The following is a 228247-nucleotide window of genomic DNA, read 5'->3' on the forward strand; positions in this document are numbered from 1 at the left end:
CGAAGGGCCGTCTGGACTTCGACGCCGTCGTCGCCACCCCGGACCTCATGGGCAAGGTCGGCCGCCTCGGCCGTGTCCTCGGCCCGCGTGGTCTGATGCCGAACCCGAAGACCGGCACCGTCACCCCTGACGTGGCCAAGGCCGTCACCGACATCAAGGGCGGCAAGATCGAGTTCCGCGTCGACAAGCACTCGAACCTGCACTTCATCATCGGCAAGGCGTCCTTCGACGACGACAAGCTGGTGGAGAACTACGGCGCCGCGCTGGAGGAGATCCTCCGTCTGAAGCCGTCCGCCGCCAAGGGTCGCTACATCAAGAAGGCCGCCATCACCACCACGATGGGCCCCGGCATTCCGGTCGACCCGAACCGCACCCGCAACCTCCTCGTCGAGGAGGACCCGGCCGCCGTCTGAGCCCCGGCTCAGCGCGGTAGCCGCGTCAGGGACGCGTAAACAAAAAGGGCGGGCCCTGGAACCTCTCCGGTTCCGGGCCCGTCCTTTCTGTGTACGTCCTTTCGAACGAGTGTCAGTGGCCTGGGCTACGGTGCAGGCACAGGACACTCAACAGGGGTGGGAGCAGATGAAGAGCACGACCGTGCGCCGGGCGACCCTTTCCATCGCGGTGGTGGCCGCGCTGACCGGAGTGGCCGCCTGCGGCTCCTCCGACTCGGACAAGGGCGGTGACAAGGGCGGTGACAAGGCGGCCGGCAAGGGCGCGATACACCTCAGCCCGATCGCCGCGCTGCGGTCCGTGGAGAAGTCCACCGACCAGGCCGACTCGGCGAAGGTGCGCTCCACGACGTCCCTCGGCGACCTCATGTCGATGACCGCGAACGGCGCCCTCACCTGGAACGACGGTCTCAAGGGCAACCTGACCATCACCTACACCGGCGGCAAGATGGCCGAGCTGATGAAGAAGGCCGGCACCCAGTCGATGGAGGCCCGGTATCTGCCGGACGCCTACTACGCGCACATGAGCGAGACGTACGCCCAGCAGGCGGGCGGCGGCAAGCACTGGATCAAGTACTCCTACGACGACCTCGCCAAGCTCGGCGGCGCGTCCGGGTCGTACATGAAGGACCAGCTGCAGAACGCCACGCCGAACCAGTCCGTGAAGATGCTGCTGGCCTCCGGTGACGTGAAGAAGGTCGGCGAGGAGAAGGTCTCCGGCGTCCAGACCACGCACTACTCCGGCAAGGTCGACGTCGCCACCCTCGCCGACAAGACCAGCAACCTCGGCGCCGACCAGATGGCGGCCCTGAAGAAGCAGCTCAGCCAGGCCGGCATCACCACCGAGACCATCGACATCTGGGTCAACGACCAGGACCTCCTGATCAAGAAGACCGAGAAGGCCGACACCGCCAACGGCACCCTGAACAACACGACGTTCTACTCGGACTACGGCGTGAAGGTCACCGCCGAGGCCCCGCCGGCCGGCGACACCAAGGACTTCGCGGAGATGATGAAGTCCGGCGGCATGGCCACGGGCGGCACGGGCACGGGCACCGCCTCCTGACCCAACCGACGCCGCCGGCCCCCTGAGCCTGCTCCCGGTCGCACAGCGCCCCGCGCACGCCCCCGACCCCGCCGGCAGGCCCCGGGGTCCGGCCGGCCTGCGGGTGGCTCTTGCGGGTCGGGGCGCGGGCCCGGGCCTGTAGCCGGCCCCGGCCGGGCGTCGGGTACGCCCCACGGCCCCGCCTTGGAGCGCCAGGGGAGCCCCCGGCCCGTCACGGGTCCTCAGGGCTGATTCCCCGCTCGTGTGGCGTGTCCGCCGTACCGTGAAGGTACCTGTGCGGACCCGCCCGCCGTACCGCTGGCCCTGGCCCCGCCGGCGCCTCGGCCGTGCGTCGGTTCGCCGCAGCACCGGCCGCCTCCCGGGCACGGCTCGCCGTAGTACCGCGGCCACGTCCCCGGGCCCGCCGGTTCCCTCTTGCGCCGCGTGCGGACCCGCCGCCGTACCGCCGGAAGCGGCCCGGCCGGCGTCCCTGTCCGGGCCTCCGAGCATGCCCCGGATCACCGCGGTACGGGCCGCCCCCCCGGCCCGGGCCCTCCGCCGTATCCCCGCCCCCGCCTGGGCCCCGGTCCGGCTCCGGTCCCCGCTCGCGTCGTGGCTCCGGCGTGCCGTCGGTCCGTCGCCCTATCCCCACCGCATCCCCGCCGTAAACGGTCCGATTTGCTCTGTGGGGAGACGGTCCCGTACTCTCTGGGAGAAGCCAAAGACCGCTGGTCGTTGCCGTGCGCTCTCATGAGGGTGCGGTGGCCGAAGGATCCGCTGAAAAGTGGGCGACCCGCGCAGGTGACTGTGGAAGTACTCCCGGAGTGCACGCGCCGAGCGTGTGCAAGGCCGGTCGAGTCCGCCCCGTGCGCCTGCGCCGGGGCGTTTCTTTTTCCCAGTCCTCCTTCGGGTCCGCGCGGTCCGAATCACCCGGAAGGAGGCCGAGGCTCTATGGCGAGGCCCGACAAGGCTGCCGCGGTTGCGGAGCTGACGGACAAGTTCCGCAGCTCCAACGCCGCCGTGCTGACCGAGTACCGCGGTCTCACCGTGGCGCAGCTCAAGACGCTGCGCCGGTCGCTCGGTGAGAACGCCCAGTACGCCGTGGTGAAGAACACGCTGACCAAGATTGCGGCCAAGGAGGCCGGGATCACGCTGGAGGACCAGCTCTTCGCTGGCCCGACGGCCGTCGCCTTCGTCACCGGTGACCCGGTGGAGTCGGCGAAGGGTCTGCGTGACTTCGCCAAGGAGAACCCGAATCTCGTCATCAAGGGCGGTGTCCTTGACGGCAAGGCGCTGTCCGCCGACGAGATCAAGAAGCTTGCGGACCTCGAGTCCCGCGAGGTTCTGCTCAGCAAGCTGGCCGGTGCCTTCAAGGCGAAGCAGTCCCAGGCTGCCTCCGTCTTCCAGGCGCTGCCGTCGAAGCTCGTCCGCACCGTGGACGCGCTGCGCGCCAAGCAGGCCGAGCAGGGCGGTGCCGAGTAATTCGGCTCGCATCATGACCGCAGCCGTCAGGCAGCGGTCGTAGCGGGCCGAACGTACGCCCGCCATTCATGTACATCCGGCACCAGCCGATTTAGTGGAAGGAAAGCCATCATGGCTCTCACCCAGGACGAACTGCTCGCCGAGTTCGAGGGCATGACCCTGATCCAGCTCTCCGAGTTCGTGAAGGCGTTCGAGGAGAAGTTCGACGTCACCGCTGCCGCTGCCGCCCCGGTCGTCGTGGCCGGCGGTGCCGCCGGTGGTGCCGCCGCCGAGGCCGAGGAGGAGAAGGACGAGTTCGACGTCATCCTCACCGGCGCCGGCGACAAGAAGATCCAGGTCATCAAGGTCGTGCGTGAGCTGACCTCCCTGGGTCTGAAGGAGGCCAAGGACCTCGTCGACGGCACCCCGAAGCCGGTCCTCGAGAAGGTCAACAAGGAGGCCGCTGACAAGGCCGCCGAGGCCCTCAAGGGCGCCGGTGCCTCCGTCGAGGTCAAGTAAGACCTTCGCGACCGCCACAGCGGCCCGCTAGGGCTGTAACGCGAACGCACCGAAGGGCGATCATCCATCTGGGTGGTCGCCCTTCGGCGTTCCCCGGAGCCTGGCGAGGGCTGCCTTGCACCTGTGTTCGTGCGGGGTAAGGTGATCTTCGTCGTGTCTCCGGACGCCCCGGTTCCGGCAAGGAACCCTTGACGAACCGCACGCAGCGCGCAATTCTCAGGACGCGTCGTCACAAGGATCCGAATCCGAGGCATGGATCGACGACGAAGAGGGCAGTATCAACGTGCGTTGAGGGCAGGATGCCGAGGGCGTTGAGAGAGGCGTTGAGCACAACGAGGGTCTTCGAAAACCCGCGCTGGACATCAGTGTGCCAAGTGGCTACACTGACCCTTTGCGCTGCCTGTTAGCTGTCCCCTGCCCGTCACCAGGGGTCTGCCCTCACTTGAGCACAGTCGACCGATGCCCCCCGACCTGGGGTTTCCGTCCCTGTGTACAGGAGAGGGACCGGTACGCGCGTAGTGAGTCCGAGCCCTCGGAAGGACCCCCTCTTGGCCGCCTCGCGCACTGCCTCGACCGCGAATACGAACAACGGCGCCAGCACCGCCCCGCTGCGCATCTCCTTTGCAAAGATCAAGGAGCCCCTCGAGGTTCCGAACCTGCTCGCGCTGCAGACCGAGAGCTTTGACTGGCTGCTCGGCAACACCGCCTGGCAGACTCGGGTCGAGGAGGCTCTGGAGAACGGTCAGGACGTCCCCACCAAGTCCGGTCTGGAGGAGATCTTCGAGGAGATCTCCCCGATCGAGGACTTCTCCGGGTCGATGTCGCTGACGTTCCGGGACCACCGCTTCGAGCCGCCGAAGAACTCCATCGACGAGTGCAAGGAGCGCGACTTCACGTACGCCGCCCCGCTCTTCGTCACCGCCGAGTTCACCAACAACGAGACCGGTGAGATCAAGTCCCAGACGGTCTTCATGGGCGACTTCCCGCTCATGACGAACAAGGGCACTTTCGTCATCAACGGCACCGAGCGTGTCGTGGTGTCGCAGCTGGTCCGTTCCCCCGGTGTCTACTTCGACTCCAGCATCGACAAGACGTCCGACAAGGACATCTTCTCCGCCAAGATCATCCCGTCCCGGGGTGCCTGGCTGGAGATGGAGATCGACAAGCGCGACATGGTCGGTGTCCGCATCGACCGCAAGCGCAAGCAGTCGGTCACCGTACTGCTGAAGGCGCTCGGCTGGACCACCGAGCAGATCCTTGAGGAGTTCGGCGACTACGAGTCGATGCGCGCCACCCTGGAGAAGGACCACACCCAGGGCCAGGACGACGCGCTGCTCGACATCTACCGCAAGCTGCGCCCGGGCGAGCCCCCCACGCGCGAGGCCGCGCAGACGCTGCTGGAGAACCTCTACTTCAACCCCAAGCGCTACGACCTCGCCAAGGTCGGCCGCTACAAGGTCAACAAGAAGCTGGGTACGGACACCCCGCTGGACGCGGGCATCCTGACCGTCGAGGACATCATCGCGACGATCAAGTACCTGGTGAAGCTGCACGCCGGCGAGACCGAGACCACCGGTGACAACGGCGAGACGGTCGTCGTCGAGACCGACGACATCGACCACTTCGGCAACCGCCGCCTGCGCAGCGTCGGCGAGCTGATCCAGAACCAGGTCCGTACGGGTCTGGCCCGTATGGAGCGCGTCGTGCGCGAGCGCATGACGACCCAGGACGTCGAGGCGATCACGCCGCAGACCCTGATCAACATCCGGCCGGTCGTCGCCTCCATCAAGGAGTTCTTCGGCACCAGCCAGCTGTCGCAGTTCATGGACCAGAACAACCCGCTGTCTGGTCTGACGCACAAGCGCCGTCTGTCGGCGCTCGGCCCCGGTGGTCTGTCCCGTGAGCGGGCCGGCTTCGAGGTCCGTGACGTGCACCCCTCGCACTACGGCCGCATGTGCCCGATCGAGACGCCCGAAGGCCCGAACATCGGTCTGATCGGCTCGCTCGCCTCCTACGGCCGGGTCAACGCGTTCGGTTTCGTCGAGACCCCGTACCGCAAGGTCATCGACGGCCAGGTCACCGACGAGGTCGACTACCTGACCGCCGACGAGGAGGACCGCTTCGTCATCGCGCAGGCCAACGCGCCGCTGACCAGCGACCTCCGCTTCGAGGAGAGCCGCGTCCTGGTCCGCCGCCGTGGCGGCGAGGTCGACTACGTCGGCCCCGAGGACGTGGACTACATGGACGTCTCGCCGCGCCAGATGGTGTCGGTCGCGACCGCCATGATCCCGTTCCTCGAGCACGACGACGCCAACCGTGCCCTCATGGGCGCGAACATGATGCGCCAGGCCGTTCCGCTGATTAAGTCGGAGGCCCCGCTCGTCGGTACCGGCATGGAGTACCGCTCCGCCGTCGACGCCGGCGACGTCGTCAAGGCCGAGAAGGCCGGTGTGGTCCAGGAGGTCTCCGCGGACTACATCACCACCGCCAACGACGACGGCACGTACATCACGTACCGCCTGGCCAAGTTCGCCCGCTCCAACCAGGGCACCTCGGTCAACCAGAAGGTCATCGTCAACGAGGGCGACCGCGTCATCGAGGGCCAGGTCCTCGCCGACGGTCCGGCCACCCAGAACGGCGAGATGGCCCTCGGCAAGAACCTGCTCGTGGCGTTCATGCCGTGGGAGGGTCACAACTACGAGGACGCGATCATCCTGTCGCAGCGCCTCGTGCAGGACGACGTCCTCTCCTCGATCCACATCGAGGAGCACGAGGTCGACGCCCGTGACACCAAGCTGGGCCCCGAGGAGATCACCCGGGACATCCCGAACGTCTCCGAGGAGGTCCTCGCCGACCTCGACGAGCGCGGCATCATCCGCATCGGTGCCGAGGTCATCGCCGGTGACATCCTCGTCGGCAAGGTCACCCCGAAGGGTGAGACCGAGCTGACCCCCGAGGAGCGCCTGCTGCGCGCGATCTTCGGTGAGAAGGCCCGTGAGGTCCGTGACACCTCGCTGAAGGTGCCGCACGGTGAGACCGGCAAGGTCATCGGCGTGCGCGTCTTCGACCGCGAGGAGGGCGACGAGCTGCCGCCGGGCGTGAACCAGCTGGTCCGCGTCTACGTCGCGCAGAAGCGCAAGATCACCGACGGTGACAAGCTCGCCGGCCGTCACGGCAACAAGGGTGTCATTTCCAAGATCCTGCCGATCGAGGACATGCCGTTCCTGGAGGACGGCACCCCGGTCGACATCATCCTCAACCCGCTGGGTGTGCCGTCCCGAATGAACCCGGGACAGGTCCTGGAGATCCACCTCGGCTGGCTCGCCAGCCGCGGCTGGGACGTCTCCGGCCTCGCGGACGAGTGGGCGCAGCGTCTGCAGGCCATCGGTGCCGACAAGGTCGCCCCGCGCACCAACGTCGCCACCCCGGTCTTCGACGGTGCCCGCGAGGACGAGCTGGCGGGTCTGCTGCAGCACACCATCCCGAACCGCGACGGCGAGCGCATGGTGCTCCCGTCCGGCAAGGCGCGGCTGTTCGACGGCCGTAGCGGTGAGCCGTTCCCGGACCCGATCTCGGTCGGCTACATGTACATCCTGAAGCTGCACCACCTGGTCGACGACAAGCTGCACGCCCGTTCGACCGGCCCGTACTCGATGATCACCCAGCAGCCGCTGGGTGGTAAGGCCCAGTTCGGTGGCCAGCGGTTCGGTGAGATGGAGGTGTGGGCACTCGAGGCCTACGGCGCCGCTTACGCGCTGCAGGAGCTGCTGACCATCAAGTCCGACGACGTCACCGGCCGCGTGAAGGTCTACGAGGCCATCGTCAAGGGCGAGAACATCCCCGAGCCCGGCATCCCCGAGTCCTTCAAGGTGCTCATCAAGGAGATGCAGTCGCTCTGCCTGAACGTGGAGGTGCTGTCCAGCGACGGTATGTCCATCGAGATGCGCGACACCGACGAGGACGTCTTCCGCGCTGCGGAGGAGCTCGGTATCGACCTGTCCCGGCGCGAGCCGAGCAGCGTCGAAGAGGTCTGACGGGAGCCGGCGGGGCCCCTGACCGACCAGGGGCCCCGCCGACCCCCAGGCCCCCGTACAGACCACAGACTTACGACCCTGAGAGGGATTGACGCATAGTGCTCGACGTCAACTTCTTCGACGAGCTCCGGATCGGCCTGGCCACCGCTGACGACATCCGTCAGTGGAGCCACGGCGAGGTCAAGAAGCCCGAGACCATCAACTACCGCACCCTCAAGCCCGAAAAGGACGGACTCTTCTGCGAGAAGATCTTCGGTCCGACCCGGGACTGGGAGTGCTACTGCGGCAAGTACAAGCGCGTCCGCTTCAAGGGCATCATCTGCGAGCGCTGTGGCGTCGAGGTCACGCGCGCCAAGGTGCGCCGTGAGCGGATGGGCCACATCGAGCTGGCCGCTCCCGTCACCCACATCTGGTACTTCAAGGGTGTCCCCTCGCGCCTCGGCTACCTGCTGGACCTGGCGCCGAAGGACCTCGAGAAGGTCATCTACTTCGCGGCGTACATGATCACGTACGTCGACGAGGAGCGCCGTCAGCGCGACCTGCCCTCCCTGGAGGCGCACGTCTCGGTCGAGCGTCAGCAGATCGAGAACCGCCGCGACGCCGACCTCGAGGCCCGCGCCAAGAAGCTCGAGACCGACCTGGCCGAGCTGGAGGCCGAGGGCGCCAAGGCCGACGTGCGCCGCAAGGTGCGCGAGGGTGCCGAGCGCGAGATGAAGCAGCTGCGCGACCGCGCGCAGCGCGAGATCGACCGCCTCGACGAGGTGTGGAACCGGTTCAAGAACCTCAAGGTCCAGGACCTCGAGGGCGACGAGCTGCTCTACCGCGAGCTGCGCGACCGCTTCGGCACCTACTTCGACGGCTCGATGGGCGCCGCCGCGCTGCAGAAGCGCCTGGAGTCCTTCGACCTCGAGGAGGAGGCCGAGAAGCTCCGCGAGATCATCCGCACCGGCAAGGGCCAGAAGAAGACCCGCGCCCTGAAGCGGCTGAAGGTCGTCTCCGCGTTCCTGCAGACCTCCAACAGCCCCAAGGGCATGGTCCTGGACTGCGTCCCGGTCATCCCGCCGGACCTGCGTCCGATGGTGCAGCTGGACGGTGGCCGCTTCGCGACCTCCGACCTGAACGACCTGTACCGCCGTGTCATCAACCGCAACAACCGCCTGAAGCGGCTTCTCGACCTCGGCGCGCCCGAGATCATCGTGAACAACGAGAAGCGCATGCTCCAGGAGGCCGTCGACGCGCTCTTCGACAACGGCCGTCGTGGTCGCCCGGTCACGGGCCCCGGCAACCGTCCGCTGAAGTCCCTCAGCGACATGCTGAAGGGTAAGCAGGGTCGATTCCGTCAGAACCTGCTCGGCAAGCGTGTCGACTACTCGGCGCGTTCCGTCATCGTCGTCGGCCCGCAGCTGAAGCTGCACCAGTGCGGTCTGCCCAAGGCGATGGCGCTGGAGCTGTTCAAGCCGTTCGTGATGAAGCGCCTGGTCGACCTGAACCACGCGCAGAACATCAAGAGCGCCAAGCGCATGGTGGAGCGCGGCCGCACGGTCGTGTACGACGTCCTCGAAGAGGTCATCGCCGAGCACCCGGTGCTGCTGAACCGTGCTCCCACCCTGCACCGCCTCGGCATCCAGGCCTTCGAGCCGCAGCTGGTCGAGGGCAAGGCCATCCAGATCCACCCGCTCGTGTGCACCGCGTTTAACGCGGACTTCGACGGTGACCAGATGGCCGTGCACCTGCCGCTGTCCGCGGAGGCGCAGGCCGAGGCCCGCATCCTGATGCTGTCCTCGAACAACATCCTCAAGCCGGCCGACGGCCGTCCGGTGACGATGCCGACCCAGGACATGGTCCTCGGTCTGTTCTTCCTCACCACCGACGGCGAGCTGCGTGACACCAAGGGCGAGGGCCGCGCGTTCGGCTCCACGGCCGAGGCGATCATGGCGTTCGACGCCGGTGAGCTGGCGCTGCAGTCGCAGATCGACATCCGCTTCCCGGTGGGCACCATCCCGCCGCGGGGCTGGACGCCGCCGGCCCGCGAGGAGGGCGAGCCCGAGTGGCAGCAGGGTGACTCGTTCCGCCTGCGCACCACCCTGGGCCGCGCGCTCTTCAACGAGCTGCTGCCCGAGGACTACCCGTTCGTCGACTACTCGGTGGGCAAGAAGCAGCTCTCCGAGATCGTCAACGACCTGGCCGAGCGCTACCCCAAGGTGATCGTGGCGGCGACGCTCGACAACCTGAAGGCGGCCGGCTTCTACTGGGCCACCCGTTCCGGTGTCACCGTGGCCATCTCCGACGTCGTCGTTCCCGAGGCGAAGAAGGAGATCGTCCGCGGCTACGAGGCGCAGGACGAGAAGGTCCAGAAGCAGTACGAGCGCGGTCTGATCACCAAGGAAGAGCGCACTCAGGAGCTCATCGCGATCTGGACCAAGGCGACCAACGAGGTCGCCGAGGCGATGAACGAGAACTTCCCCAAGACGAACCCCATCTTCATGATGGTTGACTCGGGTGCCCGAGGAAACATGATGCAGATGCGGCAGATCGCCGGTATGCGTGGTCTGGTGTCGAACGCCAAGAACGAGACGATCCCGCGTCCGATCAAGGCGTCCTTCCGTGAGGGTCTGTCCGTGCTGGAGTACTTCATCTCCACGCACGGTGCCCGTAAGGGTCTGGCGGACACCGCTCTGCGTACCGCCGACTCGGGTTACCTCACCCGTCGTCTGGTGGACGTCTCGCAGGACGTCATCATCCGCGAGGAGGACTGCGGCACCGAGCGCGGTCTGAGGCTGCGGATCGCCGAGCGCGGCGCCGACGGCGTGCTGCGCAAGGCGGAGAACGTCGAGACGTCCGTGTACGCGCGCTGCCTCGCCGAGGACATCGTGGTCGACGGCCAGGTGCTGGCCCCGGCCGGCACCGACCTGGGTGACGTCCTCATCGAGGAACTGGTCTCCCGTGGCGTCGAGGAGGTCAAGACCCGCTCGGTCCTGACCTGCGAGTCCGCCGTCGGTACCTGCGCGATGTGCTACGGCCGTTCGCTCGCCACCGGCAAGCTGGTCGACATCGGTGAGGCGGTCGGCATCATCGCCGCCCAGTCCATCGGTGAGCCCGGTACCCAGCTGACGATGCGTACCTTCCACACCGGTGGTGTGGCCGGTGACGACATCACCCAGGGTCTGCCGCGTGTCGTCGAGCTCTTCGAGGCCCGTACCCCGAAGGGTGTCGCCCCGATCTCCGAGGCGTCCGGTCGCGTCCGCATCGAGGAGACCGAGAAGACCAAGAAGATCGTCGTCACCCCGGACGACGGCAGCGACGAGACGGCGTACCCGATCTCGAAGCGTGCCAAGGTCCTGGTCCGCGAGGGCGACCACGTCGAGGTGGGCCAGCAGCTCACCGTGGGTGCCACCAACCCGCACGACGTGCTGCGCATCCTGGGCCAGCGTGCCGTCCAGGTCCACCTGGTCGGCGAGGTCCAGAAGGTCTACAACTCGCAGGGTGTGTCGATCCACGACAAGCACATCGAGATCATCATCCGGCAGATGCTGCGCCGCGTGACGATCATCGAGTCCGGCGACGCCGAGCTGCTGCCCGGCGAGCTGGTCGAGCGCTCCCGCTTCGAGCAGGAGAACCGTCGTGTGGTCCAGGAGGGCGGTCACCCGGCCTCCGGTCGTCCGCAGCTGATGGGTATCACCAAGGCCTCGCTGGCGACGGAATCCTGGCTGTCGGCCGCCTCCTTCCAGGAGACGACCCGAGTCCTGACGGACGCGGCGATCAACGCCAAGTCCGACAGCCTCATCGGCCTCAAGGAGAACGTCATCATCGGTAAGCTCATCCCGGCCGGTACGGGTCTGTCCCGCTACCGCAACATCCGGGTCGAGCCGACCGAGGAGGCCAAGGCCGCGATGTACTCGGCCGTCGGCTACGACGACATCGACTACTCGCCGTTCGGCACCGGCTCCGGCCAGGCCGTCCCGCTGGAGGACTACGACTACGGTCCGTACAACCAGTAAGCGAGCAGCATGAAGGGCGGCCACTCCGTTACGGGGTGGCCGCCCTTCGCTTTTCACCGCCGGTTCTCCATCCGCTTCCGCAGGTGGTGCAGGCGGGTGTGGACATCCGGGTGTTCGGCGAGCAGCCGTGTGAAGATGGATTCGTTCACTGGCAGGGTGCCGGGCTTCGCGCGAGCGGGCTGCCGTCTGTCGGCCCACTCGTGTTCCTCGCTGAGCACGGCCACGAGCTCCGTCTCGAAACCGAGCCCGGCGGCATGCGCATCAGCCCGCAGCTCCGAGCGCCGGGAGACGGCGGCAGCCAGGTAGGGCGTGGCCAGGGGCAGGAAGATGAGCCCGTAGGTCGCGGTGGCCAGAGCCACGAGAGCGACGCAGAGGAGTCCGCCCGTGAGAATGGCCGCGCCCGTCGGGAGACGTTCGACGCGTGTGGCCAGCCGGCGCAGCAGCCGCCAGACGAGTCGGCCGGGCAACGCGTACCAGAAGGCCAGCAGAGAGGCCCATGTGTGGCCCCGGGCGTGATGGCCCAGCTCATGGGCGAGCACGCCGGCGAGGCGGGCCGGTGTGAGGGCACGTAGGGCATGGCTCGTCACACCGACGATGTGGCCGGCCGTCGTCATGGCGTTGATGTCATGGCTGTCCTCCACCCACAGGTCGTAAGCGCTACCGTCGATTCCGGCCCGGACTGCGACCTCCCGCCACACGGCTCGCAGCGTCTCGGCCTCCTGCGGTGCCGGATGGCGCAGGCCGAACACCCGACGAGCCAGAATCCGCTCGCAGGGGCGGTGGAAGACGAGGGCCCCGCTGACCGTCCAGCAGCCGACCGGGACCCACCACGGCGGGCCGCTCAGCACGTCGACGATGTACGAGGCGGCGAAGACCACAGCGAGGCTGGCGAGGGCGTGGGGAACGTAGAGGACGAGGCAGGCCAGGGCTGTGAGGTCCGCACCGCGCTGACGAGCGGTGATATGGACGCGGCCGGTGTGATACCGAAGGTCGTCACGTGCGGAGCCGAAGCCGGTGTCCGCAGGACGGTCGAAGGACGTGGCCGCGGGCTTCTCCGCCTCATGGGGGCTGGACAAGGTGCTCCTTTCCGGGGGCTGACGGGCAGGGGGCGAGCACGGTTCAGACGAGGAGCAGGGAGCCGGACAGCAGTGACGCGGCGGCGGCGAAAGCGATCAGACCTCTACGGATCCACAAGTGTTTGCAGGCGGCGATACGGCTGGCCTCGGTGAGGGCGAGGAGCACGGCCGTCAACGGGTCCCGGCCGGTCTCCGCCAGCGCCGCGTGCAGCTCGCCGGTCCGCGCCGCCCGGTGGATGTCCCCGAAGTAGGTCAGTGGCCGGCCGGACTCCCAACGGGTGGAACCGCCCCGTGGGACGACGGCCAGGAGCAGGGAGAGGAGCGCGATGACGAGGCAGACCGCGCCCGCCCACCACAAGACGGCGGCGACAGGCGGTGCGTGCTGTGCGTGCCCGGACGGGAGCACGGCGAGGGCACCGTTTGCCAGGCTCAGCACGCCGGCCAGGACGGCGGCCTTGGCATCCGCGCGTGCGATCTCGGCACGCAGATCGGCGAGGAGCCGTGTGCCTGTCTGTACCGAGGGGCCGTCCCAGGTCGAGCGCGTCGGCGTCATGGTCCCGTCTCCGGTCGCTTTTCGACCAGTGACGGCCGCGGGGTCTTCGCGGATGCCTGCGGGGCCTGGTGGGAAAGGGACGTGGCGCGTAGGAGTGCAGTCATCCGGGTGGCGATCTCCTGGTGAGGGCCCGCCATCAGGTAGTCCTCCAGCCGGCTGTTCTCCAGGACGTTGCTGATCAGGCCAAGCTGGTGTTCCACCAGCCTGGCCTGCTCCTCGCTGAGGTGGTTCAGGACCAGAGGGGTGTCGTTGGGGTGCGCGGCCAGATGCAGGGCGAGCGTGGCGATGCCGCCCTTGGCCAGTTGGTCTTCGTAGAAGGCGATCCTCTCGGCCCGGCGCTCGCCTTCGAGCCGTTCACGGCGGGAGGCGGCCTCGTGCTCCGACCCCACGGCCTCGGCTTCGTGCCGGGCGGAGCGCAGTCTTGCCTGGTGAGACCGTTCGGCGGCATCCCGGCGCAACCGGACGGCGCAGTCGACGCGCAGTCCCTGATGACTGCCGATCCAGGACGAGGCTTCGTCCACCGCCTGCCGGACGGTCTGTTCGGCCGCGGCGCTGTCCTCGATCCGGTGCCTCCGTGAGGCGTCCCGCATCGGTGGCAACAGCTTCCGGGACACGAGGCCCGGTACGTCTCGTTCCTGGCTCCTGACGAACCGCTCCGGGGAAGCCACGTGCCATCTGACATCGATGGTGGCCTCGAACTCGAAGCTGTCCACGCGGCTGGGCAGCGGGACCTTCAGCCGGAAGCTGTTCGGGCCGGTGTCCACCTCGTACAGAGCTGTGTAGCGCCGCATCGACGTGGGCCGGTCGGGCGGGAGGAAGGTCTCGTACGATCCCTGCCGGGTGACACAGACCAAGGCGTGGTCGATTCGCCCGGTGAAACGTCGGCCGCCGAGCCGGAAGCGGGGCAGCTGCCAGACCGTACGGACCGGGTCGGCGACCACCAGCGCGGGATCGGGCCGTTCGGGTTGCTGGCGGAACCAGTCGAGCGTGGCCTCCGACGGCCCGGCCGGAGCGGGGCCCGCGGGCTCGGTGGACGTGTTCATGATTCGTCTCCTTCAGCTGTGCGTCGTCAGCGTCCCGATACGTGGTCCAGCAGGCGGCCGGCGGCCGGTGAGGGGGACACCCGTGAGTCACGGAGCGTTCGCAGGAGATGGCCGACGCGGCGCTCGTTGGGCGGCTCGGTGGTGATGTGCCGCAGCAGTGCGGCAAGAGCCGACTCGCTCTCCGGGCTCGCGTCGGCCTGACGCACCCAGGAGCGGAGGACGTCCAGTGCTTCCTCGCCGGACGTACGGTCGCCCATCAACGTCTGCCAGAAGGCCACCAGGTGCCCTGCGGTGGTCCCCTCATCGGCGGTGACGGCGTCCGCGTACCAGTGCAGGACCAGCGGGCGATCACCGGGCTGTTCGGTCTGCTTGCACGCCTGCAAGAAGGCAAGGGCCGCATAGGCGCGGACGGTGTGGCCACTGTCCAGGCGGTCGGCGAGCGCGCTCAGCACCGGTTCGCGCACCGCGAGCAGCAGCAGTTCGAGGGCGTCGGCGAACTGCTGCGCGCCCTCGGCGAGCTCCCCGTCCTCGTCCCTCTCCGGGAGGGGTTGACCCTGGATCGCGTTCAGCAGGACGTCCAGGGTCTCGTCCGGTACCACCGGACCGAGCAGGCTGTATGCGCGAATGGCCGTCCAACGGCGTCGGTCGGCATCTCCGGTGCACCATTTCCGCAGGACGGGGAGGACGGTGTCGACCTCCAGCAGGTGGGCCAGAGTGAGCGCGTTGGCCGCGGTCAGCCAGGAGTCGGGGTCCGGCGCGTCCGCCCAGGGCTCGACGAGGTGCGCCATGGCGGAGGAGAAGTCGGCCTTGGCCAACAGGGCGGTCGCCGTCGCGGCCCGGGTGCGCACGAGGGGGCGGCCGTCCTCGGCGAGGTGCCTGATCCACTCGACGAGAGGAAGCCGGGCGGAGGGATGGAGGTTCCACACGGCCTCCAGCAGCGCGTTGGCCGTGGGATCCGCACGGAACTCGGCGATGAACTGGCCCACCACGCCCCACTCGGTGACCTCCGTGCCGACGTAGCCGCGCGCGTGGGCCAGGCTGAGCCGCTCCTCCCGGGAACTGTCGAACAACGGGATGACCGGCGACTGGTGGGGGTCGGCCGTGTGTTGCAGTCGTACGTAAAGGACGTCGGCCAGTTCGGCGGCCACCGCGTACGGGGCCTTGTCGAAGACGGCCAGCGAGACGAGGAACGCCTTGTCGCGCAGCTTGCGCTGGTCATCGGTGAGCCAGCGGGCGATTTGCGCCTCCACGGCCTGCTCGCTGAAGTCGGCCAGCACTTGCTCCTCGGCCTCACCACGGTGCACGGCGACGAGTCGTCCGGCGAACGTCTCGACCGTGGCTGGGGGATGCTGCCGGGCGAGGAAGTCCTTCACCGGGGTGATCCCGCGCAGTTCCTGCCATGCCGTCTCGCCGACGCGCGGGCTGACGTGCGCCTGCAGCATGTCCTCCGCCGGCGGTGGTTCCCACCGGACGAACGGAACGTCGTCCAGGGCCGCCGAGGGTTCCACCGTGATCACCAGGTGGCCTCCGGACCGTTCCAGCCGGTCTCGCAGGCCGATCAGGTGTGACTCCCGCAGGGGGTTGCTCCTGGGAGCCGCGAAGTCCAGCAGCAGATATCCGTCGGCGCTGTCCAGACGCGCGAGCAGCGCGGCAGGCGAAGCGGGCTGGACGAGATGGCGCACACTTCCGTCCGTCACGCGGTGCAGCAGCATCAGCGCGGCGGACCGACGGCCCGAGTCCCGGCCGCCGGACAGGATGACGACCTTGTCGGTACGGAGCCGAGCGAGCGCCTGCTCGAAGCTGGGGCAGCCGCAGAAGACGTCCGCCAGCTCGGCGAGCCGCTCCGGGGGCTCCACGCCCGCGAAGTGCTCGGCGGGTTCGGCGGGGCCGCCGAAGTAGTTGTTCACGTTGCCGTTGACCGTGCCACCGCTGACGCCGAACTGGTCGCGGCCCACCTGGGTGGCGGAGGCGGTGCGGTCAAGGGACATGACGTACGACGGACCGTGCTGGATCAGCGCCTTGCGCGCGACCCACGCCTCCTGCCGCTGCCTCTCCGGTGCCCCCGACCGGTCCTCCTGCTTCTCCTCGGCCTCCTGCGGGGACTGGTCCTCGGCCGGCTCGGTGGGGGCGGTCTTCTCCTGGCTCATCCGCGATCTCCCCGGCCGGGGCGGTCGAAGCGCAGATCACCGTTCACGGTGCCACCGGTGACGCCGTATTGGTCGCCGGCGATGCTGGTGTGGGCCGGGGCGTCGGCGACGGTGCCGGGGGGAGCGGCGCCGAGCACAGGCCGAGCGGCGTCCCGGACGGGAGCGCCGTGCAGCCAGGCCACCGTCGGCCCTTCCTTCGTGTCCACAGTGACGCGGTGGAAGTCGTCGGGGCGGACGCCCAGGGGACCATGCCGGACGACGCCTTCGTAGACCCCGTTGGACACGCACAGCACGCAGTCGTCGGCGCGTCGCTTGAGCGCGGTCCGCAGGATGTCCGCGTTCAGGAGCCGTACCGCGTGGTTCAGATCCGAGCCGACCCAGCCGTTCAGCTCGTCGACAGCCACGTACCCTGAGGACAGGACGATGCGCAGGCGCATCCGGGCGTGGGCGGCGAGCAGGCGGTTCTTGCTGTGGAGCTGGGAGGGCGTCTCGGTCAAGAGGGTCTTCACGAGGGCGGGGACGGAGACCTGGGTGTCGATCAGCTCCATCACGGAGTCACCGCGGTCGGCGCGCAGGGCCGCGGTCTCCTCGACACCGGCGGTGACCAGGGTGGCGTCCACGACGTCGTACAGGATCCGGCGCAGATAGGCCTGCTCGACGTCGTCGCGCGAGCCGAACTGCTCGATGTCGAACAGCAGGATGGTGCGGTACACGGGATCGGTCATCTTTTCCCCTCGTGCTCGTGTGTGTACCGGCACGATGGCGGTGCGCGGCCGTGTGGCGGAGGGGCGGATGACGCGGACGAAGTGTGACCGCGTGCACAGACAGAACGTGCCGGGTGTGCGTCAGGCAGCACCTTCGCCGGCGATGCGGCGCAGTACGTCGGGGCGGAGCACGACGATGCGCCGCCGGCGTGTGACGAGCACTTGGCGGGTTCTCAGTTCCTTGAGGAGACGGGCCACCGCTTCTCTGGAGGAACCGACCGAGCCGGCGAACTCCTGCTGGCTCAGGCCGATGGTGAGCGAGATGCCCTCGTCGGTCCGGGTGCCATGCGTGCGGACCAGCTCGAGCAGCAGGACGGCCAGCCGCTCGCGCACGCTCAGGGCGGCCCACTGGAGCCGGCGTCGGTCGGTCGATCGCTGCCGGTCGGTGGCCAGACTCAGCAGCTGAAGCGTCGCTCGCGGGTTGTCCGCCAGGAAGGCGGTGAAGCGGCTCTGGTCGACGACCACCGCCTCCACCGGTTCGAGGGCCGTCACCGTCGCGGCACGGTGCCGCCCGCTCAGCGCAGCACCCTCGCCGAGGATGTCACCGGGCCCGCGCAGAGCGAGCAGGGCCTCGTAGCCGTTGGCCGCGGTGGCTGTGACCTTGGTCCAGCCGTGCAGCACCAGTACGACGTGGGCGGAGGGCTCGGCCTGGTGCATGAGCACCGTCCGGGCGCGGTAACGCAGGGGCCGGCCGGTAGCCAGCAGGGCCACCCGGTCCTGCTTCTCCAGCCGTGCGAGAAAGGGGACGGCGTCGTCGAAGCCGTCGTCGTCCCACGCGCGCGTCCGCCCCCCGGCCATGGCGCCCCTCCTGTGCTCGCCGAGTCGCCGCATAGAAGCGACCAGCCAACGTACTTCCCGTGCCGGTGGGGGAAACATGCGACAACCGGACGCTTTGGCCGAAGAGGTGCCGCTCACCAGTCCGGACGGCGGTTTCGAAGATCGCTTACAGTACTCGGGCTTGACAGTGCCCGCACTCGGAGGCGGCCGGGTCCCATTTGTTTTGACCGCAGCGAATGAGGTAGGTACGCTCAGACCTTGTGCCTGGGGTGTGCCCTGGCTCCTGTGCGTGCCTCCAAACCGTGCGGCGAGTCACGAGCGGCCACCGTAATTCGCGCCTTTTCCGTCTTGCGGCGGGAGTTCGGCGGATTCGACACACCCGACCGCGTGGGTCGGCGACGTTCCAGGTTAGCTGTACCCATCGGCACACAGAAACCGGAGAAGTAGTGCCTACGATCCAGCAGCTGGTCCGCAAGGGCCGGCAGGACAAGGTCGAAAAGAACAAGACGCCCGCACTCGAGGGTTCGCCCCAGCGTCGCGGCGTCTGCACGCGTGTGTTCACGACCACCCCGAAGAAGCCGAACTCGGCCCTCCGCAAGGTCGCGCGTGTGCGTCTGACCAGCGGCATCGAGGTCACCGCTTACATTCCGGGTGAGGGACACAACCTGCAGGAGCACTCCATCGTGCTCGTGCGCGGCGGCCGTGTGAAGGACCTGCCGGGTGTTCGCTACAAGATCATCCGCGGTTCGCTCGACACCCAGGGTGTCAAGAACCGCAAGCAGGCTCGCAGCCGTTACGGCGCCAAGAAGGAGAAGTAAGAATGCCTCGTAAGGGCCCCGCCCCGAAGCGCCCGGTCATCATCGACCCGGTCTACGGCTCTCCTCTGGTGACCTCCCTGATCAACAAGGTGCTGCTGAACGGCAAGCGCTCCACCGCCGAGCGCATCGTCTACGGCGCCATGGAGGGCCTGCGCGAGAAGACCGGCAACGACCCGGTCATCACGCTCAAGCGCGCTCTCGAGAACATCAAGCCGACCCTCGAGGTCAAGTCCCGCCGTGTCGGTGGCGCCACCTACCAGGTGCCGGTCGAGGTCAAGCCCGGCCGCGCCAACACCCTGGCGCTGCGCTGGCTGGTCGGTTACTCCCGCGCCCGTCGCGAGAAGACCATGACCGAGCGTCTCCTCAACGAGCTTCTCGATGCCTCCAACGGCCTCGGTGCGGCCGTGAAGAAGCGCGAGGACACCCACAAGATGGCCGAGTCCAACAAGGCCTTCGCGCACTACCGCTGGTAGTCGCTACCCACATCGAGACCGAGAGAAGACTGAAGCCTTATGGCTACCACTTCACTTGACCTGGCCAGGGTCCGCAACATCGGGATCATGGCCCACATCGACGCGGGCAAGACGACCACCACCGAGCGGATCCTGTTCTACACCGGTGTGTCTTACAAGATCGGTGAGGTCCACGACGGCGCTGCCACCATGGACTGGATGGAGCAGGAGCAGGAGCGTGGCATCACGATCACCTCTGCTGCCACCACCTGCCACTGGCCGCTGGAGAACGTCGACCACACCATCAACATCATCGACACCCCGGGTCACGTCGACTTCACCGTCGAGGTGGAGCGCTCCCTGCGCGTGCTCGACGGTGCCGTGACGGTGTTCGACGGTGTCGCCGGCGTTGAGCCGCAGTCCGAGACCGTGTGGCGTCAGGCGGACCGCTACGGCGTGCCGCGTATCTGCTTCGTCAACAAGCTCGACCGCACCGGTGCCGAGTTCCACCGCTGTGTCGACATGATCTCCGACCGTCTGGGCGCGCAGCCGCTGGTCATGCAGCTGCCGATCGGCGCCGAGGCGGACTTCAAGGGTGTCGTCGACCTGGTGACGATGAAGGCCTTCGTGTGGTCCGCCGAGGCCACCAAGGGCGAGATGTACGACATCGTCGACATCCCGGACACCCACACCGAGGCTGCCGAGGAATGGCGCGGCAAGCTGCTCGAGGCCGTGGCCGAGAACGACGAAGAGATCATGGAGCTGTACCTGGAGGGCGAGGAGCCTTCCGTGGAGCAGCTGTACGCCGCGATCCGTCGTATCACCATCGCCTCCGGCAAGGGCACCGGCACCACGGTGACCCCGGTGTTCTGCGGTACCGCGTTCAAGAACAAGGGTGTCCAGCCCCTGCTCGACGCGGTCGTGCGCTACCTGCCGTCTCCGGTTGACATCGAGGCCATCGAGGGCCACGCGGTCAACAACGCGGAGGAGGTCGTCAAGCGCAAGCCGTCCGACGACGAGCCGCTGTCGGCGCTGGCGTTCAAGATCATGAGCGACCCGCACCTCGGCAAGCTCACCTTCGTCCGCGTGTACTCCGGCCGCCTGGAGTCCGGCACCGCCGTGCTGAACTCCGTCAAGGGCCGCAAGGAGCGCATCGGCAAGATCTACCGCATGCACGCCAACAAGCGTGAGGAGATCGAGTCGGTGGGCGCCGGTGACATCGTCGCCGTCATGGGCCTGAAGCAGACCACCACCGGTGAGACGCTCTGCGACGAGAAGAACCCGGTGATCCTGGAGTCCATGGACTTCCCGGCGCCGGTCATCGAGGTCGCGATCGAGCCCAAGTCCAAGGGTGACCAGGAGAAGCTGGGTGTCGCCATCCAGCGTCTCGCGGAGGAGGACCCCTCCTTCCAGGTGCACACCAACGAGGAGACCGGCCAGACCGTCATCGGCGGTATGGGCGAGCTTCACCTCGAGGTCCTCGTGGACCGCATGAAGCGCGAGTTCAAGGTCGAGGCCAACGTCGGCAAGCCGCAGGTGGCCTACCGCGAGACGATCCGCAAGGCCGTCGAGCGCGTCGACTACACCCACAAGAAGCAGACCGGTGGTACCGGTCAGTTCGCGAAGGTGCAGATCGGCATCGAGCCGCTCGAGGGTGGCGACACCTCGTACGAGTTCGTGAACAAGGTGACCGGTGGTCGTATCCCGAAGGAGTACATCCCTTCGGTGGACGCCGGCTGCCAGGAGGCCATGCAGTTCGGCATCCTCGCGGGCTACGAGATGACCGGTGTCCGTGTCATCCTCCACGACGGTGCCTACCACGAGGTCGACTCCTCCGAGCTCGCCTTCAAGATCGCCGGTTCGCAGGCCTTCAAGGAGGCCGCGCGCAAGGCCAGCCCCGTGCTGCTCGAGCCGATGATGGCCGTCGAGGTCACCACGCCCGAGGACTACATGGGTGAGGTCATCGGCGACATCAACTCCCGCCGTGGCCAGATCCAGGCCATGGAGGAGCGGGCCGGTGCCCGCGTCGTCAAGGGCCTCGTGCCCCTGTCGGAGATGTTCGGCTACGTCGGCGACCTCCGCAGCAAGACGTCGGGTCGCGCAAGCTACTCGATGCAGTTCGACTCCTACGCCGAGGTTCCGCGGAACGTCGCCGAGGAGATCATCGCGAAGGCCAAGGGCGAGTAACGCACCGCGTAAACACGCCGTAGGCTTGACTCCGGAGCCTCCAGGGGCAAACGTCCGCAATCGCTGGTGTTTGCCCCGGGTTCCGGGCCTTTACAGCAAAGATCACCTGGCGCCGATGAAGTAAGGCGTACAGAACCACTCCACAGGAGGACCCCAGTGGCGAAGGCGAAGTTCGAGCGGACTAAGCCGCACGTCAACATCGGCACCATCGGTCACATCGACCACGGTAAGACGACCCTCACGGCCGCCATTACCAAGGTGCTGCACGACGCGTACCCGGACCTGAACGAGGCCACCCCGTTCGACAACATCGACAAGGCGCCCGAGGAGCGTCAGCGCGGTATCACCATCTCCATCGCGCACGTCGAGTACCAGACCGAGGCGCGTCACTACGCCCACGTCGACTGCCCGGGTCACGCGGACTACATCAAGAACATGATCACGGGTGCGGCGCAGATGGACGGCGCCATCCTCGTGGTCGCCGCCACCGACGGCCCGATGCCGCAGACCAAGGAGCACGTGCTCCTGGCCCGCCAGGTCGGCGTTCCGTACATCGTCGTCGCCCTGAACAAGGCCGACATGGTGGACGACGAGGAGATCCTGGAGCTCGTCGAGCTCGAGGTCCGTGAGCTCCTCTCCGAGTACGAGTTCCCCGGCGACGACGTTCCGGTCGTCAAGGTCTCCGCGCTCAAGGCCCTCGAGGGCGAGCAGGAGTGGGTGGACTCCGTCCTCAACCTGATGAAGGCCGTCGACGAGTCGATCCCGCAGCCGGAGCGCGACGTCGACAAGCCGTTCCTCATGCCGATCGAGGACGTCTTCACCATCACCGGTCGCGGTACGGTCGTCACCGGCCGTATCGAGCGTGGTGTCCTCAAGGTCAACGAGAACGTCGACATCATCGGCATCAAGCCGGAGAAGACCTCCACCACGGTCACCGGCATCGAGATGTTCCGCAAGCTGCTCGACGAGGGTCAGGCCGGTGAGAACGTCGGTCTGCTCCTCCGTGGCATCAAGCGCGAGGACGTCGAGCGCGGCCAGGTCATCATCAAGCCGGGCTCGGTCACCCCGCACACCGAGTTCGAGGCGCAGGCCTACATCCTGTCCAAGGACGAGGGTGGCCGCCACACGCCGTTCTTCAACAACTACCGTCCGCAGTTCTACTTCCGGACGACGGACGTGACCGGCGTGGTGACCCTCCCCGAGGGCACCGAGATGGTCATGCCGGGTGACAACACCGAGATGAAGGTGGAGCTCATCCAGCCCGTCGCCATGGAAGAGGGCCTGAAGTTCGCCATCCGTGAGGGTGGCCGCACCGTGGGCGCCGGCCAGGTCACCAAGATCGTCAAGTAAGTTCCGCTTGCTTGAGGGTCAGCACCTGACCTAAGGGGAGGCCCGTACGACTCCGGTCGTACGGGCCTCTTCTGCTTTTTCCGGGCCTCCGCTTTTTCCGGGCATCACTGCATGTTCGTCAGGGGCGGGTGGTCGTACGACGCCTCGCACCCGTAGATCTGCAGGGAGTACCCGCGGCCGAAGTTCAGCTCGGTCTGCCCGGACGGTCCCTGGAACATCGGCCCGGTGTACCCGGCGTCCTCCAGCGGGCGCCAGCTCCCGCTGCCGCCGTCCCACTTGGCGCTGTCGAAGGTGAGCAGGGGCCGCACCGGCGATCCGCACTCGGGGCAGGCCATCGGGAACGGGTCGGAGAAGCTCCAGGGCGCGTGCCCGCCCAGCTTGGTGCCCGGGGCCACGGCGAGGTCGTACTGGTAGCAGAGCCCGGTGTCCTCCTCCTGGGCGTCCTCCCATGCCTCGATCCGGGCGGCCAGTTCCTCGGGCAGCTCGTGCGGGGCCGGGTACTCCGTGACGGTCTCCGGGTGCAGCACGCAGGGCTCGGGCAGATAGTCGCGGTTGCCGATGACGGCCGGTCGCGGGGGCGCGCCGAGCGGGGCGGTGACGGCGGCGGAGTCGCGCCAGCGCAGCTCGACGTGGGGCAGGTATCCGGGGTCGTGGTCGAACGGGCACCACAGGACCTGGAGCAGATCGGTTCCGTCGGGGCGGGGCAGCGCGGGCACGTCGGCGGCGTACAGCTGGAGCGCCGGCACCAGCGGAAGCGGCCCGTCCACGGGTATGCGCACCCGCTCCCGCCCCGGGTCCACGACGGCCCTCTCCTCCTCGGTCAGCAGCGCGGCGCCTTCCGCGCGGGGCCGGGCCCACGCCTCCCGCAGCACGCGCCGGGCCCGTCGTACGTCGTCCGGGGCAGTGCCCCGGTGCCAAGGTCCGGCATGCTCCGGGCACCCCGGCCACGGCTCTCCCGCCGGCCACAGCAGCGGTCCGCCGAGCGAGCTGTCCGCCGGGGTGGGCGCACCGGCCCGGGGGTGCAGCCGTACGGCGGTGCGGGCGAGCGGGGCCAGCTCGGGGAAGGGGACGGTGATGTCCAGGGGGCGTGGGGGAGTCGTACGGGTCATGCCCGGAGGCTAGCGGCCCCCGCCGACACCGCTCCCGGCCTCTCAGGGTGCCCCTTACGGGTCTCGAAACTATTCGGTGCGTACGACCCGTTCCCCGGTGCCGTGGCCTCGCCCACTATTTGTCATGCCGCTGAGCAAATAGCGAGGCACGTGGGACTGGAGGAATCCTGTATGTCGTCTGCGCACGTCAGCCGTAGGACGGTCCTGGGCGGGACGGTTCTGGGCGCCGGGCTGGCCGCCGTGTCGGCACCGGCGGAGGCCGCGTCGGGGGCCGGGGCCGTGTCCGGGGCCGGGGAGGGGCTGCGGGTGACGGACCCGGGGTCGTACATCTCGTTCACCGGTGGGGTGTTCTCCCTGGTGGGCGCGCCGGTGGTGGTCAGCCAAAAGGATCACCCCGGAGTCGTACGGGTCGCGGGGGATCTGCGGGACGACCTCGCGCGGGTGACCGGGGTCCGTCCGGGTACGACGATCGGCCGCTTCCCGGTGCTGGTCGGCACGATCGGCCGCAGCCCGCTGATCGACGGCCTGATCCGGTCCGGCAAGCTCGACGTGACGGGCGTGCGCGGCAAGTGGGAGACCTCGCTCCAGACCGTCGTGGACCACCCGATGCCCGGCGTGGAGCGGGCGTTCGTCATCGCGGGCAGCGATCCGCGGGGCACGATCTTCGGGGCGTACGACGTCTCGTACGGCATCGGTGTGTCGCCCTGGCACTGGTGGGACGACGTACCGCCGACCCGGCGCAAGCACGTATGGGTGAAGCCCGGCCGGTTCACCCAGGGGACCCCGGCGGTGAAGTACCGGGGTGTCTTCATCAACGACGAGAACCCGGCGCTCGGCACCTGGGCCCTGGCCTACTTCGGCTCCGGAAAGGCACCGGGGTTCCCCAACGGCTTCAACGCCGACTTCTACGCGAAGGTGTTCGAAGTCCTGCTGCGCCTGAAGGGGAACTACCTCTGGCCGGCGGTCTGGGGCCGGGCGTTCGCCGAGGACGACCCGGAGAACCACCGCAGGGCCGCCCAGTACGGGATCGTCATGGGCACCTCCCACGAGGCGCCGATGATGCGCGGCATCGAGGAGTGGAACCGGCACGCGGGCTCGGGGTCCGACCCCTACGGGGGCACGGGTGAGTGGTCGTACCGCCGCAACGCGGACGCGATCCGCGCGTACTGGCGCGCGGGCATCCAGCGCATGGTCGACGAGGGCTTCGAGGGCGTCGTCACCCTCGGCATGCGCGGCAACGGCGACACCAGCCTGCCCGACGGCGACGGCATCGAACTGATGCAGCAGATCATCGCCGACCAGCGGAAGATCATCGAGGAGGTGACCGGGAAACCGGCCGCCGAGACCCCCCAGGTGTGGACCCTCTACAAGGAGGTGCAGCGCTACTGGGACCGGGGTCTGCGCGCCCCCGACGACGTCACCGTGGTCCTCACGGACGACAACTGGGGCAACATCCGCAAACACCCGGACGGCCCCCGCGCCGGCGGCTTCGGCCTGTACTACCACTTCGACTACGTCGGTGCCGGCCGCAACTACAAGTGGGTCGACACCGCGAACCTCCGCAATGTCTGGGACCAGCTCCACCAGGCGCACGCCTACGGCAACCACGGCCTGTGGGTGGTCAACGTCGGCGACCTGAAGGGCAACGAGCTGCCGACGGAGTTCTTCCTCACCTACGCCTGGGACCCGGACCGCCTGCCGCTGGAGCGCCTCGGCGAGTGGGAGGAACGGTACGCCCGGCAGAACTTCGGCGAGGCGCAGGCCAAGGAGATCGCGGCCCTGCTGGCGGAGTACGGCCGGCTCCAGGCCCGCCGCAAGCCGGAGCTGCTGAACCGCCGGATCACCCTCTCCGGCGACCGGATCGTCTACGACGACCAGCGGACCCCGTACTACTTCGCGCACCGGGAGCTGGAGCGGGTCACCGAGGAGTGGCGCGAGCTGGGCCGCCGCGCGGAACGGGTGGAGCGCCGGCTGCCGGAGCGGCTGCGGGACGCGTGGTACGAACTGGCCGGCTACGAGGTGACGGCGACCGCCAACCTGTACGAGCTGCGGCAGGCGGAGTTCACCAACCTGCTCTACGCGGCGCAGGGCCGGGCCGCGACGAACGACCGCGCGGCGCAGGCGGAGGCGGGCCTGGCCCGGGACTTCGCTCTCGCCGACCGCTTCAACTCCCGCGTTGCGGACGGCAAATGGCAGGGCTTCCAGACCCAGCCGCACATCGACTACGGCGATGTGGAGCGCTACGGCCCCAACGCGCCCTGGCAGCAGCCGGAGAAGGACAACGTGGCCATACCCGACGTGCTCTTCCCGGCGGTGCGCCGCATCGAGGTGCCGGAGGCGGCGGAGCTGGGCGTGTCGGTGGACGGAGCGGAGGACAAGGGCGAGTGGTGGCCCGGAGGTTCGTCCGGGACGGCGGCCCTCCCGACCTTCAGCCCGTACCAGACCCGTCCCCGCCAGTACGTGGAGATCTTCAACCGGGGCCGTACTCCCTTCCCCTACGAGGTCTCGGTCTCGGCGCCCTGGCTGCGGGTGGACCGGCCGCGCGGACGGGTGGAGAAGCAGGTCCGCCTGGAGGTGGAGGTCGACTGGTCCCGGGCCCCCAAGGGGCGCGCGGAGGCGACCCTGACGGTGCACGGCGCGGGCGCGTCCGTCCCGGTCCGCTGTGTGGCGGAACGTCCGTCGGGCGGGCGGCCGCGGGGCTTCGTGGAGGCCGGCGGTTACGTTGCGATCGACGCCGAGCACTATGACCGCGCGGTCGGCCAGTGGCGCCGCATCGACGGCATCGGCCGTACGAGTGCGGGCATGACGCCGTGGCCGGTGACGTCCCCGAGCCGCACTCCGGGTGGCGCCTCCCCCCGCCTGGAGTACGAGGTGACGCTGCTGTCCGCCCCCGGTGAGGTGACGGTGTGGGCGTACCTGTCCCCCCGCAACCCGGCGCTGCCCGGCGTCTCCGGCCTGCGCTACGGCGTCTCCCTGGACGACGGCCCGATCCGCACGGTGGATATCACCGAGGGCGCGGACGACGGCGCGCTGAACACGGTGTGGGCCCGCAACACGTCGGACAACATCAACCGCACGGCCACCCGCCACACGGTGACCTCACCCGGCGTCCACCGCCTGAAGTTCTGGATGGTCGACCCGACGGTGGTGGTCCAGCGCCTGCTGATCGACACGGGCGGGCTGCCGGAGCTGTACCTGGGGCCGCTGGAGAGCCGGCGGTTGTGACGACTGCGTAGAGCTGCGTCGGATCCTCCCGGGGTACGACACGGTCCGTCCCCGGGAGACCGGCTCCCCGAACCCTTGGGGGAGTCCCCCTCTCCTTACTCCTGCCCGATGTCGTGCGGTATCCCGGCCAGGGGCCCGGCGCCCAGCGGCACGTCCTCCCGGCGCTCCAGCAGCCCCGAGATGGACACTTCCAGGATCTGGCGTACGACGCCGGCGAAGTCGACGTGCATGGCCGCCACCACCGGATCGTCCGGGTACTCCGCCGTCAGGGCCTGTGACGGCTGGATGTAGGGCCAGGCCGCACTGGCCGCCAGCGAGATGAAGCCCGTCAGCCGGAAGGCGTCCTCCGGGCCGAGTTCGGGAAGGCAGCGGCGGGCCAGCCCGGCCAGGGCGCGGAAGCTGCGCAGCGTCGCGTACTTGTGCTCGATGGCCACCTGGGCCGAGACGTTGCGTTCAAGGACGGCGGCCTGGGCGCTGATGAGGTCGCACAGCACCGGTCGCTCGGCCAGGGACTCGGCCAGCACCCGGGCAAGCCGGTCTCCGCGCTCGCGGGGCGTTCCCTGGACGGGGGTGAGCGCTTCCTCCAGCTCGGTGAGCCAGTCCCGCAGCTCGGCGTCCAGCAGCTGGAGCAGGATCGCCTCGCGTGATTCGAAGTACCGCAGCACGTTCGCCTTGGCCAGGCCCACACGCCGGCTCAGCTCGTTCAGGCTCAGCTGCGCGACCGGCATCTCGGTAAGCATCCCGGCCGTCACCTCGAGGATGTGCCGCCGTCTCTGGGCGCGCTGTTCGTCGCTGCGGGCGCGTTGGAAGTCCACGGGAGCAGCGTACAGACCACCGGTCCGTTGATAAGTGACCGGCGGTTCGTTACGGTGGGGACCAAGACAAGATACCGGCGGTACCTAATCGGGGGAGTCGGTCTGTGCGGGAAGGGAGGCCCTCCCGCGCGCCCCTGGCGGTGCCCTCCCGAAAAGAACTGATATGTACGTATACGAGTACTTCTTCATCGAGGGCCAGTGGCAGAAGCCGGCCGGTGCCTTGATGACCGACGTGATGTCCCCCTCCACCCAGGAGGTGGTGGGCCGGGCGCCGCTGGGCGTCACCGACGACATCGACCTGGCCGTCGGAGCGGCGCGCCGGGCGTTCGACCAGGGCCCGTGGCCGCGGATGTCGCCGAGCGAGCGGGGCGTGATCCTGCGCCGGCTGGCGGAGAACCTGACCGCATCCGGAGAGGCGATCGCCGATGTGATGACCGACGAGGTCGGCACCACGCGCGCCAACAACCTGTGGATCGGCCAGGCGGGCGCCGGCCTGCTCCAGTACTACGCCGACATGGCCGAGAGGGACGGCGTCGAGGAGGTGCGGACCGGTCTGACCGGAACCGAGTTCACCGTGCGCCACGAGCCGGTCGGTGTGGTCGCAGCGATCGTGCCGTGGAACAGCCCGCTGTTCCTGTTGCTGGCCAAGGTCGCTCCGGCGCTGGCGGCCGGCTGCACGGTCGTCGCCAAGGCGCCGGAGGAGACACCGCTGGAGTTCTACTTCCTGGCCGAAGCGGCGCGGGCGGCCGGCCTGCCGCCCGGTGTGCTGAACATCGTGGCCGCCGACCGCCGGGTCAGCGAGTACCTGGTGCGCCATTCCGGCATCGACAAGGTGTCCTTCACCGGCAGCACGCGCGCGGGGCGCACGATCGGCTCCATCTGCGGCAACGATCTCAAGCGCGTGAGCCTGGAACTGGGCGGGAAATCCGCGGCCGTCGTCCTGGACGACGCGGATTTGGACACGGTGGTCCACTACGCGCTGGCGGGTGGCATCGTGCCCAACAACGGCCAGGCGTGCATGGCACTCACCCGCATCCTGCTGCCGCGCGCCCGTTACGAGGAGTTCGCCCAGGCCATCACCTCCGCCGTCAAGACGCTGAAGGTCGGCGACCCGTGGGACGAGGACACCCGGATCGGCCCGCTGATCTCCGAGCGGCAGCGGGACCGCGTCGAGGGCTACATCGCCGCCGGTCTCGCCGAGGGCGCGCGCATCACCACCGGCGGCGGCCGCCCGGAGGGACTGGAGCGCGGCTGGTACGTGGAACCGACCGTCTTCACCGGCGTCGACAACGGCATGACGATCGCCCAGGAGGAGATCTTCGGCCCGGTTCTGGCGCTGATCCCGCACGACGGTGACGACGACGCCGTCCGCCTGGCCGACGACTCGGCCTACGGTCTGGGCGGAGCGGTCTTCAGCGAGGACGCGGAGCGGGCCTTCGCGGTCGCCCGGGCGGTGCGCACCGGCACCATGGGCATCAACGGCTACGCGCCGGACTTCGGTGCGCCGGGCGGCGGCTTCAAGGCGTCGGGCATCGGCCGCGAGATGGGCAAAGAGGGCATGGACGCCTACCGCGAGACCAAGACCATCTACGGGGTGGCCCCGGCCCGCGACTGAGCACCGCGTGCACCGAACGCAGGCGGCCGTGGGCGGGCGCCCGTGAGGGAAGCGTCAGAGCCGCATATCAGCACATCAGTGCGACACGCCGCTTGTTAGTGTGACGAGGGCACGCCAGAGGGGCGGACGAGGGGTGGGTGGCATGGCGGGCAGTGACACGGGGGTGGGCGGGGGGCGGCCGGACCTCGCCTCGTCTCCCGCCGAGAAGACGGCCGCGGCGAACAAGCTTCAGAGCGAGATCGGGCCGCGCACCGAGGCGGCGGGCCAGTGGGCGGACGAGGAGACGCACGCCGCGGTGAAGGCGTTCGACGCGAAGGACGGGTACGGCTGGCTCACGTCCGGTGCCCTGAAGAAGGCGCACGCCACCTGGGGCGAGCAGGTCAAGAACCTGCTGAACCGGCTGGCGGGGGACGAGTCGGCCCTTCGCGACAACGCCAAGGCGCTGAGCGGGACGGACCTGCTGGTGGGCGGTACGGCGCGCCAGGTGTCGGTGTTCGACACCTACACGCCGCCGACGGGCGGCTGAGCCTTCTCACACCGGTACGAGAAACAACGGGGACCCATGCCGACCTATCACGAGATCCTGACGACCGACCTGTCCACGCTCACCACGGCCGCCGAACGCTGGGACGGCATGGCGAAGGAGCTGCACAAGCAGGAGACGGCTTACCGGGACGACGTACACGGGATCACCCTGCGCCCGACGTTCCTGGGGGAGAGCCGGCAGGCCGCCAACGCGCGCTTCGGCGTCAGGATCGCCGAGTACCAGAGCGCCCAGACGGAGGCCAAGGCGGTCGCCTCGCTCCTCCGTGACGCGCACGCCCAGTTCACGGACCTGCGCAAGCGGCTGGAGTCGGCGCGGGACGACGCGATCGCCGCCGGCATGAAGGTGTCGGACCAGGGTGTCGTTTCGCTGGACGAGGGCAAACTCAGCGCCCGGGACCGCCAGTTGCTCGGGACGGACACGGACTACGCGGGCCGGGTCCGCAAGTCCGTCGAATCCTGGCAGGCTCACATCGACCAGTGCGTGAAGGACGTGGACGACGCCGACAAGGGCGTCGAGGTGGCCCTCGCCGCCGTCGTGAAAGGCCCCGACATGGGCGACGGCGCGGTCCCCGGGTTCAACGGCAAGGCGCAGGGCGACATCGAGAAGTACGTGGCCGAGGCGGCCAAGGACACTCACACGAAGACCGACGGATGGCAGTCCGAGGGCAAGGCCGAGGTCACCGGACCCGGTGCCGGCTTTTCCGTCACCGGTCCCAAGTACGGCAAGGAGGGTTCCCTCAAGGCCTACGGCGACCTCTTCCATGCGACTGCGGAAGGCACCCTGACCAACGGGAACTTGAGACTCGCGGGGATAGCCGACGGCTATGGCGGAGCCAGGGCCACCGCGAACTACGGGTTCAACAAAAAGGGTGTCGTGGGCAAGGCCGAGGTGTCCGCCGGGGTGCGGGCACTCACTGAAGGACGTGCCGAGTACGGCCCCTACGCCGGTGGCTACCTTCGGGGCGAAGGGTTCGCCGGTGCTGAGGCGGGAGTCAATGCGAAGCTGACCAAGGAAGAGGTCACTGTCGGGGCGAAGGCGTTCGCGGGGGCGAAAGGAACCGTAGCCGGGGGCGGTGAAGTCGCGGGCATCGGTGTCGGCGTTACGGGCGAGGGCTGGGCCGGCCCCGGAGCGGAGGCTTGGTGGGGCTACAAGAAGGATGATGACGGCATATACCATCTCGGCGGCAAAGCCGGAGCTTCCCCGGTCTTCGGCGGGGCGGTGGGCGTGGAGATCACCGTTGACCCGGACAAGCTGACGAAGACCGCAGGCGCCGCGGCCGACGCGCTGGGCGATGTGGCTGACACGGTCGGAGACGGCCTCGGCTCCGCCAAGGACGCCGTCACCAGTTGGTTCTGATTCGCTTTGCCTGGAAGGAGGGCCGAGATGCCCGCCACACTACCGACGCCCATCGAGTTCCGGTTGCCGGAGGGCTGGCTTCCGGCCGGCCCGGACAGTCCCGATGCGGAGCACGCGGCCTTCGTGGCGGTGCACCCGCGGCCGGACGCCGGCTTCACCGCGACCATCGCCATCGACGGCGAGAGGCTGCCGGACGGGGCGACGCCGGCTCACCTCGCGGACGAGTCGGTGGAGCGTCTGCGTGAGCTGGACGTATCGGTGGACGTGACCGACCGCCGAGAGGTGGGGACCGCCGAGGCACCCGCCCTGACGCAGCGGCTGGCCTTCTCCGCGGTCGTGGACGGCGCACTTCGTGATCTCGTCCAGTCCCAGGTGTACCTGTTCGTGTCGGATGTCGAAGACGCGCGTAAGAAGGCGGTGATCCGGTTGATCCTCACCGCCTCCGTCGCCCAGCACGACACGGCCCTGCGGGACTTCCAGGAGTTCGTTCGCACGGTCCGTCCGGACACGGGGGCGGGGGTCTAGCCATGGGGCGTCTGTGGGACAAGTTGGCCGGCACGAAGCGTCCTGATGCCGGTGTCGCCCCGCTGTCGGCCGAGGAGGTCCGGACGGCTCTCTTCGGGCTCAACGGGCCGGACGTGCCGTACCAGGTGCGCAATGCCTCGCCTGACGAGAAGGCCGACGTGGTGGCGGAGTGCAGGATTCCGAGAGTGGGTGTGGTCCTCAAGGCACGGATGCGACTCGTCCCGGAGAAGCGGGAGGTGCGCGTTCTGGAGGAGCGGTGGGAGAACCGTTCGTCCGACCAGGCCGACGCGCAGTACGGACGCGGGCACGCGCCCGCGGTGTACCGGCAGTGGGAGACGAAACAGGGTCCTGACGGCCGCAAGCACAAGGTCGAGGTGTTCCGCTTCGACACCCGGGAGATGACCGACCCCCTGCGAGACACGGTCCTCGGCGCGGGCTGGGTCTGGCGGGGCGTGTACAAGCTCTGACCGGGCATGGGTCATGTCGTCCGCCCGTAGAGCGGCAGGCCCTGGGTCGGGATCGTCCACTCGGCGATCGTCACGTTCTCGCCGTAGACGAAGTCCTTTCGGGTGGCGTAGCGAGGGCCGGCCGGGGTGGGATGGATGTCGGTGAAGACGGCGCCGGTGCCGGTGCGTGGATCGAAGACCGCGTAGACGGGGATGCCCATCAGGGCGTAGTCGCGGACCTTCCCCACCCAGTCGTTGTCCGGGTTCGAGCGGGAGACGATCTCGATGGCGGCGAGGACGGTACGGGGGTCGATGGAGCCTTCGGTATCGAGGTCTTCCCAGGCGATCACCATGACGTCGGGGTGCCGCAGGATGGCCTCGGGCTCGTCCTCCATGTCCGAGGTGCCGCTGTGGGCCAGCAGCTCGTCCGGCATGACCTTTTCCAGGTGTCTCCGGAGAAGCGCCCGCGTCAGCTCGTGGCGGCCGTTGGGCGAGACCGGGTCGTGGACGATTCCCTCCCAGGTGATCTCGAACGTGCCGGAGAGGGTGTCGCCCATCGAGTGGAGGGCATCACGCAGGGCTCGGTAGCGGTTGGGTGGCACCTTACGCGGCCTCCCGCACGGCGGTCCGGCAGTCGCGGCAGTGGCCCGGTTCCGGGGAGCGGAAGGCTCGGTCGCAGGTTTCGCAGGTCTGGAGGGGGTGGCGGACCGGTGGGGGTGGCTCGGGGGTGCGGTAGGGGGGAAGTGGGGGGAGGCCCGTCGTCAGGCGGTGGGCCAGGAGGGCGGCCGGGCGGCTCAGGGGGGCCGGTGGGAGGTTGGTGGTCAGGGCCTCGTGTACCGCCGTGGGGGGCACGTCGCGTTCCAGCCAGGCCGCGACCCCGGGCGCCAGGTGTTCGGCCTCGGTGGCGGAGAGGAGCAGGCGGGGATCCCTGCGGCGTAGGCCGGCCAGGACGTCCGTGGCCGAGCGGAGTAGCTCCGGGGAGGGGTACGCGGGCTTCGGTACTGCCGGGAGGGCCGTACGGCGGGGTTGTTGCCGATGCCGGGGTGCGGGTGGTTCCTCGGCGCGGCGGCCGGGCTGGTTGCAGGAGATCGTGCGGGTGATGATCCGGCCGCCGGGGACGCGGGTGCGTTCGCGGCGCAGGTAGCCGTGGGTCTCCAGCTCCCGCAGGGCCGCCGCGATGCGGATCGCGCCCTCGGGGAAGCGCGCGGCCAGGGTCTTGATGTCGACTCGGGCGCCCGGTGGCAGCGACTGGATGTGGCACGCCAGGCCGATCGCCAGGAGCGACAACTCCGCGTGCTGGACGAGGTGGTTGCCGATCACCGTGAAGCGGGTGGTGTGGCGGGTGTGGTCGTGGACGAGTCCGCCGGTGTGATGGCCCCGGTTCGGGTGGTTGTTGGCGGTAACTCGGGTCTGGGTGCGCGCGGGCGCGCTAGGGTCTTCGATATCCATCGGGAAGTTGGAGCCTTCCTCGGTGGTCAGGCCCTCGCATTGGGAACGCTACTCCCGGCGAGGGCCGACTCATGTCTGCGGTGGTGTTGCGCCGAGCGTAGGGCAGACAACCAGCCCCAAATCCAGCCAAGTTGGCGATGTTCACCCTCCTGAGTGAGTTTGCTCCGTGGGCGGGAGGGGTGGGGCTTGGCGGGGTTCTTTCACCCGGGTGTTCCTTGGGAAATTGCCGCCCGTGTCACCGGAGCACGGTCCGCCGGGTCCCGGTGGGGGAGGGTCACCTCGGCCCACACCGTCTTGCGCGGGCGACGGCCCACGGCTACGCCCCACTTGTCGGCCAGCGCCTCCACGAGGAGCAGTCCGCGCCCGGCTTCGCCGTCCTCGCTCGGGGGGCGCAGCCGGGGGAACCGGTCGTCCCGGGTGTCGGTGACCTCGATACGGAGCGTGTGGCCGACGACGTAGATCAGGAGCTGGAAGTCCCGGCCGGGGACGCGACCGTGCGTGACGGCGTTCGCTGCCAGCTCGGCGACGATCTGCGTCACCTGCTCCACCGGCAGTCCCCACGACCGCAGATGCTGTTCGGCGAGCAGCCGGGCGAGTCGAGCACCGCGGGGTGTGGGGGACAGCCGGATGTCGAAGGTGGGGATGTGGCCGGTGAGGTGGTTTTCAGGGGCACCCATTTCTTGGTTCACATCACAGAGCGTGGCGAAGCCTGCTTCCTTAAGGGAGTGACAACGCCTGTACGTACAGTCACTGTCTCCCGATTTGTCTCGGCTGTCTCGGCTGTCTCGGGCGTTGTACGGGTAAAGCTGCGCGCCGAAGGAGGAAGTCATGGGTGAGGGTGTCGATGACGCAGGGTGGGACGTCGAGCCGGGCGACGACATCGAGCCGGTGGTCCAGGCGGTGGGCCGACTGCTCAAGGTCTGTCGGCAGTCGGCGGGGGTGAGCATCACCGAGCTGGCGGAGGCCGTGGGCTACGGCGAGGACATGATCCGCAAGATCGAACGCGGGGTACGCATCCCCAGGCCGGAGTTCCTGGACAGCGCCGACACGTTCCTGAAGGCACAGGGGCATCTACGGGCGTTCCGGGAGGACATGAGGAAGGCGCGGTATCCGAAGAAGGTGCGTGAACTGGCTGAGCTGGAGGGGCGGGCGGTCGAATTGCTCTTCTACAGCAACCACAACATCCACGGCCTACTGCAGACGCCGGAGTACGCCCGGGCGCTGTTGGAGATGAGGCAGCCCGTCCGCAGTCAAAACATGGTGGAGCGGGGAATCGCCGCGCGCATGGCTCGGAAGGCCGTCTTCGAGCGTGAACCCACCCCCACCCTCAGTTTCGTCCTGGAGCAAGTGACGCTCGAACGCCCCTACGGTGGCAGGATGGTGTTGCGTAAACAACTCGAACACCTTCTGGAGGTGGGAAAGTTGAGGCACGTAACGCTTCAGATCATGCCGACCGACTGTGAGGAGAACCCCGGAGCTTCTGGGCTGGTCGAGGTGCTGAAGTTCGCGGATGGGACGGCGATCGGACGCTCCGACGGTGCGTTCAACGGCCGCCCGGTCTCGAACCCCAAAGACCTCCGGATCCTCGAACTGCGCTATGGCATGATCCGGTCGCAGGCTCTCCCGCCGGGGAAGTCACGGGACTTCATCGAGAAAGCGTTGGGAAGACTATGAGCACCGTGGAACTGCACTGGTTCAAGAGCAGTTACAGCAGCAGCGCCGAGGTCGATGACTGCGTGGAGGCGGCTCTCACCTGGTCCAAGAGCAGCTACAGCGACAGCAGTAACGGCCATGACTGCCTCGAAGTCGCCCCCACCCCCTCCACCATCCACATCCGCGACTCCAAGAACACCGAGGGCCCCTGCCTCACCGTCGCCCCGGCCGCCTGGGCCGACTTCGTGACCTTCGCTTCGCGCGGCTGAACCGGGGCAAACGCCGAGAGACGGGCCTCGGTCAGTCGATGCCTTCGACTATGCGGAAGTCGCGCTCGACGCCGTCGGCGAGGGCGGCCAGCGCCTCTTGGTAGGCCGCGCTCTCGCGCGTCGCGACGGCCTGCTCGAAGCTGTCGAACTCGACCAGGACGGTGCGTTCGGCGATCCCGGCATCATACGCCGCGACCCGGCCGCCGAGGACGAAGGTCCGACCACCCCCGGCCTCGACGGCCAGGCGGGCGAGCTTGTTGTAGGCGGCCAGCTTCTCGGGGTCCGAAATGGTGCGGTAGACGCTGACCCAGTAGCCCTTGGGCATGGAACCTCCAGTGTCGGGGGGTGAACTCACGGGTTGGTCTCGGACGAGCGTCGGCGGGCGAGAACGAGGCTTGTCAGCGTCGTGATCGCCATGGCGCCGATGCCGGCCAGCGCCGCGGTGGTGTAGGCGCTGTCGTCGGGGAAGAGGCGGCCGGGGCCGGTGCCCGCGGCGAGGATCAGGCCGCCGATGGCGCTGCCCAGGGAGTACCCGACGCTGCGGACGACGTAGTTGAAGCTCATGGCGCTCGACGTCTCGCTCCTGGGGGTGACGGCCAGGATGACGCCGGGCATCGCGGCCGAGAAGCCGCCGACGCCGAAGCCGAGCACGCCCATCGCCGTGAACAGTTCGGCCAGGTCCGACCGGGCCGCCGCGAACAGGGCGAACCCGCCGCCGACCACGACGGCGCTGCCCGCCAGGAGCAGGGGGCCGGGGATCCGCGTCCGGAGCCGCGGCGTGAGCTTGCCGGCGACGAACCCCAGCACCGAGAACGGGACGAGGACCAGCCCGGCGACGAAGGTCGTCAGCCCGAAGCCGTAGCCGGCGCCGTGCGGCGTCTGCGCGTACCGGGTGATGAGCGTCAGCAGGAGGTACATGCCGATCCCGCCGACGAACATGGCGAGGTTCGCCCCGGCGACCGCCGGGTGCCGCACCGCCCGGACACCGACCAGGGGCGTCTTGCCGCGCAGCTCGATGACGGTCCAGACGCAGAGCAGCACCACCGCGACGACGGCGAGGCCCGCCGCCACGGCGAAGTGCCGGATCCACAGGCTCCGTTCGCCGGCGAGGAGCAGCACCAGGAGCAGGGCGGCGGCCAGGACGACCGCGCCGGCCACGTCCACGTGGGCGGAGCGGCCTTCGGGGGCTTCGGGCACGGAGCGCCACGCGGTCAGGAGGGCGGCGGCGGTGACGGCCAGGCCGAGGCCGTAGGCGGCCCGTACCCCGCCGAACTCGGCGAGCAGCGCGGCCAGCGGGTAGCCGACGCCGGCCCCGATGACCGAGACCACCGAGAGCAGGGCGATCACGGCCGCGCCGCGTTCCTCGGGGAGGTGGTCCCGGGCCACGCCCATCATCAGTGCCGTCAGCCCGAGTCCGACGCCCTGGGCCGCCCGGCCGGCCAGCAGCCACGCGAAGGGCAGCGGCAGCACGGTGAGCGCGCTGCCGGCGACGACGACCACCAGCGTGGCGAGGATCGCGGCCCGCCGGTGCGGACCGGCTCCGAGCCGGCCGAGGACCGGCGTGGCGACGGCGCCGCTGAGCAGTGCGACGGTCAGCGTCCACTGCGCGCTGCCGAGCGAGACGTGGAACGACGTCGCCACGCTGGTGATGAGCGGCGTGCCGAGGCTGCCGACCGCGGCCACGACCAGGGCGATGAACATCAGGGCGGGGACCAGCGGCCGTGCCTCGGAACGCGCCACCGGTAACGCCTTCGCCGCGCCCTCGCCGGGCGGCTGCCCGGTCACCGCTTCGGCCCTTCGCGGTCCTGGCTCTCGAGCTCTGCCAGATGCTCCAGCGCCGGAAGGGCCGCCACCAGCGCCTCGACCTCGTCGCCGGTGAGCTTGCCGATCAACCGCTCGAACGCCTGGACGCCCGCTTGGCGCCGCGCCCGGACATAGGAGGCGCCGGCCTCGGTCAGGCACACCAGCTTGACCCGCTTGTCGGACGCGTCGTCCCGCCGTTCGACCAGGCCGGACTCCTCCAGCACCCGGACCAGGGCGGTCATCGCGGGCTGGGTGACGCCCTCGACCACGGCCAGATCGGTGACGCGCCGCGGGCCGGTCCGTTCCAGGGTGGCCAGGGTGGCGGCGGACGTCAGGCTCATGTCCCGGGGCAGGCGTCTCGCGGCCCTGGTGGCCAGGCCGTAGAGGGCCGCCCCGATGGCGGCGGACGCGCCAGGAGCGGTGTCTTGACGACTCATGGCCGAAGCATAGCGCTTTTATATTTATAGCTTATGTAAATCTTCGTCACCCAGGCGCCGTCTGGGTCGGCACGACCCGACAGAATGAGCACGATGCAGACGAAATCCGGACTCCGGCCCAGGCACGCCGGGTGGTACGCGGGAGCCCTCCTGCTGGTCCTGGCACTTCTGGGGCTCGTCCTCTACGGCACCGGGGTCATCGGCTCGGGAGGCGACGACGACTCCGTGGACCGGGCGTGCGACGGCTCGCTGGCACAGGGCGGGCTCAGCGCGGCGCTGCACTCGTCGCGGCTGAGCGCGGAGGACCTGGACGACGGCGACTACCTGGCCTCCTGCCGCGTCCGCACCGAGGCATCCGGGGCGGAGCGCGGTGCGCTGGAAGTGAAGCTGCGCTGGAGCACCTCGAAAGCCCCCGCGTCGACCCTCGTCTGGTACAACGCGAACTACAACGGCGTCCGGGACCGGGCGGCGCCCCTGGGGCACGGCTGGCCGGGCGTCCTCCGCCACGAGAGCGGCACCTACCAGGTCATGGTCGCGCTCGACTGCGTGAACCAGCGGAACAAGGCCCTGGTCGCCTACGGTGACCTGCTCGGGGCGGCGAACAGTACGACCCTGACCGGTCTCGGGCAGGTGACCACCGAGACCGCCCGCGAGGCCGCGGAGAAGCACGGCTGCCAGGTCGAAGCCGGCCAGCGGATCACCGGCCTGTCCCCGGGCCTCCTGGGCCGGTCCGGCGCGGCCGAGCCGCTGCTGCGGCAGGCCGACGGCTCGTGCGCGGCGCTGCGCGACACGGAGGCGGCACGCAACGGCACCCCGGACGTCCTGGAGTACCCGGCGGACCCCGACACGCCGCAGGTCAACTGCTACCTGGTCACGAAGGCCGGAAAGCCGGGCTACGGCCTGTACGCCTACTACGGCGCGTCGGCCAAGGACTTCCTGGCCAGTGAGGAAGCGGCACTGAAGGCGGCGACCGGGCCCTACGGCGAGCACGACTACACCTGGGCCACCTCGACGTGCCGGTCGGCCCAGCCCGCCGTGTTCGCGCTGTACCGCCTCTACGACGAGGACACCGGCGGCTACCCGGTCCCGCACTACTCCGACTCCTTCGCCCGCTCGGCCCTGACGGCCTTCGCCGCCCACGAGGCGAAGCAGCGCGGCTGCGGCAGCGTGCGGACGGCCGCCCAGCCCTGACCCCGCGGGGCGTCGTGCGGTCAGAACACCGGTAGTGCCGTGAGCGTGCCGCCGTCCACCAGGAACACGCGGTTGGCGTCGGCCGTCAGCCAGTAGTCGTCGGGGTTCTTGATGACGCGGAAACTCCAGGTCGTCTTGTTCAGCATGGAGTCGGGGTCCCTGGAGAGGCTGCCGCCGTCCGGTCCGTCGGCCACGTTGAGGACGTTGACCGCGCCCTCCTTCGTGTTGACGGCGACCGACCAGAAGCCGTGGCCCTGGACCACCAGCGGGCTGTACGGGTCGCACAGCTGCTGGAGGTCGTAGGGCCAGCCGCTCTGCTTGCCGTCCTTCATGTCGAAACGGAGCGGCGCCCCGAGCGCCGCCGCGAAGACGTAGGGGCCGTGGACCGCCGCGGGGCCCCAGAACACCTTGGTGCCGTCCGCCCGTCTCAGGTCGGGGCGCCACAGCTGCTTGCCGTCGGTGATGCGACGGGCGGTGAAGTACGGGCTGCCGCTCACGAAGAGGGTCCCGCCCGACGCCGTGATCGCCGGTCTGTCGTCGTCCTGGTCGCGCAGCAGCCACCGCTGCCGGCCGGTGCGCGTGTCGACGGCGAGCACGTGCCCCGCCTCCGTCGCGACGGCCAGGACGCCCCGGGCCGCGACGCCCCGCGCCGTGCCCGCCGCACCGAGGTCCGTACCGGGCTTCGCGGTCCAGCGGATCCGCGCGTCGGAGCGGCCCACCGCGCGAAGCCGGCCGTCCCGGGTGACGACGTACACCGCCTCCGCGTCGGCCGCGAGGACACTGGCGGCCTCGGCGGGCGCCGTCCACTTGGGGGCGCCGGTGGACGCGACGAAGGTCCGCAGCGTGCCCTCGCCGTCCACGGCGGCTATCAGGCGGTCGGAGAGCGAGACGAAACGGCCTTTCGCCCTCGCTTCGGGGGCGGACCAGCGGGGTTTGCCGTCCACCACGCCGTGCGCCGTGATGCCGCCCTTGGGATCGCCGACGACCAGGACGTCCCGTACGGGCAGCGGGGCAGGGGAGCCGGAGCCGATGGCGGAGGGGCGGCTCCACAGCGGGGCGGGTGCCTGACCGAGGACGTAATCCCCCTTTTCCGCCGACAGCAGGCGTGCCTTCGGTGTCGCGGCGGCGGGCGGGATGTCGAAGGGGTCCTCGCCGCTGCCGCGCAGGAACCACCACGTCGCCGCACCCCCGCCGGCGAGGGCGACCGGGCCGCCGACCGCGAGGGCCGTCAGCACGCGGCGCCGCGAGGCCCCGCGCGGGGTGACGCCCGTTCCCGGCAGGGTGGTCAGCTCGTGCAGGGCGCGTTCCCGGCGCCGTACCTCCTCGGCCAGCGCGCCGGAGCGCCACACGCGGTCGGCGCCGGGCGGCGGGGCGAAGGCATGCGCGATCGCCTCCGGGGCGGGCCGGTGCGCGGGATCCTTGGCCAGGCACGGGCCGATGAGCGGCTGGAGGACGGGCGGGACCCCGTCCATGCGCGGTGCGCCGTGGACGACCTCGTACTGCACCGCGGCGACGTGCGAGCCGGTGAACGCCCGTCGCCCGCTCGCCGCGTACACCAGCAGGGCACCAAGCGAGAAGACGTCGGCGGCCGGGCCCACACGCTGCCCCAGAGCCTGTTCCGGCGCCCCGTACCCGGGGGTGACCGGCACCTGCCCGGTGGTGGTGAGGGTCAGGCCGTGCTCGGGGCGGGCTATGCCGAAGTCGATGACGCGCGGGCCCCCCGAGGTGAGCACCACGTTGGCCGGCTTCAGATCGCGGTGCACCAGACCGGCGGCGTGGATGTCCCGCAGCGTGAGCGCGAGTGCCGCCGCGAGCGCGCGCACCCCGTTCTCGTCCAGCGGGCCGTACGCGCGGATCACGTCTTCGAGGTCCGGGCCGCTGAGGAACTCGGTCGCGATCCACGGGCGCCCGCCCTCGGTCTGTGCGTCCAGGACCCTGGCCACTCCCGGGCTGCCGACCGCCTGGGCCATCCGGGCCTCGCGCACGAAGCGCTGACCGAGGTGCGGATCGTCCGCCAGATGGCGGTGCAGGACCTTCACCGCGGCCGACCGCCCGTCACTGTCCTGTCCCACGTACACCTTGCCCATGCCGCCCTCGCCGAGCACGCCGAGGACGCGGTACGGGCCCAGGCGGAGCGGGTCTCCGGTACCCAGTGGCTTCATCTTTCCCGACCTTGCATCTCAGAGGAGCGGATAACCGGCGGCATAGCCCTCGCCCAGGGCGATCAGGCGCCTGGAGGCGGGGTGGGCGAAGTAGCGGGCCGTCGCGGGGGCGTCCACAGGACGGGACGTGGCACCGTCGGCCAGGGCGACCGCCCTCAGCCGCGAGGACGCCCTGCGGTACACATGCGTGACGCCGACGACGGGCGGCTCCGCGAGGTCGGCGGTGGTCGCACCGCCGCCCTTCTCCGCCCAGCGGGATTCGCCGCCGCCCGCGTCGAGCGCGACGACGCCGCGGCCCGGCTCCACCGCGTACACCACCCCGTCGTGGACGGCGGGCGGGCTGTAGGCGGTGCCCTTGCCGCGCCGCCAGACGACCTTCCCGTCGTCCAGGCCGAGCGCGAGCAGCCCGTCCGCCGCCGGGTACACGTGCCGGTCGTCCACGGCCGGACGGGTCCGGCCGGAGGACGGCGACGCGCTGTCGAGGGGACGGTCCCACAGCAGGCGCCCGGTGCCGGTGTCCCGTACGACGAGCCGGGTGGCGCCGTCGGCCGACTGCTGGACGAGCACCAGGCGTTCCCCCGACACCTGGGCCGACAGGAAGTGCAGCCGCGTGCTGCCGTCGGGGCGCGCCGGAAGCGGGACCTCCCACCGCTTCCGGCGGGCGTGGACGTCCAGGGCGACCAGGTGCCAGGACTGGCCCGCGCGAAAGGTGTCGTTGCGCGACGAGTCGATGGGCCGCGAACTACGGCCGCCGACCACGTAGACGGCGTTGCCCGAGGCGCACAGCAACTGGGTGCCGTGGAGACCGCCGTGGAAGTCCTTCAGCTCCAGATACGGATCCCCGACCCGGCCGTCGGCCAGGCCGACCGGGCACAGGGACAGCGGATCGGCCTTGTCCAAGGTGTAGTCCAGCGTGTGGATCCGCGCGCCGTCGGTGACCGTGCGATGCCCGAAGTACACCTCGGGGTCGGCCCACAGCGTCTTTCCCGTCCGCGGGTCCACCCCCTTGAGATCGGTTCCGCCCACGACCACCAGGCGGTCGAGCAGCAGCGGGAACGGCGGCACGGGCGGATCGGTGAAATCGGCCGACACCTGCCAGAGCAGACCCCACGCCGGCTTTGCCGAGACGGTCGGCGGAGCCGGCCGCGCCGGTTCGGATCCGCCGCGCCGCCCGAACCAGACCCAGGTGCCCGCGCCCGCCGCGGCGACACCGAGGGCCGCACCCCCGCCGACGGACAACAGCCGGCGGCGGGACATCCCGGCCCGGGTGCCGACGGACGCGTCGCCGCGGTCTTCCCCGGCTTCCCCGGCCGGGGGCGGCAACCGGTGCGGCGTGACCCGCCAGACGTCGGCGGCCCGCCGGGCGATGTCCGCGAGGACGGGCTCCGGCAGGCAGTCCGCGAAGTCCTGTTCCCCGCCGCCCAGCAGGGCACACAGCCGGTCGGTCGTGGGCCGTTGCCGCGGGTCCTTGGCGAAGCACGGAAGCAGTACGGGGAGGAGGCCGGCCGGCACCCCGGTCAGGTCCGGTTCCGCGTACCGCACGCGGTACAGCAGGTCCGCCGCCTGTCCGGTACCGAACGGCCCCCGGCCCGTGGCGGCGTGGACCAGTACCCCGGCCAGGGCGAACACGTCACCGGCCGGGGTGTGCTCCTCGCCCGCCGCCTGCTCGGGCGACATGAAGGCGGGGGTGCCCGCCGCGGATCCGGCCCGGGTGAGGCGGTCGTCGCCGAGGGCCCGCGCGATCCCGAAGTCGATGACCTTGGGACCGTCGGCCGTCACCATGATGTTGGACGGCTTCAGGTCCCGGTGGACCACCTCCGAGTCGTGCAGCCGGGCGAGCGCGGCGCACAGGCGGGCGCCGACGGCCCGGACCGTTCGCTCCGGCAGGGGACCGTTCAGCCGGACGGCTTCGTCGAGGGGCGGCCCGATCAGGTACTCGGTGGCCAGCCAGGGCGTCTCGTGGGCGAGGTCGGCGTCGAACACCCGGGCCCCGTACTCGCCGCCGATGACCCGGGCCGCGTCCGTCTCCAGCCGGAACCGGGTCCGCAGCACGGGATCCGCGGCGGAGCGGGCGTGCATCGTCTTCAAGGCGACGGTCCGCCCGGAGTCCGAGCGGGCCAGGTAGACCGTGCCCATGCCGCCGCTGCCGAGGCGGGCCGTCAAGTGGTAGGAGCCGAGCCGGGCGGGATCGTGGTGGGTGAGAGGGGTGAACATCAGGGCTGTCCCGCCTTCCGGGCGTGCGCGGGCGGAAGGGCCACGAGGACGTCCGCCGACTGACGGGCGAGGGCCGCGACGATCCTGCCCGGGAGGGGGAAGCGGCGGACGTCGACCACTGTGGGGACGGGGGCCGGCGGCTGTGTCGTGCCGGGCGCCGCCAGCAGGGCCGCGAGACCGGCTGCCGACGGCCGGTGAGCGGCGTCACGGGACAGGCAGGCGGTGACCAGGTCCCGCAGCGACTCCGGAAGCTCCTCCCGCTCCGGCACGGTGTGCCCGGTGCTCGCGTAGGCGAGCACGGCGCCGAGGCCGTACACGTCACCGAGCGGCCGGGGCCGGCCGCCCTGCGCCTGCTCCGGTGCCAGGCACCCCGGGTCGAGCGCGGGGCTGCCCAGCCGCCGCTCACCGTCCGGCGCCACGGCGCGCACGGCGCCGAAACAGGCCAGCGACGGACCGTCCACGCCGAGCAGTACGGCCGCCGGGGACACACCCGCGTGGGTCACGCTCTGCGCGTGGGCCGACGCCAGCGCCCCGGCGAGGGTCGCCCCGAGCGCCCGTACGACGGGTTCCGGCAGGGGACCGCCATGGGCGGCCAGCACCGCGGGCAGGGGGAGTACAGGGGTGTAGGGGGTGACGTACCAGGGCGGGACAGCCGTCCCGGTCACCTCGGTCACGGGTGCGAAGCCCGGCACGGACAGCCGTCGGGCGGCCTCGGCCTCGGCGGCCCAGCGGGCGGGATCGATGCCGGGATGCGGCAGGTGGACCAGGACCGTGCGCCGTCCGTCCGCACTCCGGGCGATGTACCGGCGCTCGGGTGCCCGCCGCCGTTCCTGCTCCTCGTCCAGCCCGCCCAGCACCGCGTACGGTCCGATCAGCGGCGGGTCGTCCTGACGCAGCCGCTCCATGCGCGCGTTCCCCCCGATTGCCGGCACAGGCCGATGATCTTACCGGCCGTGTCGGAAGCACCCCGGGCGACGGCCTTCGCCGCGCGCGAGGCGGAGCAGGATGATCACATGAGCCTTCTCGACCGCTTCACCGGCACCAAATATCCCGACCCCGCCATCCCGCCCCGCCCCACCTCGGAGATCCGCGCCGCCCTGCTCGCCGTCGGCGGGCCGGACGTGCCGTACGTCGTGCGGGAAGGGGCCGGCGGCGGTGCCGATCTGGTGGCGGAGTGGCGTATCCGGGAGCCCGCCTGGCACGGCTTCTTCGCGCGGGCCAAGGTGAGCCGGTCCCTGGAGACCCGGATGCGGCTGGTCCCGGAGAAGCGGGAGGTGCGCGCGCTCGACCGGGAGTGGGAGGTCACCTGGGTCGGCGACAGGCCCAGGCTGGTCCTGTCGGCGGAGTACTCCCGGGGGCAGGTCAGGTCCGTGTCCCGGAGCTGGACGGTCGATCGGGGGCCCGACGGGAAGATCCGGTTCACGGAGGACTACCGCTTCGACACCGCCGAGATGAAGACGCCCTTGCAGGAGGCGGTTCTCGGTGCCGGGTGGACCTGGCGCGGGGCGCTGTTCAGGCTCTGAACCGTCGTTCGCGGACCCAGGTGCGCAGGAGCGCCAGCGCGTAGGCGACCCGGACGTCCAGGCGCCGGGGGTCGTGGCGGTAGGTCCTGCTCAGGCCCCGGTAGTCCAGGACCGTGCCGGTGCCGGGGGCGCGCCAGCGGGTGCGGGCGGGGCGGCCGAAGGTGAAGTCGTCCGGGCTGCCGTCGAAGAAGGAGTACACCGTCGCACAGAGCACCCACAGCAGCCAGGCCGGGGCGGTGACCACGTAGAGCAGCCAGGCGTACCAGGTGCCCGCCTTGCCCGTGATCCGCTGGGACGGGTAGACGACCTGCGCGGTCCAGCGGGTCCGGCGGGGCCAGGGGAGCAGGCGGCCGGGGCGGCGGGTGACGCGGGCCAGGGGAGTGCCGTCGGACGCGTGGAGGTCGTAGGTGTCCGGGCCCGCGGGGGTGACCGAGCAGAGCGGGCGGTCGTCGGGGGCGGAGTGGATCCAGAACGGTTGTCCGGGCGTACGGGAGGCGTGGACCCGGGCCAGCGGTGCGTTCCCGGAGCGGTGGGAGACCGTCGAGACCAGCTCCGCGTCGGAAGCGGGCAGCGGTACCGGGTTGTCCGCCGAGATCCGGAAGGCGTACGGGGTGGTGTCGTGCACCACGTCATCTTCGGCGCCGGTGATCTCGTACCGGAAGCCGCGGTGCGCCGCACCGGCACTCCGGTTTGACCTACGTCACCTTCGGGGTAATCTCTTCGGCCCGATTGGCACAGCGCCTGCCCCGTATGGCAGACTGTCGGAGTTGCTCGGTCGAGTGTTGATGCTGCGCGCCTCCCGCCGGGAGGACCGGAAGCGAGTCCCACAGTACTCGTCGTCCTAACTGCCCTCGGGCAGCGCTGGGGCGGACGTACGGGAATCTTCCGGGAAGTGTGAGCGCGATACCGGCCAGGCGCCCGGTGGGCCCGAGGTCCCCGGTCCGCGGTTCCGGAAGGGCCGTGTCAATCCCGCAGGGATGTTCGGACAAGGGACATTCATGTCAGCGGGAGCGCGACACGCCCGACCGCGTGGGTCGGAGGAGCAAAGGTCACCCAGAAGCAACACCGGGTTCCAGAGCGTTAGAGAGACAGGACTACTGAGTAGCCATGGCGGGACAGAAGATCCGCATCCGGCTCAAGGCCTACGACCACGAGGTCATCGACTCTTCGGCGAAGAAGATCGTCGAGACGGTGACTCGCACTGGTGCGTCGGTCGCGGGCCCGGTGCCGCTGCCCACTGAGAAGAACGTGTACTGCGTCATCAAGTCGCCGCACAAGTACAAGGACTCGCGCGAGCACTTCGAGATGCGCACGCACAAGCGCCTGATCGACATCCTCGACCCGACCCCCAAGACCGTTGACTCTCTGATGCGACTCGACCTGCCGGCCGGTGTCGACATCGAGATCAAGCTCTGAGGCTGGTGGGCTGAGAATGGCTAAGCAGATCAAGGGCATCCTGGGCGAGAAGCTCGGCATGACGCAGGTGTGGGACGAGAACAACCGTGTTGTTCCGGTCACCGTCGTCAAGGCCGGCCCCAACGTCGTGACCCAGGTTCGTACCAACGACGTCGACGGCTACGAGTCGGTCCAGATCGCCTTCGGCGAGATCGACCCGCGCAAGGTGAACAAGCCCCTCAAGGGTCACTTCGCCAAGGCCGACGTCACCCCCCGTCGCCACCTCGTCGAGATCCGCACCGCGGACGCCTCCGAGTACACGCTGGGCCAGGAGATCACCGCTGCGGTGTTCGAGGCCGGCGTGAAGGTCGACGTCACCGGCAAGAGCAAGGGCAAGGGCTTCGCCGGTGTCATGAAGCGTCACAACTTCGGTGGCCTCGGCGCCGGTCACGGCACCCAGCGCAAGCACCGCTCGCCCGGTTCCATCGGTGGCTGCGCCACCCCGGGCCGTGTGTTCAAGGGCCTCCGCATGGCGGGTCGCATGGGCAACGAGCGGGTCACCACCCAGAACCTGACCGTCCACGCCGTTGACGCGGAGAAGGGTCTGCTGCTCATCAAGGGCGCGGTTCCCGGTCCGAACGGCGGCCTCGTCCTGGTCCGCACCGCGGCCAAGGGGGCCTGAGGTAACCGATGAGCACTGTTGACATCCTTTCGCCGGCGGGCGAGAAGGCCGGTTCCGTCGAGCTCCCCGCGGAGATCTTCGACGCCAAGGTCAGCGTCCCGCTGATCCACCAGGTCGTCGTCGCGCAGCTGGCCGCTGCCCGCCAGGGCACGCACAAGACCAAGACCCGCGGTGAAGTCCGTGGTGGCGGCAAGAAGCCGTACCGCCAGAAGGGCACCGGCCGCGCCCGTCAGGGCTCGACCCGCGCGCCGCAGTTCGCCGGTGGTGGCGTCGTGCACGGTCCCGTGCCGCGTGACTACTCGCAGCGGACCCCGAAGAAGATGAAGGCCGCCGCCCTGCGCGGTGCCCTCACCGACCGGGCGCGTCACAACCGCATCCACGTCGTCTCCGGCGTGGTCGAGGGCCAGGTCTCCACGAAGGCCGCGAAGAGCCTGTTCGGCAAGATCTCGGAGCGCAAGAACCTGCTCCTGGTCGCCGAGCGCTCCGACGAGGCCGCGTGGCTGTCCGCCCGCAACCTGCCCCAGGTCCACATCCTGGAGCCGGGCCAGCTGAACACGTACGACGTTCTCGTCTCGGACGACGTGGTCTTCACCCAGGCCGCTTTCGAGTCCTTCGTCGCCGGCCCGAAGGCCAACGACACCGAAGGGAGCGAGGTCTGATGGCCATCCGTCACCCCGCTATCGCCTCGAAGGCCGCCAAGGCCGCCAAGGCCGCGCGCGTCGCCAAGGCGCGTCGCCACGCCACCGAGGGCAAGAACACCGTCGAGACCCCGCTGAGCAAGTCGTACACGGACCCCCGTGACGTCCTGCTGAAGCCGGTCGTCTCCGAGAAGAGCTACGCGCTCCTCGACGAGAACAAGTACACGTTCATCGTCGACCCGAACGCCAACAAGACCCAGATCAAGCAGGCCGTCCAGGCGGTCTTCGACGTCAAGGTCACCGGGGTCAACACGATCAACCGCGCCGGCAAGCGCAAGCGGACCCGCACCGGGTTCGGCCAGCGTGCCGCCACCAAGCGCGCGATCGTGACCCTCGCCGAGGGCGACCGTATCGACATCTTCGGCGGTCCGACCGCCTAAGGGCGGTCCGGATCGTCCGATATCGGACGAGGACTGAGAAATGGGAATCCGCAAGTACAAGCCGACTACGCCGGGCCGTCGTGGCGCCAGCGTTGCCGACTTCGTCGAGGTCACGCGGTCCACGCCGGAGAAGTCGCTGGTTCGCCCGCTGCACAGCAAGGGCGGCCGTAACAACGCCGGTCGTGTGACCGTTCGCCACCAGGGTGGCGGACACAAGCGCGCCTACCGCGTGATCGACTTCCGTCGTCACGACAAGGACGGCGTGCCGGCGAAGGTCGCGCACATCGAGTACGACCCCAACCGCACCGCGCGCATCGCGCTGCTGCACTACGCCGACGGCGAGAAGCGCTACATCCTCGCCCCGCGCAACCTGCAGCAGGGCGACACCGTGGAGAACGGTCCCGGGGCCGACATCAAGCCGGGCAACAACCTGGCCCTCCGCAACATCCCGGTCGGTACCACGATCCACGCGATCGAGCTCCGTCCCGGTGGCGGTGCCAAGTTCGCCCGCTCCGCCGGTGCCTCCGTGCAGCTGCTCGCGAAGGAGGGCGCCTACGCCCACCTGCGCATGCCGTCCGGTGAGATCCGTCTGGTCGACGTGCGCTGCCGCGCCACCGTCGGCGAGGTCGGCAACGCCGAGCAGAGCAACATCAACTGGGGCAAGGCGGGCCGCAAGCGGTGGCTGGGCGTTCGCCCGACCGTCCGTGGTGTGGTCATGAACCCGGTTGACCACCCGCACGGTGGTGGTGAGGGCCGGACCTCCGGTGGTCGCCACCCCGTGTCCCCGTGGGGCAAGAAGGAAGGCCGTACTCGTTCGCCCAAGAAGGCGTCGAACAAGTACATCGTCCGCCGCCGCAAGACGAACAAGAAGCGCTAAGGACGGGTTGAGATGCCTCGTAGCTTGAAGAAGGGGCCCTTCGTCGACGACCACCTGATCAAGAAGGTGGACGCCCAGAACGAAGCGGGCACCAAGAACGTCATCAAGACCTGGTCCCGTCGCTCGATGATCGTCCCGGCCATGCTCGGCCACACGATCGCGGTGCACAACGGCAAGACCCACATCCCGGTGTTCGTCACCGAGTCGATGGTCGGCCACAAGCTCGGCGAGTTCTCGCCGACGCGCACCTTCCGGGGCCACGTCAAGGAAGACCGGAAGTCGAAGCGCCGCTAGTAGCGGATCGCATTCAGACACGTAAGTAACTGAAGGGACAACCATGGAAGCCAGGGCCCAGGCGCGGTACATCCGCGTCACGCCCATGAAGGCCCGCCGCGTGGTGGACCTCATCCGTGGCATGGACGCCACGGAGGCCCAGGCCGTCCTGCGATTCGCTCCGCAGGCCGCCTCGGTGCCGGTGGGCAAGGTGCTGGACAGCGCCATCGCCAACGCCGCGCACAACTACGACCACACCGATGTCGACAGCCTCTTCGTTTCCGAGGCCTACGTCGACGAGGGCCCGACCCTGAAGCGGTTCCGGCCGCGCGCCCAGGGCCGTGCCTACCGGATCCGCAAGCGGACCAGCCACATCACCGTGGTCGTCAGCAGCAAGGAAGGAACCCGGTAATGGGCCAGAAGGTAAACCCGCACGGGTTCCGGCTCGGTGTCACGACCGACTTCAAGTCGCGTTGGTACGCCGACAAGCTGTACAAGGACTACGTCAAGGAAGACGTCGCCATCCGTCGGATGATGACGTCCGGCATGGAGCGCGCCGGCATCTCCAAGGTCGAGATCGAGCGCACCCGTGACCGCGTCCGCGTGGACATCCACACCGCTCGCCCGGGCATCGTCATCGGCCGCCGCGGCGCCGAGGCCGACCGCATCCGCGGTGACCTGGAGAAGCTGACCGGCAAGCAGGTCCAGCTCAACATCCTCGAGGTCAAGAACCCGGAGACGGACGCTCAGCTGGTGGCCCAGGCCGTCGCCGAGCAGCTGTCCTCCCGCGTCTCCTTCCGTCGGGCCATGCGCAAGAGCATGCAGTCCGCCATGAAGGCCGGCGCCAAGGGCATCAAGATCCAGTGCGGTGGCCGCCTCGGCGGCGCCGAGATGTCCCGCTCGGAGTTCTACCGCGAGGGCCGTGTGCCCCTGCACACGCTCCGCGCGAACGTGGACTACGGCTTCTTCGAGGCCAAGACGACCTTCGGCCGCATCGGCGTGAAGGTCTGGATCTACAAGGGCGACGTCAAGAACATCGCCGAGGTCCGCGCCGAGAACGCTGCCGCCCGTGCGGGTAACCGCCCGGCCCGCGGTGGCGCCGACCGCCCGGCCCGTGGTGGCCGCGGTGGCGAGCGGCGCGGTCGCAAGCCGCAGCAGGCTGCTGGTGCCGAGGCCCCCAAGGCCGAGGCCCCCGCGGCTGCCGCTCCGGCTGAGAGCACCGGAACGGAGGCCTGACCGAAATGCTGATCCCCCGTAGGGTCAAGCACCGCAAGCAGCACCACCCGAAGCGCAACGGTATGTCCAAGGGTGGGACGCAGGTTGCGTTCGGCGAGTACGGCATCCAGGCGCTGACCCCGGCCTACGTCACGAACCGCCAGATCGAGGCGGCCCGTATCGCGATGACCCGCCACATCAAGCGTGGCGGCAAGGTCTGGATCAACATCTACCCGGACCGTCCCCTCACCAAGAAGCCCGCCGAGACCCGCATGGGTTCCGGTAAGGGTTCTCCGGAGTGGTGGATCGCGAACGTCAAGCCCGGACGTGTGATGTTCGAGCTGTCGTACCCCAACGAAAAGATCGCCCGTGAGGCGCTGACCCGTGCGGCCCACAAGCTGCCGATGAAGTGCCGGATCGTCAAGCGCGAGGCAGGTGAAGCGTGATGTCGGCCGGTACCAAGGCGTCCGAGCTGCGCGAGCTGGGCAACGAGGAGCTTCTGGGCAAGCTCCGCGAGGCCAAGGAAGAGCTGTTCAACCTCCGCTTCCAGGCGGCCACGGGTCAGCTCGAAAACCACGGCCGGCTGAAGGCCGTCCGTAAGGACATCGCGCGGATCTACACCCTGATGCGCGAGCGCGAGCTGGGCATCGAAACGGTGGAGAACGCATGAGCGAGAACAACGTGACTGAGCAGAACACCGAGGCGCGCGGCTTCCGCAAGACCCGTGAGGGCCTCGTCGTCAGCGACAAGATGGACAAGACCGTCGTCGTCGCCGTCGAGGACCGCGTCAAGCACGCGCTGTACGGCAAGGTCATCCGCCGTACGAACAAGCTCAAGGCGCACGACGAGCAGAACGCCGCGGGTGTCGGCGACCGCGTCCTCCTCATGGAGACCCGGCCGCTGTCCGCGACGAAGCGCTGGCGCGTCGTCGAGATCCTCGAGAAGGCCAAGTAATTCCTGCGGGGCTAACCCCGCAGGTCAGTTCCGCCAGGCTCGGCAGGGGTCCTCGTAACTGAGGCCCCTGCCGGGAACCGGCAGACGATCAGGAGATAGACGTGATCCAGCAGGAGTCGCGACTGCGTGTCGCCGACAACACTGGTGCGAAGGAGATCCTTTGCATCCGTGTGCTCGGTGGCTCCGGTCGCCGCTACGCGGGCATCGGTGACGTCATCGTCGCCACCGTCAAGGACGCGATCCCCGGTGGCAACGTGAAGAAGGGTGACGTCGTCAAGGCGGTCATCGTTCGCACCGTCAAGGAGCGCCGCCGTCCGGACGGCTCGTACATCCGCTTCGACGAGAACGCCGCCGTCATTCTGAAGAACGACGGCGACCCTCGCGGCACCCGCATCTTCGGCCCGGTCGGCCGTGAGCTGCGCGAGAAGAAGTTCATGAAGATCATCTCGCTCGCGCCGGAGGTGCTGTAAGCATGAAGATCAAGAAGGGCGACCTGGTCCAGGTCATCACCGGCAAGGACAAGGGCAAGCAGGGCAAGGTCATTGCCGCTTACCCGCGCGAGGAGCGCGTCCTGGTCGAGGGTGTCAACCGGGTCAAGAAGCACACCAAGGCCGGTCCGACCGCCAGCGGTTCCCAGGCCGGCGGCATCGTGACCACCGAGGCGCCGATCCACGTCTCCAACGTCCAGCTGGTCGTGGAGAAGGACGGCAAGAAGGTCGTCACGCGTGTCGGCTACCGCTTCGACGAAGAGGGCAACAAGATCCGCGTTGCCAAGCGGACGGGTGAGGACATCTGATGGCTACCACCACCACTCCGCGTCTGAAGCAGAAGTACCGCGAGGAGATCGCGGGCAAGCTGCGTGACGAGTTCAAGTACGAGAACGTCATGCAGGTTCCCGGCCTCGTCAAGATCGTGGTCAACATGGGTGTCGGCGACGCCGCCCGTGACTCGAAGCTGATCGAGGGCGCGATCCGCGACCTGACCACCATCACCGGTCAGAAGCCGGCCGTCACCAAGGCCCGCAAGTCCATCGCGCAGTTCAAGCTGCGTGAGGGTCAGCCGATCGGTGCCCACGTCACGCTCCGTGGCGACCGCATGTGGGAGTTCCTGGACCGCACCCTGTCGCTCGCGCTGCCGCGCATCCGCGACTTCCGCGGCCTGTCCCCCAAGCAGTTCGACGGCCGTGGCAACTACACCTTCGGTCTCACGGAGCAGGTCATGTTCCACGAGATCGACCAGGACAAGATCGACCGCGTCCGGGGTATGGACATCACCGTGGTGACCACGGCGACCAACGACGAAGAGGGCCGTGCCCTTCTCCGTCACCTCGGCTTCCCGTTCAAGGAGGCGTGAGCGAGATGGCGAAGAAGGCTCTCATCGCGAAGGCTGCTCGCAAGCCCAAGTTCGGTGTGCGTGGCTACACCCGCTGCCAGCGCTGCGGTCGTCCGCACTCCGTCTACCGCAAGTTCGGCCTGTGCCGCGTGTGCCTCCGTGAGATGGCTCACCGTGGCGAGCTGCCGGGCGTGACCAAGAGCTCCTGGTAATCCCCTCATTTAGGGATTCTGGGACCTCTCGGTAAGCAACCGGGACGGCAGGGCCCGAACCACCGATGCCGTAGGCTGGTGGGGTTGGGCTCTGCCGCCCTGAACGACTTACTACGCCGTAGGTCCCCGCGCCGCACCCGTCCCGTCTGCAGAAGTACGGGGAGAGGGATGGCGCATATAGGAAACCCCGGCGAGAAAGGCCACAGGCCAATTCATGACCATGACTGATCCGATCGCAGACATGCTGACGCGTCTGCGGAACGCGAACTCGGCGTACCACGACTCGGTGTCGATGCCGCACTCCAAGATCAAGTCGCACATCGCGGAGATCCTCCAGCAGGAGGGCTTCATCACGGGCTGGAAGGTCGAGGACGCCGAGGTCGGCAAGAACCTCGTCCTGGAGCTGAAGTTCGGCCCCAACCGTGAGCGCTCCATCGCGGGCATCAAGCGGATCTCCAAGCCCGGTCTCCGGGTCTACGCGAAGTCCACCAACCTGCCGAAGGTGCTGGGCGGCCTCGGCGTGGCGATCATCTCCACGTCGCACGGGCTCCTCACCGACAAGCAGGCCGGCAAGAAGGGCGTGGGTGGGGAAGTCCTCGCCTACGTCTGGTAGCAGAAGGGAACGGAGGAAACAGCTATGTCGCGCATCGGCAAGCTCCCCATCGCGGTTCCCGCCGGCGTGGACGTCACCATCGACGGCCGTACGGTGAAGGTCAAGGGCCCCAAGGGCGAACTGACCCACACCATTGCGGCTCCGATCGACATCGCTAAGGGCGAGGACGGCACCCTCCAGGTGCTGCGCCCGAACGACGAGCGTCAGAGCAAGGCCCTGCACGGCCTCTCCCGCACGCTGGTGGCGAACATGATCACCGGCGTGACCCAGGGTTACGTGAAGAAGCTCGAGATCAGCGGTGTCGGTTACCGAGTGACCGCCAAGGGTTCCAACCTGGAGTTCGCTCTCGGTTACAGCCACCCGATCGTGGTCGAGGCCCCCGAGGGCATCACCTTCAAGGTGGAGACCCCGACCCGTTTCTCGGTCGAGGGCATCGACAAGCAGAAGGTCGGCGAGGTTGCGGCCAACATCCGCAAGCTGCGCAAGCCCGACCCGTACAAGGCCAAGGGTGTCAAGTACGAGGGCGAAGTCATCCGCCGCAAGGTCGGAAAGGCGGGTAAGTAAGCCATGGCATACGGGCAGAAGATCCTCAAGGGCGACGCCTACAAGCGCGCCGCGATCAAGCGCCGTCACATCCGGATCCGCAAGCGGATCGCCGGTACGGCGGAGCGCCCCCGTCTGGTCGTGACCCGCTCCAACCGCCACATCGTGGCGCAGGTGATCGACGACCTGAAGGGCCACACCCTGGCGTCGGCGTCCACCCTGGACGCGTCGATCCGCGGTGCCGAGGGCGACAAGTCCGCGCAGGCCAAGCAGGTCGGCGCCCTGGTCGCCGAGCGCGCCAAGGCCGCCGGTGTCGAGGCCGTCGTGTTCGACCGTGGTGGCAACCAGTACGCCGGCCGCATCGCGGCCCTGGCGGACGCCGCCCGCGAAGCCGGGCTCAAGTTCTGAGCCGCTTGTAGCTAGCGGAAAGAGAGAGGTAATCCAATGGCTGGACCCCAGCGCCGCGGAAGCGGTGCCGGTGGCGGCGAGCGGCGGGACCGGAAGGGCCGTGACGGCGGCGCTGCTGCCGCCGAGAAGACCGCGTACGTTGAGCGCGTCGTCGCGATCAACCGCGTCGCCAAGGTTGTGAAGGGTGGTCGTCGCTTCAGCTTCACCGCGCTGGTCGTGGTGGGCGACGGTGACGGCACCGTGGGTGTCGGTTACGGCAAGGCCAAGGAGGTGCCGGCCGCCATCGCCAAGGGCGTTGAGGAGGCCAAGAAGCACTTCTTCAAGGTCCCCCGTATCCAGGGCACCATCCCGCACCCGATCCAGGGTGAGAAGGCCGCCGGCGTCGTGCTGCTCAAGCCCGCGTCCCCCGGTACCGGTGTTATCGCCGGTGGTCCGGTGCGCGCCGTGCTCGAGTGCGCCGGTATCCACGACGTGCTGTCGAAGTCGCTCGGCTCCGACAACGCCATCAACATCGTGCACGCGACCGTGGAGGCCCTGAAGGGCCTGCAGCGTCCCGAGGAGATCGCGGCCCGCCGTGGTCTGCCGCTCGAGGACGTCGCTCCCGCGGCTCTGCTGCGTGCGCGTGCCGGGGCGGGTGCGTAATCATGGCGCAGCTCAAGATCACGCAGGTCAAGTCCTACATCGGCAGCAAGCAGAACCACCGTGACACCCTTCGGTCGCTTGGTCTCAAGGGGATCAACACCGTGGTCGTCAAGGAGGACCGCCCCGAGTTCCGCGGCATGGTGCACACCGTCCGCCACCTCGTGACGGTCGAGGAGGTCGACTGATCATGGCGGAGAACAACCCGCTGAAGATCCACAACCTCCGTCCGGCCCCCGGCGCCAAGACCGCCAAGACCCGTGTCGGTCGTGGTGAGGCGTCGAAGGGTAAGACGGCCGGTCGTGGTACCAAGGGCACCAAGGCCCGTTACCAGGTTCCGGAGCGCTTCGAGGGTGGCCAGATGCCGCTCCACATGCGCCTCCCGAAGCTGAAGGGCTTCAAGAACCCGTTCAAGACCGAGTACCAGGTCGTGAACCTCGACAAGCTGGCCGCGCTCTACCCCGAGGGTGGCGAGGTCACCGTCGAGTCGCTGGTGGCCAAGGGCGCCGTTCGCAAGAACAGCCTCGTCAAGGTCCTCGGCCAGGGCGAGATCTCCGTGGCGCTGCAGGTGACGGTCGACGCCGTCTCCGGCTCCGCCAAGGAGAAGATCACCGCCGCCGGCGGCACGGTCACCGAGCTCGTCTGAGTCCCTCGGACGCAGCGTCGATGACGTAAACGATCCCGACCGGGGATACCTCACAATGAGGTATCCCCGGTTGGTCGTTCCTAGGGGGGCATGGTCGCCGGTAAGGTGGCCTGCACTGTTCTCTTTCGTATTCGTCGAACCTCAGACCGTCACCCTTGACGCAGTTGCGCGGGGGTCGCAGGAGGCACCGTGCTCACCGCGTTCGCCCGGGCGTTCAGGACGCCCGACCTGCGCAAGAAGCTGCTCTTCACGCTGGGCATCATCGTGGTCTACCGGGTCGGTACCCACATCCCCATCCCCGGCGTCAACTACCAGGCCGTCCAGCAGTGCGTGAAGGAGGCCGGCGCCAACCAGGGCCTGTTCGGCCTCGTCAACATGTTCAGCGGCGGCGCGCTGCTCCAGATCACGGTCTTCGCGCTCGGCATCATGCCGTACATCACCGCCAGCATCATCCTTCAGCTGCTGACCGTGGTGATCCCGCGCCTGGAAGCCCTGAAGAAGGAGGGCCAGGCCGGCACGGCGAAGATCACCCAGTACACCCGTTACCTCACGGTGGCGCTGGCCATCCTCCAGGGCACCGGCCTGGTCGCGACCGCCCGCAGCGGCGCGCTCTTCAACGGCTGCTCGGTCGCCACCAGCATCGTCCCGGACCAGGCGATCTTCACGACCATCACGATGGTCATCTGCATGACCGCCGGCACCGCCCTGGTGATGTGGCTCGGTGAGCTGATCACCGACCGCGGCATCGGCAACGGCATGTCGATCCTGATGTTCATCTCGATCGCCGCGACCTTCCCGTCCGCGCTGTGGGCCATCAAGAAGCAGGGCTCGCTGGCCGGCGGCTGGATCGAGTTCGGCACCGTCATCGCGGTCGGCCTGGTCATGGTCGCGCTCGTCGTCTTCGTCGAGCAGGCCCAGCGCCGCATCCCGGTGCAGTACGCGAAGCGGATGATCGGACGCCGTTCCTACGGCGGTACGTCCACGTACATCCCGCTCAAGGTGAACCAGGCGGGCGTGATCCCCGTCATCTTCGCCTCGTCGCTGCTCTACATCCCGGCGCTGGTCGCGCAGTTCGCGGGGGGCAACTCGGGCTGGAAGACCTGGATCGAGCGGAATCTCACCCAAGGCGACCACCCGATTTACATCACTTCGTACTTCTTGCTCATCGTTTTCTTCGCGTTCTTCTACGTCGCTATCTCCTTCAACCCCGAGGAAGTAGCCGACAACATGAAGAAGTATGGTGGCTTCATCCCGGGCATCCGGGCTGGCCGACCGACCGCTGAGTACCTGAGCTACGTGCTCAACCGGATCACCTGGCCGGGTTCGCTGTATCTGGGTCTGATCGCCCTCGTACCGACAATGGCGTTGGTGGGCTTCCAAGCAAGCCAGAACTTCCCCTTCGGTGGGACCAGCATCCTCATCATCGTGGGTGTCGGCCTCGAGACGGTGAAGCAGATCGAGAGCCAGCTCCAGCAGCGCAATTACGAAGGGTTCCTCCGCTGATGCGTATCGTCCTCGTCGGGCCGCCGGGTGCCGGTAAGGGAACGCAGGCCGTCCGGCTCGCAGAGAAGCTGGGCATCCCGCACATCTCCACGGGCGACCTGTTCCGCGCCAACATCAGCCGGCAGACGGAGCTGGGCCGGCTCGCCAAGTCCTACATGGACGCCGGCAACCTCGTCCCCGACGAGGTGACCATCGCGATGGCGAAGGACCGCATGGAGCAGCCGGACGCGGAGAAGGGCTTCCTGCTGGACGGCTTCCCGCGCAACGTCTCGCAGGCGGAGGCGCTGGACCAGCTGCTCCAGGACGAGCACATGACCCTGGACGCCGTCCTCGACCTGGAGGTCCCCGAGGAGGAGGTCGTCAAGCGGATCGCCGGCCGGCGCATCTGCCGCAACGACTCCTCGCACGTCTTCCACGTCACCTACAGCCCGCCCAAGCAGGAGGGCGTCTGCGACGTCTGCGGCGGTGAGCTGTACCAGCGCGACGACGACTCCGAGGACACCGTCCGCAAGCGGCTCGAGGTCTACCACACGCAGACCGAGCCGATCATCGACTACTACAAGGCGCAGGAGCTGGTCGTGACGATCTCCTCCCTGGGCCCGGTGGACGAGATCACGCAGCGGGCGCTGGAGGCCCTCAAGCGCGAGAAGGCCGAGAAGTAGATCCCGGCCCTTCCGGCCGCGGTGCCCTCCCCGGGCGCCGCGGCCGTACTGTTGTACAGGTACCCCAGTCGATGTGAGTGACGGAGAGCGCAGGCCCCCCATGGTGCAGATCAAGACCCCCGAGCAGATCGCGAAGATGCGGGCGGCGGGCCTGGTCGTAGCCGCCATCCACGCGGCCACGCGCGAGGCCGCGGTGCCCGGCGCGACCACCCGGGACCTGGACGAGGTGGCCCGCAAGGTCCTCGCCGAGCACGGCGCCAAGTCGAACTTCCTCGGCTACGGCGGCTTCCCGGCCACCATCTGCACCTCCGTGAACGACGTGGTCGTGCACGGCATCCCCTCCGACGACGTCGTCCTGAAGGACGGCGACATCATCTCCATCGACTGCGGCGCCATCGTCGACGGCTGGCACGGTGACGCGGCCTACACGGCCTTCGTCGGCTCCGGTCACTCCCCGGAGCTGATCGAGCTGTCCCGGGTGACCGAGGAGTCGATGTGGGCCGGCATCGCGGCGATGAAGCAGGGCAACCGCCTGGTCGACATCTCCCGGGCGATCGAGACCTACATCCGCCGCCAGCCCAAGCCCGGCGGCGGCCGCTACGGCATCATCGAGGACTACGGCGGCCACGGCATCGGCACCGAGATGCACATGGACCCGCACCTGCTGAACTACGTCGACCGGCGCCGCGGCAAGGGCCCCAAGCTGGTCCCCGGCTTCTGCCTGGCCATCGAGCCGATGGTCTCCCTCGGCACCCCGAAGACCGAGGTCCTGTCCGACGACTGGACGGTCATCACGACCGACGGCACCTGGTCCTCCCACTGGGAGCACTCCGTCGCCCTGACCGAGCAGGGGCCCCTGGTCCTCACGGCGCCCGACGGCGGCAAGGCGAAGCTGGCCGAGTATGGTGTGGTGGCGGCGCCGGACCCCTTGGCCTGAAGCGGGGCCGAGCCGCGACCGCCGGTCGGAGACCGGCGCAGCCGCTCGAAGCTTGTGAGGCGCCCCGGGCGCCGAGCCCGCGAGATCGGCATCCGGACATCGGGTCCGAGGTCCTGTCCGACGACCGGACGGTCATCACGACCGACGGCACCTGGTCCTCCCACTGGGAGCACTCCGTCGCCCTGACCGAGCAGGGGCCCCGGTCCTCACCGCTCCCGACGGCGGCAAGGCGAGGCTCGCCGAGTTCGGCATCACGACGGCACCCGACCCGCTCGCGTAAGGATCACCCCGATGGGGCAGACTTCCCCGATTCGCCTTTCCGGGTGCGCCGACGTAGACTGACTCGTCGGCTCTTGTGCACCCGCATGCCTGCATGCTCACAATCGGTGCACGGCGGAGTCGATCAAGGTAGTCGATTCGAAGGGCGAAGCGTGGCCAAGAAGCAAGGTGCCATCGAGATCGAGGGCACTGTCGTCGAGTCTCTGCCGAACGCCATGTTCAAGGTCGAGCTCCAGAACGGCCACCAGGTCCTGGCACACATCAGCGGCAAGATGCGTATGCACTACATCCGCATCCTCCCTGACGACCGGGTCGTGGTGGAGCTGTCTCCGTACGACCTGACGCGTGGCCGGATCGTCTACCGGTACAAGTAGATCTTGCCCGCGCCCCGGGCCCGCCCGGTGCGATGGCACTGACCCGGAGAACCTCACCCCATGAAGGTCAAGCCGAGCGTCAAGAAGATCTGCGACAAGTGCAGGGTGATCCGCCGTCACGGCCGGGTCATGGTCATCTGCGAGAACCCGCGCCACAAGCAGCGCCAGGGCTGACGCACGACCGTTTCCCTCTGCACCTCTATCGCAGAGTTTCGCGCGACGCGAGCTGAATATGTTCATACGCAGGACCCGAGCCATCCAGCTCGATACCCCCGGTTCGGAGGCCGGGGACCCGGTTCGTACCTGGTACGGCGGCCGGGAGCCGGTTCTGCGGAAGACCTCCGAAGAATCACCAGGAGCCATTGAATGGCACGCGTTTCCGGTGTTGACATCCCGCGCGAAAAGCGCGTGGAGGTCGCCCTCACCTACGTGTTCGGCATCGGCCGGACCCTCTCCAAGGAGACGCTGGCTGCGACCGGCGTCGACCCGAACACCCGCGTCCGCGACCTGACGGAAGAGCAGCTCGTCGCGATCCGCGAGTACGTCGACAACAACATCAAGACCGAGGGTGACCTCCGTCGCGAGATCCAGGCCGACATCCGCCGCAAGGTCGAGATCGGCTGCTACCAGGGTCTCCGTCACCGTCGCGGTCTGCCCGTCCGCGGTCAGCGCACCAGCACCAACGCCCGTACCCGCAAGGGCCCGCGTCGCGCCATCGCCGGCAAGAAGAAGCCGGGCAAGAAGTAGTCCGCAGCGGACGCCTGTCCACGGTCTTCGCTGTAGGACCGACCACCTCCCGTAGGAGTTATTAGATGCCCCCCAAGGGTCGTCAGGGCGCTGCCAAGAAGGTGCGCCGCAAGGAAAAGAAGAACGTCGCTCACGGCCACGCGCACATCAAGAGCACGTTCAACAACACGATCGTCTCGATCACGGACCCGTCCGGCAACGTGATCTCCTGGGCCTCCGCCGGCCACGTCGGCTTCAAGGGCTCCCGGAAGTCCACGCCGTTCGCCGCGCAGATGGCCGCCGAGTCGGCCGCCCGCCGCGCCCAGGAGCACGGCATGCGCAAGGTCGACGTGTTCGTGAAGGGCCCGGGCTCCGGTCGCGAGACCGCGATCCGTTCCCTCCAGGCCACGGGTCTCGAGGTCGGCTCCATCCAGGACGTCACCCCGACCCCGCACAACGGCTGCCGCCCGCCGAAGCGCCGCCGCGTCTGACGCACGCGCTTCGACTGGCTGGGTTCCGGGCGGTACGGCTCTTCGGGGACGTGCCGCCCGTACCCTTGCAGTACCCGCGCTTTTCCCGGGCGCGGTTTCCGTCGGACGTCAAATAGCGGGCGTCCACGAAAGAAGGATCTGATCCACACATGCTGATCGCTCAGCGTCCCTCGTTGACCGAAGAGGTCGTCGACGAGTTCCGCTCCCGGTTCGTGATCGAGCCGCTGGAGCCGGGCTTCGGCTACACCCTCGGCAACTCCCTGCGCCGTACGCTCCTCTCCTCGATCCCGGGTGCCGCCGTCACCTCGATCCGGATCGACGGTGTCCTGCACGAGTTCACCACCGTGCCGGGCGTCAAGGAGGACGTCACCGACCTGATCCTCAACATCAAGCAGCTGGTCGTCTCCTCGGAGCACGACGAGCCGGTCGTAATGTACCTGCGCAAGCAGGGTCCGGGTCTGGTCACCGCCGCCGACATCGCGCCCCCGGCCGGTGTCGAGGTGCACAACCCCGACCTCGTCCTCGCCACGCTCAACGGCAAGGGCAAGCTGGAGATGGAGCTGACCGTCGAGCGCGGTCGCGGCTACGTCTCCGCCGTGCAGAACAAGCAGGTGGGCCAGGAGATCGGCCGTATCCCGGTCGACTCCATCTACTCGCCGGTGCTGAAGGTCACGTACAAGGTCGAGGCCACGCGTGTCGAGCAGCGCACCGACTTCGACAAGCTGATCGTCGACGTCGAGACCAAGCAGGCGATGCGTCCGCGTGACGCCATGGCCTCCGCCGGCAAGACCCTGGTCGAGCTGTTCGGTCTCGCCCGCGAGCTGAACATCGACGCCGAGGGCATCGACATGGGCCCGTCCCCGACGGACGCCGCCCTGGCCGCGGACCTGGCGCTGCCGATCGAGGAGCTGGAGCTCACCGTTCGGTCGTACAACTGCCTCAAGCGCGAGGGCATCCACTCCGTGGGTGAGCTGGTCGCGCGCAGCGAGGCCGACCTGCTGGACATCCGCAACTTCGGTGCGAAGTCCATCGACGAGGTCAAGGCGAAGCTGGCCGGCATGGGCCTGGCCCTGAAGGACAGCCCGCCCGGATTCGACCCCACGGCCGCCGCGGACGCCTTCGGCGCGGACGACGACGCGGACGCGGGTTTCGTGGAGACCGAGCAGTACTAAGCGCTCCGCGGGGAGGCCGTACTGCGTCTGCGGGCCGGTTGTGGCTGGTCGCGCAGTTCCCCGCGCCCCTTCCAGGCCCCTTCGGGGGCCTGGATCTCCGACGGGCAACCGCTCGCTCGGATACTGACCCCGGTACCTGATACGGCCGGGGCAGAGATACAGGAGATGGAACATGCCGAAGCCCACCAAGGGTGCCCGTCTGGGCGGCAGCGCCGCGCACGAGAAGCTGCTCCTCGCGAACCTCGCGAAGAGCCTCTTCGAGCACGGCAAGATCACCACCACCGAGGCGAAGGCGCGCCGCCTGCGCCCGTACGCCGAGCGTCTGATCACCAAGGCGAAGAAGGGTGACCTTCACAACCGCCGCCAGGTGCTTCAGGTGATCACGGACAAGAGCGTCGTCCACACGCTCTTCACCGAGATCGGCCCGCGCTACGAGAACCGTCCCGGTGGTTACACCCGCATCACCAAGATCGGCAACCGCCGTGGCGACAACGCGCCCATGGCCGTCATCGAGCTGGTCGAGGCGCTGACGGTGCAGCAGAACGCCGTGGGCGAGGCCGAGGCCGCGACCAAGCGCGCGGTCAAGGAGGCCGAGGAGGCCAAGGCCGAGGAGACGAAGGCCGAGGAGACCGAGGCTCCGGCCGAGGAGTCCAAGGACGCCTGAGGCTCTGCCTGAACGCGGTAAGCGGGTCCGCCCTTCAAGGGCGGGCCCGCTTTCGCGTTTTTTCCCACGGCACCGCCCTGAGAGGATTCCCCCGTGAGTGACGAAGTACAGCCCGGTTACGTCCGTGTCCGTCTCGATCTGTCCTACGACGGCTCCGCCTTCCACGGCTGGGCCAAGCAGGCCGGAGGCCGGCGGACCGTGCAGGGGGAGATCGAGGACGCCCTGCGGACGGTCACGCGGTCCAAGGAGACGTACGAGCTGACCGTGGCCGGGCGGACCGATGCCGGGGTGCACGCCCGGGGCCAGGTGGCGCATGTCGATCTGCCCGAGGAGCTGTGGCGCGAGCACCACCAGAAGCTGCTGAAGCGGCTGGCCGGGCGGCTGCCGAAGGACGTCCGGGTGTGGGCGCTGCGCGAGGCGCCGAGCGGGTTCGACGCGCGGTTCTCGGCGGTGTGGCGGCGCTACGCCTACCGGGTCACCGACAATCCCGGGGGAGTGGACCCGCTGCTGCGGGGCCACGTGCTGTGGCACGACTGGCCGCTCGACGTGGACGCCATGAACGAGGCCGCGCGGGCGCTGCTCGGGGAGCACGACTTCGCCGCCTACTGCAAGAAGCGCGAGGGCGCGACCACGATCCGTACCCTCCAGGAGCTGAGCCTGGTGCGGGGCGAGGACGGGATCATCACCGCGACCGTGCGGGCGGACGCCTTCTGCCACAACATGGTGCGCTCGCTGATCGGCGCGCTGCTGTTCGTCGGGGACGGGCACCGGGGGCCGGAGTGGCCGGGGAAGGTGCTGGCGGCGGGCGTACGGGACTCCGCGGTGCATGTCGTACGGCCGCACGGGCTGACGCTGGAGGAGGTCGGCTACCCGGCCGACGAGCTGCTGGCGGCCCGGAGCAAGGAGGCTCGGAACAAGCGGTCGCTTCCCGGACTTCCGGGATGCGAAACCTGTTAGTTACGTCGCATTTCACGCCTCTTACGCCCCATATCCGGACTTGCGGGGCGTATTAACCCTTACCGACTCTTACGCGTTTCATACCTCTCGGATACAGTTGCGCGACCCGGCCACACGTTCGATGGAGAGGCCGGGATTGGCTGGGGGGTCGACGGGTCGGTAAGGCCCGGGGTGGGACAACGGAATGACTTCAGTGGATTCCGTGCGGGCCGGGGGGCGTCGCGCGGCACGGCAGAGCGGTGGGCGGCGACGGGCCGGGCGGGGCGGAACGGCCGCGCTGGGACTGCTGCCGCTCCCGCCGACGGACAAGGAGAAGTACTCCTACGCGCGACGGCACCTGTGGATCCTGACGATCAGCTCGCTGATCAGCTTCTGCTGCCTGGTGCTGAGCCAGTTCAAGCTGGCGGCGTCCACGCCGGTGCTGTGGATCTACACGCCGCTGCTCGCCTTCACGGTGATCTACTACCTGGTGTCGTTGCGGGTGAACGGCTTCACCCGGGACTTCGACATAGCCCACCACCGGCGGCTGGTGCAGAACTGGCGGCCCGAGGTGTACCCGACCGTGGATGTGTTCCTGCCGGTGTGCGGTGAGCCCATCGAGGTGCTGCACAACACCTGGCGGCATGTGCGGGCGATGGCCGACCGGTACCCCGGGGTCTGTGTGCCGTTCGTGCTGGACGACGGTGCGAGCCCCGAACTGGCGGCGATGGCCCGGGACTTCGGCTTCCGCTACGGCACCCGGGAGAACCGGGGCTGGTTCAAGAAGGCCGGCAACCTGCACTTCGGCTTCGCCCAGTCCGACGGTGAGTACATCCTCATCCTGGACGCCGACTTCACCCCGCGCGCCGATCTGCTGGAGGAACTGCTGCCGTACATGGACGACGATCCGCGGATCGGCATCGTCCAGTCCCCGCAGTACTTCCGGGTGCTCGACTCGCAGAACTGGATCGAGCGCGGCGCGGGCGCGGTGCAGGAACTGTTCTACCGCTCCGTGCAGGTCTCCCGGCAGGGCAGCGACGGCGCCATCTGCGTCGGCTCCTGCGCGATCTACCGGCGGGCGGCGCTGGAGACCAACGGCGGCACCACGCTGATCGAGCACTCCGAGGACGTGCACACCGGGTTCGATCTCCGCGGGCTCGGCTGGGACCTCAGGTACGTGCCGGTCGCGGTGTCCACCGGGGTCTGCCCGGACAGCGCGGGCGCCTTCTTCAACCAGCAGTACCGCTGGTGCTCGGGCTCGATGAGCCTGCTCGGCAGCCGCAAGTTCTGGCAGGCGAGGATCAAGCTGTCCAGCCGGCTGTGCTACATGTCCGGCTTCTTCTACTACATCCACACCGCGCTGTTCACCTTCGCGGCCCCGGTCATCCCGATCGTGCTGCTGCTGGTCATGCCGGACAAGCTCAAGGTCGAGCATCTGCTGCTGGTGCTGCCCAGCATCCTCTACACCACGATCGTCTTCCCGATGTGGCACCGGGCGCCCTACCGCCTGGAGGCCTGGGCGACCCGGATGATGTACGGCTGGGCGCACGTCTTCGCCATCTGGGACATCCTGCGCAAGAACCGCATGGGCTGGCAGCCGACCGGCTCCTCAGGCGCCAAGAAGAACAAGACGCGGCGGTTCTGGATCGGCATGTGGGCGTGGAGCGGCGGCACGGCGCTGGTGTGGGTCACCGCGGCGGTGTACCGGACGTTCACCATGAACGCCCCGGACTTCGCCCTGATCCTGTCCTCGGGGCTGTTCTACGCGCTGGTCGTCGGCCGTGTGCTGGTGCAGCCGCGGTCCGGGGCGGAGGCCGCCTGATGCGACTGAGGGAACGATTCCGCATGACCGGTGCGGCCCTGGCCTGCGCCATGGCCGGCGTCCTCGCGCTCGGCGGCTGCTCACTGCTCGGCGACGACTCCGGGGGCTCCCCGGAGTCCGGCGGGTCCGCCCCGCGCTCCTCGGCGAGCACCCAGGACATCCCCTACGACGTCACCCCCCTGATCAAGCCGGCGAAGAAGTACTACGGGGCCGCCGTGCCGGGCGCGCCGATCTCCATGAAGAACATCGACGCGTACACGGCGAGGACCGGCAAGCAGCCCAACCTCATCGAGTACTACGCCGCCTGGGGTGACGGCTTCGACGCCACCGGTGTGCGCAACGCCTGGGCCGAGGGCGCCCTGACGCTGATGTCCTGGGAGCCCTTCGACACGTCCCTCGCCGACATCGCGGCGGGCAGGTCGGACGCGTACATCAAGGAGTACGCGACCGCCGTGCGCAAGCTGAACCTGCCCGTGGTGATGGACTTCGCGGACGAGTTCAACGGCCACTGGGAGAAGTGGGGTACGCACGACGTGACCCCGGCCCAGTACGTGGCCGCCTGGCGCCACATCCACCAGACCTTCGTCGACGTCGGCGCCACCAACGTCATCTGGACCTGGGCGCCCAACATCGTCAACCCGGTGAAGAACGTACGGCTGAAGCCGTACTACCCGGGTGACGCCTATGTGGACTGGATCGGTCTGGTCGGTTACTTCACGATCGGCCAGGACAACGCCTTCGACAGCGTCTTCGGGCCGACCCGCGACGAGATCCGCACCTTCACCAGGAAACCGATGCTGCTGCTGGAGACCGCGGCCATGCCCGGCGAGCGGCGGCGGGCCGATGTCCGCAACCTGTTCGCGGGCGTCGCGGCGGACGACGACATGCTCGGTTTCATCTGGTTCGACTACAAAAAGCGCGCCGACTGGCGGCTGGAGGCGAGCCCGCTGGCGCTGACGGAGTTCAAGCGCCTGGCCGCCGACGACCGTTTCGGCTTCGACGTACGGAAGCCGTCATGACCTCTCGTCCCGAGTACTACACCCCGCAGCCCTACGACCCGTACGCCGAGGAGGAGCAGGGCGGCTGGTTCAACTCCGACGGCTACCTCCCGCACCGGCCGCAGGGCCACGAGGTCCCGCAGGGCTACCGCCAGGTCCCCCAGCAGGTCCCCCAGGGGTACGACACCCCGCAGGACTACGGGGTCGCACAGGGGCACCCGGTCCCTCAGGAGTACGACACCGCGCAGGGCTACCACCAGGTCCCCCAGGGGTATGACACCGCGCAGGGCTACCACCAGGTCCCCCAGGGGTACGACACCGCGCAGGGCCACCAGCAGGTCCCCCGGGAGTACGGCATACCCGAGGGGTACGGGTACGACCTCGGGGCCCACGCCTACCAGCAGCCCGCCGGTCAGCCGGCGTACCCCGGGCAGACCGCCGAGGAGGAGCCGGCCGCGCCCGCCGAGCCCGGGTACCACGTGCCCGAGACGCCCGAGGTCGGCTGGGACATGGCCGCCAGCCGACGGCGTGCCTGGGTCAGCCGGGCCGTGCTGCTGTGCGTGCTGGCCGTCCAGGCCGTGCTCTCGCTGCGCCTGGCCAACACCGCGTTCCAGGACGAGGCCCTCTACCTCGCCGCCGGCCACGCCGAGCTCCAGCACCTGCTGCACGGCACCCCGCTGCCCATCGACTACGCGGCCTACTTCTCCGGCTCGCCGCAGCTGTACCCGGTGCTCGCCGCCGCCGTGGACGACGTCCTCGGGCTCACCGGGGCGCGCCTGCTGAGCCTGGCGTTCATGCTGGGCACCACCGGGCTGCTGTACTCCTTCACCCGGCGGCTGTTCAACGAGCGGGCCGCGCTGGCCGGCGCCGCCCTGTTCGCCGTGGTGCAGTCCACGGTCGTCATGGGCTACTTCGCCACCTACGACGCCGCCGCGGTGTTCCTGCTGGCCCTCGCCACCTGGATCGTCGTACGCACAGCCCGGGCACCGGCGGCCGCCGTACTGCTCGCCGTCCCCGTCGCCGTCCTCGCCGTCGGTGTGAAGTACGCCTCCGGCCTGTACCTGCCGACCATCGTCGTGCTCGCGCTGCTCACCGGCTGGCCGCACCAGGGGCGCAAGGCGTTCCTGCGGATGCTGCTGCTCGCGCTCGGCATCGGCGCGCTGCTGGCGATCGGCATGTACGGCACCGACCTGATGGCCGGAGTGCGGCAGACCACGACCAACCGGGACCACGGCTCCGACAGCACCGCCTTCCTGCTCCAGCGGTCCGGCGAGTGGGGCGGGCTGATGTTCCTCACCGCCGTCGGCGGCGCGGTCTCCTATGTCCGGCGCAGCCGGATGAACGAGTCCCCGGTCGCCCAGCGGCTCGGCAACCCCGGATGGCGCTGGCGGGCGCTGCTCGGCCTGGTGCTGTGCGGCACCGCGCTGCTCGCGCCCGCCTACCAGGTCCACCTGGGCACCGTCGTCTCGCTGTTCAAGCACGTCGGCTTCGGCCTGCTGTTCGCCGCGCCGATGGCCGGAGTGGGCGTCACCCGGCTGATCGGCGCCCACTTCCGCTACCCCCAGCTCGGCATCATGCTGTGGACCGCGACGCTCTGCCTCGGCATCTCGCAGGCGGACTGGCGCTTCGGCGTCTGGCCCGACTCCTCGAAGATGATCCGGGTCATCGACTCCCACGTGGACCGCGAGGGCCACTACCTCGCCTCCACCCCCGAGGTGCCCGTCTACTACCTGCGGGACAAGACCACCCACCGGCAGTGGCAGGGCGTGTTCGCCCTGGAGTACACGGACAAGAAGGGCACGTACCACCAGGGTGACGAGGCCTACCGGGCGGCGCTGCGCGAGGGCGAGTTCGACCTGATCGTCCTGGACGGCCTCACCAACCCCCGGGTGGACGCCGTGGTCGCGGACGCGGTCAAGGGCAACCCGCACTACCGGCTCCTGGCCGACCTGCCCTTCCGCAACTCCAGCGGCACCGGTCACTACCGCATCTGGACCAAGACCTCCTGACCGCAGGTCCAAGCGAGAAAGGCCGTCCTCATGCGGCTCACCGTCATCGGCACCGGCTATCTCGGTGCCACCCACGCCGCCTGCATGGCCGAACTGGGCCACGAGGTGCTCGGCGTCGACGCCGACCCGGAGAAGGTCGCCGCGCTCGGCGCCGGGCGGGTGCCCTTCCACGAGCCGGGCCTGCCCGAGCTGATCGCGCGGCACACCGCGAGCGGCCGGCTGCGGTTCACCAGCTCCTTCGCCGAGGCCGGGGCCTTCGGCGAGGTCCACTTCGTCTGCGTGGGCACTCCGCAGCGCGCCGACTCCGGCGCCGCCGACCTGAGCCAGGTGGACGCGGCCTTCGCCGCCCTGGCCGCGCACGCCGCGCCGGACGCGCTGCTCGTCGGCAAGTCGACCGTGCCGGTCGGCACGGCCGAGCGGCTGGCCCGGACGTACGACGCGGAGATCGCCTGGAACCCGGAGTTCCTGCGCGAGGGTTTCGCCGTCCAGGACACGCTGCGCCCGGACCGGCTGGTGTTCGGCGTCGCGTCGCCGCGCGCCGAGGCCGTGCTGCGCGCCGTGTACGCGCCGGTCCTCGCCGCCGGCACTCCGCTGGTCACCGCCGACTTTCCGACCACCGAGCTGGTCAAGACGGCCGCCAACGCCTTTCTCGCCACCAAGATCTCCTTCATCAACGCGATGGCCGAGGTCTGCGAGGCGGCCGGCGGCGATGTGCGCACGCTCGCCGAGGCCCTCGGCCACGACGACCGGATCGGGCCGGAGTTCCTGCGCGCCGGGCTCGGCTTCGGCGGCGGCTGTCTGCCCAAGGACATCCGCGCCTTCGCGCACCGGGCCGGCGAGCTGGGCGTCCCGCTGAGGCTGCTGCGCGAGGTGGACGCGATCAACATGCGGCGCCGGGACCGGGTGGTGGAGCTGGCCCGCGAGCAGTGCGGGGGAGCGGTGCTCGGCGCCCGGATCACCGTCCTCGGCGCCGCCTTCAAGCCCGGCTTGGACGACATCCGCGACTCGCCCGCGCTGGCCGTGGCCGCCCGGCTGCGGCTGGAGGGCGCCGACGTCACCGTGTACGACCCGCAGGCCGCGGACAACGCGCGCAAGGCGTTCCCGCTGCTGGGATACGCGGGGACCGTCGAGGACGCGCTGCGCGGGGCCGACCTGGTCCTGCATCTGACCGAGTGGCCGCAGTTCCGGGAGATCGACCCGGAGCGGGCGGCGACGCTGGTGGCCCGGCCGCGGATCGTGGACGGGCGAGGGGGGCTCGACGCGGACCGCTGGACCGCGGCGGGCTGGCGGTTCCGGGCACCGGGCAGGCCGGTGCCCGCAGGGGAGGGACAGTGATGGCACAGAGCGAGGCCCGGGTCACCGTGGTCATGCCGACGTACAACGAGGCGGCGAATCTGCCGGGCATGGCCGAGGCCGTGCTCGGGCTGCCGTTGGACGGGCTCCAGTTGAAGATCGTCGACGACTCCAGCCCGGACGGCACCGGGCGGATCGCCGAGGAGCTGGCCGAGAAGTACAACGGCGCCGGCCGCACCCGGATGAGCGTGCTGCACCGCACCGAGAAGGACGGGCTGGGCCGGGCGTACACCGCCGGGATGTCCGCCGCGCTGGACGAGGGCGCCGAGTACGTCGTCCAGATGGACGCCGACGGCAGCCACCCGGTGGAGGCGGTGCCCCGCATGCTCCAGGCGGCCCTGGACTCCGGTGCCGGGCTGGTCGTCGGCAGCCGGTACGTCGAGGGCGGCTCGCTGGACGAGGAGTGGGGCGCGCACCGGGTGCTGCTGTCCCGGTTCGCCAACCGGTACGCGCGCGCCATCCTCGGCACCGACATCCAGGACATCACAGCCGGGTTCAACCTGTGGTCGGCGCGGACCCTGCGGGACGTCGGCCTGACGTCCCTGGACAGCGCCGGCTACAGCTTCCAGGTGGAGCTGAAGTACCGGGCCGTCCGGGCCGGGCACACGGCCGTGGAGATCCCCATCCGGTTCACCGAGCGCACCGAGGGCGAGTCCAAGATGACACTGCGCACCCAGCTGGAGTCGGCCGTGCTGCCGCTCCGGCTGCGGATGAAGCGCTACTAGCGGCCGGGGCGGCTGCCGGCCGGTGCGGCGACCGGCCGGTGCGGCCGCCGGGCGGGCCGGCTACCGGGCGGCGGCCTCGGCCTGCTCCTGGCCGCGGCGGTGGATCTGGTTCACGGTGAACTGGGCCAGGCCGTTGCCGGCGCCGAAGACGTCGGTGTCCTTCTTCGTGACGTCCTTGCCGGTGGTGAAGCCGGAGATCGTGAAGTAGGCGTAGCGGCCGTAGGCATTGCGCGTGGAGCGGCAGAACGCCCCGTCGCAGAAGGGCTTGACGCCGCCCTTGCCGAACAGTGAGCGGACGATGGACCGGTCGTCGGTCTGCGCCTTGGCCCGGCCGGCCTGCGCCGCGTTGTCGAAGACGGCGACGCCCACGGTGACCGCGATGTCGCCGTGGGTGTAGGTGGCGCGCAGCAGACGGGTGCAGCCGTTGTTCGTGAGGATGCCCGGCAGGGTGCCGCCGGCGACCGAGGCGCAGCCGGAGGTGTCGTCCGTGGCGCCCTTCGTGTACACGGTGTCGCCGAGCGTGAGCTGCTTGCCGGGGAAGAGCGTGTCGGGGCCGAGCGGAGCGGTGTCCTTCTTGGCGCTGGATATGAAGTCCGCCGGGTTCAGCGGCGGTGGCGCGCTGGTCGGCTCGAAGGACGGCGTCGCGGTGGCCGTGCCGGGTATCGAGGCGGTGGCGGGCAGGTTGCTCGGGCCGGCCTCGGGGTCACCGCCGTTCGCGGAGACCACGGCCACGGCGACCGCGGTGCCTATCGCGACCGCGGCCAGCGCACCGCCGGCTATGAACAGCAGCTTGCGGCGCTTGTTCCGGGTCTCGGAGGCCTCGGCGAGCGCGGCCCAGTCGGGCGTCCCGTCGTCTTCTCCGCTGTTCCACGGCTGCTGGGAATGCGGTTTCCAGGGATCCCACTGAGACTGGGGTCCCCCCTGCCCGTAACTCATGGGGCGCATCTTAGACGGGGGCCCGGTGACACGGGGGCCGTGCGGCGGACCGCCTCGTTTTGACCCGCCCGGGGGCCAGCCGGTAACCTGCTTCTTCGTTGTGTATTGGCTTGCTCATTCTCACGGGACGGGCCCTTACACCGGTCCACCGGGCCGATGACCAGCGACCCCACGCACGCGGTTTGCGTCGCCGCCGTGGGTCAAGGCTGTCGTGATCGTTTCGGTGACCTTGTTTAGGACCATTCACTCGAAGCGAAGGCTACGAACCGTGCGTACGTACAGCCCCAAGCCCGGCGATGTGACGCGCCAGTGGCACGTCATCGACGCTCAGGACGTTGTCCTGGGCCGTCTCGCCACCACTGCTGCGACCCTCCTCCGGGGCAAGCACAAGCCGATCTACGCGCCGCACGTCGACGCTGGTGACTTCGTCATCATCATCAACGCCGACAAGGTGCACCTGTCCGGCAACAAGCGGACCCAGAAGATGGCCTACCGCCACTCCGGCTACCCGGGTGGTCTGCGCTCCGTCCGTTACGACGAGCTGCTGGACAAGAACCCGGAGAAGGCCATCGAGAAGGCCGTCAAGGGCATGCTCCCCAAGAACTCCCTGGGCCGTCAGATGCTCTCGAAGCTGAAGGTCTACAAGGGTGACCAGCACCCGCACGCGGCCCAGCAGCCGGTGCCGTTCGAGATCACCCAGGTCGCGCAGTAAGTCCGGCCACCCCCTAAGACTGAACAGAATCTGAGGAGAATCGTGGCCGAGACCACTGCCGAGCAGCCGCTCGAAGAGCTTGACATCGACAGCTACACCACCGAGTCCGAGGTCCCCGTCGAGGGCGAGTACACCTCGGAGTCCCTGGCCTCCCGCTTCGGCGAGCCGCAGCCGGCCGCCGGCCTGGGCCGCCGCAAGAACGCCATCGCCCGCGTCCGGATCGTCCCGGGCACCGGCAAGTGGAAGATCAACGGTCGCACCCTCGAGGACTACTTCCCGAACAAGGTGCACCAGCAGGAAGTCAACGAGCCGTTCAAGGTGCTGGAGCTCGACGGTCGTTACGACGTCATCGCCCGCATCGCCGGTGGCGGTGTCTCCGGCCAGGCCGGTGCGCTGCGTCTCGGTGTCGCCCGCGCGCTGAACGAGGCCGACGTCGACAACAACCGCGGCCCGCTGAAGAAGGCCGGCTTCCTCAAGCGCGACGACCGTGCGGTCGAGCGCAAGAAGGCCGGTCTGAAGAAGGCCCGCAAGGCTCCGCAGTACAGCAAGCGCTAAGCTTCGCTGCCTGCTCGTACGTGGTACGGGCTTCGGCCCCGCGTACTCCGAACGCCCCGGCGGCACGCCACATGTGCCCCGGGGCGTTCGCTTATCCCAGCCAAGGGCGTATAACGGCACAAGACGCTCAAAGGCTTGTGTGATCGGATATCGGGTCGCCTGCCACCCCGACGCGGCGCGGTCCGCTTCCGACAACGATGCTTCCTCAGGAGGACAAGTGGGACGACTCTTCGGCACGGACGGCGTGCGCGGTGTCGCCAACGCGGATCTGACGGCCGAGCTGGCGCTGGGCCTCTCCGTCGCCGCGGCGCATGTGCTGGCCGAGGCGGGCACCTTCGAGGGCCACAAGCCGACGGCGGTGGTCGGACGGGACCCGCGCGCGTCCGGGGAGTTCCTGGAGGCCGCGGTGGTGGCCGGGCTGGCCAGCGCGGGCGTCGACGTCCTGCGGGTCGGCGTGCTGCCGACGCCCGCGGTGGCGCACCTCACCGGCGCGCTCGGCGCCGACCTCGGCGTGATGCTCTCCGCCAGCCACAACGCCATGCCGGACAACGGCATCAAGTTCTTCGCCCGCGGCGGCCACAAACTCGCCGACGAGCTGGAGGACCGGATCGAGGCGGTCTACGACTCCCACCGGCACGGCGAGCCCTGGGAGCGGCCGACGGGCGCCGGCGTCGGCCGCGTACGGTCGTACGACGAGGGCTTCGAGCAGTACATCGCCCATCTGCTGGCGGTGCTGCCCAACCGGCTCGACGGCCTGAAGATCGTCCTGGACGAAGCACACGGCGCGGCCTCGGGGGTCTCGCCGGAGGTGTTCGCCCGGGCGGGCGCCCAGGTCGTCACGATCGGCGCCGAGCCGGACGGGCTCAACATCAACGACGGCTGCGGCTCGACCCACCTGGACCTGCTCAAGGCCGCGGTCCTCGAGCACGGCGCGGACCTCGGCATCGCGCACGACGGTGACGCCGACCGCTGCCTGGCCGTGGACCACACCGGCGAGGAGGTGGACGGGGACCAGATCCTCGCCGTGCTCGCGCTGGCGCTGCGGGAGCGGTCCGCGCTGCCGTCCGACACGGTGGTGGCCACCGTGATGTCCAACCTCGGCTTCAAGCTGGCGATGGAACGCGAGGGCATCCGGCTCGTGCAGACGGCCGTGGGCGACCGGTACGTCCTGGAGGAGATGAAGGAGCACGGCTACGCCCTCGGCGGCGAGCAGTCCGGGCACGTCATCATCCTCGACCACGCCACCACCGGCGACGGCACGCTGACCGGCCTGCTGCTGGCCGCGCGGGTCGCGCAGACCGGCCGTACGCTGCGGGAGCTGGCCTCCGTCATGGAGCGGCTGCCGCAGGTCCTCATCAACGTGCCGGACGTGGACAAGTCGCGGGTGAAGACGTCCGCCGACCTCGCCGCCGCGGTCGCCGAGGCGGAGCGGGAACTCGGCGAGACCGGGCGGGTGCTGCTGCGGCCGTCGGGCACGGAGCCGCTGGTGCGGGTGATGGTGGAGGCCGCCGACATCGAGCAGGCCCGGGCGGTCGCGGGACGGCTGGCCGACGCGGTGAAGGCGGCGCTGGGTTAGCAGCGGGACCGGGCGGGGCCGGGGCCTTCAAGGGCGTTGTCGCCGACGCTCCCAGAAATGCTTCTGAGCGAGCAGGGTGACGGTCCCCGCCAGCACGATGCCCAGCAGGTTCAGCAGGAGCTGGACGGACGAGCCGCTGGTCTGTGACGTGTCGCCGTAGGCCAGCGCCACCGCCGCGTTGGCCGCGGCCGGGACCGTGGTCACCGAGATGGCCACGCCCACCAGGGCGCCCGACTTGGCGGAGGTCAGGGACAGGATCCCGGCGATGCCGGCGAGCACCGCCACGACGAACGAGAACCAGTCGGGCGCGTAGATGAACCCGGTGTTCGGCCGGGCGCCCTCCAGCTGGTCCTCGCTGAACAGCCCGGTCGCGTCCATCAGCAGGCTGAAGGCGGACGTCAGGGCCATGGCCACCGCGAAGCCCACCAGCAGGGCGAGCACCGAGCGCCAGGCCAGGCGCGGCCGGCGCCGTACCAGCGCCGCGCTGATGCCGGCCAGCGGTCCGAACTCCGGGCCGACCGCCATCGCGCCCACGATCAGGATCGCGTTGTCCAGCACCACACCGCAGGCGGCGATCATCGTGGCCAGGGTGATGAACGCGAGGTAGGTGACCGAGAGCGTCGACTCCTCGTGGGTGGCCTCGATCAGGCCCTCCCACAGCACCGCGTCCGCGCCCTCGCCGGGCGCCTCCCTCTCGGCCTCCTCGGCCCGCCGGGACAGCGACAGGCCGATGTCCTCCACGGCGATGGAACCGGTGTCCTCCAGGCCCAGCCGCCGTAGTCCGGCGATGAGTTCGTCGCCCGCCTCGCGCGCCACGTCGCACAGGACGAGGTCGCCGACGGGGTCGCGGGCGGTGCCCGGCAGGACGACTAGGTGGGTGGTGCCGACCGTCCGCTCGATCAGCCGCACCACCTCCTCCGTCTGCCCGGCCGGGGTGATCAGGCGCAGATGCAGCATGCGCCCATCCAACCGGACCGGCTACAGCTTGCGCAGCCGCAGCCGCTGCACCTTGTGGTCCGGGCCCTTGCGCAAAATGAGGCCGGCCCGGCCGCGGGTCGGGGCGATGTTCTCCACCAGGTTCGGCTTGTTGATGGTCCGCCAGAGCATGCGCGCGTAGTCCAGGGCCTCCTCCTCGGAGACCTGGGTGTACTTGCGGAAGTACGACGACGGGTTCTGGAAGGCGGTCTGCCGCAGCTTCCGGAAGCGGCTGAGGTACCAGCGCTCGATGTCCTCGGTGCTCGCGTCGACGTACACGCTGAAGTCGAAGTAGTCGGCGAGACCGACCCGGGTACGGCCGTCCTTGCCGGGCAGGGCGGGCTGGAGGACGTTCAGGCCCTCCACGATGAGGATGTCCGGCCGGCGGACGACGAGGCGTTCGCCCGGCACGATGTCGTAGATCAGGTGGGAGTAGACCGGCGCGGACACCTCGTCCTTGCCGGCCTTGATGTCGGCGACGAAACGGGTCAGGGCCCGGCGGTCGTAGGACTCGGGGAAACCTTTCCGCGACATCAGGCCGCGGGCCTCCAGCTCCCGGGTGGGCAGCAGGAAGCCGTCCGTCGTGACCAGTTCCACGCGGGGGTGCTCGGGCCAGCGGGAGAGCAGGGCCTGGAGCAGGCGGGCGACGGTGGACTTGCCGACGGCCACGGAGCCGGCGACCCCTATCACGAACGGGGTGCCGGACTGGGAGCCCTTCTCCCCGAGGAAGGTGTTCAGCGCGCCGCGCAGACCGTCCGTGGCGCCGACGTAGAGGTTGAGGAGCCTGGAGAGCGGGAGGTAGATGTCCCGCACCTCGTCCAGGTCGATGACGTCACCGAGACCGCGGAGCTTCTCCACCTCCTCGGCGCTGAGCGGCAACGGCGTCTTGTCGCGCAGCGCGCTCCACTCGGCGCGGGTGAGATCGACGTAGGGAGTCGCCTCCGGCCTGTGCCGGTGGGCGCTCCGGGGCATCGAGGAGACCGGTGAGATCACAGTCCATTGTTAACGGAGTTTGAACGGGGTGGTGGGGTGGGGTGCGTCACGTGGCCTGCGGCGGTAGACCGGACGGTGTTCCTCCCCGAGCTGCCGGGGAGGAACACCGTCCGTGCCGCTACGGCCGTTCGACCAGGTACTTCACGGAGTCCACGACGAACTCGCCGTACTGGAGAGCCGATCCGACGGCCTCCAGCCGCTGGTACTGATCCGGGGACAGTGAGGCGTCCGGCGCGCATCTCATCGTTCTGAGCAGCACCCGGAACGCCAGGTCCGGGGTGCAGCGGCGCGCGCAGTCGGTGAGCGCCGCTCGGACCTCGGGGTCCAGGAACCGTGCCGCGTCGATCTCGGCGAGGACCGCGTCGAGGCAGGCGGCGCCGTCCTCCGCGTCCGCGCCTGTGAACGGGTCTGCCTCCGCGCCCGTGGACAGCCGTGCCTCACACAGCTCGACGACCGTCCGCGTCCACTCGGCTGCCCCTCCCAAGGGCTGGAGGTCAGGCATGTACTGCGTGCCGGCGTACCAGAGCACCTCCAGCGCCGGAGAAGGGAGGTTGCCGAGAACCCGGGCATCCCGGTGTACCGCCAGCACCTCCTTGCCCCCCGAGGCCGCGAAGTACTTGGCGACGACTTCGGCGGCCGAGCCCCCGTCGTGACTCCAGTCCTGATGGAACAGACCCATCACCCGGGGCACACCGAAGTCGAAGTCCGTGAAACGCGACATCCTGCCCTCCACCTTGCTGCCGCGGAGCTCCCACTGCTGCGCCGGCGAGCCGTTGCACGTGTAGACCTGGACCGGCGTACCGTTCTGGTCCTCACCGCCCTGGACATCAAGGCATTTGCCCTGTGCGGCGTGTACCTCGATGACGGTCGGACTGGTGCCCACCCAGCCGACGCGCCCAATACTGCCGGTCGGCGAGGGCATGCAGCTTGTCGGCGGGCTGGTTCAGGCCGTCCTGGGCGGTCGCGGCCATCGACGTGCCACCCAGCCGCAGGACGTCGCTCATCAGACACTGATCCTGCCGCAGTTGTTCCGCCGCGGTGTCCTCGAACCACCCGTAGGTTCCTGCCGGTTCGGCGGACAGTCGTACCGAACCAGGTTGCACCGCGACGGCCAGTGCGGCAACGCAGGTCACGGCAGGGGTCAAGCCGCGTGATCTCCGTCTTCTGGGTGGGCGTGAATATGGTTTCAGGCGCACGGAGAAGCGGTGGCGCTGGCAAAGTCGTGTGACTCCTGTGCGCGGCCGTGGCCGCCGAGGTGCCCGTCTACCAGCCCTTGATGTGTGGAAGCTGTGTGTTTTCTGTTCGGGCGCGGTGTCGCCTGCGTGGTGGTCTTCTGATGTTGACCGGCTTTCCCCCCGTGTCGGTGCCGAGCGTATGCCCCTGGCCCTTCGTACGACGGTGGGAATTTCTGATTCCGGGCAGGGTTCGGCCGTTTCTGATCGGTTGTGGCGCTTAGGCTGCCGCTCATGTGCGGAATCGTGGGATACGTAGGGTCACAGTCGGCGCTGGATGTCGTGATGGCCGGGCTGAAGCGGCTGGAGTACCGGGGCTACGACTCGGCGGGGGTCGCCGTGCTCGCGGACGGCGGGCTGGCCGCCGCGAAGAAGGCCGGGAAGCTGGTCAACCTGGAGAAGGAGCTGGTCGAGCGGCCACTGCCGACCGGTTCGACCGGTATCGGGCACACCCGCTGGGCCACCCACGGCGGGCCCACGGACGCCAACGCGCACCCGCACCTGGACAACGCCGGCCGGGTCGCCGTGGTGCACAACGGCATCATCGAGAACTTCGCCGTACTGCGCTCCGAACTCGCCGAGCGCGGGCATGAGTTGACCTCCGAGACGGACACCGAGGTCGTCGCCCACCTGCTCGCCGAGGAGTTCTCGGTCACCGCCGACCTCGCCGAGGCGATGCGGCTGGTGTGCCGCCGGCTGGAAGGCGCGTTCACCCTGGTCGCGGTGCACGCCGACGCACCGGACGTGGTGGTCGGCGCCCGCCGCAACTCCCCGCTGGTGGTGGGCGTCGGCGAGGGCGAGGCGTTCCTGGCCTCCGACGTCGCCGCGTTCATCGCCCACACCCGCTCCGCGATCGAGCTGGGCCAGGACCAGGTGGTCGAACTGCGCCGGGACGGCGTCACGGTGACCGGCTTCGACGGCCGCCCGGCCGACATCCGCTCCTACCACGTGGACTGGGACGCCTCCGCCGCCGAGAAGGGCGGCTACGACTACTTCATGCTCAAGGAGATCGCCGAGCAGCCCAAGGCCGTCGCCGACACCCTGCTCGGCCGTATCGACCCCAGCGGCTCGCTGACCCTGGACGAGGTGCGCATCAGCCCCTCCGAACTGCGCGAGGTCGACAAGGTCGTCATCGTCGCCTGCGGTACGGCCTTCCACGCCGGCCTGATCGCCAAGTACGCCATCGAGCACTGGACCCGCATCCCCTGCGAGGTCGAGCTGGCCAGCGAGTTCCGCTACCGCGACCCGATCCTGGACGGCCGCTCCCTGGTGATCGCCATCTCCCAGTCCGGCGAGACCATGGACACCCTGATGGCGCTGCGGCACGCCCGCGAACAGGGCTCCAAGGTGCTCGCGATCTGCAACACCAACGGCTCGACCATTCCCCGCGAGTCCGACGCCGTGCTGTACACGCACGCCGGCCCCGAGGTCGCCGTCGCCTCGACCAAGGCCTTCCTCACCCAGCTCGTCGCCTGCTACCTGGTCGCCCTGTACCTCGGCCAGGTGCGCGGCACCAAGTGGGGCGACGAGGTCCACGCGGTCATCAAGGACCTGTCCCGGATCTCGCACGAGGTGGAACGGGTCCTGGAGACCATGGAGCCGGTCCGGGCGCTGGCCCGCACCCTGGCCACGAAGAACACCGTCCTCTTCCTCGGCCGGCACGTCGGCTACCCGGTGGCCCTCGAAGGCGCGCTGAAGCTCAAGGAACTCGCCTACATGCACGCCGAGGGCTTCGCCGCCGGCGAGCTGAAGCACGGCCCGATCGCGCTGATCGAGGAGGACCTGCCGGTGGTGGTGGTCGTGCCGTCCCCGCGCGGCCGGTCCCTCCTGCACGACAAGATCGTGTCGAACATCCAGGAGATCCGCGCGCGCGGCGCCCGCACCATCGTCATCGCGGAGGAGGGCGACGAGACGGTGGTCCCCTACGCCGACCACCTGATCCGCATCCCGGTCACGCCGACGCTGCTCCAGCCGCTGGTGGCCACCGTGCCGCTGCAGGTCTTCGCCTGCGAGCTGGCCACGGCCCGGGGCAACGAGGTGGACCAGCCCCGGAACCTGGCGAAGTCCGTCACCGTGGAGTGAGACGTCCACGCCCGCTCAGTGGACGGAGAAACCGCCGTCCACGTGGATCGACTGGCCGGTGACATAGGCGGAGGCACCGCTCGCGAGAAACACGGCCGCGCCCGCGAAGTCCTCGGCCAGGCCGTTGCGGCCGGTCATCGTGCGCGCGGCCAGGGCCGCCACCCGCTCCGGGTCGGCCGACAGCCGCGCGTTGAGCGGGGTCATCACAAAGCCCGGGACCAGGGTGTTGCAGGTGACCCCGTACGGCGACCACGCCTCGGCCTGGGAGCGGGCCAGCGACTCCAGCCCGCCCTTCGACACGCCGTAGGCACCGCTCTGCACGAACGCCCGGTGCGCCTGCTGGGAGCTGATGTGGATGATCCGGCCGAAGCCCCGCTCGGCCATCCGCGGCCCGAACCGCTGCCCCAGCAGGAACGGCGCCTCCAGGTTCACCGCCATGGTGGCGTCCCACACGTCCTCGCCCAGCTCGCCCAGCGGCGGACGCAGATTGATCCCGGCGGAGTTGACGAGGATGTCGGGTTCCCCGAACACGGCCACCGCGTCCTCGGCGGCCGCGCGCACCCCGTCCCGGCTGCCCAGATCGCCGCTCACCCAGGCCGCCCGGCAGCCGTCGGCCGTCAACTCCGCGACCGTGTCGGCGAGTTCCCTCTCCCGCCGGGCCACGACCACGACGCTCGCCCCGGCCCGCGCCAGCGCCCCGGCGACGGCCCGCCCGATGCCCGAGCTGCCCCCGGTCACCAGCGCGACACGGCCGTCCAGCGCGAACAGGCCGGAGAGATAAGCGTTCGATGAGGTCATGTCCGCAGCGTAGGTGACGTGGTGTCGCCGGTACGCCGTCGGCCCGGGTCGTAGGGTGCTCGGCATGAGCATCATCGGGGTGGGCATCGACGTCGCCGAGATCGACCGGTTCCGGGCGTCCCTGGAGCGGACGCCGGGGCTGGCCGACCGGCTGTTCGTCGAGCACGAACTGCTGCTGCCCAGTGGGGAACGGCGCGGCATCGCCTCGCTCGCGGCCCGGTTCGCCGCCAAGGAGGCGCTGGCCAAGGCGCTGGGGGCACCGCCGGGACTGCACTGGACCGACGCCGAGGTGTACGTGGAGGACAGCGGCCAGCCCCGGCTGCGGGTGAAGGGCACGGTGGCCGCGCGCGCGGCCGAGCTGGGCGTACGGGCCTGGCACGTGTCGCTCAGTCACGACGCCGGTGTGGCCTCGGCCGTGGTGATCGCCGAGGGCTGACCGGACCGGCCCCGCGGGTGTGGACGGCCCGGGTTCGGGGGCAGACTCGGTGCCATGCGAACTGCGTACAGCGTGGAGACGGTAAGGGCGGCCGAACGGGCCCTGATGGCACGGCTGCCGGAGGGCGCGCTGATGCAGCGGGCCGCCGCCGGGCTGGCCGCCGCCTGCGCCGGACTGCTCGGGTGGGTGTCCGGCAGCCGGGTGGTGCTGCTGGTGGGCAGCGGGGACAACGGCGGGGACGCCCTGTACGCGGGGGCCCGGCTGGCCCGGCGCGGCGCCGGGGTGACCGCCGTCCTGCTCGCGCCCGGACGGACCCACGCCGCCGGGCTCGCCGCGCTGCGCCGGGCGGGCGGCCGGACCGTCACGGCGGATCGGGGCGAGGAGGCGATCGCGCGGGCCCGCCTGGTCGTGGACGGGATCGTCGGCATCGGCGGCAAGGGCGGGCTGCGGCCGGACAGCCGCACGGCTCGCCGAGGCGGTCGCGCGGTCCGGGGCCGCCGTCGTCGCCGTGGACCTGCCCAGCGGCGTCGACGCGGACACCGGGGAGGTGCGGGGGGCCGCGCTGCGCGCCGACCTCACCGTCACCTTCGGCGCGTACAAGCCCGGGCTGCTGGTGGATCCCGCGCGGGAGTACGCCGGAGTGGTCCGGTTCGTCGGCATCGGCATCGAACCGCCGCCCGCCGACGCCGTACTGCAGGCCCTGCAACACGCGGACGTGGCACGGCTGTTGCCGACTCCGGAGGCGGAGAGCGACAAGTACCGGCGCGGGGTGGTCGGCATCGCGGCGGGCTCGGCCCGGTACCCGGGCGCGGCCGTGCTGGCGGTGTCCGGGGCGCTGCGCGGCGGGGCCGGGGCCGTACGGTACGTCGGCCCGGCCGGGGACGCGGTCCTCGCGCGCTTCCCGGAGACCCTCGTCTCCGACGCCGGACCCGCCAAGGCCGGCCGGGTGCAGGCGTGGGTGACCGGGCCGGGCGCCGGGGACGACGCGGCGACCGTGGCCGAGGTGCTGGCGACGGACGTGCCCGTACTGCTCGACGCGGACGGGCTGCGGCTGGCCGACCGGGACACCGTACGGGGGCGCGGCGCGCCGACGCTGATGACCCCGCACGCGGGCGAGGCCGCCGCGCTGCTGGGGGTGCGGCGCGAGGAGGTCGAGGCCGCCCGGCTGGCCGCGGTGCGCGAACTGGCCGCGGCCTACCGGGCGACGGTCCTGCTGAAGGGCTCCACCACCCTGGTCGCCGGCCCCGGCGGCGGACCGGTACGGGTCAACCCCACCGGCACCCCCTGGCTGGCCACGGCCGGCAGCGGCGACGTGCTCTCCGGCCTCGCCGGCTCCCTGCTGGCGGCCGGCCTGGACCCGCTGGACGCCGGGAGCGTGGCCGCGTACCTGCACGGCCTGGCGGGCCGCTTCGCCGCGCAGGGAGCGCCGACGGGGGCCCACGACGTGGCGGACCGGATCCCCGAGGCTTGGCGGAACGTACGGGGGTGAGCCGCCGGGATGCGGCGCCTGGGTGGGCTGCGGGCGTCGGGGGCGAGCCCGATGTGCCGCGGGTGCCGGGTCGTTGGGCGGGGTGGACGTGCTGCGGGGCCGGGCCGAGCCGTCGTCGGTGGCCGCGAGGTCCGGGGCGCGGGGAGCGTGGCCGCTTGGCGCCTGGCGTCCGGCTCCCGGGCCCCCGACTGTCGGCTCCCAAGCCCGGCCTCCCGGCTGCCGGCTCCGGAGCTTGCCTCCTGACCCCCGGCTCCCGGCCCCTGGCTGCCGGCTCCAAAGCTTGTCTCCTGACCGCCGGCTCCCGGCTCCGGGTTCCGCCCCTGGCTGCCAGCTCCTGCAGCTTGTCTCCCGACCCCCGGCTCCCGGCCCGCAGCTCCCGGGCCCGCTCCCTGCTCCCGGCGTCCCTGGCTACTGGGCCCCGGAGCTTGGCGCCCGGCCCAAGCCCCCGGCCCCCGGCCCCCGGGGGCCCTCGGTGGCCTCTGAGAGACTGGGGCGCGATGACTGAGACAGCAGCTGAGCCGACCGCCGCCCTGCGCGCCCGCGCCGAGATCGATCTGGGCGCCCTGCGCGCCAATGTGCGTGCCCTGCGCGCCCGGGCGAAGAGCGCCGCCGTGATGGCCGTCGTCAAGTCCGACGCGTACGGCCACGGCGCGGTGCCGTGCGCCCGCGCCGCCCTCGCGGCCGGTGCCACCTGGCTCGGCACGGCCACCGCCGAGGAGGCCCTCGCGCTGCGGGCCGCCGGGCTGCCCGGCCGTCTGCTGTGCTGGCTGTGGGTGCCGGGCGGCCCCTGGCGGGAGGCCGTCGAGGCCGACATCGACGTGTCGCTGAGCGGCATGTGGGCGCTGCGCGAGGTCACCGCCGCCGCCCGCGCGGCGGGCCGGCCCGCGCGCGTGCAGCTCAAGGCCGACACCGGGCTCGGCCGCAACGGCTGCCAGCCCGGCGCCGACTGGGCCGAACTGGTCGGCGAGGCGCTGCGCGCCGAGGCCGAGGGGCTGGTCCGGATCACCGGACTGTGGTCGCACTTCGCGTGCGCCGACGAGCCGGGGCACCCGTCCATCGCCGCCCAGCTCACCCGGTTCCGGGAGATGGTGGCCTACGCCGAGGAGCGGGGCGTACGGCCCGAGGTGCGGCACATCGCCAACTCGCCGGCCACCCTCACCCTGCCCGAGACCCACTTCGACCTGGTCCGCACCGGCATCGCGATGTACGGCATCTCGCCCAGCCCGGAACTGGGCACCCCGGCGGACTTCGGGCTGCGCCCGGTGATGACGCTCAGCGCCTCGCTGGCCTTGGTCAAGCAGGCGCCGGGCGGCCACGGCGTCAGCTACGGCCACCACTACGTCACCCCCGGCGAGACCACCCTCGGCCTGGTGCCGGTCGGCTACGCGGACGGCATCCCGCGGCACGCCTCGGGCACCGGCCCGGTGCTGGTCGGCGGCAAGTGGCGGACGGTCGCCGGACGGGTCGCCATGGACCAGTTCGTGGTGGACCTCGGCGGCGACGAGCCCCCGGTGGGGACCGAGGCGGTGCTCTTCGGACCGGGCGACCGGGGCGAGCCCACCGCCGAGGACTGGGCGCAGGCCTGCGGCACGATCGCGTACGAGATCGTCACCCGCATCGGCACCCGGGTCCCGCGCGTCCATGTGAACGAGCGGGAAGCCGGGTAACCCGTCCCGGAGCGACGCCCCGGGCCACCGGCGTCACCCGATGGCTCCGGCCACCCGTCGGCGCCATCCGTTTCGCCCGTCCAGGCGAACTCCAGCAGGGGAAGAGGAGCGGTACGTGAGCGAGAGCAGCGCGCAGACCGTGGCGGACGTCGTCGCCTCGGCCGCCTCCGCCTCCGCCGCGGGGGCGGCCGGGAGCTGGCGCAGGGCGACCGGCATCGCCGGTGCGGCGCTGGGCGTGCTCGCCGGCGGGCGCGGCGGCCGGCGTCGCCGTGGAGCGGATGACGGTGGGGCGCGAGGTGCGCCGCAAGGCCCGGCTGGCGCTGGACGCGGCCGGCCCGTACGGCACCCTGCGCGGCACTCCCGGAACGGCGTACGCCGACGACGGCACCGAGCTGTACTACGAGGTCGACGAGGCCGAGCCCGACCCGGGACCGGACGTCTCCCCGCGCCGGCGCCGGCTCTTCGGCCGCAAGGCGCCCGCCCCGGTCACCGTCGTCTTCTGCCACGGCTACTGCCTCGGCCAGGACTCCTGGCACTTCCAGCGGGCCGCCCTGCGCGGGGTCGTGCGGAGCGTGTACTGGGACCAGCGCAGCCACGGCCGGTCCGGGCGGGGCGTGGCCCAGACCCGGGACCGGGTGCCGGTCACCATCGACCAGCTCGGCCGGGACCTGAAGGCCGTGCTGGACGCCGCCGTACCCGACGGCCCGGTGGTGCTGGTCGGGCACTCGATGGGCGGGATGACGGTGATGGCGCTGGCCGCCCAGTACCCCGAGCTGATCCGGGACCGGGTGGTCGCCACCGCCTTCGTCGGCTCGTCGTCCGGACGGCTCGGCGAGGTCAACTTCGGGCTCCCGGTGGCCGGCGTCAACGTGGTGCGCCGGATCCTGCCCGGGGTGCTGCGGGCGCTCGGCCGGCAGGCGGAGCTGGTGGAGAAGGGGCGCCGGGCCACCGCGGACCTGTTCGCCGGCATCATCAAGCGGTACTCGTTCGCGGGCCGGGAGGTCGACCCGTCGGTGGAGCGGTTCGCCGAGCGGATGATCGAGTCCACGCCGATCGACGTCGTCGCCGAGTTCTACCCGGCCTTCACCGACCACGACAAGACCGAGGCGCTCGCCTGCTTCCGGGACCTGCCGGTGCTGGTGCTGGCCGGCGTGCAGGACCTGGTCACGCCCAGTGAGCACAGCGAGGCCATCGCCGGCCTGCTGCCCGACGCCGAGCTGGTGCTCGTACCGGACGCCGGGCACCTGGTGATGCTGGAGCATCCCGAGGTCGTCACCGACCGGCTCGCCGACCTGCTCACCCGCGCGGGAGCGGTGCCCGCAGGGGCTACCGTAAGTGGCTATGGAACGACCAGCAGCACCAGCAGCGCACGAGGCCGCTGAGATCCGGCTGACGATCACCTCCCCCGAGCAGATGCGGGAGCTGGGCCGGCGGCTGGCCAAGCTGTTGCGCGCGGGCGACCTGGTGATGCTCAGCGGAGAGCTCGGCGCAGGCAAGACCACCCTGACCCGGGGTCTCGGCGAGGGGCTCGGGGTGCGCGGCGCGGTCACCTCGCCGACCTTCGTCATCGCCCGGGTGCACCCGTCCCTCGGCGACGGCCCGCCCCTCGTGCACGTGGACGCCTACCGCCTGGCCGGCGGCCTGGACGAGATGGAGGACCTGGACCTCGACGTCTCGCTGCCCGACTCGGTGATCGTCGTGGAGTGGGGCGAGGGCAAGGTCGAGGAGCTGACCGAGGACCGCCTCCAGGTCGTCATCCACCGCGCGGTCGGCGACACGACGGACGAGGTCCGGCACGTGACGCTGACCGGGCTGGGGGAGCGGTGGGCCGAGGCGGGCCTGGAGACGCTGACGGGCTGAGCGCCCGCGGCCGGCCGGCGGCGCGGCGCCTTACCGGATCACCACCACGGGCACCCCGATGGTGGCGAACTGCCACAGCGCGTCGCCGTCCGCCCGGCTCTCCCGGATCCCGCCCGTCCTCACGTTCGGGTCGGCCGCCGGGGCCGCCCCGCCGTGCACGGCCGCGCTGAACCCGATCACCACCCCGTCCACGCTGGTGAACCGCACCACGTGTTCGACGGGCAGGCCGTCGGTGCCGGTGGCCGTGTTGGAGCGGGAGGTGACCCAGTACGTGCCCGGCGCCGGGTCGACGCTGCCCGGGCGCACGGTGAAGGTGCGCCGTACCCGGTTGCCGGGGGCGACCAGCCAGACCCGGTCGTCGTCCACCGAGTACACCACCCGTTCACCCGTCCCGGAGCCGTCCGGCAGGGCGGCCGGGTGCCGGCGGTCCCGGGGCGCCTTGGCCTTCGCCGTCGCCGACGCGCTCGCCGCCGCCCCGTCGCGCAGCGCGGCCGGCACCGTCGCCTCGGCTCGCAGCGCCAGGAAACCGACCGTTCCCAGGGCCGCCGCGGTGAGGCCGGCCACGATCGCCGAGCTGGTCCCTGCCACCTGCGCCCACCTCTGCTTCGCGTCCGCTTCCAGCCTGGTTTGAGGCATATGTCGTATTCGTGGAGACCGTAGCAGCCGGTAGCCGTTCGTCCCGGGCGGCCGTGCGCGAGCCGCGGGCGCCGTAGGCTGTTCGCGTGCTCTTGCTCGCTCTGGATACCGCAACACCCGCCGTCACCGTCGCGCTGCACGACGGCACGGACGTCATCGCCTCGTCGAGCCAGGTGGACGCGCGCCGGCACGGAGAGCTGCTGCTGCCGGCCGTCGACCGGGTCCTCGCCGAGGCCGGACTGAAGCTGGAGTCCGTCACCGGCGTCGTCGTCGGCACCGGGCCCGGCCCCTACACCGGCCTGCGCGTCGGCCTGATGACCGCGGACACCTTCGGCCTCGCGCTCGGTGTCCCGGTGTACGGCGTGTGCACGCTGGACGGCCTCGCCTACGCCGCCGACATCGAGAAGGGCCCCTTCGTCGTGGCGACCGACGCCCGGCGCAAGGAGGTCTACTGGGCGACGTACGCCGACTCCCGCACCCGGCTGACCGATCCGGCCGTGGACCGCCCCGCCGACATCGCCGAGCGGGTCGCGGGCCTGCCCGCGGTCGGCGCGGGCGCGCTGCTCTACCCGGACACGTTCCCGAGCGCCCACGAGCCCGAGCACGTCTCCGCCGCCGCGCTCGCCTCGCTCGCGGCGGAGCGGCTGGCCGCGGGCGAGGAACTGCCCGCGCCCCGGCCGCTGTACCTGCGCCGCCCGGACGCCCAGGTCCCCAAGAACTACAAGGTGGTCACCCCCAAGTGACACAGCCGGCACCTCCCCGACTGCGCGAGATGCGCTGGTGGGACATCGATCCGGTCCTGGAGCTGGAGCGGGACCTGTTCCCCGAGGACGCCTGGTCCCGCGGGATGTTCTGGTCCGAGCTGGCCCACGCCCGGGGCCACGGGTCCACCCGGTGCTATCTCGTCGCCGAGTCCGCCGACGGCCGGATCGTCGGGTACGGGGGCCTGGCCGCGGCCGGTGACGTGGCCGACGTCCAGACCATCGCCGTCGCCCGCGACCACCAGGGCACCGGCCTCGGCGCCCGCCTGCTGGCGGAACTGCTGCGCGCGGCGACCGCGTTCGAGTGCCCCGACGTGATGCTCGAGTGCCGGGTCGACAACGTCCGCGCCCAGAAGCTCTACGAACGCTTCGGCTTCGTCCCCGTCGGTTTCCGGCGCGGCTACTACCAGCCCGGCAACGTGGACGCCCTGGTGATGCGCCTGACCACGGGATCCGACAGCGGCACCGCCGCCGGGTCCGACCCAGTACAAGGAACCGAGATCAATGACTGACGAACCTCTCGTCCTCGGCATCGAGACCTCCTGCGACGAGACCGGCGTCGGCATCGTCCGCGGCACCACCCTGCTGGCGGACGCCGTCGCCTCCAGCGTCGACGAGCACGCCCGCTTCGGCGGTGTCGTACCGGAGGTGGCGTCCCGGGCCCACCTGGAGGCGATGGTCCCCACCATCGACCGCGCGCTGAAGGAGGCGGGGGTCAGCGCCAAGGACCTGGACGGCATCGCGGTCACCGCGGGCCCCGGCCTCGCGGGCGCCCTGCTCGTCGGGGTCTCGGCGGCCAAGGCGTACGCCTACGCCCTCGGCAAGCCCCTGTACGGCGTCAACCACCTCGCCTCGCACATCTGCGTGGACCAGCTGGAGCACGGCCCGCTGCCCGAGCCGACGATGGCCCTGCTGGTCTCCGGCGGCCACTCCTCGCTGCTGCTGTCCACGGACATCACCTCCGACGTGCGGCCGATGGGCGCGACCATCGACGACGCGGCCGGCGAGGCCTTCGACAAGATCGCCCGCGTGCTGAACCTGGGCTTCCCCGGCGGTCCCGTCATCGACCGCTACGCCAAGGAGGGCGACCCGGACGCCATCGCCTTCCCGCGCGGCCTGACCGGCCCCCGCGACCCGGCGTACGACTTCTCCTTCTCCGGCCTGAAGACCGCCGTGGCCCGGTGGATCGAGGCCAGGCGCGCGGCCGGCGAGGAGGTCCCGGTCCGTGACGTCGCCGCCTCCTTCCAGGAGGCCGTGGTCGACGTGCTGACCCGCAAGGCCGTCCGCGCCTGCAAGGACGAGGGCGTGGACCACCTGATGATCGGCGGCGGTGTCGCGGCCAACTCCCGGCTGCGCGCCCTCGCCCAGGAGCGCTGCGAGGCGGCCGGCATCCGGCTGCGCGTGCCGCGCCCCAAGCTGTGCACGGACAACGGCGCGATGGTGGCCGCGCTGGGCGCCGAGATGGTCGCCCGCAACCGGGCCGCCTCCAGCTGGGACCTGTCGGCCGACTCCTCCCTGCCGGTGACCGACCCGCACGTCCCCGGGCACGGTCATGACCACGACCATGTGCACGAGGTCAGCAAGGAGAACCTGTACTCGTGACCGTCGCACTGATGTGGGAGGCGCGGGCCGTCGAGGGGCGGGGCGCCGACCTGCTCGCCTGGGCCCGCGCCCAGCGCCTGGCCGGGGAGCCGCTGCGCCGCGAGACCTTCCGCGCGCCGCAGGACCGGGTGCTCGTCGTCACCTGGTGGGACGCGCCGTACGACGCCCCGCTCCCGGAGCTGCCCGAGCCGGACCCGGAGCTGGTGACGCGGGCCGTGCACCGGTGGCGGTTCGAAGCGGTGGCGGACGACTGACGCCAGGGGGCGCGTGGAGCTGTTGAGGCTCCTGTGACTGGAGTTGCGGAGGCACCCCCTTCCTGCGCTATGATCATCACACAGCGAACGGCCGGAACACCGGCCCGGAGCCAGTGCGTTGGTGGTCCAAGGAAAGACGCCCCGCTTCCTGCGGGGAGATGCAGGTGCAAGGCCTGCCCGGCGCTCCACTCGACACCCCGCCCCCGGGACACCGGAGGCGGGGTGTTCGCGTTGTGCCCGAGGTGCACGGAGAGCGAAAGTTTCGGACGTTTTTCGGACTCGTTTCCGAAACTTTCGAAGCGTTATACGGTGCACGGTTCTTCGTCGTACGCTTCCGCGCCGCTACGATCACTGCTATGAAGCCTCCGAAGCCCGCAGCAGCACAGACGGCGACGCTCGCCGAGATCGCCCGGGAGGCCGGGGTCTCCGCCCCGACTGTTTCGAAGGTCCTCAACGGCCGTGCCGACGTCGCCCCGGCGACGCGCACCCGGGTCGAGGAGCTGCTGCGCGCCTACGGCTACCGGCGCCGGCGTGCCGAGGCGTCCCGCTCGCCGCTGCTCGACCTCGTCTTCCACGAACTGGAGAGCGCCTGGGCGCTGGAGGTCATCCGGGGCGTGGAGAATGTGGCCAGGGACGCCGGGCTGAGCGTGGTGCTGTCCGAGTCGGCCGGCCGGCTCACCCCCGGCCGCACCTGGGCCGACCAGGTCGCCGCCCGCCGCCCGCACGGCGTGGTGCTGGTGCTCTCGGACCTCGACGAGTCCCAGCGGGCCCTGCTGACCAGCCGTTCCGTCCCGTTCGTGGTGATGGACCCGGCCGGCGACCCGGGCCCGGACGTGCCCTCCATCGGCGCCACCAACTGGCAGGGCGGGCTCGCCGCCACCCGGCACCTGGTGGAACTCGGCCACACCCGGATCGGCGCCATCAGCGGCCCGTCCCGCATGATGGGCAGCCGTGCCCGGATGGACGGCTACCGGGCGGCGCTGGAGACGGCCGGACTGCCCGTGGACCCCTCCCTGGTGCTGACCGGCGACTTCCACCACGACGCCGGATACCGCCTGGGACTGCAGCTGCTGCGCCGCCCGGACCGGCCCACCGCCGTCTTCGCGGGCAACGACCTCCAGGCCCTCGGCCTGTACGAGGCCGCCCGCGAACTCGGGCTGCGCATACCGGACGACCTCAGCGTGGTCGGCTTCGACGATCTGCCGGTGGCCCGCTGGGTGGGCCCGCCGCTGACCACCGTGCGGCAGCCGCTGACCGAGATGGCCGAGGCCGCGGCGCGGCTGGTGCTCGAGCTGGGGCGGGCCGAGGACGAGCGGGCGACGACCCGGGTCGAGCTGGCCACGAGCCTGGTGGTGCGCTCCAGCACCGCCGCTCCCGCGCCGGCCGCCGGATGAGAATTCCACAAGAAAACCGGCTTACGCCGAAAGCGCTAACATCCCGTTCATCATTCGGACTTATGTTCCTGTCGTGACGCGACACGAGGAGCAGGGCGACGCGGGCAGACGGACGGGCCGGCGGTCCGGGGCACTGAGGATCGCCGGCCTGACCCTGGCGGGCACCCTGGTGCTGGCCGTGGCGGCGGCGGGCTGGGCGTACTGGCATCTGAACCACAACATCACCAGCGTCGACATCGACAGCGCGCTCGGCGACGACCGGCCCGCCCGCGCGATGCTCACCCCGGCCCCGACCGCCCCCGCGGACGCCTCCCCGGTGCCCACCGGCTCGCTGAACATCCTGGTCCTCGGCTCGGACTCGCGCAGCGGCGCGGCCAACCGGGAACTGGGCGGCGGGGACAGCGAGGGCGCCCGGTCCGACACGGCGATGGTCGTGCACCTCGACGCGGGCCGGACGACGGCCACCGTGGTCAGCATCCCGCGCGACACGCTCGTCACCCGCCCGTCCTGCCCGCTCGACTCGGGCCGCACCTCGGCACCGGCGTACGGCGTGATGTTCAACAGCGCCTATGCGGTGGGCGGTCCGGTGTGCGCGGTGAAGACCGTGGAGACCCTCACCGGCGTCCGCATGGACCACTACCTCGAGATCGACTTCTCCGGCTTCGCCCGGCTGGTCGACGCGCTCGGCGGGGTGGACGTCACCACCGGCCAGGACATCGACGACGACCAGAGCCACCTGCACCTCACGGCCGGCACCCACCACCTCGACGGCACCCGGGCCCTGGCCCTCGCCCGCACCCGGCACGGCATAGGCGACGGCAGCGACCTGGGCCGCATAGGGCTTCAGCAGACGCTGGTGAAGGCCCTGCTGGAGCAGGTCTCCGACGCCGGACTGCTGACCGACCCGGCCCGGCTGTACCGGGTCGCCGACGCCGCCACCGCCGGCCTGACCACCGACACCGGACTGGACTCCCTGGGCGAGCTGATGAGTCTCGGCCGGAGCCTGGAGGGCCTGACCGCCGACCGGGTGACGACGGTGACGATGCCGGTCGTCACGGCCCCCTCCGACCCCAACCGGGTGATCCCCGAGGAACCCCGGGCGAGCGAACTCTGGGCGTCCCTGCGCTGAGATTCCGGGGGATTCGGGGCTTTCGCGGCGGCGGACAAAAATTTCCCCGGATTTTTTCGGGGCGCGTGTCGATCCGGGCGTCTCCCGTTCGACGTACAGGTGAGCGGCGGGGAACGGCCCCGCCGCCCGACCGAGGGAGACACCATGCCCCGCTACCTGTCGCTCGTGCGCATCGACGAGTCCACCGCGCCCGCCGGGGGCCCCAGCCCGGAGCTGATGCGGCGGATGGGCGAGCTGATCGAGGAGATGACCAAGGCCGGCGTCCTGCTCGACACCTCCGGGCTCACCCCGGCCGCGCAGGCCGTCCGGGTGGCCTGGGACGGCGAGCGGACCTCCGTGACCGACGGGCCGTTCGCCGAGTCCAAGGAGGTCGTCGGCGGCTACGCGTTCATGCAGTGCAAGGACCGCGCCGAGGCCCTGGAATGGACCCGGCGCTTCCTGAGCATCCACGGCCCGGAGTGGAACCTCGCCTGCGAGCTGCGGGAGATCGTCGAGTACTGAGTACTGAGTCGAGTACTGAGTACTGAGCCATTTGGCCGAAGATCACACACGGTGTTGCATGTGGGCTGTGGAACCACAGCCCACGGCAGACCGGCCGACCCCCGCCCAGGCCATCGAGACCGTTTTCCGGCTTCAGGCGCCGCGAGTGATCGCCGGCGTCACGCGGATCGTGCGGGACGTCGGGATCGCCGAGGAACTGGCGCAGGACGCGCTGGTCGCCGCGCTGGAGCAGTGGCCCCGGGACGGGGTGCCCGACAACCCCGGCGCCTGGCTGACGGCCACCGCCCGGCGCCGCGCCGTCGACCTGGTCCGGCGCCGCGAGGTCTACGCCCGCAAACTTGCCGAGATCGGCCGGGACCTGGAGACCACCGCGCCGCCCGAGGAGACCGCCGACCCCGACGGCATCGACGACGACCTGCTCCGGCTGGTCTTCACCGCCTGCCACCCGGTGCTGCCCCCGCAGGCCCGCACCGCGCTCACGCTGCGCCTGCTCGGCGGACTGACCACGGCCGAGATCGCCCGCGCCTTCCTGGTGCCGGAGCCGACGGTCGCCCAGCGGATCGTGCGCGCCAAACGCACCCTGGCGGCGAAGAACGTCGCCTTCGAGGTGCCGTACGGGCCCGACCGCGAGGCCCGCCTCGGCTCCGTCCTGGACGTCGTCTACCTGATCTTCAACGAGGGGTACGCGGCCACCGCCGGCGACGACTGGCTGCGCCCCGGCCTGTGCGAGGACGCCCTGCGGCTGGCCCGGGTGCTGTCCGGGCTGATGCCCGGGGAGCCCGAGGTGCACGGTCTGACCGCGCTGCTGGAGTTCCAGGCGTCCCGCACCCCCGCCCGCACCGCCCCCGACGGCACTCCGGTGCTGTTGAAGGACCAGGACCGGAGCCGCTGGAACCGCATGCTCATCGCGCGCGGGACGCACGCCCTGGAGCGCGCCGGAGCCACCGCGGCGGGACCGCCGGGACCGTACGCCCTCCAGGCGGCCATCGCCGCCTGCCACGCGCGCGCGTACACCTACGAGGAGACCGACTGGCGGGCCATCGCCACCCTCTACGGCCTGCTGGCCGCCCGCGCGCCCTCCCCGGTGGTCGAGCTGAACCGCGCGGTCGCCGTGTCGATGGCCGAAGGCCCGCAGCGGGGGCTGGAGCTGGTGGACGCCCTGGCCGCCGGGCCCGCACTGCGCGACTACCACCTGCTGCCCAGCGTCCGCGGCGACCTGCTGTCCCGGCTCGGACGCGCCGCCGAGGCCCGCGAGGAGTTCCTCCGGGCGGCGGAGCTGACCCGCAACGAACGGGAACGCGCGCTGCTGCTGCGCCGGGCCGATCAGGCCAGCGGCTGACCGATCAGCATCGTCGGCGCCCCCGCCACCCGGGTGAGGAAGACGGTGGCCGCGTTCGGCCCCTGCGGCCGTACCTTGCGGCGCAGCTCCTCCGGCTCGACGGCCGAGCCGCGCTTCTTCACGGTCAGCGTGCCGACCCCGCGCTCGCGCAGCAGGGCCTTGAGCCGCTTGACGTTGAAGGGCAACTGGTCGGTGATCTCGTAGCCGGTGGCGTACGGCGTGGGCCGGAGCTCGTCGGCGGTGACGTAGGCGATGGTCGCGTCCAGCAGTCCGCCGCCGACCTCCTCGGCCACCTCCGCGACCAGGTGCGCGCGGATGACCGCGCCGTCCGGCTCGTACAGGTACCGCCCCACCGGCCGCACCGCCGGGTCGGGCAGCCCCCGGCCGAGCAGCGTGCGCGGTCCCGGCAGCAGGGTGGCCCGTACGGCGCCCGGCGCCCCGGTGCCGAACCACAGCACGGCCTCCTTCACGTCCCCGCCGTCCGAGATCCACTCGGCCTCGGCCTCGGGCGGAACGATGTCGTGCGGGATGCCGGGGGCGATCTTCAGCGCCGCGCGGGGCGCCCGGCGGGCCGTCTCCACCGCCCAGGACAGCGGCGGCGAGTACGCCTCCGGGTCGAACACCCGGCCGCGCCCGCCGCGCCGGGCCGGGTCCACGAACACCGCGTCGTACCCGGCGGTCTCCACCTCCGTCACATCGGCCTCGCGCACCTCGATCAGCTCCGTCAGGCCCAGCGCCTCGGCGTTGGCGCGGGCCGCCGCCGCGGTCAGCGGGTCGCGGTCCACGGCCAGCACCCGGATCCCGGCCCGCGCCAGCGCGATGGCGTCCCCGCCGATGCCGCAGCACAGGTCGGCCACCGAGGTCACGCCCAGCTCTGTCAGCCGCCGCGCCCGGTACGCCGCCACGCTCGACCGGGTGGACTGCTCGACCCCGTTCGGGGTGAAGAACATCCGGCCGGCGTCCTCGGCCCCGAACTTCGCCACCGCCCGCTGCCGCAGCCGGGCCTGGCCCAGCGCGGCCGAGACCAGTTCGGCGGGGTGGTCGCGGCGCAGCCGGGTGGCCACCGCCAGTTCCCGCGCGGGCTCGGTGTCGCGCACCTCGTCGAGGAGGGCGCGGCCTTCGGGGGTGAGGAGCAGAGCGAGGTCGTTCACCGGCTCATTGTGGGCCAGTCGGTGGATGGTGCGCCCGCGGCGGCGGTGTCGGCCCGGGGCGCGGGCCGGGGCCTGGGAGGATCCGGCACCATGCGAGCAGTAGTACAAAATGACAAAAGTCGGGCATGGATCGCGAAGGCGGATGGCAGAAGCCGGGCGCGGGCCGCGAAGACGGCCGCGGCCACCACCGCCCTCGCACTGGCCGCCCTCCTGACCGGCTGCGCCGGCGACCCCGCCCCGGCCCCGGCCCAGGGCGGCCCCGCCCGCCCCCTGGACCCCCGCGCCCGCCAGGCCGCCGAACACGCCCGGCTGGCCGCCGCCGCCCGGCGCTGGGGACTGGAGCGGGCCCCGCTCACCCCTCCGGCCCCGCCCGCCGAGAAACCCCGGATCACCCCCCGGGACGGCTTCGAGGTGGACGGCCAGGAGGAGGAGAACCTTCCCCCGGTCTTCACCACCGTCCCCACCCGGCAGAAGGTCGTCTTCCTCACCATCGACGACGGCGCCGAGAAGGACCCGGCCTTCCTGCGCATGATGAGCGAGCTGAAGGTGCCGTACACCGCGTTCCTCAGCAACTACGTCATCGAGGACGACTACGGCTACTTCCGCCGGATGCAGGCCCAGGGCGTCACCCTGAACAACCACACCCTCACCCACCCCTACCTGCCCGGCCTGTCCTACGAGGAGCAGCGCGACGAGATCTGCGGCATGCAGACCGTCATGAAGAAGCAGTTCGGCAAGGCGCCCACCGTCTTCCGGCCGCCGTACGGCAACTACAACGGCGACACCCTGCGCGCCGCCAAGGAGTGCGGCATCAAGTACGCCCCGATCTGGGACGAGGAGGTCTTCGTCGACCACTGGGAGTACCGCGACTGGGACCGCCGGCTGCACCCCGGCGACATCGTCCTCACCCACTTCCGCGGCCGGGACGACTGGAACGGCACGATGGTGGACGACATGCGGCGCTTCCTGGACAAGGTCACCCGCGAGGGCTACGCCGTCGCCCGCCTGGAGGACTACCTGTGAGGCGCCTGCGGGGCCCCGCCGCGGTCCTCGCCTCGGCCCTGCTCCTGACGGGCTGCGCCCAGTCCGTCGACCCCATCGAACGCCTCGGCAAGAAGGCCGCCGAAGGGGTGCGCCCGCACGCCACCGCCCCCGGCCGGGACTACCGGCACTGGGGGCTGCCCCGCCCGCTCGCCCGCCCCCCGGCCCACCCGGCCCGCCCGCTGTCCCGCTCCCCGGCCCGGCCGCTCGCCGGACACCCGGCGGCCCCCGCCCCGCCCCCGGTGATCGACCACGTCCCCACCCGCGACCCGGTCGTCTTCCTCACCTACGACGACGGCGCCGAACGCGACCCCCGCTTCGTCGACATGGTCCGCGAACTGCGCCTGCCGGTCACCCTGTTCCTCACCGACTCCATCGCCGCCCCCGGCTACCGCCACTTCGCCCGCCTGCGCGCGCTCGGCGCCGGCATCGGGAACCACACCCTCGACCACCGGGCCCCGGCCGGGCTGCCGTACGCCGGCCAGCGCGCCGAGATCTGCGGCCAGCAGGACCGCCTCCGCGCCCGCCTGGGCGTCCGCCCCCGCCTGTTCCGCCCGCCGTACGGCTCCTACGACCCCGCCACCCTGCGCGCCGCGGCCGACTGCGGCATCTCCGCGGTCGTACTGTGGCGCACCGCCCTCACCCCGGCCGGCCTCACCCGCCGCCTCGCCCCCGGCGACATCGTCCTCGTGGACCCCGACGAGTCGACGGAGCTGCCCCTGCGCGAGCGCACGGCACGGGTCCTCAGGGCGGCCCAGGAACGGGGGCTGACCGTGGCCCGCCTGGAGGACTACCTCTAGGCCCTGTCGCCGGGAGGGCCGGCTCCTCGGGCCCGCCGGTCAACGCCAGGACGGCCGATTCACCGCCGACGCGCCGCACGGCATTGGCACTCCGCTTGACCGAGTGCTAACCCCGGTCATAGTCTCGGGTCTGGCACTCCGCAGGTGAGAGTGCCAACAAACGCGACGGGCAGGTCCGGCACCCGCGACGACGGATCGACCTGGTCGCCACCTCAGACAGTTAACCCCGTGAGATCTCCGAAGGGGGAGGTCGGATCGTGACGACCGCCAGCTCCAAGGTTGCCATCAAGCCGCTCGAGGACCGCATCGTGGTCCAGCCGCTGGACGCCGAGCAGACCACGGCCTCTGGCCTGGTCATCCCGGACACCGCGAAGGAGAAGCCCCAGGAGGGCGCCGTCCTCGCCGTGGGCCCGGGCCGGTTCGAGAACGGCGAGCGCCTTCCGCTCGACGTCAAGGTCGGCGACGTCGTCCTCTACAGCAAGTACGGCGGCACCGAGGTGAAGTACAACGGCGACGAGTACCTCGTCCTCTCGGCTCGCGACGTGCTCGCGATCATCGAGAAGTAATCACCTCAAGCGACTCTCTGCTTGAAGCTGCGCCCCTGGCCCCCGCGAATCGATAAGAAGCCGGGCGCCCGGGGCGCGGCGTTTTTCACCCACAGATTTCCGAGAGGGCTCCCGCTGCCATGGCGAAGATCCTGAAGTTCGACGAGGACGCCCGTCGCGCCCTTGAGCGCGGCGTCAACAAGCTTGCCGACACGGTCAAGGTGACGATCGGCCCCCGCGGCCGCAACGTCGTCATCGACAAGAAGTTCGGCGCCCCGACCATCACCAACGACGGTGTCACGATCGCCCGCGAGGTCGAGATCGAGGACCCGTACGAGAACCTCGGCGCCCAGCTGGTGAAGGAGGTGGCGACCAAGACCAACGACATCGCTGGTGACGGCACCACCACCGCCACCGTGCTCGCCCAGGCGCTGGTCCGCGAGGGCCTGAAGAACGTCGCCGCCGGTGCCTCCCCGGCCGCCCTGAAGAAGGGCATCGACGCCGCCGTCAAGGCCGTCTCCGAGGACCTGCTCGCCACCGCGCGCCCGATCGACGAGAAGTCCGACATCGCCGCCGTCGCCGCGCTGTCCGCCCAGGACCAGCAGGTCGGCGAGCTGATCGCCGAGGCGATGGACAAGGTCGGCAAGGACGGTGTCATCACCGTCGAGGAGTCCAACACCTTCGGTCTGGAGCTGGACTTCACCGAGGGCATGGCCTTCGACAAGGGCTACCTGTCGCCGTACTTCGTGACGGACCAGGAGCGCATGGAGGCCGTCCTGGAGGACCCGTACATCCTCATCAACCAGGGCAAGATCTCCGCCATCGCGGACCTCCTGCCGCTGCTGGAGAAGGTCATCCAGGCCGGCTCCTCCAAGCCGCTGCTGATCATCGCCGAGGACGTCGAGGGCGAGGCCCTGTCGACCCTGGTCGTCAACAAGATCCGCGGCACCTTCAACGCCGTCGCGGTGAAGGCCCCCGGCTTCGGCGACCGCCGCAAGGCGATGCTCCAGGACATGGCCGTCCTCACCGGCGCCACCGTCATCTCCGAGGAGGTCGGTCTCAAGATCGACCAGGTCGGCCTCGACGTGCTCGGCTCCGCCCGCCGCGTCACCGTCACCAAGGACGACACCACGATCGTCGACGGCGCCGGCAAGTCCGAGGACGTGCAGGGCCGCGTCGCCCAGATCAAGGCCGAGATCGAGAACACCGACTCCGACTGGGACCGCGAGAAGCTCCAGGAGCGCCTCGCGAAGCTGGCCGGCGGCGTGTGCGTGATCAAGGTCGGCGCCGCCACCGAGGTGGAGCTGAAGGAGAAGAAGCACCGTCTGGAGGACGCCATCTCCGCGACCCGCGCCGCGGTCGAGGAGGGCATCGTCTCCGGTGGTGGCTCCGCTCTGGTCCACGCCTCCAAGGTCCTCGAGGGCAACCTCGACAAGACCGGCGACGAGGCCACCGGTGTCGCCGTGGTCCGCAACGCCGTGGTCGAGCCGCTGCGCTGGATCGGCGAGAACGCCGGCCAGGAGGGCTACGTCATCGTGTCCAAGGTCAAGGACCTGGACAAGGGCCAGGGCTACAACGCCGCCACCGGCGAGTACGGCGACCTGATCAAGGCCGGCGTCATCGACCCGGTCAAGGTCACCCGCTCCGCCCTGGAGAACGCCGCCTCCATCGCCTCCCTGCTGCTCACGACCGAGACCCTGGTCGTCGAGAAGAAGGAAGAGGAAGAGCCGGCCGCCGCGGGCCACAGCCACGGCCACGCCCACTGAGGCCGCAACCCGTGAGTGAAGGCCCGGTACCCGCCGAGGGTGCCGGGCCTTCGCCCTGTCCGCCTACCGCTCCAGCTCGTCCAGCGCCCCCAGCTGCTGCATCAGGCCCAGCTGGTCGTGCTGCCACCACAGCTCGGTGATCTTTCCGGTGGGGCCGAACCGGAACAGGGTCATCCCGGTCATGGCGACCTGCCGGCCGGTGGGTGTGATCCCCAGGAAGTCGCCCCGGTGCGTGCCGCGCCAGGACCAGCGGGCGCAGGCCCGGTCGCCCTCGGCGAGCACGTCCTCGACCGTGAACGCGAAGTCGAAGGCGCCGCGCCACATCCGGAACTCGGCGCGCGCGTTGTCCAGCCCGATGGTGTCCTGCGGATTCATCGGATCCCGGCTGTGGACGTCCTCGTCCAGCAGGTCGTTCAGCGGCGGCAGCTCGCCCGCCGTGCCCAGTGCCCGGAAGAACCGGCGCACGGCACGCTCCGCCGGCCGCTCGTCCCGTACGACGTCCAGACCGGTGAACGTCGGCCGCTCCTCGCACAGCTCGGCCAGCTCCCGGACGATCCGCTCCGCCTCCGGGAGGCCGGTGTCCCGCCGCGCCTCCTCGTACGAGGGGTACTCCACGACCTCCACCACGTGCGACGCGTCCGAGCGGTCCCGGCCCACCACCGCGTGCGTCGCCGTCCGTCTGCCGTGGGTCCGCTGGAGCCACTCGTCCATCAGCCGGTTCATCTCGTCCAGCCGGCTCGTCCTGCACTCGATGAGCTGTACGAAGGTCATGACGCCGCCTCCGGCCCCCCTGGCCCGGTAACCGTCCCGCCCATTTTCCCACCGGGACGGCGGCGCCACCCGCGCGCCGGTCAGCCCGTCACCGCGGCCCGTACTTGCGCCCCGTACGGGAGCTGATCCCGCCCAGCAGCCCGCGCGGCGTGACCTTCACCAGCCCCATCAGCGCCTTGTACCGGGGATCCGGGATGGACACCGTCCTGCCCCGGGCCAGGTCGGCCAGGGCCGCCGCCACCAGCTTGTCGGCGTCCAGCCACAGCCAGCCGGGGATGTTGTCCGTGCCCATCCCGGCCCGCTGGTGGAACTCGGTGCGCACGAACCCCGGACACAGCGCCATCAGCCGGACCCCGCTGCCCGCCAGGTCCCGCGCCGCGCCCTGGGTGAACTGCACGACCCAAGCCTTCGACGCGCCGTAGGTGCCGCGCGGCACGAAGGCGGCCACCGAGGCGACGTTCACCACCCCGCCCCGGCCGCGCTCGCGCATCGCCCCGGCCGCCGCCGAGGTCAGCCGCAGCACCGCCTCGCAGTGCACCTTCAGCATCCGCAGCTCGTCCGCCATCGAGACGTCCAGATAGCGGCCCTTGTTGCCGAAGCCGGCGTTGTTGATCAGCAGGTCGACCGGGTTCTTCCGGTCGCCGAGCCGGGCGGCCACCGCCTCGATGCCCTCGTCCAGGGAGAGATCGGCGGGCAGCACCTCCACCTCGACGCCGTGCCGGTCGTGCAGTTCCGTCGCCTGCTCGCGCAGCCGCCCGGTGTCCCGGGCCACCAGCACCAGGTCCTGCCCGTCCGCCGCCAGCCGCCGCGCGAACGCGGCACCGATCCCCGCGGTCGATCCCGTAATCAGAGCCGTTGTCATGGCCCAAGCGTAGTGACCCGGACCGACAGCCTCCGCTGACCGCGCGAGGCCGTCCCGCGCCGGCCGACGGCCGGTCAGGCCTGCTGCCCCGCCACGTACTTCCGGGCCTGCGCCAGGGTCTCCGAGTGCAGCGCCTCGCCCGCCGCGAGCAGCCGGGGCAGCAGCTCGCGCTCGGTGGTGACCGCGCGGAACTGCATCGCCGCCGTCACCCCGTGGTCCGGCCGGTACAGGATCTCCACCGGGTCGCCCGAGCGGATCTCACCCGGCTCGATCACCCGGAGGTAGGCACCCGTCGCGGCCTTCCGGGTGAACCTCTTGACCCAGCCGCGTTCGCCCATGTGGCCCTGGAACGTGGCGCACGGGATGCGGCCCGCGGTCACCTCCAGCACCACCTGCGGGCCGATCCGCCAGCGCTCGCCGATCAGCGCCCCGGAGACGTCCAGACCGTCCGTCGTCAGGTTCTCGCCGAAGCAGCCGTTGGCCAGGGGCCGGCCCAGTTCCCGTTCCCACGCGTCGAGGTCCTCGCGGGCGTACGCGTACACCGCCTGGTCGTCCCCGCCGTGATGGCGCGTGTCGCACACCGCGTCCCCGGCCAGCCCACTCGCGCCGACCCCCTTCGGACCGGGCGCCGCCACCCGCACCGGCCCCTCGGCGGGCTGCTTGTCGATGCCGGTCACACCGTCCGGCTGGCTCGTGTAGGGCACCGGCCGCGGACGGCCCACATTGACGGAAAGAAGCTTCATCCCAGCACGCTAAGCGATCGAGGCCCAAAGCGGCGACGCGTTATCGGGCGCACCGCCCAAAGGCTGCCTTATGCTCGAAAGGTGATCGAGGCTCGTCATCTCCGCGTCCTGCGCGCCGTCGCCACCACCGGCTCCTTCTCGGCGGCCGGGCGCGAACTGGGCTGCACCCAGCCCGCCGTCAGCCAGCAGATGAAGGCCCTGGAGGCATCGGTCGGCACCCCGCTGCTGGTCCGCAACGGACGCGAGATGCGCCTCACCCAGGCCGGCGAGGCCCTCGTCCGGCACGCCTCCGGGATCCTCGCCGGGCTCACCGCTGCCGAGGAGGAGGTCGCCGCCATCGCCGGGCTGCGCGCGGGCCGGGTCCGGCTGGTCTCCTTCCCCAGCGGCAGCTCCACGCTGGTCCCGACGGCCCTGGCCGCCCTGCGCGCCGCCCACCCCGGCACCCGGGTCTCGCTGGAGGAGGCCGAGCCGCCGAAGTCCGTGACCCTGCTGCGGGAGGGCGACTGCGACCTCGCCCTGGCCTTCCGCTACGAGGGCGCCGCGGTCGCCGAGGACTGGGACGACCTCGTGGTACGCCCCCTGCTGACGGACCGCCTGGTCGCCCTGGTGCCCGAACGGCACCGGCTCGCGCGCGCGGAGAGTGTCGCCATCGGCGAGCTGGCCCAGGAACCGTGGATCGCGGGCTGCCCGCGCTGCCGCGGCCAGCTGGTCGAGGTGTGCGAGGGGGCCGGGTTCACCCCGCGCATCGACTTCGCCACCGACGACTATCCCGCCGTGGTCGGGCTGGTCGGCGCGAGTCTCGGGGTCGCCGTGCTGCCCCGGCTGGCCGTGGAGTCGGTACGGCCGCGAGGCGTGCGCGCGGTGCGGCTGGAACCGGCGGTACGACGCGAGATCGTCGCCCTGACCCTGCCCGACCTGGCCCAGGTGCCGGCCGTGGCGGCGACGCTGGAGCAACTGGCCCGGGCGGCCGGGCGGATGTAGCGGCGGCCGGGCGCGTACGGCGGTCTGGGCGCGCGGAGGGGCACGGCGCCGTCGGCACGGGCGCGCGCCCCTGCGCGGGACGGGGGGACGCACCCGGTCGGCGAACCCTGCCTAAAGAAACGTTCCTTCAGTGATCCTGAGCGGTGTCCCCGCTGGTGGTGGAGGCCGTCACCAGCCGGTTGCGCGCCCGCCCCATCAACTCCTCGCGCTCGTCCTCGGTCAGGCCGCCCCAGACGCCGTACGGCTCGCGCACCGCCAGCGCGTGCGCCGCGCACTCCGCGCGGACCGGGCACCTCATGCAGACCTCTTTGGCCGAGTTCTCGCGAGCGCTCCGAGCCGCCCCGCGCTCGCCCTCCGGGTGGAAGAAGAGCGAGCTGTCCACGCCGCGGCAGGCAGCCAGCAGCTGCCAGTCCCACAGGTCCGCGTTCGGTCCGGGAAGGCGGGAGAAATCTGCCATTACGTGACCCCTTGTCGCCGATCTGGGCGGGTACGGTGCCAACGACCGTACATCTCCGGTCTAAGGAGATGAAAATATGACTCATTGCGAATCTAGCCCCGGACACTGCGAAACGGGAAGAAAAGGGGCCAAATGGGTCATAGGTTGTGATGAAAAGTTGAGAGTCCGACGAGCATGTCTGCACCGTGTCCGTCCCCTCACATAGAGTGCCGAAGACGGCACGCGGGCCCGTAACTCTTTCGAGTGACCGTCGTTGAGAGTGCGGAGGCGGTTGAAAGAACAAGCGCTCGGGCAGGCGTCCGAGACGGTCGACCGCACAGGTGACGATTCCGTACCAGCCTGGAGGCTCAAGGTGACGCGCATCAGCTGCGGAGGGCGGTCATGACATCCGTCCTCGTCTGCGACGACTCCCCGCTTGCCCGAGAAGCGCTCCGCCGCGCGGTCGCGACCGTGCCCGGTGTCGAGCGTGTGACGACGGCGGCCAACGGCGAGGAAGTCCTCCGCCGCTGGGGCGCCGACCGCTCCGACCTCATCCTGATGGACGTGCGCATGCCCGGTCTGGGCGGTGTCGAGACCGTGCGCCGGCTGCTCTCCGCCGACCCGGGCGCGCGCATCATCATGCTCACCGTTGCCGAGGACCTGGACGGCGTGGCCCTCGCGGTCGCCGCCGGCGCCCGTGGCTACCTGCACAAGGACGCCTCGCGCGCGGAGCTGCGGGCCACCGTGACCCAGGCGCTCGCCGACCCGACCTGGCGGCTCGCCCCGCGCCGGCTGCGCTCGGCGGAGATGGGCGCGGCGCCCACGCTCACCGCGCGCGAGATCCAGGTCCTGGAAGGCATGAGCCACGGCCGCTCCAACGCCGAGATCGGCCGCGAGCTGTTCCTCTCCGAGGACACGGTCAAGACGCACGCCCGCCGGCTGTTCAAGAAACTGGGCGCCTCCGACCGCGCCCACGCGGTGGCCCTCGGGTTCCGCTGGGGCCTGGTCCGCTGACCCGCCGGGGCCGGCGCTCCGGGTGACGGGCCGGGGCCGACGCCCGGGTGGCGGGCCGGGGCCCGGCCACCCCGGCCGGGGCGGCGGCCCGGGCTGCCCGTCCGTCGTGCGGGTCGCGGGTATGCGCGGCCGGGGCGTCCGAGCGGGTCGCGCCCTGCGGGGCTCCGGTCGGGTCAGGCCCGGACCCGCATGGTCCTGTTTCGGCGCCCGGCCAGCCGGCCTGCCGTCGCCGCACCGGTGGCGGCCGTGTCCGAGTTCACGCCGGTGCACGACCCCGCCGTACGGATCGCCGCCGTACGTGCCGTCGTTCACCCCGGCGGGCGGGCGCGCGTTCCGGCGCGCGGCGCCCAAAGGTGGTGCTCCGGCGCAGGTGGGCGCCCCCGGTGCGGGGTGTGCGGCCGATCGGCGTACGCTCTGCCGGGCCCACGGAAGGGCGCGCGCAAGGCGGCCCGCCGGACGCGCGATGCTCGTTTCGGCGCGGATGCCGCATCCTTGAGATGTGGAGTCTCTCGGGGACGAGTCGGTCGAGCGGAAGGGGAGGGCGCAGGGGATGAGTGCCGGCGCACCTGCTCATAACGCTTCGGTGCACAACCACGAGCACGATGCGACGGACCGCGCGGCCACAGGGCACCATGGACCGATGCGCGACGACGAGGCGGGCACGGCCCCTGGGGCGATCGGTGCGCTCGTGCACCGTGCCGTCGACGGGGACGCGCAGGCCACGCACGACCTGCTGGCCCGGGTGCATCCGCTGGCGCTGCGCTACTGCCGTACGCGGCTGTCCCGGCTCCCCGGCGACGCCCGTCACTTCGTGGAGGACCTCGCCCAGGAGGTCTGCGTCGCCGTCCTGCTCGCGCTGCCGCGCTACCGCGACACCGGCCGGCCCTTCGAGGCGTTCGTCTTCGCCATCGCCTCCCACAAGGTCGCCGACCTCCAGCGCGCCGCCATGCGGCACCCGGGGTCGACGGCGGTGCCGTCCGACGAGATGCCCGAGCGGCCCGACGACTCCCTCGGCCCGGAGGAGCGCGCCCTGCTCAGCAGCGATGCCGAGTGGGCCAAGAAACTGCTGGCCAACCTCCCGGAGAACCAGCGGGAACTGCTTCTGTTGCGCATCGCCGTGGGCTTGACCGCGGAGGAGACCGGGCAGATGTTGGGAATGTCACCCGGGGCGGTCCGCGTGGCCCAGCACCGGGCGCTGAGCCGTCTCAGGGCGCTCGCCGAGCAGTAATCCCCCTGGACGGAGCCGCCGTAGCTCCGTCCCCGCGTATGCGCACCGACGGTTTCGTACGAAGATACGAAGCCTGAAGCGAGCCGTTACCGTGGAATTTGCTAGCGATGCTTCCCGTTAGCATGGACATCCGCACCGATCAAGGCCATTTGGGGAAGGTGTCATGACTGCCAACGTCGACGGAGTGCCCGGTAAATTCGCGACACTCGGGCTGACCTACGACGACGTGCTGTTGCTGCCGGGCCCGTCGGACATGGCGCCCGACGAGATCGACACCACCTCGTACGTCTCCCGCAATGTGCGGGTCAACATCCCGCTGCTGTCCGCCGCCATGGACAAGGTGACCGAGTCCCGCATGGCGATCGCGATGGCCCGCCAGGGCGGTGTCGGCGTCCTGCACCGCAACCTCTCCATCGAGGACCAGGCCAACCAGGTCGACCTGGTGAAGCGCTCCGAGTCCGGCATGGTGACCGACCCGATCACCATCCACCCGGAGGCCACGCTCGCCGAGGCCGACGCGCTGTGCGCCAAGTTCCGCATCAGCGGTGTCCCGGTGACCGACGGCGACAAGCGGCTCCTCGGCATCGTCACCAACCGTGACATGGCCTTCGAGAGCGACCGCAGCCGCCGCGTGCACGAGGTCATGACCCCGATGCCGCTGGTCACCGGCAAGGTCGGCATCTCCGGCCCGGAGGCCATGGAGCTGCTGCGCAAGCACAAGATCGAGAAGCTGCCGCTGGTCGACGACGAGGGCATCCTCAAGGGCCTGATCACCGTCAAGGACTTCGTCAAGGCGGAGCAGTACCCGAACGCCGCCAAGGACGCCGAGGGCCGTCTGCTGGTCGGCGCGGCGGTCGGTGTGGCCGGTGACGCCTTCGAGCGCGCCCAGGCCCTGATCGAGGCCGGTGTCGACTTCATCGTCGTGGACACCGCGCACGGCCACTCCCGGCTGGTCGGCGACATGATCGCCAAGATCAAGTCGAACTCCTCCGGCGTCGACGTCATCGGCGGCAACGTCGCCACCCGCGACGGCGCCCAGGCCCTGGTCGACGCGGGCGCCGACGGCATCAAGGTCGGTGTCGGTCCCGGCTCCATCTGCACCACCCGCGTCGTCGCCGGCGTCGGCGTGCCGCAGGTCACCGCGATCTACGAGGCCGCGCTCGCCGCCAAGGACGCCGGTGTCCCGGTGATCGGTGACGGCGGTCTGCAGTACTCCGGCGACATCGCCAAGGCCCTGGTCGCGGGCGCCGACACGGTGATGCTCGGCTCGCTGCTCGCGGGCTGCGAGGAGTCCCCGGGCGAGCTGCTGTTCATCAACGGCAAGCAGTTCAAGTCGTACCGCGGCATGGGCTCCCTCGGCGCCATGCAGTCCCGTGGCGACCGCCGCTCCTTCTCCAAGGACCGCTACTTCCAGGAGGGCGTCGCCTCCGACGAGCAGCTGATCCCCGAGGGCATCGAGGGCCAGGTGCCCTACCGGGGCCCGCTGTCCTCCGTCGTCCACCAGCTGGTCGGCGGCCTGCGCCAGTCGATGTTCTACGTCGGCGGCAGGACCGTGCCCGAGCTGCAGGCCAACGGCCGGTTCGTCCGGATCACGTCGGCGGGCCTGAAGGAGAGCCACCCCCACGACATCCAGATGACGGTCGAGGCACCGAACTACAGCGGCAAGAAGTGACGCGCGCACACGCGTGAGGCTCTTCGAGGGCGGCTCCGGACGGCTCCGGGGCCGCCCTCGCCGTATAGGTGGGGGGTCGCCGGCACAGCCGTCGGCGATACTGGAAGACGCTGAAACGCATCAGGGAAAGGCCAAGACGTGACTGAGATCGAGATCGGGCGCGGCAAGCGCGGCCGCCGGGCGTACGCCTTCGACGACATCGCCGTCGTCCCCAGCCGCCGTACGCGGGACCCGAAGGAGGTCTCGATCGCCTGGCAGATCGACGCCTACCGCTTCGAGCTGCCGTTCCTGGCCGCCCCCATGGACTCCGTGGTCTCCCCGGCCACCGCGATCCGCATCGGTGAGCTGGGCGGCCTCGGCGTGCTGAACCTCGAGGGCCTGTGGACCCGGTACGAGGACCCGCAGCCGCTGCTGGACGAGATCGCCGAGCTGCCCGCCGAGCAGGCGACCCGCCGCCTCCAGGAGATCTACGCGGCGCCGATCAAGGAGGAGCTGATCGGCGCCCGCATCAAGGAGGTGCGCGACGCCGGTGTGGTCACCGCCGCCGCGCTCTCCCCGCAGCGCACCGCCCAGTTCTCCAAGGCGGTGGTGGACGCGGGCGTGGACATCTTCGTGATCCGGGGCACCACGGTGTCGGCGGAGCACGTGTCGTCCTCGCACGAGCCGCTGAACCTCAAGCAGTTCATCTACGAGCTGGACGTGCCGGTGATCGTCGGCGGCTGCGCCACGTACACCGCCGCGCTGCACCTGATGCGCACCGGTGCGGCCGGTGTGCTGGTCGGCTTCGGCGGTGGCGCCGCGCACACCACGCGCAACGTCCTCGGCATCCAGGTCCCGATGGCGACGGCCGTCGCCGACGTGGCCGCGGCCCGCCGGGACTACATGGACGAGTCCGGCGGCCGGTACGTGCACGTGATCGCGGACGGCGGTGTCGGCTGGTCCGGCGACCTGCCCAAGGCGATCGCCTGCGGCGCCGACGCCGTCATGATGGGCTCCCCGCTGGCCCGTGCGACGGACGCGCCCGGCAAGGGCCACCACTGGGGCATGGAGGCGGTCAACGAGGAACTGCCCCGCGGCAAGAAGGTGGGCCTCGGCACGGTCGGCACGATCGAGGAGATCCTCACCGGTCCGTCGCACACCCCGGACGGCTCGATGAACTTCTTCGGTGCACTGCGCCGCGCCATGGCCACCACCGGCTACAGCGAGCTGAAGGAGTTCCAGCGGGTCGAGGTGACGGTGGCGGACAGCCAGCACCGGCGGTAGTCGCCGGGCGGTCCCCGCGACGCCCCGAGGGCCGGTCGTCCCGAGCGGACGGCCGGCCCTTTCGCATGCCCGGGCGCTCGTGCCCGGGGGCGCACTGCGCGAAAGGGGGCGCACGGTTGTGTTCGGGGCGAATGTGGGCCGAACGGGCGTAGCGGGCCGGTGATGTCCGTGACCGGCGACCCGAGCTCTCTGGGCCGCCCCCTTCCAAGGATCTGGACCGGGCTCCCGCCCTCGGGGCCCGGCCCGAATTCCAGACGGACCGCCTACCGGGTCTCTGGGCGGCATCGTGGAAGGGGGCGCCCATGGGACGCCACCGCAAGCCCGACCGCTGGGACCGCACTCGCCTTTGGCTGGTGAAGTTCCGGAGGAGGTGGATCTTGCGGATCTTCGGATGGTGAGCGGCCACCCCTATGAGAACTAGGGGTGGACACTCCGTGATCCATCCAGGAGCCCGCCGTAGTTACCCGCTGCGGTGGGCTCCGTCTGTCCCCAAGGTACCGGCGGGGAATTTCCGACGCCACCAGTCCCCGGCCCCCACACCCCCGCGCGCCCCCTTTCACAACCGGTGCGCCGCCCCCGTGGGTGTGGCGCCCCGGGTGTCGAGCAGCAGCTGGGCCTTCACCGACAGGCCCTGCAAGTCGTACGTGCGGTGGTGCTGGAGCAGGATCGTGAGGTCGGCGTCGGCTGCGGCCTCGTAGAGGGAGTCGGCGCGCGGGACCGGGCGGTCCAGGACGTTCCAGGCGGGCACGTACGGGTCGTGGTAGCTCACGGACGCGCCGAACTCCATCAGCCGGACGGCGATCTCGCGCGCGGGCGTGCCCTGGAGGTCGGCGAGGTCGGGCTTGTAGGTGACGCCGAGCAACAGCACCCTGGCCCCGCGCGCGGACTTGCCGTGCTCGTTCAGGAGCGTGGCGGCGCGCTGGACGACGTACCGGGGCATCCGGCTGTTGACCTGCTGGGCCAGCTCGACCATGCGCAGGGTGCGGGTCGCGTGCCCGGTCAGGTCCTGTGCGGCGCCGTGCCCGCCGACGCCCGGGCCCGGCCGGAACGCCTGGAAGCCGAAGGGCTTGGTCTCCGCGCACCGGATGACGTCCCACAGGTCCACGCCCAGCTCGTGGCAGAGCACGGCCATCTCGTTGACCAGCGCGATGTTCACGTGCCGGTAGTTGGTCTCCAGCAACTGCACGGTCTCCGCCTCGCGCAGCCCGCGTGCGCGGACCACCTTGTCGGTGAGCCGGCCGTAGAACGCGGCGGCGGACTCGGTGCAGGCGGGGGTGAGACCGCCGATGACCCTCGGGGTGCAGGCCGGCGTGTGGGCTCGGCTGCCGGGGTCGACGCGGCTGGGGGAGTAGGCGAGGTGGAAGTCGCGGCCGGCCCGCAGACCCGAGCCGTCCTCCAGCAGCGGGCGCAGGAACTCCTCCGTGGTCCCGGGCAGTACGGGGGACTCCAGGATGACCGTGGTGTGCGGGCGCAGGTGTGCGGCCAGGGTGCGGGCGGCGGCCTCGACCTGGCCGAGGTCCAGGCCGCCGTCGGCGCCGCGCGGGGTGGGCGCGCAGATCACCGCGGTGCGCACCCGGCCGAGCTGGGCCGGGTCGGTGGCGAGCCGGAAGCCGGCGGAGTGCATCCGGCGCAGCTCGGCGGCGCTGAGCGGGCCCGTCTCGGGGCCGGTGGAGTAGCCGGCGGTGCGGACGCCGGCGGCGACGGCGGCCTGGGCGAGCGGCAGTCCGTAGGGGCCGAGTCCGATGACGGCGAGGTCTGCGGGCATGCGTGGGCCGTCCTTCCCAGTAGCCGAAGCGGGACAGGTGCGCAACCGCTGTGGACAGCAAGAGCGAGCGCACTGACAGACTAGGTACACATATGACCGTTATGTGTGATTGTGTTTGTGTGTCTTGCCGTGGTTGTGCGCGAGTTGTCCACAGGTGGGAGGCCCGTGGTGGCTGAAGCGGCGCATCGCGGTCATCATTTGGGCATGAGGAGGGCATGACGGGGCTACGCCCACCGGGTGCGGCCGACGCGAGCGAGTCAGCGACAGCGGGAGGCAGCGGTGAGGACAGCGACACTGGGGCCGGCGCAGCGCGCCGAGGCACTGGCGGCGATGGCGGAACGCGAGCTGGACGTGCTGGTGGTCGGCGGCGGCGTGGTCGGCGCCGGCACCGCGCTGGACGCGGTCACCCGCGGCCTGTCGACGGGCCTGGTCGAGGCCCGGGACTGGGCGTCCGGCACCTCCAGCCGGTCCAGCAAGCTCATCCACGGCGGCCTGCGCTATCTGGAAATGCTGGACTTCGCCCTGGTCCGCGAGGCCCTCAAGGAACGCGGCCTGCTGCTCGAACGCCTCGCCCCGCACCTGGTCAAACCGGTGCCGTTCCTCTACCCGCTCCAGCACAAGGGCTGGGAGCGGCTGTACGCGGGCTCGGGCGTCGCGCTGTACGACGCGATGTCGATGGCCCGCGGTCACGGCCGAGGGCTGCCCATGCACCGCCACCTGACCCGTCGTCACGCCCTGCGCGTGGCCCCCTGCCTGAAGAAGGACGCGCTCGTCGGCGCCCTCCAGTACTACGACGCCCAGATGGACGACGCCCGCTTCGTGGCCACCCTGGTGCGCACGGCGGCGTCGTACGGCGCGAAGGTGGCCAACCGCGCGCGCGTGACCGGGTTCCTGCGCGAGGGCGAGCGGGTCGTGGGCGCCCGGGTGCGGGACGTGGAGGGCGGCGGGGAGTACGAGATCCGCGCCCAGCAGGTCGTCAACGCCACCGGCGTGTGGACCGACGACACCCAGGCCATGGTGGGCGAGCGCGGGCAGTTCCACGTCCGCGCCTCCAAGGGCATCCACCTGGTCGTGCCCAAGGACCGCATCCATTCCACCACCGGCCTGATCCTGCGCACCGAGAAGTCCGTCCTGTTCGTCATCCCCTGGGGCCGGCACTGGATCATCGGCACCACCGACACCGACTGGGACCTGGACAAGGCCCACCCCGCCGCGTCCAGCGCCGACATCGACTACCTGCTGGAACACGTCAACTCGGTGCTGGCCGTCCCGCTCGCCCGCGACGACGTGCAGGGGGTGTACGCCGGGCTGCGCCCGCTGCTGGCCGGCGAGTCCGACGCCACCAGCAAGCTGTCCCGCGAGCACACGGTCGCCCATCCGGCGCCGGGGCTGGTGGTCGTGGCGGGCGGCAAGTACACGACCTACCGGGTGATGGCCAAGGACGCCGTCGACGAGGCGGTGCACGGCCTGGACATGCGCGTCGCCGACTGCGTCACCGAGGAGATCCCGCTGCTCGGCGCGGAGGGCTACCAGGCGCTGTGGAACGCGCGGGCACGCATCGCCGCCCGCACCGGACTGCACGTGGTCCGCGTGGAACACCTGCTCAACCGCTACGGCTCGCTGGCCGAGGAACTCCTGGAACTCATCGCCGCCGACCCCGCGCTCGGCGAACCGTTGCACGCCGCCGACGACTATCTGCGCGCCGAGGTGGTGTACGCCGCCTCGCACGAGGGCGCCCGGCACCTGGACGACGTCCTCACCCGCCGTACCCGCATCTCCATCGAGACCTTCGACCGGGGCACGCGCAGCGCCCGGGAGGCGGCCGAGCTGATGGCGCCGGTCCTCGGCTGGGACGCGGACCGGATAGCGCGCGAGGTCGAGCACTACGAGAAGCGGGTGGAGGCCGAGCGCGAGTCCCAGCTCCAGCCCGACGACCAGACGGCGGACGCGGCCCGGCTGGGGGCACCGGACATCGTGCCGCTGTAGGGCCCGCGGTCGCGGGGGCGGAACCGTGACCGAGTGCTGGTCAGGAGTGGCTTCCCGGGGGCTTTCGGAGGTCTGCTGACGTGCCGCCGGGGCGAGGGGCGGCGCCGGGAACACCGGTATGGACAGGACTGTCCGAAGCGTCGGCAGACCGGTTCCTCCGCTCTTACGACCCCTCATCCCGATAAGCGGAACGCCCGCTTCAAGAGGGCTTCCGCAGCGGAGAAGGCGGGGCCCGGCCAGGGGCACCCTGGGCGCCGGGCACTTGCCGGGTGAGAGACAATGGAGGCTCTGTCAGGGCGGGTTGTATGAGGGGACGCATGTCGGAGGCGGAGCGGGCGGGTACATCTCGTCAGGAGACTCGTCAGGACAAGAGCGAACGGCGTCTCCTCGCGGGGCGGTACCGGCTGGGGGACGTGCTGGGCCGCGGCGGTATGGGCACGGTCTGGCGCGCCGAGGACGAGACCCTCGGCCGGACGGTCGCCGTCAAGGAACTACGGTTCCCGTCGAACATCGACGAGGAGGAGAAGCGGCGCCTGATCACGCGTACCCTGCGCGAGGCCAAGGCGATCGCCCGGATCCGCAACAACAGCGCGGTGACGGTCTTCGACGTGGTCGACGAGGACGACCGGCCCTGGATCGTCATGGAGCTGGTCGAGGGCAAGTCCCTGGCCGAGGTCATCCGCGAGGACGGGGTGCTGACGCCGAGGCGCGCCGCCGAGGTCGGCCTCGCCATCCTGGACGTGCTGCGCTCCGCGCACCGGCAGGGAATCCTGCACCGGGACGTGAAGCCGTCCAACGTGCTCATCGCCGAGGACGGCCGGGTCGTGCTCACCGACTTCGGCATCGCGCAGGTCGAGGGCGACCCGTCCATCACCTCCACCGGCATGCTCGTCGGCGCCCCCTCCTACATCTCCCCGGAGCGCGCCCGCGGCCACAAGCCGGGACCGGCGGCCGACCTGTGGTCGCTCGGCGGTCTGCTGTACGCGGCGGTCGAGGGCACGCCCCCCTACGACAAGGGCTCGGCGATCGCCACGCTCACCGCGGTGATGACCGAGCCGCTGGAGGAGCCCAAGAACGCGGGGCCGCTGCGGGACGTCCTCTACGGCCTGCTGACCAAGGACCCGGCCAAGCGGCTCGACGACGCCGGGGCCCGGGCCATGCTCAACGCGGTGATCCACGCGCCCGAGCCGGAGCCGATGGACGCCACCCGGGTGGTTCCGCTGCCGGTCCAGCCCGGCGGGCCGGACGGCAAGCGGGGCGAGGAGGCCGGGGAGAAGCTGCGCGGCGCGCTGCGCTCGGTGCGCAAGGCGGCGGGCGCGGCCACCGGCGCCGCCACCACGCGGACCAGGAGCGGGAGCGCGCCGTCCGCGCCGCCCGCTCCCCGCCCGCCGCAGGCTCCCGGCGCGCTGCCGGGCGCCGGGAGTGCCGTCGCAGGCTCCCGGCCCGGTGCCGGAGGTTCCCCCGGCGGGGCGCGGCCCGGTTCCCCCGGTGGGGCGCGGGCGGGTGCCGTAGGGGGGCCCGGTGGCATCGCCGGGCCGAACTCCAGCGCGAACAAGCCGGCTTCCGGCTGGCCCGTCGTACCGCCGCCGGACCTGGACCTGCCGCCGCGGCCGGTGCCGAAGGCCCCGCTGACCGATGTGGTGCCCAAGCGCACGCTGGTGGTCATCGTCGCCGTGGTCGTGCTCGCGGTGCTCGGGACCGTGCTGGCCTTCGCCCTGAGCGACAGCGGCGACGACGGCAAGGGCAGCGGGGCCAAGCCCGCGGCCGGTGCCGGCGCGTCCGCCGAACAGGACAAGGACGCCGCCAAGGACCCGGACGGCGGGGCGCGGACGGACGGCGCCTCCTCGGCGTCCACCGCCACCGGTGCCGCCGCGGACACCGGCGCGAGCCCGGCCGCCGGCGACCCGGACGGCTCCGGCGACTCCGCCGCGCCCGCCGGCGAGGACGGCGGGAGCGCGCCGGTCGAGAGCACCCGCAAGGGCGGCCAGGGCTACTCGATCGGGCTGCCCAAGGGATGGAAGTACCAGACCACCGGCCGGTCCGGGGACCGCTACACCGGTCCGCAGGGGCAGAAGCTGCTCGTCGCCTGGACCGGTACGCCCAAGGACGACCCGGTGGCGGACTGGCGGAACCAGGAGCGGTACATGGTGCGCCCCCAGTACCACAAGGTCCGTATAGAGAAGGTGGGTTACCGCGGCTGGAACACGGCCGACTGGGAGTTCACCTACGTCGACGACGGCACCAGACTCCGCACGATCGACCGGGGTTTCGTGGTGAACGACCACCTCGGTTACGCGCTGATGTACACCGCGCGGGACGCCGACTGGCACGGTGACCTGCGCAAGGACACCTGGAAGACGCTGACGAAGTCCTTCCGGCCCAAGTCGTAGACACCCCGCGTCGGTTCGGCGCAGGAGAACACTCCGGTTCGGTGCCTGAGAATCCGTCATCCGGACCGTGCGGGTTGCCTCTGGCACGTATCGTGAAGGGTCGCGGACCGTACGCAGCCGCGGGTGTGTGCGCAACGGGTCGTATGACGAACGGACATGACCAGCCGGGCGGCCGAGGGAGGCACAGTGGACGACTACGCGGGCCGGGTGCTCGCCGACCGCTACCGCCTGCCGTTGCCGCCGTCCGACGCGTACGAGTTCACCGAGAACCGCGCCTTCGACACCTACAGCGGCCAGGAAGTCCTTGTCCGGCAGGTGCCGTTGCCGGAGGTCGTCGAGGCCGAGGTGCTCGACGCCGAAGGGCTGCCCGAGGGGTTCACCGCACGTCAGCGCCCGTCCCGCCGGCCGGCGGAGGCCAGGGGCGCCACCCGGCAGCCCGCCGACCCGGCGGTACGGCGCGCCGTCGAGGCCGCGCAGGCCGCGGCCCGCGTGCCCGACCACCCGCGCCTGGACCAGGTCTTCGACGTGTTCGCCGAGGGCGGGTCCCTGTGGATCGTCAGCGAACTGGTGGCCGCGCGTCCGCTGGCCGCGCTGCTCACCGAGCGGCCGCTGACGCCGTACCGGGCGGCCGAGGTCGCCTCCGACGTGCTCATGGCCCTCCGGGTGCTGCACGCCCACGGCTGGGTGCACCGCAACATCACCGTCCGCACGGTTCTGGTCTGTGACGACGGCCGGGTGGTGCTGAGCGGTCTCGCGGCGGGCGCGGCGGAGGAGGCGCTCTGCGGGTACGACCCGGTGCCGCCCACCGAGGACCCGGCGGGCGGCGGGGGCACGGGGGAGGCTCTCGGCACCGGCCCGGCCGGGTATGCGGGCTGGGCGGAGGCGGAGGGCGCGGAGGGCGCGGAGAACGCCGGGGTCCCTGCTGGTTCCGGTGGTCCTGACGGTTCTTTCGGTGCCGGCGGCTCCGGGGGTCCCGGCAGTTTCGGTGGTGCCGGCGTCTCCGGTGGTGTGGCGGACGTCGATCCCGAGGCCGCGCGGCGGGCCGCCATCCAGGCCCGGGCCGCCGGAGCGCTGCCCGCGCCCGGCGGGGACGGGGTCTCCGGCGCGGCGGGGCAGCCCGCTCTGGAGACCGGTTCCGACGTCCGGGCCGCGCGGGCCGGGGCCATCGCCGCCTACCGCGCGGGCGCCCGGGCCGCCGCCCGGGTGCACGAGGCGGAGCACGGCCGGCGCCCCGCCCTGCCCGGCGCCCGCCCCCCGGCCGACGCGGCCGCCGACTCCGGCCGGACCGACGACCCGGCAGAACCCTCGTACCCCCCGGAGCCCGGCGGCGCGGTGCCGCCCGGCCGCATAGCCGACCCGTACGGTGTGCGCGGCGCCCCCTGGCACGGTGCCGCGCCGCGCCCCGGATCCGGCGGCACCTCCCAGGACAGCGGTACGCCCCAGGCCCTGGACGGCGGCACCCGGCGACTGGGCCTGCCCCCGGCACAGCCGCGACCCGGCCGTGTCCCGCCCCAGGCCCGCGACAGGCAGCGCCCCCCGGCCGACGGCCCCGGCGGGCTGCCGGCATCCGGCTCCGGTCCTGCGGCGCCGGCTCCCGCCAACCCCGCAGGGCTGCCGGCACCCGGCCCCGGCCACACGTCTGCGGCCCCGACCGGCCCCGGCACGTCCGCGTCCGGCTCAGGCCGCCCCTTCGACCCCTACGGCCCCTCGGAGTCCGGGCCCGTTCCCGGCCACCCCTCCGAGCCGTACGGCTCCTCGGAGTCCGGCCTCGCTCCCGTCCGCCGTCACGACCCCGGCCGGCCCTCGGATGCGGCCCCCGCCCCCGGTTGGGACGCCCCCGGTGCCGTACGCCGAGGTCCCCGCAGTGCGCTTGCCGCCGAGCGGGCGCGGCAGGTGCGGATGGCCGTGGTGGGGCCGGTGACGGAGCGGTGGGCGCCGGAGCAGGCCGGGCCCGTGCACGAGAACTGGCAGCTGGCCGCGCCCATCGGTCCCGCCACCGACCTGTGGGCGCTGGGGGCGCTGCTGTTCCGCGCCGTACAGGGACACGCGCCGTACCCGGAGGAGTCCACGGCCGAACTGGTGCAGCTGGTGTGCGCCGAGCCGCCCGCCTTCGCCGAGGAGTGCGGACCGCTGCGCCCGGTCGTGGAGTCGCTGCTGCGTCAGGACCCCACCGAGCGGCCGGACATGGAGGAACTGAGCGGCTGGCTGCGCTCCCTGGTGCGGTCCGCGCCCGAGCCGGAGGCCGGTACCCGGGTCGTCCCCGTGCCGCCCGCCGACCCGAGCCGGCTGCCGATCGTGCGGCGCCGGGGTGAACTGGTGCGCCGCCGCCGTCGTTCCGGCGCGGTCGCGGCGGGCCCGCACGGCCGGCACAAGCGGGCCCCCGGGGGCGCCCGTTCGCCGCGCAGCCTCGGCCGGACCCTGCTCCTGCTGATACTGCTCCTGCTGGCGGGCGGGATCGCCTACGCGATGCTCTTCATGCCCAAGCAGGAGACCGGCGGGGACCGTACCGGCAGCGCCGGGCGGACGGGTCCGCTGCCCGCGCAGACCCGGCAGCCCTCCGCCGGGCAGAGCACCCCGGACGAGGGCACCTCCGCGCCTGCGACCGAGACCCAGACCGGCGGGGACCCCGCCGTGCCCGACGGGTTCACCCTGCGCAAGGACCCCGACGGCTTCCGGGTCGCCGTCGCCGAGGGCTGGGACCGCAGCCCCAGGAACGGCAGCGGCCAGGTGGTCTACGCCCACGGGGACTTCGAGCTGATCGTCGTACCGGGCCGGGACGGCGCGTCCGCCTACGGCAGCGACCCGATGGCCTACCAGCGGGACAAGGAGCGGGAACTCCAGCCGTACCGCGACTCCAGCTGGTCCACGGCGAGCGGTCTGCGGACCACCGAGGTGGGCGGACGGACCATGGCCGAGGGGCAGTTCACGTGGACCGACGGGCAGGGACGGGACCGGTACGTGCGGAACATGGCGCTGCTGCTGAACGGCCGCTACCACATCGTGCAGGTACGCGGCCCGGAAGCCGAGCGGGACCAGGTGACCCGGCTGTACGAGCAGGCCGTGGCGACGTATCGCTACACGGGTTGAGCTGCGCGTACACAGGGACCACGGTTCCCCCCTCTCGCGCGGAAACGACCATCGTCACAGTGCGGTCACCGGTGTACCCCGCTGGTTCCCTGGGGGGAGGCCGGTCCTTAGTCTGGCCCTGTCAAGAGCATTGCGGGGCAACGTGAATCAGAAGCAGGGTCTGCTCGTAGCAGGCCGCTACCGGCTCGCCGATTCCATCGGCAGCGGCGGCATGGGCCGGGTGTGGCGCGCCCACGACGAGGTGCTGCACCGGATGGTCGCCGTCAAGGAGCTGACCGCCGCGCTCTACGCCTCCGACGGCGACCGGGCCGTGCTGCTCGCCCGGACCCGTGCCGAGGCGCGGGCCGCCGCGCGCATCAACCACTCCGCGGTCGTCACCGTGCACGATGTGCTCGAACACGACGGCCGGCCGTGGATCGTGATGGAACTGGTCGAGGGCGACTCGCTGGCCGACGTGGTCCGGGAGCGGGGCCGCGTGGAGCCGGCGGAGGCCGCCTGGATAGGGCTGTGGGTGCTGCGGGCGCTGCGCGCCGCGCACGCCGCCGGTGTGCTGCACCGGGACGTCAAGCCCGGCAACGTCCTGCTCGGCAAGGACCGTCGGGTGCTGCTGACGGACTTCGGCATCGCCCAGATAGAGGGCGACTCCACCATCACCCGCACCGGTGAGGTCGTCGGCTCCGTCGACTACCTGGCCCCCGAGCGGGTGCGCGGGCACGACCCCGGCCCGGCCTCCGACCTGTGGGCGCTCGGCGCCACGCTGTACACGGCGGTCGAGGGCCGCTCGCCGTTCCGGCGGACCTCGCCGCTGAGCACCATGCAGGCGATCGTCGAGGAGGACACGGACGCCCCGCGCCACGCCGGTCCGCTCGCTCCGGTCATCGCCGCCCTGCTGTGCAAGGACCCGGCCGGGCGGCCCGGCGTCGAGGAGGCGGAGCGGATGCTCGCCGAGGCGGCGGAGGGGCGCACGCCGCGCACCGCGCGGGACGCGCGGGAGTTCCCGCCGGCCCGGGGCGCGGGCGGGCACACCCCCGGGGCGGCCGATCCGGGCCATCGCCCGCACGGTTACCCGACGGGCGGCACCCTTCCCGGAGCCATGGGCGCGACCGGTGCCGGCACCGGTCCGACGGCCGTGGCACCCGTACCGTCCGGCCCGGCCGGCGTCCCGGCCCGGCCCCGCCGCCGGCTGCGCACCCTCGCGCTCGTCGTGGCCCTCGCGGCCGTGCTCGGCGCCGGCGCCGCGGTGGCCGTGCAGAAGTGGAGCACCACCGGGGACGGCGGCGCCCCGAACGGAGGCCCGGCCACGCCGTCCACCTCCGTGAGCGGCAGCGCCACGCCCGGCACCGACGGCACGATCCCGGCCTCCTGGCGCCGCTACGACGACGAGTGGGGCTTCGGTCTCTACCTGCCCGAGGGCTGGTCGCGCAGGGTCGTCGGGGTGCCCGGCGACCTCCGGCAGGTCGACTACACGCCCGACGGCGGCGAGCACTTCGTCCGCATCGCCATCGACACCTCGCCCGACTTCAAGGACGCCTACTCCCACCAGCTCGACCTGGACGGCCAGCTCTCCCGGCGGCTGGCCGACTACCAGCGGGTCCGGCTGGAGAAGAACGTCTACCGCGACCTCGGCGGCTCCGTCTGGGAGTACACCTGGACCGCGCTGGCGAAGGACAGCGCCTTCCCGGGGCCGCGGCGCGCCGCGGAGGAGACGTACATCTCGCGCGACGGCACCGAGTACGTGATCTACATATCCTCGCCCGCCGCGGACTGGGACCGGACCAGCAAGCAGTTCAAGGCGGTGCTCCAGGGCTGGCAGGAGCCGCGCTGAACCCAGCGCCCCGGACTGCGCCGTCCGCGCCGGGAACGGCTGTCCGACCGGTGATCCGCATGCCCCCGGACCGCGACCGGATTTCGAGGACACGGGCGCCCGCTGCGGCATGATGGGGCGCATGGGGACCGAGGGAGCCGGCGGCTTCCGGCTGATCGCGGGCCGTTACCGCCTGGAGGAACGCGTCGGACGCGGCGGCATGGGCGTCGTGTGGCGGGCGAGCGACGAGGTGCTGGGCCGTCGGGTGGCGGTCAAGGAGTTCCTTCCGGACGACTCGCTCCCGGACGACGACGCGCGCCGCCGCCGCGACCGTACCTTCCGCGAGGCCCGCGCGGTCTGCCAGTTACGGCATCCGCACATCATCGTCGTCCACGACGTGGTGGAGCACGACGGCCGGCCGTATCTCGTGATGGAACTGGTCGACGGCCCGTCACTCGCCGAACGGATCGCCCGGGACGGCCCGGTCGGCCCCGCCGAGGCCGCGCGGATCGGCATCGCCCTGCTGAGCGCGGTGCACACCGCCCACGAGGCGGGCGTGCTGCACCGGGACATCAAGCCCGCGAACGTCCTGATCGAGTCCGGCACCGACCGGGTCGTGCTCACCGATTTCGGCATCGCCCAGGTCGAGGGCGCCACCACGCTCACCGAGACCGGCTCCTTCGTGGGCTCGCCCGAATACACCGCGCCGGAGCGGATGTCCGGGCTGCGCACCGGGCCGGAGTCCGACCTGTGGTCGCTGGGCGCGCTGCTGTGCACGGCGCTCAGCGGTGAATCGCCGTTCCGGCGCGACTCGCTGGGCGGCATCCTGCACGCTGTCGTCTCCGCCGAGATCCGTCCGCCGGCCCAGGCCGAGCCGCTGCTGCCCGTCGTCCTGGGGCTGCTGGAGCGCGATCCCGACCGGCGGCTGGGCGCGGCGGACGCCGAGTGGATGCTGCGGACGTACCTGGAGACCGGCCGGACCCCGGCCGCGCCGGGCGGCCACCGTCCGGCGGGGGCGCACGGCGTCGGGCGCCTGCACCGGATCGGCGGCGGCCGCACCCACAAGTCCCCGGTGGCCTACTCGCCGACCCGCCCGGACCTGCCCCACGGGCCGCCGCCGCTCGGTCCCGCCCACCCGAATGCACAGCCGCCCCCGGCCCGCCCGGCCCCGCGCGGGGCGCTGGTGGCGGCGCTGCTCGTCGCCGCGCTGGCCGGTGCGGGCGTGTCGGCCGCCACGCTGCTGTTGCACCAGAGCGGGGGCACCGGCGGCGGCACCCCGGGCGGCACGGCCACCACCCCGGCGACCGGCACCACGGGTACGGCACCCACCCCGACGCCGGCCACTCCCTCCGGGCGCACCAGCCCGCCCGGCACCGGCGCGCACACCGCGCCCTCCGGTTACCGCACGGCCCACGACCCGGCCGGCTTCTCCCTCGCCGTCCCGGAGGACTTCGTCCGCAGCCCGCGCGGCGAACGCGTCTACTACCTCTCGCCGGGGCAGACCTTCCGCCTCGGGGTCAAGGTCACCGGCCCGCAGCCCGGCGGCCCCCGGGGCGTGCTGGAGCGGTCCGCCGCCGCCGGCCCCGAGAACAACCCCGGTTACCACGACGGCCGGGTCACCCCCACCACGCACGCCGGACACCGGGCCGCCTTCTGGGAGTTCACCTGGAACGGCTTCAGCCCGGCGGAGGGCCCGCGCCACACCTACGACCTGTGCTGGGAGGAGAACGGCAGGCTGTACGACGTGTGGGTGTCCGCGCCGGTCGGCAAGGTCCGCGAGGCGCGGGAGTACTTCGACGTGGCCGTGGACACCTTTTCGGCCGGCGGATGAGGGCCGCCGTACGAGGGCTGCCCCGTTGCGACGGCGGCGCCGGGCACGCTCGTCCCGCTCCGCCGCCGTACCCCGGGGCCCCTCGCCCCGGCGCCGGCGAAAAAACCCGGAGCCGGCTGATCGTCCCCCGCCAACGCCCTGATCAGCGCATTCTCTGCCAGTGATCACTGGCAGGATGTGAGCGGTCGGTGAATCCGCGTTACCGACGGGTACACAAAGGCCGTGCCGCGGCATACCCTGCGCGTCATGACGGACACGCAGGCCCCGGACATCGCCGGTACCAACCCGCTCGCGCCCGCTCCCGACGGCGCCCGTACCGCCGCCGACGTGGTCACCCCGCAGCTGCTGGCCCGGCTCACCAAGGGCGTCACAGGCTCCGGCCGTACCGCCAGTCACGCCCCCTTCACCGGTGAGAAGCTGGCCGACCTGCCCGAGTCCACCCCGGACGACGTCCGGGACGCCTTCGCGGCGGCCCGCGCCGCGCAGACCGTGTGGGCGGCGACCCCGGTACGGCAGCGCGCCGCCGTGCTGCTGCGCTTCCACGACCTGGTGCTGGAGCGGCAGGCCGAAGTACTGGACCTGATCCAGCTGGAGACCGGCAAGGCCCGCCTGCACGCGCACGAGGAGGTACAGGCCGTCGCCGTCGCCGCCCGGCACTACGGCCGCCGCGCCGCCGCCTATCTGCGGCCCAGGCGGCACACCGGCGCCGTCCCGGTCCTGACGAAGGTCACCGAACTGCGCCATCCGCGCGGGGTGGTGGGCCAGATCGCCCCCTGGAACTACCCGCTGGAGCTGTCCGTCGGCGACGCCCTGCCCGCCTTCGTCGCGGGCAACGCCGTGGTGATGAAGCCGGACACCGAGACCTGCCTCACCGCGCTGTGGGCGCGGGACCTGCTGATCGAGGCCGGGCTGCCCGACGGCGTCTTCCAGGTCGTCCTCGGCGAGGGCCCGGTCGTCGGCCCCGAGCTGGTCAGGCACGCCGACTACGTCTCCTTCACCGGCTCCACCCGCACCGGCCGCGAGGTCGCCGTGGGCGCCGCCGCCCGCCTGGTCGGCGTCTCCCTCGAACTCGGCGGCAAGAACGCCATGCTGGTGCTGGACGACGCCGACATCGAGAAGGCCGCCGCCGGTGCCGTCCGGGCCTGCTTCTCCTCCGCCGGCCAGCTGTGCATCTCCATCGAGCGGCTCTACGTCCACGAGTCCGTCGCCGACACCTTCCTGGACCGGTTCGCCGCCCGCACCAAGGCCATGCGGCTCGGCAACTTCCTCGCCTACGGCGCCGACATGGGCTCGCTGGTCGGCGAACGCCAGCTGAAGACCGTCCAGCGGCACGTCGAGGAGGCCGTCGCCAAGGGCGCCGAGGTGATCGCGGGCGGTGTGGCCCGCCCCGACATCGGCCCGTACTTCTTCGAGCCCACCATCCTCGACGGCGTCGAGCCCGCCATGGCCGTCTGCGAGGAGGAGACCTTCGGCCCGGTCGTCTCCGTCTACCGCTTCCGGACCGACGACGAGGCGGTGGAGCGCGCCAACGCCACGCCGTACGGCCTGAACGCGTCCGTGTGGACGACGAACGCCCGCCGCGGCCGGGACATCGCCGCCCGTCTGCGCACCGGCACCGTCAACGTCAACGAGGGCTACGCGCCCGCCTACGGCAGCGCCCAGTCCCCGATGGGCGGCATGAAGGACTCCGGCCTCGGCCGCCGCCACGGCTCCGAGGGCATCCTCAAGTACACCGAGGCCCAGACCGTCGCCCAGCAGCGGCTGCTGCCCATGGCGCCCTCGCTGGGCATGGACGACGAGGCGTACGCCCGGTTCATGAGCACGAGCCTGCGTCTGATGAAGGCCTTCCGGTTCAGGTAACCGACCCCAGGGGCGCGGGGAACCGCGCGCGCAACCACAGACGGCCCGCACGCACCACTCAACGAGGAGAACACGTGCCCCAGGACGCCTACGATTACGACGTCATCATCGTCGGCTCCGGCTTCGGCGGCTCGGTGTCCGCCCTGCGCCTGACGGAAAAGGGCTACAAAGTCGGTGTACTGGAAGCGGGCCGCCGCTTCACCCGCGCCACCCTCCCGAAGAACTCCTGGGACCTGAAGAACTACCTCTGGGCGCCCCGGCTCGGCATGTACGGCATCCAGCGCATCCACCTGCTGGGCAACGTCATGGTGCTGGCCGGCGCGGGCGTCGGCGGCGGCTCGCTCAACTACGCCAACACCCTCTACGTACCGCCGAAGGCGTTCTTCGACGACCCCCAGTGGCGGCACATCACCGACTGGCAGGAGGAGTTGAAGCCGTACTACGACCAGGCCCGGCGCATGCTCGGGGTGCGGCTCAACCCCACCATGACCCCCTCCGACGTCCATCTGAAGGCGGCGGCCGGGCGGATGGGCGTCGGCGACACCTTCCATGCCGCCCCGGTGGGCGTGTTCTTCGGGGACGGCCAGGACGCCGACGGCAAGGCGACGGCCCGGCCCGGCGAGCGGGTGCCCGACCCGTACTTCGGCGGGGCCGGGCCCGACCGGCGGGCCTGCACCGAGTGCGGCGAGTGCATGACCGGCTGCCGGCACGGCGCGAAGAACACCCTCAACGAGAACTACCTCCACCTCGCCGAGAAGGCGGGCGCGGTCGTCCACCCCATGACCACGGTCGTGTCCGTCACCGACGACTCGCGCGGCGGCTACGCGGTCGCGACCCTGCCCACGGACCGGAAACGGAAGGCCGACGGCCGGATCCTCACCGCCCGCAGGGTCGTCCTCGCGGCCGGCACCTACGGCACCCAGACCCTGCTGCACCGCATGAAGGCGGGCCGCCAGCTGCCGTACCTGTCCCCCCGGCTCGGCGACCTGACCCGCACCAACTCCGAGGCGCTGGTGGGCGCGCAGACCGACGACCGCCGCTACCGCCGGGCGACCGGCGCGCCGAGGGCCGACTTCACCCGGGGCGTCGCCATCACCTCCTCGATCCACCCCGACGAGAACACCCACATCGAGCCGGTCCGCTACGGCAAGGGCTCCAACGCGATGGGCAGCCTGTCCATCCTCCAGGTGCCGTACACGGAAGGGTCCTCGCGCGTGCTGGCCTGGCTGGCGAACGCGGCCCGGCACCCGGTCCAGGTCGCCCGCTCGCTGTCCAACCGGCGCTGGTCGGAGCGGACCATCATCGGCCTGGTCATGCAGTCCCTGGACAACTCGCTGACCACGTACCTGAAGCCCGCCGGGCCCGGCAGGGGCCTGCTCACCGCCCGGCAGGGGCACGGCGCGCCCAACCCCAAGCAGATCAGGGCCGCGACCGAGGCCGCCTCCGCGCTCGCCGCCGAGATCAACGGCTTCGCCGGCAGCAACATCGGCGAGCTGATGGGCACCCCGCTCACCGCGCACTTCCTCGGCGGCTGCCCCATCGGCGACTCCCCGGAGACCGGTGTGATCGACCCCTACCACCGGCTCTACGGCCACCCCGGCATCTCGGTCGTGGACGGCGCCGCGGTCTCGGCGAACCTGGGCGTCAACCCGTCGCTGACGATCACCGCGCAGGCGGAGCGGGCGATGTCGTTCTGGCCGAACAAGGGCGAGGAGGATCCGCGTCCGGCGCAGGGAGCGGCGTACGAGCGGCTGGCGCCGGTGGAGCCCAAGGCGCCGGTGGTCCCGGCGGACGCGTTCGGCGCGCTGCGGCTGCCGTTCCTGGGAGTGCCGGCGGTGCCGCCGAAGAAGTGACCGGCACGAGGGACGGGACCTGCATCCCCCTCCGAAAGCAGGTCCCGGCCACCGCTTCTTGATCCGGCAGGTTTGATCAACCGAGAGCTGGAAGGGTTGCTCGCCAAGGCCGCACTTTGTGTGTGATCTAAGTCACAGTACGTGGGTGTGGTCGGGCGGGCAGGGCGAAGGGCCCCGCGGGACGGAGGGGCCGCGGGGCCCTTGCTCGAATCGGCGCCGATGCCCGGGACCGGCGCCGCGCCACGTACTGTCTGCGGTTTTCCGCCGGCCGGCCCCGGGCGTCCCCGGAGCCGGCCGTTCTCTTCGATGACCGGGCAGCTGTCCCCTGCCGTCCGGTCACGTCGCGGAGCGAGGTCCCACGGTGTACGGCACGACCCGTACACCTCATCGCTCCGGTGAGCCACGCGTGGTTCTGTCGCCCGCCCCTGGCTGGCACGGACACACCCCCCTCAACGAAGCGGCACGCGGGCCGGTCACGGTGTCGTACGGGTGAGAGCGGGACGGAACTCAGACGCGACCCCGGCACAGCTCCAGCAGGGTCATGGCGAGGCCGGTGCCGGGCTTGCCGAGGGCGTCCCGGTAGCGGGCGAGGATCTCCATCTCGCGGGACAGGTGCACCCGCCGCCCGCCGGAGGCGATCCGGGTCTGCTGGACGACGGCGGAGACGGCCATCCGCTCCTGGATCAGGCCGATGATCCGGTCGTCGAGCGCGTCGATGCGCTCACGGGCGTCGGCGATGGCCGCTTCTGGGGTGGTGGTGGTCATCCGGTGCTCCTCGAAGGGGGTGGCGGAAGCCCTGGGACGACAGAACCCGGTGATACGACAGGCGCCCCGGGCCTTGTCGGCCCGGGGCGCCTGGGAAGTCGCTTGGCGGTTGGCTCAAGCAGCACGACCATGGCAGCCGGCGGGCCGGGTGCCATAGGTAAAGACGAAGGTCGAGTGCTTGCGCATGCGGTCAGTATGCCACGGCGGCTTGTCTCGGAGGTCCGGCGGCCACCCCGTTAGAATCGGAAGCACAGACCCCCGCCCGACCACCAGAAGGCACCCCGTGTCATCAGCGACCCAGTCTGCCGCCACCCCCGACACCGTCCTGGTCGTCGACTTCGGCGCGCAGTACGCCCAGCTCATCGCCCGTCGCGTCCGCGAGGCGCGGGTCTACAGCGAGATCGTGCCGAGCACCATGCCGGTCAGCGAGATGCTCGCCAAGAAGCCCGCGGCGATCATCCTCTCCGGCGGCCCCTCGTCGGTGTACGAGGAGGGCGCGCCCCGCCTCGACCGCGAGATCTTCGAGTCCGGCGTCCCCGTCTTCGGCATGTGCTACGGCTTCCAGCTGATGGCGCAGGTCCTCGGCGGCACCGTCGACAACACCGGCGCCCGCGAGTACGGCCGTACCGACCTGCACGTCTCCAGGTCGTCCTCCACCCTCTTCGAGGGCACCCCGGAGGAGCAGCACGTGTGGATGTCCCACGGTGACGCCTGCTCCGCCGCCCCGGAGGGCTTCACGGTCACCGCGTCCACGGACGTCGTCCCGGTCGCCGCGTTCGAGAACGACGACAAGAAGCTCTACGGCGTCCAGTACCACCCCGAGGTCATGCACTCCACGCACGGCCAGCAGGTGCTGGAGCACTTCCTCTACCGCGGTGCCGGGCTGAAGCCGGACTGGACCACCGGCAACGTCATCGAGGAGCAGGTCCAGGCCATCCGCGAGCTGGTCGGCGACAAGCGCGCGATCTGCGGGCTGTCCGGCGGGGTGGACTCCGCCGTCGCCGCCGCCCTCGTACAGAAGGCCATCGGCTCCCAGCTGACCTGCGTCTACGTCGACCACGGCCTGATGCGCAAGGGCGAGACCGAGCAGGTCGAGAAGGACTTCGTCGCGGCCACCGGCGTCCAGCTGAAGGTCGTCGACGCCGAGGAGCGCTTCCTGAAGGCGCTCGCCGGGGTGACCGACCCCGAGGAGAAGCGCAAGATCATCGGCCGGGAGTTCATCCGCGTCTTCGAGCAGGCGCAGGCCGAGATCATCGCCGACGAGGGCCCGGCCGTGGAGTTCCTGGTCCAGGGCACCCTCTACCCGGACGTGGTGGAGTCCGGCGGCGGCACCGGCACCGCGAACATCAAGTCGCACCACAACGTCGGCGGCCTGCCCGAGGACCTCGAGTTCAAGCTGATCGAGCCGCTGCGCAAGCTGTTCAAGGACGAGGTCCGCATGGTCGGCAAGGAGCTGGGGCTGCCGGAGGAGATCGTCCAGCGCCAGCCCTTCCCCGGCCCCGGCCTCGGCATCCGGATCGTCGGCGAGGTCACCAAGGAGCGGCTGGACCTGCTGCGTGAGGCCGACGCGATCGCCCGCGAGGAGCTGACCGCGGCCGGCCTGGACCGCGACATCTGGCAGTGCCCGGTGGTCCTGCTCGCCGACGTCCGCAGCGTGGGCGTCCAGGGCGACGGCCGCACCTACGGTCACCCGATCGTGCTGCGCCCGGTCTCCTCCGAGGACGCCATGACCGCCGACTGGTCCCGGCTGCCCTACGACGTCCTCGCCCGCATCTCGACCCGGATCACCAACGAGGTCCGTGACGTCAACCGGGTCGTCCTCGACGTGACGAGCAAGCCGCCGGGGACGATCGAGTGGGAGTAGGCCCTAGGCACGCTTGAGCGTGCGCAGGGGCTCACCGGGCTGCCAGACCTGGACGACCAGATACCTGTCGTCCTCGACGTAGGTGCGGACGACCTCCGTCAGCTCGGTGCGGAAGAGGTGGAACGGCTGCGGCGGTTCCACCTCTTTCACATAGGCGGCCTTGGCCGCGCCCTCCCCGACCTCGTACGCCCGCCCGCTGATCCGGACGTCGCCGCCGCCCAGGTCCGTGCCGTCGCCGGGGTTGGCCTGGAGGGTGAAACGCGGGTCGCGGAGCAGGTCCAGGGCCTTCAGGGAACGCGGCATCATGCCGAGCCACAGCTCCCCGTCCAGGAACCTGACCTCCAGACCGGAGGTGCGGGGCGAGCCGTCCCTGCGGAGGGTCGCGAGGACGTGATGCCGGTACGCGCCGAAGCGCTCCTCGGTGACCGCCGCCAGCTCGGGCACGGCGGTACGGAAGCCTTTCCAGTTCATACGCGCCAGCCTGCCGCCCCATCCCGACATCTCCTGTCGGGTTTTCATCGCGCACGTCATCTTCACCGGACGGCTCTGCCCTTTCGCACCGGCCGGCGGTACTTTCCGGCCGTACGGCAAGCGCCCGCTGGAGGATCCACACGGGCCCACCCCGCCCCTGCCGCTGCCCACCGACCGGCCGCGCGCCGCCGACCTGCCCTGGGGCCTGGGTGTGATCGTCCTGATCTCGGCGGCGACCTATCTGGCCGGCAAGTACGCCGAGGGCGGCCGGCCGGTGATCCACTCGGTGGTCCGCGCCCGGGAGCCCGGCGACCTCGACGGCCCGGTCCGCACCGGTGACGACTCCGAGTTCCGGGGCAGCGGCTTCGTCCCGCCCGGCGCCCAGAGCGCCGACCGGCTCTCCCGGACGGTCCTCCGCATCGGCGCGGTCGACGTCCACGTCCCCCTGATCCCCGTCACCGGAGGCTTCCGCAATCCCACGGACACCACCCTGACCGTGCCCGTACCCGCGGACGTGGAGCCCGGAGCGGTGGACGTCCAGGTGGTGACGGCCGCCGGGGTGGCGACGAACCGGTACCCGCTCCAGGTGACGGAGTGAGGGGCGGGCTCGCCGCGGAGGGCCGAAATCCGGAAAATCATCCAGGACAGGATTGAACGGGCTCCCTTCGTCATACGTATCGTCACATCAGGGGGCTCAGCGGGTGAAAGGCGGCTTGTAGCGATGACTCAAGGCATGCGGACGGATACGCGCATTCCCCGGCTGAACGAACCCCGCGGCCTCCGGGACACCGCCACCCACTACGCCCTGCTGCCGCTGCGCCTCTTCCTGGGTGCCACCTTCGTCTACGCCGGCCTGGACAAGCTCACCGACAGCGCCTTCATGCACTCCGCCGGCGTCGGCTCGATCGGTGACACCATGCGCGCCGCCCGCGGTTCCGCCGCGATCCCCGCCCTGATCGACCTGGCCCTGAAGAGCCCGGTCGGCTTCGGCTACGCCATCGCGCTCGGGGAGCTGGCCGTCGGCATCGCCACCCTGCTCGGTCTCCTCGGCCGCCTCGCCGCGCTCGGCGGCGCGCTGATCTCGCTCAGCCTCTGGCTGACGGTGAGCTGGGCCACCACCCCCTACTACTACGGCAACGACCTCGCCTACCTCATGGCCTGGCTCCCCCTGATCCTCGCCGGCGCGCCCTACTTCTCCGTGGACGCCGCCTGGCGGGCCCGGCGGTGGCCCGGCGGCTACCGCTGACTTTCCTCGGCGCCGCCCCGCCCGCGTATCGCCCGGGCCAGCACGGCCGTGGCGCCGGCCAGACACAGGCCGCCCACCACCAGCGGAACCACCAGGAACCACGGGGTGTCCCACAGGCCGCCCGCGTCCCCCGCGTAGACCACGGCGGTGGCGGTCAGGAAGAGCCCGGCGACCAGCTTCCCGGGCTGGAACTCATGACGCAGCACGGCTGACCTCCACCTGTCCCACTCCCACGCCGAGCGTGAGATCCAGCGCGCCCGGCGTCCGGGACACTCCGCCCGTGCCCTTGGCCGGTGCCAGCGTCACGTTCCGATGTCTGCCGGGCAGCACGTCCACGTCCTCTCCACGGTCCCCGGGCAACCGGATGTCGCCCACCCCCACATCCAGGTCCATCCGCACGGTCACATCCGCCGGCACGATCACCTTCAGGTTTCCCGCACCCACCCGGGCGTCCGTGGCGACCGTCTGCCCGGGGGCCGGGTGCACCCGGGTCAGGTCCAGCGTGCCCCGCCCCGTGCCGAGGTCGTACTCGGACCGCACCTGGGCCACCGCGTCCGGCTTCCAGGTCGCCTCCTTCCAGTCGGCGGTGATGTCCCGGGGCAGCGCCGCCGCCCCGGCGAGCAGGGCCGCCGTGACCAGCGCCCAGAACACCGTCCCGGCCCCCGTCCGGCCCAGGAACGCGCTGAACGCCATGCCCAGTCCGAACACCGCCAGCGCGCAGGACAGACCGGCCTGCAGATTGGTGCCGAGCGGGTGCGTGTGCCAGCCGGACCAGGTGCCCAGGCCGCCCGCCAGCAGGGCGAGCAGGAACACCCAGCCGCCGATCCAGCGCGGGCCGCGCGGTCTCGGGGGCTCGGCCGCCGGCGGGGGTATCGCCCCGGGGTGTGTCCAGGGGGTGGCGATGCCGACGTCCAGGACCGAGGTGAGGTCCCGTCCGCGGACGTCACCGGGACCCCACAGATAGCCGGTGCCGCCGACATGGGTGCCGTCCTTGACGATCGGATCACGCCACCAGGAGGGATAGAAGGTGACGACCGGCGGCGCCTGGGCCTCCGGCGGCGCGTCGGCGGCGGCCTGCGCCGCCAGCGGATCGTGATCGGCGGCACCACGGCGTCTCGACCAGTACCCCGCGCCCGCGAGCAGCAGCGAGAGCACCGTGGCGAACGCCAGCACCCCGCCGTTTCTCAGCATCGTCAGGAAGATCCCGCAGCCGACCAGCGCGAACAGGACCGCGGCCAGCGCCTGGCCGTCGACCCGGCCCGTGAACAGCTTGCGGACCTCGTTCTCCTCCTCGTCCTCGTACGGCACCAGCAGCCAGGCGAAGCCGTAGAAGATGAGACCCAGGCCGCCCGTCGCGGACAGCACGGCCAGTGTGATCCGGAAGATCACCGGGTCCATGTCGGTCTGCCGCCCCAGCCCCGCGCACACGCCCGCGATCATCTTGTGCCTGCGGTCACGCCGGAACCGCTCGGGAAGCCGGGGGCGCTCCTGCCGCTCCGGCTCCTGCGCGGCGGAAGCGGCGCCGCCTCGGGAACGGGGGCGGAAGCCGGGGTGGGCGGGGGAGCCGGGGCCGGCCGCTCCGCTCTCTCCCGTCGCGGCGGGCGCGGCATCCGTCGGCCCGGTGCCCGGGGCCGGGCGCGGGCCGGGGCCGGGTCCCGGACCCGTCGCGGCGTGCTCGTGATCGGTCATGCGTCCATGGTGACCGCCCGGCCGCCCCGGCGGCAGTCGGGACGACCCTGGGCCAACCCTGAAATCGTCCCTGAGGCGGGGCGGGGAAGCGTTCGAGCGGCACGGACCGCCGGGCAACCCCGCACGAGCCGCCCACCCGGACCGGCCCCGACGGAAGATCAGGGGCGTCTCCGGGGCCGACCCTGATGCTCCGCCCCGCCGCCCGTGTGACCATCGTTGGCATGCCGGAAGCCGCAAGCCTGCCACTCGACGACCCGCGGCCCCCGCGCAAGCTCTACCGCAGCAGCGACGGACGCTGGCTCGGCGGAGTGGCGCGAGGGCTCGCCGGGCATCTCGGGCTGCCCGTCGTCTGGGTGCGGCTCGTCTTCGCCGGCCTGCTCATGGCCGACGGCCTCGGAGCGCTGCTCTACGCCGCGTTCTGGTTCTTCGTCCCGCTCGGCATCGGTGGCGTCGGCGACCAGAAGCCCTCGCTGGTGGGAGCGGAGACCACACCGGACGGCCGGCGCAGACTGATGGCCCGCAGACCGGACCGGGGACAGATCGCCGCCCTGCTCCTCATGGTCATCGTCTCCATGATCTTCGTGCGCAGCGTCAATCTCGGCAGCGCGACCAAGGCGTATCTGGTGCCCGCCGTGCTCGTCGCGGCCGGTGTCGCCCTCGTCTGGCGCCAGGCGGACAACGCCCGCCGGGCCCGCTGGGTCGAAGCCGGCCGGCGGCGCCGCACCCTCACCCTGCTGCGCGCGGCCGGTGGCGTCCTGCTCGTCACGGCCGGGGTCACGGCCGTCTTCGTCCTCCAGGGATCGACCGCTCATCTGGGCGCGGTCCTGCAGGCCGCGCTCGCCGTGCTCGTCGGCATCACCCTTCTCGCCGGTCCCTACCTGGTCCGCATGACCCAGGACCTCTCCGAGGAGCGCCTGATGCGCATCCGCGCCCAGGAACGCGCCGAGGTGGCCGCCCACGTCCACGACTCCGTGCTGCACACCCTCACCCTGATCCAGCGCAACGCCGAGAACGCGAGCGAGGTGCGCCGCCTCGCCCGCGCCCAGGAACGCGACCTGCGCACCTGGCTCTACAAGCCGGAGGGCACCGGCAAGGACGAGGACGACGAGCCGGGCACGGTCGCCGAGGCGGTGCGGCGCAACGCCGCGGAGGTGGAGGACAAGCACGGCGTGCCCATCGAGGTCGTCATCGTCGGCGACTGCCCGCTGGACGAGAGGACCGGAGCGCAGATGCAGGCCGCGCGCGAGGCCATGGTGAACGCCGCCAAGTACGGTGGCGAGGGCGGTGCCGTACAGGTCTACGCCGAAGTCGAGGGGAAATCGGTCTTCGTGTCCGTGCGGGACCGCGGTCCCGGCTTCGACCTCGACGCGATACCCGCCGACCGCATGGGTGTCAGAGAATCGATCATCGGCCGCATGGAGCGCCACGGCGGCACGGCCCGGCTGCGGGCGGTGCCCGACGGCGGCACCGAGGTCGAGCTGGAGACGGAGAGGGCGGAGAAGACGTCATGAGCGACGCGACCGAGGCGAACGGCACGGTGGGGGCGGCGGAGGGCCGGCCAGGTGCCGGCGCGGACGGGCGGCATGTGCGGGTGGTGCTTGTGGACGACCACCGGATGTTCCGCACCGGCGTCCAGGCCGAGATCGGCCAGACCGCCGAGACCGGCGTCGAGGTGGTCGGCGAGGCAGCGGACGTCGACCAGGCGGTCGCGGTCATCACCGCCACCCGGCCCGAGGTGGTCCTCCTCGACGTGCACCTCCCGGGCGGCGGCGGGGTCGAGGTGCTGCGCCGGTGCGCGGCGCTGACGGCCGACGCCGAGCGGCCCGTCCGCTTCCTCGCGCTGTCCGTGTCGGACGCCGCCGAGGACGTGATCGGGGTGATCCGCGGCGGCGCCCGCGGCTATGTCACCAAGACCATTACGGGGGCCGACCTGATCGACTCGATCTTCCGCGTCCAGGAGGGCGACGCCGTCTTCTCCCCGCGGCTGGCCGGGTTCGTCCTGGACGCCTTCGCCTCCACCGACGCCCCGCCCGTGGACGAGGATCTGGACCGCCTCACCCAGCGGGAACGCGAGGTGCTGCGCCTGATCGCCCGGGGCTACGCCTACAAGGAGATCGCCAAGCAGCTGTTCATCTCGGTGAAGACCGTCGAGTCCCATGTCTCGGCGGTCCTGCGCAAGCTCCAGCTGTCCAACCGGCACGAGCTGACCCGCTGGGCGACCGCGCGCCGGCTGGTCTGACCCCCAAGGGCCCGCCCGTCCCCGTCCATCAGGCCACCCTGGTCGCCCCCGCGAACGGCATCTGGCCGATCGGGTCCAGGCGGACCGGAGCCGACGGGTTCGGGGCGTGGATCATCCGGCCGCCGCCCACGTAGATGCCGACGTGGCTGATGCCCGGGTAGAAGAACACCAGGTCGCCCGGGCGCAGCTCCGAGCGGGAGATCCGCCGGCCCGCGTCGATCTGGGCGTAGGAGGTGCGCGGCAGGGAGAGACCGGCGGCGCGGTAGGCGGCCTGGACCAGGCCAGAGCAGTCGAAGGCGTTCGGACCGGTGGCACCCCACACATAGGGGCTGCCGAGCTTGCCGTAGGCGTAGGCGACGGCCGCCGCCGCGCGCCCGCTGGAGGCCGGGACGGATTCGGCCCGCTCCAGCGGCTCCCGCGGATCGGCGGCCGACCGGGAGACACGTTCCGCCGGGGCGTCGGCGCCGGTGATCGCGTCGCGTTGGCGTGGAGACAGCCGGGCGAGCAGCCGCCGGGCCTCCTCCAGCTTGCCGGTGACGGTCTTCTTGTGGCGGCGCAGCTCGGCCTGCCGGGACCGCAGCGACTTCACCTCGACGCGTGCGGCGCCGCGCAGCCGCTCGATCTCCCGCAACTGCCGGCGGACCCCTGACACCGCGGCGGCCTGCCGGTCGCCGGCCCGCTCGGCGAGGGCGGCACCGTCCAGGTACCGGTCGGGGTCGCTGGAGAGGGCCAGTTGCCAGGCCGGGGCGATCGCGCCGTCCCGGTACTGCGCCGCCGCGATCGAGCCCAGGGCGTTCCGGACCGTGTTCAGCCTCTGCTGCCTGCGGGCGGTCTCGTCCTGCAGCGCGCCCAGCCGCCGCTGGGCCGCGTCCGCCTCCTCCTTCGCCCCGTTGTACTTCTCGGTCGCGGCCTCGGCCTCCCGGTACAACGCCGCCACCCGGGCCTTCACCTGGGACGGAGTCGGCTGGGGCGCGGCGTGTCCCGTGCCGTCGAAGCAGGTCGCGGCGGCCGCGCCCGCCAGGGCGAGAGTGGCGGCCGTCCGGACCGTATGGCCGGTGAGCGGGCGTTGCGGGGGCTTGCGGTGGGCTGCCACCTGGAACCGTCACGTCCTTCCTACGACTCGTACCACCGAGCGATCGGTACGTGCCCCGCGGCGGCCCGTACAGGGGGAGTGGCCGCCGCCGGGCCTTTCTCGGCGGTGGTGGCCGGTTGCCGCGGGCGGCGATGGGGAGCCGGTCACCTGGGGGAGGACGCTAAAACGGATGGTGACGGGTGGGTAACGCGGTGTACGGAACTGGTTCCCGTCGGTCGATGTGTGACCGTATGGGATCACCTGGTTGTTCCGGAGTCGTCGCCTTCACGGAGCGTGGTGATCAAAGAGAGGAAATGGTTACTGGCGGGGGTGGTGGGGTGCTATGGGGCGCATTTATGCATGATCGCTACGGGGTTCGGGAGGTGGGGAGCAGGGGGTCGCCGGGGCCGTCAGCAGGGTCGTTCCTGGAGGTGGGGGGTGGCGGCGGGGGTCGGTGGCGGGACGGTGGGTGGGCGCTCGTTAGGCTCCGGCTCATGGACGTACTCATCCATCTCTTCGTCGGCCTGCACATCATCGGCATCGCCGCGCTGCTCGGCGGTTTCCTCACCCAGATGAAGGCGATGGGCCAGGGCACGGCCCGGTTCGTGCCCGGGATGCTGCACGGCGCGCTCACCATGCTGGTCACCGGTGTGGTTCTGGTCGGGCTCAACCAGGCCGACGACCACCACCTCAACAACATCAAGCTCGGGGTGAAGCTGGCCCTGCTGATCGTGATCCTGGGCCTCGTCTACGTGAAGCGCGACGAGGAGCGGATCGACAAGGGCGTCTTCGGACTGGTCGGCCTGCTGACCATGGCCAACATCTTCATCGCCGTCCTGTGGACCTGATCCCCGGCGCGCCCCGTCGCGGTTCCGGCATCGGGCGGGGCCGTGGGCTGCTCAGGTGTCCAGGAGGCCGCGGACGTCTTTGACGAGGGCGGGGATGTCGAGGGGCCGGCTGGTGTCGATGGTCAGCAGTGGGCCGCCCAGGCGTAGGGGGCCTGGGTAGGTGGCGCGGATGGTGGCGACGCGCTCCGCGACTTGCCCGGGGGTGAGCCGCGGGTCGAGGTGGCCCGGGTGACGGGTGCGTCGCAGGAAGCGCTCCGCGGCGAGGGCCGGGTCGCAGTCGCAGAAGATCTCGATCAGGCGGGCATCGAGCTGACGCAGGCGTTCGGGTGCGGTGTCGTGGTGCCACCAGTTGTCGAGAACGGCGTGCGTGGCCCGGGCGGCGATGGTGAAGAGGATGTCGTCGCCGGCGCGGCTGAGCCGGTGCCGCCAGGTGTGGTCGCCGACGCCGAGGGAGTCGAAGAGGGTTTCGAGGATCGCGTCCTTGTCGATGACGGGCCATCCCAGTCCATCGGCGAGGCGGTAGGAGAGGGTGCTCTTTCCGCTGGCGGGCAGGCCGGACACGATCACGAAGACGTTGTCGGTCACGGGGTCGGTGCGGCGTGAGGCCCCGTCCGGTCGGTTCTGGGCTGTGGGGGGAGTCATGGCGTCTGATGTCGGATCCGCGTCGGCGTCAGCCCGGCCGCACCACGCTGTGGACGGCCGCCTCGCCGAGGACTGAGACCGGTTCCTCGCGGACGTACGCACCCGGCCTCGGCGCGTGGATCATCATGCCGTCGCCCGTGCAGAGTCCTACGTGGCCGGCGTCGTCGTGGAAGAAGACCAGGTCACCGGGGCGCGCCTCGGCCGGCGGTACCGGGATGCCGACGCCGGCCTGCTCGGGCGCCGTGCGCGGGAGGGTCACACCGGCGGACTTCCAGGCGGCCTGGGTGAGCCCGGCGCAGTCGTAGGAGCCGGGGCCGGAGGCGCCCCACACGCACGGTTTGCCGAGCTGGGCACGGGCGAAGGCGACGGCCTCGCCGGCCTTGGTCGCGTACGTTCCCGGGGGTGTGCCGGGGGCCTGGGCGATCCGCTGGGACAGCAGCACGCGCGCGTGGGTGAGCTTTTCCCTGGTGACCACCTTGGCGGCCTTCGGCCCGCTGAAGGGGGTGTCCGGACGGCTGACGGTGGTGACCGGCCGACGTGCGAGGGACTCCGGACGGCTGCCCGGCGGTACCGCCACGCCGACGGGTTCCTGGGCGGCGGCCGGCGGGGCCTGCATGGCTTGACGCGGCGCCGCGGCTCGGAGAGGCGGGGTGACGGTCGCCGGGCTCCCGGTGGGCGTGGCGGCGCGTTCGGCTTCGCCGGTACTGCGGCTGGCATGGCCGGTACTGCGGCTGACCTGGTAGGTCCCGAGCGGAGCGTGGTCGGTGCCGCGGGGGACCTGGACGGTGTCGAGCCTGGCGTTGCCGGTCCCGAGCGTGGCCTGCACGGTGTTGTGCTTGGCGTGGCTGGTCCCAAGTGCGGTGGGGCCGCCGGCACCGTGCCAGGGGTGATCGGTACCGCGCCGGGGCTCATCGACGCCCGGCGCGCTGTGCCCGGTGTGGTGGACACCACGCCCGGTCTGGTCCATGCGCCGCTCTGCCTGCCCCGCGCCGGGCCCGGTCCGGCCGATGCCCGGCTCGGCCTGTGTGGTGCCGGGCCCGGCCTGGCTCATGCCCGGCCCGGACTGCCCAGTGCCCCGCTGAGCCGGGATCTTGCCTCGCGCGCCGGGCAGAGGGCGCTGCCGGGCCCGCCGAGCGACCTCGTCACGGAGCCGCTGAAGGCTGCCGTCAGCGACACGTGGGGCCTCGGCACGCTCGGCCGGCACGGCCCACCCGGCCGGTTCCGGACGCCCCTTCCACCCGGCATCCCCGCCCTGTCCGGCGCTTGCGGCCCGTGGCCCGCCCCCGGCCGCGTCCGCGCGCCAGGCGCGCTCACCCCGCCCTCTGCCGTCGGCCCGTCCGTCCCGTTCCCCGCGTGCTCGCCACTCCCCGCGCCCGTCCCGTTCCCCGGGCCCGGCCGCGTCGGCAAGCCGGGCCCGCTCAACGTCTCCACTGCCCTCGGTCGTGCGTGCCCCCCGCTTCCCGCGACCGGCCCCGTCGGTGACGCGCGCCCGCGCATCCTCGCTCCACCCGTCCCGGTCCCCACGCCCCTCCCGCGCCGCACGCGCTCCCCGCTGCTCCCCGCGCCCCCACCGCCCCCTGGCGCCGCCGCCCTCGGCGGAAGCCTCCAGTGCCGACTCCGCCTGGCGGTAGAAGTCGTCGATCTTGCGGGCTACCTCCTCCGGGGTCGGGACGCCCCGGCCGGTCGCGAGGGCGGCTTCGGCGGGCTGGGAGAACACCGTCATGGAGGTCAGGGCGGCGGCGGCCAGGGTCGGGGTGTGGACGCCTGCCGGCTGGCTGCCGCCGGGGCGCGGCTTGCGGTGCGACGCCAAGGGGGCCACTCCTTCCGTGCTGCCGCCTGCCGGTGGGCTCGGGCGGGTGCCGGCAAGGGGCGCCCCACGGCTTCGTCCCGGGCGGGAGTCGGCCGATTCGGCCCAGGATCGGTGGGTCCCCGGCTCCGGGCACCGCGCGGGGCGTGCCGGACTCGGCGGAGGCCGTACGGCCCGGCGACGTTCGCCGGAGGGTGGTCGTGCGGCCTGACGGCAACCTAGCCAACTCGTGAGTCTTCTGTGAAGGTTGGCGCACGCCATGTCCGATACATTTCCGTGCCCCGGGGGTCGGGGCGCCCGCTGGTGACCAGGCGTTTCCGCTGGGTGACGCGGCGCGCGGAGAAGATCAACCGCCCCGGAAACGGGCCATGTTCCGGGGACGGCGACCGGTTGTCGGTGGGGCGCCCTAGACTCGGAGAGCGATGAGCAGCCTCTTTGACGACAGCTTCCTGGCGGACCTCCAGGCCCCTCGCGGGCACGAGGAGGAGCCCCCGCCGCCCGAGGACGATCACCTCCCGGAGCCGATTCCGGACGATCTGTTCGGCGGGAAGTTCGACATGCCGCCGGACCGGGACACCCACTACCGCGACGGCGCCCCGCGCCCCGCGCTGGACCCGGCGGCCCTCCTGGAGGGACTGAACGAGAACCAGCGCGCCGCTGTCGTGCACGCCGGCTCCCCGCTGCTCATCGTCGCCGGCGCCGGCTCCGGCAAGACCCGGGTGCTCACCCACCGCATCGCCCACCTGCTGGCCGAGCGGAACGTCCACCCGGGCCAGATCCTCGCGATCACCTTTACGAACAAGGCCGCGGGCGAGATGAAGGAGCGCGTCGAGCAGCTCGTCGGCCCGCGCGCGAACGCGATGTGGGTGATGACCTTCCACAGCGCGTGCGTGCGCATCCTGCGCCGGGAGAGCAAGAAGCTCGGCTTCACCTCGTCGTTCTCGATCTACGACGCCGCCGACAGCAAGCGCCTGATGGCCCTGGTCTGCCGCGACCTGGACCTCGACCCCAAGCGCTTCCCGCCCAAGTCCTTCAGCGCGAAGATCAGCAATCTGAAGAACGAGCTGATCGACGAGGAGGACTTCGCCGCCCAGGCCACCGACGGCTTCGAGAAGACCCTGGCGCAGGCGTACGCGCTCTACCAGTCGCGGCTGCGCGAGGCCAACGCGCTGGACTTCGACGACCTGATCATGACGACGGTCAACCTGCTGCGCGCCTTCCCGGACGTCGCCGAGCACTACCGCCGCCGCTTCCGGCACGTCCTGGTCGACGAGTACCAGGACACCAACCACGCCCAGTACGCCCTCGTGCGGGAACTCGTGGGCACGGGGGAGCCCGCCGCCGACGGGACGGACGCCCCGACGGGCGAGCACGACGTCCCGCCGGCCGAGCTGTGCGTCGTAGGTGACGCGGACCAGTCGATCTACGCCTTCCGGGGCGCGACGATCCGCAACATCCTCCAGTTCGAGGAGGACTACCCGGACGCGACGACGATCCTGCTGGAGCAGAACTACCGCTCCACGCAGACCATCCTGTCCGCCGCCAACGCGGTCATCGAGCGCAACGAGTCCCGCCGCCCGAAGAACCTGTGGACCAACGCCGGCCAGGGCTCCCGGATCGTCGGTTACGTCGCCGACACCGAGCACGACGAGGCCCAGTTCGTCGCCGACGAGATAGACCGCCTGGTCGACGCGGGCGAGGCACGCGCCTCGGACGTCGCCGTCTTCTACCGCACCAACGCCCAGTCCCGCGTCTTCGAAGAGGTCTTCATCCGCGTCGGCCTGCCCTACAAGGTCGTCGGCGGCGTCCGCTTCTACGAGCGCAAGGAGGTCCGGGACGTCCTCGCCTACCTGCGCGTCCTCGCCAACCCCGAGGACTCGGTGCCGCTGCGCCGCATCCTCAACGTGCCCAAGCGGGGCATCGGCGAGCGCGCGGAGGCGATGGTCGACGCCCTCGCCCAGCGCGAGAAGATCAGCTTCCCGCAGGCCCTGAAGCGGGTGGACGAGGCGTACGGCATGGCCGCGCGTTCCACCAACGCGGTCAAGCGGTTCAACGCGCTGATGGAGGAACTGCGCACGATCGTCGAGTCCGGCGCCGGACCGGCCACCGTCCTCGAGGCGGTCCTGGAGCGCACCGGATATCTGGCCGAACTCCAGTCCTCCACCGACCCGCAGGACGAGACCCGGATCGAGAACCTCCAGGAACTCGCGGCCGTCGCCCTGGAGTTCGAGCAGGAACGCGGGGAGGGCGAGCAGGGGACACTGGCCGACTTCCTGGAGCAGGTCGCCCTGGTCGCCGACTCCGACCAGATCCCCGACGAGGAGGACGGCGACGGCGTCATCACGCTGATGACCCTGCACACCGCCAAGGGCCTGGAATTCCCGGTGGTGTTCCTGACCGGCATGGAGGACGGCGTCTTCCCGCACATGCGGGCCCTCGGCCAGACCAAGGAGCTGGAGGAGGAGCGGCGCCTGGCGTACGTCGGCATCACGCGCGCGCGGGAGCGGCTGTACCTCACGCGCGCGGCGCTGCGCAGCGCCTGGGGCCAGCCGTCGTACAACCCGCCCTCCCGCTTCCTCGAGGAGATCCCGCCCACCCATGTGGAGTGGAAGCGGACCGGGGCCACGGCGCCGGCGTCCGGGGTCGCGGCCTCGCTGTCCTCGTCCCGGTCGCGTTCCTCGGCTTCGGGGGCGTCCGGATTCGCCACCCGGCGCACGGCGGAGAAGCCGGTGGTCGCGCTGGCCGTCGGGGACCGGGTCACCCACGATCAGTTCGGGCTCGGCACGGTCGTCGCGGTGAAGGGCACGGGCGCCAACGCGGAGGCGACGATCGACTTCGGTGACGCCAAGCCGAAGCGGCTGCTGCTGCGGTACGCGCCGGTGGAGAAGCTGTAGCCCGCGAAAAGGGCCCCGCTCGCAAGCGGGGCCCCGTGGGCTAGGTGGGATCCAGGCCGTGGCTGCGCAGCCACGGCAGTGGGTCTATGGCCGATCCGCCCGCCGGCCGTACCTCGAAGTGCAGGTGCGGGCCGGTGGAGTTGCCCGAGTTGCCGGAGTAGGCGATGGGCTCGCCGGCCTTGACGGTCGTACCGGAGGCGACGCGGTAGCTGGACAGGTGGCAGTACCAGGTCTCCGTGCCGTCCTTCGCCGTCACGATCATCATGTTGCCGTAGGCGCTGTTCCACTTGGTGGTGACGGTGCCGTCGGTGGCGGCCAGTACCGGGGTGCCGTAGGAGACCGGGAAGTCGATGCCGGTGTGCACCGACATCCAGTTGATGCCGGCCTGGCCGTAGTAGGCGCTGAGCCCGTGCTGTGCGACCGGCAGCGCGAACTTGGGGCGCAGCCGCTCCTTGAGCGCGGCCTCCGCCGCCGCCCTCTTCTTCTCCAGTTCCTGCTGCGCCTTGAGGTCGATCCGCTCCTGGGTGCGGCTCGCCCGGTCGGCGAAGTCGTCGGCACCGGCGGAGAGGGTCTGGAGCTGGGAGTCCAGCTTGCTGTTGGCGACCGCGGGCTTGACCGGCTGCGCGTCCGCGACGGTGGTGGAGGTGTCCTTGGAGTCGTCGCCGAGCGCGCTGACCGAGGCGGCGGCGATCCCCGCGACCCCCATCACACAGGCCGAGGGCACGGCGACGGTCAGCAGCGCCGAGCGCTTGGCGGGCGTACGGCGCCGGGAGCGGGCCGCGCCGCGTGAGCCCGTGCGGGCCGCCGGCACCGGGGCGATCTCCTCCTGGCCGTCCAGCAGACCGGCCACGGCGGGCAGTTCGCCGGTGGCGTCCGCTTCGTCGGAGGCGGACGGCGGCTCGGTGAGCCCGGTGTCGCCGTACGGCTCCTGCTCGTAGGCCGTGGGCGTGGCCGGTCCGCCCGGGGTGTGGGCGCCGACCGCCTCGAACGTCGCGGTGGCCTGCCGGTCGAACGGTTCCCCGTCCTGCTCGGGTTCGGCCGGCGCGGGCTGTCCGGCGGAGTTCCACTGTGTGGCGTCGTACGCGCCCGTGTCGAAGGTCTGGGTGCCCCATGTCCACTGCTGGGTGGTGTCCGCGGTGTCCGAGGGGCCGGGCTGCTGCCAGGTGCTCGTGTCCCACTGGCCGCTGACATCGTTTCCGGTGGCCTGCGCGGGGACGGTCCAGGCGGTGCTGTCGTAGACACCGGAGTCGTAGGCGCCGGCATGTCCGGCCGCGTACGCGTCGTAGGCCGGGAACTGGCCGGTGCCGGTCTGCCACTGGGCGGTGCCGTACGCGCCGGTGGTCGGCTCGCTGCCCGGAAGGCTGCCGAAGAGGGGGTCCGCGTGGAAGGCCGTGCCGCCGGAACCGTCGGTAAAACCGGTGGCGTCATAGCCGTCGTACGTGGTGAGGTCGTCGTAGGAGGCTTCCTGTGCTCCGTACGGCGGGTAGTGCCCGGTGGAGGCGTCGGAAGCCGGGGCCGGGGTGGTCATCGTCCCCGACGGGTGACGGTCGTTCACCAACTTCTCTTTCGCCTCGACAACAGGGGCTGCCAGAGCAGTGCGGCGACTGTACCCGGCAGTACCTGGGCGCGACAATCTTCGGACGGTTTCGCGTGGGCCGGAAACGGGCATTCGGCCGTGTTTCGGGGGCTCCCAACGCGACTTTGGCCTTGCGTTCGAAGAATGTTCGACGTCGAGTGGCGATTTGTGCCGACTGTGTACGTCCTGTGAGGCGCCCGTGCGCTTCTCGGCGCGGCCTGTCCCGGGCCGCCGTCAGGCCACCGTCAGGCCGCCGGTGATCCGGTCCCCGGGGTGCGGGGCGTCGAGCGCCTCGCGTATGACGGCGGCCACGGCCGGGTGCACGGGCAGGGCGAGATGACCGATGCCGCTCACCCGGACGTTGTGCGCGTCCAGATCGGGATGCTCCAGGCAGGCCGTCTCCAGCGGAACCATGAGGGAGTCCAGGTCGCTCCAGAAGCTCACGAACCGGGTCCGGCAGCCGGGCGCGGGCCCGGCCAGCTCCTCGATCACCGCCGAGCCCGGCCGCATCTGCCGCACGATCGGATGCGCGTCCGCCAGCGGTGCCACCCGGGTCCCGGAGTGCGGGGTGCCCAGCGTGACCAGCGTGCGCACCCGCAGGTCACCGCCGAGGCACTGGACGTAATAGCGCGCGATCAGGCCGCCGAGGCTGTGCCCCACGATGTCCACCCGGGCGCTGCCGGTGCGCTCGCAGATCTCCTCGATGTGCCGGCCGAGCAGCTCCGCGGCGGTGCGGATGTCACAGGTGAGCGGTGAGTAGTTCAGCGATTCCACGCGCTGCCGGCCGTGCTGGGCGAGGGCGCGGCGCAGCAGGACGAACACCGAGCGGTTGTCGATGAAGCCGTGCAGCAGCACGACCGGCGGGGCCGGCCGGACCGGCAGCCGGGCGGTGCCGTCGTCGGGGGCGGGCAGGGCGGCGGGGTGGCGCTCCCGGATCAGGCCGGTCGGATAGAGCAGGAGGTGGCCCGCCAGGATCGCGGCCTCCAGGGCCGTGGCCCGGAGCAGCGTCACGGACAGTCCGGCCAGTCTGCCGGGCCACAGGCGGCGGCAGGACGGGAAAAAGAGCGGCAGTACCCCGGTGACCTTCATTGGCCGACCTCCTGTCGGCACGCGAGGGGCGTCCTCGTCCCCCGTGTGCCTCATGTCCCACCATGTGATTTCCCCCTCGCCGCGCACCGTAAAACTGCCCGGTGCGGGATGCTGGAGATAACGTTCGTTCACTTCGACGATGGCGGGACGCGCCAAAAGTGCGGTACTTGTCGGTACGAACGGAAGCGATCGCTTCCGTGGTCGCTTGATGGAGGCAGTGATGGGTGTGGCAGCCGGTCCGATCCGCGTGGTGGTCGCCAAGCCGGGACTCGACGGTCACGATCGCGGGGCCAAGGTCATCGCGCGGGCTCTGCGCGACGCCGGTATGGAGGTCATCTACACCGGGCTCCACCAGACGCCGGAGCAGATCGTCGACACCGCCATCCAGGAGGACGCCGACGCGATCGGCCTGTCCATCCTCTCCGGCGCCCACAACACGCTGTTCGCCGCGGTCATCGACCTGCTCAAGGAGCGCGACGCCGAGGACATCCTCGTCTTCGGCGGCGGCATCATCCCGGAGGAGGACATCGCGCCGCTGAAGGAGAAGGGTGTCGCGGAGATCTTCACCCCCGGCGCGACGACCTCCGCGATCGTGGAGTGGGTCCGGGCGAACGTCCGTCAGCCGGCCGCGTCCGGCGGCTGAGCGCCCTCCTCCCTCGGCTGAGCACCCTCCTCCCGCGGCCCGGCGGGCGCCAGGAGTTCCTGCGTCATCTCCGCCCGCAGCCGCAGCGTGGTGACCAGCCGCTGGAACGCCTCCGCCCAGTACCCGCCGGCGCCCGGCGCGGCGTCCGCCGGCTCGTCGGGTATCGCCAGCAGCGTCTCCAGCCGCCTGGCCTCGGCCGGGTCCAGGCAGCGCTCCGCCAGGCCCATCACCCCGCTGAAGCTCCACGGGTAACTGCCCGCGTCGCGGGCGATGTCGAGGGCGTCCACCACCGCGCGGCCCAGCGGCGGCGCCCACGGCACCGCGCACACCCCGAGCAGCTGGAACGCCTCCGACAGGCCATGCGTGGCGATGAACCCGGCCACCCACACGGCCCGTTCGTCCGGACCCAGCGCGGCCAGCAGCTTCGCCCGCTCCGCCAGGGAGACCGCGCCCGGTCCGCCCGCCTCAGGTGCCGACGGCGAGCCGAGCAGCGCCCGCGACCACGCGGCGTCCCGCTGCCGGACCGCCGCCCGGCACCAGGCCGCGTGCAGTTCGCCCTGCCAGCCGTCCGTCACCGGCAGCGCCACGATCTCCTCGGGCGTCCGCCCGCCCAGCCGCCGCGGCCAGGTGCCGAGCGGAGCGGACTCCACCAACTGCCCCAGCCACCACGACCGTTCCCCCCGGCCCGCCGGGGGCGTGGCCACCACACCGTCGCGTTCCATGCCCGCGTCGCATTCGAGCGGCGCCTCCACCACGATCGCTGGCCCGTCCCCGGTACGGTCCAGGGCCACACACGCCGTGGCGCGTACGGCCATCCGCGCGGCGAGCGCCGAGCCCGGCAGCGCCGACAGCAGATCCGCCGCCGTGGCCCGGACATTGCGGCTGCGGTCGCCCAACGCCTGCTCCAGGAACGGCTCGTCCGCGTCCGACAGGCCCGTGCGCAGCGAGTCCAGGAACATCAGCCGGTCCTCCGCCCGCTCCGTCGCCCAAGTCGACGCCAGCAACTCCCGCCCCCGCTCGGGCGTACGGGCGCGCAGCGCGCCGAGCAGTGCCGCCCGCTCCGCGAACAGCCCCTCCTGCCACAGCCGGCGCACCGCCTCCGCGTCCTCGGTGTCCGGCAGCGCCGCCCCGCCGCCGGGGGCCGCGCGCAGGGCGAACCGCCAGTCCGGGTTCAGCCGGGCCAGCCACAGGGCGCGCGGGCCCGCGAACGCCAGCGCCGCCGGACGCAGGTCGGTGCGGCCACGGGCCGCGTCCAGCAGGGCGGGCAGCGCCTGCGGGGGCGCCGCGTACCCGTGCGCGTTGGCCGCCGCGAGCCACTGCGGAAGCAGCTCGATCAGGTCCGGGGAGCTGCCCCGCCGGCCGCCGCCCGCGCCGCCGGACCGGTCCGCCAGCAGGGTGGTGAGCCGGCGTGCCGCCGGTGCGGGCAGCGGCGGGCGCGGATCGGCGGGCGCGCGCTCGGGCCGGCGCGCCGCCCGTCCGGGGCGCAGCCCGGCCCGCCGCCGTACGGTGGCCACGGCCGCCGCGTCGAGCAGCGCCGCCGGTGCCGTACGGCCGGGCGGGACGTGCGCCGGGGCGCGCCGGTCGGTGCCGAGGAGCGCGGTGGTGACCAGCTCCTCCCAGGTCCCGTCCGGTATCGCCGTGTCCCTGCCGCTCGGTGCCCCGTTCATCGCGTTCCCTCCCCTTCGCCTGCCTGCCCTCGTGTCCCGGTACCGCCGGTCAGCACAGCGGCACCGCCTCGCCCGTCCCCTCCGGCCAGGCCGTGAGCGGGGTGAACCCGCGGTGGCCGCACTCCCCGAACACGGTGACGGGGGCGCCGCCGGACAGCGCGACCAGTCGCCACAGGCCGGGCCGGGAGCGGGCCGACCCGGTCAGCGGCAGGGCCGTGTCCGTGTCCGCGTCGGCCAGCTGCCACCGGTCGCCGTCCGGGACCGGTATCACCCGGTCCAAGGTCACCGGCACCGACTCCAGCCAGGGATCGTCGCGCAGCGCCTCTCCGTAGCGGGCCGCCGCCCCGGCGGTGGTCGTCCCCGGCGGGCGGAACGCGGCCGGCGCCGGCGCGGTGAACCGCTCGCCCAGGGCGGCCCGGGCCCGGCCCCCGCCCGGATACGCCGTCAGCTCCGCCTCCAGCGCCAGCCCGACCGGCAGGGACAGCTCCGGAGCCCGGCCCGCCGCGCCGTAGGACAGCAGCTGCCGGGTCCGGCCGGAGCGGGCGCCGTGCAGCCATACCCGGCGGGTCGTCAGTTTCGGGTCCACCACGTCGTACTGCGCGAGGACCAGCCAGCGGTCGCGCAGCGGCGGACCGTCCGGCGCCGCGGGCAGGCCGACCCGGGAGCGGACCGTGGCCGCGAGGGCGTCCGGCAGCCCGGCCCGGCGCAGCCAGCCCTGGTCGAGCAGGTGCAGCAGCGCGCACTCCTCCAGCAGCCGCGCAGGCCAGCCCGCGCCGGACGCCGGGACGGCCCCCAGCTCCCGGACGTGTGCGGCCAGGCCCGGCGCCTGGGCGTCGACCATGCGGGCCGCCGCCTCGTCCCACCAGCCGTACCCCGCCTGTTCGGCCGCGGCCAGGCCGCCGCGCAGCAGGTCCGCCAGGCGCTGCTCCAGCTCGGTCACGCCCGCCGTGACCCGCTCGGCCCGGCGCTCGGCCCGCCGCCGGGCCGCCTCCGGATCGGCCGGACCACCGGCCGAACCCCCCTCGTGCCGGGCCTTCTTGGCCTGCTCCCGGCCCCGCCGGTCCGCGAGCCACTGCCCGGCCCAGTCCGGCGGACGCTCGCCGGCCGGCACCGCGTCCTCGTCGCCCGCCCACAGCAGGAGCAGGCCGAGCGCGTGCTTGCACGGGAACTTACGGCTCGGACAACTGCACTTGTATCCCGGGCCGGCCGCGCCGGTCAGGTCCACCACCGTCTGGTACGGCCTGCTGCCGCTGCCCTTGCACAGCCCCCACACCGTCCCCTCTCCGCTCCCGGTCCCGGACCACGGCCCGGCCACCCCGAGCTTGCTCCCCGCCTTGCGTGACGCGGCGTCAGGCGCCAGTGCCAGCACCTGCTCCGCGGTCCAGCGCACCCCCTGCTCAGTCATGCCACCGACGGTAGGCCCCACCACTGACAATCGCCCCGGCGAGCGCGTTTGCGCAGGTCACAGCGATTGTCAGTGGCGTGGTGCACGGTGGATGCCAGAACCGAACCGGCCGAGCTGGAGGGGGCCTCAGCCATGACTGTGTCCGTGGAACCGACGACCGCCACACCCCACCGCGACCAGACCGAGCAGGCGCTGCGACCGCACGCCGAGCAGGCCTTCGCGGCCGAACTCGCGGCGCTCGCCGCGCAGGACGACCGCCCGCGCCCGGCCCGCTGGAAGCTGTCGCCGTGGGCGGTGGCGACCTATCTGCTCGGCGGCACCCTGCCGGACGGCACGGTGATCACACCGAAGTACGTGGGCCCGCGCCGCATCGTCGAGGTCGCCGTCACCACGCTCGCCACCGACCGCGCCCTGCTCCTGCTCGGCGTCCCCGGCACCGCCAAGACCTGGGTGTCCGAGCACCTGGCCGCCGCCGTCAGCGGGGACTCGACGCTGCTGGTGCAGGGCACCGCCGGCACCCCGGAGGAGGCCATCCGCTACGGCTGGAACTACGCGCGGCTCCTCGCCCACGGCCCGAGCCGTGACGCCCTCGTGCCCAGCCCCGTCATGCGGGCCATGGCCGAGGGCATGACGGCCCGGGTGGAGGAGCTGACCCGGATCCCGGCCGACGTGCAGGACACGCTGATCACGATCCTGTCCGAGAAGACCCTGCCCATCCCCGAACTCGGCGAGGAGGTCCAGGCGGTCCGCGGCTTCAACCTCATCGCCACCGCCAACGACCGCGACCGCGGGGTCAACGACCTCTCCAGCGCCCTGCGCCGCCGCTTCAACACCGTCGTGCTGCCGCTGCCCGAGAGCGCCGACGCCGAGGTGGACATCGTCACCCGCCGGGTCGAACAGCTCGGCCGCTCCCTGGACCTGCCGGCCGCACCCGACGGCATCGAGGAGATCCGCCGGGTCGTCACCGTCTTCCGTGAGCTGCGCGACGGCGTCACCGCCGACGGCCGCACAAAACTCAAGTCCCCCAGCGGCACGCTGTCCACGGCGGAGGCCATCTCCGTCGTCACCAACGGCCTCGCCCTCGCCACCCACTTCGGTGACGGCGTGCTGCGCGCGGGCGATGTCGCCGCCGGCATCCTCGGCGCCGTCGTCCGCGACCCGGCGGCCGACCGGGTCGTCTGGCAGGAGTACCTGGAGACGGTCGTGCGCGAGCGCGAGGGCTGGACCGACTTCTACCGCGCCTGCCGGGAGGTGAGCGCGTGACCGGCGCCCGGGAGAGCACGGCCTACGACGCCGGGCCGCTGCTGCTGGGCGTACGGCACCACGGGCCCGGTTCCGCGCGCGCGGTGCGGGCCGCGCTCGAGGCCGCCCGGCCCGCCGTCGTCCTCATCGAGGGCCCGCCCGAGGCCGACCCGCTGATCCCGCTGGCCGCCGACCCCGGTCTGCGGCCCCCGGTCGCCCTGCTCGCGCACGCCGTGGACGAGCCCGGCCGCTCGGCGTTCTGGCCGTTCGCCGAGTTCAGCCCCGAGTGGGTGGCCATCCGCTGGGCCCTGGACCACGACGTCCCGGCCCACTTCATCGACCTGCCGGCCACGCACACGCTGGCGTGGGCGAGGGAAGAGGGGGAATCCGGGGCCGGCGGGCATGAGGGGGGTGACGGCGACCACGCGCCCGGTGCCGACGACCACCCAACCGGCGCCGGCGACCACGTGTCCGGCCCTGACGACCACGTGTCGGGCCCTGACGACCAGGTCTCCGGTCCCGGCGGCCGTCGGTCCGGTCCCGACGACGCCGGGGAAGTCCGTGTCGATCCGCTCGCCGTGCTCGCCGAGGCGGCCGGGTACGACGATCCGGAGCGCTGGTGGGAAGACGTCGTCGAGCACCGGGGGCCGGGCGCCGACGACCCCTTCGCACCGTTCACCGCGGTGGGCGAGGCCATGACGGCACTGCGCGAGAGGTACGGCGCCGGCGGGCACCGGGACCTCGTCCGCGAGGCGCACATGCGGCTGCGGCTGCGGGCGGCGCGCAAGGAGTTCGGGCACGCCGTGGCCGTGGTGTGCGGGGCCTGGCACGTACCCGCGCTGCGTGAGAAGACCACCGTCACCGCCGACCGGGCCCTGCTCCGGGGCCTGCCCAAGGTGAAGACCGACGTGACCTGGGTGCCGTGGACGCACCGCAGGCTGGCCCGGTCCGGCGGGTACGGCGCGGGCATCGACTCGCCCGGCTGGTACGGGCACCTCTTCCAGGTCCCCGACCGGCCGGTGGAGCGGTGGCTGACCAAGGTGGCGGGACTGCTGCGCGAGGAGGACCGGATCGTGTCCTCCGCGCACGTCATCGAGGCCGTCAGGCTCGCGGAGACGCTGGCCGCGCTGCGCGGCCGCCCGCTGCCCGGCCTCGGCGAGACCACCGACGCCGTGCGCGCGGTGCTGTGCGAAGGCTCGGACGTGCCGCTGGCGCTGGTCCACGACCGGCTGGTGGTCGGGGACGCGCTGGGGGAGGTGCCCGAGTCGGCGCCCGCGGTGCCGTTGCAGCGCGACCTGGCCCGGCAGCAGCGCTCGCTGCGGCTCAAGCCCGAGGCGCTGGAGCGCGACCTGGAGCTGGACCTGCGCGGTGACACCGACGCCGGGCGCAGCAGGCTGCTGCACCGGCTGCGGCTGCTCGGCGTCGACTGGGGCGAGCCGGCCCGGTCCCGGGGCGGCACGGGCACCTTCCGGGAGACCTGGCGGCTGCGGTGGGAACCGGAGCTGTCGGTGCGGGTCGCCGAGGCGGGCGTGTGGGGGACGACCGTACAGGCGGCGGCCCGGGCCAAGGCCGAGGCGGACGCGGCGGCGGCGCGCGCCCTGGCCGACGTCACCGCGCTCGCCGAGCAGTGCCTGCTGGCGGGGCTGCCGGAGGCGCTGCCCGTGGTGATGCGGGTGCTCGCCGACCGGGCCGCCCTGGACACGGACGTCGGTCACCTGGCCCAGGCCCTGCCCGCCCTGGTCCGCTCGCTGCGCTACGGCGACGTGCGCGGCACCGACACCGGGGCGCTGGCCGAGGTCGCCGCGGGGCTCGCCGAGCGCGTCTTCGTCGGTCTGCCCCCGGCCTGCGGCGCCCTCGACGCGGACGCCGCGGAGGAGATGCGGGCCCATGTGGACGCCGTACACACGGCGGTGGGCCTGCTGACGGAGAGCCTGGCCACGACGAGCGGGGAGGCCGACGGCGCATCCACGGGAGCCGGGCAGGCCGACGGCGCATCCGCCGGCGCCGGAGAGGCTGGTGGCGTAGTCGCCGGGGACCGGCCCGGAGACGGATCCGGTGGCGAAGAAGGCGCCGGTCAGGAGGGAGACGGCCAGGCCCGCGGCGGGGACGGCCGGGGCGCTGGCGGGGACGATCGGGTCCCTGGTGGGGATGACCGGGCTCCTGGTGGGGAGGACCGGGTCCCTGGTGAGGCCGGCCGGGCCCCTGGCGGGGACGGCGGGGTCGTTGGCAAGGACGGCCAGGCACCCGGCAAGGACGGCCAGGCACCCGGCAAGGACGGCCAGGCTTTCGGCGAGGACGGCCAAGCCAGCCACAGCGAGGCCCCCGGCGAGGACCGTCGGACCCTCCACGGGGACGACCAGGCTCCCGGTAAGGGCGGCGCGCTTTCCGGGGGCGGAGCGGGGCGTGTGGTCGGTGGGGGTCTGCGGGAGCGCTGGCGGGGGGTGTTGCGGGCGTTGTCGCTGCGGGACACCGCGCCCGGTGTCATCCGGGGGCGGGCCGTGCGGCTGTTGCTGGACGACGGCGCGTTGCGGCCCGAGGAGGCGGCCCGGCTGATGGGGCTCGCGCTGTCACCGGGCACGCCGCCCGCCGCTGCCGCCGCCTGGATCGAGGGCTTCGCCGGCGGCGGGGGCGGATTGCTGCTGGTCCACGACGAGCGGCTGCTCGGCCTGCTCGACACCTGGCTGACCGGGGTGCCGGCGGACGCCTTCACGGACGTCCTGCCACTGCTGCGGCGCACCTTCGCCGCGTACGAGCCGGGGGTGCGCAGAACCCTCGGCGAACTGGTCCGGCGCGGCCCCGGCGACCGTCCGGGCGGTGCCGCCCAGGCCGCCGCGGTCCCCGGGTTCGCCGCCGAACCGGACACCGCGCGCGCCGACGCCGTACTGCCCGTGCTCCGGCTGCTGCTCGGCCTGACGGCGGACGACGGCACGGACACGACGGACACGACGGGCACGACGGAGACGACAGACCACGAGAGCCTCGCGGGGGTGGGCACATGACGGACACGACGGCCGGACAGTCACCGGCACCAGTACAGGCATCGGCACAGGCATCGGTACAGGCGGCCGACCCGGCGCGGGAGCGGCTGCGGCGCTGGCGCCTGGTGCTCGGCGGGGACCAGGCCGACGGCACCGGATGCACGCTGTCCGGCCGGGACGCGGCGATGGACGGCGCACTGGCCGCGCTCTACGGCAGGGGGGACAAGGCGCAGACGGGGCGGGACCGTTCGGCCGGGCTCGGCGCGTCGGCACCGTCCGTGGCGCGCTGGCTCGGGGACATCCGCGACTACTTCCCGTCCTCCGTCGTCCAGGTCATGCAGCGCGACGCCATCGACCGGCTCGGCCTGGCCTCCCTGCTGCTGGAGCCGGAGATGCTCCAGGCGGTGGAGCCCGACGTGCACCTGGTCGGCACGCTGCTCTCGCTGCACAAGGCGATGCCCGAGACGACCCGGGAGACGGCCCGCGCGGTGGTGCGCAAGGTGGTCGAGGAACTGGAGAAGCGGCTCGCCACCCGCACCCGGGCCACCCTCACCGGCGCCCTGGACCGCAGCGCGCGCGTCCAGCGCCCACGCCACCACGACATCGACTGGAACCGCACCATCGCGGCCAACCTCAAGCACTACCTTCCGGAGTACCGCACGATCGTGCCCGAGCGGCTGATCGGCTACGGGCGGGCCGCGCGGTCGGTGAAGAAGGAGGTCGTGCTCTGCATCGACCAGTCCGGGTCGATGGCGGCGTCCGTGGTCTACGCGTCGGTGTTCGGCGCGGTCCTCGCCTCCATGCGGTCGATCAGCACCCGGCTCGTCGTCTTCGACACGGCGGTCGTCGACCTCACCGACCAGCTGGACGACCCCGTCGACGTGCTCTTCGGCACCCAGCTCGGCGGCGGCACGGACATCAACCGGGCGCTCGCCTACTGCCAGGAGCGGATCACCCGGCCGGCCGAGACCGTCGTCGTGCTGATCAGCGACCTGTACGAGGGCGGCATCCGCGACGAGATGCTCAAGCGGGTCGCCGCGATGAAGGCGTCCGGGGTGCAGTTCGTGGCGCTGCTCGCGCTGTCGGACGAGGGTGCGCCCGCGTACGACCGGGAACACGCGGCGGCGCTCGCCGCGCTGGGCGCCCCGGCCTTCGCCTGCACCCCCGACCTGTTCCCCGAGGTGATGGCGGCGGCCCTGGAGAAGCGCCCGCTGCCCGTACCCGACCCGGCCTGACCTCCGCGCGTCTCACCGGGACCGTCCCGGCCCGGTGAGACCGCGCAGACCGTGTAGACCGCGCAGAATGCGCGTGGGCACGCAACCGCACCCATACGACGGCACCCCGTGCCAGGGAACGCGGCATCATGTGACAGGTATCACCGCTCGTGTGTGACCCTCGATTTAGGGAGCCCCCTCAAGCGGCGATAACCTGCGAGACGGACATGCCGCGCGCTCGGACACCGTGTGCGCCTCCCTTGTGACAAGCGGACGTCACGTTGCCCTTCGCGGCACGCCCACGCATCCAACGAACCGCGAGATCACTGATAGGGACGGAAGCGCGTGGACCTGTTCGAGTACCAGGCGAGGGACCTCTTCGCCAAGCACGATGTACCGGTGCTGGCCGGTGAAGTCATCGACACGCCTGAGGCGGCGCGCGAGATCACCGAGCGGCTCGGCGGCAAGTCCGTCGTCAAGGCGCAGGTGAAGGTCGGTGGCCGCGGTAAGGCCGGTGGCGTGAAGCTGGCCGCCACCCCGGACGAGGCCGTCGCCCGTGCGACGGACATCCTCGGCATGGACATCAAGGGCCACACGGTCCACAAGGTCATGATCGCCGAGACCGCGCCGGAGATCCTCGAGGAGTACTACGTCTCCTTCCTCCTCGACCGCGCCAACCGCACCTTCCTCTCCATCGCCTCCGTCGAGGGCGGCATGGAGATCGAGGAGGTGGCGGCCACCCGCCCCGAGGCCGTCGCCAAGATCGCGATCGACGCCATCGACGGTGTGGACGAGGCCAAGGCCCGCGAGATCGTCGAGGCCGCCAAGTTCCCGGCCGAGGTCGCGGACAAGGTCGCGAACGTCCTGGTCAAGCTGTGGGACACCTTCATCAAGTCGGACGCCCTCCTGGTCGAGGTCAACCCGCTGGCCAAGGTCGCCTCCGGTGAGGTCATCGCCCTCGACGGCAAGGTGTCGCTGGACGACAACGCCGAGTTCCGCCACGACTGGGACGAGCTCCACGACAAGGCCGCCGCCAACCCGCTCGAGGCGGCCGCCAAGGAGAAGGGCCTCAACTACGTCAAGCTGGACGGCGAGGTCGGCATCATCGGCAACGGCGCCGGTCTCGTCATGAGCACCCTGGACGTCGTCGCGTACGCCGGTGAGAAGCACGGCGGCGTCAAGCCCGCCAACTTCCTGGACATCGGTGGCGGCGCCTCCGCCCAGGTCATGGCGAACGGCCTGGAGATCATCCTGGGCGACCCGGACGTGAAGTCCGTCTTCGTGAACGTCTTCGGTGGCATCACCGCCTGCGACGAGGTCGCCAACGGCATCGTGCAGGCCCTGAAGCTCCTTGAGGACCGCGGCGAGAAGGTCGAGAAGCCGCTCGTCGTCCGCCTCGACGGCAACAACGCCGAGCTGGGCCGGAAGATCCTCACGGACGCCAACCACCCGCTGGTGCAGCGCGTCGACACCATGGACGGCGCGGCCGACAAGGCCGCCGAGCTGGCCGCCGCCAAGTAAGTACGAGGACGAGGACTCAAACCACCATGGCTATCTGGCTCAACAAGGACAGCAAGGTCATCGTCCAGGGCATGACCGGCGCCACCGGCATGAAGCACACCAAGCTCATGCTCGGTGACGGCACGAACGTCGTGGGCGGCGTGAACCCGCGCAAGGCGGGTCAGACCGTGGACTTCGACGGCACCGAGGTACCCGTCTTCGGCACCGTCAAGGAGGCCATCGAGGCCACCGGCGCCAACGTCTCCGTCATCTTCGTGCCGGAGAAGTTCACGAAGGACGCGGTCGTCGAGGCCATCGACGCCGAGATCCCGCTGGCCGTCGTCATCACCGAGGGCATCGCCGTGCACGACACGGCCGCGTTCTGGGCGTACGCCGGCAAGAAGGGCAACAAGACCCGCATCATCGGCCCGAACTGCCCCGGCATCATCACCCCGGGCCAGTCGAACGTCGGCATCATCCCGGGCGACATCACCAAGCCGGGCCGCATCGGCCTGGTGTCGAAGTCCGGCACGCTGACCTACCAGATGATGTACGAGCTGCGGGACATCGGCTTCACCACCGCCGTCGGCATCGGTGGTGACCCGATCATCGGCACCACCCACATCGACGCCCTGGCCGCGTTCCAGGACGACCCCGAGACCGACCTCATCGTGATGATCGGTGAGATCGGCGGTGACGCCGAGGAGCGTGCCGCGGCGTTCATCAAGGAGAACGTGACGAAGCCGGTCGTCGGTTACGTCGCGGGCTTCACCGCGCCGGAGGGCAAGACCATGGGTCACGCCGGCGCCATCGTCTCCGGCTCCTCCGGCACCGCACAGGCCAAGAAGGAGGCCCTGGAGGCCGCCGGCGTCAAGGTCGGCAAGACCCCGACCGAGACGGCGAAGCTGGCCCGGGAGATCCTCTCGGCCTGACCGGCCCCGGCCCGTCATCGGCAGGCCCGCCCCGTCGTCCGGGGCGGGCCTGCCGACGTCTCGCGGACGCGCCGAAGGGGACGCCCGGGCCCGACAGCCGGACACCCCCCAGCACGACCAGGCGGTTGCAGCCCGGCCAGGCGGCTCGGCGGACCTTGTCCACCGCGGTTCACCGTGCCTCCGGAAACACCCTCTCCGGGCCGCTGGTCTCCGCCTTCCTCAGCTTCTCGCGCAGTTCCCGGTCCTCCCGCGACAGCGGGCCCATCCCGCCCACCGCCGGTACTCCCCGCACGGCCTGCGCCGGAGCGATCGGCGGTTCGTAGCGCGTCGGTGCCGTCCGCAGCGTGAGCGTCGTCGCGCCGACGATCGTCACCGTGAAGGCGATGGCCGCCCGGGTCCAGAAGACGTTCCGGCGCTCGGAGCCGGTGCGCACATGGGTCGGCCGGGCCGCGCCCAGCCGCTCGGCCGAGGCCAGTTCGAGCAGCCGGCGGTGGAGCGCGGCGGGATCGGCCAGCTCCGGCAGCCGCGCGGCCACCGCCTCGCGCGCATGGGTCAGCCGGCTGGCGGCGGCCGGGGTGCTCGCCTCCGTCTCCGCCGCCGTCTCCGGCAGGTCGAGCCCCACACCGTCGTACAGGACGAGCGTGCGCCGGTACGCCGGGGGCAGCGTGAGCAGCGCGTGCAGCAGCTCCCGGTCGGCCGGGTCGGCGGGCGGAGGCTCCGGGGACCGGTGCCGGGGGCGGAAGCGGTGCCAGGGGGAGAGCGCGCAGTCGTACGCCACCGCGCGCACCCATCCGGCCGGATCCCGGTCCCGGGCCACGTCCGGCCAGCGCTGCCAGGCCAGCTGGAAGGCGCGTTCCACCGCCTCGCGGGCCAGCTCCCGGCGCCCGGTGAGCAGATAGGTCTGGCGTACGAGGGCGGGGGCGCAGAAGGCGTAGAGGGCGTCGAAGGCTTGAGCGGGCGTCAACTGCCGCGGCTGGTCGGACGGGACATCGGGCAGGCCGGCCCGTGGCTCCGGTTCCGTGTCCGCGGGGCCGGGAGCCGTCCGTCCGGCGGGCTCCTGAACCGGCGTCAGCGGCCGGGACCGGCGCAGGCGTCGGCGGTTGCCCGACGGTGGCGGGCCGGCAGGGGTCTGCGTCGTCACCATGCACCCTTTCGTACGAAAAAGAACATAAACATATATTGGGCGACACATCGGGGGTTCGCCCGTTACACCGGGAAAGCGCGTGTCGTTGGGAGCATGGCGTGCGTGATCCGGATGACCGTGCGCCCCTCGTCGTCACCCGCCCTCTCCCGGCTGCGCGACCGCTCGCCCGGACTCGCCGCGAGCCTGCTGGGCGGAGCCGTCGCGGCCGGTCTGGGCCTCGGCGCCATGGCGGTCCTCGTCATGGCGCTGTGGGTCAGCTCGCCGTACCCCGACAACGGACCGGCCGGCGCGCTGCACGTCACCGCCGCCCTGTGGCTGCTGGGACACGGCGTCGAACTGGTCCGCACCGACACGCTCTCCGGCACCCCCATGCCCGTCGGCGTCACCCCGCTGCTGCTGCTCGTCCTGCCGGTGTGGCTGCTGTACCGGGCGGCGCGGGACGCCACCGACGCGCCCGCCGAACCGGACGGCCCGCCACCGGTGCCCGCGCGCACGGCGTGGACCGGCGTGGTCCTCGGCTATCTGGGTGTCGGCGTCGCCGCGGCGCTGTACTGCTCCGGCGGTGAACTGCGACCCCACTGGGGCTGGCTGACGGTGTGTCTGCCGACCGTGGTGGCGAGCGCGGCCGGTGCCGGGGTGTGGGCGGGCCACGGCTGCCCGGCCGAGCCCCTGCTGCGCGTGCTCGCGGTGCTGCCGGAACGGGTGCGGCGGCCGGTGTTCGGCACGGACGAGCGGGCCCGCCTGGGCGCGGCGGCACGGGCCGCCGGTGCCGCCACCGCCGTGCTGCTCGGCGGGGGCGCCCTGCTGGTCGGGGTGTCGCTGGTGTGGCACGGCGCGGCGGCGCGGGCGTCCTTCCTCCAGCTGACGGAGGGCTGGACGGGCCGGTTCGCCGTGCTGCTGCTCGGCGTCGCGCTGATCCCCAACGCCGCGCTGTGGGCCGCCTCCTACGCCCTCGGCCCCGGGTTCGCCCTGGGGGCCGGACACCTGGTCGACCCGTTCGCGTCCGACCCCGCCCCGCTGCTGCCGCCGTTCCCGCTGCTGGCCGCGGTGCCGGAACCGGGCGCCGGTACGCCGCAGCACTGGGTGGTGGGGCTGGTGCCGGCGGTGGCCGGGATGACGGCGGGGTGGTTCGTGGCGCGGGCGGCGGTGCCGCCACCGGGACCCGGGGAGCCGGCCCGGGCCCGCTGGTCGGCCGGCCGGACCGCCGGGGTGGTGCTGCTGACGGCGGCGGTCTGCGCGGTGGCCGTCGCCCTGCTCACCGCGCTGGCCGGCGGCCCCCTGGGCGTGGCCGCGCTGTCCCGCCTCGGCCCGCTGTGGCCGCGCGCCGGGGGAGCGGCCGGGCTCTGGACGGCGGTGTTCGCGCTGCCGGTGGCCCTGATCGGCCGCGCCTGGCGGCTGCTGCGCGGCCGGCGCCCGCGCTCCGGCGAGGGACCGGCGCAGGGGGCGGGGAGTACGGCGCAGAAGGGGGCGGGGAGTACGGCGCAGAAGGGGGCGCGAGAGGAGAACGGCGGCGGCAGGACGGTGGCCGTCGCGCCCACCGGCCCGGCGAGGCCGGGGGCGACCGACGAGACACCGGACCCTGACGGGACGGCGGACCCGGACCCTGGCCGGGCGACGGAGTCGGGTACGGGACGGGTGGCGGAGGCGGGCGCGGGCGGCCCCGGGGCTCCCGCTCGGGACGGCGCGGTGCCAGGGCCGGGCGGCCGTGCGGGAGGCACCGGGGCCGGGCGGTGGGGCTGGGGCAGACGGAAGGTTCCCGCGCAGGCGGAGCCCGCGGCCGAGGCCGCCGAGGAGGACCTCTACGACTTCCTTCCCGCCGAGGACCCGTTCCCCACGCCGTTCACCGAGTCCCGCGCCGGGGACTGGCACGACGACGTGACCCGCACCTCGCGCTGGGCGGCCCTGAGGCAGGCCGCGTCCGGCCCCGCCGTCACACCGGCCACCGACCTGCCCCTCGCCGGGCAGCCCGCCACCGAGCCGTCACCCGCCGGGCAGCCCGCCACCGAGCCGTCACCCGCCGGGCAGTCGGCCACCGAGCCGTCACCCGCCGGACAGCCGTCCGCAGTCCCGGAACCACCGGAAGCACCAGCTGCACCGGAGCCCCGTCCCGGCTCCTCCGGATGAGCGGCCCCGGGTGAGCGGTGATGTCAGTTCTGGTCGCCCAGTACGCCCCGCAGCTCGCGCGGCAGCAGGGTCTCGCAGGACTGCTTGGCCTCATGGGTGAGGGCGTCGCCGACACAGGTGTAGTAGTCGCGGTAGACCAGCTGCACGGTGAACGTGGAGGCCACCAGGACCAGCGCCAGGGACGCCGTGATCAGGCCGCCGACGGCCGCCGTCGTCTGCGGCCGGCCGGGCGGGGCCGCCGGGGCGTCCGGCGCCTGGGAGCGCGGCTTGGCGCGCAGCGCGCTGCTGCCCCAGTACAGGGACAGCGCGCCCAGCAGCAGCGCCACGTACGGCCAGCTGAACAGGACGAAGAAGACGGCCCACATGCCGGACAGCAGGGCGTACCGCGCGCGGCGCTGGGCCGGGTCCCTCGGGTCCCAGCGCATGCCGGGGCCGGTCGGTCCGCCGGGCCCCTGCGGCCCGCCGCCCGGCCGCTGGCCGAAGCCGTCGGGGGAGCGGCCGGGCTGCCGGTCACTCCACTGACTGCCCCAGGGCGCCCCGCCCCCGGGCCCCTGACCCTGACCCTCGCCCTGACCGGGGCCCTGCCCCGCACCGGCCCTCGGCCACGGGGCGTACCCATGACCCTGCCCCTGCTGGCCTTGCTGCCCCGTGCCAGGACCCTGCCCCGGCCCGTACCCGGGGCCGCCCGCGCCCCCCGGATCTCCCTGATGTCCCGGAGTCCGGGGCCGCCAGGGCCGGTCCGGAGCGCCCTCCGGCGGCGGCGCGAACGGATTGTCGTCCTGCCGCTCACCACCCTGCCCGGAGCCACCGTGTCCCGAGCCGCCGTGCCCGCCCTGACCGGAGCCACCGTGCCCCGAGCCGTCGTACCCGCCCTGACCCGAGCCACCGGAGCCGCCCTGTCCGAAACCGCCCCGCCCGGAGCCGTCGCCCCCGCCTCCCGGGGTGTGGGCCGGCGGCGAGGAGGGGCGCTCGCGCAGCAGTGCGGCGCCCCACTCGCCTCCCTGGGCCGGGCGCGGCGGGAACGTGAGGTGTCGCAGGCTGCGATCGGGCATCAAAAGAGCGTCTTCCCCTAGGTGACTACGGCAGTTCCGTCGTGAGCTTCCTCTCGGTGAACGCACCGCACGACGACCGCGTTCCCGAGGTTGCTCTCTCGTGATTCCCCGCGAACGCTACCGTCCGGCCGGAGACCCGTCCCGGGGGGCCCGTCCGGAGTGCCGGTATCGTTGCTGACGGCCGGCCGCTTCGTAGACTTCCCCGTATCCGGGGGCGTGAAGCATTCGTACGACCGTACAAACCGGCCGAACACGGATCGCAACCCGAGAAAGGGCCCCATCGTGGCCGCCACCTCCGCCGGCCCGGCAGTCAAGCGCCTCGTCGTGCTGGTCTCCGGCTCCGGCACCAACTTGCAGGCGCTGCTGGACGAGATCGCCGCCGTCGGCCCCGAGGCGTACGGCGCCCGGGTCGTGGCCGTGGGCGCCGACCGTGAAGGCATCGAGGGGCTGGCCCGGGCCGAGCGCGCCGGCATCGCCACCTTCGTGCGAAAGGTCAAGGACTACGGCACCCGCGAGGAGTGGGACGCCGCCCTCGCCGAGGCCGTCGCCGCCCACGAGCCCGACCTCGTGGTCTCCGCCGGGTTCATGAAGATCGTCGGCAAGGAGTTCCTGGCCCGGTTCGGCGGACGCTTCGTCAACACCCACCCCGCCCTGCTCCCCAGTTTTCCCGGCGCCCACGGCGTCCGCGACGCGCTCGCGTACGGCGCCAAGGTGACCGGCTGCACCGTCCACTTCGTCGACGACGGCGTCGACACCGGGCCGATCATCGCCCAGGGCGTGGTCGAGATCCGCGACGAGGACGACGAGAGCGCGCTGCACGAGCGCATCAAGGAAGTCGAGCGAAGGCTGCTCGTAGAGGTCGTGGGACGGCTCGCCCGCCACGGCTATCGCATTGAGGGACGAAAGGTAGTTATCCAGTGAGCGCCGAGAGCAACGCCAAGCGGGCCATCCGCCGTGCGCTTGTCAGCGTCTATGACAAGACCGGGCTCGAAGAGCTGGCCCGCGGGCTGCACGAGGCCGGTGTGGAGCTGGTCTCCACCGGCTCCACGGCCGGCCGGATCGCCGCCGCCGGCGTCCCCGTCACCAAGGTCGAGGAGCTGACCGGCTTCCCCGAGTGCCTGGACGGCCGGGTGAAGACCCTGCACCCCAAGGTGCACGCGGGCATCCTCGCCGACCTGCGCCTGGACAGCCACCGTGAGCAGCTCGCCGAGCTGGGTGTGGAGCCGTTCGACCTGGTCGTGGTGAACCTCTACCCGTTCCGCGAGACCGTCGACTCCGGCGCGTCGCCCGACGAGTGCGTGGAGCAGATCGACATCGGCGGTCCCTCGATGGTCCGCGCCGCCGCCAAGAACCACCCGTCCGTGGCCGTGGTCACCAGCCCGGAGCGGTACGCCGACGTCCTCGCCGCGGTCAAGGACGGCGGCTTCGACCTCGCCACGCGCAAGCGGCTGGCCGCCGAGGCGTTCCGGCACACCGCGGAGTACGACCTCGCCGTCGCCTCCTGGTTCGCCGCGGCCTACGCCCCCGCCGACGAGTCCCGCTTCCCGGACTTCACGGGCACCACCTACACGCGCAAGGCCACCCTGCGCTACGGCGAGAACCCGCACCAGGACGCCGCCCTGTACGTGGACGGCGCCGGCGGTCTCGCCGAGGCCGAGCAGCTGCACGGCAAGGAGATGTCGTACAACAACTACACGGACACGGACGCCGCCCGCCGTGCCGCGTACGACCACGACGAGCCCTGCGTCGCGATCATCAAGCACGCCAACCCCTGCGGCATCGCGGTCGGCGCGGACGTCGCCGAGGCGCACCGCAAGGCGCACGCCTGCGACCCGCTGTCCGCGTTCGGCGGTGTGATCGCCGTGAACCGGCCGGTCAGCAAGGAGATGGCCGAGCAGGTCGCCGAGATCTTCACCGAGGTCATCGTGGCCCCGGACTACGAGGAGGGCGCGCTGGAGGCCCTCGCGAAGAAGAAGAACATCCGCGTGCTGAAGGCCCCCGGCGCCCCGGCGAACGCGGGCGAGGCCAAGCACATCGACGGCGGTGTGCTGCTCCAGATCACCGACCGGCTCCAGGCCGACGGCGACGACCCCGCCAACTGGACGCTGGCCAGCGGCGAGGCGCTGTCCGAGGCGGAGCTGAAGGAACTCGCCTTCGCCTGGAGGGCGTGCCGGGCGGTGAAGTCCAACGCGATCCTGCTCGCCAAGGACGGCGCCTCGGTCGGCGTCGGCATGGGCCAGGTCAACCGCGTCGACTCCTGCAAGCTGGCCGTCGAGCGGGCCGGCGCGGAGCGGGCCCGGGGCGCCTACGCGGCCTCCGACGCCTTCTTCCCCTTCCCCGACGGCCCGCAGATCCTGATCGACGCCGGCGTCCGGGCGATCGTCCAGCCGGGCGGCTCCATCCGCGACGAGCAGGTCGTGGAGGCCGCCAAGAAGGCGGGCGTGACCATGTACTTCACGGGCACGCGCCACTTCTTCCACTGAGCCCCGCACCTGAGCGTGCTCCCGCCTCGCCGGTCTGCGGGCGGGAGTACGCGCGGAAGCCGTGCACCTCGAGAGTGCACGGCTTCCGTGGGCGCGTACGGTCAGTTCTGGACGACCATGGTGCTCGCGGCCTTGTCGTGCCAGCCCTGCTGGCGGCCGGACTTGTCCCAGAACGGGGACAGGTAGACGACCAACTGGCCGATTCCGCAGGCGAAGCTGCCCACGATGGGGATGATCCAGCGCAGGAACGACTTGCCCAGGCCCGGCTTCTGGCCGTTCTCGACCTTGACCACGCGGATACCGACGGCCAGCTTGCCGAGGGTCGCGCCGAACAGACCGGTCATCAGCCACTCGTAGACCAGGCCGATCACCGCCATGACACCGATGGCCGCGGCCAGACCGCCGGCGATGCCCGAGCCGGCGTTGTCCATGCAGGTCTCGTAGCCGATCGACGACGGGTCGCACTTCTCGGCCTCGCCGACCATGCCGGCGACACCGACCACGATCAGGATGCCGTAGATCACGCCGAAGACGACGGCGTCGATCAGACGGGCACCGAAGCGGCGGCCCATCGAGGCCACGCGCGGGGCCGGGCCACCCGGGAAGCCCGGTGCCTGCGGGTAGCCGTAACCGCCGTAACCACCGTCCTGAGGCGGGAGGCCGGGTGCCTGCGGGTAGCCGTAACCGGGCTGGCCCTGCTGCGGGTAGCCGTAGGGCTGCTGGGGGTCCTGGGGCGGACCGTAGCCGGGGTTGGGCGAGCCGTAACTCATGACGGATTTCCTCTGTTAACACTTCGGGGACGGCGCGGAAGGCACGGAGGAACGTCAGGAACTGAGCGGTTTGCCCCCCACCAGACCGCGGTACTGCGCCGATCATCGTCCTGGCAAGAGTCGACATTTGTCCAGCCGGTGACCTCAGACGTTGTGCAAGTGCAACATCAACGGCCAAGCCGGGGCACCCGGATTGGAACCGGGGACGGGTCATCCGCGAGGATGGGGACATGACCGCCCAGATTCTCGATGGCAAGGCCACCGCAGCCGAGATCAAGTCCGATCTGACCGCCCGCGTGGCGGCGCTGAAGGAGAAGGGCGTCACGCCCGGCCTCGGCACGATCCTGGTCGGGGACGACCCCGGCAGCCAGAAGTACGTCGCCGGCAAGCACCGCGACTGCGCCCAGGTGGGCATCGCCTCCATCCAGCGCGAGCTGCCCGCCACGGCCACCCAGGAGGAGATCGAGGCGGTCGTCCGCGAGTTGAACGACGACCCGGCCTGCACCGGCTACATCGTCCAGCTGCCGCTGCCCCGGGGCATCGACGAGAACCGCGTCCTGGAGCTGATGGACCCGGCCAAGGACGCCGACGGCCTGCACCCGATGAACCTCGGCCGGCTGGTCCTGAACGAGCCCGCCCCGCTGCCCTGCACCCCCAACGGCATCCTCACCCTGCTGCGCCGCCACGGCGTGGAGATCAAGGGCGCCGAGGTCGTGGTCGTCGGCCGCGGTGTCACCATCGGCCGCCCGATGCCGCTGCTGCTCACCCGGCGCAGCGAGAACGCCACCGTCACCCAGTGCCACACCGGCACCCGTGACCTGTCCGCCCACCTCAAGCGCGCCGACATCATCATCGCGGCGGCCGGCTCCCCGCACCTGATCCGCGCCGAGGACGTCAAGCCCGGCGCGGCCGTCCTGGACGTCGGCGTCTCCCGCAACGCCGAGGGCAAGATCGTCGGCGACGTCCACCCGGACGTGACCGAGGTGGCCGGCTGGATCTCCCCGAACCCCGGCGGTGTCGGCCCGATGACCCGGGCCCAGCTGCTGGTCAACGTGGTCGAGGCGGCGGAGCGCAGTGCCGGCTGAGAACGCCCGCGGGCACGCGGAACCGACCCTGCGGGAAAGGGGCGCCACGCCGGCCGGACCGGCCCGCGGGCGCCGCTTCCCGCGCGGCGGCGCCGGGCGGATACCGCCCAGGAGATGGCGCAAGAAGGACACCGCCCGGCCCGAGGGCGGCGGCCGTGCCGCGCCCGGTGACGCCCCGGCGCCCGCCCGGCAGTGGCCGCTGCTCACCGTCGTCGGCCTGGTCGCGCTCGGCCTGCTGGTGACCGCGCTGGACGCGTTCCGCGCGGGCACGCTGATCATCGGTCTCGCGCTGCTGGGCGGCGCGGTGCTGCGCTGGCTGCTGCCCGACGTCGGCATGCTCGCCGTACGTTCCCGCTTCACGGACATCGCCACGTACGGCGTCCTGGGCCTGGCGATCGTCCTGCTGGCGCTGATGATCCAGCCCGACCCGCTGCTGAAGCTGCCTTTCCTGAAGGACATCCTGCACTTCACGCTCACCAAGTAGCGCCCGCGGTACGCCTGGTGGCCCGCGTCTCCCGCCCGGGGGCGCGGGCCGCCCGCCGTATCTCCCCGTTCCCGCGCGGCCGCCGGCCTTCGCCGGTGTGCGCCCGGCTCCGGGAACTGGGATCCTTGGTCAACGCATCCCTGTGGGTGGCCGGGGTGCGTGAGTTCGACAGCACGACCGGGGGAAGAGGGGGAACCCATGCCTCGATGGAAAGCCTTGCCGGACGATCTGGATCCGCAGATCAGGGAGTTCACCGACGAACTGCGGCAACTCGTGGACCGCGGCGGTCTGGGCGTCGCGGCACTGGCCGACCGGACGGGCTACGGCACGACGTCCTGGGAGCGGTACCTGGACGGCCGGCTGCTGGCGCCCAAGGGCGCGGTCATCGCCCTCGCCGAGGTCACCGGCACCCCTACGGGACCGCTGACCACCCTGTGGGAACTGGCCGAACGCGCGTGGAGCCGGGCGGAGTTGCGGGACGGCAGCACGTTGCAGGCGCTGCGGATCGCGGAGGGGGAGAGCGACCGCAGGAGCGCCGGCGAGGGCGTCGGTCCGAGCCTCGGCAAGAGCGCCGGTCCGGATCTCGGCAAGGGCGTGGGCCAGGCTGCCGGGAAGGGGGCCGCCGTCAGCGCCGGACAGGGCGTCGGCAAGGGGCTCGGCAAGGGCTCGGGGAAGGGTTTCGGGAAGGGCGGTGCCGGTACCGCCGTGGCGTCGGGGAGCGCCGGCCCCGGCTGGGCCACGCCGGCCGTCCCGGCCCAGCCGTCGGCCCGGGACGCCGGCACCGGCGTCCGTGACGGTGGGACGGACGGGGGCGCGGCCGGCGGTGACGCGGGCACGGCCGCCCGGGACGGCTCCGGCTCCGGCGCGGTGAGCGGCTCCGGCGGGGCGAGCGGGAAGAGCGGGGGCACGGCCGGCGACAGCGGCTCCCGTGCGGACACGCCCGTCAAGAACTCCTGGGGCGTGGCCGGTTACCGAGGCCCCTCCCCGGCGAGCGCCCGGCCGGGTGCCCGGTCCTCGGTCCGGCCGAACGCGGCCGCGGCCGCCACCCCGCCCGCTGCCGCCGGCACCCCGGCCGGACTCGACGCCACCCGCCCCCTCGGCACCCCGCCCGTCGGTACCCCGGCCGTCGGGACCCCGGTCACCGGCGCCGTGCCCGGCACCGCCCGTGCTCCCGAGGGGCGCCCCGCGCCGGGAGAGCGGTGGTCCGCGCGCCGTCAGCAGGTGGTGATGTTCTTCGCGGGGCTGGTCGGCGTGCTCGCCCTCATCGGCGGGGTCTTCTACCTCACCCACCGCGACGGCGACGGCACGGCCGACGCGGCCAAGCCCTCCCCGAAGGCCTCCGCCCCGGCCACCCCGCCGCCCGGCGTCAAGTGCGCCGGATCCGCCTGCACCGGCAAGGACGCCGAGGCCATGGGGTGCGGCGGCGACCTGGTGTCCACCGCCAAGACCGCCACCGTCGGCACCACCACCCTGGAGGTCCGCTACAGCAAGGTCTGCGGCACGGTCTGGGGCCGGATCACCAGCGGCGCGCCGGGCGACACGGTGCGGGTCACCGCGGGCAAGGACCGGCAGACGGGCGACATCACCGCCGTAGGGGACACCATCGGGTACACCCCGATGGTCGCCGTACGGGACCCGGCCCAGGCCAGGGCGTGCGCCACGCTCGCGTCGGGCCAGACCGGCTGCACGGAGTGAGAAATTCCGGTAGGCGCGCATAGCCGGCCGGATCCCGGGCACGCGGACCGTACCCCCACGGGAGTCCGGAACTCCGGCCCCCACCGGCGGCCGTCGTCGTCCCACCTCTCCCGGACGGCCGACGGCCGCCGTTCGTTCTCCCGTCCGCGCCGCCGGCCAGGCGTTACGCCCCACTGGTCCCCTTGTGGGGTGAGCCACACGGCCCCGGGGGTCTCACATGCCGGATGCGCGATAGCCTGACCGCTGATCTCTCTTGATACCAAGAGATCGATCATCCGCCCGGGGCAGGGACGCCCCACCGCCAGCTGTCATACGGAGAACGCCATGACCCGCACTCCCGTGAACGTCACCGTCACCGGCGCGGCCGGCCAGATCGGTTACGCCCTGCTCTTCCGCATCGCCTCCGGCCAGCTGCTCGGCGCGGACGTGCCGGTCAAGCTGCGCCTCCTGGAGATCACCCCCGCGCTGAAGGCCGCCGAGGGCACGGCCATGGAGCTGGACGACTGCGCCTTCCCGCTGCTCCAGGGCATCGACATCACCGACGACCCGAACGTGGCGTTCGACGGCGCCAACGTGGCCCTGCTGGTGGGCGCCCGCCCGCGCACCAAGGGCATGGAGCGCGGTGACCTGCTGGAGGCCAACGGCGGCATCTTCAAGCCGCAGGGCAAGGCCATCAACGACCACGCGGCGGACGACATCAAGGTGCTCGTCGTCGGCAACCCGGCCAACACCAACGCGCTCATCGCGCAGGCCGCCGCGCCGGACGTCCCGGCCGAGCGCTTCACCGCGATGACCCGCCTGGACCACAACCGCGCGCTGACCCAGCTCGCGAAGAAGACGGGCACCTCGGTCGCCGACATCAAGCGGCTGACCATCTGGGGCAACCACTCCGCCACCCAGTACCCGGACATCTTCCACGCCACCGTCGCCGGCAAGAACGCCGCCGAGGTCGTGAACGACGAGAAGTGGCTGGCCGAGGACTTCATCCCGACCGTCGCCAAGCGCGGCGCCGCGATCATCGAGGCCCGTGGCGCCTCGTCGGCCGCCTCCGCCGCCAACGCCGCCATCGACCACGTGCACACCTGGGTCAACGGCACCGCCGAGGGCGACTGGACCTCCATGGGCATCCCGTCGGACGGCTCCTACGGCGTCCCGGAGGGCCTGATCTCCTCCTTCCCGGTCACCTGCAAGGACGGCAAGTACGAGATCGTCCAGGGCCTGGAGATCAACGAGTTCTCCCGCGCCCGCATCGACGCCTCCGTCCAGGAGCTGGCGGAGGAGCGCGAGGCGGTCCGCGGCCTCGGCCTCATCTGAGCGTCCGGATGTGACTCCGGTGGCCGGTGTGGTCTATAGTTGATCACACACCGGCCACCGGAACTCCCGGAAGCCGACTGTGCGTTGGTGGTCCAAGGAAAGACGCCCCGCTTCCTGCGGGGAGATGCAGGTGCAAGGCCTGCCCGGCGCTCCACACACGAGGTCCCCTTCCGCTACGGCGGGAGGGGACCTCGCCGTTTCCGGCCCCGCTGTCCTCGGCCCGGCCCTACGCCCGCCGCAGCAGCGCGATCCCGGCCCGGTCGGTGTCGTCCGGCCGCCCGTTCAGCCGGTGCACCACGGCCCACCGCCCGTCCGTCATCGCCCCCGCGAACACGGACGCGTCCCGGGTCGCGCCGTTGTGCCAGGACAGCGGCCCCGCCGACTGCCACCCCGGGCCCGGCTCGCCCAGCCGCCGTTCCACCAGCAGTGCCACGACGAGCGCGGCGACCGCGCGCGGTGTCGCCCACAGGCCGCCCGCCGGGAGGATCGCCCCGTCCATCGTCCAGGGCCTGCGCCGCGTTCCCGGCAGCAGGCCGGGTGCCGTCAGCCGCCGCGCGGGAGCCGGGCGGACGGTCACCTCGGTGACGCCCGCCGGCCGCAGGACGTACTCCTCCAGCAGGTCCTCGTACGACGCCCCGCCCGCGGCGGCCAGGGCGGCACCGAGGACGGCGTACCCGAGGTTGGAGTACTCCTCGTCCCCCGGCGGGCGCACGGTGACGGTGTCCAGGTCGCGGACCAGCCGTTCCAACTCCGCGTGGCCGAAAGTCGCGTACGGGTCCCGGCGGCCGAGGCCGGGCGGCAGCCGGGGGAGTCCCGAGGTGTGCCGGGCCAGGTGCAGCAGGGTGATCCCGGTGCCGGGCGGGGCGGGGAGCCACCGGTCGACCGGGTCGTCGGGTGCGACCACGCCCGCCTCCGCCATGCGGGCCAGCAAGGTGCCGGTCAGCGCCTTGGTGAGGGAACCGATCTGCACGAAGCGGTCCGGCGCGTGCCCGTCGCTCGCCCGGGGCGGGGCCGCGTCGGTCAGCACACAGGTCGGGATACGGCGCACGGCGGGTCCTCTCGGTCGGGACCCGCATTGTGTGCCGCGGACCGGGGCCCCACGTACGTTTCAGGCCACCGGCGCCCGCCACCCGGAGCGGACGAGACCGTCCGGGGTCGGCCGGAGTCTTCTCAGGCCACCGGCTCCCGTGCCGCGGGGGCCGCCGGAGCCGGGCGGGGCGGGTGGCCGGAGGCCCGGTGGCCGAGGACGACCAGGGCCGTCGCCGCCAGGACCGTCAGTCCCACCACCCGCAGCGCCGGGCCCATGCCGCTCGCGAAGTCGGCGTGGCCCGCCAGGGCGGTCCCGGCGACGGCGACGCCGAGGGCGGCGCCGATCTCGCGGGCCGAGGTGCCGAGGCCGGAGCCGAGGCCCGCCTGGTGTGCGGGCAGGGACACCACCACGCCCAGGGTGAGCGCCGGCATGGCCAGGCCCGTGCCCGCCGAGATCACCAGCAGCCAGCAGGCGTACAGCGGGTAGGGGGTGTGGGCGTCCGCCGTGGACGCGGCCAGCAGGCCGAGGCCGATCAGCGCCAGCCCCGTGCCGACCACCGGACGCGGACGCGCCGACCAGCGGGCCGCGAACCTCGGGACCAGGGCCATGCCGACGATCAGCGGCACGATCGCGACCCCGGTCACGGCCGGGCCGTAGCCCTTGACCTGCTGCAAGTACTGCGAGTTGACGAAGAACAGCGCGAACAGGCCGAAGAATCCGGTCGCCAGGCCCAGCGTGGTCGCCCGCAGTCCGGCGGAGCGGAACACCCGCGGGTCGAACAGCGGGGCGCGCGAGCGCAGGGCGTGCCCGGTGAACGCGGCCAGCAGCAGGGCGCCCGCCGTGAACGCGGTCAGGATGCGCGCCGAGGCCCAGCCGTGGCCGGGCCCCTCGATGATGCCGAACAGCACCGCGATCAGCCCCGCGGTGAGCAGCAGGGTGCCGGCCGGGTCCGGGCTGCCCTGCGCCGAGCGGGCGGTGCGCGGGGTGGTCAGCGCCACCGCGACGGCGAGCACGGCCGCCAGCGGCACCATCACGGCGAACAGCGCCCGCCAGGACAGGTACTGGCCGGCCAGCCCGCCGCCCAGGTTGCCCGCCATGCCGCCCAGCCCGATGGCCAGCGTCCAGGACGCCATCGCCCGGGCGCGGTGCTCCGGCCCGGCCAGGTGCACCAGGATCGACATGGTCGCCGGGGTGATCAGCGCGGCCCCGGCCCCGGACAGGCCCCGGCCCGCGATCAGCAGCGCCGGGCCGGGGGCCAGCGCGCTGGTCGCGGCACCCGCGGCGAACAGGGCGAGGCCCGCGAGCAGCGCGCCCTTGCGGCCGTGCCGGTCGCCGAGCGCGCCGGCCGGGATGAGCAGGCCCGCGAAGACGATGACGTAGGCGTCGACCGTCCACAGGACCTCGGTGTGCGAGGGGTGCAGGGCGGACGAACTCAGTTGCGGTATCAGCAGGTTGATCGCCGCGACCATGCTCTGCGCGACCAGGACACAGGCGCACAGCGTGAGCAGGACGGGACGGGTCAGGGCGTGCGCGGGCACGGCTCCTCCCGGGAGCTGGTGGGTGGTGTGGGATGCGTCCTCACCGTAGGCTCGCCACTGTCATTACTTCCAGTGCAACCTTCGCAAGGAATACCTGCACATGACGCAATCCACCGGCCTGGACCTGAATCTGCTGGTCGCGCTGGACGTGCTGCTGGAGGAGGAGAGCGTGCAGGGCGCCGCCCGCCGGCTGCACCTGTCCGAACCGGCCATGAGTCGCACCCTCGGCCGGATCCGCAAGGCGCTCGGCGACCCGGTGCTGGTCCGCGCCGGCCGCCGGATGGTGCCGACACCGCACGCGCTCGCGGTACGCGCCGAGGTCGGCGCGGTGGTCGAGCGGGCCCGCGCCCTGTTCGCGCCGGGCCGGGACACCGACCTGCGCACGGTGACCCGCACCTTCACCGTCCTCGGCCACGACATGATCGCCGCCACCCACGGCGCCGTCCTCCTCGCCCGCGCCGCCCGCGAGGCCCCCGGCATCCGCCTGCGCTTCCTGAGCGAGAGCCACACCGACGCCCCGTACCTGCGGCAGGGCATCGCCGACCTGGAGGTCGGGGTGATCGACTCGGCCGCGCCGGAGGTGCATGTGGAGACCGTGCGCGAGGACCGCATGCTCGGCGTCGTACGCGCCGGACACCCGCTGCTGGAGGGCGAGGTGACGCCCGAGCGGTTCGCCGGGGCGGCGGGGCACCTCATCGTCTCCCGGCGCGGCAGACAGCGCGGGCCCGTCGACGACGCCCTGGCCGGACTCGGCCTCGAGCGCCGGGTCGTGGGCAGCGTCGGCAGCTATCCGGCCTCCCTGTTCGTGCTGCGCGACACCGACCTCATCGGGCTGATCACCGAGTGGGGCCGCCCGCTGGCCGACGCCCTCGGACTGGTCGCCTTCGAGATCCCGCTGCCGCTGCCCACGATCACGGTGGGGTTCGCCTGGCACCCGCGCCATGACGCCGACCCGGCCCACGCCTGGCTGCGCGGCTGCGTACGGGAGCTGCTGACGCCGGGGCCGACGGGCGGCTGACCAGGGCCGGCCTTCCGTTTTCCCCCGTTATCACCCCCGTTTTCCGTGACCCCGAGCACGTTCGGCCGCGGATTCCGCATGCCGGGCCGGGGCCCTGGGCAGGCGGCGACGGTCCCCGAGCGTGACACGCGTGTGACACAGGGGTACCGAACAGGAACGGAAGGCAACACCGATCATGGCGGACAGAACGGAACGACAGCCCCAGGCGACCATCCACGCGGACGGCGCGTGGCTGGCAGCGGTCTCCGGCGCGACCCGGGAGATCCTCGACCCCGCGGACGCCCGGCCGTTCGCCGTGGTCGCCGAGGGGGACGAGAAGGACGCCGACCGCGCGGTGGCCGCCGCCCGGCAGGCCTTCGACCACGGCCCCTGGCCCGGCACCCCGGTCGCCGAACGCGCCGCGCTGCTGCGCCGCGTCGCCGCCCTCCTCGTGCGCGACCGCGAGGAACTCGGCCTGCTGGAGAGCCGGGACGCGGGCAAGACCGTCGAGGAGGGCCGCGTCGACATCGACTGTGTCGCCGACGCCTTCCGGTACTTCGCCGACCTGGTCGCCGCCGAGGCCCCCGGCCGGGTGGTCGACGCGGGCTCGCCCGACATCCACAGCGTGGTCGTCCACGAACCGGTCGGCGTCTGCGCGCTGATCACCCCCTGGAACTACCCGCTCCTCCAGGCCAGTTGGAAGATCGCCCCGGCGCTCGCGGCCGGCAACACCTTCGTGATCAAGCCCAGCGAGATCACCCCGATGACCACCATCGCGCTGATCGAGCTGCTCACCGAGGCCGGCCTGCCCGCCGGAGTGGCCAACCTCGTCACCGGCCCCGGACACACCGTCGGCGCCCGGCTCGCCGAGCACCCCGACGTCGACCTGGTCTCCTTCACCGGCGGCCTGGCCAGCGGCGTCAAGGTCGCCCAGGCCGCCGCGCCGACCGTCAAGAAGGTCGCCCTCGAACTCGGCGGCAAGAACCCCAACGTGGTCTTCGCCGACGCCTGCGCCACCGAGGAGGGCTTCGACACCGCCGTGGACCAGGCCCTCAACGCGGCCTTCATCCACAGCGGCCAGGTCTGCTCGGCCGGCGCCCGGCTCATCGTCGAGGAGTCCGTCCGCGAGCGCTTCGTCACCGAACTCGCCCGCCGCGCCCAGAAGATCAGGCTCGGCCGGGGCACGGCGGACGGTGTCGAGTGCGGCCCCCTCGTCTCCGAGCAGCAGCGCGCCAAGGTCGAGGCGTACGTCGCCTCCGCCCTCGAAGAGGGTGCCGTCCTGCGCTGCGGCGGCAAGCGGCCCGAACCGTCACCCGAGCGGCCCGCGACGGGCTGGTTCTACGAGCCCACCGTCCTCGACGCCTGCCACCGCGAGATGCGCGTCGTCCGCGAGGAGGTCTTCGGCCCGGTCCTCACCGTCGAGACCTTCCGCACCGAGGAGGAGGCCGTCCGCCTCGCCAACGACACCGAGTACGGCCTGGCCGGCGCGGTCTGGAGCGCGGACACCGCGAAGGCCCGCCGGGTGGCGTCCCGGCTGCGGCACGGCACCGTCTGGATCAACGACTTCCACCCCTATCTGCCGCAGGCGGAGTGGGGCGGCTTCGGCAGGAGCGGCACCGGCCGCGAGCTGGGCCCCGCCGGGCTCGCCGAGTACCGCGAGACCAAGCACGTCTACCAGAACCTCGCGCCGAAGCCGGTGCGCTGGTTCGCCGGCTGACCCCCGCCCACCGGCCGACCTCCCCTTCAGCCCGCGGGCCGATCCCCTCGGCTCACCGGCCGGCCCTCCCTCAGCTCCCCCGTACCGAGTACGAGTCCCTGGAGTAGTACCCCCATGTCCGACAGCACCCCCCACGTCTACGACTACGTCGTCATCGGCGGCGGCACGGCAGGCTCCGTCATCGCCTCCCGCCTCACCGAGAACCCGGACGTCACCGTCGCCGTCATCGAGGGCGGCCCGAGCGACGTCGGCCGCGACGACGTCCTCACCCTGCGCCGCTGGATGGGCCTGCTCGGCGGCGAACTCGACTACGACTACCCGACGGTGGAGCAGCCCCGCGGCAACTCCCACATCCGGCACAGCCGCGCCCGCGTCCTCGGCGGCTGCTCCTCGCACAACACCCTCATCTCCTTCAAGCCCCTGCCCTCCGACTGGGACGAGTGGGAGGCCGCCGGCGCCAAGGGCTGGGGCGCCGTCCCCATGGAGGCGTACTTCGCCCGCCTGAAGAACAACATCGTCTCCGTCGACGAGAAGGACCGGAACGCCATCGCCCGCGACTTCGTCGACGCCGCCCGGTCGGCGCTCGGGGTACCCCGCGTCGAGGGCTTCAACCGCGCGCCGTTCACCGAGGGCGTCGGCTTCTTCGACCTCGCCTACCACCCCGAGAACAACAAGCGGTCCTCGGCGTCGGTGGCGTACCTCCACCCGGTGATGGACGAGCGGCCCAACCTGACGATCCTGCTGGAGACCTGGGCGTACAAGCTCGAGCTGGACGGCACCCGCGCCGAGGGCGTGCACGTGCGCACCAAGGACGGCACGGAGCTGCTGATCCGGGCCCGCCAGGAAGTCGTGCTGTGCGCGGGCGCCGTCGACTCCCCGCGCCTGCTGCTCCACTCCGGCATCGGCCCCCGCGCCGACCTCGAGGCGCTCGGCATCCCCGTCGTGCACGACCTGCCGGGCGTCGGCGAGAACCTGCTCGACCACCCCGAGTCGGTCATCGTCTGGGAGACCCACGGTCCGATCCCGGAGAACTCGGCGATGGACTCCGACGCGGGCCTGTTCGTGCGCCGCGACCCGCAGCACGCCGGACCGGACCTGATGTTCCACTTCTACCAGATCCCGTTCACCGACAACCCGGAGCGCCTCGGCTACGAGCGGCCGGAGTTCGGCGTCTCGATGACCCCCAACATCCCCAAGCCGAAGAGCCGCGGCCGGCTGTACCTGACCAGCGCGGACCCCGCCGTCAAGCCGGCCCTGGACTTCCGCTACTTCACCGACGAGGACGACTACGACGCCCGGACCCTGGTCGACGGCATCCGCATCGCCCGCGAGGTCGCCAGGACCGAGCCGCTGGCCGGCTGGCTCAAGCGCGAGGTGTGCCCCGGCCCGGAGATCACCGGCGACGCCGAGCTGAGCGAGTACGCCCGCAAGGCCGCCCACACCGTCTACCACCCGGCCGGCACCTGCAAGATGGGCGCCGCCGACGACGAACTCGCCGTCGTGGACACCGAGCTGCGCATCCGGGGACTCGACGGCATCCGCATCGCCGACGCGTCCGTCTTCCCGACCATGCCCGCCGTCAACCCGATGATCGGGGTGCTCATGGTCGGGGAGAAGGCCGTCGACCTGATCGGAGGTGACCTGCGATGACCCTCACCGTCCCCACCCGCAAGCCGCCCACCACCGCCGAGCCCGTCTTCTCGGTGTCCGGCCTGTGGAAGGTCTTCGGCCCGAAGCCCGAGCGCGTCCCCGCCGACCCCGAACTCAGCGCCCTCCCCGCGGGAGAACTCCGCTCCCGCACCGGCTGCACGGCCGCCGTCCGGGACGTCTCCTTCGACGTCCGCAAGGGCGAGGTCTTCGTCGTCATGGGCCTGTCCGGCTCCGGCAAGTCCACCCTGGTCCGCTGTCTGACCCGGCTGATCGAGCCGACGGCGGGCACCATCGCCATCGACGGCGAGGACGTCCGCGCGATGGACCGGGCCCGGCTGCGCGAACTGCGCCGGCACCGGGCCGCGATGGTCTTCCAGCACTTCGGGCTGCTCCCGCACCGCACCGTCCTCGACAACGTCGCCTACGGCCTGGAGATCCAGGGCGTCGGCCGCTCCGAACGCCGGGAGCGCGCCGCCGAGTTCGTCGCCAAGGTCGGCCTGGCCGGCATGGAGAAGCGGCGTCCCGGCCAGCTGTCCGGCGGCCAGCGCCAGCGGGTGGGCCTGGCCCGGGCCCTGGCCGTCGACCCCGAGGTGCTGCTCTTCGACGAGCCGTTCAGCGCCCTGGACCCCCTGATCCGCCGGGACATGCAGGACGAGGTGACCCGGCTGCACCGGGAGGAGGGCCGCACGATGGTCTTCATCACCCACGACCTGAGCGAGGCCCTGAAACTCGGCGACCGGATCGCCCTGATGCGCGACGGCCGCGTGGTGCAGCTCGGCACCCCCGAGGAGATCGTCGGCGCCCCGGCCGACGACTACGTCCGCGAGTTCGTCCGGGACGTCCCCCGCGAACAGGTGCTGACCTGCCGTACCGCCATGCGCCCGGCGTCCGCCGAGGACGCCGCGCACGGCCCGGCCCTGCGCCCCGAGGCCACGGTCGCCGAGGCCATCGAGGCGGTGGCCCGGGCGGGCACCCCGGCCCGGGTGATGGACGAGGGCCGCTGCCTGGGCGTGGTCGACCACGACCGGCTGCTGGGCGTCGTGGCGGGCGTCACCCCCGAAACCCCGGCCGGAACCACCACGACCCCCACCCCAGCGGCGGGCGACGCTCCCGCCCCGGCCGCGGGCACTCGTACCGCCGGGAACGCGCCCGCCCCGGCCGCTGAAACCGCCCCCGCCCCCGCCCCGCGCGAAACCGCACCCGGCGAGCACCGGCCCGCACCCGGCGAGCGCCGCCCCGCGTCCGAGGTCCCGGTGAGCGGCACCCGGGAGGCCGTCTGATGGCAACGCTCAGTCTCCCGACCGCCCGGACCAAGGCCCCCCGCCTGCTCAGGAACCGGGCCGCCGCCAAACTCCTCCTCCTCGCCCTGCTCACCGCCGTCCTCCTGCCCGTGCTGAGCCGCTGGGGCAACGGCACCTGGCCGCACTCCCTGACCGTCAGCCTGGACAAGCCCCTCGCCTCCGCCAGCGACTGGGTCATCGACAACCGGGACAGCCACCCCCTGTTCCTGTACTTCCTCGGCCACCTCAGCAACGCGGTCGTCATCGCCGTACGCGCCGTCTACCTCACCCTCCTCGCGGCGGGCTGGGCCGGCGTCACGGCCTTCGGCGCCCTGCTCGCCTGGCGCCTCGCCGGTCCCCGCCTGGCCGCCGGCACGGCCCTCGCCTTCCTGGCCTGCGGAGCCCTCGGCATGTGGGTGCCGACCATGCAGACCCTCGCCCTGATGGTCGTGGCGGTCCTCGCCTCCGTCGTCGTCGGCACGCTGCTCGGCCTCGCCGCGGGCCTCTCCGACCGGCTCGACCGCGCCCTGCGCCCGGTCCTGGACACCATGCAGGTGCTCCCGGCCTTCGCCTACCTCCTCCCCGTCGTCCTGGTCTTCGGCATCGGCGTGCCCGCGGCCGTCCTCGCCACCGTCGTCTACGCCGCCCCGCCGATGGCCCGCCTCACCGCGCTCGGCCTGCGCGGAGCCGACCGCGAAGTCCTGGAGGCCGTGGAGTCGCTCGGCGCCACCCGCCGCCAGCGGCTGCTGACCGCCCGCCTCCCGCTGGCCCGCCAGGAGCTGCTGCTCGGCCTCAACCAGACGATCATGATGGCGCTGTCCATGGCCGTCATCGCCGCCGTCATCGGCGCCGGCGGCCTCGGCGACCGCGTCTACCAGGCGCTCGCCTCGGTCGACGTCGGCGCGGCCCTCGCCGCCGGCATCCCCCTCGTGCTGCTCGCGATCGTGCTGGACCGGCTCACCGGAGCGGCGGGCGACGGCACCGCCCACCCGGAGACCGGCGGCCGGCCGCGGCTGATCGCCTGGGCCCTCACCCTGGCCGGCACCGTCGCCGCCGCCCTCGCCGCCCGGCTGCTCGGCGCGACCGACTGGCCCGCCGGCTGGACCCTGGACATCGCCGGACCGGTCAACCGGGCCGTCGACTGGATGACCGACCACCTCTACTCCGGCGTCCCCGTCGTCGGCGGCACCGCCGACTGGGCGGGGCACTTCACCACCTGGGTCCTGGACCCGGTCCGCGCCGGACTGCAAGGGATGCCCTGGTGGTCGGTGCTGCTCGTGGTCGCCGCCCTGGCCTGGCCGATCGGCACCTGGCGCACCGCGCTGACCGCCGTCCTCGCCATGGCCGCGATCGGTGTGCTCGGCGTGTGGGAGCCGTCGCTCGACACCCTCTCCCAGGTGCTGGCCGCCGTCGCCGTCACCCTCGTCCTGGGCCTGGCCACCGGTATCGCCGCGGCCCGCAGCGCCCGCGTCGACCGCGTCCTGCGCCCGGTCCTGGACGTCTTCCAGACCATGCCGCAGTTCGTGTACCTGATCCCGGTCGTCGCCCTGTTCGGCGTCGGCCGCGCCCCCGCCGTCGCCGCGGCCGTCGTCTACGCCCTCCCGGCCGTCGTCCGGATCACCGCGCAGGGCCTGCGCCAGGTCGACCAGGCCGCGCTGGAGTCGGCGCGCTCGCTCGGCGCGACCGGACGGCAGCAGCTGTGGCAGGTGCAGCTCCCGCTCGCCCGGCGCGCGCTGCTGCTCGCCGTCAACCAGGGCGTGGTCCTGGTCCTCGCCGTCGTCATCATCGGCGGCCTGGTCGGCGGCGGCGCCCTCGGCTACGACGTCGCCTTCGGCCTCGCCCAGGGCGACCTGGCCACCGGCCTGGTGGCGGGCGCCGCCATCGTCTGCCTGGGCCTGATGCTCGACCGGGTGACCCAGCCGGCCCGGCGCGACGCGGGGAAGGGAGCCTGACATGCGTCGTACCGCGATCACGGCCGCCGTGGCCGCCCTGGCCCTGACCACCGGCTGCGGCGCCGCCGACATGACCAAGCAGGCCAGCCCGTTCGCCAACGCCCGGGGCGCGAAGACGGTCACCCTGTCCGTGCAGTCCTGGGTGGGCGCGCAGGCCGACGCGGCCGTCGCCCAGTACATCCTGGAGCACAAGCTCGGCTACCGCGTCGACACCGTCCAGGTCGACGAGGTGCCCGCCTGGGACGCGCTCAGCCAGGGCCGGGTCGACGCCCTGCTGGAGGACTGGGGCCACCCGGAGCAGGAGAAACGGTACGTCCGGGAGAAGGGGACGGTGGCGCCCGGCGGCGGCCTCGGGGTGACCGGCCACATCGGCTGGTTCGTGCCGACGTACCTCGCCAAGCAGCACCCGGACATCACCGACTGGCGGAACCTGGACAAGTACGCCCACCTGTTCCGCACCGCGGAGAGCGGCGGCAAGGGACAGCTGATGGACGGCTCCCCGTCCTACGTCACCAACGACAAGGCCCTGGTGAAGAACCTGAAGCTGGACTACCAGGTCGTCTTCGCCGGCTCCGAGGCCGCCCAGATCACCCAGATCAAACGGTTCGCCAAGGAGAAGAAGCCCTTCCTGACGTACTGGTACGCGCCCCAGTGGCTGTTCCGGAAGGTCCCGATGACGGAGGTGAAGCTGCCGCCGCACAAGGAGGGCTGCGACGCCGACCCGGACAAGGTCGCCTGCGGCTATCCGCACACCCCGCTGAAGAAGTACCTCAACGCGGGCTTCGCGAAGTCCGGCGGCGAGGCGGCGGCCTTCCTGAAGAAGTTCCGGTGGACCACCGAGGACCAGAACGAGGTGTCGCTGATGATCGCCGAGCAGAAGCTCTCCCCGGCCGAGGCGGCGAAGAAGTGGGTGGACAGCCACCCGTCCGTGTGGAAGAAGTGGCTGCCCTGACCGGGCGCCCCCGGCCTACGGCAGCAGCCCGGCCGCGATCTCCCGCAGCGCGGCCGTCGCCCGCCGCTGGAGGCCCGGCCCGAACGTGACCCGGGTGGCCCCGAGTTCGCCGAGCGCGGCGGGCGCGGGGCCGTCCGGACGGGCCAGCAGGTTCAGCGGGCCCTCGATCCCCGACCGCAGCAGCGGCACCAGCTCCGCCGGGGCGAGGATCGGGTACACGCAGTCGGCGCCCGCCGCGCGGTACAGCGCGGCCCGCTCGATGGCCCGCTCCGGGTCGCCGTCGCCGTGCACGAACACATCGACGCGGGCGTTGACGAACAGGCGGTCGGCGGCGGCCTGGCGCACCCCGGCGAGGAACTCGGCGTGCGCGTGCGGGTCCTTGAGGACACCCCCGTCCGAGTCCTCGAGGTTGCAGCCCACGACACCGGCCTCCAGCAGCCGTTCGACCAGTTCCTCGGGTGCGAGCCCGTAGCCGCCCTCCACGTCCGCCGAGACCGGCACGTCCACCGCCCGCGCGATCCGGGCGACGGCCGCGAACATCTCGTCGGCCGGGGTGGCCCCGTCCTCGTACCCGAGGGAGGCGGCCACCCCGGCGCTCGGCGTGGCCAGCGCCGGGAACCCGGCCTCCGCGAAGACCCGCGCGGCGGCGGCGTCCCACGGCCCGGGCAGCACCAGCGGGTCGCCCGGGGCGCGCCCCCGGTGCAGGGCGCGGAACTCTTCGGCCTTGCTCATGGCTGCCGGCCTCCCGGGGGCACACGGCGGCTGACCATCAGGCGGTTCCAGCCGTTGATGACGGTGATCAGGGCGATGAGGTGGGCGAGCGCCGCCTCGTCGAAGTGCTTGGCGGCGGCCTCGTACACCTCGTCGGGCACGAAGCCCTCGGTCAGCACGGTGACCGCCTCGGTCAGCGCCAGCGCGGCCCGCTCCCGCTCGCTGTAGAGGTCCTCGGTCTCCTCCCAGGCGCCGAGGAAGTGGATGCGGTCCTCGGACTCCCCGTGCTTCCTGGCCAGGCCCAGGTGCATGTCGAGGCAGAACGCGCAGTGGTTGATCTGCGAGGCGCGGATCATCACCAGTTCGGCCAGGCCCGGGTCGCCGAGCCCCTTCTTGGCCGCCGCGCTGACCGCGGCCATCGCCCGGAAGACCTCCGGGTCCAGCAACTGGGTGCGGTTCACTTGTGCTGCCCCGGGTGGTAGTGGCCCGCGGGCGACCGGGTGGACACGCCGAACCGGTTCCAGGCGTTGATCACGGCGATGGCGGCGATCAGCTGGGAGAGCTCGGCCTCGTCGAAGTGCTTGGCGGCCCGCTCGTAGACCTCGTCCGGCACGAAGCCGTCCGTCAGGACGGTGATCGCGTCGGTCAGCTCCAGCGCCGCCAGCTCCTTCTCGGTGTAGAAGTGCCGGGACTCCTCCCACGCGCCGAGCTGGATGATCCGCTCCACGCTCTCGCCGGCCGCGAGGGCGTCCTTGGAGTGCATGTCGAGGCAGCGCGCGCAGTGGTTGACCTGGGAGGCGCGGATCTTGACCAGCTCGCGCAGCCGGGGGTCCAGGCCCTGGTTGGCGACGGCGTCCAGCTGGATCATCGCCTTGTAGACCTCGGGCGCGTGCTGGGCCCAGCGCAGCCGCGCCGGCTCCTCGGGGGCGTAGGGGACGGGTTCCTCGTGAGTGCTCATGTCCTCGACCCTAGAAGCGAGGCAGCCCAGGGGTATGGTCCATTCCCATGGCGGAATCCTGGGCCACTTTGGGCGTCGACCTGCATCTCGAACCGGCTCTCGCGGGCGGCCTGCGCCGGGGTCTGACCGACGCCCTGCGGGACGCGGTGCGCACCGGCCGGCTCGCCCCCGGCACCCGGCTGCCGTCCTCCCGGACCCTCGCCGCCGACCTCGGCATCGCCCGCAACACCGTCGCAGAGGCCTACGCCGACCTGGTCGCCGAGGGCTGGCTCACCGCCCGGCAGGGCTCCGGCACCCGGGTCGCCGACCGGGTGGTGACCCCGCCGCCCGCCCCGTCCGGGCCGGGCCGCCGGGAGCCGGGCCGCCCCGCGTACAGCCTGGTCCCCGGCACCCCCGACCTCGCCGCCTTCCCGCGCGCCGAGTGGCTCAAGGCCGCCCGCAGGGCGCTGGCCACCGCCCCCTTCGACGCCCTCGGCTACGGCGACCCGCGCGGCCGGCGCGAACTGCGCACCGCCCTCGCCGGATACCTCGCCCGGGTCCGGGGCGTGCGCGCCACCCCGGACACCGTCGTGATCACCGCCGGCACCTCGCACGCCCTGCGCGTCCTCGGCACCATGCTGCGGGCGCGCGGGGCGGACACGGTGGCGGTGGAGTCCTACGGCCTCGACGTCCACTGGCGGCTGCTGCGCGCGGCGGGCCTGGCCACCCCCGCACTGCCCCACGACGCGCTCGGCACCGACCCGCGCCCGCCGGACGGCGCCTCGGCGGTCCTCCTCACCCCGGCCCACCAGTTCCCGACGGGCACCCCGCTGCACCCCGACCGGCGGGCCGCCGTCGTGGACTGGGCGCGGCGCACCGGCTCACTGGTGCTGGAGGACGACTACGACGGCGAGTTCCGTTACGACCGGCAGCCCGTCGGCGCCCTCCAGGGCCTGGACCCCGACCGGGTGGTCTACCTGGGCACCGCCAGCAAGTCCCTCGCGCCCGGGCTGCGGCTGGGCTGGATGGTGCTGCCGCCGGCCCTGGCGGAGGAGGCGGTGGCGGCCAAGGGGCACACCGACACCTGCGGATCGCTGGACCAGCTGACGCTGGCCGAGTTCCTCACCTCCGGTGCCTACGACCGGCACGTCCGCTCCGCCCGTCTGCGTTACCGGCGCCGCCGGGACGCCCTCGCCGAGGCCGTGGCGGGCCGGGCGCCGTCGGTGCGGGTGACGGGCATCGCGGCCGGGCTGCATGCGGTGCTGCGCCTCCCGCCGGGCCTGGAACAGCCGGTGGTCCAGGCTGCGGACCTCCAGGGCCTGGCCCTGCACGGCCTGTCCTACTATCGCCACCCCGACGCGCCGGCCGACCCCTCGGACGCCCTGGTGGTCGGCTACGGCACCCCTCCGGACAGCGCGTGGACGGGCGCCCTGGAGGCACTGTGCCGGGTGCTGCCGTAAGGCGGCCGCGGGCACCCGGGAGTCACCCCCGGTTGGGCGTGGGGGCGTCCCGTCTCTAGGCTGACCGCCGAACACCCATCCGACGGGGGAGTGACACCATGGCGCACAACCGGAAGCAACTCCGCTCCGGCACGGTCGTCCTGGGCGGGGTGGGCCTGCTGGCCGCCGCGCTCACGGCCTGCTCGTCCGACCCGGACAAACGCTGTGTGGACCGGGACAGTTACGACGTGTCCAAGGGGTACAAGGTCGTCTCCGACAAGGACTGCAAGACGACGGGCGGCACCGGCGTCTCCTCCTCGGGCCGGAAGAAGCCCGTCAAGAAGGGCGCCAAACGGCCGGTCGACGCCGCCTGGTACTACGAGGGCAAGGAGAAGAACGGCTGGGTCGACGGCGGCTCCTTCACCAAGCCCGGCGGATCCGGCGGAAGTTCGGGCGGCTCGTCGTACAACGACGGGAACAGCGGCGGAAGTAACGGCGGGGTCAGCCGCGGCGGCTTCGGCGGCGGCTCGGGCAGCTCCGGCGGCTGAGCGGAGGACGCGCATGGAACGCCGTACGACGACCCCCCGCCCCGGCTGGCAGCAGACCGTCGAGGCCCAGGGCCTGATCTACCCCCTCACCCGTCACCCCGACGACTCCCTGCGGCCGTACTGGGACGAGAGCGCCTACTACGTCTTCTCCCTGGAGGAGGTCGAGGCGCTGGAGGACACCGTCGCGGAACTGCACCGCATGTGCCTCGCGGCGGCGGACCACATCGTGGCCGAGGACCGGCTGGCCGACCTCGGCATCACCGACGCCCGGGTGGCCGCCGCGGTCACCGAGTCCTGGCACCGCCGGGACGAACTGCCGTCCCTCTACGGCCGTTTCGACCTGCGCTACGACGGCACCGGCCCGGCGAAGCTGCTGGAGTACAACGCCGACACGCCCACCTCGCTGGTGGAGGCGGCCTCCCCGCAGTGGTTCTGGATGGAGGAACGTTTTCCCGGCGCCGACCAGTGGAACTCCCTGCACGAACGCCTGGTGGAGGCATGGCGCGCCCAGGCCGCGCTGCTGCCGCCCGGCGCCCCCCTGCACTTCGCGCACTCCGCCGCCGACGAACTCGGCGAGGACCTGATGACGGTCGCCTATCTGAAGGAGACGGCGGAGCAGGCCGGCCTGACCACCGACTGGCTCGCCATGGAGGAGATCGGCTGGGACTCCCTCTCCGGTCGCTTCGTCGACAACCGGCTCCGTTTCATCCGGGGCATCTTCAAGCTGTACCCCTGGGAGTGGCTCACCGCCGACGCCTTCGGCCCGCACGTCCTGGACACCCTGGACAACGGCGGCGGCACCGGCAGCACCCTGTGGATCGAGCCGGCCTGGAAGATGCTGCTGAGCAACAAGGCCCTGCTGGCGATCCTCTGGGAGCTGTACCCCGGCCACCCCAGCCTCCTGCCCGCCTACCTCGACGGCCCCCGCGACCTGGCCGCCACCACCGGGTACGTGGCCAAGCCCCTGCTGGGCCGCGAGGGCGCCGGCATCACCGTCCACGAGCCCGGCACCCCGCCGGCCCCCCGCGAGGACCCCTGCTGCTGCCAGCAGCTGGCCCCCCTCCCCGCCTTCGACGGCAACCACGTCGTCCTCGGCACCTGGGTCGTCGCCGGCGAACCGGCGGGCCTCGGCATCCGCGAATCCACCGGCCTGATCACCGACGAGTACGCCCGCTTCCTGCCGCACGTGATCCTCTAGGCGGCCGCGCCGGCGAGCAACGCCTCCACCGCCTCCCGTGCGTGCCCGGCCGCGGACGGGTCGCCCGTGATGCCCGCCGTGACGATGGCCCCCTCGGCCAGCAGGTACACGGGTTCGGTGAGCGGGAGTCCCGTGGCCCGGACCCAGCCCGACAACTGGTCGTGGAAGGCGCGTTTGTGGGCGCGGACCTCGGTCAGGACCGCCTCCGAGGTCGCGCCCAGCTCCCCGTGGGCGTTGATCCAGGCGCAGCCGCGGAAGCCGGGTTCGGCGAACCACGCGGCGAGCCAGTCGAAGACCGCCAGCACCCTCTCGCGCGGGTCGGCGACGCGCTCCACGTGCGCGGCCAGGCTCTCCCGCCAGCGCCGGTCGCGCCGCCGGAGCACGGCGACGACCAGGTCCTCCTTGGTGGCGAACAGCCGGTAGATCCGCTTCAGGGGCAGCCCGGACGCCTCCCGGACCCGGTCCATGCCGACCGCCTGGATGCCGTGCGCGTAGAAGAGCGCCTCGGCGGTCTCCAGCAGGGTCTCGCGGTCCAGGCGGTCGCGTTCCTCGGTGGCGGGGGCGGGCATCCGGGCTCCTCGTGGCTCCTTGACGTCGAGAACGGTCGTTCTCTACCTTAGCCGCAGCGATGGAGAACGATCGTTCTCGACCCGCCCCGGCCCGAGGAGACCGCCGTGCCCGAAGCCCGCCCGCCCTACCCGCCGTTCACCCTGGAGACCGCCCGGCAGAAGGTCCAGGCGGCCGAGGACGCCTGGAACACCCGCGACCCCCACCGGGTGGCCCTCGCCTACACCGAGGACTCCGTCTGGCGCAACCGCGACCGGTTCCTCACCGGCCGGGAGGAGATCGTCGCCTTCCTCACCGACAAGTGGCGCCGCGAACTGGACTACGCGCTGCGCAAGAGCCTGTGGAGCTTCCACGACAACCGCATCGCCGTCCGCTTCCAGTACGAGAGCCGCGACCCCGACGGGCAGTGGTGGCGCTCCTACGGCAACGAACTGTGGGAGTTCGACGAGTACGGACTGATGCGCCGCCGCGAGGCGAGCATCAACGACGTGGCCATCGAGGAATCCGGCCGGCGCATCCTCGGACCCCGGCCCGCGGACGAGCACGGCACCGACTTCCCCCTGCGCTGATCAGGCGCCGAGCAGCACCGCCCGCAACTGCTCCACGCCCCAGTCGAGATCGTCCTCGCCGATCACCAGCGGCGGCGCGATGCGGATCGTCGCCCCGTGGGTCTCCTTGACCAGGACCCCACGGGCCAGCAGCCGCTCGGCGACCTCCCGCCCGGTGCCCACCGCGGGAGCGATGTCCACCCCGGCCCACAGCCCCCGCCCGCGCACCGCCGTCACCCGGCCCGTCCCGGCCAGCTCGCCCAGCCGCCGGTGCAGCCGCTCGCCCAGCCGCGCCGCCCGCTCCTGGTACTCCCCGGTCCGCAGCATCGCGATCACCTCCAGCGCCACCGCGCAGGCCAGCGGATTCCCGCCGAACGTCGACCCGTGCTCACCCGGCCGGAACACCCCGAGCACCGCCGCGCTCGACACCACCGCCGACACCGGCACGATCCCGCCGCCCAGCGCCTTGCCCAGCACGTACACATCCGGCACGACCCCCTCGTTCTCGCACGCGAAGGTCCGCCCGGTCCGGCCCAGCCCCGACTGGACCTCGTCGGCGACGAAGAGCACGTTCCGCTCCCGGGACAGCTCCCGCACCCCCGCGAGATAACCGGCCGGCGGCACGATCACCCCCGACTCGCCCTGCACCGGCTCCAGCAGCACCGCCACCGTGTTCTCCGTCAGCGCCCCCCGCAGCGCGGTCAGGTCGCCGTACGGCACGATCTCGAACCCCGGCGTGTACGGCCCGAAGTCCGCCCGCGCCTCCGGATCCGTGGAGAAGCTGATGACGGTCGTCGTACGGCCGTGGAAGTTGCCTCCCGCCACGACGATCTTCGCCATCTCCGCGGGCACCCCCTTCACCCGGTAGCCCCACTTCCGGGCCGTCTTGATCGCGCCCTCCACCGCCTCCGCGCCGGTGTTCGCCGGCAGCACCATCTCCATCCCGCACAACTCCGCCAGCTCGGCGCAGAACGCCGCGAACCGGTCGTGGTGGAAGGCGCGGGAGGTCAGCGTCAGCCGCTCGAGCTGCCGCCGGGCCGCCTCGACCAGCCGGGGATGGCCGTGCCCGAAGTTCAGCGCCGAGTAACCGGCCAGCAGGTCCAGGTACCGCCGCCCCGCCACATCCGTCAGCCACGCCCCCTCACCGGTGGCGAGCACGACCGGCAGCGGATCGTAGGTGGGCGCGCAGTGCGCGTCGGCGAGGGCGATGAGGTCTTCTGCGGCAGCGGTCACGGACACTCCCGGATCGGCCCGGATACGACGATGACCTCCTTCTTAACCCCGCTCGCATGGTGGACGCGGGATCTTCCCCGCGCGGCGCGCCCGGTAGGCTGGCACCCGGGCCGTGACTGGCGCGCTGGGATGGGACGGACCATCAGGGAGCGGCCCGAGCGGTATGAGTGCCGTGCGCCTGGGCCGAACGTGAACGCTGTACGCACACCGTCCGGAGGTCCCCGATGCCCGAGAACGCCGCCCCCCTCTCCACCGAGTCCACCGCCTTCCGCGCCGCCCTCGACGTCATCCGCGCCGTCGAGCCGCGCGTCGCCGACGCCATCGGCCAGGAGGTCGCCGACCAGCGCGGGATGCTCAAGCTGATCGCGTCCGAGAACTACGCCTCCCCGGCGACCCTGCTCGCGATGGGCAACTGGTTCAGCGACAAGTACGCCGAGGGCACCGTCGGCCGCCGCTTCTACGCCGGCTGCCGCAACGTCGACACCGTCGAGGCCCTCGCCGCCGAACACGCCCGCGAACTCTTCGGCGCCCGCCACGCCTACGTCCAGCCGCACTCCGGCATCGACGCCAACCTCGTCGCCTTCTGGGCCGTCCTCGCCGACCGCGTCGAGGCGCCCTTCCTGGAGAAGGCCGGCGCCCGCCAGATCAACGACCTCACCGACGCCGACTGGGCCGAACTGCGCCAGGCCTTCGGCAACCAGCGCATGCTCGGCATGTCCCTGGACGCCGGCGGCCACCTCACCCACGGCTTCCGCCCGAACATCTCCGGCAAGATGTTCGACCAGCGCTCCTACGGCACCGACCCGGCCACCGGCCTGATCGACTACGACGCCCTGCGCGCCCAGGCCCGCGAGTTCAAGCCGCTGATCATCGTCGCGGGCTACTCCGCGTACCCCCGGCTGGTGAACTTCCGGATCATGCGCGAGATCGCCGACGAGGTCGGCGCCACCCTCATGGTCGACATGGCGCACTTCGCCGGACTGGTCGCCGGCAAGGTGCTCACCGGCGACTTCGACCCGGTCCCGCACGCCCAGATCGTCACCACCACCACCCACAAGTCGCTGCGCGGCCCGCGCGGCGGCATGGTGCTGTGCGACGACTCCCTCAAGGACCAGGTGGACCGCGGCTGCCCGATGGTCCTCGGCGGCCCGCTCCCGCACGTCATGGCCGCCAAGGCCGTCGCCCTCGCCGAGGCCCGGCAGCCCGCCTTCCAGGACTACGCCCAGCGCATCGTCGACAACTCCCGCGCCCTCGCCGAGGGCCTGATGCGCCGCGGCGCCACCCTGGTCACCGGCGGCACCGACAACCACCTCAACCTGATCGACGTCGCCACCTCCTACGGCCTCACCGGCCGCCAGGCCGAGGCCGCCCTGCTCGACTCGGGCATCGTCACCAACCGCAACGCCATCCCGGCCGACCCGAACGGCGCCTGGTACACCTCCGGCATCCGCGTCGGCACCCCGGCGCTGACCACCCGCGGCCTCGGCACGGCGGAGATGGACGAGGTCGCGGCCCTGATCGACCGCGTCCTGACCGCCACCGAGCCGGGCACCACCAAGTCCGGCGCCCCGTCCAAGGCGAGCCACGTCCTGGACGAGAAGACCGCCGACGAGATCGCCCACCGCGCCACGGACCTGGTGGCGGGCTTCCCCCTCTACCCGGAAGTAGACCTCGGCTGAACCGCCCCTGAAAGGGGCGCGGGGAACTGCGCGACCGGCCCCCACCGGCCCGCAGTTCCCCACACACCGAACCACCCCGTCTCTCTGCGACAATGAGGGGTATGGCTTCAGACCGACCTCGCGTGCTCTCCGGTATTCAGCCCACCGCTGGCTCGTTCCACCTCGGCAACTACCTCGGCGCCGTCCGCCAGTGGGTGGCCCTCCAGGAGTCCCACGACGCCTTCTACATGGTGGTCGACCTGCACGCGATCACGGTCCCGCAGGACCCGGCGGAACTGCGCGCCAACACCCGCCTGGCCGCGGCCCAGCTGCTGGCCGCGGGCCTGGACCCCGACCGCTGCACCCTCTTCGTGCAGAGCCACGTCCCCGAGCACGCCCAGCTCGCCTGGGTCATGAACTGCCTCACCGGCTTCGGCGAGGCGTCCCGCATGACCCAGTTCAAGGACAAGTCCGCCAAGCAGGGCGCCGACCGGGCCTCCGTCGGCCTGTTCACCTACCCGATCCTCCAGGTCGCGGACATCCTGCTGTACCAGGCCCACGAGGTGCCGGTCGGCGAGGACCAGCGCCAGCACATCGAGCTGACCCGGGACCTCGCCGAGCGCTTCAACGGCCGCTTCGGCGACACCTTCACGATCCCGAAGCCGTACATCCTCAAGGAGACGGCGAAGATCTACGACCTCCAGGACCCGACGGTCAAGATGAGCAAGTCGGCGTCCACGCCGAAGGGCCTGATCAACCTCCTGGACGAGCCGAAGACCACGGCCAAGAAGGTGAAGAGCGCCGTCACCGACACCGACACGGTGATCCGCTACGACACCGAGAACAAGCCGGGCGTCTCCAACCTCCTCACCATCTACTCCACGCTCACCGGCAAGACCGTCGCCGAGCTGGAGCGGGAGTACGAGGGCAAGATGTACGGCGCGCTCAAGACCGACCTGGCCGAGGTCATGGTCGACTTCGTCACCCCGTTCCGCGAGCGCACCCACCAGTACCTGGACGACGCCGAGACGCTGGACTCGATCCTCGCCAAGGGCGCCGAGAAGGCGCGGACCGTCGCCGCCGAGACCCTCGCGCAGGCGTACGACCGCGTGGGCTTCCTCCCGGCCAAGCACTGAGGCGTACGACCGCACGGGCCCGCGCGGGCAGAGCGCTGCACATCACTTCCGCTGCGCCTGCCCACGGGGCACCCGTGGCCGTACAGTCGATGCCAACGGCCGGGCCCAGTCGGCCGAGACGACGACAGACGCGACGACAGGAGACGACGTGGGGACCGTAACGATCGGCGTGTCGATCGCGGTCCCGGAGCCTCACGGCAGCCTGCTCCAGGAGCGGCGCGCGGGCTTCGGCGACGCCGCGGCTCATGGCATCCCCACCCACGTCACACTGCTGCCGCCGACCGAGGTGGACGAGGCCGACCTGCCCGCGGTCGACGCGCACCTGACCGAGGTCGCCGCGGCGGGCCGGCCGTTCCCGATGCGGCTGTCCGGCACCGGCACCTTCCGCCCGCTGTCACCGGTGGTCTACGTCCGCGTGGTGGCGGGTGCCGAGGCGTGCACCCGGCTCCAGCAGCGGATCCGGGACGCGTCCGGGCCGATGGCGCGCGAACTGCTCTTCCCGTACCACCCGCACGTCACCGTCGCGCACGGCATCGAGGAGGCGGCGATGGACCGCGCCTTCGAGGAGCTGGCCGACTACGAGGCCGAGTGGTCGTGCACCGGCTTCGCGCTGTACGAACAGGGCGCCGACGCCGTCTGGCGCAAGCTGCGCGAGTACACGTTCGGGGGGCCGGTCGTACCGGTCCAGCCGGGGCACGCGGAGGTGTGCGCGCCGCGCGTCGCGCAGTGAGCCGCCGTGGCTCTACAGCGGAAGCCGCCTGAACAGCGCCCGGGGCGCGTGCCGCAGGGCCGCCGTCAGCAGGCGGAGCGCACCCGGCACCCACACCGTCTCCGCGCCCCGGCGCAGGCCCAGTTCGACGGCCGTGGCCACCGCCTCCGGGGTGGTGGCGAGCGGGCTGCGCGGGCGGCCCGCCGTGGAACGGGTGCGCACGAAGCCGGGGCGTACGACCATGACCCGCGCGCCCGTCCCGTACAGGGCGTCCCCGAGACCCTGGGCGAACGCGTCCAGGCCCGCCTTGCTGGAGCCGTAGATGAAGTCGGCGCGGCGGGCGCGTTCGGCGGCGGCGGAGGACAGCACGACGAGCCACCCGTGCCCCTGGGTCTGGAGGGCGCGGCCCGCGACCAGACCCGCCGAGACGGCCCCGGTGTAGTTGGTCTGGGCGACCCGGACCGCGCGGACCGGGTCCCGTTCGTCGTGCGCCTGGTCGCCGAGGATGCCGAAGGCGAGCAGCACCATGTCGACCGGTCCCTCGGCGAACACCTTGCCGAGGACGGCCTCGTGGGACTCGGGGGCGAGGGCGTCGAAGGCGACGGTGTGGACGTCCGCGCCCAGCGCCCGCAGGCTCCCGGCCGCGTTCTCCAGTGCGAGGGAGGGGCGGCCCGCCAGCCACACCGTGCGGGTGCGGCGGGCGATCAGCCGGCGCGCGGTGGCCAGCGCGATCTCGGACGTGCCGCCGAGGACGAGCAGGGACCGGGGCAGTTCGGTGGCATCCTTCATGACAGATGACCGTATCGCCCCCATATGAACCTTCCGGCGGCGAAACGCGGTGTTGGCATTCCCGCGCAGCGGGCAGAGTCGGATCATGGACTGGCTGAAGAGGCTGCCCGGCATCGGGCCGATCGTCACCCGCCTGACGATCACCCACGCGTGGCGGTGTTACGAACGGCTGGACCGGGTCAAGTGGGCCCGGCTGGCCGCCGCCATGACGTTCGTCAGCTTCGTGGCGCTGTTCCCGCTGCTGACCGTGGCCGCCGCGGTCACCGCCGCCACCCTCAGCCCGGCCCGCCAGAAGATCGTGGAGCAGCGGATCGCCGACCAGTTCCCGGGCCTGTCCGACCAGTTGGACCTCACCTCCCTGGTGCAGAACGCGGGCACCGTCGGGGTCATCGCGGGCGCGGTGCTGCTGTTCACGGGCATCGGCTGGGTCGGCCAGGTGCGGGACTGCCTGCGCGCGGTGTGGGAACTGCCGGACCAGGGGGAGAACCCGGTGCTGGCCAAGGTGAAGGACACCGTGATCCTGCTCGGCCTCGGCGGCGCCCTGCTGATCACGCTCGCCGCCTCCACCCTCGCCTCGGCCGCCGTCGGCCTGGTGTCGCGGCAGTTCGGCCTGGACGAGCACGGCTGGGGCACCGCGCTGCTGCAGGTCGCCGCGTTCGCCGTCGCCGTGCTCGCCGACTTCCTGGTCCTGCTCTACGTCCTGACCCTGCTGCCCGGGGTCGAGCCGCCGCGCCGCCGTCTGCTGGTCGCCGCCCTGCTCGGCGCGGTCGGCTTCGAACTGCTGAAACTGCTGCTCAGCGGCTATGTCCAGGGGGTTGCCGCGAAGAGTGTGTACGGCGCGTTCGGGGTGCCCGTGGCCCTGCTGCTGTGGATCAACTTCACGGCGAAACTCGTGCTGTTCTGTGCCGCCTGGACGGCGACGGGCAGCAAGGAGACCGAGGTCGCCGAGGCCGTCGAGGTCAGGGACGGGACCGGCGGCGCATCAGGTCCGGCAGCGGCCACCGACGGTTGACCAGGTACGCCCCGCCGCCGAGCAGCACCAGCAGCCCGCCCGCGATGGCCAGGGCGGTCCCGACGCCGCTGGAGCCGGAAGCGGCGGGGGCGCTCGCCGCCGCCTTCGCTCCCGCCCCGCCGCCCGTGCCGGGCGTCTGCCGGGGGCTCGCCGAGGAGGTGGACCCGGCCGGCACGGCGCTCCTCGGCGGCACCAGCTCGCCCACCGGGTTCACCTTGCCGTCCGCCTGGAAGCCCCAGTCGAACAGCTTCGCGGTCTCCTTGTAGACCTCGTTGTGGTCGTGCTTCTCCGGGTTCATCACCGTGACCAGCAGCACCTTGCCGCCGCGCTCGGCCACCCCGGTGAAGGTGGCGCCCGCGTGCGTGGTGTTGCCGTTCTTCACGCCCGCGATGCCCTGGTAGACCGGCACATCGCTGTCCCCGCTCAGCAGCCGGTTGGTGTTGCGGATCTCGGTCGCGCCGAACTTGGCGCTGACCGTCGAGCAGTAGTCGCGGAAGTCCTTCTTCTGCAGGCCCGAGCGGGCGATCAGCGTCAGGTCGTACGCCGAGGAGACCTGCTCCGGCGCGTCGTAGCCGTCGGGCGAGACGACCTGGGTGTCCAGCGCCTGGAGTTCCTCGGCGTGCTTCTGCATGTCCTCGACGGTCCGCCGCACCCCGCCGTTCATCGCGGACAGCACGTGCACCGCGTCGTTGCCCGACTTCAGGAACACCCCGAGCCACAGGTCGCGCACGGAGTAGGTGGCGCCCTCCTTCACCCCGACCACACTGGAGCCGTCGCCCACCCCCTCGAGGTCGGCCGGGGCCACCTTGTAGCGGGTGTCCTTGGGGAACCGGGGCAGCACGGTGTCCGCGAAGAGCATCTTCAGCGTGCTGGCCGGGGGCAGCCGCCAGTGCGCGTTGTGCGCGGCCAGGACCTGGCCCGACTCGGCGTCGGCGACGATCCACGAGCGGGCGGTCAGCCCCTTGGGCAGCACCGGTACCCCGGGCGCGAGGTTGACCTGCGTACCGGGCATCCCGAGCCGGGCGCCACCGAGGGTGGACATCTGCGCCGGAGGCGTGACCGTCGGGCTCGTGGTGGGGGACGGGGCGGCGAGGGCGGCGGGCGCGGTGACGGCCAGGGAGAAGAGCGTGGCGGAGGCGACCAGCAGGGACCCGCGCGCACCCCGGGCACGGACCCGGGCCCCGGACGGCGATACTGGACTCATGAAGCTCAGCCGCCCTGTCTCCTGGTTCCTGCTCGCCTTCGGGGTGTGGAGCTGGGTCATCTGGGTCACTTTCGTCAAGAATCTCGTCAAGGACAGCAGCGGTCTGGCCTTCGACGACGGTCACCCGACGGCGTACTTCTGGGTGCACCTGCTGCTGGCGGTCGTTTCCTTCGTATTGGGGACGGTCATCGGCGTCATCGGGTTGCGCGGAGTGCGCGCACTGCGCCGAAACTCATAGCGAACATACGGAAACCCCCGTGCCCGGGAGGGCGCGGGGGTGTTCGGGCTGGGGTGGGGTCCGCTCAGTCGGACTTCTTCTGACCGGCCTTGATGATCTGTTCCACGTCGAGGGCGACGTCGGCACCGACCGAGTCGGGCAGCGTCACCGTCTCGCCGGGGGCGTGCACGCGGTGGCTGGTGTACTCACTGCCGTCGGGTTCGGTGAGCACGTGGAGACGCTGGTGCTTGCGGTCGACCACCATGTACACGGGCACCTTGGCCTCGGCGTACGCGCCGACCTTGGTCTTCAGGTCGTCCCGCCAGTTGCTGGAGGTGACCTCCAGGACGAGGCGGAAGCAGACCGGGTCGTAGGCGTTGTTCTCGATGAGGTGGTCGTCGATGTCGGCGTCCACGACCACGAGATCGGGGATGCAGTAGTCCTCGGCGCCGGTAGGGAGCTTGATCGCGACGTTCTGCAGCACCTCGGTCTGCTCGCCGCATGGCTCGGAGGTGAGGAAGAGACGCATGAGGTCGGTCAGAATGCCGGCGTGGCGGGCATCCCGTGTCGGGCTCACGAGGAGATGTCCTCCGATGATTTCGACGCGGTAGCCCGGATGCCGCTCCACGATCTCGTCGGCAATCGCTGTGAGGATGAACGGGCCGTCGGTGTCCATGGGTTGTTCGATGGACGCAGCGGGCATCGCGTGTCTCCCGGAAGTTTGCCGTCGAGTACATAGTCGTGGACAGACGCCCAGCCCTGTATCTCTTCTCCGCGCCTTCACCCGAAAGTGATCACCCGCTCTCCCGCTCCCCGTGCCCCGGGTCCGGCAGGACCCTCGTCATGCCCGGCAGGAAGTCCGTGAACAGCTCGTGGACCTCCATGACCAGCGGGCGCAGCACCCGGAAGCGGGCCAGGGCCACCCCGCGCGCGGTCAGCCGGGCCCCGCGCCGGGCCAGCCGGTAGCTGCGCTCGCGGTTCTCCGTGCGGTCGAAGATCCAGTACAGCACCAGGCCCATCTGCGACAGCCACATCAGCTCCGGCAGGACGTCCCGCAGTTCCGGGGCCACCTTGGCCTTGGAGCCGGCCAGCACCTCCCGGTGCACGCTGATGGCCTGCTCACGGGCGTGCTCGCTCTCCGGGGAGAAGGGGCTGAGCGGGCTGTCGGGGTCGGCGGCGTTCTTGAAGAACTGCACCGCGAACTCGTGGTACGGCCGGGCGATGTCCAGCCACGCGGTCAGCACCCCCGCGAGCCGCGCCTCCAGGTCGGTCTCCCGCTCCAGCACCGACCGGACCGCCGCCTGGTGCTCGGCGGCGATCCGGTCGTAGAAGCCCTGGATCAGGTGTTCCTTGCCCTCGAAGTAGTAGTAGGCGTTGCCGACGGAGACCCCGGCCTCCTTGGCGATGGCCCGCATGGTCGTCTTGTCGTAGCCGCGCTCCTGGAACATCCGCATCGCGGTCTCCAGGATCAGCGCGCGGGTCTGCTCGGACTTGCTGCTGTGGGGGCCGGCCGCCTCGGGGCCGTCGTTCTTCGCGGGCACGGTAGAAGAGCCTAACGAGTGGCCGGGCCGGTTCCCGCCCGGGACGGCGGTGCGCAGGTCCAGCCCGTGACCGGGTGGTAGGACCAGCCGTCGGCCCGCTGGTACACCCGCCCGCCCCACTGGGCGCCGGGCTGCCGCGGACCCCGCCATTTCGCCGCGGTGAGGACGGCGCCGCGGGCCGCCCTGGCGCCGGACGGGTCGGCGAGCCGGTGGGCGAGCGGGCGGTGCTCGCGCAGGGCCCACAGCAGGACGATCCAGGCGCGCGAGCCCCGGTAGACCTGTCCGGAGTCGCCGACCACGGTGATCTCGTCGAGGGGGTCGCCGGGGCCGAGTCCGGGGAAGCGGGCGCGGGCCGCGGCCGAACCGGCGGGCAGCGGCTCCAGCGGCACCAGCCGGGGTTGCCGTGGCAGCCAGCCGCACAGGTGCAGGCCCACGGCGGTCCGGTCGTCGTACAGGACGGTCAGCCCGCGGACCGGGACCCCGGCGGGGTCCCGGTCCGGTGCGGTGGTCGTGGCGGTCACGCCGGTCACGCCCCGACCCTCGGCGCGATCCACTCCTGCGGGCGGACCGGGGGGACCTGTTCCCGCTCCAGCATCCCGCGCCGGCGGATCCGGTTGAGGACGTACACGTTGCCCAGGTGCATCGCGCCGAGGACGAGAAGCACCACGCCCAGCTTGGTGGACAGGGCCTCGAAGATGCCGCGGGTGTCCTGGACCGTGTCGTCATCGCTCAGGTACAGCGCCACGAAGCCGAGGTTGACGAGGTAGAAGCCGACGACCAGGAGGTGGTTCACGGCGTCCGCGAGCCTCTCGTCGCCGCGCAGGACGTCGGCCAGGAAGATCCGTCCGTTGCGGCTGAGCGTGCGGGCCACCCAGACGGTCAGCGCGATGCTGACGACCAGGTAGATGACGTAGGCGATGACGGTGCGGTCCATGCCCCACCCCTTCTTGAACGCGTTCAAAACGCTGACAGGGATGACTCTAGACCTGTTTTTGAACGCGTTCAACCGAGGGGTCGGGGACTCAGTGGCTACGGGCCAGGGACGGGCGCTTGGTGTAGTCCGTGAAGCCCAGGAGATTGCCCCAGGGGTCGGCGATCTCCACCGTCCAGCCGGTGACGCCCTGGGTGATCTCGTCCAGCGGCGGGATCCCGGCGGCGGCCAGCTCCCGCGCCGCCGCCCGCGCGTCCGGCACCTCCAGCCACACCCGCGGCGAGGGCCAGTGCGGCGGCCGCCGGCCCAGCCCCTCCTCGGCGCGCAGCAGGATGCCGGGCGTCTCCGCGCCTACCTTCAGCAGCGCGATACCGGCCTCGTCCAGCCGGAAGCCCACGGTGAACCCGGCCCGCTCGTAGAAGGCGACGGCCTCGCCGAGGTCGCCGACGGGGAGCAGCACGTTGTCGAAGCCGAGCAGTTCGTACGACTCTTCGTCTGACATGTCGTCACATTAGGATCCCGGCCCCCGGGAAGCGAGGAGCCCCACCGCAGGGGACTTCGGCGGGGGGACGGCGTGCGGACATGCGCGAGGGCCCCGCTCCATGGCGGAGCGGGGCCCTCGGTGGTGCTTCGGCAGGTCAGTAGCGGCGCGTGATGAGGGCGCGCTTGACTTCCTGGATGGCCTTCGTGACCTCGATACCGCGCGGGCAGGCGTCCGTGCAGTTGAAGGTCGTACGGCAGCGCCACACACCGTCGCGGTCGTTGAGGATCTCCAGGCGCTGTTCGCCCGCCTCGTCACGGCTGTCGAAGATGAAGCGGTGGGCGTTCACGATCGCGGCCGGACCGAAGTACTGGCCGTCGTTCCAGAACACCGGGCAGGAGGAGGTGCAGGCCGCGCAGAGGATGCACTTCGTCGTGTCGTCGAAGCGCTCGCGGTCCTCCGGGGACTGGTAGCGCTCCCGGGTGGGCTCGTTCGTCTCCTTGACGACCAGGAACGGCATGACGTCCCGGTACGCCTGGAAGAACGGCTCCATGTCCACGACCAGGTCCTTCAGGACCGTCAGGCCCTTGATGGGCTCGACCGTGATCGGCTTCTCGGGGTTGATGTCCTTGATCAGCGTCTTGCAGGCAAGGCGGTTCTTGCCGTTGATCCGCATCGCGTCCGAGCCGCAGATGCCGTGCGCGCACGACCGGCGGAAGGTGAGGGAGCCGTCGATGTCCCACTTGATCTTGTGCAGACCGTCGAGGACCCGCTCCTTGGGGTCGATCTCCAGCTGGAAGTCTTCCCAGGTCGCCTCGGCCGAGACCTCCGGGTTGAACCGGCGGACGCGGAACGTGACCGTGATGTAGGGGGAGTCGGCGAAACCGGGCTCGGGCCGGCCGGCCGCGTCCGCCTTGTCCAGAACAGGGGTAGCCATCAGTACTTACGCTCCATCGGCTGGTAGCGGGTCTGGACGACCGGCTTGTAGTCGAGACGGACGGTTTCCGAGCCGTCGGCGCCGACCTCGCGGTACGCCATGGTGTGGCGCATGAAGTTGACGTCGTCGCGGTTCGGGTAGTCCTCGCGGTAGTGACCGCCGCGGGACTCCTTGCGGGCGAGGGCCGAGACGGCCATGACCTCGGCCAGGTCGAGCAGGTTGCCCAGCTCGATCGCCTCAAGGAGGTCCGTGTTGAAACGCTTGCCCTTGTCCTGGATCGCCACGTTCTTGTAGCGCTCCTTGAGCTCGGCGATCTTCTCGACCGCCGTCTTGATCGTCTGCTCGGTGCGGAACACCATGACGTTGGCGTCCATGGTCTCCTGCAGCTCGCGGCGCAGGGTCGCCACCCGCTCGTTGCCGGTGGAGGTGCGCAGCCGCTCGATCTGCTCGACGACGAAGGACTCCGGGTCCTCCGGCAGCTCCACGTAGTCGGCCTTGGCCGAGTACTCGGCGGCGGCGATGCCCGCGCGGCGGCCGAAGACGTTGATGTCCAGCAGCGAGTTGGTGCCGAGACGGTTGGCGCCGTGCACGGAGACACAGGCGACCTCGCCGGCCGCGTACAGACCCGGCACGACCGTGGTGTTGTCCGCCAGGACCTCACCCTCGACGTTCGTCGGGATGCCGCCCATCGCGTAGTGCGCGGTCGGCTGGATCGGGATCGGGTCCGTGTACGGCTCGATACCCAGGTAGGTCCGCGCGAACTCGGTGATGTCCGGCAGCTTGGCGTCCAGCTGCTCCGGCGGCAGGTGGGTCAGGTCCAGGTACACGTGGTCGCCCTCGGGACCGCAGCCGCGGCCCTCGCGGATCTCCGTGTAGATGGAGCGGGACACGACGTCACGGGACGCCAGGTCCTTCATGACGGGAGCGTACTTCTCCATGAAGCGCTCGCCGTCCTTGTTGCGCAGGATGCCGCCCTCGCCGCGGGCGCCCTCGGTGAGCAGGATGCCCATGCGCCAGATGCCGGTCGGGTGGAACTGGAAGAACTCCATGTCCTCCAGCGGGAGCCCGCGCCGGTAGACCGCCGCCTGGCCGTCACCCGTCAGGGTGTGGGCGTTCGACGTCACCTTGAAGAACTTGCCGCAGCCGCCGGAGGCGTAGATGACGGCCTTCGCCTGGAAGACGTGGATCTCGCCGGTGGCCAGCTCGTACGCGACGACACCGGCGGACTTCTTGACGCCGTCGACCTCGGTGATCAGCTGGTCCAGGACGTAGAACTCGTTGAAGAACTCCACGCCCTCCTTGACGCAGTTCTGGTACAGCGTCTGGAGGATCATGTGGCCGGTGCGGTCCGCGGCGTAGCAGGACCGGCGGACCGGGGCCTCGCCGTGGTTGCGGGAGTGACCGCCGAAGCGGCGCTGGTCGATGGTGCCGTCCGGGGTCCGGTTGAACGGCAGGCCCATCTTCTCCAGGTCGAGGACGGCGTCGATGGCCTCCTTCGCCAGGATCTCGGCGGCGTCCTGGTCGACCAGGTAGTCACCGCCCTTGACCGTGTCGAAGGTGTGCCACTCCCAGTTGTCCTCCTCCACGTTGGCGAGCGCGGCGGCCATGCCGCCCTGCGCGGCGCCCGTGTGGGAGCGGGTGGGGTAGAGCTTGGTCAGGACCGCGGTGCGGCTGCGCTTCGTCGCCTCGATGGCGGCGCGCATGCCCGCGCCGCCGGCGCCGACGATGACGGTGTCGTACTTGTGGATCTTCATGATTCTCGCAGCCCCGTGCCTAGCGGATGTTCGGGTCGAAGGTGAAGATCACCAGCGTGCCCAGCAGGATGGTGAACACCGTGGCGGTGTAGAGCAGTGCCTTCAGCCACAACCGGCTGGTCGGCCGCTCGGCGTAGTCGTTGATGACCGTGCGCAGGCCGTTGGCGCCGTGCAGCATCGCCAGCCACAGCATCACCAGGTCCCAGACCTGCCAGAAGGGGGAGGCCCAGCGGCCGGCCACGAAGGCGAAGCCGATCTTGGAGACACCGCCGTCCAGTACCAGCTGGATCAGCAGGTGGCCGAGGACGAGGACGACCAGCACGATGCCGGACAGGCGCATGAACAGCCACGCCGCCAGCTCGAAGTTGCCCCGGGTCGACTTCGGGGTCTTCTTGGTGCGCTTGCGCGGGGCCTCGATCAGCGGGGCCGGGTGGTCGACGGTGTAGACGGGGGCGCCCTCCACGGGGCCGACTCCGGAAGCGGGGGTTTCAGTCGTGGACATCGGCGTCAGCTCCCAAAGAGTGCGCGGTACGCGTGGCCGAGGACCGGGTAGATCGCGCCGCCCATCAGGACGATCCAGACACCCATCACGGTCCAGAACATCTGCTTCTGGTAGCGCGGGCCCTTCGACCAGAAGTCGACGGCGATGACCCGCAGGCCATTGAGCGCGTGGAAGAGGATGGCGGCGACGAGGCCGTACTCCAGCAGCGCGACGATCGGCGTCTTGTACGTGGCTACGACCTTGTCGTAGTCCTCGGGGGAGACACGCACGAGAGCGGTGTCCAGCACGTGAACGAACAGGAAGAAGAAAATGAGGACGCCGGTGACTCGGTGAGCCACCCAGGACCACATTCCTTCCCGGCCGCGGTACAGCGTTCCAGCCGGCACGGAAGAACCCTCCGGGTGCGGGGACTAGGGCCGCGCCGGCTTCTCTGTCGGTCGGGCCCGGCCGGGTACGGTCCACCGGCCCCCAGCATCGTAGCGAGGCGATGAGCTGTGCCTTACGGGGGGCCTACCGGTGTGATCAAAGTGGCACGCGGTTGGGCTAGCCCGGTGCGGTGTGTCCGGTTATCTGCCGGGTGCGGGTGCGTTGGTGCTGGTCGCGCGGTTCCTGGTGCCTCTGAGAAATGCCGCGATTCTCCCTTTCGCGAGGCGCCGGAGCTGTTCTGCCGCCACCACCCGCTCGTCCTCCGGATCGTTCGCCAATCGTGATCGGATCGCCTGGAGGATGTGGTCGATGACCTCGTCCGCGGGGATGTCGCCCAGGTAGATGATGAACGTGTGGCCGAACCGGGCCTCGTAGGCGGCGTGGGCGGCACCGAGGGCCGTGTGCGCCGCCGAGTACGTGTCCTCGGGCAGCTCGGGAAGGCGCTCGCCGGCCAGGGCCTCGGCGAGGTCGGCGGGGGAGAGGTCGTACGTCGCCTCGTCCGCCGCGGCCAGCAGGGAGTCCAGGTCGGGGTAGGGGCGGTGCGCGGCGATCCGGTCGGACCAGCGCGGGCTGCGCAGACAGTGCAGCAGAAGGGTGCGCGCCTCGTCGGCGGACGCCGTGTTGAAGGCGTCGAGCGGCTTGGGGAGATACGGCAGAGGGTGGGCGGGCAGCGTCGGTCCTCGCGTCACTTGTGGTGCGGAAGGGGTTTGTGTGAAGGATGTGAGTGTCGTCAGGTTATCGAGAGTGGTCATACGGTGTCCGAGCGATAACGGAATTTCACTCGAACGGCAGAGTTTCGCTTCGTCCGGCTGACCGCTGAACCGGGGAACGGTCGTACGTTGGCAGGGTGACCCAGCACAGGCGCGAGCGCCGGGGACCGGCGCGACAGGTGGTACGGAAGCGGGCGGTGATGGCCGCGGCGTTCGCCGGGACGGTCGCGCTCGGCACGGGCGTCGGCCTGTGGGCCGCGGCGGACGACGGCGGCGCACCGCCGGGGAACGGCACGCGCCAGTCGGCCTCCGGCCGGGTGACCGGCACCGGACCCGGTACCGGCACCGGTGAAGCGCCCACGGCGCCGGGCACCCCGTCGGCGGCGCCGAGCCCGAGCCGGTCGTACCCGCTGTCGAAGGCGCCGCGCACGATACCCGCGGTCCGCTCGCACACCCCGGAGCGCGGCCCCGGCTGGCGGCCCCGGCCGGGCGCGCGGGTGGTGGTGGCCGATCCGGCGCTGGCCGACGAGGGACGGCTGATAGCCGGGGAGCTGGGGCTGGCGTACGCCGGGGAGAAGAACGACGCGCGGGCCGGCGACGTACGGCTCGCGCTCGGCGGTGGGGGCGGGAACCGGGAGTCGTACACGCTGACCGTCCGGGGCGGGCGGGTCGACATCACCGGGCCCGGTGAGGCCGGGGTCTTCTACGGCACCCGCACCCTGAAGCAGGAGGTCCGCGGCGGCGGCACGGCACCGGAGGGCGTCGTGCGCGACCAGCCGGCCAAGCCGGTGCGCGGGTTCATGCTGGACATCGCGCGCAAACCGTTCACCGCGTCCTGGATCGAGGACCGGATACGCGAGCTGGGGGACCTGAAGTTCAACGAGCTGGGCCTGCACTTCTCCGACGACCAGGCCTTCCGGATCGAGTCCGACAGCCACCCCGAGATCGTCTCCCCGGACCACCTGACGAAGGCGCAGGTGAAGGAGATCGTGGCGCTGGCGGCCGCCCGGCACATCACCGTCGTCCCCGAGATCGACTCTCCGGGACACCTGGGCGCGGTCCTCGCCGCCCATCCCGACCTGCGGCTGCGCAAGGCGAACGGGGTGGTGCTCCGCGGTGCGATCGACATCTCCAAGGACGCCTCGGCCCGGCTCGTGGACGACCTGCTCGGCGAGTACGCCGGCCTGTTCCCCGGCGGCCAGTGGCACCTGGGCGGCGACGAGTACCAGGCGCTGATGGCGCGCGACCCGCAGACGTCGTACCCGCAGCTGGCCGCCGCCGCGAAGCGCAAGTACGGCCCCGGCGGCACGGTCGCCGACCTCACCACCGGCTGGCTGGACGACCGCGCCGCCACCGTCCGCGCCCACGGCAGGACCGTACGGGCCTGGAACGACGGCTTCTTCCGGGGCACCTCCGTACAGGCCGACCCCTCGCTCCAGGTCGCCTACTGGACCGGCAAGGAGATCGGCGCCCGCCCGCCGGCCGAGTACCTGGGCGCGGGCCGCCGGATGCTCAACTACAACGACGAGTTCCTCTACTACGTGCTCGGCCAGCCGCAGACCTTCGTCTACCCGACCGGGCAGCGCATCTACGAGCAGTGGAACCCGAGGGTGGTGCGCGGTACGACCGCCGTGCCCGCGCGCTACGACGGGCAGATCCTCGGCGGGTCGTTCGCCGTGTGGTGCGACTTCCCGAACGCGCAGACACAGGCGCAGGTCGCCGCCGGGATCCGGATGCCGCTGCGGGCCACCGTGCAGAAGCTGTGGGACCCGGGCCGGCCCGCGCTGTCCTGGGCGGACTTCCGGAAACTGGCGGACCGGCTGGGCTGAGCCCCGCGCGGCGGACGGGCGGGGGCGTCCGGCCGTATGCCGGTGTCCGCGCACGCTGAGCCCCGCGCCGCGGACCGGGCGGGCGCCGGAACCCGGTGGACGCGCGGGGGCGTCCGGCCGTATGTTCCGGTGTCCGCGCACGTCGGCGACGTACGTGCCGGTGCCGCCGGCGGCGTTGTGGTTCGGGGAGGACCAGGCGCCGTCCCACCGCTCTTTCATCTCGGGGGAACCTCGTCATGACCTCGCCCATGCCCGTGCCGCCGTACCCGCACCCGGCCCCGCCCGGCGCCTGGCCGCGCTCACCGGCCGCGCTCGCCCGGGCCACCGCCGTACTGCTCGGCCTGGTCGTCGCCACCGACCTGTTCGCCTGCTACGCGGACCTGCTGGAGATGGACGTCACCAAGGACCTCGTCGACGGCGTCGTGGGCGATGACGTGATCGACCGGGCCGACCACGCGGACGACCTCTACGGCCTCTCCGGCATCCTCCAGGGCGTGGCCCTGGTGGCCACGATGGTCGTCTATCTGTGCTGGCTGTGGCGGGTGCGGGTGAACGCCGGGGTGTTCGACGCCTCCCGGCACCGCATGCGGCTCGGCTGGACGATCGGCGGCTGGTTCTGCCCGGTGGTGAACCTGTGGTTCCCGCGCCGGATCGTCGCGGACACCTGGGACGCCAGCGGGCCCTGGGGTGCGCGGTCCGGGCACGCGCTGGTCAACGCCTGGTGGGCGCTGTGGCTCGCCGACCTCTTCCTGGGCCAGCTCGCCGACACGCGTTCCCGGCGCGCCGAGACGGCGGAGGAGCTGTACGAGGCCGCCAGGGCGATGCTGCTCTCCGACGCGCTCGACATCGTGGCCGCGGTGTTCGCCGTCCTGGTGGTCGTCCGGCTGAGCCGGTTGCAGGAGCGGAAGCTGCGCTCGGAGGAGATGCCGTTCCCGGCGCCGCCCCCGGCCCCGGCGCTTGGCTGAAAACCGACCACTGTGACACTCCCGCACCGTCGCACGCAGTAAGGGGGAGTGCGGGCTCCGTACCGGTCGGTGCCCTGGTGAGGGAGGCTTTCCATGAGCCTGGTGGAACTGATCGCACGGGCCGACGAACGCGGACTGGCCGTCGGCGGACTGGCTTGTCTTGATCGGTGCCTTCCGCTGCTCGGCGGCGACGACGAGGTACTGCGGCCCCTGTGGGCGAGCCTCGCCGACGGCTCCGGCTGGGCCGGGGACCTCGCCCGGGCCCGTGACCTCCTCGGCGCCGGGCGGCTCCCCGGCGACGAGGCCGCGCTGCTGGCCCACCGCATGCTGGAGTCGGCCCCGGCCGAGCGCACCACCGACGCGCTGCGGCCCTGGGCCGAGGCCTGTTCCACCGCCTCACTCCGGGTCCACCGGTTGCTGGACCCGGCTGTGGCGACGGGGGCCGGACCGGACGCGGGGGACACCGCCGGCCCGTCGCCGCTCGTCGCCGCCGAGCTGCGCCGGCAGACCATGGTGCTGGAACTCCTCGCGGACCACGGCGCACAGGGGCTGCGCCCGGCGCTGGAGGTGACGGTGGAGGGCCGCCGGGTGTTGCGCGCGGTGGTCTCGCGCCGGGCGCGCAACACGGCGGAAGCGGGGGCGCGGGCGGGCCTGTGACCCTCGTGCGGTGGTCGTGGGGTGGTCCTGCGACGGTTGCCGAAACGTTTGGCGAAGCAGGGCGAAACCCCGTGACGCAACCCCGCCCCGGACCGCTGTCCCCTACGTGACAGCCCACACGACAGCCGAAGCGACAGCCCATGTGACCGCCCACGCCACCGGCCCGGTGCCGGTCGGAGCGACAGCCCGTCCGCCGGCCCCCTACGGGCCGGCCCGGCAGGAGACCAGGCCGCGCGCCGCGGCGAAACCCGCGCGCTGGGCGGCGGACGCGGTGGCGACGATGCGCGAGGGCGCCCGGGTGCGGCTCGACTACTCGGCGCAGAGCCTGTGGCGGGTGGACCGGATGATCGAGGAGATACGCCGGGAGCGGGCGCCGTACGCGGCCGTCCGCAGCGTCCTGCGCGGCTTCGGCGCCTACGCCGGCGAGGTCATCGTCCGCCGGACCGGCGCCGAGTGGTGGGCGACGGGCGGCGAGCACTGGGTACGCACCCCCGACGGCCGGCTGTGGGACCCCATCGACGAGGCCCGCCGCTGCTACGGCGGCCACGGCTCCCTCCGCCTGCTGTGCCGGGACGCGACCGCCGAGGCGTGAGGCGGCTGCGGGGACCTCGGCTGACAGCCGGGATTCGAGGTGACCGCCGAGACCTCACGTATGACTGCCGAGGACCGAGGTGACTGCCGCGGCCTGAGGCGGGCCGGCCGGTCACGGGGCCGATCGGAACTCGCTCCCGGACCGGCCGGCGGCCGTGCCCAGGCCGGTCGGGGGTTGTGCTCGGGTTGGTGGGGGCCGTTTCCGGGCCGGTCGGGGGACCGTTTCCGGGCCGGTCGGGGGCTGTGGCCGGGTTGGCCGGGGACTGTTCCCGGGCTGATCGGAGGTCGTGCCCGGACCGGTCCGGAGCCGTCCCGGGGCGGTCGGGGGCCGTGCCCCAGCCGATCGTGGGCCGCCCCCGGCCGTTCTCCCGGCCGTCCCCGGCCGCCGTCCGGCTGTGACACTTCCGTCGGGGCCGACGCTGATGATCGTGGAGGGCGACCGACACGGCCGGAGCGTGTCGCAACCGTGAGGTCAGGCGCCACGCAGTGGCCAGGAACTCGGCACGAACGAGGACGGTCTTGGGCCAGGGAGTTCAACCCCGCCGCCCGCAGCCGCGGGACGGGGAGCTGGGCGCGGCCGTGGCGCGGGCCCAGGACGGCGACGAGACCGCCTTCGCGGTGGCCTACCGGATCGTGCACCCCGGACTGCTGGGCTATCTGCGCGGTTTGGTCGGCGAGGAGGCCGAGGACGTCGCCTCGGAGGCCTGGCTGGAGATCGCCCGGGACCTCGGCCGGTTCCGGGGCGACGGGGCCGGCTTCCGCGGCTGGACCGCGGCCATCGCCCGGCACCGCGCGCTGGACCACCTGCGCCGGCAGCGCACCCGGCCCCGGCCCGTGCCGCTGGACCAGGACGCCCTGGAACTGCCCGGCCGGCACAGCACCGACGACCAGGCCCTGGAGTCGCTGTCCACCGAGCGGGCGCTGGAGCTGGTGCGCGCGCTGCCGCGGGACCAGGCCGAGGCGGTGCTGCTGCGGGTGGTCGTCGGCCTCGACGGCCCGTCCGCCGCCCGCGTCCTCGGCAAACGCCCCGGCGCCGTCCGCACGGCCGCCTACCGGGGCCTGCGCCGCCTGGCCCGCCACCTCGCCGCGGACGGGAACGGGGAGGACGGGCGCGGCGGTGGCTGACCGGCTGTCCGCGGATCGTCCACGGTCAGAGCGCCGGTGACACGGCAACGACCGGGGCCGCCACCCCCCACAGGAGAGGCCCCGGCCGTCGCGCGTACGGGTCGCGTGCGGCCCGTACTCTCTTCAGCGCCGTGTGTGCCGTTTCTGTCACACCCGGCCACACCGGGTCCTCACCCTGCGCACATCCGCACCCGGTCACGAGTTAGTTGCATCTTCTATGGACATGGACGCGCGGCCCTTTCACGCCGTAACGTGCCTTTCGCGCCGACCGGAGGACAGGCGTAAAGGGAGTACGGTGCTGGGGGACGACGCGGAGCTGACCGCCGCGGTGCGCGCGGCCCAGGGCGGGGACGAGACCGCGTTCCGCACGGTGTACCGCGCGGTGCACCCCCGGCTGCTCGGATATGTCCGCACCCTCGTCGGCGATCCGGACGCCGAGGACGTCGCCTCCGAAGCCTGGCTTCAGATCGCCCGTGACCTGGACCGCTTCAGCGGTGACGCCGACCGGTTCCGCGGCTGGGCCGCCCGGATAGCCCGCAACCGCGCCCTGGACCACATCCGCATGCGCGGCCGGCGCCCCGCCATAGGCGGTGACGAGACCGAGCTGACCGGCCGGCCCGCCGAGTCCGACACGGCCGGCGAGGCCATCGAGGCCCTGGCCACCGACAGCACCCTGTCCCTGATCGCCCGGCTCCCGCAGGACCAGGCCGAGGCCGTCGTCCTGCGCGTGGTCGTGGGTCTGGACGCCAAGACCGCCGCCGAGACGCTCGGCAAACGCGCGGGCGCCGTCCGCACCGCCGCGCACCGCGGTCTGAAACGGCTCGCGGAGCTGATCGGCGCGGATCCGGAATCCGCGGGCGGACTCGACGCCCTCCCGCCACAGAGAGAACCGCGCCGCCGCGCGGTGACGTCCGCAACTGTGACGCATACGCGTACGCGGACGCAGAAGGACATGTGATGGCCGACGAGCAGGACAAGTGGCTGGACCGTGGGACGGCGGAACGTCTGCTGCGCGGCGAGTCGCTGGAAGCCGTCGACCCCTCTGCCCGTGACCAGGCCGAACGCCTCTCCCGGGCGCTCGGCGCGCTGTCCGCCGAGGCGGCCCCGGCCACCGGTGAACTCCCCGGCGAGCAGGCCGCGCTGGCCGCGTTCCGCAAGGCCCGCGAGGCCGCCGAGGCGGAGCGCACCGCCGCCGCGCACGCCCCCTCCGCCGCCCGCGCACCGGCGCCGGGCGCCGACGCGGACCTGATCCGCACCACCGCGCCGGCCCGTACCGGAATCCTGGCCCGGCGCCGCCGGCGGGTCCGCCCGGCGCGGCTGGCGCTCGCCGCCGCGCTGGCCGCCGGCACGCTCGGCGGGGTGGCCGTGGCCGCGGGCAGCGGAGCGCTCCCGACGCCGTTCGGCGACGCCGGGCCCCGCCCCGCCGCCACCGCCGGTACGACCAGCGGACGGTCGCTGGCCTCCCCGTCCCCGCGGGCCGTACCGGACGCCGGGAACGGGACCGGTGCCCCCGCCACGAAGGGCACTCCGGACGACCGGGCCGAGGGGAGCCGTGACACCGGCCCCGGCGGGATCCGCGGGCAGGACTCCGGCCCCGGCCGCGACACCGCGTCCGGCACCGGCACCCCCTCCGCGACCCCCGGCACCGGATGGCTCCGTGACGCCGACGCCTGCCGTGCCCTGCGGAACGGCGAGGGCCTCGACGCCGGCCGCCGGCGCGCCCTGGAGCACCTGGCCGGCGGGGCCGCCCGGGTGAGCCGGTACTGCGAGGTCCTGCTGTCCGCCGGCGACCGCGCCACCGGCACCGGGCGCGGGGAGGACGGGAACGGCGGTAAGAACAAGAGGGCTGAAGACGGTAAAGAGGGCAAAGAAGGTAACGGGGGGCAGGGGCGGGGGCAGGGGAGTGGCGGCCGGCCCGTTCGTCCGGACCCCGGTCACGGCGGCGGGCGCCACGGCGGTGTCGCGCCCGCCCCCTCCGTCGTCGCCCCGCACACCGGCGGACCGGACCGCGCGCAACCGGACCACGGGCAGTCGGACCGCGCGCAGTCGGACCACGGGCAGTCGGGCCGCGAGCGGCCGGACCTCGTGCCGGGCCCGGCGCGCTCCGCCCGTTCCGCACGCTGACTGTCCCGCCCGAAACCCCTGTGACCTGCGGTTTCACCAGGGCGAGAAAATTTTTCCGCGCCAGGTGTGACGTTTTTGAAGCCCGTGACGCAGTACTGAGTGAGCCGACTGGTCATCGGCCGTCGCACGGAGCCGGGGTTCCCCCCGTACCCAAGGCACGTGCACCTGGCGCGGGCGGGACACGTTCCCCCGGTCCCGCCCGCGCCCCGCAGCCTCACCGGGAGACGACGACCTTGTCGCCGACCTTCACCTGGGCGAACAGCCGCGCGATAGCCGCCTCGTCCCGCACGTTGACGCAGCCGTGCGAACCGCCCGCGTACCCGCGCGCCGCGAAGTCGGCCGAGTAGTGCACCGCCTGACCGCCGCTGAAGAACATCGCGTACGGCATCGGGGAGTGGTAGAGCGTCGACACATGGTGCCGTGACTTCCAGTAGACCTTGAACACACCTTCACGGGTGGGCGTGTACTGGGTGCCGAACCGGACGGACAGCGTGTCGACCGTGCGCCCGTCGATCATCCAGCGCAGTGTCCGGCTGGTCTTGTCGATGCACAGCACCCGGCCGGTCATGCAGCGCGCGTCGGGCGCGGCGGCCGGCTGGCCGCCCATCGGGTACAGCTCCCACCGCGTCGGCCGGTGCGTCATGGCGAGCAGCCGCTGCCAGGTGACGGTGTCCAGCCTGCCGGTCGCCGGCAGCCCGCGCTTGGCCTGGAAGCCGAGGACGGCCCGCACGGTCCGCGGGCCGTACGTCCCCGTCGGCGTGGCGGACAGCCAGCCCACCTGGCGCAGCCGCGCCTGGAGTTCCCGTACCCCCGGCCCGCTGCTTCCGTGCGCCCACAGCACCCGGGGCGGGGGCGCGGGAGGTGCGGCCGGTGTGGGCGTGGTGGCCCGCGGGGGTGGTGTGGTCGGTGTGGTCCCCGCCATCCCGGTGGGCGCGGCAGCGGGGCTGGAGGGTAACTGGATGTGGACCGGCAGGCCGTGCTTGCCGTCGGTGCCCTGCGGCTGCACGGTGCAGCCGGCCAGGGCGGCCAGCGCGGAAACCGCGGCGGCCGACGCGAGCAGGGCGGCGGGTCTCCCCGTAATCCTCATGCCGGGGATGCTTCCCCGCGTGGCCGCCGCCGACTCCGTTGGCCGGGTGCCTGCCGCCGGGTGACCGGCGCCGTGTGACAGGGCACGGTCGAGGGGTACGCGTCCTACGGGTCATAGCGTCGTACGCGTCCTACGGGTCGTACGCCTCGTACCGCGGAGGCAGCCATGGCACGGGAGTCGGAATCGGGTCTGCCCATCGAGCCGGTCTACGGTCCGGCCGACCTGGCCGGCTGGGACCCGGAGCGGAAACTGGGCGAGCCGGGGGCGTACCCGTTCACCCGGGGCGTGTACCCCACCATGTACACCGGCCGCCCCTGGACCGTGCGCCAGTACGCCGGTTTCGGCACGGCTGCCGAGTCCAACGCCCGCTTCCGGCGGCTGATCGCCCACGGCACCACCGGCCTGTCCGTGGCCTTCGACCTGCCCACCCAGATGGGCCACGACTCCGACGCCCCCCTGGCGCACGGCGAGGTCGGCAGGGTGGGCGTGGCCGTCGACTCGCTGGAGGACATGCGGGCGCTGTTCGACGGCATCCCGCTGGACCGGGTCTCCACCTCCATGACGATCAACGCCCCGGCGGCCGTGCTGCTGCTCCTGTACCAACTGGTCGCCGAGGAGCAGGGCGTCGACGCATCCCGGCTCGCCGGCACCATCCAGAACGACGTGCTCAAGGAGTACATCGCGCGCGGCACGTACATCTTCCCGCCCAGGCCGTCCCTGCGGCTGACGGCGGACATCTTCCGCTACTGCACCGCTCGGACCCCGAGGTGGAACACGATCTCGATCTCCGGCTACCACATGGCCGAGGCGGGCGCGTCCCCCGCGCAGGAGGTCGCCTTCACCCTCGCCGACGGCATCGAGTACGTCCGTACGGCGATCGCGGCCGGCCTGGACGTGGACGACTTCGCGCCCCGCCTGTCCTTCTTCTTCGTGGCCCGTACGACGCTGCTGGAGGAGGTCGCCAAGTTCCGCGCGGCACGCCGGATCTGGGCGCGGGTGATGCGGGAGGAGTTCGGCGCGCGCGACCCCAGGTCGTGGATGCTGCGCTTCCACAGCCAGACGGCCGGCGTCCAGCTGACGGCCCAGCAGCCGGAGGTGAACCTGGTCCGGGTCGCCGTGCAGGCCCTGGCGGCCGTCCTCGGCGGCACCCAGTCCCTGCACACCAACTCCTTCGACGAGGCGATGGCGCTGCCCACGGAGAAGAGCGCGCGGCTGGCGCTGCGCACCCAGCAGGTGCTGGCCCACGAGACGGACGTGCCGGCGACGGTGGACCCGTTCGCGGGTTCCTACGCGGTCGAGCGGATGACGGACGGCCTGGAGGAGGCCGCGCTGGACCTGATGCGGAGGGTCGAGGAGAGGGGCGGGGCGGTCGCGGCGATCGAACGGGGCTTCCAGAAGGCCGAGATCGAGCGGAACGCGTACCGGATCGCGCGGGAGACCGAGTCCGGTGACCGGGTGGTCGTCGGCGTCAACCGGTTCCGGCTCGAGGAGGAGGAACCGTACGCGCCCCTGCGGGTGGACCCGGCGATCGAGGCCCGGCAGTGCGAGCGTCTGGCCCGGCTGCGGGCCGGCCGGGACCGGCGGGCGGTGGAGGCGGCGCTGGACGCGCTGCGGACGGCCGCCCAGGGGGAGGACAACGTGCTGTACCCGATGAAGGAGGCGCTGCGGGCCCGGGCGACGGTGGGGGAGGTGTGCGGGGCCCTGCGGGAGGTCTGGGGGAGCCACGTCCCGTCGGACGCGTTCTGAGCCGGGTGCCGCGCGCCCGGGACACCGTACGGTCACCTCCTGGCCGGTGTGCCCCGCGTCCGGACCCGTGCGGTCGCGTCCTGGCCGGCGTGCCGCGCGTACCGTCCTTCGGACCGTCCGGGTGCGTTGTCGTATCCGCGTGCGACACTCCCCGCATGTTCGGTGTCATCGACCTCCCCACGTACCTCGCGGGCCTGATCCTGATCGTTCTGCTGCCCGGCCCCAACTCCCTCTACGTCCTGTCCGTCGCCGCCCGCCGTGGCGTACGGGCGGGGTACACCGCGGCGGCGGGCGTGTGGTGCGGGGACACCGTGCTGATGACCCTGTCCGCAGCCGGGGTGGCCTCCCTGCTCCAGGCCAACGCCGTGCTGTTCGGCATCGTGAAGTACGCCGGCGCCGGATATCTGACCTGGCTGGCGATAGGCATGCTGCGGGCGGCCCGGCAGCTGTGGCTGAACCGCCGCGCACCGGCCGCCGAGGACGCGGCGCCCGCGAAGGCCGCCGACGAGCGCCCCTTCCGCCGTGCCTTCGTCGTCAGCCTCTTCAACCCCAAGGCGATCCTGTTCTTCGTCGCCTTCTTCGTCCAGTTCGTGGACCCGGACTACGCCTACCCGGCCCTCTCCTTCGTCGTCCTCGGCACCCTCGCCCAGGTCGCGAGCTGCCTCTACCTCAGCGCCCTGATATTCGGCGGCACCCGCCTCGCCGCCGCCTTCCGCCGCCGCAGGCGCCTGTCGGCGACGGCCACGTCGGCGGCGGGCGCGCTGTTCCTGGGCTTCGCGGTGAAGCTGTCGCTGGCGAGCGCGTGACGCTACGGCGCCGTCAGGCCGCCCACGCGTGAGGCGTACTCCGTCAGGCCCCGGGTCGTCTCGCCGGCCCAGCCCACGTACCCGTCCGGCCTGATCAGGAAGATGCCCGGGCCGTAGGACTCCGGGGCCGACGGGAGGGACCGGACGCCCGGCAGCGACGCGCCGAGCAGGGTCCAGTGCGGCCCGCGGAACACGTCGAAGAGCCGGGCGCCGCCCACCCGTCCGTCCGGGGCCCGGTCGCCCGCCCGCGGCCCCGCCGGGTCCGTGCGGCCCTCCACGCTGAGCGACGACTCCCGGTAGCCCAGGCCCAGCTGCACCGTCGCCGCGCCGCGCCGCACCTGACCGCGGTGCACCGCCGTGGACAGGCCGAGCACGCCGGCCGCGGTGGCCCGGCGCTCCTCCTCGTAGGTGTCCAGCAGTTCCCGCGGTGCCCCGCCGCGCAGCACCGCGCCCAGCTTCCACCCCAGGTTGTAGGCGTCCTGGACGCTGGTGTTCAGGCCCTGGCCGCCGGCCGGCGAGTGCACGTGCGCCGCGTCGCCGGCGAGGAGGACCCGGCCCACCCGGAACCGGTCCGCCAGCCCGGTGCGCGACCGGAAACCGGAGATCCACCGCAGCCCGGTCACGCTGTCGGCCTCCAGGTGGGTGAAGGCGTCCACCAGCGACCGGACGCCGTCCAGGGTGGGCTCCGGCTCCGTGCCCTCCGGCAGGCGCGCCTGCAACTGGAAGTCGTCCGTCCCGGCCAGCGGGCACAGCGCGAGGCCGATCTCCCCGGCTGCCCGGAACATGTGCCAGTGGTCGCGGTCCAGGCCCTTGACCTGGACGTCCGCCACCAGGAACGAGGCCGGGTCCACCGTCTCCCCGGCCATCCCCACGCCGAGCGCGCGCCGTATCGTCGAGCGTCCGCCGTCGGCGGCGACCACGTACGCCGCGCTGAGCGCCGTACCGTCCGCGAGCCGCACGGTCACGCCGTCCGCGTCCTGCCGCAGACCGGTCACCTCGTGGCCGAAGGCGACCTTGCCGCCCAGTGCGGTCAGCCGGGCGTGCAGGATCTCCTGCGTCCGCCACTGCGGGATCATCAACGGCTCGGTGTAGGGCGTGCCCTCGTCCCCCGGGACCGGGTCGAACATGGGCTCCGCGCCGAGGGGTTCGCCGTCCTGCCAGATGAGCCGGGGCGGGTAGGGGCCGCCGGCCGCGCGGGCCTCGGCCAGGACGCCGAGGTCGTCGAAGAGTTCCTGGGTGCGGGGCTGGACCGCCTTGCCGCGGGAGCCGGGGAACAGCCCGTCCGCCCGCTCCACTATCAGCGCGTCGACCCCGCGTCGGGCGAGGTCGACGCCGAGGGTCAGACCCGTCGGACCCGCCCCCACGATCAGGACATCCATCCCACATCTCCTTAACAGCGTTAAGTGGTGTCGTCCGTGAGCATGTCCTTAACGGCGTTAAGCTGTCAAGTGTGAAGCCGGAGAAACGCGCACCCCTGGACCGTGGACGAGTCGCCGACACGGCGCTGCGGCTGCTGAACGAGGTCGGCCTGGAGGGCCTGACCCTGCGGGCCATCGCGCGCGAGCTGGACGTGAAGGCGCCCGCGCTGTACTGGCACTTCAAGGACAAACAGGCGCTGCTGGACGAGATGGCCACCGAGATGTACCGGCGGATGACCGCCGAGGCCGCGCTCGACCCCGCCGACACCTGGCGGGAGCGGCTGCTGAAGATCAACCGGGGACTGCGCGGCGCGCTGCTCGGCTACCGCGACGGCGCCCGCGTCTTCAGCGGCTCACGCTTCACCGGCGCGGACCACGGCCCCGAACTGGAGGCCAACCTGCGGCTGCTCACGGAGTCCGGCTTCACCCTCGCCCAGGCCGTGCACGCGGGCCGCACCACGCACCTGTACACCCTCGGCTTCGTCACCGAGGAACAGGGGGTACGGCCGTACCCGGACGAGCGCCGCGAGGGCTATGACCTCGCGGAACGCGCCCGGCGCCTGGCCGGGTACCCGCTGGCCGCCGAGGCCGGGAAGCTGCTCTTCGACGACTGGGACCAGCAGTTCGAGGAGGGCCTGGAGCTGCTCATCGCGGGGATCGCGGCGCGGTACGGGGCCGGCTGAGCCCGGCTGCACGCGGACAGCCGCCACCTCGCGTTCACCCGGTGTTCCGACGGAAGTCGCCCCCCGGCGTCGAGCGCTTTCTACGGTCGCTCCGACCCGCCCCTGAGAGAGCCCAGGTGTCCGTGTGACCAACCGTTCCCCGCGACTGTCGGTGATCATCCCCTGCTTCAATGTCGAGGGCTATATCCCGGAGACCGTCGCCAGCTGCGTCCACAACGCCCGCAGTGACTTCGAGTTCCTGTTCGTCGAGGACCGCTCGACCAAGGACCACACGTACGAGGCGCTGCTGGAACTGACGAAGCGGCTGCCGAACAGCAGAGTGATCCGGCACGAGCGGAACGGCGGGCTGGCCACCGCGCGCAACACCGGCATCGACGCCGCGGAAGGCCGCTACCTCACCTTCCTCGACGGCGACGACTGGCTCGCCCCCGGCTACCTGGCCGGCCTGGTGGAGTGGATCGAACGGCTCGACGTCGACTTCGTGCGCACCGACCACGTCCAGGTGACCGGCGTCAACCGCATGGTCCACCGGGCCCCGGAGGGCCGCCGGCACATCCCGCTCGACCCCCGCACCTCCATCCTCCCGGTGGACGACACCACGATGGTCGACTACCCCTACGCCTGGGCCGGCGTCTACCACCGCCGCCTCCTGGACCGCGGGATGCTCCGCTTCCACGACGGGCTGCGCACCGCCGAGGACCGGCCCTGGATCTGGGAGCTGCACCGCAGGGCCGAGTCCTACGCCGTCGCCAGCCTGCGCGGCGTCTTCTACCGCAGGGGCGTGGCGAGTTCGCTGACCCAGATCGGTGACGTGCGCCAGCTGGACTTCTTCCGCTCCTTCGACCTGGTCCTCGGCGAACTCGCCGACGACCCGGAGGCGCACCGGCTGCGCAAGAAGGCGCTGCGCAACTACTGCGTCGTCATCGCCCACCAGCTCCTGCAGCGCGACCGGTTCGAGCGGAGCGTCGCCGCCGAGCTGCGGCGGCGGGCCGGCGAGGTGCTGGGCCGGATGACGGAGGAGGAGCTGAACGAGGCCCTCCTCGGCATGGGCGAGGAGCGGGTCGACGTCCTGCGCCGCATACGCGGCGGAATGAAGGGAGTCGCGGCATGAGCGGCACCACCCAGATCTTCTTCTCGGCCACCCAGTACGCGGCCGCCACCGTCACCGCCGCCCTGCGCGCCGGACTCTTCGGCCCCCGCTCCGAGCACCGCCGGATCCTCGTCGTCAGCAACACCGCGGCCGTGCCCGAGGTCGGCACCCCGCTGGACCGGATGGCCGGATTCGAGCAGATACGCCCGGAGTTCGACGAGGTCCGCTCCTGGAACGAGTTCATAGCGCCGCACCACCCGGCGGGCTGGTCACCGCGCGGCCAGGACCTGGTGATGTGGGAGAAGGCCGTACGCCTCGCCTGGAACCTCGGTGACGAGCCGGTCGAGATCGCCTGCGAGTCCATCCAGGCCAACCCCTCCCGCGCGGTCGCCGACATCTTCGCCGACAGCCCGATCCATGTGTACGCCGACGGCCTGATGAGCTACGGCCCCACCCGCAACCGCATCCCGCACGGCATGAGCAGCCGCATCGCCCGGGTGCTGCACCTCGACCTGATACCCGGGCTGCGCCCGATGCTCCTGGCCGAGTACGGGGTCCGGCCCGAACCCGTGCCGAACGAGGCCATCGTGGACGTGCTCGCCCGGATCGGGGAGGAGGGCGCCGCGATCCTCGCCGACCGTCTCCCCGCCGAGGGCCGCCCCACCGCCGTGCTGCTCGGCCAGTACCTCTCGGCCATCAACCTGATCACCCAGGACGAGGAGGAGGAACTCCACGTCCGCATGGTGCGCGCCGCCGCCCGCGCCGGGCACCGCGCCGTGCTCTTCAAGCCCCACCCCAGCGCACCCGCCGTGTACAACACCTCGCTGGAGGAAGCGGCGAGGGACCTCGGGATCCGGCTGACCGTCCTGAACGAACCCGTGCTCGCCGAGACGGTCTTCGCCCATCTGAAGCCGGAACTGGTCATCGGCTGCTTCTCCACCGCGCTGATGACGGCCGCCGCCTTCTACGGCATCCCGGTCGCCCGGGTCGGCACCGAGCTGCTCCTGGAACGCATCACGCCGTACGAGAACAGCAACCGCATCCCGCTCACCCTCATCGACGCCGCCCTGCCCGACGCCGAACGCGACACGATCGGGACCCCGCTGCCGCTGGACACGCTGGGCGAGGAACTGGGCCCGCTGGTGCGCACCGTCGGCTACTGCATGCAGTCCCGCAAGCACCCGGGGCTGCGCGAGGAGGCGGCCGCCTGGCTCGCCGCCCACCTCGCCGGGCACCAGCGCTACTTCAAGAAGCGCCGCCTGACCAGCCTGCGCCTGCCCGGCGGCAGCCCCGTACGGGCCGAGGCACTGCGCCGCCACCCCGCCGTGCGCAAGGCCGTGAAGCAGATCCGCGCACGCCGCCGGTAGGCCGGGGAGGGACACCGGTACGGGCCCTGGCCGACGGCGCGGAAAGCGCCCGCTTCAGCCACGGGCCCACCGGGCGTTCCACGAACCGGTGCAGCAGCCAGGCCAGCCCCAGCAGCCCGGCCACCGTCACACCGAGCGTCGGCCACGGGCCCAACCCCAGGTCCTGGCGCACCACCCGGATGACGAACCAGCCCAGGTGTTCGTGGATCAGATAGAAGGGGTACGTCAGCGCCCCCGCCACTGTCAGCCAGCGCCGGTCCGCCCACCGTGGCCGGCCCAGCGCCACCACGGCCACGGCCGCGAAGGCGAGCGTGACGACCGCCTGGATGACGTACGGGTCCCGGTGGAAGTCGCCGCCCTGGGCGCCGGGGTGCCACAGGCCCGTCACGCAGGAGCGCTGGCCGAGCAGCCAGGAGACCGCGACGATCCCCCACAGCAGCGGGTCGCCGCCGTGGCGGTGGACGAGGTACAGCGCCAGACCGCCGATGAAGAAGGGGGCGTGCTCGGGCATCACCAGCTCGTCCACCAGGGGATCACGGGCGACCCGGGCCAGCACGCCGGCCAGGGTCCACAGGCCGCAGAACAGCACCACCCTGCGGTAGGTGACCCCGCGCCGGACCACGCACAGGGCGAACAGCACGTAGAAGCGCGCCTCGGCCCACAGCGTCCAGCACACGCCCAGCACCCGGGGCGCGCCCAGGGGCTGTTGCAGCATCGTCAGGTTGACCAGGAACTCGTCCGGCCGCGGCGGGCGCACGACGGCCGGCAGCAGCAGACAGGCGCCGGTGACCAGCAGCAGCGCGGCCCAGTACGCCGGGTACAGCCGGGCGACCCGGGAGCGGAAGAACTGGCCGGGGGTCCGTCCCCAGCTGCTCATGCAGATCACGAAGCCGCTGATGACGAAGAAGAACTGCACGCCCAGACAGCCGTAGACGGCGGCCCGGGAGAGCACGGGGAAGAGCCGGCCGGGGGACTCCTGCCAGGCGCCGGCCACCGGACCGCCGCGCCCGGCGAAGTGGTAGAGGCAGACCATCAGGGCGGCGAGCAGCCGCAGACCGTCGAGCGCCCGCAGCCGGGAGGCGGGCCGCTGCGGCCCGGCGGCGGGAGCGGGGTCCTTCGGGCCGGCGGGCAGGGCGAGGTCGGACGCGTGCATCGCGGGACCCTCCGCGTGGGGGACGGACGGGGCCTCGTACCGCGCGGGTACGTGGGCGCCGGACGTCTACCCGGGTACGCGCGGTGCCTCCCGCCGGCCGCACACCTGTCGCCGGGATGACGTAACGCGTTGGAGGTGACGAGGGAACGGAAACCCCCGCCCCCGGTGGGGCGGGGGGGGGGCTCGGCTCAGCGTCTGGGGCGCGGGGTGAGCGCGCGGGCCCGGCGGGCGAGCCTGCGCACGGTCGCGTTGCGCGGGATGAACGCCAGCTGCGCGGGCACCGCACCCGGCAGGGCCAGCGCGGTCAGCCGGCGGCGCTTGAAGTAACGCCAGGTGTCCGCGTCCAGGTGCCGGGCGAGGTAGCTCTCGGCGGCACCCCGCAGCCCCGGGTAGATCTTGGGCTGCATGGCGAAGCCCACCGCCCCGAGCAGCGCGGCCAGTTCGTCCACCCGTTCCCGCGAGGGCGCGTGCCAGCCGGACACGGCGGCGGCGTCGCCGAGGTCGGGCAGCAGCGCGTCGGCGATGGTGACCGGGACCCGGTTGCTGTTCTGGTACGGCGCGAGCCGGGCCAGGACGGTGTCCGTGCCCACCCGGGCGACGGGCAGGCCGTAGAACGTGGCCGCCGTGAACAGCGCGGTGGAGAAGCAGCCGACGACCAGCGCGGGACGCAGCCGCTGGAAGGCCACCTCGGCGAGCACCGGCACGTCCAGCACGGTCAGTTCGGCGCCGAGCCGCTCCGCCTCCTGCTGGAGCATCCGGGACCAGCGGGCGGGCGCCACCGGGTGCGGCTTGAAGACCAGCCCGCGGTGGCCGAGCGCGACCGCGCCGCGCACCATCCTCAGGTGCAGCTCCTCCTCCTCGGCGGCGCTGAGGATGTCCAGCGCGGAGAGGTACTGGCCGAGGAGCAGGGCGGGCCGCGGCTCCCCGGTGTCCGGCAACTCGGTGTCGTCCTCGGCGAGTTCGCCCAGCACCTTCAGGAAGGCCTCGGCGGGCACCAGCTCCGGGCGCACCCCGAACTCGGTCAGCAGCAGCGGGGTCAGCCCGGGGACCAGGTCGAGGTGGAGCAGGCGCTCGATGCGCGTACCGACCAACGGGTCGATCTTGTCGCGCGTGGGGCCATAGCTTATGAGGCCGTCGGCGTAGACGTCGACGGGGGCGCCGGTGAACAACTGGCACAACGCGAGCGCCGGGTTGACCTGCACCGACTCCACGGCGAGCCGGACCTGGTCGTCGCCGAGCCCCCACAGCAGCCGTACGTACCGCTCCCACATGGGGATGTCGTTGGCGCGCGGACCCCAGCCGCTGGGGTGCAGGGGAGAGATGGTCTCGTTCCAGGAGAGCACCCCGTCGAAGCGCTCGGCGATGCGGGTGAAGCCCGGCATCCGGTCCACGGACGGCGTGGTCTCGGGATTGGCCGCGTTGTTGGTGACCAGCAGCAGCCGGCGGTCGGCCGGCCCGAACAGACCGGCGTCGAGGGCGGCGGCCAGGGTGGCCGCGCCGTACAGCGTCGACGCGCAGAAGATGTGGGTGGTACGGGGCATCAGACGGTCACCGTCCGGGCGGCCGTGGGCCGGCGCCGCAGCCGCCGCAGCCGGCCCGCGCGCTGGGCGTCCATCGAGTCCATGACCTGCGCCAGCACGTCCTGCGGGAGTCTCTTCAGCGCGGCTGCGCTCAGCGAACGCAATTGTCGGGCCACGGCGGGTTCGAACCTCTCGATCGATCCGAGGTGATGGGCCATGATCGCGCAATAGGTGCGCACGGCCTTCGGCATCAGCTTATCGGCCTCGGGATCGCGCGCCGTTTCCTCGATCACCTGGTCGAACGCGCGAATGAAATCCAATTGCCGGACGTCACCGATCTGGGTGAGCGACGAGGCGACGCCGCGCCGGTAGTACACGCCGAGCAGGCCGAGCGCGGCGAAGGATTCCGCCTCGCGGTGCAGTTTCCAGATCCACGGCCGGTCCTCGGCCGTGCGCAGCCCGTGGGTGAAGTGCAGCAGGCCCCGGTCGACCAGCCGGCGGTGGTAGATGCCCGCCCAGGCGTAGGCGTAGTCGACGGAGGTGGAGCGGTCGGCGGGCAGGATCGCCTCCCGCGGGTCGAGCACCACACCGCGGCGGCCTTGCGGCACCCGGTGGATGGCGCGGGCCCGGCCGGTGCACTGGACGTGGTCGGTGCGGATGAAGTCGCAACCCAACTCGTCCATGGCCGCGACCAGTTGGGGGTAGTAGCCGGGGGCGAGCCAGTCGTCGCCGTCGAGGAATGTCAGGTACTCCCCGCGGGCCCGGTCGATACCGGTGTTGCGCGCGGTGGCCAGCCCTCCGTTCTGCTCGTGTCTGACCAGGACCGCGCCGGGCAGTTCGCGCTCCGCGCGGGCGAGGATCTCCGGTGTCTCGTCGCGCGAACAGTCGTCGACGAGAATGAATTCGAAATCCTCACGTGTGTTCGCACGCAGGCTCTTCAGCGTGTCTGGCGCGTAGTGCTGGACGTTGTAGAAGGGCACGATGACCGAGAGCTTCACCACGTGGACGACGGTAGAGGGAAGCCCGGCCCGCATTCTGGCCGACTGCTTGATTTCCGGTGAACTACGCGTGGCAATGCGGTGAACCACGCTGTTTTTTCACCCGAACGCGCGCCGGTTCGCCTTACGGCGATGTGCTGTTAACCGTTTGTTGTATTCCGGTTGGGCGGTTCCTCTCCCACGCTTCCTAGCGTCTTCGACGTGCCAGTAAGTGCTACGAAGTCCCTGCGGGTCGCCGTCCTCGCGGACTCCGACACCCGGTGGAAGTGGGGCGCGCTCACCGCGCGCCGGCTCACTCCCCCGGCTGCCGAGGTCCGGCTCGACGGCTACCTCCTGCGCGGACGCGCCACCCCGACCGCCCGCCAGCTGGAGGAGGTCGGCGTCCGCGCGGACTCCCTGCGCGAGGTCACCGGCGTCGAATTCCTGCGCGAGATGGGCGAGGCGGCGCCCGACGTCCTCGTCCTCGCCCTGGTCGGCGGCGGCGTCCAGGCGATGCTGCACGGGCTGCGCGCCGCCTGGGGCTCCGGGAAGCGGCCCGTGGTCGTCACCGGCTACGTCGGCGTCGTCTACGAAAAGCTCGCCGACGGACTGCTGCTGCGGCACGGCGCGGACCTCGTCCTCGCCAACTCCCGCCACGACGCCGACCGGTTCCGGGCCGTGTACGAGGGCGTGGGCGCCGACGCCTCCGCGGTCACCGAGGTCGCGCTGCCCTTCCTCGGCGGGGCCCCGTACACCGGCGAACACGACCCGTACACCGTGGTGTTCGCCGCGCAGCCCTCCGTACCGGACAACCGCCGCGACCGCACCTACCTGCTGGACCGCCTCATAGACCACGCCCGCCGCCACCCCGAGCGGGACGTGCTGCTCAAGCTGCGCTCCAAGCCCGGCGAACACACCACCCACATCGAGGAACTGCCGTACCAGAAGCTGGCCCAGGGCAAGGACCTGCCCGCCAACTTCCGCCTGGTCTACGGCCACATGGGCGAGGTGCTCGACCGCACCGACCTGCTGGTCACGGTCAGCTCCACCGCCGCCCTGGAAGCGCTGCACCGCCGTATCCCCACCGCCGTCCTCACCGACCTCGGGGTGCGCGAGGTGCTCGGCAACCACCACTTCACCGGCTCCGGCTGCCTCGCCTCCTGGGACCAGCTGGACGCCGGGCACCGGCCGGTGCCCGACGAGGAGTGGGTGGCCCGGCAGGGCGTCGCCGCCGACGGCTCCTACGCCACCGCCTTCGACGCGGCCCGCGAACGCATCGCGAAGCTCCTCGTCCGGCCCGGCGGACTGCCGCCCCTCGCCCCCTACTACACCCCCGAGACCGCGCCCGGCTATCTGCCCGGCATCCTCGCCCGCCACCACCTCGGCCCCGACGGCGTCCCGCTGCCCGGCGCGCCCGCCGCCGACAGGTCGCCCGGCCCCGTCCGGCAGATCGTGCGCCGCGCCGCCCGCGGCGCCTACCGGCACGGCGTCCAGCGGGTCGCCCCCGTGATCCGGCGGATGGGCGAGCTGTGACCTCATCGCAAGGAGTAGAGCCCATGTCCCACTCGGAAGCGGACCCGGGCGCCTCGGTCCGCCGGGTGCTCGCCGTCATCCCCGCGCGCGGCGGCTCCAAGGGCGTACCCGCGAAGAACCTCGCCCCCGTCGGCGGTGTCCCGCTGGTGGCCCGCGCGGTCCGCGAGTGCCGGGCCGCCCGGCTGGTCACCGACGTCGTCGTGTCCACCGACGACCAGGCCATCGCCGCCGCCGCCCGGGAGGCCGGCGCCGAGGTGGTGCTGCGGCCCGTCGCGATCGCCGGGGACACCGCCACCTCGGAGGCCGCGGTCCGGCACGCCATGGACACCCACGAGGCACTGCACGGCGCGGCCGTCGACGCGGTCCTGCTCGTGCAGTGCACCAGCCCCTTCCTGCTGAGGGAGGACATCGACGGGGTGGCCGCCGCGGTCGTCGAGCACGGCGCCGACACCGCCGTGACCGTCGCCCCCTTCCACGGCTTCGTCTGGCGCGAGGGCGACACCGAGGCCGAGGGCGGGACGGGCGTCAACCACGACAAGTCCTACCGGCCGCGCCGCCAGGACCGCCCCCAGGACTTCCTGGAGACCGGCGCCGCCTACGCCATGGACGCGGCCGGCTTCCGCACGCACGGCCACCGCTTCTTCGGCCGCACCGAACTGGTCCGCACCGACCCCGCGCGGGTGCTGGAGATCGACGACCCGCACGACCTCGCCCGGGCCCGGGCCCTCGCGCCGCTGTTCGACGCGGGCCGCCCCGGCGCACTGCCGACCGCCGCCGACGTGGACGCGGTCGTACTCGACTTCGACGGCACCCAGACCGACGACCGGGTGCTGATCGACTCCGAGGGACGGGAGTTCGTCGCCGTGCACCGCGGCGACGGCCTCGGCGTCGCGGCCCTCCGCAGGAGCGGCCTGAAGCTGCTGATCCTGTCCACGGAACAGAACCCGGTCGTCGCCGCCCGCGCACGCAAGCTGAAGATCCCCGTGCTGCACGGCATCGACCGCAAGGACCTCGCGCTGAAGCAGTGGTGCGAGGAGCAGGGCATCGCGCCGGAGCGCGTGCTCTACGTCGGCAACGACGTCAACGACCTGCCCTGCTTCGCCCTCGTGGGCTGGCCCGTGGCGGTCGCGAGCGCTCACGACGTCGTACGCGGCGCCGCACGCGCGGTCACCACCGTCCCCGGCGGTGACGGCGCGATCCGGGAGATCGCCAGCTGGATCCTCGGCCCCTCTCTCGATTCCCTCCCCAAGTAAGGACACCCCCTGATGAGCACCCACTCCCGTCTGCGCACCTTCGGTACGCGCGAGGTCGGCCCCGGCAAGCCCGTCTACATCTGCGGCGAGATCGGCATCAACCACAACGGTGAGCTGGAGAACGCCTTCAAGCTGATCGACGTGGCCGCCGAGGCCGGCTGCGACGCCGTGAAGTTCCAGAAGCGCACCCCCGAGATCTGCACCCCCCGCGACCAGTGGGACATCGAGCGCGACACCCCCTGGGGCCGGATGACCTACATCGACTACCGCCACCGGGTGGAGTTCGGCGAGGACGAGTACCGGCAGATCGACGCGTACTGCAAGGAGAAGGGGATCGACTGGTTCGCCTCCCCGTGGGACACCGAGGCCGTCGCCTTCCTGGAGAAGTTCGACCTGCCCGCCCACAAGGTGGCGTCCGCCTCCCTGACCGACGACGAGCTGCTGCGCGCCCTGCGCGCCACCGGCCGCACGGTCATCCTCTCCACCGGCATGTCCACCCCCAAGCAGATCCGCCACGCGGTGGAGGTCCTCGGCAGCGACAACATCCTGCTCTGCCACGCCACCTCCACCTACCCGGCCAAGGCCGAGGAGCTGAACCTCCGCGTGATCAACACGCTGGAGAAGGAGTACCCGAACGTCCCGATCGGCTACTCCGGCCACGAGACCGGCCTGCAGACCACCCTCGCCGCGGTCGCGCTCGGGGCGACCTTCGTCGAGCGCCACATCACCCTGGACCGCGCCATGTGGGGCTCCGACCAGGCCGCCTCCGTGGAGCCGCAGGGCCTTCAGCGCCTGGTCCGCGACATCCGCACCATCGAGGCCTCCCTCGGTGACGGAGTCAAGAAGGTCTACGACTCCGAGCTGGGCCCGATGAAGAAGCTGCGCCGGGTCCCCGGTGTCGTCGCGGACGCCGAGATCGCCGCGGCGGCCGGCGAGCCGGTCACGGTGTGAATCCAGGTCACTGACGACGGGACGGTCGTACGCCGATGAGCCCCCGCGCCGGTCAGGCCGGCCACCCCGCCCGCACGCTCGCCTTCGTGGAGAGCCCGGTGCAGCTGCTGAACGTACTGGAGTGGGCCCACCTGCACGCCGCCCGGACACCGGTCGGCACGCGAGCAGAGGAGGGAGCGGACCACGCCGCGCCACCGGGCACCGGCGGCGCGGGACGGCCGATAGCGGCCGGGGCGAGCGGCACCGACCCGGCCACGGCGGCCGGAGCGGGCGGTGTGGACGCGGCGGCGGGTCCGGACGCGGCGGGCCGTCCCGTCGGCACGGATCCGGACACGGCGGACCGTCCCACCGGCACCGACCCGGACACGGCGGGCCGTCCCGTCGGCACCGATCCGGACACGGCCGCCTGGCCGGGCGGTGTCGATCCGGCCACGGCCCTGATGCCGGGGCAGGCCGCCCCCGCCCCCGTACCGGCCCTGCCCGCATCCGCCGCGCTCGGCGCGGTGCCCGCGCAGTCCCGGCGGGCCGCGGGCCGGCCGGCGCTGGGCCGGCGGACGGCGGGGGACCGGGCGCCGGCGGCCGGCGCGGACCTCACCGTCGTCGTGCTGGCGCCGACCGACCCCATGACCCGGGGCCAGCTGCGCCGCATGGCCGACCTGGCCCGGGAGGAGGGGTACCGGGTGCGCTGGGAGGAGGCGCGGGGCGGCACGACCGCGCCCTTCCACACCATCGGCGGGCTGGCGGGCGTACTGCGCCGGGCCGGCCGCATCGTCATGGGGGACCCGTTCTCCCGCTACGTACAACTGCTGCTGACGATCACCCGGGCCAAGGACCTGGTCGTGGTCGACGACGGCACCGCGACGATGGAGTTCGTCGCCCAGCTGGCCCGCGGCGAACGCCTGGTCCGCTGGCACCGCAAGGGCGGCCGGCCCGGCGCCCGCGACCTGCTCTTCGCGCCGGTCTCCTCCTCCGCCCGGCGCCGCCTCACCCCGAGCGCCCGGCGGCGCGTCGAGGTGTTCTCCTCCATGCCGGTGTCCGAGATCCCGGACGGCGTCACGGTCACCGCCAACGACTTCGCCTGGACCCGCGCCCGCTTCGGCCCGCCCGCCGTCACCGCCGGCGCCGACATGGTCGGGACCTCGCTGGTGGAGACCGGGGTGGTGGACGGCGAGCGCTATCTGGAGGCCGTCCGCACCCTGGCCAAGGCGCACGGCGCCACCCGCTACTTCGCCCACCGCCGCGAGCACCCCGACAAGCTGCGCCGGCTGGCCGCCGAGACCGGCCTGGAGATAGTGCGCCCGGAACTCCCGCTGGAGCTGATCGCCCGGCGCGGACCCGTCGGCCGGACGATCCTCAGCTTCCCCTCCACGGTCGTCCACACCCTCCCGCTGGCCCTGGCCGGCACGGGGGTGCGCGTGGCGGTGTGCGACATCGACCCCGCCTGGCTCACGGACACCGCCTCCCCACGCGCCCAGGGCTTCCTGTCAGGGGTCACCGGAACGGCCCGGGACGTGCACCGGCTGGCGGCGGTGAGCCCCGCCTAGCCGGAGCCCCCGGACGGCGGGCCGCACAGGGTCGAGCACCTCCGGCGGCCCTGGCCCGGGCAGGACCTGCCGGGACCCGGCCCGTCGTGATCCGGTTCGTGGACACGGCGCGCGTGATCCCGTCGAGGCGTGGTATGCGTGGAGGAGGAAAACAAGGGTTTTACCCATCACAGTCCGACGCCATGCGTCCGCCGGTCAGATTTACGTCCCCTAACGGACTGAACTTTCGTCATTCCGGGGGTAGTTGATCAGTGGGCGTCCTACCCTTCAGAGGGTGAAGCAATTGATGTCCCAAGAGTCCGAGTCCGGCCTTTCGGGGGATGTGCTCCCCGGCGTGCTGAGCGAGTCCCTGCACGCCGAACTCGTCGCCTTCCGGCGCGACTTGCACATGCACCCCGAGCTGGGCAACCAGGAGTTCCGTACGACCGCCGCCATCAAGGAACGGCTGGAGCGGGCCGGGCTCAGGCCCCGGGTGCTCGCGTCCGGGACCGGACTCGTCTGTGACATCGGGCTCGCGGACGGGGAGCGGCCGGAGGAGCCGCTGCTCGCGCTGCGCGCCGACATCGACGCGCTGCCCATCCCGGACACCAAGGACGGCTGCGCGTACCGCTCGACCGTGCCGGACCGGGCGCACGCCTGCGGTCACGACGTGCACACCACCGTGGTCCTCGGCGCCGGGCTGGTCCTCGCCGACCTGCACGCCAAGGGCCTGCTGCCGCGCCCGGTACGGCTGGTCTTCCAGCCCGCCGAGGAGGTGCTGCCCGGCGGTGCCCTGTCCTCCATCGCCGACGGTGTGCTGACCGACGTCGGCCGGATCCTCGCCGTGCACTGCGACCCGAGGGTGGAGGCCGGGAAGATCGGGCTGCGGCACGGGGCGATCACCAGCGCCTGCGACTGCCTGGAGGTCGCGCTCGACGGCCCCGGCGGCCACACCGCCCGCCCGCACCTGACCACCGACCTCGTCACCGCCGCCGCCCGGGTCGCCGTCGACGTGCCCGCGCTGATCGCCCGCCGGGTCGACACCCGCGTCGGCCTCGCCCTCACCTGGGGCCGGATCGAGTCCGGGCACGCGCCGAACGTGGTCCCGCAGCACGCGGAGCTGTCCGGGACCGTGCGCTGTCTGGACCTGGAGACCTGGCGGCAGGCCCCCGACATCGTGCACGCGGCCATCGACGAGGTCGCCACCCTGCACCGGGCCAAGTCCGAGATCACCTACGTGCGCGGGGTGCCGCCGGTCGTCAACGACCGGCAGTCCACCGAGCTGCTGCACCGGGCCATGGTCGCCCGGCGCGGCACCAAGTCGGTGGAGACCACCCAGCAGAGCCTCGGCGGCGAGGACTTCTCCTGGTACCTGGAGCACGTGCCGGGCGCGCTGGCCCGGCTCGGCGTGCGGCGCCCCGGCGAGCACCGGGTCCGCGACCTCCACCAGGGCGACTTCGACGCCGACGAGCACGCCATCAAGGTGGGCGTGGAGATGTTCACCGCCGCCGCCTTCCTGGACGCGGCCACGGCGGAGAGGTGACGGGAGGCCCCCCGACGGACAGGCCGGACGGTCGGTGCCGGGGTGGCCGGGCGGCCCCCCGGAGCCGTTCCTCCCTCCGGCGCAACACGGACGCAAGCCATTCGCACACGCACGGCGACCCGGCTCGTATACGACCCGGAGCCCGAGTTCAGACGGTGTTTGCCTCGAATCGATAACGGCTTCGCGAGAGGGTTTTTTGCGACATCTACGCGCGTTACGATGCCGCGAAGCCGACGCCGAAGGGGCGACTCGGCCGGAGCACTGACATGGTGCTCCCATCAAGCGCCGACATGGCGCTCAGGTCAGGTGAAGGAGCCTTCCCGTGCGCCGGGTAGCCAAGCTTTCTGCTGCGTGTATCGCGTCCGCAGCTCTCGCCGTGACTGCCACTGCCTGTGGCAGCACCTCCTCCGAGAAGGAGACCTCCTCGTCCTCCGGTGGCGGCAAGGGGGTCAAGGTCGGCCTCGCCTTCGACGTCGGCGGCCGTGGCGACCGCTCCTTCAACGACTCCGCCGCGCGCGGCGCCGACAAGGCGAAGGCCGAGTTCGGCGGCGAGATCAAGGAGCTGACCGCCAAGACCTCGGACACCGAGGCCGACCGCGAGCAGCGCCTGTCGGACCTCGCGGAGGCCGGCTACAACCCGATCGTCGGCATCGGCTACGCCTACGCCGCCTCCATGACCAAGGTCGCCGCGAAGTACCCGAAGACCAGCTTCGGCATCGTCGACTCGGTGGTGGACGGCAAGAACGTCAACAGCATCACCTTCACCGAGGAGCAGGGCTCCTACCTGGCCGGTGTCGCCGCCGCGCTGAAGAGCAAGTCGAAGCACGTCGGCTTCATCGGTGGTGTCGACGTCCCGCTGATCAAGAAGTTCGAGGCGGGCTACATCCAGGGCGTCAAGGACACCGACCCGAAGATCAAGGTCGACACCCAGTACCTGTCGCACGGCTCGGACACCTCCGGCTTCGCCAGCCCCGACAAGGGCAAGGAGGCCGCGCAGGGCATGCTGGACAACGGCGCCGACGTCGTCTACACGGCGGCCGGCTCCTCCGGCAACGGCGCCATCGAGGCCGTCGCGGGCAAGAAGGGCGCCTGGGCGATCGGCGTGGACTCGGACCAGTACAACGTCCCGGGTCTGGCCAAGTACAAGAACTCGATCCTGACCTCGATGGTCAAGAACGTCGACCTCGGCGTGTACGACTTCGTCAAGTCGATCCACGACGGCAAGCCGCTGAGCGGCACCCACACCTACGCGCTCGCCCAGGACGGCGTGAAGCTGTCCCCGAGCGGCGGCTTCATCGACGACATCCAGGCCAAGCTGGACGAGGCGAAGAAGAAGATCGTCGACGGCTCCATCAAGGTCAAGACCACCCCGTGACCTGACGGGTCCGCTCGGACCCCGGCTCGGCGGGGGGCCTCCCCAGCCCCCCGCCGAGCCATAACAATGTGTCAACTCTACGCGTGTAGCGCGGAGTTGCCGCGCTAGCGTCGCCGACGCCTGCCCCCTCCCCGCAGCCTCTTTCCCCGAGGAGAGTGCGCCATCAACGCGTCCAGCCCGCCCGCTGCCGTCGAACTGCGCGGCATCACCAAGCGTTTCCCCGGCGTCGTCGCCAACCGCGACATCGACATCACCGTACGCACGGGCACCGTCCACGCCCTGTGCGGTGAGAACGGTGCCGGCAAGTCCACCCTGATGAAGATCCTCTACGGCATGCAGCAGCCGGACGAGGGCACCATCACGGTCAACGGCGAGCAGGTCGTCCTGCACAACCCCGGCGACGCCATCGCCCGCGGCATCGGCATGGTGCACCAGCACTTCATGCTCGCCGACAACCTCACCGTGCTGGAGAACGTCGTCCTCGGCGCGGAGAAGCTGCACGGCATCGGGGGCCGGGCCCGCGCCCGGATCAAGGAGATCTCGGACGCGTACAGCCTGAACGTCCGGCCCGACGTCCTCGTGGAGGAACTGGGTGTCGCCGACCGCCAGCGCGTGGAGATCCTCAAGGTCCTCTACCGCGGCGCCCGCACCCTCATCCTCGACGAGCCGACCGCCGTGCTCGTGCCGCAGGAGGTCGACGCGCTCTTCGACAACCTGCGCGAGCTGAAGGCCGAGGGCCTCACCGTCATCTTCATCTCCCACAAGCTGGGCGAGGTGCTGTCGGTCGCCGACGAGATCACCGTCATCCGGCGCGGCACCACCGTCGGCACCGCCGACCCGCGCACCACCACCCCCAAGCAGCTGGCCGAGCTGATGGTCGGCAGCGAGCTGCCCAGCCCGGACACCGAGGAGTCCACCGTCACGGACGTCCCGATGCTTCAGCTGGCGGGCCTGCACCTGACGCAGACCGGCCTCGACGGCATCGAGCGGGTCATCCTCGACGAGATCTCCTTCACCATCCACAAGGGCGAGGTCCTCGGCATCGCCGGCGTGGAGGGCAACGGCCAGTCCGAGCTGGTCGAGGCGATCATGGGCATGCGGCAGCCCGACGCCGGCGTCATCACGCTCGACGGCACCGACATCTCGGGCGCCGCCACCCGCGACCGCCGCCTGGCCGGCATCGGCTACATCCCCGAGGACCGCCACCGCCACGGCCTGCTGCTGGAAGCCCCGCTGTGGGAGAACCGCATCCTCGGCCACGTCAGCGAGAAGCCCAACTCGCGCGGCGCGCTGCTCGACATCAAGGCGGCCCGCGCCGACACCGAGCGGATCGTCGAGTCGTACGACGTCCGCACCCCCGGCATCGACGTGACCGCGGCCTCGCTGTCCGGCGGCAACCAGCAGAAGCTGATCGTCGGCCGCGAGATGAGCCACAACCCCAAGCTGCTGATCGCCGCCCACCCCACCCGTGGTGTGGACGTCGGCGCCCAGGCGGCCATCTGGGACTACATCCGCGAGGCCCGCCGCGAGGGCCTGGCCGTACTGCTGATCTCCGCCGACCTGGACGAGCTGATCGGCCTGTCCGACACCCTGCGGGTGATGTACCGGGGCCGTCTGGTCGCCGACGCCGACCCCGCCACCATCACCCCCGAAGAGCTGGGCTCCGCCATGACGGGTGCGGCCACCGGCCACCTGGAGCACACAGAGGACGACGAGCGATGAACAAGCTGACCTCACGCATCGACAAGGAGCGGCTGGCCCTCGGCATCGCCGCGCCGCTGCTGGCGGTCGTCGCCGCGCTCGTCGTCACCGCCCTGGTGATCCTCGCGACCGGCAAGAACCCCGGCGCCGCGTTCAGCGACATGATGAGCTACGGCTTCGCCAGCGACAGCCAGGTCTACATCCTGAACAAGGCCACCACGTACTACCTCGCCGGTATCGCGGTCGCCGTCGGCTTCCGGATGAACCTGTTCAACATCGGTGTCGACGGCCAGTACCGGCTCGCCGCGTTCATCGCCGCCGTCCTCGGCGGCGCGCTGGCCGTGCCCGGCTGGATCGCCATCCCGCTGATCATGATCTGCGCCATGGCGACCGGCGCCCTGTGGGCGGCCATCGCCGGTGTGCTGAAGGTGACCCGGGGCGTCAGCGAGGTCATCGCGACCATCATGCTGAACTCCATCGCCACCGCCGTCATCGGCTATCTGCTCCAGCCCGAGCGGCTCGGCGAACTCCAGCAGGGCGGCACCCTGGTCTCCACCGAGCCGCTGCCGTCGTCCTCGTTCTTCTTCAGCATCGACACCGGCCCGGCCGGTGTGCTGGACGGCTTCATCGTCGTCGCCGTGATCGTCGGCCTCGCCTACTGGTTCGTGCTCGGCCGCACCCGGTTC

General features: G+C 71.9%; 209 protein-coding genes, 6 pseudogenes and 1 riboswitch (2 of these 216 only partly in view). Of the genes and pseudogenes, 145 read left to right on the plus strand and 70 right to left on the minus strand.

All coding sequences use genetic code 11. The annotated features are described in order from the left end of the window. From rplA to HB370_RS23890, 6 genes are all read left to right on the plus strand, one after another. Positions 1 to 413, plus strand: the 3' portion of a protein-coding gene (gene rplA, locus HB370_RS23865) for a 50S ribosomal protein L1 (protein ID WP_030778441.1). 313 nt of this gene lie to the left of the window's left edge; only the last 413 of its 726 coding nucleotides appear in the window; its start codon lies off the left edge, out of view; it ends in the stop codon at positions 411 to 413. Positions 414 to 579: 166 nt separating this feature from the next. After that, positions 580 to 1515 (plus strand): hypothetical protein, encoded by a 936-nt coding sequence (locus HB370_RS23870; protein WP_030778443.1) that lies wholly within the window; start codon positions 580 to 582, stop codon positions 1513 to 1515. Between the two features lie 930 nt (positions 1516 to 2445). Then, positions 2446 to 2976, plus strand: a complete 531-nt coding sequence (rplJ, locus tag HB370_RS23875; RefSeq protein ID WP_030601305.1) for a 50S ribosomal protein L10 — start codon at positions 2446 to 2448, stop codon at positions 2974 to 2976. 108 nt (positions 2977 to 3084) lie between these two features. Continuing rightward, positions 3085 to 3474, plus strand: coding sequence for a 50S ribosomal protein L7/L12 (gene rplL, locus HB370_RS23880; protein ID WP_106980597.1), 390 nt, complete (start codon positions 3085 to 3087; stop codon positions 3472 to 3474). Positions 3475 to 4022: 548 nt separating this feature from the next. Beyond that, entirely contained in the window at positions 4023 to 7508 is a 3486-nt protein-coding gene (gene rpoB / locus HB370_RS23885; RefSeq protein ID WP_030778446.1) for a DNA-directed RNA polymerase subunit beta, read from the plus strand. A 98-nt stretch (positions 7509 to 7606) separates the two neighbouring features. Continuing rightward, on the plus strand, positions 7607 to 11506 hold the full coding sequence (locus HB370_RS23890) for a DNA-directed RNA polymerase subunit beta' (RefSeq protein WP_030778449.1): 3900 nt from the start codon (positions 7607 to 7609) through the stop codon (positions 11504 to 11506). A 53-nt stretch (positions 11507 to 11559) separates the two neighbouring features. Here HB370_RS23890 and HB370_RS23895 read toward each other — a convergent pair whose 3' ends face one another. From HB370_RS23895 to HB370_RS23920, 6 genes are all read right to left on the minus strand, one after another. Next, positions 11560 to 12468 carry a M48 family metalloprotease gene (locus HB370_RS23895; RefSeq protein WP_244406046.1) on the minus strand — a complete coding sequence of 303 codons (909 nt, stop codon included), beginning with the start codon at positions 12466 to 12468 and terminating at the stop codon, positions 11560 to 11562. A gap of 157 nt (positions 12469 to 12625) precedes the next feature. Beyond that, a complete protein-coding gene (locus tag HB370_RS23900; protein WP_030778453.1) occupies positions 12626 to 13135 on the minus strand; it encodes a Pycsar system effector family protein in 510 nt (169 codons plus the stop codon). After that, positions 13132 to 14178, minus strand: a complete 1047-nt coding sequence (locus HB370_RS23905) for a hypothetical protein (protein ID WP_030778456.1) — start codon at positions 14176 to 14178, stop codon at positions 13132 to 13134. The genes HB370_RS23900 and HB370_RS23905 overlap by 4 nt, the downstream gene beginning before the upstream one ends. Before the next feature lie 26 nt (positions 14179 to 14204). Continuing rightward, entirely contained in the window at positions 14205 to 16325 is a 2121-nt protein-coding gene (locus tag HB370_RS23910) for a hypothetical protein (RefSeq protein ID WP_030778459.1), read from the minus strand. Further along, entirely contained in the window at positions 16322 to 17050 is a 729-nt protein-coding gene (locus tag HB370_RS23915; protein ID WP_030778461.1) for a hypothetical protein, read from the minus strand. The genes HB370_RS23910 and HB370_RS23915 overlap by 4 nt, the downstream gene beginning before the upstream one ends. A gap of 120 nt (positions 17051 to 17170) precedes the next feature. Continuing rightward, entirely contained in the window at positions 17171 to 17887 is a 717-nt protein-coding gene (locus HB370_RS23920) for a Crp/Fnr family transcriptional regulator (protein WP_030778463.1), read from the minus strand. A 425-nt stretch (positions 17888 to 18312) separates the two neighbouring features. Here HB370_RS23920 and rpsL point away from each other — a divergent pair, with 425 nt between their 5' ends. The 4 genes from rpsL (at position 18313) to tuf (ending at position 22673) form a co-directional block, all read left to right on the plus strand. Beyond that, positions 18313 to 18684 carry a 30S ribosomal protein S12 gene (gene rpsL, locus HB370_RS23925; protein WP_003948652.1) on the plus strand — a complete coding sequence of 124 codons (372 nt, stop codon included), beginning with the start codon at positions 18313 to 18315 and terminating at the stop codon, positions 18682 to 18684. Positions 18685 to 18686: 2 nt separating this feature from the next. Next, a complete protein-coding gene (gene rpsG, locus HB370_RS23930; RefSeq protein WP_003998848.1) occupies positions 18687 to 19157 on the plus strand; it encodes a 30S ribosomal protein S7 in 471 nt (156 codons plus the stop codon). A gap of 39 nt (positions 19158 to 19196) precedes the next feature. Continuing rightward, complete coding sequence (gene fusA, locus HB370_RS23935; RefSeq protein ID WP_030778466.1) at positions 19197 to 21323, plus strand: elongation factor G; 2127 nt, start codon at positions 19197 to 19199, stop codon at positions 21321 to 21323. 156 nt (positions 21324 to 21479) lie between these two features. Beyond that, positions 21480 to 22673, plus strand: a complete 1194-nt coding sequence (gene tuf / locus HB370_RS23940; protein WP_030778468.1) for an elongation factor Tu — start codon at positions 21480 to 21482, stop codon at positions 22671 to 22673. Positions 22674 to 22777: 104 nt separating this feature from the next. Here tuf and HB370_RS23945 read toward each other — a convergent pair whose 3' ends face one another. Further along, positions 22778 to 23782 (minus strand): hypothetical protein, encoded by a 1005-nt coding sequence (locus HB370_RS23945; RefSeq protein WP_030778470.1) that lies wholly within the window; start codon positions 23780 to 23782, stop codon positions 22778 to 22780. Between the two features lie 171 nt (positions 23783 to 23953). On the opposite strand from HB370_RS23945, the gene HB370_RS23950 reads away from it, so the two are divergent. After that, positions 23954 to 27007, plus strand: a complete 3054-nt coding sequence (locus HB370_RS23950; RefSeq protein ID WP_106980598.1) for a glycosyl hydrolase 115 family protein — start codon at positions 23954 to 23956, stop codon at positions 27005 to 27007. Between the two features lie 95 nt (positions 27008 to 27102). On the opposite strand, the gene HB370_RS23955 is transcribed toward HB370_RS23950, so the two are convergent. After that, positions 27103 to 27822, minus strand: coding sequence for a TetR family transcriptional regulator (locus tag HB370_RS23955; RefSeq protein ID WP_030778474.1), 720 nt, complete (start codon positions 27820 to 27822; stop codon positions 27103 to 27105). A 163-nt stretch (positions 27823 to 27985) separates the two neighbouring features. On the opposite strand from HB370_RS23955, the gene HB370_RS23960 reads away from it, so the two are divergent. From HB370_RS23960 to HB370_RS23980, 5 genes are all read left to right on the plus strand, one after another. Then, positions 27986 to 29437 (plus strand): aldehyde dehydrogenase, encoded by a 1452-nt coding sequence (locus HB370_RS23960; RefSeq protein WP_030778476.1) that lies wholly within the window; start codon positions 27986 to 27988, stop codon positions 29435 to 29437. Positions 29438 to 29579: 142 nt separating this feature from the next. Next, the gene (locus HB370_RS23965; RefSeq protein ID WP_030778478.1) at positions 29580 to 29963 is read left to right on the plus strand and encodes a hypothetical protein; all 384 of its coding nucleotides are present in this window, start codon (positions 29580 to 29582) and stop codon (positions 29961 to 29963) included. Positions 29964 to 29999: 36 nt separating this feature from the next. Then, entirely contained in the window at positions 30000 to 31340 is a 1341-nt protein-coding gene (locus HB370_RS23970; protein ID WP_037700840.1) for a hypothetical protein, read from the plus strand. Positions 31341 to 31367: 27 nt separating this feature from the next. Beyond that, a complete protein-coding gene (locus tag HB370_RS23975; protein WP_030778483.1) occupies positions 31368 to 31865 on the plus strand; it encodes a hypothetical protein in 498 nt (165 codons plus the stop codon). A 2-nt stretch (positions 31866 to 31867) separates the two neighbouring features. Then, positions 31868 to 32332 (plus strand): hypothetical protein, encoded by a 465-nt coding sequence (locus HB370_RS23980; protein ID WP_030778485.1) that lies wholly within the window; start codon positions 31868 to 31870, stop codon positions 32330 to 32332. Positions 32333 to 32343: 11 nt separating this feature from the next. On the opposite strand, the gene HB370_RS23985 is transcribed toward HB370_RS23980, so the two are convergent. From HB370_RS23985 to HB370_RS23995, 3 genes are all read right to left on the minus strand, one after another. Next, positions 32344 to 32913: a Uma2 family endonuclease gene (locus HB370_RS23985; RefSeq protein ID WP_037700843.1), complete on the minus strand. Its 570-nt coding sequence runs from the start codon at positions 32911 to 32913 to the stop codon at positions 32344 to 32346. Position 32914: 1 nt separating this feature from the next. Continuing rightward, on the minus strand, positions 32915 to 33760 hold the full coding sequence (locus HB370_RS23990; protein WP_030778488.1) for a DNA-binding protein: 846 nt from the start codon (positions 33758 to 33760) through the stop codon (positions 32915 to 32917). Positions 33761 to 33960: 200 nt separating this feature from the next. Beyond that, positions 33961 to 34437 (minus strand): ATP-binding protein, encoded by a 477-nt coding sequence (locus HB370_RS23995; protein ID WP_342450958.1) that lies wholly within the window; start codon positions 34435 to 34437, stop codon positions 33961 to 33963. A gap of 151 nt (positions 34438 to 34588) precedes the next feature. On the opposite strand from HB370_RS23995, the gene HB370_RS24000 reads away from it, so the two are divergent. Together HB370_RS24000 and HB370_RS24005 are read left to right on the plus strand one after the other, a co-directional pair. Beyond that, a complete protein-coding gene (locus HB370_RS24000) occupies positions 34589 to 35434 on the plus strand; it encodes a helix-turn-helix transcriptional regulator (protein WP_030778489.1) in 846 nt (281 codons plus the stop codon). After that, positions 35431 to 35682: a DUF397 domain-containing protein gene (locus HB370_RS24005; protein ID WP_030778490.1), complete on the plus strand. Its 252-nt coding sequence runs from the start codon at positions 35431 to 35433 to the stop codon at positions 35680 to 35682. Before HB370_RS24000 ends, HB370_RS24005 begins: the two co-directional genes overlap by 4 nt. A gap of 31 nt (positions 35683 to 35713) precedes the next feature. Here HB370_RS24005 and HB370_RS24010 read toward each other — a convergent pair whose 3' ends face one another. The 3 genes from HB370_RS24010 to HB370_RS24020 are packed head-to-tail and all read right to left on the minus strand — an operon-like array spanning position 35714 to position 37922. After that, on the minus strand, positions 35714 to 36007 hold the full coding sequence (locus HB370_RS24010) for a DUF1330 domain-containing protein (RefSeq protein ID WP_030778491.1): 294 nt from the start codon (positions 36005 to 36007) through the stop codon (positions 35714 to 35716). Between the two features lie 26 nt (positions 36008 to 36033). Next, complete coding sequence (locus HB370_RS24015; RefSeq protein WP_030778492.1) at positions 36034 to 37467, minus strand: MFS transporter; 1434 nt, start codon at positions 37465 to 37467, stop codon at positions 36034 to 36036. Beyond that, entirely contained in the window at positions 37464 to 37922 is a 459-nt protein-coding gene (locus HB370_RS24020; RefSeq protein ID WP_244405623.1) for a MarR family transcriptional regulator, read from the minus strand. The genes HB370_RS24015 and HB370_RS24020 overlap by 4 nt, the downstream gene beginning before the upstream one ends. Before the next feature lie 93 nt (positions 37923 to 38015). Between HB370_RS24020 and HB370_RS24025 the strand changes: the two genes are divergently transcribed. Beyond that, positions 38016 to 39113, plus strand: coding sequence for a hypothetical protein (locus HB370_RS24025; RefSeq protein WP_030778494.1), 1098 nt, complete (start codon positions 38016 to 38018; stop codon positions 39111 to 39113). A 20-nt stretch (positions 39114 to 39133) separates the two neighbouring features. Here HB370_RS24025 and HB370_RS24030 read toward each other — a convergent pair whose 3' ends face one another. The 3 genes from HB370_RS24030 to HB370_RS24040 are packed head-to-tail and all read right to left on the minus strand — an operon-like array spanning position 39134 to position 44394. Beyond that, positions 39134 to 41275, minus strand: a complete 2142-nt coding sequence (locus HB370_RS24030; protein WP_030778496.1) for a serine/threonine-protein kinase — start codon at positions 41273 to 41275, stop codon at positions 39134 to 39136. Positions 41276 to 41293: 18 nt separating this feature from the next. Next, entirely contained in the window at positions 41294 to 43489 is a 2196-nt protein-coding gene (locus HB370_RS24035; protein WP_030778503.1) for a serine/threonine-protein kinase, read from the minus strand. Continuing rightward, positions 43489 to 44394 carry a serine/threonine protein kinase gene (locus tag HB370_RS24040; RefSeq protein WP_030778505.1) on the minus strand — a complete coding sequence of 302 codons (906 nt, stop codon included), beginning with the start codon at positions 44392 to 44394 and terminating at the stop codon, positions 43489 to 43491. The genes HB370_RS24035 and HB370_RS24040 overlap by 1 nt, the downstream gene beginning before the upstream one ends. 108 nt (positions 44395 to 44502) lie before the next feature. On the opposite strand from HB370_RS24040, the gene HB370_RS24045 reads away from it, so the two are divergent. Then, a complete protein-coding gene (locus tag HB370_RS24045; protein WP_030778507.1) occupies positions 44503 to 45012 on the plus strand; it encodes a hypothetical protein in 510 nt (169 codons plus the stop codon). On the opposite strand, the gene HB370_RS24050 is transcribed toward HB370_RS24045, so the two are convergent. Further along, positions 45002 to 45637, minus strand: a complete 636-nt coding sequence (locus tag HB370_RS24050) for a hypothetical protein (protein ID WP_030778509.1) — start codon at positions 45635 to 45637, stop codon at positions 45002 to 45004. The two genes, HB370_RS24045 and HB370_RS24050, sit on opposite strands and share 11 nt — an antisense overlap. A gap of 482 nt (positions 45638 to 46119) precedes the next feature. On the opposite strand from HB370_RS24050, the gene rpsJ reads away from it, so the two are divergent. From rpsJ to HB370_RS24240, 37 genes and pseudogenes are all read left to right on the plus strand, one after another. Beyond that, a complete protein-coding gene (rpsJ, locus tag HB370_RS24055) occupies positions 46120 to 46428 on the plus strand; it encodes a 30S ribosomal protein S10 (RefSeq protein ID WP_003948644.1) in 309 nt (102 codons plus the stop codon). Positions 46429 to 46444: 16 nt separating this feature from the next. Then, positions 46445 to 47089, plus strand: coding sequence for a 50S ribosomal protein L3 (rplC, locus tag HB370_RS24060; RefSeq protein ID WP_030601213.1), 645 nt, complete (start codon positions 46445 to 46447; stop codon positions 47087 to 47089). Between the two features lie 8 nt (positions 47090 to 47097). After that, positions 47098 to 47748 carry a 50S ribosomal protein L4 gene (gene rplD, locus HB370_RS24065; protein ID WP_030778511.1) on the plus strand — a complete coding sequence of 217 codons (651 nt, stop codon included), beginning with the start codon at positions 47098 to 47100 and terminating at the stop codon, positions 47746 to 47748. After that, positions 47748 to 48167: a 50S ribosomal protein L23 gene (gene rplW, locus HB370_RS24070; RefSeq protein WP_030778513.1), complete on the plus strand. Its 420-nt coding sequence runs from the start codon at positions 47748 to 47750 to the stop codon at positions 48165 to 48167. The genes rplD and rplW overlap by 1 nt, the downstream gene beginning before the upstream one ends. Positions 48168 to 48207: 40 nt before the next feature. Further along, positions 48208 to 49044: a 50S ribosomal protein L2 gene (rplB, locus tag HB370_RS24075; protein WP_030601203.1), complete on the plus strand. Its 837-nt coding sequence runs from the start codon at positions 48208 to 48210 to the stop codon at positions 49042 to 49044. A 12-nt stretch (positions 49045 to 49056) separates the two neighbouring features. Continuing rightward, a complete protein-coding gene (gene rpsS, locus HB370_RS24080; RefSeq protein WP_004984529.1) occupies positions 49057 to 49338 on the plus strand; it encodes a 30S ribosomal protein S19 in 282 nt (93 codons plus the stop codon). A 43-nt stretch (positions 49339 to 49381) separates the two neighbouring features. After that, entirely contained in the window at positions 49382 to 49729 is a 348-nt protein-coding gene (gene rplV / locus HB370_RS24085; protein ID WP_030778516.1) for a 50S ribosomal protein L22, read from the plus strand. Beyond that, complete coding sequence (gene rpsC, locus HB370_RS24090; protein WP_010036723.1) at positions 49729 to 50553, plus strand: 30S ribosomal protein S3; 825 nt, start codon at positions 49729 to 49731, stop codon at positions 50551 to 50553. The genes rplV and rpsC overlap by 1 nt, the downstream gene beginning before the upstream one ends. 5 nt (positions 50554 to 50558) lie before the next feature. Then, positions 50559 to 50978, plus strand: a complete 420-nt coding sequence (rplP, locus tag HB370_RS24095; protein WP_009190136.1) for a 50S ribosomal protein L16 — start codon at positions 50559 to 50561, stop codon at positions 50976 to 50978. Then, positions 50978 to 51202: a 50S ribosomal protein L29 gene (gene rpmC, locus HB370_RS24100; RefSeq protein ID WP_018564811.1), complete on the plus strand. Its 225-nt coding sequence runs from the start codon at positions 50978 to 50980 to the stop codon at positions 51200 to 51202. The genes rplP and rpmC overlap by 1 nt, the downstream gene beginning before the upstream one ends. Further along, positions 51199 to 51486, plus strand: a complete 288-nt coding sequence (rpsQ, locus tag HB370_RS24105; protein WP_020941675.1) for a 30S ribosomal protein S17 — start codon at positions 51199 to 51201, stop codon at positions 51484 to 51486. The genes rpmC and rpsQ overlap by 4 nt, the downstream gene beginning before the upstream one ends. Positions 51487 to 51587: 101 nt before the next feature. After that, the gene (gene rplN, locus HB370_RS24110; RefSeq protein ID WP_003998823.1) at positions 51588 to 51956 is read left to right on the plus strand and encodes a 50S ribosomal protein L14; all 369 of its coding nucleotides are present in this window, start codon (positions 51588 to 51590) and stop codon (positions 51954 to 51956) included. Positions 51957 to 51958: 2 nt separating this feature from the next. After that, the gene (rplX, locus tag HB370_RS24115; protein ID WP_030601194.1) at positions 51959 to 52282 is read left to right on the plus strand and encodes a 50S ribosomal protein L24; all 324 of its coding nucleotides are present in this window, start codon (positions 51959 to 51961) and stop codon (positions 52280 to 52282) included. Continuing rightward, on the plus strand, positions 52282 to 52839 hold the full coding sequence (gene rplE, locus HB370_RS24120; protein WP_030345436.1) for a 50S ribosomal protein L5: 558 nt from the start codon (positions 52282 to 52284) through the stop codon (positions 52837 to 52839). The genes rplX and rplE overlap by 1 nt, the downstream gene beginning before the upstream one ends. Before the next feature lie 5 nt (positions 52840 to 52844). Beyond that, positions 52845 to 53030, plus strand: a complete 186-nt coding sequence (locus HB370_RS24125) for a type Z 30S ribosomal protein S14 (protein ID WP_003948630.1) — start codon at positions 52845 to 52847, stop codon at positions 53028 to 53030. 214 nt (positions 53031 to 53244) lie between these two features. Further along, positions 53245 to 53643: a 30S ribosomal protein S8 gene (rpsH, locus tag HB370_RS24135; RefSeq protein ID WP_014674378.1), complete on the plus strand. Its 399-nt coding sequence runs from the start codon at positions 53245 to 53247 to the stop codon at positions 53641 to 53643. A gap of 24 nt (positions 53644 to 53667) precedes the next feature. Continuing rightward, a complete protein-coding gene (rplF, locus tag HB370_RS24140; RefSeq protein WP_030778519.1) occupies positions 53668 to 54207 on the plus strand; it encodes a 50S ribosomal protein L6 in 540 nt (179 codons plus the stop codon). A 3-nt stretch (positions 54208 to 54210) separates the two neighbouring features. Next, the gene (rplR, locus tag HB370_RS24145) at positions 54211 to 54594 is read left to right on the plus strand and encodes a 50S ribosomal protein L18 (RefSeq protein WP_030601188.1); all 384 of its coding nucleotides are present in this window, start codon (positions 54211 to 54213) and stop codon (positions 54592 to 54594) included. Positions 54595 to 54630: 36 nt separating this feature from the next. Continuing rightward, positions 54631 to 55236 carry a 30S ribosomal protein S5 gene (gene rpsE / locus HB370_RS24150; protein ID WP_019753099.1) on the plus strand — a complete coding sequence of 202 codons (606 nt, stop codon included), beginning with the start codon at positions 54631 to 54633 and terminating at the stop codon, positions 55234 to 55236. Between the two features lie 2 nt (positions 55237 to 55238). Next, positions 55239 to 55421 (plus strand): 50S ribosomal protein L30, encoded by a 183-nt coding sequence (rpmD, locus tag HB370_RS24155; protein WP_003998814.1) that lies wholly within the window; start codon positions 55239 to 55241, stop codon positions 55419 to 55421. A gap of 2 nt (positions 55422 to 55423) precedes the next feature. Further along, positions 55424 to 55879 (plus strand): 50S ribosomal protein L15, encoded by a 456-nt coding sequence (gene rplO, locus HB370_RS24160; protein ID WP_030601181.1) that lies wholly within the window; start codon positions 55424 to 55426, stop codon positions 55877 to 55879. 189 nt (positions 55880 to 56068) lie between these two features. Next, complete coding sequence (secY, locus tag HB370_RS24165; protein WP_030778524.1) at positions 56069 to 57382, plus strand: preprotein translocase subunit SecY; 1314 nt, start codon at positions 56069 to 56071, stop codon at positions 57380 to 57382. After that, positions 57382 to 58044: an adenylate kinase gene (locus HB370_RS24170; RefSeq protein ID WP_030778527.1), complete on the plus strand. Its 663-nt coding sequence runs from the start codon at positions 57382 to 57384 to the stop codon at positions 58042 to 58044. Before secY ends, HB370_RS24170 begins: the two co-directional genes overlap by 1 nt. Before the next feature lie 100 nt (positions 58045 to 58144). After that, positions 58145 to 58981 (plus strand): type I methionyl aminopeptidase, encoded by an 837-nt coding sequence (gene map / locus HB370_RS24175; protein WP_030778529.1) that lies wholly within the window; start codon positions 58145 to 58147, stop codon positions 58979 to 58981. 104 nt (positions 58982 to 59085) lie between these two features. Next, positions 59086 to 59261: pseudogene (locus tag HB370_RS24180) on the plus strand (type I methionyl aminopeptidase); the annotation flags it as partial. A 151-nt stretch (positions 59262 to 59412) separates the two neighbouring features. Next, positions 59413 to 59634 (plus strand): translation initiation factor IF-1, encoded by a 222-nt coding sequence (infA, locus tag HB370_RS24185; protein ID WP_003948620.1) that lies wholly within the window; start codon positions 59413 to 59415, stop codon positions 59632 to 59634. A 60-nt stretch (positions 59635 to 59694) separates the two neighbouring features. Continuing rightward, a complete protein-coding gene (gene rpmJ / locus HB370_RS24190) occupies positions 59695 to 59808 on the plus strand; it encodes a 50S ribosomal protein L36 (RefSeq protein ID WP_003998809.1) in 114 nt (37 codons plus the stop codon). A gap of 192 nt (positions 59809 to 60000) precedes the next feature. Further along, complete coding sequence (gene rpsM / locus HB370_RS24195; RefSeq protein WP_023547369.1) at positions 60001 to 60381, plus strand: 30S ribosomal protein S13; 381 nt, start codon at positions 60001 to 60003, stop codon at positions 60379 to 60381. Between the two features lie 65 nt (positions 60382 to 60446). Then, on the plus strand, positions 60447 to 60851 hold the full coding sequence (rpsK, locus tag HB370_RS24200) for a 30S ribosomal protein S11 (RefSeq protein WP_003956432.1): 405 nt from the start codon (positions 60447 to 60449) through the stop codon (positions 60849 to 60851). A gap of 149 nt (positions 60852 to 61000) precedes the next feature. After that, positions 61001 to 62023, plus strand: coding sequence for a DNA-directed RNA polymerase subunit alpha (locus HB370_RS24205; protein WP_003966937.1), 1023 nt, complete (start codon positions 61001 to 61003; stop codon positions 62021 to 62023). Positions 62024 to 62195: 172 nt separating this feature from the next. Then, complete coding sequence (gene rplQ / locus HB370_RS24210) at positions 62196 to 62687, plus strand: 50S ribosomal protein L17 (protein WP_030778532.1); 492 nt, start codon at positions 62196 to 62198, stop codon at positions 62685 to 62687. A 93-nt stretch (positions 62688 to 62780) separates the two neighbouring features. Then, complete coding sequence (gene truA, locus HB370_RS24215) at positions 62781 to 63644, plus strand: tRNA pseudouridine(38-40) synthase TruA (RefSeq protein WP_030778533.1); 864 nt, start codon at positions 62781 to 62783, stop codon at positions 63642 to 63644. 382 nt (positions 63645 to 64026) lie between these two features. Then, entirely contained in the window at positions 64027 to 65445 is a 1419-nt protein-coding gene (locus HB370_RS24220; RefSeq protein WP_030778535.1) for a cellulose synthase catalytic subunit, read from the plus strand. Beyond that, complete coding sequence (locus HB370_RS24225; protein ID WP_030778537.1) at positions 65445 to 66464, plus strand: glycosyl hydrolase; 1020 nt, start codon at positions 65445 to 65447, stop codon at positions 66462 to 66464. Before HB370_RS24220 ends, HB370_RS24225 begins: the two co-directional genes overlap by 1 nt. Next, positions 66461 to 68452, plus strand: a complete 1992-nt coding sequence (locus tag HB370_RS24230) for a glycosyltransferase family 39 protein (protein ID WP_030778539.1) — start codon at positions 66461 to 66463, stop codon at positions 68450 to 68452. The genes HB370_RS24225 and HB370_RS24230 overlap by 4 nt, the downstream gene beginning before the upstream one ends. Positions 68453 to 68482: 30 nt before the next feature. Further along, positions 68483 to 69787 carry a UDP-glucose/GDP-mannose dehydrogenase family protein gene (locus HB370_RS24235; RefSeq protein WP_030778541.1) on the plus strand — a complete coding sequence of 435 codons (1305 nt, stop codon included), beginning with the start codon at positions 68483 to 68485 and terminating at the stop codon, positions 69785 to 69787. Continuing rightward, positions 69787 to 70530, plus strand: a complete 744-nt coding sequence (locus tag HB370_RS24240) for a polyprenol monophosphomannose synthase (RefSeq protein ID WP_030778543.1) — start codon at positions 69787 to 69789, stop codon at positions 70528 to 70530. Before HB370_RS24235 ends, HB370_RS24240 begins: the two co-directional genes overlap by 1 nt. Before the next feature lie 60 nt (positions 70531 to 70590). Here HB370_RS24240 and HB370_RS24245 read toward each other — a convergent pair whose 3' ends face one another. Then, on the minus strand, positions 70591 to 71466 hold the full coding sequence (locus HB370_RS24245) for a hypothetical protein (protein ID WP_030778544.1): 876 nt from the start codon (positions 71464 to 71466) through the stop codon (positions 70591 to 70593). A 268-nt stretch (positions 71467 to 71734) separates the two neighbouring features. On the opposite strand from HB370_RS24245, the gene rplM reads away from it, so the two are divergent. The 3 genes from rplM to glmM all read left to right on the plus strand — a co-directional run bounded on the left by rplM (position 71735) and on the right by glmM (position 74309). Then, positions 71735 to 72178: a 50S ribosomal protein L13 gene (rplM, locus tag HB370_RS24250; protein WP_014674395.1), complete on the plus strand. Its 444-nt coding sequence runs from the start codon at positions 71735 to 71737 to the stop codon at positions 72176 to 72178. A gap of 42 nt (positions 72179 to 72220) precedes the next feature. Further along, entirely contained in the window at positions 72221 to 72733 is a 513-nt protein-coding gene (gene rpsI, locus HB370_RS24255; protein WP_030601145.1) for a 30S ribosomal protein S9, read from the plus strand. Positions 72734 to 72950: 217 nt separating this feature from the next. Further along, on the plus strand, positions 72951 to 74309 hold the full coding sequence (gene glmM / locus HB370_RS24260; RefSeq protein ID WP_030778545.1) for a phosphoglucosamine mutase: 1359 nt from the start codon (positions 72951 to 72953) through the stop codon (positions 74307 to 74309). Positions 74310 to 74336: 27 nt separating this feature from the next. Here glmM and HB370_RS24265 read toward each other — a convergent pair whose 3' ends face one another. The 5 genes and pseudogenes from HB370_RS24265 to HB370_RS24280 all read right to left on the minus strand — a co-directional run bounded on the left by HB370_RS24265 (position 74337) and on the right by HB370_RS24280 (position 77422). Then, on the minus strand, positions 74337 to 75266 hold the full coding sequence (locus tag HB370_RS24265) for a DUF389 domain-containing protein (RefSeq protein ID WP_030778546.1): 930 nt from the start codon (positions 75264 to 75266) through the stop codon (positions 74337 to 74339). 21 nt (positions 75267 to 75287) lie between these two features. Beyond that, positions 75288 to 76277 carry a type I pantothenate kinase gene (gene coaA / locus HB370_RS24270; RefSeq protein ID WP_030778550.1) on the minus strand — a complete coding sequence of 330 codons (990 nt, stop codon included), beginning with the start codon at positions 76275 to 76277 and terminating at the stop codon, positions 75288 to 75290. 118 nt (positions 76278 to 76395) lie between these two features. Next, positions 76396 to 76998, minus strand: a complete 603-nt coding sequence (locus HB370_RS24275) for a hypothetical protein (protein ID WP_030778552.1) — start codon at positions 76996 to 76998, stop codon at positions 76396 to 76398. A gap of 69 nt (positions 76999 to 77067) precedes the next feature. Beyond that, a pseudogene (locus HB370_RS42710) lies at positions 77068 to 77139 on the minus strand (hypothetical protein); the annotation flags it as partial. Then, complete coding sequence (locus HB370_RS24280) at positions 77105 to 77422, minus strand: hypothetical protein (RefSeq protein ID WP_342450959.1); 318 nt, start codon at positions 77420 to 77422, stop codon at positions 77105 to 77107. The gene HB370_RS24280 and the pseudogene HB370_RS42710, both read right to left, overlap by 35 nt. 321 nt (positions 77423 to 77743) lie before the next feature. On the opposite strand from HB370_RS24280, the gene glmS reads away from it, so the two are divergent. Continuing rightward, entirely contained in the window at positions 77744 to 79591 is a 1848-nt protein-coding gene (glmS, locus tag HB370_RS24285) for a glutamine--fructose-6-phosphate transaminase (isomerizing) (RefSeq protein WP_030778554.1), read from the plus strand. A gap of 15 nt (positions 79592 to 79606) precedes the next feature. On the opposite strand, the gene HB370_RS24290 is transcribed toward glmS, so the two are convergent. Beyond that, positions 79607 to 80389, minus strand: a complete 783-nt coding sequence (locus tag HB370_RS24290; protein ID WP_030778556.1) for an SDR family oxidoreductase — start codon at positions 80387 to 80389, stop codon at positions 79607 to 79609. A gap of 64 nt (positions 80390 to 80453) precedes the next feature. Between HB370_RS24290 and HB370_RS24295 the strand changes: the two genes are divergently transcribed. From HB370_RS24295 to tsaE, 5 genes and pseudogenes are all read left to right on the plus strand, one after another. Beyond that, on the plus strand, positions 80454 to 80825 hold the full coding sequence (locus tag HB370_RS24295; protein ID WP_030778558.1) for a holo-ACP synthase: 372 nt from the start codon (positions 80454 to 80456) through the stop codon (positions 80823 to 80825). A gap of 54 nt (positions 80826 to 80879) precedes the next feature. After that, positions 80880 to 82314 (plus strand): annotated as a pseudogene (locus tag HB370_RS24300) (NAD(P)H-hydrate dehydratase). A gap of 497 nt (positions 82315 to 82811) precedes the next feature. Further along, on the plus strand, positions 82812 to 83981 hold the full coding sequence (gene alr / locus HB370_RS24305; protein ID WP_030778561.1) for an alanine racemase: 1170 nt from the start codon (positions 82812 to 82814) through the stop codon (positions 83979 to 83981). A gap of 115 nt (positions 83982 to 84096) precedes the next feature. Next, positions 84097 to 85363: pseudogene (locus tag HB370_RS24310) on the plus strand (alpha/beta hydrolase). Then, entirely contained in the window at positions 85323 to 85841 is a 519-nt protein-coding gene (gene tsaE / locus HB370_RS24315) for a tRNA (adenosine(37)-N6)-threonylcarbamoyltransferase complex ATPase subunit type 1 TsaE (protein WP_030778565.1), read from the plus strand. The pseudogene HB370_RS24310 and the gene tsaE overlap by 41 nt, the downstream one beginning before the upstream one ends. Positions 85842 to 85871: 30 nt before the next feature. Here the strand turns inward: tsaE and HB370_RS24320 are convergent, their stop codons facing one another. Next, on the minus strand, positions 85872 to 86429 hold the full coding sequence (locus HB370_RS24320) for a hypothetical protein (protein ID WP_030778567.1): 558 nt from the start codon (positions 86427 to 86429) through the stop codon (positions 85872 to 85874). A 134-nt stretch (positions 86430 to 86563) separates the two neighbouring features. Between HB370_RS24320 and tsaB the strand changes: the two genes are divergently transcribed. From tsaB to HB370_RS24360, 8 genes are all read left to right on the plus strand, one after another. Next, positions 86564 to 87220 carry a tRNA (adenosine(37)-N6)-threonylcarbamoyltransferase complex dimerization subunit type 1 TsaB gene (tsaB, locus tag HB370_RS24325; protein WP_030778569.1) on the plus strand — a complete coding sequence of 219 codons (657 nt, stop codon included), beginning with the start codon at positions 86564 to 86566 and terminating at the stop codon, positions 87218 to 87220. A gap of 29 nt (positions 87221 to 87249) precedes the next feature. Further along, positions 87250 to 87750 carry a ribosomal protein S18-alanine N-acetyltransferase gene (rimI, locus tag HB370_RS24330; RefSeq protein ID WP_030778571.1) on the plus strand — a complete coding sequence of 167 codons (501 nt, stop codon included), beginning with the start codon at positions 87250 to 87252 and terminating at the stop codon, positions 87748 to 87750. Then, a complete protein-coding gene (gene tsaD / locus HB370_RS24335) occupies positions 87743 to 88840 on the plus strand; it encodes a tRNA (adenosine(37)-N6)-threonylcarbamoyltransferase complex transferase subunit TsaD (RefSeq protein ID WP_030778573.1) in 1098 nt (365 codons plus the stop codon). Before rimI ends, tsaD begins: the two co-directional genes overlap by 8 nt. Continuing rightward, on the plus strand, positions 88837 to 89094 hold the full coding sequence (locus HB370_RS24340; protein ID WP_030778576.1) for a hypothetical protein: 258 nt from the start codon (positions 88837 to 88839) through the stop codon (positions 89092 to 89094). Before tsaD ends, HB370_RS24340 begins: the two co-directional genes overlap by 4 nt. 356 nt (positions 89095 to 89450) lie before the next feature. Beyond that, entirely contained in the window at positions 89451 to 90488 is a 1038-nt protein-coding gene (locus HB370_RS24345; protein ID WP_030778578.1) for a LacI family DNA-binding transcriptional regulator, read from the plus strand. 73 nt (positions 90489 to 90561) lie between these two features. Beyond that, the gene (locus tag HB370_RS24350; RefSeq protein WP_030778580.1) at positions 90562 to 91617 is read left to right on the plus strand and encodes an LCP family protein; all 1056 of its coding nucleotides are present in this window, start codon (positions 90562 to 90564) and stop codon (positions 91615 to 91617) included. A 144-nt stretch (positions 91618 to 91761) separates the two neighbouring features. After that, positions 91762 to 92118, plus strand: coding sequence for a YciI family protein (locus HB370_RS24355; RefSeq protein ID WP_030778582.1), 357 nt, complete (start codon positions 91762 to 91764; stop codon positions 92116 to 92118). A gap of 58 nt (positions 92119 to 92176) precedes the next feature. Beyond that, positions 92177 to 93457 (plus strand): RNA polymerase sigma factor, encoded by a 1281-nt coding sequence (locus tag HB370_RS24360; protein WP_030778584.1) that lies wholly within the window; start codon positions 92177 to 92179, stop codon positions 93455 to 93457. Here HB370_RS24360 and HB370_RS24365 read toward each other — a convergent pair. Further along, positions 93442 to 94608, minus strand: coding sequence for a methyltransferase domain-containing protein (locus tag HB370_RS24365; protein WP_030778586.1), 1167 nt, complete (start codon positions 94606 to 94608; stop codon positions 93442 to 93444). The genes HB370_RS24360 and HB370_RS24365 overlap by 16 nt on opposite strands. 90 nt (positions 94609 to 94698) lie before the next feature. On the opposite strand from HB370_RS24365, the gene HB370_RS24370 reads away from it, so the two are divergent. The 4 genes from HB370_RS24370 (at position 94699) to groL (ending at position 98760) form a co-directional block, all read left to right on the plus strand. Next, the gene (locus HB370_RS24370; protein WP_030778588.1) at positions 94699 to 95631 is read left to right on the plus strand and encodes a polysaccharide deacetylase family protein; all 933 of its coding nucleotides are present in this window, start codon (positions 94699 to 94701) and stop codon (positions 95629 to 95631) included. Then, positions 95628 to 96449, plus strand: a complete 822-nt coding sequence (locus HB370_RS24375) for a polysaccharide deacetylase family protein (RefSeq protein WP_167513017.1) — start codon at positions 95628 to 95630, stop codon at positions 96447 to 96449. The genes HB370_RS24370 and HB370_RS24375 overlap by 4 nt, the downstream gene beginning before the upstream one ends. A 257-nt stretch (positions 96450 to 96706) precedes the next feature. Beyond that, a complete protein-coding gene (gene groES, locus HB370_RS24380) occupies positions 96707 to 97015 on the plus strand; it encodes a co-chaperone GroES (protein ID WP_004955293.1) in 309 nt (102 codons plus the stop codon). 119 nt (positions 97016 to 97134) lie between these two features. Beyond that, positions 97135 to 98760 carry a chaperonin GroEL gene (gene groL, locus HB370_RS24385; RefSeq protein ID WP_030794365.1) on the plus strand — a complete coding sequence of 542 codons (1626 nt, stop codon included), beginning with the start codon at positions 97135 to 97137 and terminating at the stop codon, positions 98758 to 98760. 63 nt (positions 98761 to 98823) lie between these two features. Here the strand turns inward: groL and HB370_RS24390 are convergent, their stop codons facing one another. The 3 genes from HB370_RS24390 to HB370_RS24400 all read right to left on the minus strand — a co-directional run bounded on the left by HB370_RS24390 (position 98824) and on the right by HB370_RS24400 (position 101136). Then, positions 98824 to 99531: an ester cyclase gene (locus HB370_RS24390; RefSeq protein WP_030794368.1), complete on the minus strand. Its 708-nt coding sequence runs from the start codon at positions 99529 to 99531 to the stop codon at positions 98824 to 98826. A gap of 88 nt (positions 99532 to 99619) precedes the next feature. Then, the gene (locus HB370_RS24395; protein ID WP_030794371.1) at positions 99620 to 100393 is read right to left on the minus strand and encodes an SDR family oxidoreductase; all 774 of its coding nucleotides are present in this window, start codon (positions 100391 to 100393) and stop codon (positions 99620 to 99622) included. Between the two features lie 74 nt (positions 100394 to 100467). Then, on the minus strand, positions 100468 to 101136 hold the full coding sequence (locus tag HB370_RS24400) for an MOSC domain-containing protein (protein ID WP_030794374.1): 669 nt from the start codon (positions 101134 to 101136) through the stop codon (positions 100468 to 100470). Between the two features lie 81 nt (positions 101137 to 101217). On the opposite strand from HB370_RS24400, the gene HB370_RS24405 reads away from it, so the two are divergent. Beyond that, entirely contained in the window at positions 101218 to 102117 is a 900-nt protein-coding gene (locus HB370_RS24405; protein WP_030794377.1) for a LysR family transcriptional regulator, read from the plus strand. A 127-nt stretch (positions 102118 to 102244) separates the two neighbouring features. On the opposite strand, the gene HB370_RS24410 is transcribed toward HB370_RS24405, so the two are convergent. After that, positions 102245 to 102574, minus strand: a complete 330-nt coding sequence (locus tag HB370_RS24410; protein WP_030794380.1) for a WhiB family transcriptional regulator — start codon at positions 102572 to 102574, stop codon at positions 102245 to 102247. Positions 102575 to 102955: 381 nt separating this feature from the next. Here HB370_RS24410 and HB370_RS24415 point away from each other — a divergent pair, with 381 nt between their 5' ends. The 4 genes from HB370_RS24415 (at position 102956) to HB370_RS24430 (ending at position 107730) form a co-directional block, all read left to right on the plus strand. Then, positions 102956 to 103567 carry a response regulator transcription factor gene (locus tag HB370_RS24415; protein WP_003948568.1) on the plus strand — a complete coding sequence of 204 codons (612 nt, stop codon included), beginning with the start codon at positions 102956 to 102958 and terminating at the stop codon, positions 103565 to 103567. 640 nt (positions 103568 to 104207) lie between these two features. Continuing rightward, a complete protein-coding gene (locus tag HB370_RS24420; RefSeq protein ID WP_030794382.1) occupies positions 104208 to 104795 on the plus strand; it encodes a sigma-70 family RNA polymerase sigma factor in 588 nt (195 codons plus the stop codon). A 163-nt stretch (positions 104796 to 104958) separates the two neighbouring features. Beyond that, the gene (guaB, locus tag HB370_RS24425; RefSeq protein WP_030601055.1) at positions 104959 to 106467 is read left to right on the plus strand and encodes an IMP dehydrogenase; all 1509 of its coding nucleotides are present in this window, start codon (positions 104959 to 104961) and stop codon (positions 106465 to 106467) included. Positions 106468 to 106605: 138 nt separating this feature from the next. Next, complete coding sequence (locus HB370_RS24430) at positions 106606 to 107730, plus strand: GuaB3 family IMP dehydrogenase-related protein (protein WP_030601053.1); 1125 nt, start codon at positions 106606 to 106608, stop codon at positions 107728 to 107730. Positions 107731 to 108286: 556 nt separating this feature from the next. Here the strand turns inward: HB370_RS24430 and HB370_RS24435 are convergent. Continuing rightward, positions 108287 to 109495: a nucleotide sugar dehydrogenase gene (locus HB370_RS24435; protein WP_030794384.1), complete on the minus strand. Its 1209-nt coding sequence runs from the start codon at positions 109493 to 109495 to the stop codon at positions 108287 to 108289. Positions 109496 to 109774: 279 nt separating this feature from the next. Between HB370_RS24435 and HB370_RS24440 the strand changes: the two genes are divergently transcribed. The 7 genes from HB370_RS24440 (at position 109775) to HB370_RS24470 (ending at position 124306) form a co-directional block, all read left to right on the plus strand. Beyond that, positions 109775 to 111481, plus strand: coding sequence for a glycerol-3-phosphate dehydrogenase/oxidase (locus HB370_RS24440; protein WP_030794387.1), 1707 nt, complete (start codon positions 109775 to 109777; stop codon positions 111479 to 111481). 317 nt (positions 111482 to 111798) lie between these two features. Next, positions 111799 to 113871, plus strand: a complete 2073-nt coding sequence (locus HB370_RS24445) for a serine/threonine-protein kinase (protein WP_030794390.1) — start codon at positions 111799 to 111801, stop codon at positions 113869 to 113871. A 156-nt stretch (positions 113872 to 114027) separates the two neighbouring features. After that, entirely contained in the window at positions 114028 to 116958 is a 2931-nt protein-coding gene (locus HB370_RS24450; RefSeq protein ID WP_244405626.1) for a protein kinase, read from the plus strand. Between the two features lie 142 nt (positions 116959 to 117100). After that, positions 117101 to 118783 carry a serine/threonine-protein kinase gene (locus HB370_RS24455; RefSeq protein ID WP_030794396.1) on the plus strand — a complete coding sequence of 561 codons (1683 nt, stop codon included), beginning with the start codon at positions 117101 to 117103 and terminating at the stop codon, positions 118781 to 118783. 121 nt (positions 118784 to 118904) lie between these two features. Beyond that, the gene (locus tag HB370_RS24460; protein ID WP_030794398.1) at positions 118905 to 120593 is read left to right on the plus strand and encodes a serine/threonine-protein kinase; all 1689 of its coding nucleotides are present in this window, start codon (positions 118905 to 118907) and stop codon (positions 120591 to 120593) included. A 246-nt stretch (positions 120594 to 120839) separates the two neighbouring features. Beyond that, complete coding sequence (locus HB370_RS24465; protein ID WP_030794401.1) at positions 120840 to 122453, plus strand: succinic semialdehyde dehydrogenase; 1614 nt, start codon at positions 120840 to 120842, stop codon at positions 122451 to 122453. Between the two features lie 74 nt (positions 122454 to 122527). Then, positions 122528 to 124306 (plus strand): GMC family oxidoreductase, encoded by a 1779-nt coding sequence (locus HB370_RS24470; protein WP_030794404.1) that lies wholly within the window; start codon positions 122528 to 122530, stop codon positions 124304 to 124306. 507 nt (positions 124307 to 124813) lie between these two features. Here the strand turns inward: HB370_RS24470 and HB370_RS24475 are convergent. Then, positions 124814 to 125071, minus strand: a complete 258-nt coding sequence (locus HB370_RS24475; RefSeq protein ID WP_030794406.1) for a chorismate mutase — start codon at positions 125069 to 125071, stop codon at positions 124814 to 124816. A 283-nt stretch (positions 125072 to 125354) separates the two neighbouring features. Between HB370_RS24475 and guaA the strand changes: the two genes are divergently transcribed. Continuing rightward, a complete protein-coding gene (gene guaA, locus HB370_RS24480; RefSeq protein ID WP_030794409.1) occupies positions 125355 to 126935 on the plus strand; it encodes a glutamine-hydrolyzing GMP synthase in 1581 nt (526 codons plus the stop codon). Between the two features lie 3 nt (positions 126936 to 126938). Here the strand turns inward: guaA and HB370_RS24485 are convergent, their stop codons facing one another. After that, complete coding sequence (locus tag HB370_RS24485; RefSeq protein ID WP_030794413.1) at positions 126939 to 127406, minus strand: pyridoxamine 5'-phosphate oxidase family protein; 468 nt, start codon at positions 127404 to 127406, stop codon at positions 126939 to 126941. Positions 127407 to 127596: 190 nt separating this feature from the next. Between HB370_RS24485 and HB370_RS24490 the strand changes: the two are divergent. Continuing rightward, a pseudogene (locus HB370_RS24490) lies at positions 127597 to 128004 on the plus strand (hypothetical protein); the annotation flags it as partial. Between the two features lie 123 nt (positions 128005 to 128127). Then, the gene (locus HB370_RS24495; RefSeq protein WP_030794419.1) at positions 128128 to 128652 is read left to right on the plus strand and encodes a DoxX family membrane protein; all 525 of its coding nucleotides are present in this window, start codon (positions 128128 to 128130) and stop codon (positions 128650 to 128652) included. Here the strand turns inward: HB370_RS24495 and HB370_RS24500 are convergent. Then, the gene (locus HB370_RS24500) at positions 128643 to 128858 is read right to left on the minus strand and encodes a hypothetical protein (protein WP_030794424.1); all 216 of its coding nucleotides are present in this window, start codon (positions 128856 to 128858) and stop codon (positions 128643 to 128645) included. The two genes, HB370_RS24495 and HB370_RS24500, sit on opposite strands and share 10 nt — an antisense overlap. Further along, a complete protein-coding gene (locus HB370_RS24505) occupies positions 128845 to 130341 on the minus strand; it encodes a PspC domain-containing protein (RefSeq protein ID WP_030794426.1) in 1497 nt (498 codons plus the stop codon). Before HB370_RS24505 ends, HB370_RS24500 begins: the two co-directional genes overlap by 14 nt. Before the next feature lie 221 nt (positions 130342 to 130562). Between HB370_RS24505 and HB370_RS24510 the strand changes: the two genes are divergently transcribed. Both HB370_RS24510 and HB370_RS24515 read left to right on the plus strand, forming a co-directional pair. Continuing rightward, on the plus strand, positions 130563 to 131852 hold the full coding sequence (locus HB370_RS24510) for an ATP-binding protein (RefSeq protein ID WP_037703379.1): 1290 nt from the start codon (positions 130563 to 130565) through the stop codon (positions 131850 to 131852). Then, a complete protein-coding gene (locus HB370_RS24515; protein ID WP_030794430.1) occupies positions 131849 to 132580 on the plus strand; it encodes a response regulator transcription factor in 732 nt (243 codons plus the stop codon). The genes HB370_RS24510 and HB370_RS24515 overlap by 4 nt, the downstream gene beginning before the upstream one ends. Positions 132581 to 132608: 28 nt before the next feature. Here HB370_RS24515 and HB370_RS24520 read toward each other — a convergent pair whose 3' ends face one another. Beyond that, on the minus strand, positions 132609 to 133673 hold the full coding sequence (locus HB370_RS24520; RefSeq protein WP_030794433.1) for a C40 family peptidase: 1065 nt from the start codon (positions 133671 to 133673) through the stop codon (positions 132609 to 132611). 473 nt (positions 133674 to 134146) lie between these two features. On the opposite strand from HB370_RS24520, the gene HB370_RS24525 reads away from it, so the two are divergent. After that, positions 134147 to 134500, plus strand: a complete 354-nt coding sequence (locus HB370_RS24525; RefSeq protein ID WP_030789348.1) for a hypothetical protein — start codon at positions 134147 to 134149, stop codon at positions 134498 to 134500. Between the two features lie 51 nt (positions 134501 to 134551). Here HB370_RS24525 and HB370_RS24530 read toward each other — a convergent pair whose 3' ends face one another. Both HB370_RS24530 and HB370_RS42025 read right to left on the minus strand, forming a co-directional pair. Further along, the gene (locus HB370_RS24530) at positions 134552 to 135142 is read right to left on the minus strand and encodes an AAA family ATPase (RefSeq protein ID WP_078637709.1); all 591 of its coding nucleotides are present in this window, start codon (positions 135140 to 135142) and stop codon (positions 134552 to 134554) included. A gap of 28 nt (positions 135143 to 135170) precedes the next feature. Further along, positions 135171 to 136193, minus strand: a complete 1023-nt coding sequence (locus HB370_RS42025; RefSeq protein WP_244405628.1) for a C40 family peptidase — start codon at positions 136191 to 136193, stop codon at positions 135171 to 135173. A 1178-nt stretch (positions 136194 to 137371) separates the two neighbouring features. Between HB370_RS42025 and pcrA the strand changes: the two genes are divergently transcribed. Further along, entirely contained in the window at positions 137372 to 139843 is a 2472-nt protein-coding gene (gene pcrA / locus HB370_RS24540; RefSeq protein ID WP_030789355.1) for a DNA helicase PcrA, read from the plus strand. A gap of 40 nt (positions 139844 to 139883) precedes the next feature. Here pcrA and HB370_RS24545 read toward each other — a convergent pair whose 3' ends face one another. Both HB370_RS24545 and HB370_RS24550 read right to left on the minus strand, forming a co-directional pair. Further along, on the minus strand, positions 139884 to 141398 hold the full coding sequence (locus HB370_RS24545) for a peptidoglycan DD-metalloendopeptidase family protein (protein ID WP_037702711.1): 1515 nt from the start codon (positions 141396 to 141398) through the stop codon (positions 139884 to 139886). 255 nt (positions 141399 to 141653) lie between these two features. After that, positions 141654 to 142508 (minus strand): alpha/beta fold hydrolase, encoded by an 855-nt coding sequence (locus HB370_RS24550; RefSeq protein ID WP_030789361.1) that lies wholly within the window; start codon positions 142506 to 142508, stop codon positions 141654 to 141656. A gap of 220 nt (positions 142509 to 142728) precedes the next feature. Here HB370_RS24550 and HB370_RS24555 point away from each other — a divergent pair, with 220 nt between their 5' ends. Further along, a complete protein-coding gene (locus HB370_RS24555; RefSeq protein ID WP_030789366.1) occupies positions 142729 to 143151 on the plus strand; it encodes a cobalamin B12-binding domain-containing protein in 423 nt (140 codons plus the stop codon). Here HB370_RS24555 and HB370_RS24560 read toward each other — a convergent pair. Together HB370_RS24560 and HB370_RS24565 are read right to left on the minus strand one after the other, a co-directional pair. Then, entirely contained in the window at positions 143127 to 144818 is a 1692-nt protein-coding gene (locus HB370_RS24560) for a DUF5691 domain-containing protein (protein ID WP_078637710.1), read from the minus strand. The genes HB370_RS24555 and HB370_RS24560 overlap by 25 nt on opposite strands. A gap of 49 nt (positions 144819 to 144867) precedes the next feature. Next, entirely contained in the window at positions 144868 to 146223 is a 1356-nt protein-coding gene (locus tag HB370_RS24565; protein ID WP_030789374.1) for an SWIM zinc finger family protein, read from the minus strand. A gap of 132 nt (positions 146224 to 146355) precedes the next feature. Here HB370_RS24565 and HB370_RS24570 point away from each other — a divergent pair, with 132 nt between their 5' ends. The 5 genes from HB370_RS24570 to sucD all read left to right on the plus strand — a co-directional run bounded on the left by HB370_RS24570 (position 146356) and on the right by sucD (position 154089). Beyond that, positions 146356 to 147486 carry an AAA family ATPase gene (locus tag HB370_RS24570; RefSeq protein WP_030789377.1) on the plus strand — a complete coding sequence of 377 codons (1131 nt, stop codon included), beginning with the start codon at positions 146356 to 146358 and terminating at the stop codon, positions 147484 to 147486. Continuing rightward, complete coding sequence (locus HB370_RS24575; protein WP_106980760.1) at positions 147483 to 150464, plus strand: DUF5682 family protein; 2982 nt, start codon at positions 147483 to 147485, stop codon at positions 150462 to 150464. Before HB370_RS24570 ends, HB370_RS24575 begins: the two co-directional genes overlap by 4 nt. Continuing rightward, positions 150461 to 151678: a VWA domain-containing protein gene (locus tag HB370_RS24580; RefSeq protein WP_244405630.1), complete on the plus strand. Its 1218-nt coding sequence runs from the start codon at positions 150461 to 150463 to the stop codon at positions 151676 to 151678. The genes HB370_RS24575 and HB370_RS24580 overlap by 4 nt, the downstream gene beginning before the upstream one ends. A gap of 324 nt (positions 151679 to 152002) precedes the next feature. Further along, positions 152003 to 153178 carry an ADP-forming succinate--CoA ligase subunit beta gene (gene sucC / locus HB370_RS24585; RefSeq protein WP_030789386.1) on the plus strand — a complete coding sequence of 392 codons (1176 nt, stop codon included), beginning with the start codon at positions 152003 to 152005 and terminating at the stop codon, positions 153176 to 153178. Positions 153179 to 153204: 26 nt separating this feature from the next. Beyond that, positions 153205 to 154089, plus strand: coding sequence for a succinate--CoA ligase subunit alpha (gene sucD, locus HB370_RS24590; RefSeq protein WP_030600937.1), 885 nt, complete (start codon positions 153205 to 153207; stop codon positions 154087 to 154089). A 169-nt stretch (positions 154090 to 154258) separates the two neighbouring features. Here sucD and HB370_RS24595 read toward each other — a convergent pair whose 3' ends face one another. Continuing rightward, positions 154259 to 155233: a sigma factor-like helix-turn-helix DNA-binding protein gene (locus tag HB370_RS24595; protein WP_030789389.1), complete on the minus strand. Its 975-nt coding sequence runs from the start codon at positions 155231 to 155233 to the stop codon at positions 154259 to 154261. 93 nt (positions 155234 to 155326) lie between these two features. On the opposite strand from HB370_RS24595, the gene HB370_RS42715 reads away from it, so the two are divergent. Further along, positions 155327 to 157357: a DUF6350 family protein gene (locus HB370_RS42715; protein ID WP_063766441.1), complete on the plus strand. Its 2031-nt coding sequence runs from the start codon at positions 155327 to 155329 to the stop codon at positions 157355 to 157357. Positions 157358 to 157380: 23 nt separating this feature from the next. On the opposite strand, the gene HB370_RS24605 is transcribed toward HB370_RS42715, so the two are convergent. Then, entirely contained in the window at positions 157381 to 158409 is a 1029-nt protein-coding gene (locus HB370_RS24605) for a hypothetical protein (protein WP_078637711.1), read from the minus strand. A gap of 282 nt (positions 158410 to 158691) precedes the next feature. Here HB370_RS24605 and purN point away from each other — a divergent pair, with 282 nt between their 5' ends. Further along, on the plus strand, positions 158692 to 159330 hold the full coding sequence (gene purN, locus HB370_RS24610; protein ID WP_030789400.1) for a phosphoribosylglycinamide formyltransferase: 639 nt from the start codon (positions 158692 to 158694) through the stop codon (positions 159328 to 159330). Continuing rightward, a complete protein-coding gene (purH, locus tag HB370_RS24615) occupies positions 159327 to 160892 on the plus strand; it encodes a bifunctional phosphoribosylaminoimidazolecarboxamide formyltransferase/IMP cyclohydrolase (RefSeq protein ID WP_030789403.1) in 1566 nt (521 codons plus the stop codon). The genes purN and purH overlap by 4 nt, the downstream gene beginning before the upstream one ends. A gap of 101 nt (positions 160893 to 160993) precedes the next feature. Here purH and HB370_RS24620 read toward each other — a convergent pair whose 3' ends face one another. Beyond that, complete coding sequence (locus HB370_RS24620) at positions 160994 to 161662, minus strand: RDD family protein (protein ID WP_030789405.1); 669 nt, start codon at positions 161660 to 161662, stop codon at positions 160994 to 160996. Positions 161663 to 161892: 230 nt separating this feature from the next. Here HB370_RS24620 and HB370_RS24625 point away from each other — a divergent pair, with 230 nt between their 5' ends. From HB370_RS24625 to HB370_RS24640, 4 genes are all read left to right on the plus strand, one after another. Next, entirely contained in the window at positions 161893 to 162747 is an 855-nt protein-coding gene (locus tag HB370_RS24625) for a bifunctional methylenetetrahydrofolate dehydrogenase/methenyltetrahydrofolate cyclohydrolase (RefSeq protein WP_030789408.1), read from the plus strand. Next, a complete protein-coding gene (locus HB370_RS24630) occupies positions 162737 to 163231 on the plus strand; it encodes a DUF3017 domain-containing protein (protein ID WP_167513018.1) in 495 nt (164 codons plus the stop codon). Before HB370_RS24625 ends, HB370_RS24630 begins: the two co-directional genes overlap by 11 nt. Positions 163232 to 163447: 216 nt before the next feature. Then, entirely contained in the window at positions 163448 to 164926 is a 1479-nt protein-coding gene (locus tag HB370_RS24635) for a DUF2690 domain-containing protein (protein WP_051816058.1), read from the plus strand. A gap of 324 nt (positions 164927 to 165250) precedes the next feature. Then, a complete protein-coding gene (locus HB370_RS24640; protein ID WP_030789419.1) occupies positions 165251 to 166240 on the plus strand; it encodes a malate dehydrogenase in 990 nt (329 codons plus the stop codon). 226 nt (positions 166241 to 166466) lie between these two features. Here HB370_RS24640 and HB370_RS24645 read toward each other — a convergent pair whose 3' ends face one another. Next, positions 166467 to 167288: a serine hydrolase domain-containing protein gene (locus HB370_RS24645; RefSeq protein WP_030789422.1), complete on the minus strand. Its 822-nt coding sequence runs from the start codon at positions 167286 to 167288 to the stop codon at positions 166467 to 166469. A 122-nt stretch (positions 167289 to 167410) separates the two neighbouring features. Beyond that, positions 167411 to 168808, minus strand: coding sequence for an MFS transporter (locus tag HB370_RS24650; RefSeq protein WP_030789425.1), 1398 nt, complete (start codon positions 168806 to 168808; stop codon positions 167411 to 167413). A 100-nt stretch (positions 168809 to 168908) separates the two neighbouring features. On the opposite strand from HB370_RS24650, the gene HB370_RS24655 reads away from it, so the two are divergent. The 6 genes from HB370_RS24655 to HB370_RS24680 all read left to right on the plus strand — a co-directional run bounded on the left by HB370_RS24655 (position 168909) and on the right by HB370_RS24680 (position 177356). Beyond that, positions 168909 to 169826 (plus strand): LysR family transcriptional regulator, encoded by a 918-nt coding sequence (locus HB370_RS24655; RefSeq protein ID WP_037702714.1) that lies wholly within the window; start codon positions 168909 to 168911, stop codon positions 169824 to 169826. 175 nt (positions 169827 to 170001) lie between these two features. Beyond that, positions 170002 to 171522 carry an aldehyde dehydrogenase family protein gene (locus HB370_RS24660; RefSeq protein WP_030789432.1) on the plus strand — a complete coding sequence of 507 codons (1521 nt, stop codon included), beginning with the start codon at positions 170002 to 170004 and terminating at the stop codon, positions 171520 to 171522. A 114-nt stretch (positions 171523 to 171636) separates the two neighbouring features. Beyond that, positions 171637 to 173172 carry a GMC oxidoreductase gene (locus HB370_RS24665; RefSeq protein ID WP_030789435.1) on the plus strand — a complete coding sequence of 512 codons (1536 nt, stop codon included), beginning with the start codon at positions 171637 to 171639 and terminating at the stop codon, positions 173170 to 173172. Continuing rightward, positions 173169 to 174452 carry a glycine betaine/L-proline ABC transporter ATP-binding protein gene (locus HB370_RS24670; RefSeq protein WP_051816059.1) on the plus strand — a complete coding sequence of 428 codons (1284 nt, stop codon included), beginning with the start codon at positions 173169 to 173171 and terminating at the stop codon, positions 174450 to 174452. Before HB370_RS24665 ends, HB370_RS24670 begins: the two co-directional genes overlap by 4 nt. Further along, positions 174452 to 176404 (plus strand): ABC transporter permease subunit, encoded by a 1953-nt coding sequence (locus tag HB370_RS24675; protein ID WP_030789439.1) that lies wholly within the window; start codon positions 174452 to 174454, stop codon positions 176402 to 176404. The genes HB370_RS24670 and HB370_RS24675 overlap by 1 nt, the downstream gene beginning before the upstream one ends. 1 nt (position 176405) lies before the next feature. After that, a complete protein-coding gene (locus HB370_RS24680; RefSeq protein WP_030789441.1) occupies positions 176406 to 177356 on the plus strand; it encodes an ABC transporter substrate-binding protein in 951 nt (316 codons plus the stop codon). 15 nt (positions 177357 to 177371) lie between these two features. Here the strand turns inward: HB370_RS24680 and HB370_RS24685 are convergent, their stop codons facing one another. From HB370_RS24685 to HB370_RS24695, 3 genes are read right to left on the minus strand one after another with little or no spacing between them, the layout of a single operon-like run. Beyond that, complete coding sequence (locus HB370_RS24685) at positions 177372 to 178088, minus strand: isocitrate lyase/phosphoenolpyruvate mutase family protein (protein WP_030789444.1); 717 nt, start codon at positions 178086 to 178088, stop codon at positions 177372 to 177374. Beyond that, entirely contained in the window at positions 178085 to 178528 is a 444-nt protein-coding gene (locus tag HB370_RS24690) for a carboxymuconolactone decarboxylase family protein (RefSeq protein ID WP_030789447.1), read from the minus strand. Before HB370_RS24690 ends, HB370_RS24685 begins: the two co-directional genes overlap by 4 nt. Continuing rightward, positions 178525 to 179025 carry a carboxymuconolactone decarboxylase family protein gene (locus HB370_RS24695; RefSeq protein ID WP_030789450.1) on the minus strand — a complete coding sequence of 167 codons (501 nt, stop codon included), beginning with the start codon at positions 179023 to 179025 and terminating at the stop codon, positions 178525 to 178527. The genes HB370_RS24690 and HB370_RS24695 overlap by 4 nt, the downstream gene beginning before the upstream one ends. 47 nt (positions 179026 to 179072) lie before the next feature. On the opposite strand from HB370_RS24695, the gene HB370_RS24700 reads away from it, so the two are divergent. From HB370_RS24700 to HB370_RS24710, 3 genes are all read left to right on the plus strand, one after another. Continuing rightward, positions 179073 to 180464 carry a PLP-dependent aminotransferase family protein gene (locus tag HB370_RS24700; RefSeq protein WP_030789453.1) on the plus strand — a complete coding sequence of 464 codons (1392 nt, stop codon included), beginning with the start codon at positions 179073 to 179075 and terminating at the stop codon, positions 180462 to 180464. A gap of 98 nt (positions 180465 to 180562) precedes the next feature. Beyond that, positions 180563 to 180991, plus strand: a complete 429-nt coding sequence (locus HB370_RS24705) for a hypothetical protein (RefSeq protein WP_030789456.1) — start codon at positions 180563 to 180565, stop codon at positions 180989 to 180991. Positions 180992 to 181004: 13 nt separating this feature from the next. Further along, on the plus strand, positions 181005 to 182189 hold the full coding sequence (locus HB370_RS24710; RefSeq protein ID WP_030789459.1) for a glutathionylspermidine synthase family protein: 1185 nt from the start codon (positions 181005 to 181007) through the stop codon (positions 182187 to 182189). Here the strand turns inward: HB370_RS24710 and HB370_RS24715 are convergent. Continuing rightward, a complete protein-coding gene (locus tag HB370_RS24715) occupies positions 182186 to 182758 on the minus strand; it encodes a TetR/AcrR family transcriptional regulator (RefSeq protein ID WP_030789462.1) in 573 nt (190 codons plus the stop codon). The two genes, HB370_RS24710 and HB370_RS24715, sit on opposite strands and share 4 nt — an antisense overlap. A gap of 105 nt (positions 182759 to 182863) precedes the next feature. On the opposite strand from HB370_RS24715, the gene HB370_RS24720 reads away from it, so the two are divergent. Then, entirely contained in the window at positions 182864 to 183325 is a 462-nt protein-coding gene (locus HB370_RS24720; RefSeq protein ID WP_030789465.1) for a nuclear transport factor 2 family protein, read from the plus strand. Here the strand turns inward: HB370_RS24720 and rocD are convergent, their stop codons facing one another. After that, complete coding sequence (gene rocD / locus HB370_RS24725) at positions 183326 to 184543, minus strand: ornithine--oxo-acid transaminase (RefSeq protein ID WP_030789468.1); 1218 nt, start codon at positions 184541 to 184543, stop codon at positions 183326 to 183328. Between the two features lie 96 nt (positions 184544 to 184639). Beyond that, positions 184640 to 184728, plus strand: a riboswitch (ZMP/ZTP riboswitch). Between the two features lie 33 nt (positions 184729 to 184761). On the opposite strand from rocD, the gene HB370_RS24730 reads away from it, so the two are divergent. The 3 genes from HB370_RS24730 to HB370_RS24740 all read left to right on the plus strand — a co-directional run bounded on the left by HB370_RS24730 (position 184762) and on the right by HB370_RS24740 (position 188061). Continuing rightward, positions 184762 to 186216, plus strand: coding sequence for a glycine hydroxymethyltransferase (locus HB370_RS24730; protein WP_030789471.1), 1455 nt, complete (start codon positions 184762 to 184764; stop codon positions 186214 to 186216). Positions 186217 to 186317: 101 nt separating this feature from the next. Continuing rightward, a complete protein-coding gene (gene trpS / locus HB370_RS24735; RefSeq protein WP_030789474.1) occupies positions 186318 to 187331 on the plus strand; it encodes a tryptophan--tRNA ligase in 1014 nt (337 codons plus the stop codon). A gap of 148 nt (positions 187332 to 187479) precedes the next feature. Next, a complete protein-coding gene (locus HB370_RS24740) occupies positions 187480 to 188061 on the plus strand; it encodes a 2'-5' RNA ligase family protein (RefSeq protein ID WP_030789477.1) in 582 nt (193 codons plus the stop codon). Between the two features lie 12 nt (positions 188062 to 188073). Here the strand turns inward: HB370_RS24740 and HB370_RS24745 are convergent, their stop codons facing one another. Beyond that, positions 188074 to 188829 carry a decaprenylphospho-beta-D-erythro-pentofuranosid-2-ulose 2-reductase gene (locus tag HB370_RS24745; protein ID WP_030789480.1) on the minus strand — a complete coding sequence of 252 codons (756 nt, stop codon included), beginning with the start codon at positions 188827 to 188829 and terminating at the stop codon, positions 188074 to 188076. A gap of 85 nt (positions 188830 to 188914) precedes the next feature. On the opposite strand from HB370_RS24745, the gene HB370_RS24750 reads away from it, so the two are divergent. Then, complete coding sequence (locus HB370_RS24750; protein WP_030789483.1) at positions 188915 to 189841, plus strand: YihY/virulence factor BrkB family protein; 927 nt, start codon at positions 188915 to 188917, stop codon at positions 189839 to 189841. Here the strand turns inward: HB370_RS24750 and HB370_RS24755 are convergent. Further along, entirely contained in the window at positions 189789 to 191045 is a 1257-nt protein-coding gene (locus tag HB370_RS24755) for a D-alanyl-D-alanine carboxypeptidase family protein (protein WP_051816060.1), read from the minus strand. The two genes, HB370_RS24750 and HB370_RS24755, sit on opposite strands and share 53 nt — an antisense overlap. Here HB370_RS24755 and HB370_RS24760 point away from each other — a divergent pair. Continuing rightward, entirely contained in the window at positions 191044 to 191283 is a 240-nt protein-coding gene (locus tag HB370_RS24760) for a hypothetical protein (protein WP_030789488.1), read from the plus strand. The genes HB370_RS24755 and HB370_RS24760 overlap by 2 nt on opposite strands. A gap of 64 nt (positions 191284 to 191347) precedes the next feature. Here the strand turns inward: HB370_RS24760 and HB370_RS24765 are convergent, their stop codons facing one another. The 10 genes from HB370_RS24765 to HB370_RS24810 form a co-directional block, all read right to left on the minus strand. Beyond that, positions 191348 to 191965: a Uma2 family endonuclease gene (locus HB370_RS24765; protein ID WP_030789491.1), complete on the minus strand. Its 618-nt coding sequence runs from the start codon at positions 191963 to 191965 to the stop codon at positions 191348 to 191350. Between the two features lie 91 nt (positions 191966 to 192056). After that, positions 192057 to 192803 carry a TetR family transcriptional regulator gene (locus HB370_RS24770; RefSeq protein WP_030789494.1) on the minus strand — a complete coding sequence of 249 codons (747 nt, stop codon included), beginning with the start codon at positions 192801 to 192803 and terminating at the stop codon, positions 192057 to 192059. A gap of 11 nt (positions 192804 to 192814) precedes the next feature. Continuing rightward, positions 192815 to 193333 carry a hypothetical protein gene (locus HB370_RS24775; RefSeq protein ID WP_030789497.1) on the minus strand — a complete coding sequence of 173 codons (519 nt, stop codon included), beginning with the start codon at positions 193331 to 193333 and terminating at the stop codon, positions 192815 to 192817. Beyond that, positions 193330 to 193737, minus strand: a complete 408-nt coding sequence (locus HB370_RS24780; protein ID WP_030789500.1) for a hypothetical protein — start codon at positions 193735 to 193737, stop codon at positions 193330 to 193332. The genes HB370_RS24775 and HB370_RS24780 overlap by 4 nt, the downstream gene beginning before the upstream one ends. An 88-nt stretch (positions 193738 to 193825) precedes the next feature. Next, positions 193826 to 194236 carry a VOC family protein gene (locus HB370_RS24785; RefSeq protein ID WP_030789503.1) on the minus strand — a complete coding sequence of 137 codons (411 nt, stop codon included), beginning with the start codon at positions 194234 to 194236 and terminating at the stop codon, positions 193826 to 193828. Positions 194237 to 194372: 136 nt separating this feature from the next. Next, on the minus strand, positions 194373 to 195152 hold the full coding sequence (locus HB370_RS24790; protein ID WP_030789506.1) for a succinate dehydrogenase iron-sulfur subunit: 780 nt from the start codon (positions 195150 to 195152) through the stop codon (positions 194373 to 194375). Beyond that, positions 195152 to 196906, minus strand: coding sequence for a succinate dehydrogenase flavoprotein subunit (sdhA, locus tag HB370_RS24795; protein WP_030600822.1), 1755 nt, complete (start codon positions 196904 to 196906; stop codon positions 195152 to 195154). The genes HB370_RS24790 and sdhA overlap by 1 nt, the downstream gene beginning before the upstream one ends. A 19-nt stretch (positions 196907 to 196925) precedes the next feature. After that, positions 196926 to 197408, minus strand: a complete 483-nt coding sequence (locus tag HB370_RS24800) for a succinate dehydrogenase hydrophobic membrane anchor subunit (RefSeq protein WP_030789512.1) — start codon at positions 197406 to 197408, stop codon at positions 196926 to 196928. A 5-nt stretch (positions 197409 to 197413) separates the two neighbouring features. Then, positions 197414 to 197794 carry a succinate dehydrogenase, cytochrome b556 subunit gene (gene sdhC, locus HB370_RS24805; RefSeq protein WP_078637712.1) on the minus strand — a complete coding sequence of 127 codons (381 nt, stop codon included), beginning with the start codon at positions 197792 to 197794 and terminating at the stop codon, positions 197414 to 197416. 180 nt (positions 197795 to 197974) lie between these two features. Beyond that, the gene (locus HB370_RS24810; protein ID WP_030789518.1) at positions 197975 to 198523 is read right to left on the minus strand and encodes a 2-oxo-4-hydroxy-4-carboxy-5-ureidoimidazoline decarboxylase; all 549 of its coding nucleotides are present in this window, start codon (positions 198521 to 198523) and stop codon (positions 197975 to 197977) included. Positions 198524 to 198744: 221 nt separating this feature from the next. Between HB370_RS24810 and HB370_RS24815 the strand changes: the two genes are divergently transcribed. The 7 genes from HB370_RS24815 to HB370_RS24845 all read left to right on the plus strand — a co-directional run bounded on the left by HB370_RS24815 (position 198745) and on the right by HB370_RS24845 (position 205835). Continuing rightward, on the plus strand, positions 198745 to 200373 hold the full coding sequence (locus HB370_RS24815; protein ID WP_030789521.1) for a glycoside hydrolase family 20 protein: 1629 nt from the start codon (positions 198745 to 198747) through the stop codon (positions 200371 to 200373). A gap of 236 nt (positions 200374 to 200609) precedes the next feature. Continuing rightward, positions 200610 to 201338, plus strand: coding sequence for a DUF4328 domain-containing protein (locus HB370_RS24820; protein WP_030789537.1), 729 nt, complete (start codon positions 200610 to 200612; stop codon positions 201336 to 201338). A 93-nt stretch (positions 201339 to 201431) separates the two neighbouring features. Continuing rightward, a complete protein-coding gene (locus HB370_RS24825) occupies positions 201432 to 201995 on the plus strand; it encodes a hypothetical protein (RefSeq protein WP_030789540.1) in 564 nt (187 codons plus the stop codon). Between the two features lie 166 nt (positions 201996 to 202161). Beyond that, positions 202162 to 202587, plus strand: a complete 426-nt coding sequence (locus HB370_RS24830; RefSeq protein ID WP_051816064.1) for a hypothetical protein — start codon at positions 202162 to 202164, stop codon at positions 202585 to 202587. Positions 202588 to 203105: 518 nt separating this feature from the next. Beyond that, positions 203106 to 203711, plus strand: a complete 606-nt coding sequence (locus tag HB370_RS24835) for a sigma-70 family RNA polymerase sigma factor (RefSeq protein WP_030789546.1) — start codon at positions 203106 to 203108, stop codon at positions 203709 to 203711. A gap of 295 nt (positions 203712 to 204006) precedes the next feature. Continuing rightward, on the plus strand, positions 204007 to 204669 hold the full coding sequence (locus HB370_RS24840) for an RNA polymerase sigma factor (RefSeq protein WP_030789549.1): 663 nt from the start codon (positions 204007 to 204009) through the stop codon (positions 204667 to 204669). Then, on the plus strand, positions 204669 to 205835 hold the full coding sequence (locus HB370_RS24845; RefSeq protein ID WP_167513019.1) for a hypothetical protein: 1167 nt from the start codon (positions 204669 to 204671) through the stop codon (positions 205833 to 205835). The genes HB370_RS24840 and HB370_RS24845 overlap by 1 nt, the downstream gene beginning before the upstream one ends. Before the next feature lie 214 nt (positions 205836 to 206049). On the opposite strand, the gene HB370_RS24850 is transcribed toward HB370_RS24845, so the two are convergent. Further along, positions 206050 to 206922 carry a L,D-transpeptidase family protein gene (locus tag HB370_RS24850; RefSeq protein ID WP_030789554.1) on the minus strand — a complete coding sequence of 291 codons (873 nt, stop codon included), beginning with the start codon at positions 206920 to 206922 and terminating at the stop codon, positions 206050 to 206052. Between the two features lie 165 nt (positions 206923 to 207087). On the opposite strand from HB370_RS24850, the gene HB370_RS24855 reads away from it, so the two are divergent. Together HB370_RS24855 and leuE are read left to right on the plus strand one after the other, a co-directional pair. Next, complete coding sequence (locus HB370_RS24855; protein ID WP_030789556.1) at positions 207088 to 208668, plus strand: methylmalonyl-CoA mutase family protein; 1581 nt, start codon at positions 207088 to 207090, stop codon at positions 208666 to 208668. 155 nt (positions 208669 to 208823) lie between these two features. Further along, entirely contained in the window at positions 208824 to 209474 is a 651-nt protein-coding gene (gene leuE / locus HB370_RS24860; RefSeq protein WP_030789558.1) for a leucine efflux protein LeuE, read from the plus strand. 2 nt (positions 209475 to 209476) lie between these two features. On the opposite strand, the gene HB370_RS24865 is transcribed toward leuE, so the two are convergent. Then, positions 209477 to 210853 carry an FAD-dependent monooxygenase gene (locus HB370_RS24865; RefSeq protein WP_037702719.1) on the minus strand — a complete coding sequence of 459 codons (1377 nt, stop codon included), beginning with the start codon at positions 210851 to 210853 and terminating at the stop codon, positions 209477 to 209479. A 71-nt stretch (positions 210854 to 210924) separates the two neighbouring features. Here HB370_RS24865 and HB370_RS24870 point away from each other — a divergent pair, with 71 nt between their 5' ends. From HB370_RS24870 to HB370_RS24880, 3 genes are all read left to right on the plus strand, one after another. Further along, positions 210925 to 211575, plus strand: a complete 651-nt coding sequence (locus HB370_RS24870; RefSeq protein WP_037702721.1) for a TetR/AcrR family transcriptional regulator C-terminal domain-containing protein — start codon at positions 210925 to 210927, stop codon at positions 211573 to 211575. 124 nt (positions 211576 to 211699) lie between these two features. Then, complete coding sequence (locus HB370_RS24875; RefSeq protein WP_030789566.1) at positions 211700 to 212686, plus strand: glycosyltransferase family 2 protein; 987 nt, start codon at positions 211700 to 211702, stop codon at positions 212684 to 212686. Next, positions 212683 to 214032, plus strand: coding sequence for a polysialyltransferase family glycosyltransferase (locus HB370_RS24880; RefSeq protein ID WP_030789569.1), 1350 nt, complete (start codon positions 212683 to 212685; stop codon positions 214030 to 214032). The genes HB370_RS24875 and HB370_RS24880 overlap by 4 nt, the downstream gene beginning before the upstream one ends. Before the next feature lie 25 nt (positions 214033 to 214057). Here the strand turns inward: HB370_RS24880 and HB370_RS42030 are convergent. From HB370_RS42030 to HB370_RS24890, 3 genes and pseudogenes are all read right to left on the minus strand, one after another. Then, positions 214058 to 215185, minus strand: a pseudogene (locus HB370_RS42030) (acyltransferase); the annotation flags it as partial. Between the two features lie 188 nt (positions 215186 to 215373). Further along, entirely contained in the window at positions 215374 to 216726 is a 1353-nt protein-coding gene (locus tag HB370_RS24885; protein ID WP_030789572.1) for a polysialyltransferase family glycosyltransferase, read from the minus strand. Further along, positions 216726 to 217706, minus strand: coding sequence for a glycosyltransferase family 2 protein (locus HB370_RS24890; protein WP_030789576.1), 981 nt, complete (start codon positions 217704 to 217706; stop codon positions 216726 to 216728). Before HB370_RS24890 ends, HB370_RS24885 begins: the two co-directional genes overlap by 1 nt. A 198-nt stretch (positions 217707 to 217904) precedes the next feature. Between HB370_RS24890 and HB370_RS24895 the strand changes: the two genes are divergently transcribed. The 8 genes from HB370_RS24895 to HB370_RS24930 all read left to right on the plus strand — a co-directional run. Beyond that, a complete protein-coding gene (locus HB370_RS24895; protein WP_030789578.1) occupies positions 217905 to 219215 on the plus strand; it encodes a DUF6716 putative glycosyltransferase in 1311 nt (436 codons plus the stop codon). A gap of 23 nt (positions 219216 to 219238) precedes the next feature. Continuing rightward, positions 219239 to 220468, plus strand: a complete 1230-nt coding sequence (locus tag HB370_RS24900) for an N-acylneuraminate cytidylyltransferase (protein ID WP_030789582.1) — start codon at positions 219239 to 219241, stop codon at positions 220466 to 220468. A gap of 12 nt (positions 220469 to 220480) precedes the next feature. Further along, positions 220481 to 221419, plus strand: coding sequence for an N-acetylneuraminate synthase family protein (locus HB370_RS24905; protein ID WP_030789585.1), 939 nt, complete (start codon positions 220481 to 220483; stop codon positions 221417 to 221419). Positions 221420 to 221859: 440 nt separating this feature from the next. Further along, positions 221860 to 222963 carry a hypothetical protein gene (locus tag HB370_RS24910; protein WP_244406047.1) on the plus strand — a complete coding sequence of 368 codons (1104 nt, stop codon included), beginning with the start codon at positions 221860 to 221862 and terminating at the stop codon, positions 222961 to 222963. A 286-nt stretch (positions 222964 to 223249) separates the two neighbouring features. Further along, the gene (locus HB370_RS24915; RefSeq protein WP_030789590.1) at positions 223250 to 224485 is read left to right on the plus strand and encodes an amidohydrolase; all 1236 of its coding nucleotides are present in this window, start codon (positions 223250 to 223252) and stop codon (positions 224483 to 224485) included. A gap of 322 nt (positions 224486 to 224807) precedes the next feature. After that, positions 224808 to 225860 carry a BMP family ABC transporter substrate-binding protein gene (locus tag HB370_RS24920; RefSeq protein ID WP_030789593.1) on the plus strand — a complete coding sequence of 351 codons (1053 nt, stop codon included), beginning with the start codon at positions 224808 to 224810 and terminating at the stop codon, positions 225858 to 225860. A 162-nt stretch (positions 225861 to 226022) separates the two neighbouring features. Further along, on the plus strand, positions 226023 to 227582 hold the full coding sequence (locus HB370_RS24925) for an ABC transporter ATP-binding protein (RefSeq protein ID WP_244406048.1): 1560 nt from the start codon (positions 226023 to 226025) through the stop codon (positions 227580 to 227582). Continuing rightward, on the plus strand, positions 227579 to 228247 hold the 5' portion of the coding sequence (locus tag HB370_RS24930) for an ABC transporter permease (protein WP_030789598.1). It continues 459 nt past the right edge of the window; 669 of the gene's 1128 nt are visible here — the first part of the coding sequence; it begins with the start codon at positions 227579 to 227581; its stop codon lies beyond the right edge, outside the window. Before HB370_RS24925 ends, HB370_RS24930 begins: the two co-directional genes overlap by 4 nt.

It is taken from the genome of Streptomyces sp. DSM 40868 (assembly GCF_011820545.1).
Lineage (GTDB): Bacteria > Actinomycetota > Actinomycetes > Streptomycetales > Streptomycetaceae > Streptomyces > Streptomyces eurythermus.

Bases quoted from the DNA above. Each gene is read 5' to 3' on its own strand.
- HB370_RS23870 (WP_030778443.1), top strand. From the start codon at position 580: ATGAAGAGCACGACCGTGCGCCGGGCGACCCTTTCCATCGCGGTGGTG.
- rplJ (WP_030601305.1), top strand. From the start codon at position 2,446: ATGGCGAGGCCCGACAAGGCTGCCGCGGTTGCGGAGCTGACGGACAAG.
- HB370_RS23900 (WP_030778453.1), bottom strand. From the start codon at position 13,135: ATGACGCCGACGCGCTCGACCTGGGACGGCCCCTCGGTACAGACAGGC.
- HB370_RS23905 (WP_030778456.1), bottom strand. From the start codon at position 14,178: ATGAACACGTCCACCGAGCCCGCGGGCCCCGCTCCGGCCGGGCCGTCG.
- HB370_RS23910 (WP_030778459.1), bottom strand. From the start codon at position 16,325: ATGAGCCAGGAGAAGACCGCCCCCACCGAGCCGGCCGAGGACCAGTCC.
- HB370_RS23915 (WP_030778461.1), bottom strand. From the start codon at position 17,050: ATGACCGATCCCGTGTACCGCACCATCCTGCTGTTCGACATCGAGCAG.
- HB370_RS23920 (WP_030778463.1), bottom strand. From the start codon at position 17,887: ATGGCCGGGGGGCGGACGCGCGCGTGGGACGACGACGGCTTCGACGAC.
- rpsG (WP_003998848.1), top strand. From the start codon at position 18,687: ATGCCTCGTAAGGGCCCCGCCCCGAAGCGCCCGGTCATCATCGACCCG.
- fusA (WP_030778466.1), top strand. From the start codon at position 19,197: ATGGCTACCACTTCACTTGACCTGGCCAGGGTCCGCAACATCGGGATC.
- HB370_RS23945 (WP_030778470.1), bottom strand. From the start codon at position 23,782: ATGACCCGTACGACTCCCCCACGCCCCCTGGACATCACCGTCCCCTTC.
- HB370_RS23950 (WP_106980598.1), top strand. From the start codon at position 23,954: ATGTCGTCTGCGCACGTCAGCCGTAGGACGGTCCTGGGCGGGACGGTT.
- HB370_RS23960 (WP_030778476.1), top strand. From the start codon at position 27,986: ATGTACGTATACGAGTACTTCTTCATCGAGGGCCAGTGGCAGAAGCCG.
- HB370_RS23965 (WP_030778478.1), top strand. From the start codon at position 29,580: ATGGCGGGCAGTGACACGGGGGTGGGCGGGGGGCGGCCGGACCTCGCC.
- HB370_RS23970 (WP_037700840.1), top strand. From the start codon at position 30,000: ATGCCGACCTATCACGAGATCCTGACGACCGACCTGTCCACGCTCACC.
- HB370_RS23975 (WP_030778483.1), top strand. From the start codon at position 31,368: ATGCCCGCCACACTACCGACGCCCATCGAGTTCCGGTTGCCGGAGGGC.
- HB370_RS23980 (WP_030778485.1), top strand. From the start codon at position 31,868: ATGGGGCGTCTGTGGGACAAGTTGGCCGGCACGAAGCGTCCTGATGCC.
- HB370_RS23990 (WP_030778488.1), bottom strand. From the start codon at position 33,760: ATGGATATCGAAGACCCTAGCGCGCCCGCGCGCACCCAGACCCGAGTT.
- HB370_RS23995 (WP_342450958.1), bottom strand. From the start codon at position 34,437: ATGGGTGCCCCTGAAAACCACCTCACCGGCCACATCCCCACCTTCGAC.
- HB370_RS24000 (WP_030778489.1), top strand. From the start codon at position 34,589: ATGGGTGAGGGTGTCGATGACGCAGGGTGGGACGTCGAGCCGGGCGAC.
- HB370_RS24005 (WP_030778490.1), top strand. From the start codon at position 35,431: ATGAGCACCGTGGAACTGCACTGGTTCAAGAGCAGTTACAGCAGCAGC.
- HB370_RS24010 (WP_030778491.1), bottom strand. From the start codon at position 36,007: ATGCCCAAGGGCTACTGGGTCAGCGTCTACCGCACCATTTCGGACCCC.
- HB370_RS24020 (WP_244405623.1), bottom strand. From the start codon at position 37,922: ATGAGTCGTCAAGACACCGCTCCTGGCGCGTCCGCCGCCATCGGGGCG.
- HB370_RS24025 (WP_030778494.1), top strand. From the start codon at position 38,016: ATGCAGACGAAATCCGGACTCCGGCCCAGGCACGCCGGGTGGTACGCG.
- HB370_RS24030 (WP_030778496.1), bottom strand. From the start codon at position 41,275: ATGAAGCCACTGGGTACCGGAGACCCGCTCCGCCTGGGCCCGTACCGC.
- HB370_RS24035 (WP_030778503.1), bottom strand. From the start codon at position 43,489: ATGTTCACCCCTCTCACCCACCACGATCCCGCCCGGCTCGGCTCCTAC.
- HB370_RS24040 (WP_030778505.1), bottom strand. From the start codon at position 44,394: ATGGAGCGGCTGCGTCAGGACGACCCGCCGCTGATCGGACCGTACGCG.
- HB370_RS24045 (WP_030778507.1), top strand. From the start codon at position 44,503: ATGAGCCTTCTCGACCGCTTCACCGGCACCAAATATCCCGACCCCGCC.
- rpsJ (WP_003948644.1), top strand. From the start codon at position 46,120: ATGGCGGGACAGAAGATCCGCATCCGGCTCAAGGCCTACGACCACGAG.
- rplC (WP_030601213.1), top strand. From the start codon at position 46,445: ATGGCTAAGCAGATCAAGGGCATCCTGGGCGAGAAGCTCGGCATGACG.
- rplD (WP_030778511.1), top strand. From the start codon at position 47,098: ATGAGCACTGTTGACATCCTTTCGCCGGCGGGCGAGAAGGCCGGTTCC.
- rplW (WP_030778513.1), top strand. From the start codon at position 47,748: ATGGCCATCCGTCACCCCGCTATCGCCTCGAAGGCCGCCAAGGCCGCC.
- rplB (WP_030601203.1), top strand. From the start codon at position 48,208: ATGGGAATCCGCAAGTACAAGCCGACTACGCCGGGCCGTCGTGGCGCC.
- rpsS (WP_004984529.1), top strand. From the start codon at position 49,057: ATGCCTCGTAGCTTGAAGAAGGGGCCCTTCGTCGACGACCACCTGATC.
- rplV (WP_030778516.1), top strand. From the start codon at position 49,382: ATGGAAGCCAGGGCCCAGGCGCGGTACATCCGCGTCACGCCCATGAAG.
- rpsC (WP_010036723.1), top strand. From the start codon at position 49,729: ATGGGCCAGAAGGTAAACCCGCACGGGTTCCGGCTCGGTGTCACGACC.
- rplP (WP_009190136.1), top strand. From the start codon at position 50,559: ATGCTGATCCCCCGTAGGGTCAAGCACCGCAAGCAGCACCACCCGAAG.
- rpmC (WP_018564811.1), top strand. From the start codon at position 50,978: ATGTCGGCCGGTACCAAGGCGTCCGAGCTGCGCGAGCTGGGCAACGAG.
- rpsQ (WP_020941675.1), top strand. From the start codon at position 51,199: ATGAGCGAGAACAACGTGACTGAGCAGAACACCGAGGCGCGCGGCTTC.
- rplX (WP_030601194.1), top strand. From the start codon at position 51,959: ATGAAGATCAAGAAGGGCGACCTGGTCCAGGTCATCACCGGCAAGGAC.
- rplE (WP_030345436.1), top strand. From the start codon at position 52,282: ATGGCTACCACCACCACTCCGCGTCTGAAGCAGAAGTACCGCGAGGAG.
- HB370_RS24125 (WP_003948630.1), top strand. From the start codon at position 52,845: ATGGCGAAGAAGGCTCTCATCGCGAAGGCTGCTCGCAAGCCCAAGTTC.
- rpsH (WP_014674378.1), top strand. From the start codon at position 53,245: ATGACCATGACTGATCCGATCGCAGACATGCTGACGCGTCTGCGGAAC.
- rplF (WP_030778519.1), top strand. From the start codon at position 53,668: ATGTCGCGCATCGGCAAGCTCCCCATCGCGGTTCCCGCCGGCGTGGAC.
- rplR (WP_030601188.1), top strand. From the start codon at position 54,211: ATGGCATACGGGCAGAAGATCCTCAAGGGCGACGCCTACAAGCGCGCC.
- rpsE (WP_019753099.1), top strand. From the start codon at position 54,631: ATGGCTGGACCCCAGCGCCGCGGAAGCGGTGCCGGTGGCGGCGAGCGG.
- rpmD (WP_003998814.1), top strand. From the start codon at position 55,239: ATGGCGCAGCTCAAGATCACGCAGGTCAAGTCCTACATCGGCAGCAAG.
- rplO (WP_030601181.1), top strand. From the start codon at position 55,424: ATGGCGGAGAACAACCCGCTGAAGATCCACAACCTCCGTCCGGCCCCC.
- HB370_RS24170 (WP_030778527.1), top strand. From the start codon at position 57,382: ATGCGTATCGTCCTCGTCGGGCCGCCGGGTGCCGGTAAGGGAACGCAG.
- map (WP_030778529.1), top strand. From the start codon at position 58,145: ATGGTGCAGATCAAGACCCCCGAGCAGATCGCGAAGATGCGGGCGGCG.
- rpmJ (WP_003998809.1), top strand. From the start codon at position 59,695: ATGAAGGTCAAGCCGAGCGTCAAGAAGATCTGCGACAAGTGCAGGGTG.
- rpsM (WP_023547369.1), top strand. From the start codon at position 60,001: ATGGCACGCGTTTCCGGTGTTGACATCCCGCGCGAAAAGCGCGTGGAG.
- rpsK (WP_003956432.1), top strand. From the start codon at position 60,447: ATGCCCCCCAAGGGTCGTCAGGGCGCTGCCAAGAAGGTGCGCCGCAAG.
- HB370_RS24205 (WP_003966937.1), top strand. From the start codon at position 61,001: ATGCTGATCGCTCAGCGTCCCTCGTTGACCGAAGAGGTCGTCGACGAG.
- rplQ (WP_030778532.1), top strand. From the start codon at position 62,196: ATGCCGAAGCCCACCAAGGGTGCCCGTCTGGGCGGCAGCGCCGCGCAC.
- HB370_RS24225 (WP_030778537.1), top strand. From the start codon at position 65,445: ATGCGACTGAGGGAACGATTCCGCATGACCGGTGCGGCCCTGGCCTGC.
- HB370_RS24230 (WP_030778539.1), top strand. From the start codon at position 66,461: ATGACCTCTCGTCCCGAGTACTACACCCCGCAGCCCTACGACCCGTAC.
- HB370_RS24235 (WP_030778541.1), top strand. From the start codon at position 68,483: ATGCGGCTCACCGTCATCGGCACCGGCTATCTCGGTGCCACCCACGCC.
- HB370_RS24240 (WP_030778543.1), top strand. From the start codon at position 69,787: ATGGCACAGAGCGAGGCCCGGGTCACCGTGGTCATGCCGACGTACAAC.
- HB370_RS24245 (WP_030778544.1), bottom strand. From the start codon at position 71,466: ATGAGTTACGGGCAGGGGGGACCCCAGTCTCAGTGGGATCCCTGGAAA.
- HB370_RS24265 (WP_030778546.1), bottom strand. From the start codon at position 75,266: ATGCTGCATCTGCGCCTGATCACCCCGGCCGGGCAGACGGAGGAGGTG.
- HB370_RS24275 (WP_030778552.1), bottom strand. From the start codon at position 76,998: ATGTCGCGTTTCACGGACTTCGACTTCGGTGTGCCCCGGGTGATGGGT.
- glmS (WP_030778554.1), top strand. From the start codon at position 77,744: ATGTGCGGAATCGTGGGATACGTAGGGTCACAGTCGGCGCTGGATGTC.
- HB370_RS24290 (WP_030778556.1), bottom strand. From the start codon at position 80,389: ATGACCTCATCGAACGCTTATCTCTCCGGCCTGTTCGCGCTGGACGGC.
- HB370_RS24295 (WP_030778558.1), top strand. From the start codon at position 80,454: ATGAGCATCATCGGGGTGGGCATCGACGTCGCCGAGATCGACCGGTTC.
- alr (WP_030778561.1), top strand. From the start codon at position 82,812: ATGACTGAGACAGCAGCTGAGCCGACCGCCGCCCTGCGCGCCCGCGCC.
- tsaE (WP_030778565.1), top strand. From the start codon at position 85,323: ATGGAACGACCAGCAGCACCAGCAGCGCACGAGGCCGCTGAGATCCGG.
- rimI (WP_030778571.1), top strand. From the start codon at position 87,250: ATGCGCTGGTGGGACATCGATCCGGTCCTGGAGCTGGAGCGGGACCTG.
- tsaD (WP_030778573.1), top strand. From the start codon at position 87,743: ATGACTGACGAACCTCTCGTCCTCGGCATCGAGACCTCCTGCGACGAG.
- HB370_RS24345 (WP_030778578.1), top strand. From the start codon at position 89,451: ATGAAGCCTCCGAAGCCCGCAGCAGCACAGACGGCGACGCTCGCCGAG.
- HB370_RS24355 (WP_030778582.1), top strand. From the start codon at position 91,762: ATGCCCCGCTACCTGTCGCTCGTGCGCATCGACGAGTCCACCGCGCCC.
- HB370_RS24360 (WP_030778584.1), top strand. From the start codon at position 92,177: ATGTGGGCTGTGGAACCACAGCCCACGGCAGACCGGCCGACCCCCGCC.
- HB370_RS24370 (WP_030778588.1), top strand. From the start codon at position 94,699: ATGCGAGCAGTAGTACAAAATGACAAAAGTCGGGCATGGATCGCGAAG.
- groL (WP_030794365.1), top strand. From the start codon at position 97,135: ATGGCGAAGATCCTGAAGTTCGACGAGGACGCCCGTCGCGCCCTTGAG.
- HB370_RS24390 (WP_030794368.1), bottom strand. From the start codon at position 99,531: ATGACCTTCGTACAGCTCATCGAGTGCAGGACGAGCCGGCTGGACGAG.
- HB370_RS24395 (WP_030794371.1), bottom strand. From the start codon at position 100,393: ATGACAACGGCTCTGATTACGGGATCGACCGCGGGGATCGGTGCCGCG.
- HB370_RS24400 (WP_030794374.1), bottom strand. From the start codon at position 101,136: ATGAAGCTTCTTTCCGTCAATGTGGGCCGTCCGCGGCCGGTGCCCTAC.
- HB370_RS24410 (WP_030794380.1), bottom strand. From the start codon at position 102,574: ATGGCAGATTTCTCCCGCCTTCCCGGACCGAACGCGGACCTGTGGGAC.
- HB370_RS24415 (WP_003948568.1), top strand. From the start codon at position 102,956: ATGACATCCGTCCTCGTCTGCGACGACTCCCCGCTTGCCCGAGAAGCG.
- HB370_RS24420 (WP_030794382.1), top strand. From the start codon at position 104,208: ATGCGCGACGACGAGGCGGGCACGGCCCCTGGGGCGATCGGTGCGCTC.
- guaB (WP_030601055.1), top strand. From the start codon at position 104,959: ATGACTGCCAACGTCGACGGAGTGCCCGGTAAATTCGCGACACTCGGG.
- HB370_RS24435 (WP_030794384.1), bottom strand. From the start codon at position 109,495: ATGCCCGCAGACCTCGCCGTCATCGGACTCGGCCCCTACGGACTGCCG.
- HB370_RS24445 (WP_030794390.1), top strand. From the start codon at position 111,799: ATGTCGGAGGCGGAGCGGGCGGGTACATCTCGTCAGGAGACTCGTCAG.
- HB370_RS24450 (WP_244405626.1), top strand. From the start codon at position 114,028: ATGACCAGCCGGGCGGCCGAGGGAGGCACAGTGGACGACTACGCGGGC.
- HB370_RS24460 (WP_030794398.1), top strand. From the start codon at position 118,905: ATGGGGACCGAGGGAGCCGGCGGCTTCCGGCTGATCGCGGGCCGTTAC.
- HB370_RS24465 (WP_030794401.1), top strand. From the start codon at position 120,840: ATGACGGACACGCAGGCCCCGGACATCGCCGGTACCAACCCGCTCGCG.
- HB370_RS24475 (WP_030794406.1), bottom strand. From the start codon at position 125,071: ATGACCACCACCACCCCAGAAGCGGCCATCGCCGACGCCCGTGAGCGC.
- HB370_RS24485 (WP_030794413.1), bottom strand. From the start codon at position 127,406: ATGAACTGGAAAGGCTTCCGTACCGCCGTGCCCGAGCTGGCGGCGGTC.
- HB370_RS24495 (WP_030794419.1), top strand. From the start codon at position 128,128: ATGACTCAAGGCATGCGGACGGATACGCGCATTCCCCGGCTGAACGAA.
- HB370_RS24505 (WP_030794426.1), bottom strand. From the start codon at position 130,341: ATGACCGATCACGAGCACGCCGCGACGGGTCCGGGACCCGGCCCCGGC.
- HB370_RS24510 (WP_037703379.1), top strand. From the start codon at position 130,563: ATGCCGGAAGCCGCAAGCCTGCCACTCGACGACCCGCGGCCCCCGCGC.
- HB370_RS24515 (WP_030794430.1), top strand. From the start codon at position 131,849: ATGAGCGACGCGACCGAGGCGAACGGCACGGTGGGGGCGGCGGAGGGC.
- HB370_RS24525 (WP_030789348.1), top strand. From the start codon at position 134,147: ATGGACGTACTCATCCATCTCTTCGTCGGCCTGCACATCATCGGCATC.
- HB370_RS24530 (WP_078637709.1), bottom strand. From the start codon at position 135,142: ATGACTCCCCCCACAGCCCAGAACCGACCGGACGGGGCCTCACGCCGC.
- HB370_RS42025 (WP_244405628.1), bottom strand. From the start codon at position 136,193: ATGAGCCAGGCCGGGCCCGGCACCACACAGGCCGAGCCGGGCATCGGC.
- pcrA (WP_030789355.1), top strand. From the start codon at position 137,372: ATGAGCAGCCTCTTTGACGACAGCTTCCTGGCGGACCTCCAGGCCCCT.
- HB370_RS24550 (WP_030789361.1), bottom strand. From the start codon at position 142,508: ATGAAGGTCACCGGGGTACTGCCGCTCTTTTTCCCGTCCTGCCGCCGC.
- HB370_RS24555 (WP_030789366.1), top strand. From the start codon at position 142,729: ATGGGTGTGGCAGCCGGTCCGATCCGCGTGGTGGTCGCCAAGCCGGGA.
- HB370_RS24560 (WP_078637710.1), bottom strand. From the start codon at position 144,818: ATGAACGGGGCACCGAGCGGCAGGGACACGGCGATACCGGACGGGACC.
- HB370_RS24565 (WP_030789374.1), bottom strand. From the start codon at position 146,223: ATGACTGAGCAGGGGGTGCGCTGGACCGCGGAGCAGGTGCTGGCACTG.
- HB370_RS24570 (WP_030789377.1), top strand. From the start codon at position 146,356: ATGACTGTGTCCGTGGAACCGACGACCGCCACACCCCACCGCGACCAG.
- HB370_RS24580 (WP_244405630.1), top strand. From the start codon at position 150,461: ATGACGGACACGACGGCCGGACAGTCACCGGCACCAGTACAGGCATCG.
- sucD (WP_030600937.1), top strand. From the start codon at position 153,205: ATGGCTATCTGGCTCAACAAGGACAGCAAGGTCATCGTCCAGGGCATG.
- HB370_RS24595 (WP_030789389.1), bottom strand. From the start codon at position 155,233: ATGGTGACGACGCAGACCCCTGCCGGCCCGCCACCGTCGGGCAACCGC.
- HB370_RS42715 (WP_063766441.1), top strand. From the start codon at position 155,327: ATGGCGTGCGTGATCCGGATGACCGTGCGCCCCTCGTCGTCACCCGCC.
- HB370_RS24605 (WP_078637711.1), bottom strand. From the start codon at position 158,409: ATGCCCGATCGCAGCCTGCGACACCTCACGTTCCCGCCGCGCCCGGCC.
- HB370_RS24620 (WP_030789405.1), bottom strand. From the start codon at position 161,662: ATGAGTTACGGCTCGCCCAACCCCGGCTACGGTCCGCCCCAGGACCCC.
- HB370_RS24625 (WP_030789408.1), top strand. From the start codon at position 161,893: ATGACCGCCCAGATTCTCGATGGCAAGGCCACCGCAGCCGAGATCAAG.
- HB370_RS24640 (WP_030789419.1), top strand. From the start codon at position 165,251: ATGACCCGCACTCCCGTGAACGTCACCGTCACCGGCGCGGCCGGCCAG.
- HB370_RS24655 (WP_037702714.1), top strand. From the start codon at position 168,909: ATGACGCAATCCACCGGCCTGGACCTGAATCTGCTGGTCGCGCTGGAC.
- HB370_RS24660 (WP_030789432.1), top strand. From the start codon at position 170,002: ATGGCGGACAGAACGGAACGACAGCCCCAGGCGACCATCCACGCGGAC.
- HB370_RS24665 (WP_030789435.1), top strand. From the start codon at position 171,637: ATGTCCGACAGCACCCCCCACGTCTACGACTACGTCGTCATCGGCGGC.
- HB370_RS24670 (WP_051816059.1), top strand. From the start codon at position 173,169: ATGACCCTCACCGTCCCCACCCGCAAGCCGCCCACCACCGCCGAGCCC.
- HB370_RS24675 (WP_030789439.1), top strand. From the start codon at position 174,452: ATGGCAACGCTCAGTCTCCCGACCGCCCGGACCAAGGCCCCCCGCCTG.
- HB370_RS24680 (WP_030789441.1), top strand. From the start codon at position 176,406: ATGCGTCGTACCGCGATCACGGCCGCCGTGGCCGCCCTGGCCCTGACC.
- HB370_RS24685 (WP_030789444.1), bottom strand. From the start codon at position 178,088: ATGAGCAAGGCCGAAGAGTTCCGCGCCCTGCACCGGGGGCGCGCCCCG.
- HB370_RS24695 (WP_030789450.1), bottom strand. From the start codon at position 179,025: ATGAGCACTCACGAGGAACCCGTCCCCTACGCCCCCGAGGAGCCGGCG.
- HB370_RS24700 (WP_030789453.1), top strand. From the start codon at position 179,073: ATGGCGGAATCCTGGGCCACTTTGGGCGTCGACCTGCATCTCGAACCG.
- HB370_RS24705 (WP_030789456.1), top strand. From the start codon at position 180,563: ATGGCGCACAACCGGAAGCAACTCCGCTCCGGCACGGTCGTCCTGGGC.
- HB370_RS24710 (WP_030789459.1), top strand. From the start codon at position 181,005: ATGGAACGCCGTACGACGACCCCCCGCCCCGGCTGGCAGCAGACCGTC.
- HB370_RS24715 (WP_030789462.1), bottom strand. From the start codon at position 182,758: ATGCCCGCCCCCGCCACCGAGGAACGCGACCGCCTGGACCGCGAGACC.
- HB370_RS24730 (WP_030789471.1), top strand. From the start codon at position 184,762: ATGCCCGAGAACGCCGCCCCCCTCTCCACCGAGTCCACCGCCTTCCGC.
- trpS (WP_030789474.1), top strand. From the start codon at position 186,318: ATGGCTTCAGACCGACCTCGCGTGCTCTCCGGTATTCAGCCCACCGCT.
- HB370_RS24745 (WP_030789480.1), bottom strand. From the start codon at position 188,829: ATGAAGGATGCCACCGAACTGCCCCGGTCCCTGCTCGTCCTCGGCGGC.
- HB370_RS24750 (WP_030789483.1), top strand. From the start codon at position 188,915: ATGGACTGGCTGAAGAGGCTGCCCGGCATCGGGCCGATCGTCACCCGC.
- HB370_RS24760 (WP_030789488.1), top strand. From the start codon at position 191,044: ATGAAGCTCAGCCGCCCTGTCTCCTGGTTCCTGCTCGCCTTCGGGGTG.
- HB370_RS24755 (WP_051816060.1), bottom strand. From the start codon at position 191,045: ATGAGTCCAGTATCGCCGTCCGGGGCCCGGGTCCGTGCCCGGGGTGCG.
- HB370_RS24765 (WP_030789491.1), bottom strand. From the start codon at position 191,965: ATGCCCGCTGCGTCCATCGAACAACCCATGGACACCGACGGCCCGTTC.
- HB370_RS24780 (WP_030789500.1), bottom strand. From the start codon at position 193,737: ATGGACCGCACCGTCATCGCCTACGTCATCTACCTGGTCGTCAGCATC.
- HB370_RS24785 (WP_030789503.1), bottom strand. From the start codon at position 194,236: ATGTCAGACGAAGAGTCGTACGAACTGCTCGGCTTCGACAACGTGCTG.
- HB370_RS24790 (WP_030789506.1), bottom strand. From the start codon at position 195,152: ATGGCTACCCCTGTTCTGGACAAGGCGGACGCGGCCGGCCGGCCCGAG.
- sdhA (WP_030600822.1), bottom strand. From the start codon at position 196,906: ATGAAGATCCACAAGTACGACACCGTCATCGTCGGCGCCGGCGGCGCG.
- HB370_RS24800 (WP_030789512.1), bottom strand. From the start codon at position 197,408: ATGTCCACGACTGAAACCCCCGCTTCCGGAGTCGGCCCCGTGGAGGGC.
- HB370_RS24815 (WP_030789521.1), top strand. From the start codon at position 198,745: ATGGCCGCGGCGTTCGCCGGGACGGTCGCGCTCGGCACGGGCGTCGGC.
- HB370_RS24820 (WP_030789537.1), top strand. From the start codon at position 200,610: ATGACCTCGCCCATGCCCGTGCCGCCGTACCCGCACCCGGCCCCGCCC.
- HB370_RS24825 (WP_030789540.1), top strand. From the start codon at position 201,432: ATGAGCCTGGTGGAACTGATCGCACGGGCCGACGAACGCGGACTGGCC.
- HB370_RS24845 (WP_167513019.1), top strand. From the start codon at position 204,669: ATGGCCGACGAGCAGGACAAGTGGCTGGACCGTGGGACGGCGGAACGT.
- HB370_RS24850 (WP_030789554.1), bottom strand. From the start codon at position 206,922: ATGAGGATTACGGGGAGACCCGCCGCCCTGCTCGCGTCGGCCGCCGCG.
- HB370_RS24855 (WP_030789556.1), top strand. From the start codon at position 207,088: ATGGCACGGGAGTCGGAATCGGGTCTGCCCATCGAGCCGGTCTACGGT.
- leuE (WP_030789558.1), top strand. From the start codon at position 208,824: ATGTTCGGTGTCATCGACCTCCCCACGTACCTCGCGGGCCTGATCCTG.
- HB370_RS24865 (WP_037702719.1), bottom strand. From the start codon at position 210,853: ATGGATGTCCTGATCGTGGGGGCGGGTCCGACGGGTCTGACCCTCGGC.
- HB370_RS24880 (WP_030789569.1), top strand. From the start codon at position 212,683: ATGAGCGGCACCACCCAGATCTTCTTCTCGGCCACCCAGTACGCGGCC.
- HB370_RS24885 (WP_030789572.1), bottom strand. From the start codon at position 216,726: ATGCCCCGTACCACCCACATCTTCTGCGCGTCGACGCTGTACGGCGCG.
- HB370_RS24900 (WP_030789582.1), top strand. From the start codon at position 219,239: ATGTCCCACTCGGAAGCGGACCCGGGCGCCTCGGTCCGCCGGGTGCTC.
- HB370_RS24905 (WP_030789585.1), top strand. From the start codon at position 220,481: ATGAGCACCCACTCCCGTCTGCGCACCTTCGGTACGCGCGAGGTCGGC.
- HB370_RS24910 (WP_244406047.1), top strand. From the start codon at position 221,860: ATGCCGGGGCAGGCCGCCCCCGCCCCCGTACCGGCCCTGCCCGCATCC.
- HB370_RS24915 (WP_030789590.1), top strand. From the start codon at position 223,250: ATGTCCCAAGAGTCCGAGTCCGGCCTTTCGGGGGATGTGCTCCCCGGC.